Source organism: Streptomyces sp. NPDC079167, from assembly GCF_040686735.1.
GTDB lineage: Bacteria > Actinomycetota > Actinomycetes > Streptomycetales > Streptomycetaceae > Streptomyces.
Genome location: NZ_JBFBLO010000004.1, coordinates 281,314 through 464,934, shown reverse-complemented (window position 1 = coordinate 464,934; position 183,621 = coordinate 281,314). Strand labels below are relative to the sequence as shown.

General features: G+C 69.0%; 137 protein-coding genes, 4 pseudogenes and 2 riboswitches (1 of these 143 only partly in view). Of the genes and pseudogenes, 42 read left to right on the top strand and 99 right to left on the bottom strand.

Translation table 11 applies throughout. The features are described 5' to 3' along the window. Nucleotides 1-95: 95 nt before the first annotated feature. The 4 genes and pseudogenes from fxsA to AB0P41_RS11935 form a co-directional block, all read right to left on the bottom strand. Nucleotides 96-443: pseudogene (fxsA, locus tag AB0P41_RS11950) on the bottom strand (FxsA family membrane protein); the annotation flags it as partial. Between the two features lie 69 nt (nucleotides 444-512). Then, on the bottom strand, nucleotides 513-1,280 hold the full coding sequence (locus tag AB0P41_RS11945; RefSeq protein WP_356712679.1) for a polyprenol monophosphomannose synthase: 768 nt from the start codon (nucleotides 1,278-1,280) through the stop codon (nucleotides 513-515). A gap of 534 nt (nucleotides 1,281-1,814) precedes the next feature. Then, nucleotides 1,815-3,455, bottom strand: coding sequence for an amidohydrolase (locus AB0P41_RS11940; RefSeq protein WP_365931570.1), 1,641 nt, complete (start codon nucleotides 3,453-3,455; stop codon nucleotides 1,815-1,817). 68 nt (nucleotides 3,456-3,523) lie between these two features. Further along, on the bottom strand, nucleotides 3,524-3,964 hold the full coding sequence (locus AB0P41_RS11935; protein WP_033304241.1) for an Lrp/AsnC family transcriptional regulator: 441 nt from the start codon (nucleotides 3,962-3,964) through the stop codon (nucleotides 3,524-3,526). A 202-nt stretch (nucleotides 3,965-4,166) separates the two neighbouring features. On the opposite strand from AB0P41_RS11935, the gene AB0P41_RS11930 reads away from it, so the two are divergent. Further along, on the top strand, nucleotides 4,167-4,577 hold the full coding sequence (locus AB0P41_RS11930; RefSeq protein ID WP_365931568.1) for a hypothetical protein: 411 nt from the start codon (nucleotides 4,167-4,169) through the stop codon (nucleotides 4,575-4,577). Between the two features lie 405 nt (nucleotides 4,578-4,982). Here AB0P41_RS11930 and AB0P41_RS11925 read toward each other — a convergent pair whose 3' ends face one another. Then, on the bottom strand, nucleotides 4,983-6,155 hold the full coding sequence (locus AB0P41_RS11925; RefSeq protein WP_365931566.1) for an acyl-CoA dehydrogenase family protein: 1,173 nt from the start codon (nucleotides 6,153-6,155) through the stop codon (nucleotides 4,983-4,985). Between the two features lie 350 nt (nucleotides 6,156-6,505). Between AB0P41_RS11925 and AB0P41_RS11920 the strand changes: the two genes are divergently transcribed. Continuing rightward, entirely contained in the window at nucleotides 6,506-7,780 is a 1,275-nt protein-coding gene (locus AB0P41_RS11920) for a glycoside hydrolase family 18 protein (RefSeq protein WP_365931564.1), read from the top strand. Nucleotides 7,781-7,862: 82 nt separating this feature from the next. Here the strand turns inward: AB0P41_RS11920 and AB0P41_RS11915 are convergent, their stop codons facing one another. The 4 genes from AB0P41_RS11915 to AB0P41_RS11900 all read right to left on the bottom strand — a co-directional run bounded on the left by AB0P41_RS11915 (nucleotide 7,863) and on the right by AB0P41_RS11900 (nucleotide 11,289). Further along, nucleotides 7,863-8,009 (bottom strand): SCO1431 family membrane protein, encoded by a 147-nt coding sequence (locus AB0P41_RS11915; protein ID WP_329226518.1) that lies wholly within the window; start codon nucleotides 8,007-8,009, stop codon nucleotides 7,863-7,865. Between the two features lie 340 nt (nucleotides 8,010-8,349). Further along, entirely contained in the window at nucleotides 8,350-9,372 is a 1,023-nt protein-coding gene (locus tag AB0P41_RS11910) for an ABC transporter substrate-binding protein (protein ID WP_356712669.1), read from the bottom strand. Nucleotides 9,373-9,406: 34 nt separating this feature from the next. Beyond that, complete coding sequence (locus AB0P41_RS11905; protein WP_356712667.1) at nucleotides 9,407-10,180, bottom strand: ABC transporter ATP-binding protein; 774 nt, start codon at nucleotides 10,178-10,180, stop codon at nucleotides 9,407-9,409. Then, the gene (locus tag AB0P41_RS11900; protein ID WP_365931561.1) at nucleotides 10,180-11,289 is read right to left on the bottom strand and encodes an iron ABC transporter permease; all 1,110 of its coding nucleotides are present in this window, start codon (nucleotides 11,287-11,289) and stop codon (nucleotides 10,180-10,182) included. The genes AB0P41_RS11905 and AB0P41_RS11900 overlap by 1 nt, the downstream gene beginning before the upstream one ends. A gap of 101 nt (nucleotides 11,290-11,390) precedes the next feature. Then, nucleotides 11,391-11,536: riboswitch (cobalamin riboswitch) on the bottom strand. Between the two features lie 265 nt (nucleotides 11,537-11,801). Between AB0P41_RS11900 and AB0P41_RS11895 the strand changes: the two genes are divergently transcribed. The 6 genes from AB0P41_RS11895 (at nucleotide 11,802) to AB0P41_RS11870 (ending at nucleotide 18,332) form a co-directional block, all read left to right on the top strand. Next, nucleotides 11,802-12,398 (top strand): helix-turn-helix domain-containing protein, encoded by a 597-nt coding sequence (locus tag AB0P41_RS11895; protein WP_365931559.1) that lies wholly within the window; start codon nucleotides 11,802-11,804, stop codon nucleotides 12,396-12,398. Between the two features lie 46 nt (nucleotides 12,399-12,444). Next, entirely contained in the window at nucleotides 12,445-12,645 is a 201-nt protein-coding gene (locus AB0P41_RS11890) for a ferredoxin (RefSeq protein WP_365931557.1), read from the top strand. Then, nucleotides 12,642-13,856: an FAD-dependent oxidoreductase gene (locus tag AB0P41_RS11885; protein WP_365931555.1), complete on the top strand. Its 1,215-nt coding sequence runs from the start codon at nucleotides 12,642-12,644 to the stop codon at nucleotides 13,854-13,856. Before AB0P41_RS11890 ends, AB0P41_RS11885 begins: the two co-directional genes overlap by 4 nt. 119 nt (nucleotides 13,857-13,975) lie before the next feature. Next, nucleotides 13,976-15,223: a cytochrome P450 gene (locus AB0P41_RS11880; RefSeq protein ID WP_365931554.1), complete on the top strand. Its 1,248-nt coding sequence runs from the start codon at nucleotides 13,976-13,978 to the stop codon at nucleotides 15,221-15,223. Between the two features lie 304 nt (nucleotides 15,224-15,527). Further along, nucleotides 15,528-16,316, top strand: coding sequence for a molybdate ABC transporter substrate-binding protein (gene modA / locus AB0P41_RS11875; RefSeq protein WP_365931553.1), 789 nt, complete (start codon nucleotides 15,528-15,530; stop codon nucleotides 16,314-16,316). A gap of 72 nt (nucleotides 16,317-16,388) precedes the next feature. Further along, on the top strand, nucleotides 16,389-18,332 hold the full coding sequence (locus tag AB0P41_RS11870; RefSeq protein WP_365931551.1) for an ABC transporter permease: 1,944 nt from the start codon (nucleotides 16,389-16,391) through the stop codon (nucleotides 18,330-18,332). Between the two features lie 124 nt (nucleotides 18,333-18,456). Here the strand turns inward: AB0P41_RS11870 and AB0P41_RS11865 are convergent, their stop codons facing one another. Beyond that, nucleotides 18,457-19,041, bottom strand: a complete 585-nt coding sequence (locus AB0P41_RS11865; RefSeq protein ID WP_365931549.1) for a TerD family protein — start codon at nucleotides 19,039-19,041, stop codon at nucleotides 18,457-18,459. A 146-nt stretch (nucleotides 19,042-19,187) separates the two neighbouring features. On the opposite strand from AB0P41_RS11865, the gene AB0P41_RS11860 reads away from it, so the two are divergent. Together AB0P41_RS11860 and AB0P41_RS11855 are read left to right on the top strand one after the other, a co-directional pair. Next, nucleotides 19,188-19,772, top strand: coding sequence for a hypothetical protein (locus AB0P41_RS11860; RefSeq protein ID WP_356712649.1), 585 nt, complete (start codon nucleotides 19,188-19,190; stop codon nucleotides 19,770-19,772). Nucleotides 19,773-19,799: 27 nt separating this feature from the next. Continuing rightward, nucleotides 19,800-20,210, top strand: a complete 411-nt coding sequence (locus AB0P41_RS11855) for a hypothetical protein (protein ID WP_356712647.1) — start codon at nucleotides 19,800-19,802, stop codon at nucleotides 20,208-20,210. A 111-nt stretch (nucleotides 20,211-20,321) separates the two neighbouring features. On the opposite strand, the gene AB0P41_RS11850 is transcribed toward AB0P41_RS11855, so the two are convergent. Then, complete coding sequence (locus tag AB0P41_RS11850; protein ID WP_365931548.1) at nucleotides 20,322-21,683, bottom strand: peptidase C39 family protein; 1,362 nt, start codon at nucleotides 21,681-21,683, stop codon at nucleotides 20,322-20,324. Between the two features lie 185 nt (nucleotides 21,684-21,868). Between AB0P41_RS11850 and AB0P41_RS11845 the strand changes: the two genes are divergently transcribed. Beyond that, nucleotides 21,869-22,483, top strand: coding sequence for a hypothetical protein (locus AB0P41_RS11845; RefSeq protein ID WP_365931546.1), 615 nt, complete (start codon nucleotides 21,869-21,871; stop codon nucleotides 22,481-22,483). 367 nt (nucleotides 22,484-22,850) lie between these two features. Further along, nucleotides 22,851-24,758 carry an AAA family ATPase gene (locus AB0P41_RS11840; protein WP_365931544.1) on the top strand — a complete coding sequence of 636 codons (1,908 nt, stop codon included), beginning with the start codon at nucleotides 22,851-22,853 and terminating at the stop codon, nucleotides 24,756-24,758. A gap of 45 nt (nucleotides 24,759-24,803) precedes the next feature. On the opposite strand, the gene AB0P41_RS11835 is transcribed toward AB0P41_RS11840, so the two are convergent. From AB0P41_RS11835 to AB0P41_RS11780, 12 genes are all read right to left on the bottom strand, one after another. Further along, complete coding sequence (locus AB0P41_RS11835; RefSeq protein WP_365931543.1) at nucleotides 24,804-25,889, bottom strand: hemolysin family protein; 1,086 nt, start codon at nucleotides 25,887-25,889, stop codon at nucleotides 24,804-24,806. Further along, complete coding sequence (locus AB0P41_RS11830; protein ID WP_356712638.1) at nucleotides 25,886-27,253, bottom strand: hemolysin family protein; 1,368 nt, start codon at nucleotides 27,251-27,253, stop codon at nucleotides 25,886-25,888. Before AB0P41_RS11830 ends, AB0P41_RS11835 begins: the two co-directional genes overlap by 4 nt. Nucleotides 27,254-27,440: 187 nt before the next feature. Then, on the bottom strand, nucleotides 27,441-27,920 hold the full coding sequence (locus tag AB0P41_RS11825; RefSeq protein ID WP_356712636.1) for a PH domain-containing protein: 480 nt from the start codon (nucleotides 27,918-27,920) through the stop codon (nucleotides 27,441-27,443). A gap of 40 nt (nucleotides 27,921-27,960) precedes the next feature. Next, the gene (hisG, locus tag AB0P41_RS11820) at nucleotides 27,961-28,809 is read right to left on the bottom strand and encodes an ATP phosphoribosyltransferase (protein WP_104790454.1); all 849 of its coding nucleotides are present in this window, start codon (nucleotides 28,807-28,809) and stop codon (nucleotides 27,961-27,963) included. Between the two features lie 55 nt (nucleotides 28,810-28,864). Next, on the bottom strand, nucleotides 28,865-29,137 hold the full coding sequence (locus AB0P41_RS11815; protein ID WP_031097852.1) for a phosphoribosyl-ATP diphosphatase: 273 nt from the start codon (nucleotides 29,135-29,137) through the stop codon (nucleotides 28,865-28,867). Between the two features lie 35 nt (nucleotides 29,138-29,172). Continuing rightward, complete coding sequence (ribH, locus tag AB0P41_RS11810; RefSeq protein WP_356712634.1) at nucleotides 29,173-29,658, bottom strand: 6,7-dimethyl-8-ribityllumazine synthase; 486 nt, start codon at nucleotides 29,656-29,658, stop codon at nucleotides 29,173-29,175. Between the two features lie 41 nt (nucleotides 29,659-29,699). Next, nucleotides 29,700-30,986 (bottom strand): bifunctional 3,4-dihydroxy-2-butanone-4-phosphate synthase/GTP cyclohydrolase II, encoded by a 1,287-nt coding sequence (locus AB0P41_RS11805; protein WP_356712632.1) that lies wholly within the window; start codon nucleotides 30,984-30,986, stop codon nucleotides 29,700-29,702. Next, on the bottom strand, nucleotides 30,983-31,627 hold the full coding sequence (locus AB0P41_RS11800; RefSeq protein WP_356712630.1) for a nicotinamide mononucleotide transporter family protein: 645 nt from the start codon (nucleotides 31,625-31,627) through the stop codon (nucleotides 30,983-30,985). Before AB0P41_RS11800 ends, AB0P41_RS11805 begins: the two co-directional genes overlap by 4 nt. Further along, nucleotides 31,624-32,244: a riboflavin synthase gene (locus AB0P41_RS11795; RefSeq protein WP_356712628.1), complete on the bottom strand. Its 621-nt coding sequence runs from the start codon at nucleotides 32,242-32,244 to the stop codon at nucleotides 31,624-31,626. Before AB0P41_RS11795 ends, AB0P41_RS11800 begins: the two co-directional genes overlap by 4 nt. Next, nucleotides 32,245-33,345 carry a bifunctional diaminohydroxyphosphoribosylaminopyrimidine deaminase/5-amino-6-(5-phosphoribosylamino)uracil reductase RibD gene (gene ribD / locus AB0P41_RS11790; RefSeq protein WP_365931540.1) on the bottom strand — a complete coding sequence of 367 codons (1,101 nt, stop codon included), beginning with the start codon at nucleotides 33,343-33,345 and terminating at the stop codon, nucleotides 32,245-32,247. 164 nt (nucleotides 33,346-33,509) lie between these two features. Next, a riboswitch (FMN riboswitch) is annotated at nucleotides 33,510-33,640 on the bottom strand. Nucleotides 33,641-33,787: 147 nt separating this feature from the next. Further along, entirely contained in the window at nucleotides 33,788-34,045 is a 258-nt protein-coding gene (locus AB0P41_RS11785) for a DUF397 domain-containing protein (RefSeq protein WP_365931539.1), read from the bottom strand. Continuing rightward, complete coding sequence (locus AB0P41_RS11780; RefSeq protein WP_365931538.1) at nucleotides 34,042-34,911, bottom strand: helix-turn-helix transcriptional regulator; 870 nt, start codon at nucleotides 34,909-34,911, stop codon at nucleotides 34,042-34,044. Before AB0P41_RS11780 ends, AB0P41_RS11785 begins: the two co-directional genes overlap by 4 nt. Nucleotides 34,912-35,460: 549 nt before the next feature. Between AB0P41_RS11780 and AB0P41_RS11775 the strand changes: the two genes are divergently transcribed. The 8 genes from AB0P41_RS11775 to AB0P41_RS11740 all read left to right on the top strand — a co-directional run bounded on the left by AB0P41_RS11775 (nucleotide 35,461) and on the right by AB0P41_RS11740 (nucleotide 47,109). Continuing rightward, nucleotides 35,461-36,462: a MarR family transcriptional regulator gene (locus tag AB0P41_RS11775; protein WP_365931537.1), complete on the top strand. Its 1,002-nt coding sequence runs from the start codon at nucleotides 35,461-35,463 to the stop codon at nucleotides 36,460-36,462. 114 nt (nucleotides 36,463-36,576) lie between these two features. After that, nucleotides 36,577-37,071 (top strand): ATP-binding protein, encoded by a 495-nt coding sequence (locus AB0P41_RS11770; RefSeq protein ID WP_365931535.1) that lies wholly within the window; start codon nucleotides 36,577-36,579, stop codon nucleotides 37,069-37,071. A gap of 47 nt (nucleotides 37,072-37,118) precedes the next feature. After that, nucleotides 37,119-37,610, top strand: a complete 492-nt coding sequence (locus AB0P41_RS11765; RefSeq protein WP_365931533.1) for an SseB family protein — start codon at nucleotides 37,119-37,121, stop codon at nucleotides 37,608-37,610. Beyond that, nucleotides 37,607-38,254: a hypothetical protein gene (locus AB0P41_RS11760; RefSeq protein ID WP_356712613.1), complete on the top strand. Its 648-nt coding sequence runs from the start codon at nucleotides 37,607-37,609 to the stop codon at nucleotides 38,252-38,254. The genes AB0P41_RS11765 and AB0P41_RS11760 overlap by 4 nt, the downstream gene beginning before the upstream one ends. After that, nucleotides 38,254-42,942, top strand: a complete 4,689-nt coding sequence (locus AB0P41_RS11755; protein ID WP_365931531.1) for a putative T7SS-secreted protein — start codon at nucleotides 38,254-38,256, stop codon at nucleotides 42,940-42,942. Before AB0P41_RS11760 ends, AB0P41_RS11755 begins: the two co-directional genes overlap by 1 nt. Before the next feature lie 20 nt (nucleotides 42,943-42,962). Further along, the gene (locus AB0P41_RS11750) at nucleotides 42,963-43,367 is read left to right on the top strand and encodes a hypothetical protein (RefSeq protein ID WP_365931529.1); all 405 of its coding nucleotides are present in this window, start codon (nucleotides 42,963-42,965) and stop codon (nucleotides 43,365-43,367) included. Nucleotides 43,368-43,715: 348 nt separating this feature from the next. Continuing rightward, the gene (locus AB0P41_RS11745) at nucleotides 43,716-44,327 is read left to right on the top strand and encodes a serine/threonine-protein kinase (RefSeq protein ID WP_365931527.1); all 612 of its coding nucleotides are present in this window, start codon (nucleotides 43,716-43,718) and stop codon (nucleotides 44,325-44,327) included. 331 nt (nucleotides 44,328-44,658) lie between these two features. Beyond that, entirely contained in the window at nucleotides 44,659-47,109 is a 2,451-nt protein-coding gene (locus AB0P41_RS11740) for a UvrD-helicase domain-containing protein (protein ID WP_365931525.1), read from the top strand. A gap of 40 nt (nucleotides 47,110-47,149) precedes the next feature. On the opposite strand, the gene AB0P41_RS11735 is transcribed toward AB0P41_RS11740, so the two are convergent. Then, complete coding sequence (locus AB0P41_RS11735) at nucleotides 47,150-48,349, bottom strand: ROK family transcriptional regulator (RefSeq protein WP_365931524.1); 1,200 nt, start codon at nucleotides 48,347-48,349, stop codon at nucleotides 47,150-47,152. Nucleotides 48,350-48,491: 142 nt separating this feature from the next. Here AB0P41_RS11735 and AB0P41_RS11730 point away from each other — a divergent pair, with 142 nt between their 5' ends. The 3 genes and pseudogenes from AB0P41_RS11730 (at nucleotide 48,492) to AB0P41_RS11720 (ending at nucleotide 51,636) form a co-directional block, all read left to right on the top strand. Then, on the top strand, nucleotides 48,492-49,721 hold the full coding sequence (locus tag AB0P41_RS11730) for an MFS transporter (RefSeq protein WP_365931522.1): 1,230 nt from the start codon (nucleotides 48,492-48,494) through the stop codon (nucleotides 49,719-49,721). A 189-nt stretch (nucleotides 49,722-49,910) separates the two neighbouring features. After that, nucleotides 49,911-50,066: pseudogene (locus AB0P41_RS11725) on the top strand (nitrate reductase); the annotation flags it as partial. Nucleotides 50,067-50,253: 187 nt separating this feature from the next. Further along, nucleotides 50,254-51,636, top strand: coding sequence for a solute carrier family 23 protein (locus AB0P41_RS11720; RefSeq protein WP_365931520.1), 1,383 nt, complete (start codon nucleotides 50,254-50,256; stop codon nucleotides 51,634-51,636). 197 nt (nucleotides 51,637-51,833) lie between these two features. Here AB0P41_RS11720 and AB0P41_RS11715 read toward each other — a convergent pair whose 3' ends face one another. The 6 genes and pseudogenes from AB0P41_RS11715 to AB0P41_RS11690 form a co-directional block, all read right to left on the bottom strand. Next, entirely contained in the window at nucleotides 51,834-53,243 is a 1,410-nt protein-coding gene (locus tag AB0P41_RS11715) for a N,N-dimethylformamidase beta subunit family domain-containing protein (RefSeq protein WP_365931588.1), read from the bottom strand. A 1,167-nt stretch (nucleotides 53,244-54,410) separates the two neighbouring features. Next, nucleotides 54,411-55,958 (bottom strand): annotated as a pseudogene (locus AB0P41_RS11710) (SAV_2336 N-terminal domain-related protein); the annotation flags it as partial. 7 nt (nucleotides 55,959-55,965) lie between these two features. After that, entirely contained in the window at nucleotides 55,966-57,033 is a 1,068-nt protein-coding gene (locus tag AB0P41_RS11705) for a MoxR family ATPase (RefSeq protein WP_365931518.1), read from the bottom strand. A gap of 15 nt (nucleotides 57,034-57,048) precedes the next feature. Further along, on the bottom strand, nucleotides 57,049-57,609 hold the full coding sequence (locus AB0P41_RS11700; protein ID WP_365931515.1) for a hypothetical protein: 561 nt from the start codon (nucleotides 57,607-57,609) through the stop codon (nucleotides 57,049-57,051). A gap of 1,014 nt (nucleotides 57,610-58,623) precedes the next feature. Next, complete coding sequence (locus AB0P41_RS11695) at nucleotides 58,624-59,571, bottom strand: trypsin-like peptidase domain-containing protein (protein ID WP_365931512.1); 948 nt, start codon at nucleotides 59,569-59,571, stop codon at nucleotides 58,624-58,626. After that, a complete protein-coding gene (locus AB0P41_RS11690; RefSeq protein ID WP_365931510.1) occupies nucleotides 59,568-59,999 on the bottom strand; it encodes a CU044_2847 family protein in 432 nt (143 codons plus the stop codon). Before AB0P41_RS11690 ends, AB0P41_RS11695 begins: the two co-directional genes overlap by 4 nt. Nucleotides 60,000-60,326: 327 nt before the next feature. Here AB0P41_RS11690 and AB0P41_RS11685 point away from each other — a divergent pair, with 327 nt between their 5' ends. Then, the gene (locus AB0P41_RS11685) at nucleotides 60,327-61,451 is read left to right on the top strand and encodes an ISAs1 family transposase (protein WP_365931508.1); all 1,125 of its coding nucleotides are present in this window, start codon (nucleotides 60,327-60,329) and stop codon (nucleotides 61,449-61,451) included. Nucleotides 61,452-62,169: 718 nt separating this feature from the next. On the opposite strand, the gene AB0P41_RS11680 is transcribed toward AB0P41_RS11685, so the two are convergent. The 3 genes from AB0P41_RS11680 to AB0P41_RS11670 all read right to left on the bottom strand — a co-directional run bounded on the left by AB0P41_RS11680 (nucleotide 62,170) and on the right by AB0P41_RS11670 (nucleotide 65,928). After that, a complete protein-coding gene (locus tag AB0P41_RS11680; RefSeq protein ID WP_365931506.1) occupies nucleotides 62,170-62,898 on the bottom strand; it encodes a hypothetical protein in 729 nt (242 codons plus the stop codon). A gap of 106 nt (nucleotides 62,899-63,004) precedes the next feature. Further along, nucleotides 63,005-65,083 (bottom strand): DUF262 domain-containing HNH endonuclease family protein, encoded by a 2,079-nt coding sequence (locus AB0P41_RS11675; protein WP_365931505.1) that lies wholly within the window; start codon nucleotides 65,081-65,083, stop codon nucleotides 63,005-63,007. Nucleotides 65,084-65,409: 326 nt separating this feature from the next. Continuing rightward, the gene (locus tag AB0P41_RS11670; RefSeq protein WP_365931503.1) at nucleotides 65,410-65,928 is read right to left on the bottom strand and encodes a hypothetical protein; all 519 of its coding nucleotides are present in this window, start codon (nucleotides 65,926-65,928) and stop codon (nucleotides 65,410-65,412) included. 394 nt (nucleotides 65,929-66,322) lie between these two features. Here AB0P41_RS11670 and AB0P41_RS11665 point away from each other — a divergent pair, with 394 nt between their 5' ends. From AB0P41_RS11665 to AB0P41_RS11640, 6 genes are all read left to right on the top strand, one after another. Then, a complete protein-coding gene (locus AB0P41_RS11665; protein WP_365931502.1) occupies nucleotides 66,323-67,510 on the top strand; it encodes a serine/threonine-protein kinase in 1,188 nt (395 codons plus the stop codon). Between the two features lie 143 nt (nucleotides 67,511-67,653). Further along, nucleotides 67,654-70,818 (top strand): DEAD/DEAH box helicase, encoded by a 3,165-nt coding sequence (locus AB0P41_RS11660; protein ID WP_365931500.1) that lies wholly within the window; start codon nucleotides 67,654-67,656, stop codon nucleotides 70,816-70,818. Next, the gene (locus tag AB0P41_RS11655; protein ID WP_365931498.1) at nucleotides 70,818-76,502 is read left to right on the top strand and encodes a hypothetical protein; all 5,685 of its coding nucleotides are present in this window, start codon (nucleotides 70,818-70,820) and stop codon (nucleotides 76,500-76,502) included. The genes AB0P41_RS11660 and AB0P41_RS11655 overlap by 1 nt, the downstream gene beginning before the upstream one ends. Continuing rightward, on the top strand, nucleotides 76,499-83,347 hold the full coding sequence (locus AB0P41_RS11650) for a DEAD/DEAH box helicase (RefSeq protein ID WP_365931496.1): 6,849 nt from the start codon (nucleotides 76,499-76,501) through the stop codon (nucleotides 83,345-83,347). Before AB0P41_RS11655 ends, AB0P41_RS11650 begins: the two co-directional genes overlap by 4 nt. Beyond that, complete coding sequence (locus AB0P41_RS11645) at nucleotides 83,347-85,671, top strand: UvrD-helicase domain-containing protein (RefSeq protein ID WP_365931494.1); 2,325 nt, start codon at nucleotides 83,347-83,349, stop codon at nucleotides 85,669-85,671. The genes AB0P41_RS11650 and AB0P41_RS11645 overlap by 1 nt, the downstream gene beginning before the upstream one ends. A gap of 591 nt (nucleotides 85,672-86,262) precedes the next feature. Further along, entirely contained in the window at nucleotides 86,263-86,685 is a 423-nt protein-coding gene (locus tag AB0P41_RS11640; RefSeq protein ID WP_365931492.1) for a hypothetical protein, read from the top strand. A gap of 463 nt (nucleotides 86,686-87,148) precedes the next feature. Here AB0P41_RS11640 and AB0P41_RS11635 read toward each other — a convergent pair whose 3' ends face one another. Together AB0P41_RS11635 and AB0P41_RS11630 are read right to left on the bottom strand one after the other, a co-directional pair. Beyond that, nucleotides 87,149-87,499, bottom strand: coding sequence for a hypothetical protein (locus AB0P41_RS11635; RefSeq protein WP_266622009.1), 351 nt, complete (start codon nucleotides 87,497-87,499; stop codon nucleotides 87,149-87,151). A 114-nt stretch (nucleotides 87,500-87,613) separates the two neighbouring features. Further along, nucleotides 87,614-88,591, bottom strand: a complete 978-nt coding sequence (locus AB0P41_RS11630; protein ID WP_365931491.1) for an RNAseH domain-containing protein — start codon at nucleotides 88,589-88,591, stop codon at nucleotides 87,614-87,616. Nucleotides 88,592-88,682: 91 nt separating this feature from the next. Here AB0P41_RS11630 and AB0P41_RS11625 point away from each other — a divergent pair, with 91 nt between their 5' ends. Next, entirely contained in the window at nucleotides 88,683-89,207 is a 525-nt protein-coding gene (locus AB0P41_RS11625) for a hypothetical protein (RefSeq protein ID WP_365931489.1), read from the top strand. On the opposite strand, the gene AB0P41_RS11620 is transcribed toward AB0P41_RS11625, so the two are convergent. The 5 genes from AB0P41_RS11620 to AB0P41_RS11600 form a co-directional block, all read right to left on the bottom strand. Continuing rightward, entirely contained in the window at nucleotides 89,128-89,811 is a 684-nt protein-coding gene (locus AB0P41_RS11620) for a hypothetical protein (protein WP_365931487.1), read from the bottom strand. The genes AB0P41_RS11625 and AB0P41_RS11620 overlap by 80 nt on opposite strands. Nucleotides 89,812-89,824: 13 nt before the next feature. Next, nucleotides 89,825-96,787 carry an RHS repeat-associated core domain-containing protein gene (locus AB0P41_RS11615; protein WP_365931486.1) on the bottom strand — a complete coding sequence of 2,321 codons (6,963 nt, stop codon included), beginning with the start codon at nucleotides 96,785-96,787 and terminating at the stop codon, nucleotides 89,825-89,827. 167 nt (nucleotides 96,788-96,954) lie between these two features. Continuing rightward, entirely contained in the window at nucleotides 96,955-100,641 is a 3,687-nt protein-coding gene (locus tag AB0P41_RS11610) for a LamG domain-containing protein (RefSeq protein WP_365931484.1), read from the bottom strand. A gap of 5 nt (nucleotides 100,642-100,646) precedes the next feature. Beyond that, nucleotides 100,647-102,287 carry a VCBS repeat-containing protein gene (locus AB0P41_RS11605; RefSeq protein WP_365931482.1) on the bottom strand — a complete coding sequence of 547 codons (1,641 nt, stop codon included), beginning with the start codon at nucleotides 102,285-102,287 and terminating at the stop codon, nucleotides 100,647-100,649. Beyond that, nucleotides 102,287-103,774 carry a VCBS repeat-containing protein gene (locus AB0P41_RS11600; RefSeq protein ID WP_365931479.1) on the bottom strand — a complete coding sequence of 496 codons (1,488 nt, stop codon included), beginning with the start codon at nucleotides 103,772-103,774 and terminating at the stop codon, nucleotides 102,287-102,289. The genes AB0P41_RS11605 and AB0P41_RS11600 overlap by 1 nt, the downstream gene beginning before the upstream one ends. Nucleotides 103,775-104,174: 400 nt before the next feature. On the opposite strand from AB0P41_RS11600, the gene AB0P41_RS11595 reads away from it, so the two are divergent. Continuing rightward, complete coding sequence (locus tag AB0P41_RS11595; protein WP_365931478.1) at nucleotides 104,175-104,705, top strand: hypothetical protein; 531 nt, start codon at nucleotides 104,175-104,177, stop codon at nucleotides 104,703-104,705. Between the two features lie 405 nt (nucleotides 104,706-105,110). Here AB0P41_RS11595 and AB0P41_RS11590 read toward each other — a convergent pair whose 3' ends face one another. Further along, nucleotides 105,111-105,884, bottom strand: coding sequence for a hypothetical protein (locus AB0P41_RS11590; protein ID WP_365931476.1), 774 nt, complete (start codon nucleotides 105,882-105,884; stop codon nucleotides 105,111-105,113). Nucleotides 105,885-106,103: 219 nt separating this feature from the next. Here AB0P41_RS11590 and AB0P41_RS11585 point away from each other — a divergent pair, with 219 nt between their 5' ends. Next, the gene (locus AB0P41_RS11585) at nucleotides 106,104-106,265 is read left to right on the top strand and encodes a hypothetical protein (protein WP_365931474.1); all 162 of its coding nucleotides are present in this window, start codon (nucleotides 106,104-106,106) and stop codon (nucleotides 106,263-106,265) included. Nucleotides 106,266-106,628: 363 nt separating this feature from the next. Here the strand turns inward: AB0P41_RS11585 and AB0P41_RS11580 are convergent, their stop codons facing one another. Beyond that, on the bottom strand, nucleotides 106,629-108,293 hold the full coding sequence (locus AB0P41_RS11580) for a recombinase family protein (protein WP_365931472.1): 1,665 nt from the start codon (nucleotides 108,291-108,293) through the stop codon (nucleotides 106,629-106,631). Between the two features lie 73 nt (nucleotides 108,294-108,366). Between AB0P41_RS11580 and AB0P41_RS11575 the strand changes: the two are divergent. Continuing rightward, nucleotides 108,367-109,617: pseudogene (locus AB0P41_RS11575) on the top strand (solute carrier family 23 protein); the annotation flags it as partial. Between the two features lie 48 nt (nucleotides 109,618-109,665). On the opposite strand, the gene AB0P41_RS11570 reads toward AB0P41_RS11575, so the two are convergent. The 6 genes from AB0P41_RS11570 to AB0P41_RS11545 form a co-directional block, all read right to left on the bottom strand. Beyond that, complete coding sequence (locus AB0P41_RS11570) at nucleotides 109,666-110,781, bottom strand: ferric reductase-like transmembrane domain-containing protein (RefSeq protein ID WP_365931470.1); 1,116 nt, start codon at nucleotides 110,779-110,781, stop codon at nucleotides 109,666-109,668. 223 nt (nucleotides 110,782-111,004) lie between these two features. Continuing rightward, a complete protein-coding gene (locus tag AB0P41_RS11565; RefSeq protein ID WP_365931468.1) occupies nucleotides 111,005-112,696 on the bottom strand; it encodes an NAD(P)/FAD-dependent oxidoreductase in 1,692 nt (563 codons plus the stop codon). A gap of 48 nt (nucleotides 112,697-112,744) precedes the next feature. Beyond that, nucleotides 112,745-113,542: a carbon-nitrogen hydrolase family protein gene (locus AB0P41_RS11560; protein WP_365931466.1), complete on the bottom strand. Its 798-nt coding sequence runs from the start codon at nucleotides 113,540-113,542 to the stop codon at nucleotides 112,745-112,747. Nucleotides 113,543-113,753: 211 nt separating this feature from the next. After that, nucleotides 113,754-114,212 (bottom strand): Lrp/AsnC family transcriptional regulator, encoded by a 459-nt coding sequence (locus AB0P41_RS11555; RefSeq protein ID WP_365931465.1) that lies wholly within the window; start codon nucleotides 114,210-114,212, stop codon nucleotides 113,754-113,756. 102 nt (nucleotides 114,213-114,314) lie between these two features. Continuing rightward, a complete protein-coding gene (locus AB0P41_RS11550; protein WP_356712593.1) occupies nucleotides 114,315-115,775 on the bottom strand; it encodes an aldehyde dehydrogenase family protein in 1,461 nt (486 codons plus the stop codon). Between the two features lie 179 nt (nucleotides 115,776-115,954). Continuing rightward, complete coding sequence (locus AB0P41_RS11545) at nucleotides 115,955-117,421, bottom strand: GuaB1 family IMP dehydrogenase-related protein (protein WP_356712591.1); 1,467 nt, start codon at nucleotides 117,419-117,421, stop codon at nucleotides 115,955-115,957. Nucleotides 117,422-117,715: 294 nt separating this feature from the next. On the opposite strand from AB0P41_RS11545, the gene AB0P41_RS11540 reads away from it, so the two are divergent. Next, on the top strand, nucleotides 117,716-118,768 hold the full coding sequence (locus AB0P41_RS11540) for a terpene cyclase (RefSeq protein ID WP_365931463.1): 1,053 nt from the start codon (nucleotides 117,716-117,718) through the stop codon (nucleotides 118,766-118,768). Between the two features lie 79 nt (nucleotides 118,769-118,847). Here AB0P41_RS11540 and AB0P41_RS11535 read toward each other — a convergent pair whose 3' ends face one another. From AB0P41_RS11535 to fmt, 4 genes are all read right to left on the bottom strand, one after another. Then, complete coding sequence (locus tag AB0P41_RS11535; RefSeq protein WP_356712738.1) at nucleotides 118,848-119,834, bottom strand: sugar-binding domain-containing protein; 987 nt, start codon at nucleotides 119,832-119,834, stop codon at nucleotides 118,848-118,850. 138 nt (nucleotides 119,835-119,972) lie between these two features. Beyond that, the gene (gene rpe / locus AB0P41_RS11530) at nucleotides 119,973-120,656 is read right to left on the bottom strand and encodes a ribulose-phosphate 3-epimerase (protein ID WP_356712587.1); all 684 of its coding nucleotides are present in this window, start codon (nucleotides 120,654-120,656) and stop codon (nucleotides 119,973-119,975) included. 168 nt (nucleotides 120,657-120,824) lie between these two features. After that, nucleotides 120,825-122,258 (bottom strand): transcription antitermination factor NusB, encoded by a 1,434-nt coding sequence (locus AB0P41_RS11525; RefSeq protein ID WP_356712585.1) that lies wholly within the window; start codon nucleotides 122,256-122,258, stop codon nucleotides 120,825-120,827. Between the two features lie 79 nt (nucleotides 122,259-122,337). Further along, on the bottom strand, nucleotides 122,338-123,270 hold the full coding sequence (gene fmt, locus AB0P41_RS11520) for a methionyl-tRNA formyltransferase (protein ID WP_365931461.1): 933 nt from the start codon (nucleotides 123,268-123,270) through the stop codon (nucleotides 122,338-122,340). A 258-nt stretch (nucleotides 123,271-123,528) separates the two neighbouring features. Between fmt and AB0P41_RS11515 the strand changes: the two genes are divergently transcribed. Further along, nucleotides 123,529-124,041, top strand: a complete 513-nt coding sequence (locus AB0P41_RS11515; protein WP_356712581.1) for a hypothetical protein — start codon at nucleotides 123,529-123,531, stop codon at nucleotides 124,039-124,041. Nucleotides 124,042-124,189: 148 nt separating this feature from the next. Here the strand turns inward: AB0P41_RS11515 and AB0P41_RS11510 are convergent, their stop codons facing one another. The 14 genes from AB0P41_RS11510 to pyrR all read right to left on the bottom strand — a co-directional run bounded on the left by AB0P41_RS11510 (nucleotide 124,190) and on the right by pyrR (nucleotide 140,920). Next, nucleotides 124,190-126,334: a primosomal protein N' gene (locus AB0P41_RS11510; RefSeq protein WP_365931459.1), complete on the bottom strand. Its 2,145-nt coding sequence runs from the start codon at nucleotides 126,332-126,334 to the stop codon at nucleotides 124,190-124,192. A gap of 117 nt (nucleotides 126,335-126,451) precedes the next feature. Next, a complete protein-coding gene (gene metK, locus AB0P41_RS11505) occupies nucleotides 126,452-127,660 on the bottom strand; it encodes a methionine adenosyltransferase (RefSeq protein WP_356712577.1) in 1,209 nt (402 codons plus the stop codon). Nucleotides 127,661-127,899: 239 nt separating this feature from the next. Beyond that, complete coding sequence (gene coaBC / locus AB0P41_RS11500) at nucleotides 127,900-129,102, bottom strand: bifunctional phosphopantothenoylcysteine decarboxylase/phosphopantothenate--cysteine ligase CoaBC (protein WP_356712575.1); 1,203 nt, start codon at nucleotides 129,100-129,102, stop codon at nucleotides 127,900-127,902. A 190-nt stretch (nucleotides 129,103-129,292) separates the two neighbouring features. Further along, nucleotides 129,293-129,565 (bottom strand): DNA-directed RNA polymerase subunit omega, encoded by a 273-nt coding sequence (gene rpoZ, locus AB0P41_RS11495; RefSeq protein ID WP_003970369.1) that lies wholly within the window; start codon nucleotides 129,563-129,565, stop codon nucleotides 129,293-129,295. Nucleotides 129,566-129,660: 95 nt separating this feature from the next. Then, the gene (gmk, locus tag AB0P41_RS11490) at nucleotides 129,661-130,278 is read right to left on the bottom strand and encodes a guanylate kinase (protein WP_356712573.1); all 618 of its coding nucleotides are present in this window, start codon (nucleotides 130,276-130,278) and stop codon (nucleotides 129,661-129,663) included. A 38-nt stretch (nucleotides 130,279-130,316) separates the two neighbouring features. Then, entirely contained in the window at nucleotides 130,317-130,640 is a 324-nt protein-coding gene (locus tag AB0P41_RS11485) for an integration host factor (protein ID WP_014157387.1), read from the bottom strand. Between the two features lie 244 nt (nucleotides 130,641-130,884). After that, complete coding sequence (gene pyrF, locus AB0P41_RS11480) at nucleotides 130,885-131,724, bottom strand: orotidine-5'-phosphate decarboxylase (RefSeq protein WP_356712571.1); 840 nt, start codon at nucleotides 131,722-131,724, stop codon at nucleotides 130,885-130,887. After that, nucleotides 131,721-132,833 carry a quinone-dependent dihydroorotate dehydrogenase gene (locus AB0P41_RS11475; RefSeq protein WP_365931456.1) on the bottom strand — a complete coding sequence of 371 codons (1,113 nt, stop codon included), beginning with the start codon at nucleotides 132,831-132,833 and terminating at the stop codon, nucleotides 131,721-131,723. Before AB0P41_RS11475 ends, pyrF begins: the two co-directional genes overlap by 4 nt. A 55-nt stretch (nucleotides 132,834-132,888) precedes the next feature. Further along, entirely contained in the window at nucleotides 132,889-136,197 is a 3,309-nt protein-coding gene (gene carB / locus AB0P41_RS11470; protein WP_356712567.1) for a carbamoyl-phosphate synthase large subunit, read from the bottom strand. Then, a complete protein-coding gene (carA, locus tag AB0P41_RS11465; RefSeq protein ID WP_365931454.1) occupies nucleotides 136,190-137,332 on the bottom strand; it encodes a glutamine-hydrolyzing carbamoyl-phosphate synthase small subunit in 1,143 nt (380 codons plus the stop codon). Before carA ends, carB begins: the two co-directional genes overlap by 8 nt. Continuing rightward, complete coding sequence (locus tag AB0P41_RS11460) at nucleotides 137,329-137,943, bottom strand: hypothetical protein (protein WP_356712563.1); 615 nt, start codon at nucleotides 137,941-137,943, stop codon at nucleotides 137,329-137,331. Before AB0P41_RS11460 ends, carA begins: the two co-directional genes overlap by 4 nt. Further along, complete coding sequence (locus tag AB0P41_RS11455) at nucleotides 137,940-139,226, bottom strand: dihydroorotase (protein WP_365931453.1); 1,287 nt, start codon at nucleotides 139,224-139,226, stop codon at nucleotides 137,940-137,942. Before AB0P41_RS11455 ends, AB0P41_RS11460 begins: the two co-directional genes overlap by 4 nt. Before the next feature lie 2 nt (nucleotides 139,227-139,228). Continuing rightward, nucleotides 139,229-140,245 (bottom strand): aspartate carbamoyltransferase catalytic subunit, encoded by a 1,017-nt coding sequence (locus tag AB0P41_RS11450; RefSeq protein ID WP_365931451.1) that lies wholly within the window; start codon nucleotides 140,243-140,245, stop codon nucleotides 139,229-139,231. Between the two features lie 90 nt (nucleotides 140,246-140,335). Further along, nucleotides 140,336-140,920: a bifunctional pyr operon transcriptional regulator/uracil phosphoribosyltransferase PyrR gene (gene pyrR / locus AB0P41_RS11445; RefSeq protein ID WP_356712557.1), complete on the bottom strand. Its 585-nt coding sequence runs from the start codon at nucleotides 140,918-140,920 to the stop codon at nucleotides 140,336-140,338. A 221-nt stretch (nucleotides 140,921-141,141) separates the two neighbouring features. Here pyrR and bldD point away from each other — a divergent pair, with 221 nt between their 5' ends. Continuing rightward, a complete protein-coding gene (gene bldD, locus AB0P41_RS11440; RefSeq protein ID WP_014157378.1) occupies nucleotides 141,142-141,642 on the top strand; it encodes a transcriptional regulator BldD in 501 nt (166 codons plus the stop codon). Between the two features lie 170 nt (nucleotides 141,643-141,812). On the opposite strand, the gene nusB is transcribed toward bldD, so the two are convergent. From nusB to AB0P41_RS11375, 13 genes are all read right to left on the bottom strand, one after another. After that, nucleotides 141,813-142,244, bottom strand: a complete 432-nt coding sequence (nusB, locus tag AB0P41_RS11435; protein ID WP_073751719.1) for a transcription antitermination factor NusB — start codon at nucleotides 142,242-142,244, stop codon at nucleotides 141,813-141,815. Between the two features lie 2 nt (nucleotides 142,245-142,246). Next, entirely contained in the window at nucleotides 142,247-142,813 is a 567-nt protein-coding gene (gene efp / locus AB0P41_RS11430; RefSeq protein WP_014044814.1) for an elongation factor P, read from the bottom strand. A gap of 75 nt (nucleotides 142,814-142,888) precedes the next feature. After that, nucleotides 142,889-143,995, bottom strand: a complete 1,107-nt coding sequence (locus AB0P41_RS11425) for a M24 family metallopeptidase (RefSeq protein WP_365931450.1) — start codon at nucleotides 143,993-143,995, stop codon at nucleotides 142,889-142,891. 69 nt (nucleotides 143,996-144,064) lie between these two features. After that, on the bottom strand, nucleotides 144,065-144,880 hold the full coding sequence (locus AB0P41_RS11420) for a Pro-rich N-terminal domain-containing protein (protein WP_356712552.1): 816 nt from the start codon (nucleotides 144,878-144,880) through the stop codon (nucleotides 144,065-144,067). A gap of 107 nt (nucleotides 144,881-144,987) precedes the next feature. Then, nucleotides 144,988-145,431, bottom strand: a complete 444-nt coding sequence (gene aroQ, locus AB0P41_RS11415; protein ID WP_356712550.1) for a type II 3-dehydroquinate dehydratase — start codon at nucleotides 145,429-145,431, stop codon at nucleotides 144,988-144,990. Next, nucleotides 145,428-147,074 carry a 3-dehydroquinate synthase gene (gene aroB / locus AB0P41_RS11410; protein WP_356712548.1) on the bottom strand — a complete coding sequence of 549 codons (1,647 nt, stop codon included), beginning with the start codon at nucleotides 147,072-147,074 and terminating at the stop codon, nucleotides 145,428-145,430. Before aroB ends, aroQ begins: the two co-directional genes overlap by 4 nt. Then, entirely contained in the window at nucleotides 147,071-148,255 is a 1,185-nt protein-coding gene (aroC, locus tag AB0P41_RS11405; protein ID WP_365931448.1) for a chorismate synthase, read from the bottom strand. Before aroC ends, aroB begins: the two co-directional genes overlap by 4 nt. A gap of 147 nt (nucleotides 148,256-148,402) precedes the next feature. Further along, nucleotides 148,403-149,239, bottom strand: coding sequence for a shikimate dehydrogenase (locus tag AB0P41_RS11400; protein ID WP_365931446.1), 837 nt, complete (start codon nucleotides 149,237-149,239; stop codon nucleotides 148,403-148,405). Then, nucleotides 149,236-150,990, bottom strand: a complete 1,755-nt coding sequence (gene mltG, locus AB0P41_RS11395) for an endolytic transglycosylase MltG (protein WP_365931445.1) — start codon at nucleotides 150,988-150,990, stop codon at nucleotides 149,236-149,238. Before mltG ends, AB0P41_RS11400 begins: the two co-directional genes overlap by 4 nt. 100 nt (nucleotides 150,991-151,090) lie before the next feature. Next, nucleotides 151,091-151,564: a Holliday junction resolvase RuvX gene (gene ruvX / locus AB0P41_RS11390; protein WP_356712737.1), complete on the bottom strand. Its 474-nt coding sequence runs from the start codon at nucleotides 151,562-151,564 to the stop codon at nucleotides 151,091-151,093. Between the two features lie 8 nt (nucleotides 151,565-151,572). Next, nucleotides 151,573-154,242 carry an alanine--tRNA ligase gene (alaS, locus tag AB0P41_RS11385; protein WP_365931442.1) on the bottom strand — a complete coding sequence of 890 codons (2,670 nt, stop codon included), beginning with the start codon at nucleotides 154,240-154,242 and terminating at the stop codon, nucleotides 151,573-151,575. Then, nucleotides 154,242-154,538 (bottom strand): hypothetical protein, encoded by a 297-nt coding sequence (locus AB0P41_RS11380; protein ID WP_356712538.1) that lies wholly within the window; start codon nucleotides 154,536-154,538, stop codon nucleotides 154,242-154,244. The genes alaS and AB0P41_RS11380 overlap by 1 nt, the downstream gene beginning before the upstream one ends. A gap of 7 nt (nucleotides 154,539-154,545) precedes the next feature. Next, nucleotides 154,546-154,992, bottom strand: a complete 447-nt coding sequence (locus AB0P41_RS11375; RefSeq protein WP_356712735.1) for a DUF948 domain-containing protein — start codon at nucleotides 154,990-154,992, stop codon at nucleotides 154,546-154,548. 239 nt (nucleotides 154,993-155,231) lie between these two features. Here AB0P41_RS11375 and AB0P41_RS11370 point away from each other — a divergent pair, with 239 nt between their 5' ends. Continuing rightward, on the top strand, nucleotides 155,232-157,490 hold the full coding sequence (locus AB0P41_RS11370) for an AAA family ATPase (protein ID WP_356712536.1): 2,259 nt from the start codon (nucleotides 155,232-155,234) through the stop codon (nucleotides 157,488-157,490). A gap of 14 nt (nucleotides 157,491-157,504) precedes the next feature. On the opposite strand, the gene rpsD is transcribed toward AB0P41_RS11370, so the two are convergent. Then, nucleotides 157,505-158,119, bottom strand: coding sequence for a 30S ribosomal protein S4 (gene rpsD, locus AB0P41_RS11365; protein WP_014157362.1), 615 nt, complete (start codon nucleotides 158,117-158,119; stop codon nucleotides 157,505-157,507). 188 nt (nucleotides 158,120-158,307) lie between these two features. On the opposite strand from rpsD, the gene AB0P41_RS11360 reads away from it, so the two are divergent. Then, nucleotides 158,308-159,009 (top strand): DUF2470 domain-containing protein, encoded by a 702-nt coding sequence (locus AB0P41_RS11360; RefSeq protein ID WP_356712534.1) that lies wholly within the window; start codon nucleotides 158,308-158,310, stop codon nucleotides 159,007-159,009. A 10-nt stretch (nucleotides 159,010-159,019) separates the two neighbouring features. On the opposite strand, the gene AB0P41_RS11355 is transcribed toward AB0P41_RS11360, so the two are convergent. The 4 genes from AB0P41_RS11355 to AB0P41_RS11340 all read right to left on the bottom strand — a co-directional run bounded on the left by AB0P41_RS11355 (nucleotide 159,020) and on the right by AB0P41_RS11340 (nucleotide 163,332). Continuing rightward, nucleotides 159,020-160,393 (bottom strand): replication-associated recombination protein A, encoded by a 1,374-nt coding sequence (locus tag AB0P41_RS11355; protein ID WP_356712532.1) that lies wholly within the window; start codon nucleotides 160,391-160,393, stop codon nucleotides 159,020-159,022. 44 nt (nucleotides 160,394-160,437) lie between these two features. Continuing rightward, the gene (locus AB0P41_RS11350; protein ID WP_124279733.1) at nucleotides 160,438-161,073 is read right to left on the bottom strand and encodes a vitamin K epoxide reductase family protein; all 636 of its coding nucleotides are present in this window, start codon (nucleotides 161,071-161,073) and stop codon (nucleotides 160,438-160,440) included. Between the two features lie 294 nt (nucleotides 161,074-161,367). Next, nucleotides 161,368-162,630, bottom strand: a complete 1,263-nt coding sequence (gene hisS, locus AB0P41_RS11345; protein WP_356712530.1) for a histidine--tRNA ligase — start codon at nucleotides 162,628-162,630, stop codon at nucleotides 161,368-161,370. A gap of 15 nt (nucleotides 162,631-162,645) precedes the next feature. Further along, nucleotides 162,646-163,332, bottom strand: a complete 687-nt coding sequence (locus tag AB0P41_RS11340; RefSeq protein WP_356712528.1) for an MBL fold metallo-hydrolase — start codon at nucleotides 163,330-163,332, stop codon at nucleotides 162,646-162,648. Between the two features lie 147 nt (nucleotides 163,333-163,479). Here AB0P41_RS11340 and AB0P41_RS11335 point away from each other — a divergent pair, with 147 nt between their 5' ends. Beyond that, complete coding sequence (locus tag AB0P41_RS11335; RefSeq protein WP_356712526.1) at nucleotides 163,480-164,268, top strand: peptidylprolyl isomerase; 789 nt, start codon at nucleotides 163,480-163,482, stop codon at nucleotides 164,266-164,268. 188 nt (nucleotides 164,269-164,456) lie between these two features. Then, nucleotides 164,457-165,686, top strand: coding sequence for a DUF349 domain-containing protein (locus AB0P41_RS11330; protein ID WP_365931439.1), 1,230 nt, complete (start codon nucleotides 164,457-164,459; stop codon nucleotides 165,684-165,686). A gap of 113 nt (nucleotides 165,687-165,799) precedes the next feature. On the opposite strand, the gene AB0P41_RS11325 is transcribed toward AB0P41_RS11330, so the two are convergent. The 15 genes from AB0P41_RS11325 to pgsA form a co-directional block, all read right to left on the bottom strand. Next, nucleotides 165,800-168,499 carry a bifunctional (p)ppGpp synthetase/guanosine-3',5'-bis(diphosphate) 3'-pyrophosphohydrolase gene (locus AB0P41_RS11325; RefSeq protein WP_365931437.1) on the bottom strand — a complete coding sequence of 900 codons (2,700 nt, stop codon included), beginning with the start codon at nucleotides 168,497-168,499 and terminating at the stop codon, nucleotides 165,800-165,802. A gap of 168 nt (nucleotides 168,500-168,667) precedes the next feature. Further along, a complete protein-coding gene (locus AB0P41_RS11320; protein ID WP_356712520.1) occupies nucleotides 168,668-169,222 on the bottom strand; it encodes an adenine phosphoribosyltransferase in 555 nt (184 codons plus the stop codon). Beyond that, nucleotides 169,219-170,340, bottom strand: a complete 1,122-nt coding sequence (gene secF, locus AB0P41_RS11315) for a protein translocase subunit SecF (protein WP_356712518.1) — start codon at nucleotides 170,338-170,340, stop codon at nucleotides 169,219-169,221. Before secF ends, AB0P41_RS11320 begins: the two co-directional genes overlap by 4 nt. Before the next feature lies 1 nt (nucleotide 170,341). Next, nucleotides 170,342-172,096 (bottom strand): protein translocase subunit SecD, encoded by a 1,755-nt coding sequence (gene secD, locus AB0P41_RS11310; protein ID WP_356712516.1) that lies wholly within the window; start codon nucleotides 172,094-172,096, stop codon nucleotides 170,342-170,344. A 147-nt stretch (nucleotides 172,097-172,243) separates the two neighbouring features. Further along, entirely contained in the window at nucleotides 172,244-172,732 is a 489-nt protein-coding gene (gene yajC / locus AB0P41_RS11305; RefSeq protein WP_356712514.1) for a preprotein translocase subunit YajC, read from the bottom strand. 168 nt (nucleotides 172,733-172,900) lie between these two features. After that, nucleotides 172,901-173,986, bottom strand: a complete 1,086-nt coding sequence (ruvB, locus tag AB0P41_RS11300; protein WP_356712512.1) for a Holliday junction branch migration DNA helicase RuvB — start codon at nucleotides 173,984-173,986, stop codon at nucleotides 172,901-172,903. A gap of 83 nt (nucleotides 173,987-174,069) precedes the next feature. Next, entirely contained in the window at nucleotides 174,070-174,696 is a 627-nt protein-coding gene (gene ruvA / locus AB0P41_RS11295; RefSeq protein WP_356712510.1) for a Holliday junction branch migration protein RuvA, read from the bottom strand. Beyond that, nucleotides 174,693-175,226, bottom strand: a complete 534-nt coding sequence (gene ruvC / locus AB0P41_RS11290) for a crossover junction endodeoxyribonuclease RuvC (RefSeq protein WP_356712508.1) — start codon at nucleotides 175,224-175,226, stop codon at nucleotides 174,693-174,695. Before ruvC ends, ruvA begins: the two co-directional genes overlap by 4 nt. A 112-nt stretch (nucleotides 175,227-175,338) precedes the next feature. Next, nucleotides 175,339-176,091 (bottom strand): YebC/PmpR family DNA-binding transcriptional regulator, encoded by a 753-nt coding sequence (locus AB0P41_RS11285; RefSeq protein WP_099176837.1) that lies wholly within the window; start codon nucleotides 176,089-176,091, stop codon nucleotides 175,339-175,341. A gap of 61 nt (nucleotides 176,092-176,152) precedes the next feature. Further along, complete coding sequence (gene pdxT, locus AB0P41_RS11280) at nucleotides 176,153-176,746, bottom strand: pyridoxal 5'-phosphate synthase glutaminase subunit PdxT (protein WP_356712506.1); 594 nt, start codon at nucleotides 176,744-176,746, stop codon at nucleotides 176,153-176,155. Between the two features lie 6 nt (nucleotides 176,747-176,752). Continuing rightward, nucleotides 176,753-177,673 (bottom strand): pyridoxal 5'-phosphate synthase lyase subunit PdxS, encoded by a 921-nt coding sequence (gene pdxS / locus AB0P41_RS11275; protein ID WP_356712504.1) that lies wholly within the window; start codon nucleotides 177,671-177,673, stop codon nucleotides 176,753-176,755. Between the two features lie 160 nt (nucleotides 177,674-177,833). Further along, complete coding sequence (locus AB0P41_RS11270; RefSeq protein WP_356712502.1) at nucleotides 177,834-178,379, bottom strand: hypothetical protein; 546 nt, start codon at nucleotides 178,377-178,379, stop codon at nucleotides 177,834-177,836. A gap of 54 nt (nucleotides 178,380-178,433) precedes the next feature. Beyond that, the gene (locus AB0P41_RS11265; protein ID WP_356712500.1) at nucleotides 178,434-179,594 is read right to left on the bottom strand and encodes a glycosyltransferase family 4 protein; all 1,161 of its coding nucleotides are present in this window, start codon (nucleotides 179,592-179,594) and stop codon (nucleotides 178,434-178,436) included. Beyond that, entirely contained in the window at nucleotides 179,591-180,514 is a 924-nt protein-coding gene (locus tag AB0P41_RS11260) for a phosphatidylinositol mannoside acyltransferase (RefSeq protein WP_356712498.1), read from the bottom strand. The genes AB0P41_RS11265 and AB0P41_RS11260 overlap by 4 nt, the downstream gene beginning before the upstream one ends. Then, nucleotides 180,511-181,194, bottom strand: a complete 684-nt coding sequence (pgsA, locus tag AB0P41_RS11255) for a phosphatidylinositol phosphate synthase (protein ID WP_356712496.1) — start codon at nucleotides 181,192-181,194, stop codon at nucleotides 180,511-180,513. The genes AB0P41_RS11260 and pgsA overlap by 4 nt, the downstream gene beginning before the upstream one ends. 277 nt (nucleotides 181,195-181,471) lie before the next feature. Between pgsA and AB0P41_RS11250 the strand changes: the two genes are divergently transcribed. Further along, on the top strand, nucleotides 181,472-183,621 hold the 5' portion of the coding sequence (locus AB0P41_RS11250; protein WP_365931432.1) for an elongation factor G-like protein EF-G2. 76 nt of this gene lie beyond the right edge of the window; only the first 2,150 of its 2,226 coding nucleotides appear in the window; the start codon lies at nucleotides 181,472-181,474; the stop codon falls past the right edge of the window.

Below are 183,621 nucleotides of genomic sequence, written 5' to 3'. Positions count from 1 at the left end.
CGTTCGTCAACTGTTCCAAGGGAGAGGCGAAGCGCCTGCCGCTCCCCCGCGACCTCGACGAGCGCCGCTGGGACGACCTGGACTTCCTCGGCTGGTATCACTCCGGGGATCATCAGGAGCAGCCCGCCCAGCATCAGGAAGCCGTTGCCCTTGCTGCCGGCCGGGGCGGGGGCGGGGGTCGCGGGAGCGCCGGGCTGCCCCGGCATCTGCTGGAGGGTCTCGGTGAGGTTGCGGAAGGCCCGCCGGCCGGCCCGCTTGATCACCGCTCCACCGAGCACGGCACCGGCGACCAGGATCAGCAGCACGGTGAAGCCGTTCGCCGCACCGGCGATCACGGTCAGCAGCCAGATCTCCAGCACCAGCCAGACGGCGACGCCCAGCGGCAGGAGGGTTCGGGCGCGTGAGCGCCGTGGACGGTTCGGAGGCGGTGTGCCGGTCGTCATGTCCCCAGTGTGCCTGTACGGGCGTGCAAGCGGCGTAAGGGGGTGATCAAGAGACCCCGTCGCGGGCGGTCAGGGGGTCTTGCGGCCCAGCACCTTGTTGGCCCGGCCGGTGATGCCCCAGCCGGTGACCCGCCACAGGGCCTCGACGAGGATGTCGCGGCTCATCTTGGAGTCACCGATCTCCCGCTCCATGAAGGTGATGGGCACCTCCACGACGTGATAGCCGGCCTCGACGGCCCGCCGGGCCAGGTCGACCTGGAAGCAGTAGCCCTGGGAGGCGACCTCGTCGAGGCCGAGACCGTCCAGGGTCCCGGTGCGGAAGGCGCGGTAACCGCCGGTGACGTCCCGCACGGAGAGGCCCAGCAGCATCCGGGAGTAGAGGCTGCCGCCGCGCGAGATCATCTCGCGGTGCCGGGGCCAGTTGACCACACGGCCGCCGGGGACCCAGCGCGAGCCGAGGACGAGATCGGCGCCCTTGAGCGCGGTGAGGAGCCGGGGCAGTTCCTCGGGCTGGTGCGAGCCGTCTGCGTCCATCTCGACCAGGACGCCGTAGCCGTGCTCCGAGCCCCAGCGGAAGCCGGCCAGATAGGCGGCCCCGAGCCCTTCCTTGCCCTTGCGGTGCAGCACGTGCACCTGGCTGTCGCCGGCCGCGAGTTCGTCGGCGACCTTGCCGGTGCCGTCGGGGCTGTTGTCGTCGGCGACGAGGATGTCCGCTTCCGGCACGGCGGCGCGCACCCGGGCGACGATCAGCTTGACGTTCTCGGCCTCGTTGTAGGTCGGAATGATCACCAAGACTGTGCCGAGCGGGCCGAACTGCCTCTGACCGCCGTCGTTCACTACTGCCCCTTAAAGTCCGTACGCAGGTGCACACCATATCCAGCACGACGCGCCCGGGCTCCGACGCGGTCACGGGGCGGCGTGTGGCGCGTGGACAGAACCGTGGAACTGGGGACAGAAAGGCAGCACTGCGGATCGGGGCCCGGCGTCCTTCGGGCCGACCTGGGACCCGCTGGCTGCGGGTCGACCGAGAGCCGTTGTCTACTGAACCTCCGGGCCCCACCCGGGTCGCACCTGCCGTCCGGACGAAACCTTCCCTCGCCCCCGAGGCGCGGGCGCTGAACCTGGCTGTCAGTGGTGGTGCACCGGTGCGGCACACCGCCCCATGACCCAGCGGCGTTCGACGACTGCGTGGAGGTTTGACCGGTCGGACGTCCAGTGGTGGACCCGGCCGAACCTACCGGCCCCTGGGCACGTGCTGTCAACAGTCGCCCTACCTGCTGTTTCTCCTGAAAACACCTGGTCAGCCCCGACGGTGCACAGGTCGTGGCAGAGTCCTGGCGCCTTCGATCGGCGGTACGGAATTCCCTGACGTCACTCGTTCGGCCGTACGTAGACAGTTTGTCCGAAGACCACCGTCCGCAGACAGACCGGAAGCTCCGCTCCCGGGGTGAGGTCGGGCAGGCCGGGGGTGCCGGAACGGGGATCGGTGGACCACCGCGCCACGCGGTCGTCCGGAGCCTGGACCAGCAGGTCACCGGTGCGCCAGACGGCGTAGTCGGCCGGCGCCCCCGGGACGAGCACACCGCCGTCGTCCCGCCCGACGGCCCGCCAGCCGCCCCGCGTGTGGGCGGTGAAGCCGGCGCGTACGGAGACGCGGTGTTCCGGCGTGCGGTGATGGGCGGCGGCCCGCACCGTGCCCCAGGGGTCCAGGGGGGTGACCGGACTGTCCGAGCCGAAGGCGAGGGGCACCCCCGCGCGCAGCAGGGCCGCGTAGGGGTTGAGGGTCGCCGCGCGCTCCGCGCCCAGGCGGCGGGCGTACATGCCGTCGGGGCCGCCCCAGGCGGCGTCGAAGGCGGGCTGGACCGAGGCGGTGAGGCCCAGTTCCGCGAAGGCGGCGACGGTCTCCGGGGTGAGCATCTCGGCGTGCTCCACGCGGTGCCTGGCGGCCCTGATCCGGGCGAGTCCGAGGGTCTCGGCTGCGGTCCGGACGCCGGCGACCACGGCGGAGACGGCCGCGTCGCCGATGGCGTGGAAGCCGGCCTGGAGCCCCGCCTCGGTGCACGCCGTCACGTGTGCGGCGATCCGCGCGGCGTCGAGCCGGCCGGTGCCGGTGTGCGGGGCGTCGGCGTACGGCTCGTGCAGGAGGGCGGTGTGCGAGCCCAGGGAGCCGTCGACGAAGAGGTCTCCGGCCGCGCCGACGGCACCGAGTTCGCGGACGCGGCGGGCACCCTTCTCGTCCTCGACGGGCTCCGCCCAGTATCCGAAGACCCGGGGGCCGGGGTGCTCGGAGGCGAGCTCCAGCAGCCCGGTGAAGTCCTCCTCGTCCGAGATCTCGGGGCCCGCGCACTCGTGCACGGTGCCGATCCCGAGCGATGCGGCGTGGGAAAGGGCGGCGCGCTGGGCCAGCGTCCGCTGCGCAGGTGTGACGGCCCCGTGGGCGGCCGCGCGCACCGCGTGGTGGGCGTCGCCGGTCAGCGGGGCGTCGGGGTGGTAGCCGGCCAGCCCGGTGACGCCCGGGACCAGGTCCAGGAGCGCCGTGGTCACGACGGCGGAGTGGACGTCCACACGGGGCAGGTAGACGGCCCTGCCACCGGCCGCCTCGTCGAGCTCGCGGCGCGACGGGTGGCGCTGCTCGGGCCAGCGGGCGGCGTCCCAGCCGTGGCCGAGGATCACCCCGGCTCCCGCGTGGGCGTTCGCGAACGCACGCACGAGCCCGAGGGCGTCGGCGAGCGAACGCGCGCCGGAGAGGTCCAGCCCCGTGAGGGCGAGTCCGGTCGAGGTGGTGTGGACATGGGAGTCGGTGAAGGCCGGGGTGACCAGCGCCCCTTCCAGGTCGATCACCTCGTCGACGCCACCCGCGAAGGCGTCGGCCGCCCCCTCCGAGCCCACCCAGGCGACATGGCCGCGTTCGACGACCATCGCGGTGGCGAACGGATCGGCGGGGCTGTGGACGTCTCCACCGCGCAGCAGCACGGTGCGGTGTTCGCTCTGGGGGGCGGCGCTCTCGGTCATGGGACCAGTCTCCCGCCTGCCGGGTCCCGCGCCTCCTCCACCCCCCTCCGCAACGCCGGGCGGGACCGTCAGATGCGCGGCGGACGGGCCTCGTAGGGCGTGGAGAGGACGACGGTCGTACGGGTGGAGACACCCGCGAGGGTGCGGATGCGGGTGAGCAGGTGCTCCAGCTCCAAGGGGCTGGAGACCCGCACCTTGAGGATGTAGTTCTCGTCGCCCGCGACGCTGTGGCACGCCTCCAGCTCCGGCACACCGGCGAGTCGCTCGGCGATGTCGTCGGGTGCGCTCGGGTCGAAGGGTTTCACCGAGATGAACGCGGTGAGGGGCAGGCCGACGGCTTCGGGGTCGACGACCGCGGCGTAGCCCCGGATCACCCCGCGCTGCTCCAGCCGGCGGACGCGCTGATGAACGGCCGAGGTGGACAGGCCGGTGGCCTTGCCCAGGTCGGTGTAGCTCATCCGCCCGTCCTTGACGAGCAACTCCACAATCTGACGGTCCAGCTCCTCCATGCGGATCAACCTATGGCCCCGGGCCCTCCAGGCACAGCCGTGGGACCCCTGGAAGGGCACGTTCGAGGGGCATGTGACGAATGCCACAGGTTTACGGGTCGGTAGCCGAGGGCCTCACGGTTACGGCCGACTTCCGACGGGAAGTGCTTGCTGTGGCCGAGGCCGTGGCGCCTTGCCGGCCCACCCGAGGGGGGAAAGAACCATGCAGAGCCTGAAGCTCACCGGACGTACCGAACCGGAGTCCGACGATTACGCCGCTCAGGACGAGGACGCCGTTCCCGACGCGTACGACATGTTCGAGATGTACCGGGTGATCTGCCCGGACTGCGCCCAGCCGATCGCCCTGCTGGCGGACGAGGACGTACTTCCCGAGCACGCGCTGTGCCCCACGCCCTGGAACCCGTTCGTCCTGACCGTCTGCCGCGGTACGAACCGTGACGCCTCCGAGGCGCGCCCGGCCGACGAGTCGATCGAGGTCCAGGAGCAGGAGACCGCGCTCCTGTTGACGCTCCCTCAGGGCCTCGACTGGCGGATGCAGCCCTTCTCGCACGCCGGCGGCCCTGGTTCGCGTCCCCTGCGGTACGTGCCGCAGACGCGGCGTCCCGCCGCCTGACGTCTCCGCCCGCGAGGGCGTACGGCGGCGTGCGCACCACGACGGCCGGACCGGCGTGGTGCGGCCGGCTCACCGGCGGCGGCACCCGAGGAACGGGCGCGCGAATCGGCCGGGCAGTGACCCTGGACCCCGTGGCGCGTTGGCTCTGTATGACCACGCTGCATTCAACGGCCGGCCCCGTACGCCGCCGTCTCGCCGCACCGACGTCCGGAGAATCGGTTCCTCTGCCCGGACCGCCTGCCCGGGAGGCCACGGGGCCGTCCGCGCCGCACTCCACCGACCCGCCCATCTACCGGGCCATGCTGCGCCAGTGGGAGGGCTCGGGCCGGACCCTGCCGGGCCGCCATGACCAGGAGTGGAACCGGATCATGACGACACCGGTCTGGTCGGACCGGGCCGTCCGGGTCAGTGCGTCTCGGGACCCGCGAGGTGACGGGCGATGACCATGCGCTGGATCTGATTGGTGCCCTCGACGATCTGGAGCACCTTGGCCTCGCGCATCAGCCGCTCGACCGGGAAGTCGAGGGTGTAGCCGTAGCCACCGAGGACCTGCACCGCGTCGGTGGTCACCCGCATGGCCGCGTCGGTGCAGAACAGTTTCGCCATGGCCGCCTGCCGCGAGAACGGCATGCCCGCGTCGCGGAGCCGTGCCGCCTCCAGGTAGAGCGCCCGGCCGGCCTCGATCCGGGTGGCCATGTCGGCGAGCATGAAGCGCAGCCCCTGGAAGTCCGCGATGGGCCGCCCGAACTGTCGCCGGTCGGTGGCGTACCGGACCGCCTCGTCCAGAGCCGCCTGGGCGACGCCGATGGCGCAGGCGGCGATTCCCAGCCGCCCCGAGTCGAGCGCGGACAGGGCGATGGCGAAGCCCTGCCCCTCGTCACCGATGCGGCGGTCGCCGGAGATCCGTACGCCGTCGAAGTGCAGCTGGGCGGTGGGCGATCCCTTCATGCCCATCTTCTTCTCGGGCAGGGCGGCGCCGAGGCCCTCGGCGTCGCCGGGCACGAGGAAGGCGGTGATGCCGCGCGGGCCGTCCTCCCCGGTGCGGGCGAGCACCGTGTAGAAGTCGGCGATGCCACCGTGCGTGATCCATGCCTTGGTGCCGGTGAGGACCCAGTCCTCGCCGTCCCGGACGGCCTTGGTGCGCAGAGAGGCGGCGTCGGACCCCGAGGACGGCTCGGAGAGGCAGTAGGCGCCGAGCAGGCCGCCGGCGAGCATCGCCGGGAGGTGGGCGGCCCGTTGCGCTTCGGTGCCGTATCCGGCGAGCGCGTGACAGGCCAGCGAGTGGACGCTGACGCCGAGGCCGACGGTGAGCCGGGCGGCGGCGAGCTCTTCGAGCACCTGGAGGTAGACCTCGTACGGCTGGTCGCCACCGCCGTACGCGGAGTCGTACGGCAGCCCGAGCAGGCCGGCTTCGGAGAGCAGGGTGAAGACCGGGCGCGGAAAGAAGCCCGCTTCCTCTTCCTCGGCCGCCCGGGGAGCGATTTCCTTCGACACGATGTCGCGTACGAGCTCGACGAGCTGCCGGGACTCCTCGGTGGGCAGACGGCGTTCCACCGGCTGCGGGGCACGGTCGGACATGACGGCGCTCTCCTCCCTGTCGGGCGTGACGGCGGTCGCGCGCGGGGTGTGCGCCGCACCGCCGGGTGGTCCCGGGCGATGCCCGGGAAGTTACGGCTCCGCAGCCGATCCTGCCTTCCCGGATCACGGGAGGCGTCGGCCGGCGGCTGTGGCGCGTTGAGTATGCCCGATCGGAGCGCACGCGTCACCGGGTAGCCGGAGCCATGACCAGGGAAATTGGTCCGAACCATTGACCCAACTGGTCTAGTCCTTCTACGGTCTCCCCCAATGCCTGATCGCGTCCATGCCAATTCCGGATGGAGCAGGGCAGGCACCCCCCACGCCCAAGCCCTCCCCCACGAGGAGCCACAATGACCGGACTTCACCGTCCTCGCGCCCGCCTTCGGGCGCTCACCGCCACCCTCTGTACCGCCGCACTCGGAGCCGCGCTGCTCGGCGTCGCCGGTACGTCATCCGCGGGTGCCGCCCCTGCCGCCGCCGAGGTCTCCGCGCCGGCAGCCGCCGAAGCCGGGCCGACCGCGGCCGGCGACAAGGTGGTCGGATACTTCACCAACTGGGGTGTCTACGACCGCGATTACCACGTCAAGAACATCGAGACGTCGGGCTCGGCCGACAAGCTGACGCACATCAACTACGCGTTCGGCAACGTCCAGGGCGGCAAGTGCACCATCGGCGACAGTTACGCCGACTACGAGAAGGCCTACACGGCGGACCAGTCGGTGGACGGCGTCGCGGACACCTGGGACCAGGAACTCCGCGGGAACTTCAACCAGTTGCGCAAGCTGAAGAAGCTGCACCCGGACCTGAAGGTCATCTGGTCCTTCGGCGGCTGGAGCTGGTCCGGCGGCTTCGGTGAGGCCGCGCAGAACCCGGCCGCCTTCGCCGAGTCCTGCTACGACCTGGTCGAGGACCCGCGCTGGGCCGATGTCTTCGACGGCATCGACATCGACTGGGAGTACCCGAACGCCTGCGGGCTGACCTGTGACACCAGTGGCCGCGACGCCTACGGCGGCCTCCTGTCGGCGCTGCGCTCGAAGTTCGGCACCGACAACCTGGTCACCTCGGCGATCACCGCGGACGGGTCCGACGGCGGCAAGATCGACGCGGTGGACTACGCGGGGGCGGCGAAGTACCTGGACTGGTACAACCCGATGACGTACGACTTCTTCGGCGCCTTCGCGGCGCAGGGCCCGACGGCTCCGCACTCCCCGCTGACCTCCTACCCGGGCATTCCGGCGGAGGGCTTCGACAGTGACGCGGCGATCTCCAAGCTCAAGGGGCTGGGCATCCCCCCGGAGAAGCTGCTGCTGGGCATCGGCTTCTACGGACGCGGCTGGACCGGCGTCACCCAGGAGGAGCCGGGTGGCACGGCGACGGGGGCGGCCCCGGGTACGTACGAGGCCGGCATCGAGGACTACAAGGTCCTGAAGAACAGCTGCCCGGCCACCGGCACGGTCGCCGGGACGGCGTACGCCCTCTGCGGCAGCGACTGGTGGAGCTACGACACCCCGGCCACCATCGCCACGAAGATGGACTACAAGGACGAGCAGGGCCTGGGAGGGACGTTCTTCTGGGAGCTCAGCGGCGACACGACGGACGGTGAGCTGATCCGGGCCATCAACTAGCCCCGACGGGGTACACGGCCCGCAGGGCGGGTCAGGGGTGGGGTGCCGGGCGGGCGCCCCACCCCACCCGTCGTCCAGGGGTTCACATCAGTCCGGCCTGGGTGACGAACATGGCGAGGACGACGACGAGCGTCCAGCCCAGGATGTGCTCCAGGACCTTCGGCCCGTCCTCGGGGCCGCCGGTGCGGGCGCGGGTGTGGGTCCGGTTCTCGGCTGTGGTGGCGGTCATGGCATCTCGCTCGGTCGTTCGGCAGTGGGCGTCCCCCGTGACCCGACCACAGTGCCAGCGGAGGCGGGCGACGCGGTAGAGATCCGGGTCACAGCCGCCGGCGGGACGGCAGGCCGGAGGAAGGCCCGCATCCGCGCTCCCGCAGGGGATCGGCGGGCAGAGGGCACCCGGCGCGGAGAGTCCGCTGTGCGGCACGCCACACCGATCGTCCGCCCCGGGAGCGGGCGCCAGGATCCGAGGCGCCCACCCGGCTCGGAGTCCGGAACGGGCATCCCACCCGACGCGCGGGCATCAAACCCGTCTCCCGCATCTGGCAGGGGTGCACCGGTGCCCGCCCGGGTCAGGAGCTGAGGTCTCTCAGCTCCGCCGCGAGTGAGCTGACGGCCGCGGGGTTGCGCGGACTCTCGACGAGGTCGACGTAGTCGAGGACGACGATCCGGTCGTTCTTGATCGCGGAGACGTTGGCGAGCGGCCCGTAGGACTTCAGGAACTCCCGCTTCCGGTCAGCGGTGGTGTCCCCGTAGTTGTTGATCACGATGACCTCCGGGTCGCGGGCCACGACCGTCTCCCAGCCCACCGTGGTCCAGCTGTCCTTGAGGTCCTTCATGATGTGGTCGCCGCCGGCCTTGGTGATGATGTCGTGGGGGCCGGCGTAGGCACCCGAGGTCAGAGGCTTGTCCTGGCCGTCGTCGTAGAGGAAGACGCGCGGCCGGTCGGCGCCTCGCGGGGCCTGCGCCTGCGCTTCGGCCACCTGCTTCCGGAACGAGGCGACGAGCGTGCCGGCCCGGTCCTCGACGTCGAAGATCCTGCCCAGGTTCCGCAGGTCGGTGTAGAGCGCGTCGAGCGGCGCCATCACTCCGCGGGCCTTGCCCTGTCCGTTACGGCACGACTCGCTGAGCAGGTACGAGTCGATGCCCACCCGCCGCAGCGCGTCGGGTGTGAAGCCTTCGCCCTCGCTGAATCCGTAGTTCCACCCCGCGAAGACGAGATCGGCGCCGGCGTCGAGGACCAGCTCCTTGTTGATCCGCTCCTTCGAGAGCCACGTGGTCTTCCGGTATCCGTCCTTCCAGGGCACGGATGTCAGGTCCCCCTTGTCGTCGGGCATGACGTATCCGGCCATGTGGTCCTCCAGGCCGAGCGCGAACATGATCTCGGTGATGCCGACATCGTTGGTGACCACCCGCTGCGGAGCCTTGTCGTACGTCTTCTTCTCGCCGCAGTTCTCCACGGTCACCGGGTAGTGGCCGCCGGCTGCCGGGGCGCCGTCCTCCTTCCCTTCCTGCGAGGTGACCTCCGCCCCGCAGCCGGTGAGGGCGAGTGCGGCGGCGAGGGCGAGTGCGGCGGGGCGTACGAGATGACGCATGGCGTGCGGACTCCTTGGGAACGGTGACGGGGCGTCATGCGGAGGGAAGCCGGTCGAAGAGCAGTTGCAGCGCGCCCGTCTCGGGGTGCGGTACACGATGCGCGCGGACGCCGAACACCTCGGCCAGCAACCCGGGTGTGAAGACGTCGTGAGGTGGTCCGGAGGCGACGATCCGCCCGCCGTCGATGACGTGGACGACATCGCAGTGACGTGCGGCGAGGTTGAGGTCGTGCAGGGCGGTGAGTGCGGTCAGGCCGCTGCCGCGTACCAGCGCGAGGACCTCCAGCTGCTGGGCGATGTCCAGGTGGTTGGTGGGCTCGTCGAGCACCATCACCTGCGGCTGCTGGGCGAGCGCGCGGGCGATCAGGACCCGCTGCTTCTCCCCGCCGGAGAGGGTGAGGAAGCCGCGGTCGGCCAGGTGGCCGGCCCCGACGTCCTCCAGCGCGGCCTCACATGTGCGGCGGTCCTCGTCGGTGGTGCGGGCCATCGGCCCCTGGTGCGGCAGCCGGCCCATGGCCACGGTCTCGGCGACGGTGAAGTCGAACTCCGCGACCACTTCCTGCGGAAGGGCTGCCAGTCGGCGCGCGCCCTCACGGGCCGTCATGGTTCGCAGATCCTCGCCACCGATCCGCACCGAACCGGCCGAGGGCCGGAGCGCCCGGTAGACGCACCGCAACAGGGTCGACTTGCCGCTGCCGTTGGGGCCGACGAGACCGACGAGCTGTCCGCTGCCGGCTCGCAGCGTGACGTCCTCCACCAGCCGCGCGCCGGCGATCTCGACCGTGAGTGCGTCGATCTCGACCCGCATCACACACCTCCGAAGGTGTAGGTGCGGCGGCGCATGAGCAGGACGAAACACGGCACGCCGACGGCCGCGGTCAGTACGCCCACCGGCAGTTCGGCGGGGGCGAGCACCACGCGCGACAGGATGTCCACCCAGATCAGCAGGGTGGCGCCGGCCAGGGGCGCGACGGCCAGCAGGCGGCGGTGGTCCGCGCCGACCAGCATCCGTGCGGCGTGCGGAACCATCAGGCCCACGAAGCCGATGGCCCCGCTGACCGCGACGACCGCCCCGGTGACGGCGGCGGAGACGAGGAAGAGCTCCTTGCGCAGGCGGCCGGCGTCCACGCCGAGTGCGGCGGCGGTCTCGTCGCCCATGGCGAGGGCGTTCAGGCGCCGTGCCGACCAGCCGAGATGGGCGAGGCCGCCGGCCACCGCGCCGGCTGCGATCGGCACGGACGACCAGTTGGCCCCGCCCAGGCTGCCGAGCAGCCACATCATCGCGGACCGTGCCGCTTCGCCCCGCTCGGCGGCGAACACCATGAAGGTGGTCACGGCCGAGAAGCCGTAGTACATCGCCGTGCCGGTCAGCACGAGGCGCAGCGGTGTCAGGCCCCGGGCGGTCCGGGCGATCGTGTACACCAGCACCATGGCGAGGAGCGCGGAGACGAAGGCCGCCGAGGACAGCGCCCAGACGCCGAGCGCGCCGAACGCCCCGAAGATGAGCACGGCGTTGGCACCGACGGCCGCACCCGAGGAGATCCCGAGGACGAACGGGTCGGCGAGCGCGTTGCGCACCATGGCCTGCACGGCTACGCCGACGGCCGCCAGCCCGGCCCCGACGACCGCGGCGAGGACGGCGCGCGGGAAGCGGAGCTCCCAGACGATGGTGTACGAGGAGATCTCGTCCGGGGTGATGGCCCCGCCGGTCAGCCCCGCCCACAGGTGGTGCAGCGTCTCGCCCCACGTGAGCCCCGAGGCCCCGATCCCCGCCCCGCAGACGAGGGACAGCGGGAGCGCGACGCACAGGCCGGTTACCAGGAGGGGCAGAGGGAGGCGTCCGGGGGGCGCGGGCCCACTGCCGGAGCGGGTACCGCGCGACAGCACGGCGGGTATTCGGTCGCGGGGCGTGGCCACAGGCGGTTCGCTTTCGCCTCGGGCCGTGCCTACGTAATCCGAGGAGCGGCTCGGAACGCCCAGGCGCGCCGTTCGCAGCACCTCTCGCAGTCCACGGCGATCGACAGGAGCTTCGCCACCGTGGGTGATCGGGCTTACGGAACCGTGTGCGGTTCCGCCTACCGTTGCGGGTCAGCGCCGGACTTCGACCGGACTTCCCCCACGAGGCGCATGCAGCTTAGCGCGTACCGTCCGGCGGCCCGTCACGGGGAAAGCCGCCGGACGGCTCCGCACGTTTCCGGCCGACCACGCCATCCGATTAAGTCAGTCGATTGATTTACATGGAGGTGTGCTGTCTAGTGATCGGGAAGCCGGGGGCCCTGAAACAGCGCGGAGGCAGCCATGAGCGAAGTGGAGAAATCCGGCCTGATGGGCGTGGCGGGCGGTCCCGACCCCAACTCACGTTCAGCGCGGGCCTGGTGAACAGGACAGAGCCTCGCACCGGTCGCGGCGCCGGCACACGCGAGGCCATCATGACCGCGGCCGAACGCCTCTACGCCGAGCACGGGTTGTCGAACGTCTCCAACCGCCAGATCGGCGAGGCGGCCGGCCAGGGCAACAACACCGTCGTCAGCTATCACTTCGGCGGCAGGGCGACGCTCGTACGGGCCATCATGACCAAGCACGGCACGGGTGTCGACGCGATCCGCGCGCGCTATGTGGAGGCCGTGGGCGACAGCACCGACCTGCGGGACTGGGTGCGTTGCCTGGTGCGCCCGGTGACCGACCACCATGCCGCTCTCGGTGTCCCCTCGTGGCACGCGCGGTTCGCCGCGCAGGTGATGACCGACCCGCTGATGCGGACGCTGGTGGCGGACGAGTCCCTCACCCGTGACAGCCTGCGCCGCACCCTCCGGGGGCTGGGCACCTGCCTGCACTCTGTCGTTCCCCCCGAGATCCGCCCGGCGCGCGCCGAGATGGCCCGTCATCTGCTCACCCATACCTGCGCGGAGCGGGAGCGTTCCCTGGCCGAGGGGCCGGTCCGTCCCGGCTCGTCCTGGGAGAGCACCGCGGACGCGCTGGAGGACGCGTTGGTGGGGCTGCTCGCCGCGCCCACGACCCGTCGCTGAAACCGACCCGCGCCCGACGAGGGCCCGGTCCAACAAGGGAGAGAACATGAAGATCACCGTTGACGAGGAGAAGTGCTGCGGCGCCGGGCAGTGCGTAATGATCGCCCCGGAGGTGTTCGACCAGCGCGACGAGGACGGCATCGTCGTCCTTCTCGACGCCGCACCGCCCGCCGACCGGCACGAGGCGGTCCGCGAGTCCGCCGGTGTCTGCCCTGCCGCCGCCATCCACCTCGGTGAGGACGCGTGAGCGCACCGTCGGGTGTGCTCGTCGTCGGGGCAGGGGCGGCAGGTCTCGCCGTCGTGGAGACGCTGCGCCGTAAGGGCTACCGCGAGCGGATCACGCTGCTCGGCGAGGAGAGCGGCGCGCCGTACGACCGTCCGCCGCTGTCCAAGCAGCTACTCGCCGGGACGTGGGAGGCCGAGCGCACGCACCTGCGCACCCGTGAGGTGCTGGACGCCCTGGAGGCCGAGTTCGTCCTCGGCGCACGGGCCTCTGCCCTCGACGCCACCACCCGTACCGTGCGCACGGCGGGCGGAGCCGAGCTGAATGCGGAAGCCGTCGTCCTGGCGACCGGACTGCACGCGCGCAGGCTGCCCGGTCTTTCGGGGACGGCGGGGGTGCATGTGCTCCGGACCCTCGACGACGCCGTGGGGCTTCGGCGGGAACTGCTGGAGGCGCGGCGGGTCGTGGTCGTCGGTGACGGGGTGCTCGGCTCCGAGATCGCCGCCACGGCCCGCCTCATGGGAGCCGACGTGACACTCGCCGGACCTCAGGCGGCGCCGATGCGGGAGCAGTTGGGCCCCGCCGCCGCCGAACTGCTCGCCGCGCTGCACACCGCGCACGGGGTACGGCTACGGACGCACGCACTGGTGGACGGACTGGTGACGGCAGGCGGACGGGTCACCGGTGTCCGTCTGGCCGGCGGCGATACGATCCCCGCCGATCTCGTCGTCTCGGCGGTCGGCAGCACCCCCGCCACCGACTGGCTGGCCGGCAGCGGGCTCGTACTGGACGACGGCGTGGTGTGCGACTCCCGCTGCCGCGCCGCCGACGGTGTCTACGCCGCCGGGGACGTGGCCCGCTTCCACCACGAGGCACTCGGCCGGTCCCTGCGGCTGGAGAACCGTACGAACGCCACCGAGCACGCGCTGTCCGTCGCGGCGAACATCCTGGGCGAGGACCGCCCCTACCGTCCCGTCCCCTACTTCTGGACCGACCAGCTCGGGGCGAAGATCCAGGTGTACGGGCTCCCCACGCCGTCCGCCACCCTGCGAATCGTCGAAGGGAGCACGGAGCTGGGCCGGTTCGTCGCCCTGTACCTCGACGACGAGGACCGCCCCCTCGCGGTCCTCGGCTGGAACATGCCGAAACAGGCCCGCCTGCACCGCCGGCTGCTGCTCGACCGGTACGCCCCCACCCCCCGGCCCGAGTCCGCCACTACCGGGACCACCGCCTGACTTCAGGCGCGCCCGGCCCGCTCCGACGGCCGCACGCTTCCGTCGCCCCCTACCGACTGATCCGCGTACGCCTCCCACGCCCGCCGCGTCGGAGGCGGCCCACCCCACCGGAGAAGACCATGACCAGCACTCCCGCCGCTTCCGCCACTTCCGAGGCGAGCGCCGACGGCATCCCCGACTTCCCCCGGCCGCGCTCCTCGGAATGCCCCTTCGCACCGTCGCCGGAGATGCGGGCGCTGTCCGGGTACGGCCCGCTCACCCGGGTCCGCTCCTGGGGCGGCAGCACACCCTGGGCCGTCACTGGGCACGCCGAGCAGAAGGCGTTGCTGTCCGACCCGCGCCTCAGCGTGGAGTTCACCCGGCCGGGATACCCCAGCCCCGTGGACCCCTCGCACGCCCACGCGGGCAGCACCGATCTGAGCTTCGTCGGCATGGACGACCCCGAGCACGCCCGGCTGCGCCGCATGGTCAGCGGCGCCTTCACCATCAAGCGCATCGAGGCGATGCGTCCCCGCGTGCAGAAGATGGCCGACGACTTCATCGACGCCATGCTGGAGGGTCCCGGCACGGCCGATCTCGTCCAGGCACTCGCCCTGCCGATCCCCTCCCTGGTCATCTCCGAGATGCTCGGCGTCCCCTACCAGGACCACGAGTTCTTCCAGACGAACAGCAAGGTCATCGTCTCGGCCGTCGCCTCTCCTCAGGAACGGCGGACGGCCCACACCAACCTCGCCGCCTACCTCGACGAGCTCGTCGGCCGTAAGCTCACCGAGCCCGGCGACGACCTGCTCTCCAGCCTCTGCACACAGATCGAGAGCGGCGGACTCACCCGCCGGGAGGCCGCCACGATGGGCGTGCTCCTCCTCCTCGGCGGACACGAGACCACCGCGAACATGATCAGCCTGGGCACGCTGCTGCTCCTCCAGCACCCTGAGCAGCTCGCCCTGATCCGCGACACGGACGACCCAGCCGTCATCCGCGACGCCGTCGAGGAACTCCTGCGCTACCTCTCCATCGTCCACCTCGGCCGCCGCCGCACAGCCCTGGAGGACATCGAGGTCGCCGGCCGCACCATCCGTGCGGGCGAGGGCGTCATCCTCCTCGGCGAACTCGCCAACCGCGATCCCGCGGTCTTCCCCGACCCCGACCGTCTCGACCTCACCCGCAACGCCCGTCACCACCAGGCGTTCGGGGCGGGCGCCCATCACTGCGTGGGCCAGCCACTGGCCCGCATGGAGCTCCAGGTCATCTGTCCCACCCTCTTCCGCCGCATCCCCACCCTCCGCACCGTCGACAACATCGACGCCGTCCCCTTCAAGTACGACGCCGTCATCTACGGCCTGCACGCCCTGCCCGTCACCTGGTGACCGCCCGGGAAGCATGAGCTGAACCCGCGCCTGACAGGGCCGGTGCCCGGTGGAGCCGGGCACCGGCCCGTACCGGTGCCGGCGTGGACCGCCACCTGGCACCGTCGGCCGCCCCCGGTTTCGGACCATCCTCTAGGCTCGCCGCATGTGCCATGGAGAATCGCATCATGCTTTGCAAATACGAGCAGGACGCCACTAATCTGTCGCATGTGCAGTCCCACACGGGGGCACCTCACCCGGTGCGACTCCCCACCACCCGCCCGGGTGGCACGACCCGGCCGCGTCCCCGAGGAGCCTGACCCTCATGTCTCTCACCTTCACCCGGCGACGTACGGCGGCGGTTGTCCTGACGGCGGCTCTCCTCCTCCCGCTGGCCGCGTGCGGCAGCGACGACACGAAGGACTCGGGTGACAGGACGTCGGCGTCCGGGGCGGACCTGACGGTGCTGGCCGCCTCCTCGCTCACCGACGTCTTCAAGACGGCCGGTGCGGCCTACGAGAAGGGGCACCCGGGCACCGAGGTGACCTTCTCGTTCGCCGGCTCGCAGGAGCTCGCCGCACAGGTCGAGCAGGGCGCGCCCGCCGACGCCCTGGTGACGGCGGACACGAAGACGATGGACGGGCTGAGGGACGACACCGGGACGCCGACGGTCATCGCGAAGAACCGTCTGGTGATCGCCACGGGCAAGGGGAACCCGGAGGGGGTCGAGACACTGAAGGACCTCGCCGACCCCGGTCTGAAGGTCGTCCTCGCGGCGCCCGAGGTGCCGGTCGGACGCTACAGCCGGCAGATCCTGGACGCGCAGGAGACCGAGGTGAACCCCGTCTCCCAGGAACCCAACGTCCGCGCCGTCCTCAGCAAGGTCGAGCTCGGCGAGGCGGACGCCGGTCTCGTCTACAGGACGGACGCCACCACGGCCACCGGCAGGATCGAGGCGATCGACATCCCGGACGCGCAGAACGCCGTAGCCTCCTACCCGGCGGCGACCCTGAAGACCTCCGAGAACGGCGAGGCCGCGACCGCGTTCGTGGCATGGCTGTCCACCCCCGAGGCCCAGAAGATCCTCGCCGACGCCGGCTTCCAGAAGCCGTAGCGGGCATCCGTCCGTGCGGGGCGCCGTCTCCCGGAGCGGGCCCCGCACGGCACTTCAGCATCAGGGATCCTCATGAGACGCCTTCGCCGCCGTGCCACCGGCCCCCGCGCCCCGATCGCCCTGGCGATCCCCGCGCTGCTGGCCATCGCCTTCCTGCTCCTGCCTCTGCTGGGAATCATCACCCGTACGTCCTGGTCCGACCTGGGCGCTCACCTGACCGACCCCGGTACGACGCAGGCGCTGAAGCTCTCCCTGGTCGTCTCGGCCTGGGCCCTCGGACTCTCCCTCGTCCTCGGTGTGCCGCTGGCCTGGCTGCTGGCCCGGGTCGACTTCCCCGGCAAGGCGTTCGTCCGCTCCCTCGTGCTCCTGCCGATGGTCCTGCCACCGACCGTCGGTGGTGTCGCCCTGCTTCTGGCCTTCGGCCGGCGCGGGCTGCTCGGCCCGTGGCTGGAGGACACGTTCGGGCTCACCCTGCCGTTCCACACCTCCGGCGCCGTCCTGGCCGCGACCTTCGTGGCCATGCCGTTCCTGGTCATCAGCCTCGAAGGCGCGCTGGGTGGACTGCGCCCACGCTACGAGGAGACCGCGGCCTCGCTGGGGGCCTCACCGGTGCGGGTGTTCTTCACCGTCACCCTGCCCATGGTCGCCCCCGGTCTCGTCGCGGGCGCGGCGCTGACCTGGGCGCGGGCCCTCGGCGAGTTCGGGGCGACCATCACCTTCGCCGGAAACCTCCCCGGCACGACGCAGACGCTCCCGCTCCAGGTCTACCTGCTGCTCCAGGAAAGCCCGGAAGCCGCGACCTCGGTCTCGCTGCTCCTCCTGGTCATCGCCATGGCCGTACTCATCGCACTGCGCGGGCGATGGACCGGCACCCCGCACACCGCCCGGCCTCGCGCCCCGGCCGACGACCCCGGTCCGGCGCCGCAGTCGGACACGCGTACCGCCGCGGACGTCACGCCCGACACCGGTGACACGGGGGCGGCCTGGCCGCTCCACGCCACCGTCACGGGTTTCAACGACCTGACCCTGGACGCGGACGCCGGGACCACCATCGCGGTCGTCGGCCCCAACGGCGCCGGCAAGACCACCCTGCTGCGCGCGCTCCTCGGCCTCACCCCGCGCGCCCACGCCGAACTCCGGCTCGGCAACACCGACGTCACCGCGCTCCCCCCGCACCGCAGGGGCGTGGCGTGGGTCCCCCAGGACGGAGCGCTCTTCCCCCACATGAACGCCTCGGCCAATACGGCGTACGGGCTCCGCGCCCGTGGCGTCCCGCGCGCCGAGGCCCGTCGCAGTGCGCAGATGTGGCTGGACCGGCTGGGTGTGGGGCATCTCGCGCACCGCAGACCGGGGCAGATCTCCGGAGGCCAGGCCCAGCGTGTCGCGCTCGCCCGGGCGTTGGCCGCCCGGCCCCGGCTGCTCCTGCTCGACGAACCGCTCGCCGCCCTCGACCAGACCACCCGCGCCCACGTCCGGCACACCCTCCGCCGCCATCTCGACGGCTTCGGCGGCGTGTGCCTCATGGTCACCCACGACCCCGTCGAAGCCGTGGCGCTCGCCGACCGGGTCCTCGTCCTGGACGACGGACGGACCCTCCAGGATGGCCCGCCCACGGAGGTCACCCGCCACCCCCGCTCCCCCTGGGTCGCCCGGATGCTGGGCCGCAACGCCTGGACCGGCACCGCCACCGACGCCGGCGTCCGCCTCACCGACGGCGGTCTCCTCGTGGCCGCGGACCCGCTCCCGCCGGGCACGGACTCCCTCGCGATCATCGCTCCGGAAGCCGTCTCCGTACACAGGGACAAGCCGGCCGGCAGCCCACGCAACGTCTGGCCGGGCACCGTACGGGAGATCACCACGAGCGGCAGCCGGCTGCGGGTCCTGATCACCTCGGAGCAGGTGCCGGACCTCGTCGCCGAGATCACTCCTCAGGCCCTCGCCGAACTGGGCCTCGCCGAGGGGAGCTCCGTCTGGACCAGCGTCAAGGCCACGGAAACGACCGTCGTCGCCCTGTGAGGAGACGCTGCCGCGCTCCGACGGGATTCGCCGGCCGGCCGGATTCCCCTTGCGGAGCTCCGGCCGGCAGAAGGCTGTCCGCCCGAGGCCGCGCAGGCACCTCGGGGACGGTTCATACAGCGTCCTACTTGCTGATCGCGAAACGCATCAGCGCGTGCTCGTCACCCTGCTTGATCTTCCCCGCCGTGTTGATCACTTCCAGCTTCCAGGTGCCGCCGACCCGCACGGCCTTCGCCACCGCGCAGCCGTTGTCCTGGGTCAGCAGGCTGGGCCAGATGTCGGCCACCTGCTGGGCGCTGCCGCCTGTCGCGTCGTAGACCTTGAAGCTGATGTTGCGGGCCTTCTGGAAGGAACTCCCCTTCTTGAAAGCGGCGGCGACGAAGACGATCGAGGTGATGTTGGCGGGAATGCGCGCGAATTCGACCGTGACGGTCTCGTCGTCGCCGTCGCCGCGCCCTGTCTGGTTGTCGCCGCTGTGCACCAGGGAGCCGTTGCCCATGGGGTCCAGCGAGTCCAGACCGGCCAGACGCACCGGGTCGGAGCCCTGCACGGCGATGGCGATCAGGTCGAGGTCGGTGCCGGTCTTGCGGCGCAGCATCCCCATGACCCCTCCGCTGGTACCGGCCGTGGGGTCCCAGGACACGCCGATGGACAGGTGAGTGACTCCGTCCAGGTCTGCCGGTCCGTCTTCCTTGGTGAGCGTGATCATGTGTGGGCCGTCCTCTGCTGAAGGAAATACAACACGCAGAGTCTGCCTGCCGCCCCGGCAGCGCAATACGCCGGGCCTCACCCTGCACCCCGTCCCGGTGACCCGCCGTCCCAGTAGTGTTCGGCTCACTTATGGGCGGGGGAAACATGCGTGACGAAGAGCCTGTGCCGAACAGTATGGTCGGAACCGGAATTACTGTATTCATTCTCAATCTGCTGATATGGGCCGGCGCGGGAAGCTTTCTTGCGGCCCTGTGGGGTCTGGCCGGAACAGCGTCGACCTGCGGCCCGCGTATCGGCGTGCCGTGCCCGTCAGGTACGGGTTACGCGGTGGCGGGGGCGTTCACAGCGGTTTTCGCGACACTTGCGCTGCTCGCCCACCTGTGGCGGGACGGCGTTCGCGGGCCCATGCCGGCGGCTGTGGTGCCCGTCGTGCTGGGGGCCGTCCTCGCAGCCCGTTTCCTGTGGTCTGCACTGTTCGTCGCAGACGCGACGCAGAGCCGGGTGGCCATGACGGTCGTAGGAGTGCTGTGCGCCCTGCTGCCGGGCGTGCTGTACGGGCGCTGGTTGTTCCGCAGGTGGGGCACCGCCTTGTTGCTGTGGTGCGTGCGGATCGACCGTGACGGCACGGTGGCGGCGGTGCCCTCGCAGGAGCGCGCGCGTAACGTCCTTCTCGCACTGAGCCTGACGAGCGCCGTGCTCGGCTGCTGCGCCGGGGCGTCACTTGTCTGACGGGCAACGATCCGGGAGGAATCGCACGTGACTCATGGAAGTGGTGCTCCCCTGCCGCGCGACACCAAGGTCCTGTCGATCGGCCTGCATCCGCGCGCGCTCGACTACAGCCGGATGCCCGGCAATGTCGATGAAGCCACACTCACCGCCCGGATCGAGGCCGGGACCACGGCGCTGCGTGAGTCGGGGTTCGATGCCGTCCCGTGCCTGATCGATGCTTCTGTGGAGCGCGCCGAGGCAACCGTCCGGAGGCATCTTGCCGAGGACGTCTTCGGCTTGGCGATGATCGGCGGTGGCATACGCATGGCACCGGAGAGCACCCTGCTGTTCGAACGGCTGGTCAACGTCCTCACAGAGGCGGCGCCCGGGATCCGGCTGTGCTTCAACACGGCGCCGGAAAACACGGTCGAGGCGCTGCGACGGTGGATCCGGACGTAGGGCGCGCGGACCGCGAGACACGCTGCTCCGTGGACCGGTACGGCCGCCTCGCTCAGGACGGTCAGGAGAGCTGCCTCCAGGTCGTCGAGGCGGCCGCCGGTCCCTACATGCTCAGGTCAGGTCGAGCGACCGCAGGACGCGGCGCTGAGCTGGTGTCGAGTTGACGGGCCAGTAGACGTAGCAGACCCCTCCCGTACCGCTTCTGACCTGCCCGTTCGCGTCGTACCTCTTCGTGCGTAGCCAGATGTTCTCCCACTCGCGCCGCTGGTAGACGCGGCGCACCGCGTCGTTGGAGGGCGACGCGGGGTCGTTGGCGATCACGTCGCCGTCGGCCGTGAAGCCGATGACCGTCATCAGATGACCCGATGTGCCGTAACCCGCTCCTGTCAGCTCGCCCTTGAGGAACGACTGGGAGGTGATGACCGGGATGCCCGCAGCGATCAGCTTCTCCACGTCGGTCAGCGACCCCAGCCGGGTGACCACGGCGTTCATGTCCTTGTACGTCGCGGCGTAGGCGGCGTTGAAGGGCCAGTTCCCGCATCCGTCGTACTGGTAGTCGAAGGTGTAGCGCGCCGCGTGGCACACCTGCGGGTCGGGGATGCCGGGCTTGACCCAGGCCAGGTCCTCGGGGGTGGGGGTGCGGCCCCAGTACTCGATGATCATCTGCGAGGAGGTGGGGCTGCACCAGGCCTCGCCCCCGTTGTCGTACTCCGGGTACTCCCCCACGTGGACGTTCTGCGAGTAGCGGGGCACCGCCAGTTCCCGGGCGGTGCCGGGCTCCGTGGCGGGGACGGTGAAGCGGTCGGGGATGTCCGAGGCCATGGCGCCGACCCGGTGGACCGTCGGCGTGAGGGCGGTGCCGGGGGTGCGGTGGAGGGTGAGCCGCAGGCGGTAGGAGGCCAGCCGCAGCCCGCTCGCCGCGTCGTCCACGGAGAAGGTGTCGGTCCAGACCGAGCTCCTGCCGTCGGTCTGGTCGTCCAGGGAGGTGCGGCGGATGTCGGTGTCGGCGGCCGCCCAGCGCCCCATCACGTACCAGGGCGTGTCCGTCCCGTCCGAGTAGCTGCCGCGCAGCTCGATCTGAATCCAGGTGCCCGGCGGGGTGTGGGCGTTCCAGGAGGCGATCACCTCGGTGGCGGGGACGGACGAGCGGTGGACCGGAGAGGTCCAGGTCGCGTACTCCCAGGTGCTGGTCGTGCCGGTGTGCGGGTCGGCGTAGTCGGTGCGCCCGGCCGGGGCGGAGATCTCCAGGCCCGGCCGGCGTCCGGCGACCGCGCGGGTCCCGGCGGACGTGCCGCAGCGCCAGTCGGTGTACGTCGTCCAGAAACGGTTGTCCACGAGCGAGGCGTCCGCCGGTGATGAGGAGGTGCGGGAGGAGGAGGCGCTCGCGGGGCCGGCGGAGGCCACGGCGCCTGCCCCCGCCGCTGCCACGAGCGCGGCGGTGAGCACGGTCCTGCGTGAAGTCGGTCTGGTCATGGGCGAGACCCCCGGTCGTTGAGCGGATTGGGGCGCGGGTGCCGATCGGTGCGCCAACTATTGCGGGTCGGGGGCGGATCCGGCCAGTGATTCGCCCCGTGCCGCGTCAGCAATATTGGTCTGGTCCACTGGCGTGACCTGGGCAGGGCCACGAGAGGTTCTGCGGGCTCTCGTAGGGTGGAGGCATGAACGACCTGGCGGACCACGCGCGCCGGCTGCGCTCCCTGCCCCCGTCCTGCGGGCCGGTGCGGCTGATCGCCGTCGACGGGCACGCGGGGTCCGGCAAGAGCACCTTCGCCGACCGGCTGGCCGCGGCGCTCGGCGGCGCCCCCGTGCTCCGCCTGGACGACCTGGCCACCCATGAGGAGCTCTTCGCCTGGACGGACAGGCTCCGGGCGCAGGTCCTGGGTCCGCTCTCGCGGGGCGAGCCCGCACGGTATGCCCCGTACGACTGGACGGCCCGGCGCTTCGGACCGCCGAGGACGCTGGACCCGGCCCCCGTGGTCCTGATCGAGGGGGTGGGGGCGGGGCGCACCGCGGTGCGGCCGTTTCTGGCGGGGCTGCTGTGGATCGAGGGAGAGAGTGCGGCGTCCTGGGAGCAGGGCCGGCTGCGCGACGGACCCGGACTCTCGGAGTTCTGGGACGGCTGGACGGTCGCGGAACACCGCCATTTCGCCGACGACCCCTCCTATCCGTTCGCCCATGCGGTGATACGGCGGATGCCCACGGGATACACGTGGCTGGATGGCCCTCGCCCGACAGCGGTGACGAGTCACATCGTCACGGACAGTGAAGCGTGAGGAGCGCCATACCGGGCAGTACGAAAAGGCCCCGGAGCCTGCCCAACTCGGCTTGACCGAGGGGCGGTACAGGTCTTACGTTCTCAATGTGCGGCTTTTCGGAGCCCCCGCAGACGCGAAGCCCCCGGTTGTTCCCCCGTGACCGGGGGCTTCGTTCTGCCCTCGCACCCCGCCGGACCGGCCCGCTCCCTCACCCTCGGTCACTGCCGCCGAAGCGCCGGTAACGCACTTAACCGCTCACTCCCTGTACAGGTACGATGCGTCTCTGGTGTGGTCAATTCCCGTCCCCCGCACGGTGATTAGGGGCGCCGAGCTGGGCATGCTGTGCGGGCGGGACATTCTGGGGGCACGGTTTGTGGGGGACCTGATGGACATCGGCACGCCGGGCACGCAGGCCCCGGCCGACCTGGCCTGGCTGCGCGGGGTGGACGCCTACACGATGGGGGCGTACCCCCAGGCCGAGGAGGAGTTCAGAGCGGCGGTGCGTCTCGACCCCGGCATGGCGGACGGCTGGCTGGGCCTGCACGCGCTGCGGATCGACACCACCACGGCGCTGTTACGCATGTACCGCCACCGCGACCGCTTCGGCGAGCAGCGCACCCGCCATCGCCGCACGCTGAACTCCTGGTACTGGCTGGGGTGGTGGGTCCAGCCCGTGCTGGAGAGCCCGCGCGATCTGCTCCTCGCGCACGCCTCGCACTGGCTGGACGGCCGCCATGTGCCGGAGCTGGACCGGGCGTTGGCAGGACTGCCGCCGGTGGACACCGATCCCCAGGTCCGCTTCCTGCACGCCTGCCGTTCCTATCTGGTCAAGGACTGGGACCAGCTCGTACGCACCACGGAGCCGCTCATCGAGGACCCGCTGCTCGGTATCGAGGCGGGCCTCTTCGGCGGCATGGCGCGCGTGCGCCTGGAGATGTACGGGCAGGCGGAGCCCCTGCTGTCCGCCGCGCTGATGCGCTGCCGCAGCGAGCAGCCGCAGCGCAAGGAGCTGCGTTACTGGCTGGCGCGGGCCCACGAGGGCACCGGCCGCAGCGCGGCGGCCCTGCCGCTGTACCGGGCGGTCCACCGCGTGGACCCGGCCTTCATGGACACCTCGGCCAGGCTCGCCGCGATCTCCGAGGGGGACGGATACGACGAGGCCGCCGATCTCGCGGCGGTCTCACTGGCCGGCTTCGGTTCGGACGGCACGGGCGTGGAGGGCCGGGCGGACGGCGAGCTGGTGCTCGGAACCGACCTGGTGGACGGCCGTGAGCCCTGGATCGGCAGCGACCCGCAGGTCCTGCCCGGGGCCGTGGTGCCACCGCCCGCATCCGACGCCGCCGGGGCGCGGCAGAAACCCGGAACGCCGCGGGCCGCCTCTTTCCCCGCGGGCCCGAGCGACCCGGTGATGCTCGCTCAGGCCCTGGCGGAGCTGGAGCGCATGGTCGGCCTCGAACCCGTGAAACGCCAGGTCAAGGCGCTGTCCGCGCAGCTGAACATGGCACGTCTCCGTGCGGAGCAGGGACTTCCGGTGCAGCCGCCCAAGCGCCACTTCGTCTTCTCCGGGCCGTCCGGGACGGGCAAGACCACGGTCGCCCGCATCCTGGGCCGGGTGTTCTACGCCCTCGGTCTCCTCGGCGGCGACCATCTGGTGGAGGCCCAACGGTCCGATCTGGTGGGCGAGTTCCTCGGGCAGACAGCGGTGAAGGCCAACGAGCTGATCGATTCGGCGCTCGGCGGGGTGCTCTTCGTGGACGAGGCGTACAGCCTCTCCAACTCCGGTTACAGCAAGGGCGACGCGTACGGTGACGAGGCCCTGCAGGTCCTCCTCAAGCGGGCCGAGGACAACAGGGACCACCTGGTCGTGATCCTCGCCGGCTATCCGGAGGGCATGGACCGGCTGCTCTCCACCAACCCGGGGCTCTCCTCACGCTTCACCACCCGGGTCGACTTCCCGAGCTACCGCCCCCTCGAACTCACCGCGATCGGCGGGGTGCTGGCCGCAGAGAACGGCGATGTGTGGGACGAGGAGTCCCTCGACGAGCTGCGCAGCATCAGCGGGCACGTGATCGACCAGGGCTGGATCGACGAGCTGGGCAACGGCCGGTTCCTGCGCACCCTGTACGAGAAGAGCTGCGCCTACCGTGATCTGCGGCTGTCCGGTTACGCCGCCGCGCCGACCCGGGACGACCTGGCCACGCTGCGGCTGCCGGACCTGATGCAGGCGTACGGCGAGGTGCTGTCGGGCCGGGGCCCGGTGGGCCGGGGGAAGCAGGAGCCCGGCAGCCCGTAGGCCGTCCGCCGGACGGCCCCGGGAAGGGGCCGTCCGGCGGCGGGGTCAGCCCAGCGGGGCCATGGCCTTCGGCACCTCCACCGTGCGGCGGGGCACCGAGACGTGATGGGCCGGGTCGCGGACCTCGCCCACGAGCATCTCCAGGACGTCCTCCATGGCGACGAGGCCGAGCACCCTGCCGGACGCGTCGGCGACCTGGGCGAGGTGCGTGGCCGCACGGCGCATGACCGTCAGGGCGTCGTCCAGCGGGAGTTCCGCCCGTACGGTGGCCATCGGGCGCCAGATCTGCTGCGGTACGGCCCGCTCGCCGTCCTCCAGCTCCAGGACGTCCTTGACGTGCAGATATCCCATGAACGGGCCGCCGCCCTCGGCGCAGACGGGAAAGCGCGAGTAGCCGGTCCGTACGGTGAGCTCCTCCACGCGGCGCGGGGTGACGGAGGGGTCCACCGTCACCAGGGAGGCCCGGTCGAGCAGTACATCGGTGACGGGCCTGCTGCCCAGTTCGAGGGCGTCCCCGAGGCGGTCCCGAGCCTCCGGTTCCAGCAGACCTGCCATGCCGGCGTCCTCCACCAGCCGGTTGAGCTGCTCACTGGTGAAGACGGCCTCGACCTCGTCCTTCGGCTCGACCTTGAAGAGCCGCAGGACGAGGTTGGCGCATGCTCCGAGCGCGGAGGTGACCGGCCTGCAGAGCCGGGCGAAGCCGACCAGGCCGGGGCTGAGCCACATCGCGGTCTTCTCGGGTGCGGCCATCGCCAGGTTCTTCGGGACCATCTCGCCGATGACGAGGTGGAGGAAGACCACGGAGACGAGGGCCACCGCGAAGCCGAGCGGGTGGACGAGCCCTTCGGGCATGTGTGCCGCGTGGAAGACCGGCTCCAGGAGGTGGGCCACGGTCGGCTCCGCGACGGCGCCGAGCGTGAGGGAGCAGATGGTGATGCCGAACTGTGCGGCGGCCATCATCTGCGGCAGGTTCTCCAGGCCGTACAGGACCTGTCTGGCGCGGCTCGACCCGCCTGCCGCGAGGGGTTCGACCTGACTGCGGCGTACGGAGACGAGCGCGAACTCGGCTCCGACGAAGAAGCCGTTCGCCAGCACCAGGAGACCGGCGAAGGCCAGCTGTACGAGGCTCATCGCACGGCCTCCAGCAGGTCCTGGGTGAGCCGTCCGGCCGGAGCCTGCGGTATGTCCGTCAGCCGGACGAAGCGGACCTGTTCGGCGCGGTAGTGGCCGACCTGGCGGACGGAGATCCGCCAGCCGGGGAGTTCTGCCCGGTCACCGGGGGCGGGGATGCGTCCCAGCAGGTCGGCGACCAGCCCCGCCACGGTCTCGTACGGCCCTTCGGGCACGTCGAGGCCTATGCGCAGCAGGGTCAGCACCCGGGTGCTGCCCTCCACGTCCCAGCCGGCCCGGCCGTCGTCGGCGAGGACGGGTGTCAGCTCGGGACGGTCGGCGCCCTCCACGTCGTGCTCGTCCCTGACCTCGCCGACGAGTTCCTCGATGATGTCCTCGAGGGTGACGACACCGGCGGTCCCGCCGTACTCGTCGACCACGACGGCGATCGGCTGCTCGCTGCGCAACCGCTGGAGCAGCTGTTCGACGGGCAGGGTCTCCGGCACCAGGAGCGGTGCCACGGCGATCCGGCTCACCGGGGTGCGCAGCCGGTCCTGGGAGGGGACTGCCAGGGCGTTCTTGAGGTGGACCATGCCGACGACCTCGTCGATGCGGTCCTGGTAGACGGGGAAGCGGGACAGGCCCGTGGCCCGGGTGAGGTTGAGGACGTCCGCCGCGGTGGCCGACGTCTGGAGCGCGCTGACCTTCACGCGCGGCGTCATGACGTGCTGCGCGGTGAGTCCGGCCAGGGACAGGGTCCGCACGAAGAGGTCGGCGGTGTCCTGCTCCAGGGTGCCGGCCTCGGCGGAGTGCCGGGCCAGCGAGACGAGTTCGCCCGGGGTCCTGGCGGAGGCGAGCTCGTCGGTGGGTTCGACGCCCAGCAGTCTGACCAGCCGGTTCGCGACGGTGTTCAGCGCCGTGATCACCGGGCGCAGGACGGTCGAGAAGCGGTGCTGGGGCCCGGCGACGAACCGGGCGACCTGGAGCGGCCGGGAGACCGCCCAGTTCTTGGGCACGAGCTCGCCGATCACCATCTGGACGGCGGAGGCGAACAGCATGCCGATCACGACGCTCACCCCGGGCACGGCCCCTTCGGGCAGTCCGGTGGCGGTGAGCGGTCCGGCGAGCAGCTGGGCGAGCGCCGGTTCGGCGAGCATGCCGACGACCAGCGAGGTGATGGTGATGCCGAGCTGGGTGCCGGAGAGCTGGAAGGAGAGTTCACGCAGGGCGGCGACGACGGTACGGGCCCGGCGGTCGCCTTCGGCGGCGGCGCGTTCGGCGTCCGGCCGTTCCACCGTGACGAGCCCGAATTCGGCTGCCACGAAGAACCCGTTGGCGAGGATGAGAAGGAATGCCGCGAGAAGCAGCAACAGGGGGGTGGTCATGCCGCCGCCTCCGGGGAGAGGGCGGCGCAGGTACTACCGGACGATCCGTCCATTGCTGGAGGGAGTCACTCCTTGGGTCGCAGGAATCTGCCCCGCGGCCTCGGGGGCCTTCTGGTGCGGGGCGGGGCGCACCCGGTGCGCCACCGGATCCAGAATAATCGGGATCGGGGCGTACGGGGCAGGGGGCTCAGCCGTTCTCCGTGGCGTCGTTCACTCCGCTGCCGTGGAATTCGGCGAGAGCGCGGAGGGTGCGGGCGTCGCTGATGGCCCGTTCCCGGGCGATTCCGGGCTGGATGCCGAGGACGGGCATGCTGGTGCCGTCGCTGAGGTCGAGGAAGACCCACGGGTCTCCGGCGCGCAGGTTGACGCGGAGGATCTCGGCCCAGGCGAGTCGGCGGGTGCGGGTGATGTTGACCACCGTGACGCCCGTCTCGTCGGCGGTGACGCGGGGCCTGCTCAGCATGGCGAGGACGCCGAAGAAGAGCAGGGCGACGAAGACGAAGCTGGTCCGCTCCCCCGCGCTGAGGTTCTCCAGTATCAGCGCGACCGCGGTGATCACGACGAACATCGCCGCCCCCACGGCCAGCAGGACCACTCGGGTGAGGGTGGGCCTGAAGGTGGCCGGGAGAGCGGGGAGTTCGGTCGGCCGGGGCGCGGGGGCGGACATGGCGGCGCTGTCGTCCTTCGGTGTGCTGATGGTCCGGCCGTCAGAGGCGGCAGGCGTGGATGGCCGTCGTGAGGATGGCGCGGGCACCCAGTTCGTAGAGGTCGTCCATGATCCGCTGGGCCTCCTTGGAGGCGACCATGGAACGCACGGCGACCCACCCCTCGTGGTGCAGCGGGGAGATGGTCGGCGACTCCAGGCCCGGGGTGAGGGCGACAGCGCGCTCCAGGTGCTCGACCCGGCAGTCGTAGTCCATCATCACGTAGGTGCGGGCGACCAGGACTCCCTGGAGACGGCGCAGGAACTGCTGCACCTTGGGGTCCTCGGCGTCGGCGCCCTTGCGGCGGATGACGACGGCTTCCGACGTCATGATGGGCTCGCCGATGACCTCGAGCCCGGCGTTGCGCAGGCTGGTGCCGGTCTCGACGACGTCGGCGATGACCTGGGCCACACCGAGTTCGATGGCGGTCTCGACCGCGCCGTCGAGGTGCACGACGGATGCCTCCACGCCGGCGTCGGCGAGGTGCGCCGCGACGATGCCCTCGTAGGAGGTGGCGATCGTCATCCCACCGAAGTCCTTGGGGCCGGTGGCCGTGCCGGGCTTGGTGGCGTAGCGGAACGTCGAGCGTGCGAAGCCGAGCTGGAGGATCTCCTCGGCCTCGGCACCGGAGTCCAGCAGCAGGTCGCGGCCGGTGATGCCGATGTCGAGGCGGCCGGAGCTGACGTAGATCGCGATGTCCCGCGGGCGCAGGTAGAAGAACTCGACCTCGTTGGTCGGGTCGACCAGGACGAGTTCCTTCGACTCCTTGCGCTGCTGGTAGCCGGCCTCATGGAGCATCGCCATCGCAGGCCCGGAGAGTGAACCCTTGTTGGGGACGGCGATGCGCAGCATGAAATCGGGTTTCCTTTGTGCGGAGGGATGGTTCAGGGGACGTGCGGGGCGTGGCTCAGAGGTGGGCGTAGACGTCGTCGAGGGAGATCCCGCGGGCGACCATCATCACCTGGACGTGGTACAGCAGCTGCGAGATCTCCTCGGCGGCGGCTTCCTTGCCCTCGTATTCGGCGGCCATCCAGACCTCGGCGGCCTCCTCGACGACCTTCTTGCCGATGGCATGCACACCCTTGTCCACCAGCTCGGCGGTGCGGGAGGTGGAGGGGTCGCCGTCGGCGGCCTTGAGCTGCAGCTCGGCGAAGAGCTCTTCGAAGGTTTTGTTGGCCATGATGGTCCTTAGAATACGGGGTCCGGGAGCGCTGCTCAGCGCCAGGGTTCGCTGACCGTGCGCAGTGTGGCGGCGGTGGCCACGGCGGCGGTGACCGCTTCGTGCCCCTTGTCCTCGTTGGAGCCTTCGAGTCCGGCGCGGTCCAGGGCCTGTTCCTCGTCGTCACAGGTGAGCACGCCGAATCCGACGGGTACGCCGGTGTCGACCGTGACCTGGGTGAGCCCGTTGGTCACGCCCTGGGACACGTATTCGAAGTGGGGAGTGCCCCCGCGGATGATCACGCCGAGGGCGACGATCGCGTCGTAGCCACGGCCGGCGAGGACCTTGGCCACCACCGGGAGCTCGAAGCTGCCGGGGACCCGGAGCAGCGTCGGCTCGTCGATGCCGAGGTCACGCAGGGCGCGCAGGGCCCCGTCGACGAGGCCGTCCATGACCTTCTCGTGCCACTGGGCGGCGATCACCGCCACCCGCAGGTCTCCGCAGTTGCGTACGGACAGTTCGGGTGCGCCCTTGCCGCTCATGTCTCTCCTGTGTCTTCGCGCGTTCGTGTGTGCGTCGGTGCTTACTGGTTGCCGCAGGCCGACGCCGCGGCGTCGAGCCAGGGCAGGTCGTGCCCCATCCGGTCCCGCTTGGTGCGCAGGTACCGCAGGTTGTGCTCACCGGCCTGTACGGGCATGGGTTCGCGCCCGGTGATCTTGAGTCCGTGCCGTACGAGGGCGGCGGTCTTGTCCGGGTTGTTGGTCATCAGCCGCAGGGTCCGCACGCCGAGGTCGCTCAGGATCTGGGCGCCGGCGGCGTAGTCCCGGGCGTCGGCGGGCAGCCCGAGTTCGAGGTTGGCGTCCAGGGTGTCGGAGCCGCGCTCCTGGAGTTCGTACGCGCGCAGCTTGGACAGCAGTCCGATGCCGCGGCCCTCGTGCCCGCGCAGGTAGACGACGACCCCGCGCCCCTCGGCTGTGACGCGCTCCATGGAGGTGTGCAGCTGGGGGCCGCAGTCGCAGCGCTGGGACTGGAAGATGTCCCCGGTCAGGCATTCGGAGTGGACCCGGACGAGAACGTCCTCGCCGTCGCCGATGTCGCCGTGGACGAGTGCGACGTGCTCGACGCCGTCGACGATGGAGCGGTAGCCGTACGCGGTGAAGGCGCCGAAGGTGGTGGGCAGCCGGACCTCGGCCTCGCGGCGCACGGTGGGCTCGGAGCTGCGGCGGTAGGCGATCAGGTCCTCGATGGAGATGATCGTGAGGCCGTGCTTGCGGGCGAACGGGACGAGCTCGGGGAGCCTCAGCATGACGCCGTCCTCGCCCGCGATCTCGACGATGGCGCCCGCGGGGCGCAGCCCGGCGAGCCGGGCCAGGTCGACGGCGGCCTCGGTGTGGCCGTTGCGGACGAGGACACCGCCGGAGCGGGCGCGGAGCGGGAAGACGTGGCCGGGGCGCACGAAGTCACCGGGGCCGGCCCTGCCGCCCGCCAGCATCCGGAGCGTGGTGGCGCGGTCGGCGGCGGAGATTCCGGTGGTCACTCCGTGCGCGGCGGAGGCGTCCACGGAGACGGTGAAGGCCGTCTGCATCGACTCGGTGTTGTGCGTGACCATCTGCGGGAGTCCGAGGCGGTCCAGTTCGTCGCTCTCCATGGGCGCGCAGATCAGACCGCGGCACTCGCTCATCATGAACGCGATGATTTCGGGGGTCGCCTTCTCGGCGGCGATGACGAGGTCGCCCTCGTTCTCCCGGTCCTCGTCGTCGACGACCACGACGGGCCGTCCGGCCGCGATGTCGCGGATCGCCTGTTCGACGGGGTCGAGCGAGAGGTCATCCAGGGTGCGGTCGTGCAACCAGGTGGGCTGGGCAGTCATGCCGTGGCTCCTTCCAGAGCGGGTGTCCGCGTACGCAGCCACCAGTCGCGCATGCCCCACAGGACGAGGGCGCCGTAGACGACGTAGATGAGACCGGAGAAGGCGAGTCCGCTGTGGAAGTTGAGCGGTACGCCGACGAGGTCGACGAGCAGCCAGGCGAACCAGAACTCGACCATGCCGCGGGCCTGCGCCAGCATCGCGACGAGCGTGCCCGCGAAGATGTACGCGTCGGCCCACGGGCTCCAGGAGAGCGAGGGGAAGGCGGTGAAGAGGCCGCCGACCGCGAGGGTGCCGACGACGGCGCCGCCCAGCAGGTACGCGCGCTCGCGCCAGGTGGCGAAGCGCACGGCGATGGATCCGTCCTGCGCCTTCTGCCGGCCGCGGGTCCACTGCTGCCAGCCCCACACGGCGACGGCGATGACGATCAGCTGCTTGCCGACGCTGCCCGCCTGCTGCACGGAGACGTTGGCTGCGACGAGGACGACGCCGGACAGGAGCTGGGCCGGCCAGGTCCAGACGGAGCGGAGCCAGCCGAGGGCCAGAGCTATCAGGCCGATCGTGTTGCCGAGCATGTCCGACCAGATGATGTGCTGCCCGAAGGCGGTGAACGCCTCGGAGTTCAGCCAGTCGACGGTGCTCATGCGACCGGCTCCCCTGCTCCGGGCACGACGCCGTGGCCGAGCAGCCGCTCGACGTACTTCGCGAGGACGTCCACCTCCAGGTTGACCGGGTCGCCGGGCTCCTTGATGCCGAGCGTGGTCAGCGCGAGGGTGGTGGGGATGAGGCTGATGGTGAAGTGGTCGGAGCCGGCGTCGACGACGGTCAGGCTTACTCCGTCGACGGTGATCGAGCCCTTCTCCACCACGTAGCGGGTCAGACCGGCGGGCAGGGAGATCTTCACGATCTCCCAGTTTTCGGAGACCCTGCGCTCGACGATGTGACCGGTGCCGTCCACGTGCCCCTGGACGATGTGGCCGCCGAGGCGGCCGCCGAGGGCCATGGGGCGCTCCAGGTTGACCCGGGAGCCGACGGCGAGCGCGCCGAGGCTGGAGCGGTTCAGCGTCTCCGCCATGACGTCGGCGGTGAACTCGTTCTCCCCGAGGTCCACGACGGTGAGGCAGACGCCGTTGACGGCGATGGAGTCGCCGTGTTTGGCGCCCTCGGTCACGACGGGGCCGCGCAGTCGGAAGCGGGAGGCGTCGTCGAGCTTCTCGACGGCGGTGACCTCACCCAGTTCTTCGACAATTCCGGTGAACACTCAGTTTCCCTTCCGGGCAGGAACGGGGACGGCGGTGATGCGCAGATCGGGGCCGATACGGACGGTCTCGGTCACATCGAGGCGCAACGCCTGGGAGATGGTGGAGATTCCGGCGTCCGCGAGGGCTGCCGGGCCGGCGCCTAGGAGGACCGGAGCGAGGTAGCCGACGACGGTGTCGACCGCGCCCGCGGCGACGAAGGAGCCGGCCAGGACCGGCCCGCCTTCGAGGAGTACGGAACGGATGCCGCGGCCGTGGAGGGCGGCGAGCAGCGCGTCGATGTCCAGGCCGGGCCCGGTGGCGGCGCGCGGCAGGCGCAGCACGGCGTCCTCGGGGAGATGGCCGGCCTCGGCGTCGTCGGCGACCGCGATCAGGGTGGGCGCGGACCCGTCGAGGACCCGGGCTCCGGGGCGGACGGCGGTGGCGCCGGTGTCGACGACCACCCGGAGCGGCTGAACGGCGCCCTCGAGGCCGCGTACGCCCAGCTGCGGGTCGTCGGTGCGGGCGGTGCCGGAGCCGACCACCACGGCGTCGGCCTCGGCGCGCAGCCGGTGGACGTCGGCGCGGGCCTCGGGGGAGGTGATCCAGCGGCTGGTGGCGTCGGCGGCGGCGATACGGCCGTCGAGGGTCGCCGCGTACTTCCACAGGACGTACGGGCGGCCGAGGCGGACCGAGGTGAGCCAGGCGGTGTTACCGGCCTCCGCCTCCTCGGCGAGGAGGCCCTGTTCCACGTCGACACCTGCGGCGCGCAGGGTGTCCGCACCCCCGGTGGCCTGCGGGTTCGGGTCGCTCACCGCGTACACGACACGGCTGATGCCGGCCTCGACGAGCGCCTGGGCACAGGGACCGGTGCGTCCGGTGTGGTTACAGGGTTCGAGGGTGACCAGGGCGGTGCCGCCCCGGGCCCGCTCGCCGGCCTCGCGCAGGGCGTGGATCTCGGCGTGCGGCCCTCCGGCGCGCTGGTGGAAGCCTTCACCGGCCTGTTCCCCGGCGGCGTCGAGGATGACGCATCCGACGACCGGATTCGGGCTGGTGGCGCCGAGTCCGCGGGCTGCGAGCGTGATCGCCCGCCGCATGGCGGTTCTTTCGGCTGCGGTGGCCACCGGGTCCTCCTGCCTCTTCGGGCACGGACTCCGGGGCCTGTCGATGACGACAGATGAAGCGGAACGCAACAGGGGAACGCCGAAAACCGAAGACACGGATGTGGGCGTCCCAGGACTACTTCCCGGAACACATCCGCCGACGGCGGCGTACCTGTGACGGCCCGCCGCGCACTGCCTCCCATCCGGACTTTCACCGTCGGTCCAGGAATCTCACCTGGTCAACCGGCCGCTGGATGCGGACGGGTCGCGGACTATAACCGCCGGTTCGGAATTACACCGACCCCGGAGTGCGCTGCTACTGGTACACGGTCATTGTGCCACGGAGGGGAGCGGTCCATGTGGGTGACTTCTGTGGGGCGGGTCACAGAGCGTGGGTGCGGTTGCGCAGGTAGTGGCCGGGGCCCAGGCCTGAGACGCGGCGGGGCCCCGCCTCGTACGTTGCTCAGCTGGCGGCGAGCCTAACGAGCCCGGCCCACGCATCTGGCCCGACGGTCAGCACGGGGCCCCTGACCTGCTTGGAGTCGCGGATGTACACGCGAGTCGCTTCGGCGGCAAACTCCACACACTCGCCACCGTTGCCGGTGCTATAGCTGCTCTTACGCCACGCGACCTCGACGCACTCCCCGCCGTCGCCGGTGCTGTAACTGCTCTTGAACCACTCCAACTCTGGCGCAGTCGGTTCAGTGCGTCGAACGATCATTTCTCTCCCAGAAGTTTCTGGACGAACTCCGAAGATTCACGCGGGGTAAGCGCCTGCGATCGGATGATGCCATAGCGGGCTTCGAGCTGGCGGACCTTCGCTTGGCCCGTGTACAGACGGCTGTCACCTTGCGCTTCGGTGTAGGCGATGCGCTGCCCTTGCACCGTGTCGATGAGCGTGAACGGCCCACCCAGTGCCCCGTGATCCTCCCTGTCGGTCGGCATCACCTGGATCTCAACATTACGCTTCTGGCCGATGAGCAGTAGCTGTTCCAGCTGACCAGATAGCACCGCCTGCCCGCCAACAGGTCTCCGGAGCACCTCCTCATCGACGATGAAGCTCAGCAGCGGAGCTGGGTGCCGGTCGTAGATCGCTTGCCTCGCCAACCGACCTGAGAGTCCACGCTCAATCGCGTCGTCGTCGAGCAAGGGGCGCCGCATCTGGAAAACAGCACGCGCGTACTCGGTCGTCTGCAAGAGACCGGGGATCGCGTAGACGCCGTACACAGACAGCGCTATGGCCCCGGCTTCCAGCCCGGCCATGTCCCGGAAAAACGCCGGGTACTGCGACCGCACCAGCTCTTCCTTCAGCGCCATCAGAAGCCCACCGGCATCCAGCACCCGGTCCGCCTCGTCGACGAACTCCGGCTGCGGGATGCGCCGCCCCTGCTCGAATGACGCGATGGACTGCGCCGCGTACCCCACCCGCTTGCCGAACTCCGCCCGGTCCAGCCCCGCCCGCAGCCGCAGCAGCTTCAACTGCCGCCCGAACGCAACTGCCACACTGTTCTCCGACTTGCCCTCCGGATGCACCCCCGGCGACGTGCCCGCCCCCGAGTCCATGGCCGCCGCCTCGTCCTGCGTCATCGCCACCGCCTGTCCCACGTACGTACACGCCTCGGCCCATCGCGTACAACCAGCCTGCGAAAAGCGGCTCTTCAAGGCCTCGTCGCACCGACGGCACCGGCCCCGGGAGGCAGCGCCCGCTCCGGCTCGTCCCACTCGGGCACCGTAACGACCCGCCCTCTCGCACGCACACCATTCCCGCCGCGTTCCATCGAAGGAGTGGCCCGACGCTCGGCTTCCAAGCGCCGAGCTTCGAGCGTCGAAATCGGATCGTTCACTCGTTGGGAGGACGCGATCAGGGGCGCGGGCCCGAGGCTTGAGCTTCGGGATTCGGGGGTCGGGATGCGAGCTTCGAGACCCGAGCGATGTTGTTCAACCGGTAGGTAGAAGAAGGGCTTTGGGAAAACCTCCCCACCCTCCCCACCCCGTCACGGCCAGCCGATATGACTAACTGTGATCAGCTTGCGGCGTACCGTCACGCCTGCTTACGGTGCCCCCAACGAATCGACCCCGACGCGGTGCGCAAACACCAGGCCGGGGTCTCACCCCAAGATCGAAACGGACGATCTCGTGGCTACCGAGCACCTTAGCCCTGCCCTTCGCGCACCCGCATCCTCGCGCCCGTACGCGAAAGCGCGCCCCGGCTACGGCAAACGAACCGCAGCAGGCCAACACGACCGCCGGGCAGACGACTTCGCCCTGATGCCGGAGCGCGAGCGGTACATCGCCGGATACGTCGACCGACTCCCCGACGGTGCGGCCATGGACATCAAGTCGCTGGCCAAACACCTGCCCCTGTACGGCCAGATGGCCGTCTCCAGCGCGTTGAAGGCTCTCGGCGTGGCCGGACATCTGCGTCGCGTACGGTGCCTGGCCGGCGAAGGCGACCAGGTCCGCTGGGTCTCCCGCACCTACTGGTCGCGTACCGCCCGGGACAACGAGTGGTGGGACGCGTTCCTGGCCAGCGAGGGCAGCCACTCCACATCGGAAGCGACGCCCACTCCCCCGCCCACCGACACGGCCCCGCGAGCGACCGCACCATCTGCCACCACACCCGCGCCCGCCGCGCCTCCTCCCACCACGCCCACATTGCCCAAGCAGCGCACCTCGGTGAGTCCACCGGCCGCAGCCTCTCCGGCATACCTCGCCCTGGCCCAACTCGGCCGCCGGGACACGCGCCTGGCACTTTCGGCAGCCGACTGCCGCGCCCTGGAGCCCCTGGCCGCCGACTGGTTCGCGCGCGGTGTGGACGCCGACTACCTGACCCAGGCCCTCACCGCAGGCCTCCCCGCGCAGGTCGGCTCCCCCGTCGGCCTCGTACGCCGCCGCCTCACCGACAAGCTGCCGCCGCACGCGCCCAGCACCCCGGCCCCCGCCACAACCGCCGCCCCGAAGCGCCGCCTCCTCGCGGAGTGCACCGAATGCGGTCGCCCCGGCTCGCCCGAAGCGCTCCCCGACGGCCTCTGCCGCCCCTGCCGCACCGCCCCGCCGGAGACGCCCGCCATCGCGCCCGCCGAACGCGACGTCCACGCACTGGTCGGACAGCTACGCGACCTGACCCGCCTGCCCTGACCCCCTTCCAGCCTGCTCCTCCTGCGTACAGCTCCGTCCCTCTCCACGTACACCCGGGCCGCGACAGCGCGTAACGCCTGGTCACTTTCAGTGAGTGGGCGTCAGTGTGGAGGAATGACCGACAAGCAGCCGCTTCTCCCCGTGCGACCGACGCGCGCCCCACACGCTCGCTTCCCCTGGCACCACTTCACGTTGCGCTTCAGTTCCACGCCTCGGGGCGCCCGTCTCGCCCGGCGCCTGGCCGGCGAGCGCCTCGACGCCTGGGGTGTCCCGTACGGGAGCGACGCGCATGATGCGTTGCTGCTGACCGTCGCCGAGCTCAGCAGCAACGCCGTACGCCACGGTCACGTATCCGGCCGCGATTTCCGGCTCCGCCTGTCCGCCGAGGGCACGGCCATCCGCGTCGAGGTCACCGACACCCGAGGCGAGCGCATGCCCACTCCCACCGACCCGGCCTCACCCGATCAGGAGGGCGGCCGTGGCCTCCTGCTGGTCGCCGCCCTGGCCGACCGCTGGGGCTGGTATCCCTGCGCTGACGGTCCGGGCAAGACGGTATGGGCGGTCCTGGAAATCGCCCCGTGCCCCAGGCAGCAGCATTCCAGCCAGTAGGCGATTTACGTTGCACTCGAAAATCCGTGCGTGTGATGATCCCACGCATGACCACGGGTGGGGACGGGATACCGGAGCAGCAGCGCAGGCGATCACGGTTGGCGGACTTGGACGATCTTTCGGGGCCGCCTCCCGAGCGGGCACCCGCTGCGACGTCGGTAGAGGCCGAACAGGAGCAGTTGCGTACGGCCCGCCGAGAGTTTGCTGTGTTGCTGGGTGAGTTCCGGCGTACGGCGGTGTTGGTGCCGCTGGACGAGGCCGGGGATCTGTGGTCGGCGGAGCAGAACGGTGTGCGGTGGATCTGTGCGTTCTCGGATGAGGAGGCGTTGGCCCGGTTCGCGCTGGCTCGTGGGGATGCCGGGCGGGAGTGGACGTATCAGGCCGTTCTGGGTGCCAGGTTGCTGGATGTGATGGTGCCGTTGCTGCCGGGGCCGGCAGGGGTGGCGCTGGATGCAGGCAGTGCGGACGGCATGTTGTTCCCGCCGGTGGCGGACATCGTGCCGGACGCGGTCGCGGTGGATCTCGGGGGGATGCAGTGAGCGGGGAGAACGCGAATCTTCAGGTGCCGCCGGAGGCGTTGGCGGAGATCGCGAAGGGGATCAACCTGGCGCATGCGGAGCTGAAGGAGCTTGGCATGATCGGGGAGGCGTCGACGGGCCGGGGGTTCTCGGATCTGGCGTTGTCGGGCCTGGAGTTGGGGCATGGCGGGCTGACGTCGGAGTTCGAGACGTTCTGCAACCGCTGGGAGTGGGGTGTGCGGGCCCTGACGCAGAAGGGGAACGGCTTCGCCCTGGGGGTGGGGCTGTCGGCGGGTTCGTATGCGGAGCAGGAGCAGTACGTCAAGGACTCGATCAAGATCGGTGTGAACTCCCTGAACGGGAATCCGCATGCGACCGAGGACGAGGTCAAGGGCATGAGCTGGGACGCGATCAGCACCCAGTCCGCGTACGACAACCCGGACTGGAGCTTGGAGTCGATGAGCCAGGCCCAGGGCGAGGTGAACCAGACCTGGAAGGACACCGCCTACGACGTGGAGGACGCCGCGCTCGACTCCATGGAGCGCAACGGGATGGTGGACCCGTCGTTGCGTTCGGAGGTGGATGAGCGGCTGAAGGAGCACCTGGATCCGTCGCAGGGGGCGGTCGATCAGGCTGAGCAGCCGCGGTGGGGGGAGAGTCGCTGATGGTCGACTGGGGGAAGTGGGGCGACGCCCTTTACGACGGTGCGGGCAATCTCGTCGACAAGGGCAAGGAGGTCGTCGGCGAGGGCATCGACAAGGGCACCGATGTGCTCGGCTCGGGGCTGGAAAAGGTCGGTGCCGATGAGTGGGCCGACAACGTCGAGGACTGGGGCGATGAGACGGCATCCTCGCTGGGTGCGAACGTCGGGGAGCAGCAGCTCGGTCAAAGTGAGGAAGCGAATGAGCTGATCCACGGCAGGCCGGAGAAGATCAGCGCGGCGGTGAAGAATCTCCGCGACTTCCAGAAGGCTTTCGATCTCGTCGGCGGCGGGATGAAGAAGCTCGACTCCGGTCACTGGAAGGGCGAGGCCGCCGACGCCTTCCGCGCCAAGTTCCAGACGCTGCCCACCGACTGGCTGCGCGCGGCGAACGCGTTCGAGGACGCGGCCAAGGCGTTGGAGACGTACGCGGGGACGGTCACCAGCGCGCAGGCCAAGGCCGGTGAGGCGATCGCCCTCTACGAGGAGGGCAAGCAGGACTACGAAACTGCTGCTGCCGCGTTCAAGGAGAAGGCGGAGGCGTACAACGCGGTCCGCAACACCGACCATCCCCTCCCGCACCCAGGAACGTTCTCCGACCCGGGCGCGGCCAAGCGCCGGCACGCGCAGGAGATCCTCCAGCGCGCCCGGCAGGCGCGTAACGACGCTGCCGAAACGGCCAAGGGCACGATCACGGCAGCGATGGCGCACGCTCCGAAGGAGCCCACCGGCCTGGACCGGGCCAAGCAGGAGCTCATCGACTACGGAATCGGCCAGTCCATCGAGCTGGCCCACGTCGGCGGCGGTGTCATCAAGGCCTCCGCAGGACTGGTGAACTTCGTCCGCTCGGTCAACCCGACCGACCCGTACAACCTGACGCACCCGGCCGAGTACTACAAGGGCGTCAACATGACGCTCGCCGGCCTCGTCTCCACCGCCGCCAACCCCGACCGCGCACTAAAGAACGCCTGGGACGCGGCCAAGGGAGACCCCTCGGAATTCATCGGCCGGCTCCTGCCGGAGCTGGTCGGCACCAAGGGTGGGGGACTCATCAAGGGCGGCCTGCGGGCCGGAATGAAGGACCTCCCCGAACGCCCCAAGGGCCCGAACCGCCAGGGCCACGAGAACAACCCCGACTCCAACGGGCAACAGTGCAGCAAGGTCGAGTGCGCCAACGACCCCGTCGACGTCGCGACCGGGCGCATGCTGCTCCCGCAGACGGACATCGTGCTGCCGGGATCACTGCCCCTGGTGTTCGAGCGCGTCTTCGACTCCTCGCACCGCGCCGGCCGCTGGTTCGGCACCGGCTGGTCGAGCACGGTCGACCAACGCCTGGAGATCGACGCGGAAGGCGTGGTCTTCAGCTGTAACGAGGGAAGCCTGCTCGCCTACCCCCACCCGGCGCCCGGCGTTCCCGTCATGCCTACCCACGGCCGGCGCTGGCCCCTGGACCGGGTGGGCGACGGCTACACCATCACCGACCCCGAAACCGGCCAGATCCGTCACTTCGTCGACCAGCCCACCGGGGAGCTGGCGCTCCTGGCCCAGATCGACGACCGCAACGGCCGCTGGATCTCCTTCGAGTACGACGAGGCAGGCGCTCCGACATCGATCGTGCACCACGGCGGCTACCACCTGAAACTCACCACGCGCGGAGGCAGGGTCACCGCCCTGCACCTGGCGGGCGCCGCCCCCGACGGCACCGATCAAGAGATCCTCCGCTACGGCTACACCGACGGCCACCTCACAGCAGTAACCAACTCATCGGGCAAGCCCCTACGCTTCGACTGCGACGAACTGGGTCGCATAACAGCGTGGACGGACACCAACGGCAGCCGGTACGAGTACGTCTACGACGAACACGACCGCTGCGTCTACCAGACCGGCACCAATGGTCACCTCGAGGCCCACTTTGCCTGGGACGACACCGACCCCGACACCGGTCTGCGCATGACATCCATGACGGACAGCTTTGGCCACACCACCCGGTATGTGATCAACGACCGCGCGCAGGTCGTCGCCAAGGTCAACGCTCTCGGCGCGGTCACCCGCTACGAACACGACCGATACCACCGACTGCTGTCCGTCACCGACCCACTCGGACTCGTCACCCGTTACTCATACGACGCGCAAGGTCGGCCTGCTGCCCTGGAGCGACCTGACGGGCGCAGGACAACGATGGAGTTGAACGCTCTGAGCCTGCCCGTTCTTGTACGTCGAACAGACGGCACCGTTCTGCGTCATGCCTACGATGCACGGGGAAATCGTGTCTCGACAACAGATTCTGCAGGCTCGACGACCCGGTTCTCATACAACGACTCGGGTCATCTCATATCTGCAACGGATGCCCTAGGCTGCACCTCGTGGATCCGCTGCAACCCCGCTGGGCTTCCCGTTGAGTTCACCGATGGGGCAGGCGCCAGGATCCGATACGTCCGAGACGCCTTCGGCCGCCTGTCCGCAGTCACCGACTCTCTCGGCGCAATCACCCGCTTTGAATGGACAGTCGAGGGGAAGCTTGCCCGCCACGTCGCCCCGGACAATAGCACTCAGTCCTGGATATACGATGGCGAGAACAACTGCATTTCTCACACCACGTCGACCGACGGGACAACCCATTTCGAATACGCGGACTTTGATCTGCAGGTGGCCCGAACCGGTCCGGATGGTGTCAGATTCGAGTTCAGTCACGACGCCGGGCTTCGTCTGACACGGGTTACCAACCCACACGGGCAGTCCTGGACTTACGACTACGACCCGGCCGGCCGGCTCGTGGGCGAGACTGACTTCGATAACCGCACGCTGAGTTACACGTACGACCACGCAGGCCATCTCAAATCACGTACCGATGGCATTGGTCAGACTGTGGAGTACGAGCGCAACGCGCTTGGCCAAGTGCTCCGCAAGACGGCACCTGACGCAGTCACCACATTCGAATACGACATATTCGATGAACTCGCTTTGGCTACCGGCCCAGATGCGACATTGATGCGACTGCGTGATCGATATGGCCGACTAAAGTCAGAAACTGTTAACGGCAGGAAACTTGAGTTTACTTACGACGATCTCGGCCGCAGAACAGGACGTGTCACACCGAGCGGTGCGATCAGTACGTGGAATTATGACCTATCCAGCCGTTGCAGTGAACTGACTACTGCAGGACGCACGTTTCAGTTCGAATATGATTCAGCTGGTCAGGAACTCGTCCGGCGGGTCGGCACATCACTATCCCTGCAGAACGTCTTCGACATTACAGGTCGAGTCACCAGCCAATCCGTGACTGGCCCACAAGGAAAAATCATCCAGCGCCGCGCTTACGGCTATCGCGCCGATGGGCATCTTAAGAGTGTGCACGACGATCTCAACGGCACTCGCACCTTCGGCCTCGACATTGCGGGCCGGGTGACCACGGTACTCGCGGGCACGTGGACAGAACGGTACGCGTATGACGATGCGGGTAACCAGATCAGTGCGGTCTGGCCAACCTCGCACCCCGGGCAGGAAGCCACAGGGCCTCGCGCCTACAGCGGCACTCGCATCACGCGGGCAGGAAATGTTACCTATGAGCACGACGCGCAGGGACGCGTTGCGTTGCGCAGAAAGCAGCGAATTTCCCGCAAACCGGATATCTGGCGCTTCCAGTGGGGCACCGAAGACCGTCTCGCCGCCGTGGAAACCCCTGACAGAACTCTTTGGCGCTACCTCTATGACCCTCTGGGGCGACGTGTAGAAAAACAGCGGTTGACCTCTGACGGCATAGCAGAAAGGGTGGAGTTCACCTGGGACGGCCCCATTCTGTGCGAGCAGGTGACACACTCTGCGGCACTCCCTCACCCAGTCGCGCTGACCTGGGACTATCACGACACGCGTCCAGTTGCCCAGACGGAACGCATACTGAACAAGGACACACCTCAGAGCGAGATAAACGAGCGCTTCTTCGCAATCGTCACCGACCTTGTCGGCACGCCGAGCGAACTCATCGACGAGCAAGGGTGTATCGCATGGCGGACGCGTGCCACGCTGTGGGGAGCGACCACCTGGGCAGCCTCCAGCACCTCATACATGCCGCTGCGCTTCCCGGGCCAATACTTCGACTCGGAAACAGGGCTGCACTATAATTTCCACCGCTATTATGATCCCGAGACAGCGCGGTACTTCAGCGCTGATCCACTCGGTCTGTCGCCTGCACCAAACCCCAGCACCTACGTTCACAATCCCCATACGTGGACGGACCCTCTAGGGCTGTCACCATGCCCGCGTGGGCCCTACGACTTCCGAGAACCAAATCCTTCCCACCCACCCAGCGGAAACCTCACCGACGCAATGAGAGCGGCCCCCAGTGGCCCGGAGATCGACTGCTCTGATATCGCTTCCTTCATATCTCGAAGAGCAGATGGCGAAGGCAGGATAGTGCACTACACAACTTACTCAGGCAGCGACATCAGAATCCCTGAACGCGGCGGCGCAAATATCGAGGACTACCTCTTCCATGAGGTATACACAGACGGACGTTATATCTATGACCCAACTCTCGGCAACAACCCTATCCCCCTTGGGGATTACGAACGAGCGCTGCGACTGACAAACGACGGAGAGAAAATAATTCGAAATAATGGAGATTACAAGATGCCGCCCCCGTGGGGCCGGCGTTGAGAACGGCAGGTAAGGCAGACATGAAGCGCAACGAGCGGGCAAAACAGGTACTGAGTCGATTCGGTGACGTGGTGTGGTTCAGGTCGCCGACAGAGCGTCACCCTGTCTATGGATACCTACAAGTAGCATTTGTTGGGTGGCGCTATGCCGAACCTGATGACCAGTTGAAAAAGATCTTTGAATCGGCCGTTCGAGAAACCCCAAAGCAGGTCGAGTGGACGTTCAAGTCGACCAGGAACTGGATGATCGTCCCCTCGCGATTGATCCAGGAGGCCGGGCCTGATGGTCAGAACTTCAACCAGGCAATGGACTTGATCAGACAGTCCGACGAGGACTTCTGTGCAAAAACCGCTGGAGACCTTGAAAAGATCTTCCAGACACTCTCCGAGGCCCCCATTACCCGAAAAGAGATTCAACCTGAATAGGGAACTTGACAATCGGGCTACGAATCGTTTGAACTTGCGGGCCCCAGACTCACGAAGCACGTTCGGATGATCACGAGGCAGCTGTAACGCGAGATGCGGTGCCGGCCTCAGCGGACCGAAACGGAGCGCGCCCGGCGCTCCGCCTCCGGTGACCGGAAAGTGACGCCCCCCACTCGCTCCCGCAGCTTCGCTGGACTGGAGATTGCCGCACGGAGAGACTTGGCCCCACCACGTCCGGTCCACGCGCCAACACGCGTCGGCCCTCAGTACACGCACACACGGGGGCAAGGTGCCGGAGCAGCCGATCGCCGGGCGGTACGAGCTCCTGGAGGAGCTCAACAGCGGCGCATGGGTGACGTGTGGCGTGGTTACGACGCCGTGCTGGACCGGCCGGTCACCGTGAAGGTGGTCCGGCGGCAGGCCGTTGCCGGCTCACCGCAGCTGGCCGAGGAGTTCGCCAAGCGATTCAAGCGCGAGGCCCGCATCACCGCGCGCATCCAGCATCCCGGCGTGCCGCAGGTGTTCGACGCCGTGCTGGATGACGCCCATGAGCGGCTGTTCCTCGTCATGGAGCTGGTCGACGGCGTCCCCCTGTCCGCGTGCCTCCACCCTGATCACCCACTGCCCGTCAGCTGGGCGGTGGCCGTCGCAGCGCAGGTCGCCACCGTGCTGTCGCACGCCCACGACGTACCCGTGATCCACCGCGACCTCAAGTTGAGCAATATCCTGGTCACAGAGGACGGAACGGTGAAGGTCCTCGACTTCGGGATCGCGGCGATCCTGCGGACGGATGTCACCAAACTGACGGCGACCGGCAGCCCCATCGGGACCTACCAGTACATGGCGCCGGAGCAGGTTCGAGGCGGGCGGACCAGTCCGCAGACCGACCTGTACGCGCTTGGCTGCGTATTGCACGAACTGCTCAGCGGGAGGAGCCTGTTCACCGCCGACAGCGAGTAACTAGTGATGTACCAGCACGTGAACGCCGCACCGACCCCGCTGCGCCTACTTCGGCCGGATGTACCGGCGCCCCTGGAAGACCTCGTCCTGCACCTGCTACTCAAGGCGCCCGAGGCCCGGCCCTTCGACGTGCAAGAGGTGTACGAGCGGCTCCGGCCCTTCCTGCCGTCACCCGGCGAGAGACCGGCGCCCGATGAGGCGGGGCCGCGGGGAGCGCCCGATCCTACGGGCGTCTTCCGTCTTCCGTCAGCCGTACGCCCCGCGCGCCCGCGCCGGTGCGGGCAGGGCCGTACCCACCACGGTCGATCCGAACGCCGCACCTCCGGTTCCCGTGGCCGTACCGGAGCAGCTGCGGGAGGAGATCGCGGAGGCGTACGCGCACTCAGACGCGCTGCTGGACGAGGAGCGGTTCGCTCAGGCCGCCGAGGTGCTGAGCGAGATTATCGAGCCGGCTGCGCACGTTCTCGGTGCCGAGAACACGAAGGTCCTGGAGCTCCGGACTCAGCGCGCCGCGATCCAGCTACTCGGTGGGGACTACCGGGCGGCGCTGCCCGAGTTCGAAGCTCTGGCCGACGCGTACGCGCGTACCGGTGGCCACAGCAGTACGCATGCCCGTGCGTGCCGAGCCCAGGCTGCTCGGTGCCGCGCCGAGCTGGGCCAGGCCACCGACGCGCTGGCGGCGCTGCGGGCGGTTCTGGACGTCATCCGGGCGGTAGACGGCGACGTGAGCGAAGAAGCGGTCGAGCTGCGCCGGGACATTGGCACGCTGTTGCTGGCCCAACTGGAAACGCTCAAACGGGCCCGCGACCCTCACATCAGGACCATTCGCATCAATCAAAGCACGCGTGGCGTCGTCCTCGCGCCGGACAGCGGGGACAACTTCGTACTGCTGCGGGTGATGCCGCACGACAAGGCAATCGCGTGGGCGATCAAGCAGAAGGCCAGCATCAACACGGTCACCCGGGCCGTGGAGATCCGGGACATCGCGATGCTCGACGAGCTGACCCCGGCGTACGAGCGCATCGCCCCGGCTCCCCATCAGCGCCTGTTCGCGCATGTGTCCGACGGCGACATGACGGCACTCGGTATCGACGGGACCACGCTCCGCCAGGCCCGCGCCCTCACCGACGCGGAACAACTGGAGATCTTCGCCCCGTACTTCCCGCAGGACCAGCGCGAGGTCCTGGAATACCTGGCGGCGGGCTTCAGCGTGGAGGAGGTCTGGCGCGACGTGGTGTCCGTCAGCATGTCCACCGTGTCCGCCGGCGACCCACCCGTGGACACCGAGGACTTCGCGACCGCCATCCGGCGCACCCGGGCCCGTATCGCTCTCGTCACCGCGTCCGAGGAGCTCCGCGACATCCTCGCCAAGCCGTTCGCCGCCTGGCGGGTCTTCCTCCACCCGTCACAGCACAAGGTCGCCTACCGGCCCTCCTACTCTGGCCCCGCCCAGGTCACCGGCGGTCCGGGCACCGGCAAGACGGTCGTCGCCCTGCACCGGGTACGCCATCTGCTCGGGTATCTGCGCGACGGGGATCGGATTCTGCTCACGACGTACACCAACACGTTGGTGGCCGCGCTGCGCACCGGGCTGGCCGCTCTGGTCGAGGACGAGGAGCTGCGTGACCGCGTCGACATCATGACCGTCGACGCGTTCGCGGGAAGGGTCGTGTCGACGTCACGGCGGCCGTTGCGGGGCGGCGAGGAGGAAGCCAGGTGGGAACAGGCGGCACAGGCCAGCGGATTCACCGGCACCGCGCAGTTCCTCGCCCAGGAGTACAAGCACGTGGTTCTCGCGCAGAACCTGCGGTCCCTGGACGAGTACGAGGGGTGTGAGCGGCGGGGGCGCGGCAGTGCGCTGCCGGCGTCCTCCCGCAGGCTCGTCTGGCGCACGATCGTGGAGTTCCGCGAGCGGCTCACCGCGGACGGGCTGCGCACCTACCTGGGCACGTGTGCGGAAGCCGCCGATCTGCTGGAAAGCGACGGCCCCCGCTTCCGGCACGTGGTCGTCGACGAGGCACAGGATCTGCACCCCGCCCAGTGGCGGCTGCTGCGCGCGGCGGCTCCGGCCCGGCCGGACGACCTCTTCATCGCGGGCGACCCGCACCAGCGCATCTATGACACGAAGGTGTCGCTGAAGGCGGTCGGCGTCCGGGTCTCCGGTCGGTCCACGAAGATACGCAAGAACTACCGGTCGACCCACGAGATCCTCAGCTGGTCGACCGCCCTCCTCGTAGGCCGACCCTTTGAGCAACTCGCGGACGACGCCCGCAATGAGACGCTGCTCGGCTATCGGTCGGCCCTGCACGGCTCCGGACCCGAGATGTTCGGCGGAAGCTCGGAGGCCGCCGAACTCGACGCCCTCGTCGTGCGGGTGCGAGCGTGGCTCGACGGTGGGATCGAGCCGAGTGAGATCGGGATCGGCTCCCGGTTCAACAAGAGTTGCGACAAGGCGGTCGAACGGCTCACGGCTGCGGGGATCCGCGCCGCGCGTCTGCGGGGCGATGCCGCCTCCGACCCGGCCGCCGTCCAAGTCGGCACCATGCACACGTTCAAGGGTCTGGAGTTCCGGTGCGTCGCCGTCATAGGCGTGGGCAGCGGCGCTCTGCCGTATCCGAGGGCCGTGACCCCGGCGGACGTGGACCGGCTTCAACACGAGGCCGACGTTCTCGCTGAACGCTGTCTGCTGTTCGTCGCCTGCACTCGCGCGCGGGACTGTCTGTACGTGTCGTGGTGGGGTGAATCGAGCTCGTTCTTGGTGGAGGCGGGCGCCGTGCCGTGAACCACCAGGCTTGACCGGGCCAGGGCCCGGAAGCCGCCGCCTACTCTCCCCCACCGAACAGCGCGTCCTGCGCCGCGCCCCGGGCCGCGAACAGCGCGCCGCGCAGGACCGCGCCGCCTCCCAGCGTCCCGGCCCTGACCTCCGTGCGCAGCGGTGACATCCGGGCCAGCCGTTCCTCCACCCGCGCGGCGAGCGCGTCCCCTCCGGCACGGCCGACCTCGCCGGCCAGGACTAGGCAGCCGGGGTCGAGGACGGAGACCACGGCGGCGGCTCCCAGCGCGAGGCGGTCGGCGAGCGCCGCCAGGAAGGCCTCGCCGTTCCCGTTGCCCGCACGCAGCGCGGCCCGGACGGCGGACGCGGCGGCGGGGTCCTGTTCCTGCGCGCTGTCCTCAGCGGGGGCCCCGGTGCTGATGCCGTGGTCCGCGGCCAGCCGGCAGACGGCGGCGGAACCCACCAAGGAGTGAAAGCCTCCGTCGCAGTTGACCGCGGAGGGGACCCCCGACGTGCCGGGCACCGGCAGGAAACCGATCTCCCCCGCTCCGCCCGAGGCACCGCGGCGCAGCTTCCCGTCGAGCATCACGGCGGCGCCGATGCCGCTGCCGAGCCAGAGCAGCACGAAGGTGTCGCGGTCCCGGGCGGCTCCGTCGCGGTGCTCCGCGACGGCGGCAAGGTTGGTCTCGTTCTCCACGAGGACGGTCGCGGAGAGCCGCTGCTGAAGCTCCCTGACCAGACCGCCGTGCCAGGCGGGGAGCCCGGCGGTGTTCCTGAGCTCGCCGGTGACCGGGTCGATCAGGCCCGGGGCGCCGATGCCGACGCTGTGCAGCGGAGCTGTGCCCGCCGAGCGTGCGGTGCGCTCCAGCATCGCCACGGCGCGCTCGACGGCGGGCCGCGTCCCCGTGTCACCGCCGATGGGCAGCGTGGCCTCGGCGAGCGTGACGCCGAGCAGGTCCGCGACGGCCACGGCGACGCTGTCCGTACGTACGTCGAGGGCCGCCAGGTGCGCGCGGTCGGCGACGATCCCGTACAGCCGGGCGTTGGGGCCCCGGCGGTCCGAGCCGCTCTCCCCGACGACCCTGACCAGACCGGCGTCCTGCAGCCGGTCCACCAGATCGGCGACGGTGGGGCGGGACAGGCCGGTCATGGTCTTCAGCTGAGTGGCCGTCAGCGGGCCGTCCTGCTGCAGGAGCCGCAGGGCGAGCCGGTCGTTGATGGCCCGGGCGGTGCTCGGGGATGCGGGCATGCCGGGATCCTTCCAGATCGCTGAACGGCCGACGCCGTGGGGTTATTTATCAGGCAGGGTCCCTGATAGTTTACGCTGCGCACCGCGAGACGCACCGCCGGGGGCACCGGCGGGCCGCAATTTCCAGGGGAGGGCACGGCGTATGACAGAGGATCAAGCGGTCCCGGTCTTCGGCAGGGAGCAGATAAAGCGGGCCAGATGCGCGGTCGGCGCGGTCTTCGCCGTGCACGGGGCGGTGACCGGCAGCTTCGCGACCCGGGTCCCATGGATCCAGGACCATGCCTCGGTGAGTGCGGGCCAGCTCGGTCTGGCGCTCGCCTTCCCGGCCATCGGTGCCTCGCTGGCGATGCCGCTGGCCGGCAGCGTCAGCCACCGGTTCGGGGCGCGGACGGCCCTGCGGGGGCTGCTCGCGCTGTGGACGCTGGCGCTCGTCCTGCCCGCGCTTGCGCCGAACCTGCTGACGCTCTGCCTCGCGCTGTTCGTCTACGGGGCCACCGCCGGAATGTCGGACGTCGCGATGAACGCGCTGGGCGTCGAGGTGGAGAACCGGCTCGACAAGTCGATCATGTCCGGGCTGCACGGCATGTGGAGCGTGGGCGCCCTGATCGGTTCGGCTGCGGGCACGGTCGCCGCCCACATCGGCGCGGATGCCCGGCTGCACCACACCCTGGCCGCGCTGGTGCTGACGGCGCTCGGTCTGGCCGCCTGCCAGGGAGTCCTCGACCTGCGCAGCCCGCCCGACGAGGAGCCGCCGCCGCGCTTCACCCTGCCACCGAAGTCGGCGCTGGTCATCGGGGCGGTGGGCTTCTGCGCGGTGTTCGCCGAGGGGGCCAGCATGGACTGGTCGGCGGTCTACCTCCGGGACGTCATGGGCAGCTCCGCCGGCCTCGCCGCGGCGTCGACCACCGCCTTCGCCCTCATGATGGCGATCGCCCGGATCGCCGGCGACAGGGTGGTCGACCGTTTCGGTGCGGTGCGGACCGTACGGGTCGGAGGCGCGCTGGCCACGGTCGGCGGACTGCTCGTGGTCCTGTCACCTGGTGCCGCCCTGGCGCTCACCGGCTTCGGACTGCTGGGCCTCGGCGTGGCGGTGGTCGTTCCGCTGGCCTTCGCCGCGGCCGGGCGCAGCGGCACGAACCCGAGCCGGGCCATCGCGGGCGTCGCCACCATCACGTACACCTCCGGGCTCATCGCCCCGTCCGCGATCGGCTCGCTGGCGGAGGCGACGTCGCTGCTCGTGTCTTTCGGCCTGGTGACGGTGCTGGCCTTCGGCCTGGTCCTGGGGGCCGGGGTGCTGCGGGCCGGTGACCGCAAGGTCGCGGAGGGCGGCGTACCGCGGCCGGCACCGGACAGGAGCCCGGCGGGCGGCTGACGACCGGGGCGGGGAACAAGAGCTCCACGCGCGGCGCGGAAGGACACCTCCACCTGCGGCGCGGAACGACAGCTTCCGCCTGCGGCGGGGCCGAGCGCGGGGCCGCGCCTGCTCGGCACTACCATGGCCCTGATCTTTTCCGCGGGTGGACCCCCAGGGCGCACCGCACACACCAATCAGGGAGCGACCATGGGCCTCGGCGTGCGCTGGACCTTGCACGGCGACGGAAAGACGCCCGCACCGGGCGCGGTGGTGCGCCCCGACGAGCGGCTCTCCTGGCCCCGTACGTTCGGGCTCGGCGCCCAGCACGTGGTGGCCATGTTCGGCGCGTCCTTCGTCGCTCCGTCGCACCCATGATGAACACGGACGGCCAGCACTCCCCCACAGAATAGGGGCTGGATCGGGCTGGTGTTCACCCCGCGACGGACCCTGCCGTCGCGCCTCTTATCCGACTGTCCGCCAATGATCGAAACTGTCCGAGCTCACAGGCCGGGCCTCATCACCACCCAGCAACACATCTAGGAGCAAGACCATGGCGGGCTTCGGCTGGAAGCTGCACGGCGACGGCAAGAGCCTCGCACCGGGCGAGGTCGTACGACCGGATGAGCGGCTCACCTGGGGCCGCACCGCCGGCCTCGGCGCGCAGCATGTGGTCTCGATGATCGGGGCCTGCTTCGTTGCTCCGATCTTGATGGGACTGGACGCCAACCTCGCCGTCATGGCATCCGGTGCGGCCACCATCCTCTTCCTGCTGATCACTCGTGGCCGTATCCCCAGCTATCTCGGCAGCAGCCTGTCGTTCATCGGCGTGGCCGCCGTCATCAAGACGCAGGGCGGCGACGCGGCAACCCTCACCGGGGCACTGCTGGTCGTGGGAGCGGTCCTCTTCCTGTGCGGGGCAATCGTTCGCGCCCTGGGCGCCCGCATCATCCACGCCGTCCTGCCGCCGGTGGTCACCGGCGCGGTGGTCATGCTGATCGGGTTCAATCTGGCTCCCGTCACCGCTGGCACCTACTGGCCGCAGGATCAGTGGACCGCGCTGCTCACCATGCTCTTCACGGGCTTCGCCCTTGTCGTACTGCGTGGCTTCTGGTCCCGTATCGCGATCTTCCTCGGCCTGGCCTTCGGCTACCTGATCTCCTGGGTCTTCGACCGCGTCTTCGGCAAGATCCACTCCCCCGCCGGAGGGACCGAAGCGGTCGACCACTGGCGTCTTGACCTCTCGGGGGTGGCCAAGGCCGACTGGATCGGTTTTCCCACCTTCCACGCCCCGAACTTCTCCCTCTCCGCGGTTCTCGTGACTCTGCCTGTCGTCATCGCGCTCATCGCCGAGAACGCCGGGCACGTGAAGGCTGTAGGCGAGATGACCGGCGACTCGCTGGACGACAAGCTCGGCACGGCGATCATGGCCGATGGTGCGGCCACTGTGATGGCGACGTCGGTCGGTGGCCCCGCCACGACCACGTACGCCGAGAACATCGGCGTCATGGCCGCCACCCGCGTCTACTCGACCGCCGCCTACTGGTGCGCCGCCGGCTTCGCGATCCTGTTCGGACTCTGCCCCAAATTCGGTGCCGTCGTGGCTGCGATCCCCGGCGGAGTCCTCGGCGGAATCACGGTCATCCTCTACGGCATGATCGGCCTGCTGGGCGCCCAGATCTGGGTCCGCTCCCGCGTCGACCTGTCCAACCCGCTCCACCTCGTGCCCGTAGCCGCGGGGCTCATCGTGGGAATCGGAAACGTCAGCCTGACGCTCACCGACAACTTCGAGCTCAGCGGCATTGCGCTGGGGACATTGATTGTGGTCGTCGGCTACCACGCCCTTCGGGCTCTGGCGCCTGCGCACATGAAGGACGAGCCGCCGCTCACCGAATCGGACAACCCGGGGTACGACCGATATCTTGGCGAATCTTGAGCGCTGGCGCTCCTATTGAGCTTCGCAGGTTGGGTTCCGGCAACGTTTCCATCTGACTTCGAGGCACAACACCAATCCGTCCTGCAATCCGTACACCTGGCCCGTCATGCCGCGTACTGGCTCCCAGAGCGTTGAAGAGCAAGGAATGCGACCAATCGGCAACATGGTCCTCAACCCAGGATGTTGCCGCAGGAAACTTAGCGCTTACAGATCCGGTCGAGCAGGTTGGCGGTGGCCCGCTGGATGCGGGGGTCGACGTGGCCCGGGCGGTCCAGGGCCGGGGACCAGGCAAGGGTGCCCGAGGCGAAGACGAGCGCACCCGACGGGGCGCGGTACAGCGAGGTCTCCTGGTGCCGGGTGACCCCCTCGCTGTCGGCGTACGGCGAGTGCGCCAGCAGCATGCGGCTCTCGTGCTCGGGCAGCGCCGTACGCGGGAAGTACCGGTCGGCCTCGCCCGCGACCAGCCCGTCGATCTCGTCGCCCTCGGCCGCGCCGGTGGCCTCCCAGAGCCAGTGCGAGGCGTTCCGCACGACCAGCGGGTGCGGGTCGGGGACCCGGCCCGCGTACTGGATGCCGAGCAGCTGCTGCTCGGGGCGGTCGACCTCACGCCACAGCGCCGGCTTTCCCGGCCCCCGGCGCTTGCGGCAGGTGAGCAGACGGTCGGGAACACCGGAGGGGGACGGACCCAGCCCGACCTGCCAGTACATGGTGTTGGCCGAGAGGAAGACGAGCGAGGTGCCGGTGTCCCTGGCCAGCTCGGCGGTCCGGCGCATCGGCACCGACCAGTACTCGTCGTGGCCGGGGAAGACCAGGCCCCGGTAGCGGCTGGGGTCCACACGGCCCGCGTGCAGGTCGCGGGCGTCGGCGTACGCGAGGTCGTAGCCGTAACGCTCGGCCCAGCGGATGAAGTCGTAGGCGTGGCCGACGTGAAGGGGCAGCCCGGCGCCCGCGTAGGGGCGGTCGAAGGAGATGGTGACGGCGGCGTCCTCCTCGCCCAGCAGCCGGCCCCGCTCGTCCCACGCGTGGTACAGGCTCGCGCCCGTACGGCCGTCCTCCGGGTAAAGGTTGTACGCCTGCCAGGTCACGTCCGGGAGCACGAGCAGCAGGTCGGCCGGATGGTCGTCGCGGACCGTGAAGGGGACGTGCGAGCGGTGACCATCGACGGTGGTGAGCACCGCAACGTACGCCCCGACCGACCAGTAACCGGGGATCTGCAGCCGCCAGGACAGCCACCAGTGATGGCAGGACACCGTCCGCTCGGTGGCCAGCGGCGCGGGCTGCACGATGCCGGACAGACGCGGACTCGTGGTGATCTTGGCCGCGCCGTCGCCCGCGTAGTGCCCGATGCGGTAGACGTCCACGGAGAACTGCTGAGGCGGGTCCACCGTGATGTGAAAGTCGATCGCCTCGCCGGGCGCCGCGGAACCAGTGGACACGAACCCCTTGATCTGCTGGTGCACGTCGTCGGCGGTGCGCGTGCCGCCGCCGGTTCCGCCGCGGCTGAGGGCCGGGTCGGCGTACCAGGGGACGACCTGGCCTGTGTCGTCGAAGTAGGTCTCACTACCGCGAAGCCAGGGCAGCGGGCCCTGCCCGAAGGGGTCGCTCACGGCATGCGCGAGGGCACCCGATTCCCAACGGCGACGTCCGAATTCACTCGCGACCTGCGGTTTCTTGGCGTCTTGGACTCGAGGCCTTTGTCTCGGCCGCTTCACGGGTGAAATTTCGGAAATCTCTTGCCTCGGGTACCTGATGTTCCCGGAGACCCCCTTCCAAAGCCGCACCTTCAGATCATATCCACTGGTCGCAAGTAGAGAACCATCGCGCCCATCAACGAGAGAAGTCATGGCCAAGACCTGCGAAGGCCAAATGGCAATCTCGGACTGCAGAGCTAATCCGCGATTCAGATCCCAAAGGCGAACCAGGCCACTGTAATCACATGTAGCCAACACGAGATCATGTCGTGAATTACTGACGATAGCCGCAGCCCTACCGAGGAAACGGCCAGCTAAAATAGGAGTGTCCACAATTTTGCGCCTAGACGTGTCCCACAACACAACATTACCCGCGTAATCAATCATAACCAGGATGGCGACACCATCAGAATTTGAAAATGCGGTCATAGCAAGAACGTCAGGGATCCCAGTCTGCAGCGAGGAAGCCACGATACCGTCAACCACTGGATCCCATAATTCCAAGGTTCCTCGATAATTGACGGCAGCCACTAGGTTACGCCCCTCGCTATCGACGAACCCAGCCATAGCGACTGTGTCACGTGCAAGCACAGTCGCCTTCCTAGTCACGCTGCCGTCGACAGAGTCGATAAGGAAAATTCCCGAGGATGGGTGATAGACCGCCAGGCTAGAGCGGCCGGTCGACTTCTGCACTGTCGCCATAGCGATAGCCGGGTCCGCAAGACGGAATGTGCCTACAACCAGGTCCTTATGATGATCGGGAAATTCCTCATCTATCCCATCGTAAACCGATCCTCTCTTATGTGAAGATTCCAAATCGATCACATCGGAAGGTTCGGATTGCGCACGATTCAGCAGGCTTTCCTTCGTGATATCCGATGCCGGTTGAGCAGCCAAGAGCTGCTGCGCCAGTAATGCGTAGCGACCTCCGGCACCGCGCAACACTGAAATTGCGACCTCAGCGAATGGCTGACTCCGCTCAGAAAGCAGGGGGGAAGACTTTCGCGACTGAGAGCTGTCGGCAAGTGCAACCAGTGCATTGAAATTCAAGGTGCCGCCGAAGGTAGCGGCGATTCGATCCGATACCTTTGTCAGTACATTTTCCAAAATAAAGAGGGACTCGGTACGAGTAAGCTCGCCTAAGAGTTCCTCGCGCACCCCGTCTTGAAAGTCGTATACGATCTCATCCGCAGCTTCATCGCCGCCGGCTACACTGCGGCGCTTGATCAATCCTGACAGAAATAGTTCTGCAAGATCCCCTTGTCCAGATTGAGGCAGTACGGACTGCTGCACAAGTCGGATCACTGGCAAACTCAACGGAGCAGCCGCCAAATAACATGCAAGCCGATAAGAATCGGTCGAAGCGCTTGAGCGAAATCGGCTGACAAGGTCCTCTGCTGGCGCCCCATCACTGGTGGCAAGGGAAGGCCGCCGCCGAGGCCTGATTTTAGTTCCGAGTGGCACACCCAGCATGGGAGTCCAGCCCGAAGTCCGTCCGGCCACCAAGCTGGCCCATGGACCCAACCAATCGCCATCTAGCTCCATTACTGGCAGCCACTGGGATCGCGCTCGTGCTGTGGTACCTGCCCTCACACGAGCGAATCCAGGCACCGTAGCCTTAGACCGGTAATCGAGCATGGGTCGAGAGGGACGACTGTTAATCGCCTCCACCGGAATAGTCCGCAAAGCCGTGCGATGCCATAGCCTACGAGGCAAAACCTGGAGAACGGCAGTCGGCCTGGCGCCAGCGGTACGGGCCAAGAATTCCGCGAGCTTCGACTCATACCAAGAGGGGCCAGCCCCGTCAGTAAGAAATAGTAGTAGTCGTCTGCCAGTTGTGTCGCGCAATGGTCGATGCCACGATGCGAAATGAGAAACAGCGGTCGGGTCGAGAGAATGACGTCGCCGACGAAAAACACCTAGACGCGGCGTATCGTGATCCGTGTTCATAGCCCAGCCGCGCACTTCGTCGAAGGCACCATGACGCTCAAGCAGCGTGAAGAACTCGCTGGCAAGATCGTTCCAAATGGCCATGGTGGATCCGGTATCGATCACCAAGTCTACGGAGAAACGACGTTCGGTTGCCGACCGCCACACGGGGAGTAATCTACCAGCTTCACTTGTGGCCTGAGCTGTAGCCTCCTCGTCGAGCTCGGGCTCACCGGCCGCTTTCACTATCTGACGAAATGGCCGCAAAGCGCGTGCTAACGCAAGCGAGCCGGCCAGCGCCGATGGATGCGTAATCCCGACCTTTTGCGCTTGGCGCGGTCGAATAGAGTCACGCCCGCTGTCTCCCAAAGCATGTAGATGAACTCGGGTATCACCAGATCCCCTCTGAGCCATACTCGGTGCCGCACCACCAGTTGGACTCTGGGTAGGGGCGCTAAATTCCCCGTGCCGAGACGCGTCAGGTTCGGTAGGAGCGGATTCCCTATCGTCGACCGCCCCTCTATTCTGCTTCCCCTGAGCCCATGCCGGCGACAGATTGTCGCGTGGCATCAGGCCGGCCACACGGGCCATCCACAAAACGTCGGCTACATCTTCCGGCAAGAGGCTATCCTCGCCGGTGGGCCGGAGTAAATTAGCCAACTCTTTACGAAATCCGGAATGCTCCGGAGTCCCATGGGACATATTCGTGTCAACTTTCGTTAAGTGGCCGCATAAGCTCACTCTCGATCAATCTCCGCCCCCGCACCCCTCTCCATAGGCCGCGTTCGACCATAAGCAAGGCATTGAGCAGCTGGTCGTTGGCTAGTTCTGCACCCTCCTCTCTTTGCCGGCGAGAAAACTCAGCAATCACTTCGGCACGCGCTTCCGCTGAATCTCGACTGTCGCCAAGATGCGCGTCGACCATAGCTGCGAGTCGGTCCTCGTTCGGGGTCGAGATTTCCAGACGTACACAGCGACGCAGAAAGGCGGAAGGGAACTCGCGTTCTGCGTTGCTCGTAAGGATAACTAGTGGGAACTCACTGCAGGCAACAAGCCCGCCGCAGACGGCGGCTGTTTGATCACCGTCTGCCGTCATCACAGTTTGATCATCCACGCTAAGTCTGGAGAGTTCAGGAATCTCGAACTCTCCTTCCTCGAAAACATTCAAGAGATCATTAGGTAGATCGATGTCGCTCTTGTCGATTTCGTCAATCAGCAAGACGCGCGGATACCGCCAGGGTAAGAGAGCTGTCCCTAGAGGCCCCAGTCGCAGGTACCTGCCAATCCCAGGTGTGTCATTTTCAGAAAAACCATCTTGAGCGAAAGCGCCCTGTCGCATTCCTGCATCATACAGTCGGCCAATCGCATCATAAGTGTAGAGGCCGTCGCGCAGCGTTGACCGGCTTGTGATCGGCCATCGCAATACCTGTCCTAGCTGCAGTTCATGTGCAACTGCGTAGGCAAGTGTTGATTTTCCAACGCCAGGCTTTCCTGTAATCAAAAGTGGGCGTCTCAAATGTAAGGCCAGATTAACTAGGTGCAGCTCCCTCTCATCTGCCTGATATGCGCTAGCCTGCTTCACCCGCCCCAACCGACGGGCAGTACTTCTTGCGGAGTGCTGCGTCGGTGGAATGTGCAGATCGCTTCCCCCCGTACCAATAGGTCTACCGAATACCCTCCATGCCGGCGGTTCAGGAAGCTTGGCGATGCCGTCATGAGGCACTCCCGTTCCCTTATAAATCCACCAGTCTTCGGTCCCTGCATCCTCTGCTTTCACGCCACCCTCATTCTCTTAGGTCAATCCCGGAAACGGGCTATCTTGGTCGAGATCAACACAGTATGGGTCATCCCACAATAGAACGATATTGTTGCGTACATCGGCCTGTTCCGACACGCGACCACTCCTACGAACCCGACGCACAGTATCCGGAAGTTCAGCTAGATTATTCGGAGAGTGTTCTCTGAGTGCCTCAAGTAAATCCGCTGAATCGCCACCGTCCCGACGCCAAAGCATCGCGGGCAGTCCCTCAGTGAATATGGCATCGTCGATGGCGTCCCGGACAGGCGGCTCGAGTCTGTCATGAGACACCGTCAAGCCAACACATGCCATATCTGGATGCTCGATTAGCCAGCGGATAAGCTCTTCCGCTTTATCGAAATGCAGGGAAGGCCATCCGATCTTGTCAAGCGCGTTCCCATCCGGGCCTTCCGCATGCAGAGCCTGCCAACGCTCGCGCCACGGCTCTGGGTCCAACCAAGCATCGATGTAGCGCTCCAGCGACCGCACGACTACAGGATGATGGTGGCCGAGAGGACGCCGCGCAGGACCCACAGACCAAAGTTCCCCCCCCATGACTCAACAGCGGCGCAGGCAGAAGGAATTCAATCCTTAGGCGCCCGCGGGATCCCCGAACATCCCGTACAAGTTCAGCCCACTCCGCCAGGTGGTAACTCCCGGCACTGATCAGTTCGTCTTCGGACACTAAAACAGGTCGAGGTAGGATTCCAATTCGTTCTAAAGGCCCGTTATTTTGCGACTGTCGATAGTAGGACGCCCGCATTTGATAGCGCCTCTTGCCAGCATGCTCGGCCTCTACCGCCTCCAGCCGAACTTGCAGGATAAGCAAATGTGAGCCATCAGTAGTCAGTTCATACCGGTCCGGAACTGCGGAGACGAGTGCCAGTTCATGCAACCACATCCTCAACTGATGCAACTCGCCGTAAAGTTCCGACGCCTTATCATTACTCAACGCTTTAAGGAAATACAGTAGCGGCTCGGGCCCCTCGCTTCCATTGCTATCGATGAGGCGCAGCAAAATCTCAGGAAGCGTCTCTCCTCCCGTCAAGAGAGAAAGCCCTTTACTTTGCGGCAAATAGCGAGCCAGTTTGATCGGCCGCAACATATTTGGCATCTTACGAAGAAATCCGATCAAGGACAGCCAAGCTTCAGTAGGGACCGAGCTGGGCCGAGTAATAGCGACGATTATCAGTTCTAGCCACGGAAGTTCCCCATCATAAGGTGACTGCGAACGTAGTGCATCACGCAGCGATTCCAGCGCTCCGACTGGATCACGACAGGTCTCGATCGTACGCAAAATTTCCTTGACGTGCGCCCGCGCTTCATCTCTCTCGCTGATTCCCGACTCGATCAGTGGCGATTTTGCAGAACTCCCCATTTCCTCTACGATGCTCATTCGAAACTCTAGTCGAGCCATTTTATGGAAACCAAGGAGCACGCCACACAAGAGGTCATGGGCGCTGCGAGACCAGGGCTCGCATTTTCTGTGTCGAGAAGTTCGGCATTCGTGTTCTTGGTCGCTGTCGCCCTGCCGACCGTGCTTCCCCACTTCGTTCGGAGTCACTCTCGCTACTTCTCTCCGCTGCCAACGATGCATTCGATCAACGAGCGCAAGTGTGACAAGGACACGTCGTGCGGAGCGATCTGCTCCATGCCGCTCAACAGAGCTTTGAGAGCTCCCTCGGCGTCTCGATGGTGTCTACACCGCCGAATGATGCGATATAGGTGATCTCTGCGGTCAGATCGATCTTCTACTTCGAATGAATGAGGAAGCCCGAGACGCTCGCCCATCATTTCCAAGAGATCTAGGCGAATTTCTGGGCGCGCCATCGCCGAGAATTTCATCAACGCATCGACGAGGTCAGCGTCGGTAGGAGAGTTGATCGCCACCTGAGTTCTGTCATATCGCGCGGCCGCACCAAGCATTTTGATTAGTGGAGCTGTCGGAACGTACCAGCCACCCTTGTCGTTGGCGTACGAACGGCTTGCCTTCACTATCCCGTGTACCAATCCGTTCGCCCCTACCACCATGCTCCCACTAAAACCTTCCCGCACCCCGTCTCCTAGCACTCGAATGAAGTCGCCAGAGGGGCCCGCGACACGAAGTGCCAGAGTTTCGAGCCGCACCCCGGGCGATGGCGTGGCATCGGAATATCCGAATGCCGTAACCTCGTCACCCGCTGCAGCCTCCATGGTTGATAGCACAACCCCAGCATGCTGAGCCAACTGAGGAACAGACAGGACAGCGAGGTCGGGGAAGGGATGAAAGCCGTCGATCTCACTGAATGCAACGGGCTCCAACCGAACCTGACCTTCCTTTACGTCGAAGCCTTCCACTCCCTGCTCAACACGGATGTCGGAGGCCAGTTGACCCGCACGCCTCAGAACATGGGCTGCTGTCACGACTATCCCTGGGCAGGCAATGAAACCGCTCCCCTGAAAGGCGCCATCTGTGCTAATCCATACTGCGCAGTCACGAATACTTCCTTGCTCTTTCTCTGGTATGGCTGCTGTCATTGCACGGAGTTCGATGAAGAGCTCTCTTGATGAACTCCCACCTGCTCGCGCCGTGACGCAAGGTCCCATGACAACCTCACGGTTAGGCTGGCCTCGCTACCTGCCTCAGCAATCACACCCAGAAGCTGTCCCGACTTAACTGCTAGCTTGAGGCCGAACTCGATCTCAGCAGTATCGGGGGAACCCGCTGACTCGTCGTTGACAGTATCGGCTGCCCAACGGCCCATGCCCTGCACCACTGTCCGCACTTGATCAAGGCTCATCGCAACGGCAGAACCGAGCTGCGCCGCTCTAGTAGGTCTCCCGCGGCCTACGTCTCCGTATTGATCCCCGCCGCGACCATCTGGCTGCTGAAACTGCAATTCCCCGACGACTTCAGCTACCAGGCTCGTTCCGTTGCCCAGATCCACTGTGACGGTCTCAGTCACTCGTCTTGCCTCCTCTAGAATCCAGCTAGCGGCTAGCCTAGACTTCGGATCTCACGCATACAGGCTGAACTGCACAAGTCTTCGACCTGTTGCCTCATGGCTCCCGACAGACGTGCCAGTGAGGCTTCTTCAAGTTGGCCATCGATCGGGTGATGTGCCAGGGCTGATTCAAAGTCGTGGTGATCTTGTGGGTGTGTTGGTCACGGTGGTGTGACGATGCGGCCGGGGGCCGCGTCGGACGCAACGAAGCTCCGTTGTGCAGGTGAGCTTCCCAAGTCGCCTTCGTCCAACGGAGCTTCGATGTGCCGCCAATCTGCCACCGTCTGCTTGATCAAGTCGCCATCGCGTCAACAGCGCTCGCTGGGCGCGCTCGCGGAGCGCCTGGCGGTGCTGCCCGATCCGCGGTCGCGGCGCGGGGTGCGTCATCCGTTCGTGGCGGTTCTGCTGGTCGCGGCGTGCGCGGTCACAGGCGGGGCGAGGTCGTGGGCGGCGATCGGCCAGTGGGCGAAAGCGGCACCGCAGGACACCCTGGCTCGGCTCGAAGCCCGCGCCGCCGGCGGGCTGGGCGTGCGGGTTGCGCCGTCGCTGTCCACGGTCCGCCGGGTCGTGATCGGTGTCTGCCCGGGCGGGCTCGCCGACCTGACCGGCCAGGACCCTGCTGGCGCGGAGAGCCTCGCGGTCGACGGCAAGGCCACCCGCGGCTCCCGCCACCGCGACACCCCCGCCGTGCACCTGCTGGCCTCGATGACCGACCGGGGCCGCACCGTCACCCAGCTGCTCGTCCCGGGCAAGACCAACGAGATCACCTACTTCACCGCCCTCCTCGCACCCTTCGACCTCCGAGGCGTCGTCGTGACCGCGGACGCCCTGCACACCCAGACAGGCCACGTCCGCTACCTCGTCGAGGAGAAGAACGCGCACTACCTGCTGCTGGTCAAGGCCAACCAGCCCGCCCTGTTCGCCGCCCTGCGGTCCCTGCCCCGGCGGAAGGTGACCACCCGCCGCTACGACCGCGAGCACTGCCACGGCCGCCGCGAAACCCGCGCCACCCGCGTCCTGACCGTCACCGGCCTCGGCGTCGACTTCCCCCACGTCGTCCAGGCCGCCCGCATCCTGCGCTACCGCGTCGACCAAGCAAGCGGAAGGTGCACCCGCGAGACCGTCTACGCGAACACGGACCTGACCTCCACCGATGCCTCACCCCAGAAGATCGGCCGACTCCTCCGCGCGCACTGGACCATCGAGAACCGCCTCCACCACGTCCGCGACACCACCTTCGCTGAAGACGCCTCGAAGATCCGCACCGGGCACGGCCCCGCCAACCTCTCCACCCTCCGCAACCTCACCATCAACGCCCACCGCGACGCCGGCCACACCAACATCGCCGCCGGCCTCCGCGACACCGCCTACGAACCCTTCACCCGACCGCTCAAGCTCCTGGGCATCAACTGACCAGCACCGCAACAACATCACCGCGACTTTGAATCAGCCCTGGGCTGGACCCAAAGGGCAGCGGACGCGGTGCCGCCGAGTCGGCGGAGGCCAGAGGTAAGCCTTCTACGGGGTCCATCCGCCGCTGAACAGTGCTAGGGCCTGTATCTGGTCGTGATCAATCTGTGGGAGCACCCACGTCTCGTGGCGCGATCTGGTAGATCGTCCGTGTATGGCCTGGAGGGGACACCCTCTGGAACGGACGGCGGGAACAGCAGTGGACGTGGCAACAGAAGACATTCGTAGGTTGGCGGCCGATGGTGCCGGTCTGCTTGCGATGATCGAGGCGCTCAGAGACAACTAGGGCTTCACTCTCACCCCGCTGCGTCTGCTGCTGGCCCTTGACAAGGCTTTCGGGATCCCGTGGACGGAAGTCCGGGACCTCCTCGTCCTCCTTGACCCGGACCTGCGTCCGATCGGCCCGGCCGGGGACGTGGAGAAGCGGTTCACGGCGCTGCTGCGGCGGTCGTGATGAATTGTGGGACTCGCCCACGTCCCGTGGCGTGACCTGGTAGGCCGTTATGCATGACGCGGGTGCAACTGACGGACAAGGCATGAGAGTTCATCGAGCCGTACCTGCCGATCGGCGCGTACGGCCCGTATCCACGACCTCACGCGAATCAACCCTTGATCACGACCAGATACAGGCCCTTAGTTCCAGTAGGTCGGGAGCGAGCGGTCAGTGCGTGGAACTGGCCAGCTGCACGGTGGCTCCGTGCGTCCATCTCAGGTACATGTCGTAGCGGTGCGGGGTCCATCCGCCATCGCTCCACAGCCACGCAGCGAGCTTCGCGGGTTCATCGAGCCCGATCTCCTCTCCCAGTCGTGTCGTGTATGCGCACAGGACACGAGCTATGCGCTGGTCGAGGATGAGCGGGCGCAACCCCGGCGCATGCACTACGGCGCCGCCGGCGAAGTAGAGGAACTTGGTAAAGAATGCCGGTCCAAGGCCTGCGATCGCGCCGATCGGGCTGCGGTAGGCCGCCACGGCGCCATCGGTCGCCAACAGCGCAATAGTCTGTGCTAGCACCGCCTCAACTGGCGCTGGGCGCAGGATCTCACCCAGCCGGTAGGCCCCGTAGCCGTTGTCACCCTGTCCCCAGACGTAGCTGGCGATGAGTGTCTCGGTCCAGGTCGCCGTTGCTGCCCCAGTCCGGGCCACCGCCGACACCTGCGCCCGGCTCAGCAAAGTTGGCTTACGTCCGACCTGCTCAGCCAACGCCGAGGGCCACGGCCGGATGCCGGCCCAGGACCCCGGGATGTAGCGAACGGCATGCTCGCCGGTCCCGTCCGCGTACGGCGCCCCGTCTCCGGCCAGCCAGGCTCCCAGCTTTCCCACTGCATCCACAGGAAGCGGACGCTCGAGCATCCGCGCGTCCAGTTCCCCGGCGCCCTCTCGCCACCCCATCCGAACCTTCTCCTTTGGTTCCACCAGTTCGCCTCGACGGCAGGCATCACCAGTTCGTGACGGATCTGTCCCGAGGAAGGGCACCCTCGCACGAGTGCGGGACGGTTCAGCTGGTCTTGCGGGCGGAAAGTGGGCTGGAACCAGGTACGGCCCGGATACCAGGAACGTTGTCGGCGCGAAGTCTGGCGGCCACAGCGCCGGGACTGATCTCCCCGCCCTCGTACTGGCTCGTGGGGACCGCCGTTATCTGCGACACCGTCAGAACACTTCCGACCGGCAGCCCGGAAAAGGCCTCTCGCATGTGGCGTGCGACATCGCGCCGGGACCGGGGCATCTGAACCGTCGCCGGCCTACCGACGGGGGTAGCCTCCCGCGCCCCCAGCCGGGGTGCCGGGAAGCCTGCGACCGAGGAGGTGGGCGCGCCTCCATCCGGGCGTTGCCAGCGCCGGGAGAACGCCTCGGACAGATGGTCAGCTCGGGCCAGGATGCTCTCCTCGCCCCACTGAGCAGGCAGGGAACGGTTCAACGAAAGTGCACTGTGCACGAGGATGTCGTTCCTCTTGCGCTCCCAGGGACCATTGGAAACCGATGTGTTCAGTCTGCCAGTGAGCAGAGTCAGGTTTCCCACGGTGTGGAGGAGAGACTGCCTGCGCTCATGAGCCTCGACGCTCCCGAGGCCTCCGCCGTCGGGAAGCGGCCAGTGTTCCTCCCAGGCCTGGGGCAGTAGGTGCTCGATCGTCAACTCCCCGTTGTGGACATGTCGCTCGGTCTTACCCGAATACAGCGAGTCCTCCAACTCGGCCAGCAGCAGCCGCATCCGGGTCCGTGTGAGTTGCTTGTACAACGGCTGGGACCGAAAGACTTCTCGGATATCGCGATCGCGGGGCCAGAACCCGGAGTCGGTTTCCTGTCGGAGCAGAAAGTCCGCCACGACTGACGGGTCATCCTTCGCCTTCAGTTCCTTGAGCAGTTCCAGGAAGAGCCGGTTGTAGTTCTTGGTCGTCAGGCGGCAGACGGTGCGTCGCACCAGGTAGGAGTCCAGGGTGCCCACCGCGCCGGCCCGGTCATCCTCGTCGAAACGGCTCACCAGCCACAGGAGCACGGGCATAACGGTGTTGGCGTCCAGAACACCAACAGTGCGCAGAAATCGGCCTTCCGGTGTTAGCGGCTGTTCCTCGGCTGTCAGCCGCCGGTAGGCACCTGCCCGCTCCCCCAGGCGCCTCATCAGATTGACCAGGCCCATATCAGCGGCCTTGACATACCTGCGAAAGGTCAGGAAGAGCTCTGGAGCCATCACCTCCTCGGCGAGTTCACCCGTCAGGTACTGCATGAGGAAGACGTCAAGGCGAGGCCTCTTCAGCCTTCCCTGCCGCACCTCCTTGCGCCAGTCAGGCGTCTCCAGCTGCGCCCACAGGTCCCTGTACAGCTCCTCCACCGGGAGTCCTTGCTCCTCCGCCTGCTGGAAGACCAGGTTCTTGACCAGGTCGGATGCCTGCAACGGGGTGCCTCGGTCGTTCAGAGCCTCGAAGATGACCTGGGCGTTGTCCTCGGGCTTGAGATCGATAACGACCAACTCGAACTTGTCACGAAGCACGCGCACCAAGGCATCAAAGCCCTTGTCCAGCCTGCCTTCGTAGTTCAGCTCTTCTGCCCACTCGACCGTGCGGTTGCGAAAGAACCAGTACGCCTGGACGATCGCCGAGGCGTCTGGAGCGACGGGGAATGCGACGTCGACGGGCCGCCGGAGCCGACCGTCCATGACCATGCGGAACGAGTCACGGTCAATGTTGGTAGGCCACACCTTGTAGGCGGCATGCGGGTCGTCTGTCATGTCGTCGTCGTTGGCGGTCAGTTTGACGAGCGCACGTACGTACCTGTCCTGGACATCGAGCTCGCGTGCGACATCGCGGACCGCGGCAAGGAGAACCTGAAGTGTTGTCAGCCTCTGCTGTCCGTCAATGACCTGTCTGGCGGGCATCGACCCCGTGAGTGTCAGTAGCTGATCCAGCACGACCGCACCAAGAAAGTGCGGATGAACCTCCTCATCCGCCATTCTTTGGTGGACCAGAGAGGCGACGTCCTCCCACAGGGGGCGCCAGTTCCGGTCCTCCGTCCAGACGTAGGGCCTCTGGAAGACCGGCACGACGAGTCGCCGGTCCGGCCCGAACAGATCGCGCAGGGTCATCGATTTCGCTTCCACACTGTCCTCCACTAGGGGCTGGTCACACGAGCCAAGTACCTGCCATTGGGGTCCTCTCGGTCGATTCAGGGACTAGCGTCAACCCCGCAACCAGTGGCCGCCCACTCCACCGACCTACGGAAGCTGCCCCTGAAGCACACCGCGCACAACCGTGTCCAGCTCGAGATCGCGCAGCCCCACACACAACCTGCCGGCCTGGATGCCGACAATCGCGTTGACCAACCGGCACTCGGGCCACCATCCTGTCCGCGCACGGCCACGGCGCGCGACATGGGTCGTCGCCACCCTCGGCAGCCCAGCACGAATGAGCCTCAGGACTCGGTGGGCTCGATGGCCTCCTGTTTCGCCAATCTGCCCCGCAGCTTCTTCGCAACAGGTTTCACCTTGTTGTCCCAGAAAGGCTTGACATGAGGAGCGATGAGAATAGCGCCGACTACGGCCCCGCCGATGGCCAACTCGTTCCAACTGAGTTGAGGGTCATCGTCGCCACCACTACCGCTGTCGTCCACGATGGGCTCAGGCTCGAGAATTGCCTCCTCTTCAGCGGGAGACCCTCCGTCGCCGAAGCCACCAGGATTCGCTTCCATATCGGCCCTAAGTGCCGCTACCGTATCCTCGCTCCAGGTACGAGTTTCCCAGTTCCGGTTGTACTGGGCGTAACCGCCCGTACCGCGTGAATGGTATTGTTCCTTCGCGTACTGCTGCCCCTTCTCGGTGAGCCCATAAGCGCCGGGGTTTCCGTCCAGGTAGCCGTACTCCTTGAGGAGCGCATTCATTTCTCGAGCCGTTCGGCCAAACTCCTCGCCCAACACCCGTGCTGATTTCCCCATGACTCAGCGCCCCCTCTTACACTTCGGCCGCACGCGGCCGCCGCTGACGATATGGACGACGTTACTGGCAGCACACTGCACTGCGGGGCTAGTTCTGTCAGACGCGTACCGCCTTCGCTGGGACGCCGAGCAGGCCTGGCCTTCAACGGCCGCGGCGGCTCTCCGAGCCCATAGCGACGCCCTCACCGCGGCAGGACCTGCGCGAGCGGACGGCGCTCGCCGACCTGCTTCGTGAGTACGTTGGCTGTCTCCCGTCGGGCCAGCTCGTCCACCCTTGACGTCTGCGCACGTCAAGGACCAGAAACCCGCCCTGTTCCCGTAGCCGCAGGGATAGGGTGACCTTCGGTGATGGTGCAACACGGTGACGCGGTCGCGAGAGGGTGACTCAGAAAACATGGCAGAGGTGCCCGCGCAGATCGGCCGCTACGTGGTCGAGCGCGAGCTGGGCTCGGGGGGCATGGGAGAGGTCTATCTGGCCTATTCGCCCGGCGGGGACCCGGTCGCGGTGAAGGTGATCCGCCGGGATCGCCTCGACCAGGCCACGCGCGCCCGATTCGAGAAGGAAGCGCTCATCGCGCGAACGGTCGTGGGTACGAACCGAGTGGCACGCTTCCTCGATGCCGATCCGTACGCCGAGCAGCCCTGGATGGCCGTCGAGTACGTCCCAGGACATACGGTTCAGGAGCAGGTACAGGGCCGGGGTACGCTTCCTACCCCGCTCGTCGCCAGCCTCGGCGCGCTGCTCGCCGAAGGGCTCGAAGCAGTTCATAAGGTGGGCCTGCTCCACCGCGACCTCAAACCGCAGAACGTCATGCTCAGCGAGTACGGTCCGATACTGATCGATTTCGGTCTCGGGGCCTTCGTTGACGCTGACAAGGACAACCTGACGCAGGCTGGGATGATCATCGGCACCATTCGGTGCATACCTCCCGAACAAGCGCTCGCCCGCACCAAGCCGAAAGAACCTGCCGATGTGTACGGGCTCGGCACAGTGCTGCTCTATGCGGCGACCGGCCACTACCCGTACGAGGGCGCGGACTGGCTCGGAATTGCCGCTCAGGTAGCGGACGAGGAGCAGTCCCCGAATCTGGCCGGGCTGCCTGATGCCCTCCTCCCGCTGATCACAGCCATGCTCGCGTACGCGCCGGCCGACCGTCCCATGCTGACCGAGGTGACCCGGCAGTGTGTGGCACTCGTAGAGGATGCGGGGTTGTCTGCGGCACAAGCCCGCCATGCACTTGTAAATGCGACGGCTTCCTCCGAGGACAGTGCCCGCGCGGCGCAAAACAATGGCCCGTCCTCCTCGGTGTGGGAACGCATCGAACAATTCGCGGCCCCGGTCGGCGAGACCGGCAGTGCGGACGAGGACGACCACGACAGCCCGCTCGACCGTCCCCTCCCGGTCTCAGAAGACGCCGACGCCGAGGCTCCTGGCGATCTCACGAAAGACATCGTGCGGGAAGCCGAGGAGACTCCTGATCCGGAGCCGCCGACCCAGAAGCCGAGGCGGGGTCGTAAGCCGGCCTCTCTGACGGTTTCCGAGGACTTGCGGAAGCGGTACGCGATGCAGTCCGCGCTGTAGCTCGCCTATCAGGCGCATCGTCTGCCGGAGGCAATGTCAGTGCACTGAGGTAAAACGACGGCAGACGATCGAGTCTCCGTACCTCGCCTCCGGGCTTCTCCGGAGCGTATGTGAAATAGCAGGATGAAGGAATGGAGCGGTACGTGACCAGCGTGACGGAGGCCGGCGACGGTCAGGGCGCGTTCGACACGGAGGACACTGCGGATGAAGCCGTGGACTCCGCTGTCCCCGGCCCCGCAGGTGCCGCTTCCCTGACCCGCCAGGCCAAGTACGCGCCAGGTGCACAGGTCCGGGTCCGCGACGAGCAATGGCTGGTCAAGACCGTCACGCCGGTGGGTGACGAGGACTGGATGGTCGAGGCCACCGGCGTCTCCTCCTTCGTCCGCGGAACCGACGCCGTCTTCTACGACAAGCTCGACTACATCGAGGCCCTCGACCCGAAGAAGACTCTTCTGGTCCCGGACGACTCACCGAACCACCGCAAGGCTCGCCTCTACCTGGAAGCGGTCATCCGCAAGACCGCGCTCCCGCAGACCGAGCACGGTCTCGCGCTGGCCGACAACTTCCTCATGGACCAGCAGACCCACCAGCTGCGCCCCGCCGAGCTGGCCCTGTCCAAGGAGAACCCGCAGCCGCGGGTCCTGATCGCCGACGTGGTGGGGCTGGGCAAGACCCTGGAGATCGGCATCCTGCTCGCCGAGCTCATCCGCCGCGGGCGCGGCGAGCGGATCCTGGTGGTCACTCCGGCGCACGTCCTGGAGCAGTTCCAGCGCGAGCTGTGGACCCGCTTCTCCATCCCGCTGGTTCGCCTGGACTCCACCGGCATCCAGCGCATCCAGCGGGACATCCCGGCCGGCCGCAACCCGTTCGCGTACTTCAAGCGCGCGATCATCTCCGTGGACACCCTGAAGAGCGACGTCTACGCCCACCACCTGGAGAACTCCCACTGGGACGCGGTGGTCATCGACGAGTCGCACAACCTGGTCAACCGGGGCACCAAGAACAACGACCTCGCCCGCGCCTTGGCCGAGCACACGGACGCGCTGATTCTTGCCTCCGCGACTCCGCACAACGGTGCGACGGAGTCCTTCGCCGAGCTGATCCGGATGCTGGACAAGACGGCGATCGCGAACACGTCGGAGTACGAGGTGAAGGACCTCGGCCACCTGTACATCCGGCGGACCAAGACCGACCGCGAGGTCCGTGACTCCCTCAAGGGCAAGTGGGCCGACCGCGGCCCGTCCCGGCCGGTGGTCTGTAAGGCCGGGGCGAAGGAGCGGGCGGTCCTGGAGGAGCTCGCCGCACGATGGACACCGCGGGATCCGGCCGCTTCCTCGGTATGTGCGGACACGATGGTGGCCTACAACCTGCTGAAGTCGTTCCTGTCCTCGCACCGGGCCTTCCAGGACTCGGTCGTGGCACGGCGGAGGGTCCTGGAGGCTCCCCTCAAGGTCAGGAGGGGACAGGAGCCCGCGGCCCGCGAGGCCGAGCGCCGTATCGAGCGCGAGGCAATCGTGGAGCTGGAGCGCCTTGCGGCCGACATGAGCGACGACGACTCCGCGAAGCTCGAAGCCCTGGTGCGCGAGCTGAAAGAGATCGGGGTGGGCCCAGGGTCGGACATGCGGGTCGTGGTCTTCTCGGAGCGCATCCCCACCTTGAAGTGGCTCGCCGAAGTGGTCCCGGCCAGGCTCGGTTTCCGGGCCGGGACCAAGCTTGAGGAGTCCGTGGCGGAGTCGAAGCCTTGGCTGGCCTACGGTGGCGCGGTCCAGGTCATGCACGGCGAGGCCAGCAATGAGGACGAGCAGAAGGACATCGTCTCCAAGTTCGGGTTGAAGACCGACCCGGTCCGCATCCTGTTCACCGGCGATGTCGCCTCCGAAGGCGTCAACCTGCACCAGCAGTGCCACCAGTTGATTCATTACGACCTTCCGTGGTCGCTGATCCGCATCGAGCAGCGCAACGGCCGTATCGACCGTTACGGACAGAGCATGGCCCCTCAGTTCCGGGCCATGGTCCTCACCGGCGATGTGGAGTGGCGCACGGATGAGAAGGGCGAGCCGCTGCATCTGGACGACCGCCTGGTGGGCTCCAAGCTTCTGGCCCGTGAGGAGGAGGCGCATCGGATCGAGGGCTCGGCGGAGGCCGTCACCGGTATCTACCGGGCAAAGGAGGAAGAGGACCGTCTGACGCGGGACTTGATCTCCGGGCGGACGGTTGAGGAGTCCATCAAGAAGTCCAGCGGCGGCGCGAAGGCGATGCTCGGCCGGCTGATGGGCAATGTCGGTGCCAAGAAGCCGACCGACGACGTGCCCGTCGCCACGGTGCCGAGCCTGTTCGGCGCCGCAGGTTCCACGGCCGCCTACTTCGACGAGGCATTGCGTCAGACGTACTTCCCCGACAAGCCGGAGAACGTACTCAAGCTACGCCGTGAGGACGACGGTACGATCGCCTTCGAACCGCCGCCGGACCTGGTGTACCGGCTGAAGTCGCTGCCCAAGTCGTACCTGACCGACCAGGGCATCCTGCCGACCTCGAAGAAGGAGGGCCGGCTGCGGCTCACCTTCGACAAGGGGCTCGCCGCCAAGCGTCTGGAGGTGGCCCGGGAGACCACCGAGAGCCAGTGGCCCAACGTCAGTTACGTGTCGGACGTCCATCCCGTCCTGGACTGGCTGACGGACAAGGCCCTGGCCGCCCTGCGGCACGACCAGGCGTTCGTCCTCGCCTACGCCCCCGATCTCGAAGCGGCCGGGAAGTTGGACGCGCGGCTGCCGGCCGACCTGGCCGGTCCCGTGTATCTGGTCCAGGGCATCCACTCCAATGCGGTGGGCCGCCCCACCGTCGTGGAGTGGATGGCCATCGTCGGCCTGCCCGCTGCGCCGCGGGTCCTGCGGATCGACGACGCCTTGCTCGCCGCGTGCAACGTCGGCCCGAAGATGCCCGGACGCGCCACCCCGGCCGACCGGGAGGGGCTCCAGGCGCTGGTGCCGGCGGCCGTCGACGCGGCGACCGTGTTCCTCACCGACCGGGCGGCGGAGTACAAGGAGGCGATCGACGCGGTGCTCGCCCCGTACGAGAAGCGGGTCGCCCAGTGGCAGCAGGACGCACTCTTCGCCGCCTCCACCCGCTCGCAGAAGGCCAAGCAGGACGTGAACCTCACGGCGAGCCGTCGCAAGTCCATGATCCGGTCGCTGCGGACCTCCGGAGCGCCGATGCTGCGCCTGCTCGGTGTCCTTGAACCGCTGTCCGCGCCGCCTGCTGGCGTCACCGATGTATCCGCTGCGCCTGTTGCCGGAGAGACGATCGCCTGATGAGTACCGACTTCGACTCCTTCTCCAACCGCGGCGAGTACCTGTCCGCGTTCTACTTCGCCGAGCAGCTCAGCGACGGCCTCAAGAAGGGTGTCTTCGCCACCTGGGCCAACCGGGAGAGCGACGAGCACGACCCGCGCCCCACGCCGCGCGAGTCGGTGCGGGCACTGCGCTCGACGTACCTGGACGAGGAGTACCGCGGCTTCTTCGCCGAGCAGGCCAAGGCCGACGAGCAAGACGACGAGTATCCGCACGCCACGGCCTTCGAGGCCCGCCTCAACACCTACGGGGACGAGGAGTGGTGCGAGCGCGTTCAGGACTGGCACCGGCAGGTACTCGCCGCGCTCGGCTTCCCCTCCGTCTCAGCGGAACCCACCGCACGGACCCTGACTGTGCACCGCGCCGGGCGCGAGCACGAGGTGACCGTGGCCTGGCACAGCGACGGCATCGTAGCCCTGGACTGTGGCTGGTCGGCGAGCAACGACACGGCACTTGACGCGGACGGGTACGGCCGCCTGCTCCACCCGCTGCGGGCGGGCAGCGGTGAGACTTACGAGACCGGGCAGGCGCTCGCCACCTGGTTGTTCCAGAGCGAGCTAGGTGAGGAGGGTGGCGCGGCCCCGCGGTTCGTACTGCTCCTGTGCGGCGGCGTCATCGTCCTCGCCGACCGGCATGCCTGGGGGGAGGGCCGCCACCTCTCCGCAAACCTCGACGCCGCCCTGGAGCGCAACGATCGCCGCCAGCACGGGGAACTCGCCACAATCGCGGGCCTGTTCAGCTACGACGTACTCGCACCGGCCGAGGACGGCAAACCGCCGGCCATCGACGCGCTGGTCAAGGCGTCCCGCGACAACGCGGTCGGCGTCTCCGGGGAGCTTCGCGAAGGACTCCAGAAGTCCGTCGAGATCATCGCCAACGCGGTCCTGGATCGCCTGGAGGACTCCGGGCTCGACCCGCGCGACATCGAACGCCCGGACCTGTCGTTCGCCCGGCAACTCACCCGGGAGTCGCTGCGCTACCTCTATCGAATTTTGTTCTTGTTGTATGCCGAGGCCCGCCCTGAACTTGGCATCCTGCCCGCCGACGACGGCTCCTACGAGGCCGGCTACTCGATGGCGCGCCTGCGTGAACTGGTGGAGCGCGACGAACTGTTGACCGAGGAGACGGCTCGTAACGGATTCCATCTACACGCCTCGCTGGACGTCCTCTTCAAGAAGGTCAACAACGGCTACCGGCCCTATGGCACCGAGCCGAACGACGACCTGCCCGGCGACGACGAGGACACCCGGCGACGCAAGGCGAAGTACCGGAGCGAGGACCGTGGACTGCGCTTCGAGCCCCTGCGCAGCGAGCTCTTCGAGCGCGGGTCCGTCCGCCTCATCGGCAACGAGACCCACGACCCGCGCAGCGACGAGGACAACGAACCACGCTGGCTGGACCTGCGGCCGCGCAACAGCGCCCTACACGAGGTCCTGCGGCTGTTGACCCTGAAGAAGGCCGAACGGGCCGGGGGCCGGGCCGGGTTTATCTCCTACCGCAACCTCGGCATCAACCAGCTGGGCGCCGTGTACGAGGGGCTGATGTCGTACACCGGCATCATCGCCGAGGAAGAGCTGTGCGAGGTCGCCAAGGGAGGCGACCCCGCGAAGGGCTCCTGGCTGGTGCCCTCAAAGCGGCTCAAGGAGTACCCCGAGAACACCTGGGTGACGTACGACGACCGGGACGCGGTGAAGGGACTGCGCGGCCCGAAGAAGTACCCGCCGGGCCGGTTCGTGTACCGCCTGGCCGGCCGTGACCGGGAAACGTCCGCCTCGTACTACACGCCCGAGTCGTTGACGAAGGTCACCGTCGAGCTGGCGCTCAAGCACCGGCTCGACCAAGAGCGGGACGCTGACGGAAACGTCGTGAAGACGCGTGCCTCGGAGCTCCTCAAGTACCGGATCTGTGAGCCCGCGCTGGGCTCGGGTGCGTTCCTCAACGAGGCGATCAACCAGGTCGCCGAGGAGTACCTGCGGCGCCGGCAGGACGAGCTGGGTGTCTCCGTGCCGACGGGCGACGCGCTGACGGAGAAGCAGAAGGCCAAGGCGTACATCGCCCTGCACAACGCTTACGGGGTCGACCTCAACGCGACCGGCGTCGAGCTGGCCGAGGTCTCGATGTGGCTGAACACCATGCATCCCGGAATGCGGGCCCCATGGTTCGGGCTGCATCTGAGGCGCGGCAACTCGCTGATCGGCGGGCGGCGGGCCGTGTACGCGGCGGGCGACGTAGCTCCGCTGAAGGGCAAGGCCCCCTGGCTCAACGCCAAACCGCTCGCGCCGGAACCGCTGCCCTTCCTGAAGGACGGGGCCGAGCAGCCGCTGCCGGGCGGGGCGGTACACCAGTTCCTGCTGCCGACACCGGGGTGGGCGGCGGTCACGGGGGCGAGCGGCGACGCGAAGAAGCTGCTCGTGCAGCTGGCCGAGGTCGGGGTGAAGGATCTCGCGGAGTGGAAGAAGGGGATCCTGAAGACGCCGGCACGGCGGCTGAACAAGAAGACCGGCGAGCCGATCCTCGACCGAAAGTCCGGCGACGAGGCGGCCTCGCAGTACACGCGGCTGCGGGATGCGGCGCAGCGGGCGGAGTTCCTGTGGTCGCTGGTCGTCAAGCGGATGGAGCTGTCGGAGCGGGAGATCGCCCGCAGCATCGACGTGTGGGGCGCTGACACGAAAGACGAGGAGTTCGCCTTCCTGCGGCGGTCCGAGGGCGACGGGGGTGGCAGTTCGGATGCCGCCGCCGTCCGGATGTCGAAGGAGAAGGTGTACGCGGACCTGTTCCGCGCGGCGGGAACCCCGTACTGGCGGCTCAAGCACGTCATGAACGCTTGGTGCGCGCTGTGGTTCTGGCCAGTGAGCAAGGCGGGGCTGCTCGACGGGACGGACGACGCGTATGCAGGTGCGCCTGTGGTGGGGGGTGAGGGCGCCGGCAGTATCGGCGACCTGATCGAGGCGATGTCCGCGACTGTGGTGCCGCTGGGTGATGCAGTGCCCCCCGTCGAGGCCGCGTCGGCGGCTGAGGCCGGGGTGGCCCCGCCTCCGTCCCCGCCCATGCCCACGAGCGCGCCGCGCTTCGTGGAGAACACCATGCTCTTCGCCATGGAGGGCGACCAGATCTCGATGTCCGACATCGAGGCGTCCTCCAATGGTGTGGTCCACGTGGAGGTCAAGGAGGTCGGCCCGTCGAAATCGACGGTGAAGACCAGGAAGCAGCCCGCCCTTGATCTCTCCCACCCCACTCGCCGCCCGCTGATCGCACTGAAGGACCTCGACGACTGGCTGGACTTCCTGGAAGCCATGCTCGGCCGTGGACCGGTCCCGGACGCCGGATCGCTCATCGGGTCCCTCAACACCCTGGAGGAGCTCAGCGAGTACGAGCAGCTCATCCAGGACGAGACCGAGATGGACATGGACCTGTGGGAGCCCGAAGCGCGCTTCCCCTGGATGGGTGCAGTCCGCGACATCGCGGAGGATCAAGGGTTCCTGCACTGGGAGTTGGACTTCGCGCTGGTCTTCGCCGAAGGCGGAGGGTTTGACCTTCAGGTGGGGAACCCGCCGTGGGTACGGCCCCAGTGGAAAGAGAATCCAGTTCTTGCTGAGTCCGACCCATGGTTCATGCTGACCGAAAAGCCCCAGGCCGCCGAGAAGGATCGCCGGAGGACGGCCGAGCTCGCAAAGATGCAGGTGGCCGCGTACACGCTGGGAGAGGTGACCTCGACCGCAACCACGGCCAGCTACCTGGCGGCACCGCATACCTACCCGCTGGTCTCGGGCAGTCAGCCGGATCTGTATCGAGCTTTCATGTGCCAGGTATGGGCCCATGCCTCGACCGCTGGGGCCACGGGGCTGGTGCACCCGGACTCCCACTTCACGGGCGACAAGGAAGGCGCACTGCGCGAGGCTGCATACCGCCGCCTGCGCATACACGGCGACTTCTTCAATCCCGGTCACCGCTTCTTCCCCAAGCCAGTGGGCGAGTCGACGCACTTCGGGGTGCATATCTACGCTTCGCCGGGTGAGATCGATTTCGAAAATCTGTCGTGGCTGGTTTCGGTTGACGCTCTTCGGCTCTCTTCGCAACAGGATGGCTCGGGTGACGGTCCCGGCATTCGTTATCGAGGGGGCGCCTACGATGTGCGTCCCCACCGCGACAGGGTCATCCACGTGACGAGTGACACCCTTTCTGTGTGGCGACGTCTCCTTGGAGAGGAAAACGGACCGGTAGAGCAGAGCCGCTTGCTGTTCCCTGCGAGTACGGCGGAGATCTCGGCGATCGAAGCTCTCGCCGATTATCCGCTACGACTTGGTACCTTGAATCCGCAAATCTCACGCGGCTATGACGAGAGCGGCGCGAAGAAGGACAATCTCATCGACTACAACCGTGTCGATCCTAAGACCGGCGAGGAGTACCAACCTGATGAGTGGAAGCAGGTAATCCTCAAGGGGCCACAGCTCGGTGTGGCCACCCCCGCATTCAAGCGGCATGATGCCAACAGTAACGACCCCTACGGGGTTGATCTTGTTCGGTTGCCTGCCGGTTACATTCCAGACACCGCGTACGTGGTGGCTGATGGGCGTGACGCGGAATATCTCAAGGCTCAGGACCGGTGGCTGGACCATGCGGAACTGGCGCGTCTGTGGGGATCCGAGGAGACGACAAGGGAGACGCGGGCGCGGCTTGCCACGGTGCACAAGTGCGCTCCGGAAGAGATCACGAAGAAGGCAGTGGACGATGCGCTGATCTCTCGGGCGACGAAGCCATACACCGCGTTCTACCGGGTGGCTTGGCGCCAGATGGTGGCACCCGATACCGAGCGTGCCCTCTACGGGGCGTTGATTCCGCCAGGACCTGCGCACATCCATGGCGTCCGGAGCGGTGGATTTCGCTCGTGTCGGCAGACTGCTCTCGTCGCCGGATTCTGGTCAGGGCTGGCAGTCGATTATCTGGTCCGAACCAGCGACATCAAGAACTTGGACGTGGCCAACGCTCGGAATTTGCCTGCCCCGACAGAGCGCCATCCCCTGGCCCCGGCCCTCCTTCTCCGCACCCTCCGCCTCAACTGCCTCACCACCGCCTACGCCGACCTCTGGCAGGAGCTCCACGACTCCACCTGGCCCGCCTACGAGCCTTGGGCCCGGCCCTGGCCGTACATGACGACCGAACTCCACGCAGTCACCCCCACCTGGCAACGCGACACCCCCCTCCGTACCGAGTACGCCCGCCGCGCTGCGCTCGTGGAAATCGATGCGTTGGTTGCGGTATGGCTCGGCATGAATGCCGATGCCTTGATCGCCGCCTACAGGGGGCGATTCCCGGTACTTCAGAAGTACGAGGTGGTGACATGGTTCGACGCCGAAGGGTCGAAGCTGGCCGGTAACGCCCGCACGATTGGCCAGCGCCAGACGAAGGACACCTGGAAGCAGTTCGAGGCGTACATGGCCGACCCCGCCTTCAAGGCCCACCAAGCCGACCCCGCCAACAACCCCGCCCCCGAAACCCCCGTCCCCGACGGCTACACCGCCCCCTTCTACAAGGCCGACCGCGAGACCGAGATGCGCGAGGCCCACGCCTACTTCCAGAAGCGTCTCGACGCCGCCGTCGAGGCCGGTAAGTGGGACCCGGTCACGCAGGAGGTACCCAAGCCGTGAGGCCGACGCTCGAGGCGCAGGGGCTCAAGGAGAGCCTGCTGCAGTACCTGTCCACCACGTACGCGCTGACCGACGAGGGCGCGCGGCAGGCGTTGCACCGGTTCCTGGGGGACGAGAACTCCGGGATGTTCCGGGGGCCATTTCTTCGCCTCCGTACGCCCTTCGTTTCAGCCGACGCGTCATGGACCAGGTATCTGGACTGGCGACGAACCGACGGCTGGACACCGTACGCGCACCAGGCGAAGGCCTTCGAGCGACTGTCCTCGGCAGGCGGGCGTACGCCGAAGCCCACGCTGGTGACGACCGGTACCGGCTCCGGCAAGACGGAGTCGTTCCTCTATCCCGTACTCGACCACTGTGCGCGTGAGCGGGCGGCCGGCCGGGCCGGGGTCAGGGCCGTACTCCTCTACCCGATGAACGCGCTCGCCACCGACCAGGCCCAGCGCATCAACGAGCTCCTGTGTGAGCACGATGCGTTGAAGAAGGTACGGGCCGGTCTCTACATCGGCGATAAGGCGGCGACGCACTACGATCGGGTGTACACGCGCCGGTCGGACATGCAGATCTCGCCGCCCGACATCCTGATCACGAACTACAAGATGCTGGACCTGCTGCTCCAGCGGGCGCAGGACGCACCGCTGTGGGCGGACGCGGATATCCGGTACGTGGTCGTGGACGAGTTCCACACCTACGACGGTGCGCAGGGCACGGACGTTGCGATGCTCCTGCGCCGCCTCGCCTCGGCGGTCGGGGTGGCGGAGAAGGGCCGTCCGCTGGGGCGGATCTGCCCGGTGGCGACCTCGGCAACGCTCGCCTCCGACAGTACGGACCAGGGCGGGGTCCGCCAGCTGCTCGACGTCGCGACGCAGGTATTCGGTACGGAGTTCGACGCGTCCTCGATCATCGGGGAGCACCGGCAGACGGTGGACGAGTTCGTGCCGCCTTCCGGCTTCGATCCGATGCTCCCGATCCCGGTCCCGGACGAGCTGGCCACCCTCCCTGACCCCTCACTGGGCGAGGAGGAGTTCCTCGCGCTCGTCGAAGCCGTCACCGGCACCCGCGAGACCGACCCGCACGTGCTCGGTGGCCTGCTGAAGAAGCACATGCTGACCTCGGCGGTGATGCACGCTCTGGACGGGCAGGTGCGGACCGTGCCCGAGGTGCTGGACCTGATGTGGCGGCGGGGCGCGTTCTCCTGGGGGCAGGCGATCACCCGGCAGCCGGAGGTGGCGGCGTCCGCCCTCGCCCGGCTCCTGGCGCTGCTCTCGGTGGCTCGTGATCCGGCCTCCACGCCCGAGCGGCCGCGGCCCTTCGTGCAGGTCGAAGTGCATCAGTGGTCGCGGTCGGTGTCGCGGGTCGTGCGCGGTGTGCTGCCGTGGCCCAAGGCCGAGTTCCAGTGGGACTCGGCCGGTTCCGCCCACCACTCGGGCGAGCAGCCGGCCCGTACCGCCCCGGTGACGACGGCGACCGCGGGCGCGGCCGCGAACCTGTTTCTGCCAGCTGTCTACTGCCGTGACTGCGGCCGTTCGGGCTGGGCGGTGTTCTCCCCGGAGACCGACGACGCGGACGTACAGGTCGACACGCACAAGATCCGGCGTGCCTCGGTCAGCCAGGACAAGATGCGGGTCCGCAACCTGATAGCGGCCACCGAGAAGGAGGCCCAGGAGGGCTCCGGTGCCGCCCTGATGGACGAGGCCGGGCGCAGTGCAGGCCGGGGCAGCAGCGCTCTCGCGGCCACCAACGCCGGGCAGTTGCGTGTACTGGACGGGCCGAAGCGCCGCCTGCGGTTGCCCGATCCGGTCGAGGACTACGACCAGGAGACCGGCGCGCCCCGGCTGGCGGGCTCCGACTCGGCCTTCGTCCTCGTCTACCTCGGGGACACAGCGACCACCGCCGCAGAGGACGACTGGTGCCCGGCCTGCGGCTCGCACAACGCGATCCGCTTCCTCGGCACCGGTGCCGCCGCCCTCGCCGCGGCCTCGGTCACCCAGCTGTTCACCGGCGGCGAGATGGACAGGGCGCAGGGTGAGGACAAGACCCTGATGTTCAACGACTCGGTGCAGGATGCCGCACACCGGGCCGGATTCGTGGCCAGCCGTTCGTACACCTTCTCCTTGCGCGCACTGTTCAAGAAGCACCTGTCGGAGGAGACGCCGACAGCGCTGCACGATCTGATCGCCGACGTGGTCGCGGCGACCACCGACCGCGAGACCCTTGCCGCCGTCGTCCCCACCGACCTGCACGACTTCAAGGGCGTCAAGCGGCTCCTGTCCGGTCAGGGACGAGGCGGGGACAGGAAGACCTGGGAGCTGATCGGCGAGCGCTTCGCTTTCGAGGCGCTGATGGAGTTCGGCTTCCGCTCCCGCAACGGCCGCACCCTGGAACTCACCCGCACCGCCGCCGCCCACGTGCGCATCGAGGACCCCGCCGCCGCGATCGCCCTGGTCAAAGCCGCGCACACCGAGCCGTACGGGCACGGCGGCGGGCTGCCGGTCATCGAGCAGGACGACGCCCGCTACCTCGGGTTCCTGCGGATCTTCCTGGAGCGGCTGCGGACCCGTGGCGCGATCGGTCACAAGTGGCTGGAGGGGTACCTCTCGGAGGCCGGAACCAGCCGGTACTTCATCTGGGGCAAGCGGCCTCCCGGTATGCGCGCCTTCCCCAAGGGCATCGCAGCCCCGGTGTTTCTGCTCAGCGCCCCCAAGACGAGGAGCGAGTTCGACTTCGCGACCGGCCGTCTCTCCTGGTACGAGCGGTGGGCACAGCGCACGCTCGGGCTGCCGCGAGAGCAGGCCGCGGAGTTCTGGTCGCGGCTGCTGCCCGCGCTGGTCGAGGCTGGCCTGCTCTCGGTGCGCACTCCGACCGACAGCAGCCTGCGCGTCTATGGTCTGAAGCCGGGCGCGATCGACGTACAGCTGTTGAAGGACGCCGAGGTGAACGAGGCGTTTGTCCGCTGCCCGGACTGCTTCTGGGAGCAGACCGTCCACCCCGGCCTGCTCGCGCAGTGGGACGGGCAGCGCTGCCCGTCCTACCGCTGCCGCACCGGCCATCTCGTCGCGGGCGACCGGCCCGAGGGGCTCGGCAAGCACCAGCGGGACCGTAACTACCGCGAGGACTACTACCGCAGGCTGTACCGGAAGGCGGGCACGTACCAGGTCATCACGGCTGAGCACACGGGCATGCTGACCCGGCCGGAGCGGGAGCGGGTCGAGGCGGCGTTCAAGGACGGCAGCGGGTTCAAGGATCCCAACGTGCTGTCATGTACGCCGACGCTTGAAATGGGCATCGACATCGGCGACCTGTCGGCCGTCGTGCTCGCCGCGCTGCCGAGGCGCGCTGCCAACTACGCCCAGCAGGTGGGCCGGGCCGGGCGCCGTACCGGAAACGCGTTCCTGCTGACCATCCCCGACCGCAGCCGCCGAGACCTGTACTACCTGGAGCAGCCGCGCGAGATGATCGCCGGGCAGATCGTGCCGCCGGGCAGTCACCTGTCGGCCATCGAGATCCTGCGCCGCCAGTACCTCGCGCACCTCCTCGACCTCGCCGCGCGGGGCCGGCTGTCGCGCACTGACGGCCGTCCGCTGCCCGCAGTCGTACGGGACGCTCCGGCCCTCTTCGGCCCGTCCGGATACCTCGCCGATCTCGTCGAAGCGGCGCTCGCGGACGCCTCGAACCTGGTCGAGGGGTTCCTGGACCTATTTCCCGTCGGCGTCAACGAACAGGCCGCCGACGACCTGCGGGCGTTCGCCGGGCGCGGGCTGCGCAGCGCGGTGGAGCGGGCCGAGCGACAGTGGCTCCACGCCGAGGAGGTGCTGCGGCGGCGACTGCGGTACATCGCGGAGGCCCGCGACGAACTCCACGACACCGAGGACGAACAGCGCGACCGTAAGGCCGAACTCGACGCCGAACACCGGGCGCTCGGAAAGCGCTTGAGCAAGCTCGGGCTCATCACCGCCCAGCAGGCCCTGTGTGATCTCGGACTGCTGCCGAACTACGCGCTCATCGACTCCGTCACCACCCTCAACGCGACGCTGTACTGGGTCGACGGTATGGATCCGAACACCGGCCGGGACCGCTTCGACTCCAAGATCCGCTCCTACGACCGGCCCCGGCGCTACGCCCTGTCCGAACTCGCTCCCGGCAACACGTTCTACGTCAACGGCTACAAGCACGAGATCACCGGCATCGACATCGGCAGCCCCTCTCAGCCGGACTGGAAGGCCTGGCGGTTCTGCCAGGAGTGCGGCTACGTCCGCACCGAAGACGCCAAGGACGACCGCTCGCCATGCCCGCGCTGCGGCAGCACCGGGATCGCGGACGACGGTTCCTGCCTGCACCAGGTCATCGAGCCCACGACCGTCACCTCCCGCGACAAACGCGAGGACGCCCGTATCGGCGACGACAAGGACGACCGGGAACAGCGCTACTACACCGTCATCGACGCGGTGGACATCCCCCGCGAGGAGATCAAGCACGGCGCGTCCTGGCGGCACGTCCACCACACCTTCGGCGTCGACTACTGCCGCAAGGCGGTGATTCGCCGCATCAACGTCGGCCCGATGCGGTTCGACAGCCAGACCGAGGACGAACTCGCCGGGCAGGACGTCCGCATGGCCCCGTTCCACGTGTGTACCGCGTGCGGGGCGGCGACCGCCGACGGCAAACCGGTCTTCGATCACGCCACCGACGCCTTGGACTCCTCGGCCGCCCGCAACCCGAAGGTCAAGCACCACCAGCCGTGGTGCCCGCTGCGGCGTGGAAAGAAGGCCGCTACCGTGCCCCAGCAGCCGGTGCTCCTCGCCCACCAGCTGAACACCGAGGCGCTGCGGGTGCTCCTTCCGGCGACCACCGTGCTCGTCGAGGAGAAGATCTACTCCTTCAAGGCCGCACTGCGGCTCGGCGTCGACCGGCAGTTCGGCGGCGACCCCGCGCACCTGGACACCACGCTGGCCCGTATGCCCGACCAGGCCACCGGCGAGAAGCGCCACTTCCTGGTGCTCTTCGACCGGCTCCCCGGCGGCACCGGATATCTGGACCGGCTGACCGACCCCGGCGACTTCAAGGAAATGCTCCTCAAGGCCCGTGCCGCGCTCCTCGAATGCTCCTGTCAGGACGAGGGCCTGCGGGCCTGCCACCGCTGTCTGCACCGCTACACCGAGGAACGCCACCAGGACGTCGTCTCACGCCACGAGGCCCTGGAGATCCTCGGTGACCTCCTCGGCCCGGTCGACGAGAACGGCGAGCCGCTGCGCGACGCCGACGGTGACCCTGTCGACGGGTGGGCGGTCACCAAGGTGGCGTCCACCGAACTGATCGGCCTGGACAAGCAGGTCGAGTCCGACCTGGAGGCCCGCTTCCTGGCCGCCCTGCGCAAGTGGAGCGAGAACCAGGACGACGCCGCACTCGACGAGAGTGGAACGAACAGCGGATACCTCCGCTTCACCGGTCCCACGGCCACTGCGGGAGAGGCTGCCGACACCGGGTCCGTACGCTCGACCGGCTGGCGGCTCACCGCCCAGCGCAGCATGGAGCACACCCGCACCGACTTCACCTTTGAATCCACCGACGGCCCCCGCCGGCTCGTCACCGTCTACCTCGACGGCCACAGGTACCACGCCAGCCGCAAGCACAACCGGATCGCGCCCGACTGCACCAAGCGCAACCAGCTGCGGGCCGACGGGCACATCGTCTTCCAGATCACCTGGGACGACCTGGAGCTCTTCGAAAAGGGCGACGCCGCCAAGGCGCAGCCGGTGTGGCCGCCCTACCGGCGCATCGGCCAGGACACCGCCAAGGAGTGGTACGAGGAGCTGGGCGGCGACCGCGCCCACTACTCGGCCACTGTGTTCGCCAATCCCATCGACACGCTCCTCGCCTACCTGCGCCAGCCCTCCCGTACTGCATGGGGGCGGCGGGCCAAGGCGCTGGTCGGCGGGCTGATGTGCACGCCGGAGCCACTCGTACAGCAGGCCGACCGGGGCCAAGCACGCGAAGCCGTACGGGCCGCCCTCACCGCCCTCGGCCGCGGTAAGACGCTGGGGCCGGAAGCCGGGGAAGGCGACGGAGGGATCCTCGTCCTGCACGCCGTGGACGAGAACGGGCTGCCGCTGATCTACACCGTGGACACCTCCGGCCAGGAGCCGGGTTGGAGTGCCATCGCCGTACTCGACGACCGCACCGAGAACCTTGGCACCGCCGAACACAAGCTGATGTGGCGGTCCTGGCTGTACTGGTCGAACCTGCTGCAGTTCCTGGCCTTCGCCGGCGGCGACGGCATCCAGCTCGCGAGCAGCCAGGCCGCCGACTACCCGGTGGAGGTCCTCACCATCGGCGGCGGCGTCGGCGAGCTCGAATCGCTGATCGTCCAGCGGAACCCGGCTGCCAACGAGGTGAGTTCGGTGGTGGACAGCCGCACCGCGGTACTCGCCGGTGCGGCCGACGCCGAATCGACGGAGGAATCCTCCCTAGAGAAGGTGGTCGCCGGCGTCCTGCGGGACCGGGCCTGGGACGAGGACATCCTCGAGCTCCTGGAAGAGGACGAACCGGAATCCGACCTCACCCGACTGGCCAAGAAGATCGCCGCCAAGGGCAAGAAGGCGCCTGTCTTCGGTTACGAACTGGGCGAACGCGGCTGGCAGACGGACTTCGCCTGGGACGACTCCCAAATCAAGATCGCCGTCGTCGTGGCGCCGGACACACACGGATCACAAGCCGAAGAAGAGCGCCGCAAACGCGACGAGGCCTATGCCGCCGACGGCTGGACCGTACGTACCGCCACCGACTGGCTCGACCACCTCGACACCCTCCTGACACTCCTCCCCGACACGGAAGGCTCCCACTCCTGATGACCGCCCGGCTCAGCCTGTACGAAAAGGCCGAACACGAGCTGTACAAGCTCGACCGCTCGGTCAAGGGCAAGTTCTACGACTTCTGCCACCGATTCCGGCAGAACCCCGACCACCCCGGCCTCGACCTCAAGCCCCTCAAGGGTGACGGACGGGTCTTCCGCGCCAAGATCGACCAGTCCTACCGCGCCCTCCTCGCCAAGGCCGGCGTGGACGAGCATGGCCAGGAGCGGTGGCTCGTCGTCGCGGTACGCCACCGCAAGCACGTCTACGAAGAACTCTCCGTCACGATCAACCGCGTCACCGGTGAGATCGAGTTCGTCGACCTGTCCGTCGTCGGGCAGAGCGTGCTACAGCGCGCCGGCGTCACCCTCACCCCGGTCGACCCGGCGCCCGAGGCCGAGCTCCAGCAGGCGCCGACCCCCGAGGTTCACGAGTCGGTCGCCGTAGAGCCCGCCGCACCGCTCCTCTCCGGGATCACCAGCGAGGACCTGCGGTCGCTCGGTGTCGCCGCACAGCTCATCGACCTCGTACTCGCCGTCACCGAGAGCGGCGAGCTCGACCAGTTGGTTTCCGGCGCTCCGCTCCTGACCAAGGACCTCCTCTACGGCCTGGCCGCCGGGATGTCCATCGACGAGGTCCGACGCGAGATCACGGCCCCCGTCGAGGTCAAACTCGCCGACACCGAACGTGACGACCTCGGCGCGGCACTGGCCCGCACCACCGTCACCACCATCGACGACGACCTCCGCGTCGTACTGGAGGAAGGCGACTTCCGGGCCTGGAAGGTCTTCCTCCACCCTGCCCAGGCCAAGCTCGTCGACCGCCGTTACAACGGTCCCGCCCGGGTCTCAGGCGGCCCCGGAACCGGCAAGACGATCGTCGCCCTCCACCGGGTCAAGCACCTGGCCCAGCAGCTCCCTCCCGGCCACAACAAGCCCATCCTGCTCACCACCTTCACCACCAACCTCACCGTCGACCTCCGCGCGCGCCTCTCCTCCCTCCTCGAGCCCGACCTCGTCGCCCGCGTCGAAATCACCAACATCGACAAACTCGCGGCCCGCGTCCTCAACGAGAACTCACTCAGCGGCACCGGCAAGCAGCGCATCTACGACAGCGTCGCGATCGGCATCCTCCAGCACCTCCTGTTCGAACTCGACGAGAAGCGCTGGGAGCCCGAGTTCCTCTACGAGGAATGGGAACAGGTGATCCTCGGCCAGTCGCTCGGCAACCGCAAGGCGTACTTCGACGCCCGCCGCGCAGGCCGCGGCCGGTCCGTCAGCCGCCCCGAACGCGCCCAGATCTGGAAGATCCTCGAGCAGTTCACCGCCCGCCTCGACAAGGAGAACCGAGAAACCTGGGGCCAGGCCGCCGAACGCGCGGCCCGCTTCGAGATGGAACGCGCCGCCAAGATCAAGGCCAGGCAGGACCGTAAGGACGAGGTCGGCGGCAAGGACCTCATCCACCGAGACGACAGCTCCGGCATGCGCTACATCGCCCACCGCTACCAGCACGTCGTCGTCGATGAGGCCCAAGATCTGCGCCCCGCTCACTGGAAGATGCTCCGCGCCATGGTCGCCCCCGGCCCCGACGACATGTTCATCGCCGGCGACACCTACCAGCGCATCTACGACCAGCAGGTCACACTCGGCACCGTCGGCGTCAACATCCGGGGCCGCTCCTCCCGCCTCACCCTCAGCTACCGCACGACCAAGGAGATCCTCGCCCGCGCGATGCAGGTCGTCGACGGCACGGGCAACGCCCCCGCCTACGACGACCTCGACGACGGCACCGACACCCTCGCCGGCTACCGCTCCGTCCTTCGCGGGCCCGTCCCCGAACTCGCCCCCTGCGACACCTGGGACGACGAACTCACCCAACTAGCCGCCACTCTCCACGCCTGGCGCGAGGAACTCACCTCTGGCGACGGTGGCAACAACCCGCGCCGCGACCCCCGCGGCAATATCGCCGTCTGCGTCGCCGACCGTGACTCCGTCAATCAGGTCATGTACTACCTCGCCACCGAGGCCGGCATCACCGTAGCCGAACTCACCAAGGACGGCGTCAAGGGCGACGGCGAAGTCCACGTCGGCACCATGCACCGCTTCAAGGGCCTCGAATACCAGAAGCTCGCCATCGTCGGCGCCCGCGACGGTGTCATTCCCCGCACCGCAGTCATCGACCGCTACCGCGAATCCGACCCCCAGCGCTACGCCCGCGAGGAACGCAAGGCCCGCTCCCTCCTCTTCGTCGCCGCCACCCGCGCCCGCGACACACTCCGCATCAGCTGGCACGGGGTACCGAGCCCCTATATCTCCCGCTAGTGAAAGACGAAGGCCTGTCCGGCGGGAGGCACAAAGGTTGTGCCTCATGACCGTCCTACAAGGCTCTGCTTCGCGTGATGCTGAACCGAGAGGTCGTTGGCGGGACGAGTCAGCTGGGTCTACGAGCCAATGCCCCAGCCGTCCCTCTGCGTCGCGCTCCGTCTGGTTGGTCGGTTGCGGGCGGCTTGGGCGAGAACCCCGCAGTTCCGCACCGGCACCGCCCGGCGAGACTTGCTCGGGCAGTCACCCGCCAACCGAAGCGGCGCATTCTACGCACCGCCTACCGCGAACTGGTCCGAAACCGAACCCGGACCCCTCGAACGGGAGAGCGCTCTTGCCCCGGTTTGCACAAGACGCGTATCACCAAGGCAAGAGGCCTTGGCCGGTGGGTGCAACATCGGAAGTAAGGCCATAACCCGACTCCCGTAATGAAGGAGAAAGAGCATGGAAGGCTTACCGACGGCCACCGACAACGGCGGTCCGGAGGACCACACCACCCATCCTCTCGGTAGCACCGGCCCAACCACCCGGCTCCAACCCGTCCCCGCAGCAGCCCTGTCAGACCAACCTCCTCAGCAAGCCGATGACGGTATGACGACGTTGACCACGCGCGCCGGCTTCGACGCCTTCCGTAACCGCATGTGCGACCATCTCGGACAGCTGTCCGACGGGCAAGGCAACCAGCATCTCCACATCGAACACGCCTCGCTCGGCCCGGATGAGTACTTCACTCACAGGCTCGACAGCGACGGCCACCACATCGTCTACGACCCGCGGCAGACCAGCGGGCTCATGGTGCGCCAGTTCCTTGGCATCTACGCCACCTTCACCGAGGACCCGATCCGCGAGGGCGCCCGCAATGCCTACTACGAGGAGAAGACAGCGGGCGGGCGGGAGATCTGGGAGATCGTCCTCAGCGAGATCGACCGCACCCAGGACTCCAAGGGCGTAATGGACCAGGTGCTGGACCTGCTGCGGCAAGTCCGCGCGGAAATCAAAGAAGTGGCTGCGTGAGGAGCCCTGACCCGACGAGTGCGACTCAGCGGTCTGGCCGGTACCCCGCCCCCTGCCGGGGGGCGGGGTACTTCTCGTATGCTCCAGCACATGCGACGCACCTTCATTCCGCTCACCCTCGCCGCTCTCGCGCTGGCCGACTGCACCACCGAGGAGGACAAGGCCGCGAGGTACTGGGACGACTACCGGTTCGGCGAGCAGATGGCGACGGACTACGCGACGCGCGTCCTCGACACCAACTTCACGTACTGCACGACCGGCGGAAATGTGGCCGCCCGGCAGGACATGTGCGCCCGCCGCGGCGGCCCCGACACCCGGTCCCCCGCCTCCGTGGGACAGCGGGAGTGCGCAGACGCGCTTCCCAGCAACCTGGACGGCGGCGAGCGCAACGCATGGAACAAGGGCTGCATCACCCGGTGTGCCAGACGCCGTGACGTACGGGGCCGATCTTCAGAATTAGGCCTCAGGCCAGCCTTGTTGGCTGTCCGGGTCGGGCGCCGGCCGGCTGCGACAGGGCGTCTCCTGTCGGCTCTTCTTGGCAGGCGTTCCTGAGACGTTCGTCCATTTCAGCCGTCAGTTCAGTCAGCCGCGCGTAAAGTGCCTGTTCTTGCTTGGACAGGTTTCCGGACTTCATCCTCGCCAACAACTCTTCCGTGGCATCGGACAGAACACCCAGGCAGGTCTGGGCCGCCTCGTTGAAGCCGCGATCGTACACACTGAAGTAAGCGGCGCGTGCGCTCTCCTCGGCCCCCTCCTTCGCCCCCTCTCGTACTGCGTGGCCAAGCTCGCGCAACATCTGCTTGCCCCTCGACATGCTGCCCCTCCCCTTCCCCGTACTGGACACCGAGCTGCTGAAGGTATCGCCTGACTGGCCCAGTTAGCGAAACGCCGACCGCCCGCTGCTCCGTGGACCACTGTTCCCCGCCCGTTACTGCTCGAGTGCCTGGCCGTCAGAACCCGGCTCGGCGGCGGGCTTCTCTTCGGGAGGAGCGGTACGCCGGTATTGCGGGTGGTCGAGGTCCATTTGCCTGGCGGCGTGCAGGGGCACAGGGAAGCGGGCCCGGTCTGACCAGAAGAGGGTCTGGTGGCAAAGTTTCGCGGTGGCCACGGCAAGAGCTTCCGCCGAGACGCCTACGGCGCAGGCCAGCGGGTAGATCTCCGTCGCGGTCATGGAGTACCAGTTCTGGGGCATCTCGCCCTTGCGGCGCTCCTCCTTCTTCTCTGAGTGGACGGACCGCGTAGCGTCCCATCGGGTGTACTTGGAGCCAAGTCGGCCAGCGCCGTCGCCGTCGTACGCGCGCGGCACGTTGCACAAAATCCAGACGGGTGCGCCGAAGTCCACCTCGACTTGGTACAGCATCCGGGTCGTTTCGCCGTCTGTCGTGACTCCAGCCTGTCCCTTCAGTACACGCGTGGTGCTAACAGGCGGCGGGACCTCCTCGTCCGCGATGTTGATGCGGATCACGGCACGCGGCCTCTCGTCGCTGCTCAGGGAGCTGCCTGGGAGCCAGTAGCGGCTGAAGCGCGGAGTCGGGGAGGCTCCCTGGTTCATATTCTGCAATCCCTCCCACATACGGCGGCAGGCCAGGCCGTCCACGGTGACGGTGTAGGGGACGTCGTCCAGCTCCTCGGCAAGATCTCCGAGGGCCAATTCAACCGCCTCAGCTGCGTCGTCCCAGCGCTGCCGGTGGCTCTTCTTGACCCCGTTCTCCTGGGGGTAGGCCGTGGCGTGGAAGGCGGGCTGGGCGCTGCGGTAGGGCTGCCACTGGGGTCGGGTGGAGCTCCACCCGAGCATGCTCCACGCTCCGCCGACTTGGGCTGGCGGGATGAGTGCTGATGCTGTGATCACGACCTTGGGGGGCCCGTTCTCCCCCTTCCGCCGGTTCTGCTGGCGTACATGCCCCATGACCTGGAATCATTCATCACCCAAGATCCACTTTCGACACACGGCCTAACACCGACCAGCTCATGATCACGCGCCACTGGAGGGCCCCGTCATGGCGGGTTACATAGAAGACCGATGGCTGAAGAAGCGCCCCGACAAGCTGACCGGGAAGCGGGAGCGGACCGCGATCTACGGCACCGGGAAGCGCTACCGAGTGAAGGGGATTCCCGGCATCCAGGACCGGTCGTTCCACACCAGCGAGGACGCGAAGCAGTGGCTCGCCAGCGCCAAGACGGACTCCAGCCGTGGTGAGTTCGTCGATCCCCGCAAGGGCGAGATACTTCTCGCCGACTACATCGCCGAGTACTGGTGGGCGGGCCGCTCCGACGAACCCTCGACGGCGGACCCGATGCGCAGCCGCATCTGGAACCACATCATCCCGTTGGTGGGCGACTACGCCCTGCGTGAGATCGACGCGTCCGCTCTACGGACCTTCAAGGCAGCACTGCTCACGAGGGTGCGGAGTTGCGGCCGCTACAGTACACGGCTGACAAAATTCACACGAAACAGCGACAAACCGATTCTCCCCCAGGCGACCATATCCCGCATCTCAACTTCTCGATCACTTCCGGGTTAAATTTAAATTGATCACCGTCTTGCGACCTCGAGATCGCAAGCGCGAAACCACCCCAATATTTCAGCGCCGCAACAGCCTCGACCGGAATCATGTTAGCAGGGGAAAATTCGCCGCCAACAGAAAATGGAATCCTGGGTACGAGCCGATGCCCAGGAGGCAGCGATCCATTCTGGGCCTGCCATTCATGTCCCACTGAATACCCGGTGGCATAGTTCCAGTCCGCGATAACATCGTCGCCCCAACTTGCAACATCCTTTGAGAACTTCGAAAGAGCAGCCGTCTCGGGATTAAAGAAGTAGACGGCATTGTCTCGCGCCACAGCAAATTGACCGCCAAAAACATCCTCCGCAAAGAAGAGCATTTCCGGCATCAAATGGCCGTAGCTTTCCCGCCACAGCAAGTTTGAATTCCACTCCTCCAGCGAACGCCCCGGCAGCCCCGGTTCACCCGAAGGAAACACGTGGAGCGCCGACTCGAAGGCATAGAACCCGTTCATCTCGGTCAGCAGTATCTCAAGGTGGCCCGCAGCACCTCCAAAAATGGGGCCACCCTTCGGCAAGCTGTCAGAGATTCCTCCGCTCGCAACCGAAAACAACTTGTTCATTTGACCTCACATGTCATGGATTCTGCCCCAGTATGTAGCCTAGGCTCATAACCGTGACCATCACCCGGCCGCCGTTCGGAATACCTACGAGCTGATTCTTCATGTCAGAACCGGCGCCTCGGTTATCTCCAGCTCCAATGTACTTTACGTGAGCACCTGCCCCTTCACTAAAAATCGCAGGCGGGAATTCGTCTCTATCTTGACCGGGACGCGTTGGTATGCCTCGCAGATTCACTGCCCGCCTGGCGTCTGCACCCGTCCTGTCGAGTGTCACCATCATGCCCTCAGCACCTTGCTCGGCCGCATGAATTGCACTATCTGGATGCTGAATCGCATCGATGGTCCATTTAGCAGGCCGTGGGCTCGGACAGGAGCACGCAGCCCCAGAGGCATCCCTACCGCCCCCGCAGTTGTGAACGAGTACCGGCGTGGCGCCTGCGAGCACATAGTACGTGTGGATGTCTCGGATTGTGAGGTCGTGGGTGCGCTGGCGTTGTTCGAAGGTGTGGGTCGCGGTGAGGGTGGCGATGTCTCCGTCGGCCGTGCGGAGCGTCATGCCGGGTGTGAGGTCGCCGGCTTCAATCCACTGCTTCGCGGAGGGGGACCAGAAGGGATGGTTGATGGTGGAGGTGAGGGTGGCGGCAGAAAATTGCCCCTTCGACTTGCCTCTTGCGCCCGCTCCCTTGCCTCCGGACTCCATCCCGGCCTTGCTGTTCACTCCCTCATGTTCGGTAGTGATGGTGAGGTCGACGAAGTGCTTGTCGTCCTCGGTGGTGATGGTGCGGACGACCTCACGGACAGTGGTGCTGCCAGTCTGGGCATCGGTGGTGATGATCTTGTCGCCGAGCTTGACGTCCTTGATCGGCTTGGTCTTGCCGCTCGCACTTAGGACCTTGGTTTTGGGCAGGAAACTGTGCTTTTCGCAGGCTATCCCGGGCCCCGAGTCGGCTTCTGCCGCGCGTTTCTTCGCTGCTTCCAGGGCTGATTCCGCTCGGGCCATCGCCTCCTTCGCCTTGGTGACCTTCTTGGAGGCGCTAAGCATGTCCATAGCGCCGCCGACGATGTCGTCCACGAGGCCTATGACCCGCTTGACAAGCCTCTCGCCCTTTTGCCAGTTCCAGGGGATTCCGTATTTCGCTAGGAGCTTTCCGGCGAAGCCGCCGGCGAAGCTACCGGCGATGTTAAGGACGGTTTCGCCGCAGGCTCCTATGTCTCCGGTGGAGAGGCAGTCGAGTCCGGCGTTGATGCCGAGCTCGTCCATGAGGATCTTAACGATGGCCTTGCCCGCCTGAACGGTGCGCTGTTTGGCGGAGGAGTATTGCTGTTCGGCAGCCGCTTGGGTCGCCGCGGCCTCGTCGTTGGCCTTGTCTGCAGCGTCTTGGCCTGCGTCTTCGGGGGTCTTGATCGGTGTGCGAGAGCAGTCCCGGACGTAGGTGGCGCCGCAGTCCGCGTAGAGCCCGCTGGGGTCGGAGAGGGTGACAGGGCTGTTGTCGGCGTAGGCGTAGCCGTTGATCTGTTGGGGGCGGGTGTAGTCGATGACCGGGTCGACGGAGATGAATTTGCCAAGTTGGGCGTCGTAGGAACGGGCGCCGATGTGGGTGAGGCCGGTGGAGGCGTCGATGGTGCCGCCGACGAAGCCCTTCTCACCAGGCCAGGTCCCACTCGCCTTGCCTCGGTCGACGCCGTAGGGATCGGATCGGCGCTGGGCGACGGTGCCGGTGGCGGCGTCGATGGCGAGTTCGCCGGTGCCGTGGTGGTCGGAGGCGAGGAAGGACAGTTTGTTGTCGCTGGTGCGGATGGCGACGGTCTGGCCGGCGTGGCTGTAGTAGCGGGTGGCCTTGACGGTGCTGGAGCCGGCGGCGAGGGAGAGTTCCATGCCGGGCAGGTAGACGGTGGTGGCCTTGGGGTCCTTGCGGACCACGCGTGAGCCGTCGGGGCCGTAGACGAAGGTGGTCTCACCTGCCGAGGTCCTGATTTTGGCGGGCTGGCCGGTGGCATTCCAGTCGAGGGTTTGGGTGTTGCCGCCGATCACGCGGGTCCTGGTGTTGCCCGCGTCGTCGTAGGTGTAGGTGGACTGACTGTCGCCGGTCGGGGTGTTCTCCACGACCTTGGTGACCTGGTGCGGGCCGTCGCCCGCCGTGCCCGCGCCGCCGTAGCTGTAGGTGCGGGTGATGTCCTTGGTCGCATCGCGGCCAGTGTCGTGGATGACTTCCTTGGTGCGGTTGCCGATCGCGTCGACGGTGTGCGACTTCCAGTACGGGGCGGGTCCGTCCAGCGCGTTCGTGCCGGGTGCGGCGTCGCAGGCGGAGGGCTTGGAGGCGTCCAGGCCGTTGCTGCCAACGGTGCCCGCGCCTTGAGCTGCCGCGGCGCTTGCCGCGGGGGTCCAGGCGTCCTTCAGACGGGCGCCGTTGTCGTAGGCGAAGCACTGCACATCGGTGGCCGCCATGGAGCTGGTGTTGGCGGTGTCGGCGATCGACAGGACGTTGCCGGCCTGGTCGTAGGAGTAGGAGGAGCGCTTGACCGGGGCGGTGGCGCCGGCGATGTCGACGGTGGCGGTGCGCAGGCGACCGGTGCCGGCCTCGTAGTCGAAGGTCTGGCCGACCTTCTTGCCGCTGCCGGTGTACAGCTCCAGGCCCATGACCTGGCTGATGCCGGAGTAGGTGGTGCCGGTGACGTAGGAGGTGGTGCCGGCCAGCGTGGTGGGGCGCTGGAGTTCGTCGTAGCCGTAGGTGAGGGCTTCGGCCGGCAGTCCGCCGGCGGCGGGCATGCCGGTGCCGCGGACCGTGCCGTCGCGGTTGTAGGAGGCGGTGAACTCATACGACCCAGCGAGGGCGCCCTCGGTGGCGGGCACGGCGTAGGTGGTCTTCAGCGGGCGGTAGAACTCGTCCATCGAGGTGACCGCGGAGCCGATGTACTGGGTCGCGTTCACATAGCGCATGGATGCCCAGGCGTAGCCGAGCCAGCCGGCCTTGTCATACCGGGTCTCGGTGAGCTTGGTGCCCGTCGTCGGCTCGCCCTCCCAGGTGAAGGTGGGCCGTGACAGGGAGTCGTACTGGGTGGAGACCTTCTTGCCGCTGCCGTCGATCGCCCAGACCACGCGGTCGAGCTCGTCGTAGTGCGTCTCGGAGGTTCCGGCGTCGGGATCGATGGACTTGGTCTTGCGGCCGAGCTGGTCGTACTCGTAGGCCCAGACGTTGTTCTTGTCGTCGGTGACGGTCTTGAGCTGGCCGTTGAGGTTGTAGGTGTACTTGGTCTCGTCGTAGCCGAGCAGCGCATCGGGGCGGTCGCCGTGGTAGTGGCGGAGTGCGGTGGGGCGGCCTTCGGCGTCGGTGACGGCGGTGGTGGCGACCCCGCCGGTGGGCGGGTCGGAGTGGACCAGTTCACCGTCGTAGCGGGTGGTGCTGCGCCACTGTTCGGTGCCTGCGTGAAGGCTGATCGCGGCGGTGGGGCGGCCGAGACCGTCGTACTCGGTGCGTGTCTGCGCGCCGACCGCACCGTTGCCGGCGGTCATGAGTTCGTCGCTGGGGGCTCCGGCGGCCCGGTAGGTGGCGTTGGTTTTGGTGACCTTGCCGGTGCCGTCGTACCAGGCGTCGGCAACCATGCGGGTGCCGTCGGGGCCTTCGGTCTGCTTCTGACGGCCGCGCAGGAGGCTGTCGAAGAGTTCGTACTCGGTGCCGTACGTGCCGTCGTTCTCGACCTTTTCGGTCTTGATGGCCGTGGGCTTGTCGGTGCGGACCAGATAGGAGTACTTGATGCTGGGGGTCTGGGACTTGGCCCGGTCGGGCAGCCAGACGGAGGTGAGGCGGCCGAACGCGTCGTAGGCGAGGTCGGTACGCTTGCCGTTGGGGTCACGCTGGCCGGTGGAGGCGCCGCGCGCGGGGTTGTAGTCGGTGATCGTGACGTGACTGGCCGCGTTGGTGGCAGTGGTCTGTGTCAGCAGCCCGTTGGTCTCGGTGTATTGGGTCTTGGACTCGTTGTTCTTGGCGTCCTTCTGCCACACCGGACGCCCGAAAGCGTCATACCCGGTGGTGCCGGTGATCTGGTAAGTGGCGGTGGTGCCGCTGTGGGCGGTCATCCTCTCGGTCTTGGTCGCGTCGCCCTTGGTGGGGGCCGCGCCGAAAGCGCCGTTGTCGTAGTAGGTGCGCTCGTCGGCCAGGACCTGCTTGGAACGGTCCGGCGCGGTGGCGCACTTGACGGTCACGACCTCGCTACGGGATGGCAGCGAGAGGATGTTCTTGTCAGTGTTGTCCGCGTAGTACGTGCGGGTGCAGGTGTCGTCGGCAGCGGTGGAGACGTCACCGAGGTCCTCGACATGAGTGACGCGGCCGGTGTGGGTTGCGGTGTCGTAGGTCCTGACGGATTTCGTTTCGCGCCAACCGCCCGCCGAGAGCGGGGTGAAGCCCCGCTGGATACGCGGCTTGGAGATGACCGCGTGACTGGTACCCCAGCTGCGGGTCTGAGTCGCGGTGGTGTACTTCCACGGCTGGCTGATCGTCCGGGAGGCAATCTTGCTGCCGTCGTACGTCACCGTTTCCAGCTCGTGGCCGGTGTACTCCTCGGCGTCCGCATATTCGGTGCCCTGGGAGTCCTTGACCTTGATGCTGCGCGTGGCACCGTCGGCGTCCTTGTCGCCGTCCATGCCCTGGAGGTAGGTGTAGTCAATGCGGGTTGACTGCTTGTCCGCAGTGCCGCTGGTGACCGACACCTTGCCGTACCCTTGCCAGTTACCCCAGGTCAGATACTTGTCTTCGGTGATGCCGTCAGGTTTGGCCTTCCGCCAGGCGGCGTCGCCCTGGTAGTCGTAGCGGGTGACGATACCTTCGCTGCCGCCGGTGCGGTCCGTCTCGATGATCTCTGCGACGACGTACTTGTGGAACCAGTCGGTGATCGGCTCCAGGTGGCCCGGGGGTGCCCACTTCACCGGGTAGCAGCGCTTGGTCGACTCTCCCGGCTTCGGCAGGGCGGACTTGGTGCAGTTGGTGGCCGCGTAGTTGACGTCCAGTTGGGAGCCGGTCTCGCTCAGCACGGTGGACAGGCGGTAACGGTGGAATGGCGCGATGTTGTCGCCGACCGCGTCCACCCGGTTGGCCAGCTGCTCGCCGAACAGCTCGATGGCCGGCATCTCGAGGGCCGCGCCGTCCCGGCCCTCGTGCAGGATCTTGTGCAGCCAGAGAGCCTTGGAGTCGTCGCCGTTGTCGTGGAACTGGTGGGTGAACGACCAGTGGTCCACGTCCCGGTATGTGGTGGCGCCCGTGCGGATTTGGGAGGTGATCCCGGTCAGCCGCTTGGTGGTGAAGAAGGTCTGGCCCACGGTGCACTTGGCGCCCGCGGCGCACTCCTGGTCGACTGGGACGTCGGGCCAGTTCGCTGCGTTGGCTTTGGTCCGTTTGGACGTGGCGCAGTCGAAGGTGTCGGTGGGCAGGCAGCGCTCGGCAACTGTGAAGTTGATGCGGGCCGGGGCCTTGGCGGCGTAGGACTGGCCGTCGCGCTGACCGTAGTCGATCCGCTTGAGGTAACCGCCGCGGTGGTAGGCGGTGCCGGTGACGTCCGTCTTGCCGTTCAGGGCGTAGTAGTTGGTCTCCGGCTCGTAGAAGTAGGACATCACGTTGCCGTGGGTGTCCTTGACGTGGTCCAGGCTCCAGCGCCAGGCCTGCTTGCAGTGCGCGGAGGAGAACGTCGCGTTGTAGCAAGGCTCGCCGCTGTCGTCGCCGAAGACCGGGGCGGTCCAGGCGGACTTGGTCTCCTCCTTGCCGCTCGTCCAACCGGGCAGTTGGTTGAGGCCGAAGGAGTACTCGGTGCCGTCGCTGGTGGTGACGACCCAGTGCTCTCCGTCGTTGTCGCCGTTGCTCGCGCCGGTGCGCTTTTCGACCTTCGCGCCGTCGTCGCTGGACAGGTGCCACTTCTTGGTGGTGTCGTCCTGGACCAGTTCGCTGGACTGCCCGTTCAGCAGGATGGTGGCGTTCTCGAACGCCCAGCACTGCTCACCGGATTCGGAGTGGCCGTCCTGCGAGCAGGGTTTGTAGCGGCGCTCGATGTAGCCGGGATCGTAGGAGAAGCCGTCGCCGACCCAGGAACCCTGGTTGTTGGTGGCCGAAGTGCGGCCGTCAGCGGACTGCGACGAGTAGCCCAGGCCGACCGTCGGCACCAGACCGCCGGGAGTGGGGACCGCCTTCAGCGGATAGTTCCAGGAGAAGCCGCCCGAGGAGGCTGCCACGCTCCAGCTTGACGATGGTGCGAAAGCGGTCGCCTTGTAGGTGCCCTGCGCCGAGGCGGGTCCGGCCGCCACCCCGAACAGACTGGGTGCACCGGCCTCAGTGGGAGCGGCGTCGGTGGCTTGCGGTGCAGCGCTCACCTCGGCGGACAGGGTCCGGGTCTGCGGGTCGTTGGTGGTCGGCAGAATCTTCGGCTTGGCCGGGCATGCCTTGCTGCCCGGGTTAGCTACCGCCGCGCACGGCGGCAGTTCGACCAGGCGCAGACGCGAACCATAGGAGCCGCCGTAGCCCTCCGCGAAGGAGGAGTAGTCCACCTGGAGGCGCACCGGCGCGGAGCGCTTCGCGTCGTCGGCGCGCTCCACCTTGAGCACGGCGCTCGCACCCAGTCGCTTGGCGTCGGCCTCGTCCAGCACATCTACGGTGATCTTGTCTGGAGTGGTGTTTGTCTTCTTACCCTTGGCCGGGGTGGCTGCGACGGGCAGCGAGCCGGCCTTCACTTCGCGGGGCGTAGTCGTCCCCGTGTCACTAACCGTGACCTCCACGCTGGCCTTGCCGGGCCAGGACGGCATGTCCAGGCGTGGGTCGGCGGTCTTCTTCATCGGATTCGCCAGCCGCTTGGCCGCCTTGGCCGTCGCCCCCTCGACCACAGGAACCGGGTCCTTCACCCGCTCCAAATCCGTCGGCTTGTCCGCGGCGAAGGCCACCGACTGTATGAGCCCGCCGCTGAGCGCGAGGGTCAGGGCGAGCGCAAGCGAGCCTCTCACCCGTCTGGGTATGAGCTGGTCGACCAACCGGCCACGGAACGGCATCAGAACTCCATACATCGATAGCGGCGCGACGGGCGCGCGGGCACGTCGGCCGAGCGCATGCATCAAGCAAGAAGAAAGGTGCGGGAGAGGCAGAACGATTCAGTCCCGCCCCTCACACCGGGCTACATGTCCGGTACTGCGGTCAACAGCGACATTTGGTTGACGACCGCGGGATCGACGGCCCCGTCGTACGCGCGGACCTCGTCGATCGCCCCGGCGAAATACTCCGCCGAGCCGAGCGCCGAGCGCCCGACTTGGAGTCCCTTGGTGGTGGACCACAGCGTGTTGTCCATGCCGTACGCGGTGCTGGCCAGTTGACCTTCCACATAGAGACGAATCTCGTTGGCGAAAGCGTCATAGACCACCGCCAAGTGCTGGCCCGAGCCGCCGGTGTCGGGCAGCTCCTGGTCGTCCTGGAACACCCTCACCGCCGCCGAGGCGGAGTCCGTGCCGGCCACCGCCAGCTCCCAACGCGAGTCGAGGCCGCCATCCGGATCGGGACGGAAGCGCACCTGAACACGGTTGGCCGCCCCACCCGGCAGGGAAAGCACCGTCTGCGGGACCGTGCCGTCGATGGCGGTCAGCTGGGCCCGTGCGGTGACGGTGAAGCTGCCCGCTCCGCTGGATGGGGCTGCAGCGGTGGCCGCGTAGTCGCCCGCCCCATCCAGGAGCAGGTGACCGGCGCCGACCAGGGCCGGCGGATCGGTTGAGGCAAACGGGTCGTCAGGGTCGGGCGGCGTCGGCTTGTAGACCCGTGCGTCGCCTGCCAACGTCAGGGCTTGCCCGCCACCGGTCTCCGCCGATGTAGTGCCGCTGGCGGCATCGAGCTGCCAGTAGCCCTTACGCGTCGGTTTGATCGTCATCAGTTCCGCGACCTGGGTGGCCGGGAGGACCCGGTCGAAGACCCGCACCTCGGCGAGGTCGCCCTTGAAGTGGTCGCGGTAACCGCTCTTGGCAGTGGAACGGCCGATCTGGAGCGAACCGTAGGTCTTCCAGACCGAGCGACGCTGCGCGGTTCCCACGGACGTTTTGTTCACGTACAGGTGCAGTTGCGGGCCGCCGGAGGCGGACGCGTCGTACACGCCGGTCAGCAGCACCCACGCGTCCTTGACGGGCACAATGGCCTTGCCATCCGTTCCCCTGGCCACAGCCTTCCACTCACCCAGCGTGTCCACGTCGGTCACCGACGTTCCGAATGCCCACGTACCGACCGTGGTGTCGTAGCCGAGCGTGAAGCCGGGCACTCCGGTGCCGTCCTGGCTGACCACCGTCATATCACGACTCAGATCGGTGGGCCGTACCCAGGCGCTAACGCTGAAGCTCTTGGCGGTGTCCAGCACGGTGTTGACCGAGTCGAGGTAGGCGTTCTCCGTGCCGTCGAAGGAAGCCGCCGCATCCGCCTTCCCACCCGGGCCAGATGCCCCGAAGGTGACTCCGGAACCCTTGTCGGCAGCGAACTCACCGCGTTCGTCGTGCGCCGACGCACTGCCCGCCGCATCGGCGAGGTTCCACTGCGCGGCGGCCGGCTTGCCCTCGGTCACCAGGAACTCGTAGCGGGCCTTGGTGCCGGCGTTGCCCGCCTTATCGACGGAGATCACCTCCACCCAGTTACGGCCCCATTTCAATGGCGTCCACGTCACCGAGACCGAACCGCCGGCCTTGGATGGCACGGCGGCCGTGGTGGGGTCGGCGTCGCTATTGAAGCCGTACCGGAAGGACACGACGTCGGTGTCCGGGATGGAGTCGTTCGGGTTGGGTGCAAAAGTGAAGGTGCCAGCCGTACCCACACCGTCGTGCTCCACGGAATCCGAGGGGTACGCCAGCGAGTTCACCAGCGGCTTGCCCGGCTTGGTCTTGTCCAGGATGAACTCACAGCGCTGCGGAGCACCATCCGTGCTCCACGGCCCCCAGCCGTCACCGTCGTAGGCTCGCGCACTCCAGTAGATGACCACGCCTTCTGGGATGGTCGTCTTCACGCGGTGCCGATACGGCGTGGTGGAAGTCGGGGACAGATACGAGGTGTCGTACGTGTAGGAGGTTTCGGCCGTCGCGCCCTTGGGCGTCCATGCCACCTTGAACTGCACCTTCACCTTGTCCGTTCGACCACTCCCGTGGTCGGGGTCAGAGGCGTAGGTGGTCAGCATCGGTGGCTCTTCCGCATACGGGCGCGAGGGACCCCACTTGCAGGAACCACCCGGGTCGGACGACATCTTGGCAGTCGTCATCTGTCGGGGCAGATTGTTGTAGCTGATCGACAGGTAGGCGTTGCCACAGATCCGCTTCCACTCCGCGAACCGTGACTCGTCCGCGGCTCGCAGCCCCAGCGTCATCGAAGACCAGCCATCCGCAGCTGCCGTCTTCACTGCGCCGGTGAGTTCCCCGGTCGCGCCACTTTCGAAGTGCAGGTTGGCCTGGCTGCCGCACGAGGTCGGTGAGATCGCTTTGTCCACGGTCTCCAGGTGATCGACCCACTCGTCCTTGGTGCTGTTCCAGTCACTGGAAGACGACAGGGAACGATTCTTGCCGCCGACCCTGTACAGCCGGATCGGCTCAGCCGTCGGGCTCGCACTGTAGATGTGGGCGACCCGGGCGGAGAACGATGTGCCCAGAATCTGCTTGCCCTTGTAGAACGACATCGGCATCGTGAACAGCAGCCGTCGTACGCCGACCCCGTTGCAGGACACAGGGTTGTAGTCGGTAGGGCACTTGCCCACGCCCGCGGAGTCGGAGTACTTCCAGTCCTGCTCGGACGGCATCCCCGACATCACACCAGTCCACGACGTGCGTGAGGTGGTCCGCTGGATCGGATCGATCACCACCGGCCACACAGTCTCGGCGTCCTTCAGCAGCGCCTGGTCCGGTGTGAGGGTCAACTTGTCCTTGCTGAGCTCGACCTGCAGCGGTGCGGAACGCCCGCCCCCGCCCGGCCCCTCCAAGGCAGGATCGGCCTGCGATGCACCGTCCTGTGCAGCCACCGCCAGCGACCGCAGCACCGCCGACGTGCCAGCCGAGCGGGCCCCGCTCTCGGTGGTCGCAGCCGAGTCCCACATCGTGGGCCGGCCAGCTTCGAAGACCGTGCCGTCGACCGCCTCATCCTTCGCCACAATCGCGCCAGAAGCGTTCTCGGTGACCCTCAGCCCGGACGTTTTCAATCCGAGGTCGATCTCCGCAATCTCAGGACTGGCTCCCGCCTCCGGCGTCTTGACCACAAGCAGATGCCCGAAGCCGTCAGCCTCGGCCCGCACCACGAGGTCGACACCAGGATGGACCTCCGCGTACGTCGCGGTGTCCCCCTCGATCTTCGGCACAGGAAGCACTCCATCGGGCCAGGTCAGCGACATCTCCCGGCCGGCCCGGCGCAGCGTCACGAACGGCTCGCCCTTCGCCCCGCCTGCGAAGGACAGATCCACGGTCGCGGCCTTCGGCCCCCACCGGCCGTCCTCCCGCTTCACCAGCGTCTCGTCGATGTCCACCCACTTGCCGGCCCGGACGGTCCGGACCGGTTCCGTGTACTCCCTCGCCTCGAACGTGCCGTCCGGCTGGGCGAAGACCTCCCGGCGCTCCGAGCGCAGCCCCACCACCTCGACCGGCTCACCGCTCGTGTCGGCCGCGGCCAGCGCCGCCGACTCCGTCTGTACCGACCCCGTCGACGCCACCGGCGCCTGATCGTTCTTCTCCAGGTCCGGCTCGGCGCTGAAGGTCAGCCCGGTGGCCACCACAGCCCCGGCCAGCGTGGCCGCGATGGCGGCGCGCAGCACGAGGCCGGGCTTAACTCGTCTGGACACTCGTCCACTCTCCATGTCGTTCATCGCGGTCAGCGGACGGTGGTGCCGAAGGCGGCGACGTCGGTCGGAAGACCGCCCTCACCGGGCTTGAATGTTTGGGTCGGGGCACCGCCGGAGGCGATGTTCCACGGAAAGCCGTAGACCGCACGACTCTGGGTCGTACCACCAAAGGGCATGCCCACATACAAAAGCGAGGGACTGCTGCCCAGGCTCATGCCGACATACTGTCGGGCGACGGGTTCTGCGGGGATGCCCTGGCCGGGTTCGATCCAGCTGTCCGCCGCCCCGGGCCCGCCCAGCATCGAGAACAGAGCGACGCCACCGCTCTCCCGTTGCTCGGCCCCGTACTCCTCACCCGGCACACCGACGGCAAGACGCATGGTCGCAGCCGTACTGACCACATTTGTCGCAGTGTTGACCGCGGCGACCCTCTGACCGAAGGAGTCACCAGGCTCGGCCTCACCCTCGACATCGGGGGCGTTCTGATCGATCCACTGGGTGGGTACGACGGTCTGATCGGCCTTGATGTGGAACACCTGCACGGCTCCGGCGTCGACCGTGGTCGAGAGGTCCTCACCAGGGGCCCCCACGGCGAGCATCGAGTCAGTGATGGTGGCTGCCCCGCTGGGCCGGTAGGGCGCCATCGACAGCGAGGTCCCGAATCCGTCACCGGCTTGCGCCGCACTGTCGGGGCCATCGACTCGCCCCTGGCCCATGCCGAACATCGGAGCGGGGATGCCATCAGTGTTCAGCGAAGGGCGGAATGCGACGACGGCACCGGCGAATTGCACCGTCCCGATCGACTCGCCAGGCACACCGACGGTGAAGTGCCGGTCCGTGGAAGCGATCGACGAGCCGAAGCGGTCATAGGGTTCGGCGTCCTCCCAGACGCCCGCACTGTCCTGGCCGAACGAAGCGGACTTCAGGTCCGTGCCGTAGACGTAATGCGCGATCCCGATATCCGCGCCGCCGGGTCCGTCCTCGCCAGGTACGCCGACGACGAGGAAGGGAACGTTAGTCATCGACTTACCGGCGGCCAGGGCATACCCGACCCAGTCCTCCGCCTCATAGCCGCCGGCCAGCTTCCCGTCAGCGCCCTGTCGCAGCCCCACTGAGGCGACCGGTCCCTGGCCAAGACCGGCGGGAGCTCCATAGACCAGGTGCACCAGACCGGCGTCCTTCACCGTGCCGACGTCCTCGTAGGGGATGCCGACCGCAATGTCACTGCAACCGTCCAGATTCGCGTCGTACACGGCGATAGAGAAGCCGAACTCGTCACCGTGCTCCGCCCCGTCCGAGACGTTGGGCGTCTCCTGACTCAGCTCGAGCGTGCCCTTGCCGCCGCCGTAAACGATGTGGACGATACCTGCCCGCTCGATTCCGGAAACTGTGGCTTCCGGGTCCGCTATGGCGACGTCACGTATGCCATCTCCGTTGAAGTCGGAGGCCACGCCGGAACAGACGACCGTTGCCACCGGCACCTGATCGTCTGTCTTTGGGGCCGGTGAGGCGTCGAGGGTCAGCCCGGTGGCCACCACAACCCCGGCAAGTGTGGCCGTCATGGCGACGCGAAGCACAAGGCCATGGCCCGTGCTTCTGAACAAGGCTTCGCTCCCTCTGGCTCGCCGGAAGGCCTCAAGGAGTTCAGTGGTGCCGCCCCATTTCGCCATCACTGCACCACCGCGCCGAACGCCTTGCCGCCAGCGGGGATGCCACCGGTGCCCGGCTTGTAACTCACCGTGGAGGCGCCGCCACTGGTCACATTCCAGGAGAACCCGTGAACCGCCCGAGCGCCCGGCTCACCATAGGGAGCTCCGACATACAGCAGGCTCGGCGTGGATCCCAGGCTCAGCCCGGTGTACATGTGCGGGTCCACCACATCGCCGACGCCATACCCAGGGGCGATCCAATGGTCATCTGCGCCAGGAGGGCCGACCATCGGGGTAATCTGCACGCCACCCTTGTCCAGATCCTCCTGCTGCCATTCCTCACCCGGAGCGCCGATCGCCACCCGGGTCGTGGTCGCCGTACTCGTCGCGCTCGGGGTGGAGTTGACCGCCGCTAGTTGCTGTCCGAAGAAGTCACCCGCCTCTGCATCCCCCTCCATGCCGTCGATGTTCTGGTCGACCCAGGCCGTCTGCGTCACCGTGGTCGAAGCATTCAGCCGGAAGAAATGCACTGCCCCGGCATCAACGGTGGCCAGGAGATCTTCACCCGGCACCCCCACCGCCAACAGGGACTCCGTCGTGCTGGTGGCACCGGACGGCCGGTAGGGAACCATCGCCAGCGCGGTACCGAACCGGTCAGCCGTCTCCACTTCACCGCTGATCGTTTCCTGGTCTTGCGCCAGACCAGCAAGCGGCTTGGGCGAGTTAGATACCAACGTGTGGCTGAACACGGCCACACCGCCGGCGAAGGTCGCCGTGCCCAGAGCCTCGCCCGGAGTCCCCACCACAAGATGGGTTGGAGTAGCTGCGAGCGAGTATCCGAAGCGATCGTCCTGCTCCGCGACGCCTGGCACCTCCCCAGCATCATTGGTGTCCTGGTGGACCGTCACCTTCGTCAACGCGGTACCCGACATGTAATAAACCGCACCGGCGTCGACGGTCGTACCGATGTCTTCGCCAGGGGCGCCGACCGCCAGGAAGGGAACCCCGCTCGAAGACTTCCCCGCAGCGAGCGAATAGCCGATCCAGTCCTCGTGCTCGATCGAGCCCGCCAGGGGCTGGCCCTCACCCTCAAGGATCTCCTTCACCGCCGGGCCAGTTCCCAGCCCTGCGGATGCACCGTAGTAAATCTGCACTAGTCCGGCGTCACGGTGGTTCACCGCCTCACCGGACTCCGGGGTCACCGAGAGATCCTCGTAGGGAATGCCCACCACGAGGTCACTGCAGCCGTCGAGATTCGCGTCGTACACCGCGAGGGAATGGCCGAATCGGTCGCCGCCCTCCGGAGCGCCTGGCGCACCAGCCGAATCCTGCGACAGCTGCACATTGCCCTTGCCGCCGCCGTAGACCACATGCACCGCGCCAGCACCGGCGTGACCAGCGACCGTTGCCTCGGGGTCAGCTATGACCACATCCCGCTGCCCGTCCCCGTTGAAATCCGACTCCACGCCAACCGGGCACGCCACCGCGGCCACAGCCGGAGTAGCCACGCTCAGTCCCCCTGCAGAAATGACACACGCCGCGCTCACACCGAGCCAGCGCGCACGCATGCGCCCCATCCCCACCCCAGAGTCACAGAAGATTCACAAGTGGCGGGAGTTAACGTCCTATCGGCAAGCGATGTCAAGCACCGAGCGATCACCTGCAGGGCCGCTCATCAGCAGTTCGGAGGCAGTTGTACCGAATGTGGTCCCCTCGGCAAGTTACACATCAGTGACAGTGCGTGGTTGCCAACGAGTGCGCGCACCAGCGCATCCGAACAGAACATCCTCGGACTTAACTTCCGTCAAAAACGCGCCCGTTCCCGCGCAGCTCACCGGATCAGCCACCCCTCCGGAGACCAGTACGGTCACGCCACCCTCAGCCTCAAACAGCGCGAAGTTACGCTCTGTGACCGATACGCCCGGTTGCGACAAGGAGTCCGCACAATGTCGACAAAGCGTTCCAGGCGAGAAGGTCGTGGACGCCGCCAGTGCTGAGCGCTCCAGCACCGAGCGTGGCCGGCGCCAGGGAACCTCGGCCACGGTGTTCTGCAAAGTCACCGTGGTCCGGATCGCCGACCGCAGCACCGGAGCGGCGGACCTGCACCTGGCCGATGCGGTGCTGAACCTGCCGGACGGAATGCACTCGCACGGGCTGGCCAAACTCACCGCCACGAGTCCGCCCGCGGCAGCTTCGCCGACTGCTGCGAGCGGATCAACGCCTACACCGAGTACCGGGCACCGACAGGTCCAGGAACTCGCCATCGGCGCGGCGGCTGACATCGAAGCGTTCTACGACGCCATCGTGCCTGCCATTGCAAAAAGCAGCGCCACATCTCGGTATCTCTCCCAACACCCATTACGGGTGGCGCCATCGCCGACAAGAGCCGCCCAGCTTCCAGTTGGGCCGACGCATGATGTACCGGATCTCCGCGCTTGACGAATGGTGGACCGGCGAGAGAGCGCAGACTCTCGATCGAACGTGCCTTGCATCCATTGAACCGCAAGCCGCTGCGTCGCACATCGAGGTGTCCACGGCAACACAGAGCAACGACACCAACCCGATATCAATTCCAACTGCCACAGCGAGATATGACCCGTCGCGAAGAAGCGTTCCCAACACCGTCAAGCACTCGGAACGCATCATTCGCATGGGCAGGAGGCCCCCATGGCGGGCTACATCGAGGATCGTTGGCTCAAGAAGAGCCCGGACAAGACGACCGGAAAGCGAGAGCGTACTTCCATATGGGGAAGGGGAAGCGGTCCCGCGGCAGGGTGGCAAGCAGATCACTCCACGCGTTCTCGCTGTTGATCGACAGCAGGTAGCGAAGATCCGGAGGACTGCTCACTCGCTGTCCTCTCCCAACTCCGCGTCGATGTTGAGCACGCGGATCCCGGACTGCGACTGCGCGAGGAGCACCGCAGCGTTCTCGGCAAGGCGACGGGCGGACTTGAGCCGCAGGTCCAGCTCGACATCGTCACCCCAGCGCACTGACGTTGCGATGGCGAATTCGATCGAAGCATCGGACTCCAAGTGGCCGACGATCACCTTGTGGATGCGGCGGCTGGTGCGCTGACTAGAGCGATCCGTCTTGGCGTTGCGGTAGTTGCTGGCTCGCCTGGCCAGCTCCACGGACTCCCCGATGTAGAGCACGCGGATGCCGTCGTCGTCCACACCGAAATCGTAGCGGTAGAGCCCTGGCGCTCGCGGGAGTCCGGGAAACCTCGGCAGACCGGCTTCGTCCAGCGTAATCGGGCCGGCGCTCAGCCACGAGAACGCAACGCGGACGTCGAGCGCCTCCAGTTCCTTGAGCTGGGACTCGTCGAAAGGCCCACGACGCGACGCACCGGTTAGCCGCGGGATTGAGCCGCTCTCGGTGGCCGAGGATCCGGCACCGATCAAGAACCCGAGGTTCTGCAGCCACCGCCGAGAGGCATGCGACTGAAACCTGCTGCGCTTGGCACCTGTCGCAAGGAAGATGACCTGCTTGACCGGCCAACGCACACCATCGACTTCGACCCAGTACTCGCGGATCTCCTCGGGCACGTGACCAGCGAGACGCCCACGAACAAGCGTCGGCGTCAGCTGGAAGGATTCGCCATCGAGGGTGAACTGCATGAAACGGAGGTTAGCCTCGATCGTTCACGACTGCTCGTCAGTTCGCTGACGGGGACGCTGTGCGTGAGGCGTGCGGCCTTCCGGGGGTGGGGCAGGCTAATGACCCTCCGTTGTCGCGTGGGGCGGGCGCCGGGCTCCACTCCTGGGGTGGCTCTGCGGGTTGTTGGGACGGTCGAATTGGCTGTTCAGCCAGGATTCGGGAGGGTATGGAGCCGGTTCATGGCGCTGGTGATCACGGGCGTCCATGACCATCCGGGGGGGCAGACGCAGCCCGTGTCGGTGGTCGGTGTTCACGAATTGGGCGGCGGCGGAGAACTGCCGCAGGCGGAGCTTCTTGGGTTCCCAGCGGCGGGTGTCGCCGGTCAGGGCGAGCATCGGTAGCCAGGCGAGGTGGTCGAGTGCGAGGGAGACAGTCTTCAGCCGGATCCGGTTGGCTCCGCGAGGCCGTTACCACGGATTGACGGCAGGGCGATATCGCCCAACATCGACACCGTGGACCCTCCGAGACCACCAGCCGCGTCTGCAGCTGGTGGCTCCGATCCTGCCCCGGAGGTAACCGCACCCCATGAACGTCGCACACACTCCGATGCCGAGCGAGGACGACTGCTGGGAGGTGTTCTGGGACGTCTTGGCCGCCATGGTGGTGACGCGCCATGAGTCCGGGTCCGGCGGTGCGCAGGCCAAGCATGAAACACCCGCATCAAGGTAGCCCCACAGGCCAGCACCAACCGCAGAAGGCGCTCCCTACGCTGCCACGGGACGTGCCTCCCACATGGGAATGATCTGGTACTTCTCCTTCAGCGGCAATCCGCGTCCCTTGCGGACGTGAATCCCGCGCACGACCGTTTTGATCAGCTTGTTCCTGGTGTTCAGGGTCGCCTTTTCCCACTCGTCCACCAAGCTCTTGAAGGCCACCGCCCCGGGCTGGGAAACCATGCGCTCTCGACGCTTGGAAAGCTGCTGACGCTCCGTCTCAAGCTTCTCGCGACGAGCGTTGATCCGCTCCTGCTTGCGGCGGGCGGCGTCCTCATTGATCAGACCGTCCACCAAGCTGTCGGTGAGCTTGTCCTCCTGTCGCACCAGCCTCTCCAGTTCCCGTTCGATGCCGGCGAGCCGGACTGCGGAGTCATTCGGCTTCAGTGCCGTCTGGCTCCGGCGCACACGCGTCTCCATGTCCTGGCCGCCCTTCGCGTTCTCCATGAGCCAGTCAAGTACACGGTCTTCGATGTGTTCAAGATTTCCGTACCCGGATCCGCGGCAAGAACCGAGTTCGGCGTACTGGCGGCACCGCCACGTCACGTCGAACGGATCGGGGCGGCCGTCGACCGGGGGTTTCCGGATCTTCTTCGCCCTGAGCAGGGCGTGCATCGGGCCCCCGCATGCTGAGCAGAAGACCAGCCCGGTCGCCGAGTAGCGGATCTCTGCTCGCTCACGAGCAGCCGTCTTCGGCGTATCACCACGGCGGTCGAGATAGGCGTCCCAGACGCGCTCGCACTCAGCCCGGTCACTGATCACGGGTTCGTGTTTGCCCGGCAAGTACAGCCCGAACGTCTCCGGCCTGCGTGACCTGTTGCGTCCCCGGCGCTTGACCCCGTCCCGGTCCGTTCGCAGGACGTGCTGTTGCTCAGGCAACCGGTAGCGCACGAAGCCGAGGCCGAAGCCGGAGTCAAAGATTTCGTACAGGCGCCCGGGCGTCACGGGCTTGCCCGAGGCCGGATCGACGACACCTTCCGCGTACCACTCATGCGTGATGTGGGCGATGAACTCACCGGTGGCTACCCGCCGCCAAGCATCAGCCAGCTTGGGCCCCAGCACTGGATCGACCTTGAGTATGCCTTCCTTGCAGGCCGGGCAGGTCTCCAGCGGAACACCGGACTTCCGGGGAGGGCAGGTGTCACATCGGTAGTAGCCGAACCGCCCCTGGTTCGCGTGCGGAAGACCCTTGCGCCGGCGTCGGGCTATGGATTCCTTCCACACGTCTGCCTGCTGATCGCTGAACAGCTCAGCGATGTTGAGCATCTGCCGGATCGCGAAACGGCCGATGTTCGTCCGCCCATCGAAGTCCTCCTTGACCGCGCGGACTTCGATGCCCAGCTCGGTGAGCCGGTCGAGGTTGGTCAGGGAGTCCTTCATGTTCCGGCCGAAGCGCGACCAGACCCACAGGATGAGGACATCGAACTCCTCTCGCTCAGCCATCCCAATGATCTTGGAAATCTGGCGTTCGCCGAAGGAGCGTCCCGTCTTACCCAGGTCCATGATGGGCTTCCCCACCAGCTGCATGCCCTCCTTGGCCGCAAGCGTCTCGCCCTGGAATTGCTGCAGCTCCGGGCTGATCATGTCGTCCCTGGCCGTACTGACCCGGATGTAGATCAGCGCTCGTCGCGAGCGCCCCGTCCCGCTGCCTGCCATCGTCGTTCCTTCCCACGTTCCCGGCCCTGTGACCGCGCCGGCGACGGCATCTCATCATGGAAAGTCCGGCACGACATTCGTGGCGCCCGTCCTGATGGGCCTCGACCCGAACCTCGCCATCATGATGTCCGGTGTCGCCACGGCCATCTTCCTGCTGGCGACGAAGGGCAGGGTGCCCAGCTATCTGGGGTGCTCGCTCTCCTTCGTGGGCGTGGCAGCCACCATCCGTGCCAGCGGCGGCAGCAGTGCCACCGTCACCGGTGCGGTCCTGGTGGTCGGCGCCGTGCTGTTCCTGGTGGGGCTCGTGGTGCAGCGGTTCGGCGCGCGGATCATCCACGCGGCGATGCCTCCCGTGGTGACCGGCGCCGTCGTGATGCTGATCGGCTTCAACCTGGCACCCGTCACCGCGTCGACGTACTGGCCGCAGGACCAGTGGACGGCCCTGCTGGTGATGCTGTTCACCGGGCTGGCCGTGGTCTGTCTGCGCGGGTTCTTCTCGCGTATCGCGATCTTCCTCGGGCTCGTCTTCGGCTATGTGCTGTCCTGGGTGCTCGACCTGGTCTTCGGGAAGATCCACTCCCCGGCCGGCGGCGCGGAGGCCGTCGACCACTGGCGGCTGGATCTGTCGGCCGTGGCGGACGCGGACTGGATCGGGCTGCCGTCCTTCCACGCGCCGAGCTTCGAGTGGTCCGCGATCCTGGTCGCGCTGCCGGTCGTCATCGCCCTGATCGCCGAGAACGCCGGGCACGTGAAGGCCGTCGGCGAGATGACCGGTGACTCGCTCGACGACAAGCTGGGCACCGCGATCGCCGCGGACGGCGCCGCCTCGATGCTGTCCACGGCCGTCGGCGGCCCGCCCAACACCACGTACTCCGAGAACATCGGCGTGATGGCGGCGACCCGGGTCTACTCCACCGCGGCCTACTGGGCAGCGGCCTTCTTCGCGCTGCTGTTCGGCCTCTGCCCCAAGTTCGGCGCGGTCGTGGCCGCGATCCCCGGCGGGGTGCTGGGCGGCATCACCGTGATCCTGTACGGCATGATCGGCCTGCTGGGCGCCCAGATCTGGCTGAACGCCAAGGTCGACCTGCGCAACCCCCTCAACCTCGTACCGGCCGCCGCGGGCATCATCATCGGCGTCGGCGGTGTCAGCCTGAAGATCACCGACAACTTCGAGCTGAGCGGCATCGCGCTCGGCACGCTCGTCGTGATCACCGGCTACCACGCGCTCCGGGCGTTCGCCCCGGCGCACCTCAAGACCCAGGAGCCCCTGCTGGACTCGGGCACGTCCCAGTACGACGAGGAACCGCCGGCCCGTAAGGACTGACGGGTCGGTGCCGGTGATACCGCCGGGGGTCGCGGCCCCCGGCGGAGTTCACAGGTCCCGGGGGTGGGGAGCGCTTCCGGGCGACGGCTCCTCAGAGGTTCTCGGTCGGGCCGCGGCGGTGGTCCGGCGCCTGACCCTGATGACCGTGGCGGCCACGATCAGGGTGAAGAGCGTCAGTCCGGCCCAGATCACCGATTTGTCGGGCCACGGTGCGAGAGGGGCGTCCTCCGGGGAGCGTCCACCGTCCACGCCGGTGGCGATGACGGCCACGAGGCCCAGGACCGTGGCCGCCGCCACGACGCGACCGAACACCCGCGCGCTGATCGGCAGCGCGATGTCGCGGTGCCGCGGGCCACGCGGTTTCAGGCGTTCGCTCGGGCGGGCCGGTGCCATCAGGCGGACCAGGAGCAGCACGGCTATCGGGAGCTGCAGCGCCCAGAGCATGGTGCGGAACGGCCCGTCGTACCACCCCTGGGTGGTGTACAGCAGGGTGTGCCAGGCACTGAGGATGTAGACCACGATGGCGAAACGGTGCAGGGCCAGCCACACACGGGATCCGGTCCTGTGCCGGAGATAGAAGGCGAACCCCAGAGGGATGGCCAGATAGAAAGCCAGCAAGCCCACCAGAACAGCGACTCGCCCCGTGCCGGTGGCGTATCCGCCGGGCACGAATACATCGACGAAAGCGGTCCACACGCTTCGCCCGAGCGGCCACTGATCCTGATTGGTCCGGATCTGTTCGGTCAGGAAGAATAACGCGTGCATGAACATCAGACCGATGGTGGTCAGGCTCGTGGTGCGGTGCCACTTCTCCAGCCTGGCTGCCGACAGCCACTTCCCACCAGGTCTCGGCCCGGAACGTAACAAGCCGAATATCACGGTGACGTAGGCCCAGAGCATCGCCGACCAGCCGAACGCCTGACACATCCAGTACATCCAGAACGCGTCGGCGTCCTCGAGCATCGGCATGATCTTGATGGTCGCCGAAGTGCCGTTCTCGATGCGGACGTAGAGCAGCCAGTAGATCAACCCGGTGACCACCAGGGCCAGCGAGGCGTCGGGCAGGGCTCCCCGCAGATCGGCACGTAGCGCCGACCAGTCGAAACGAGCCCCTTCCTTCGTCCGCCGCGGAGGCGGCTTCACCGATCCGGAAGAATGCGCCACCACTCGACTCCGCCTTCCCTGCTACTCACCGCAGAACAGCGAAAGCGGAAATCCGTAGCAGCACTTTTGGTTTCCAGGCTCCTCACGGTGGAGGGTAACGGCACTCTTCCCGCCGGGGAAGACGGCGATCAAGCACCCATTTGTATATGCACGGGGCAATTCAGCTTCGTTGTTCCGGTATTTCAGCGGCAGGCCGGCCTGCCGCTGAGGCCGCGGGGCCGCCTCAGCCCTCCGGGAGCTCGACCGGCGCGATCTCGTCGAAGACGTCGCCCGGCCCCGGATTCGCCGGGTCGGTGGCCCCGCCGAACTGTGCCATCACGCCCCACACGGCGTTCAGCGCGGTCTGTACGGCTCCCTCGGCCCAGCCCGCCGTCCACGAGATGTCGTCGCCCGCGAGGAACAGGCCGCGCTTGTCGGCGGGCAGCCGGTCCTGCATGAAGTGGGTGAACAGACGCCGCTGGTAGCGGTAGTGGCCGGGCAGGTTCGCCTTGAACGCGCCCATGAAGTACGGCTCGTTCTCCCAGGAGACGGTGACCGGGTTGCCGATGACGTGCTTGCGGATGTCGACGCCCGGATAGATCTCGCCGAGCGACTTGAGCATGACGTCCATGCGCTCGTTCGGGGAGAGCGGGAGCCACTTCAGGCTGTCGTCGCACCACGTGTAGGAGAGACAGATGACGGCCGGCTTGTCGGGCCCGTCGTCCAGGAGGTACGTCCCCCGGGTCATCCGGTCCGTGAGCGTCATGGACATCGTGTCCCGGCCGGTGGAGGCGTCCTTGTCGAGCCAGAACGGCCGGTCGACGGGCACGAACAGCTTGGAGGACTCCATGTAGTGGGTGCGCTCCATCGCCGTCCAGTGGTCGATGGGGAAGAGCGCGTCGTCGCTGGCGATCTTGGAGAGCAGCAGCCAGGACTGTCCGGTGAAGACCGCCGCCTGGTAGGTACGGATGTCACCGGATGCGTCGGTGACCGTGATCCGGTTCCCCGCCGTGCGGTCGAGCCGGGTCACGGCGGTGCGCGGTTCCCCGCCGTGCAGGGAGGACAGCGACGTGCCGGACGGCCAGTGCACGGTCTTCTGCGGTTCCCGCTCCCACAGGCGCAGCGGCAACTGCTGGCTGCCGCCGACGATCCCCCGGTGGTGGTCGTCGGCCTCGGTGTAGACGACGCGGAGGATCTCCAGGATGGAGTTGGGGAAGTCGGTGTCCCAGCCGCCGGTGCCGAAGCCGACCTGGCCGAAGATCTCGCGGTGCCGGAAGGAGGCGAAGGCGTCGGAGCCGCAGAGGAAGCCGTAGAAGGTCTGGTCGTCGAGCTTCTCGACGAGCTGCGCCCAGATCTCCCGGATGCGCGGTACGTCGCGCTCCCGCATCGCGCGGTTCATGTCGGAGAAGTCCGCGCCCTCCTCCAGGCAGGAGTTCCAGGCGTCCATCACCTCGCGGTACACCTGGGGCAGGTCGTCGATGGTGCGCGCGTAGTGGGACTCGCCCTTGAGGTCGACGACGGTCGAGGGGGTGGCCGGGGAGAGCGGGTTGGGGAACGGCTTCGTCTCCAGGCCCACCAGGTCGATGTAGTGCTGGAGCGCCGTGGACGAGGGCGGGAAGCGCATGGCACCCATCTCGGCGGTCAGGGAGGGGTCGCAGCCGTCGAAGCCGACGGTGCGCAGCCGGCCGCCGATCCGGTCCGCCTCGTAGACGACGGGCTTCAGCCCCATCTTCATGAGCTCGTAGGCGGTGATGATGCCGGAGAGCCCACCGCCGATGACGGCGACCTCGGTGCCGTGCTCGGTGGCGGGTATCTGCCCTATGCCCGCCGGGTGGGCGAGGAAGTCGTCGTAGGCGTACGGGAAGTCCGGTCCGAACATGGTGATCGGCGGCTGCGCGTCGGTGTGCTGGACGGCGTTGGGCACCGTGGACGTCATGGGGTACGGACTCCTTGCGGGGTGAGCGTGGGGCGGGGGGGCGGGTGCTCAGACCAGCGAGCCGTACAGGCCCGGCCGCCGGTCCTCGATGTACGGGTTGGCGGCGCGCGACCCGGCGAGCAGCCCGGGGTCGGCCTCGCCGACGAGCAGTTCCTCGCCGCGGCCGGCGCGGACGCGGGCCGTGCCGTCGGGGCCGGCCAGGCAGCTCAGTCCGGTGAAGTCGAACTCGCCTTCCTTGCCGGCCCTGTTGACGTACGCGATGTAGAGCTGGTTCTCGAAGGCGCGGACCGGCACGACGGATTCGGCGACGAACGTGTAGGGCTGCATCAGCGCGGTCGGGACGAGCAGCAGTTCGGTGCCGGCCAGGGCGTGCGCGCGTACGTTCTCCGGGAACTCGACGTCGTAGCAGATCAGCAGCCCGATCCGTACGCCGTCGAGCTCGGCCTGCACCACGGGCTGCTCGCCCGGGGTGAACCACTTCTCCTCGAAGCCGCCGTAGAGGTGGGTCTTGCGGTAGTTGGCGAGCGGCGTCCCGTCGGGGCCGATGAGCTGTGCCGCGTTGAAGATCTCCTCGCCCGCCCGCTCCGGGTACCCGTAGTGGATGGCGAGGCCGTGGCGTACGCAGAGCCCGGCGACGGCTCGCGCGGCGGGGCCGTCCGCGGGTTCGGCCAGCCCGGGGACGGCGTCCCCGATGGCGTACCCGGTGAGGAACAGCTCCGGGCAGACGAGCAGCCGGGCACCCGCGGCGGCGGCCCGTGCGGCGGCCTCGTCGAGTGCCGCGAGGTTGTCGTCCACGGCGCCGGCTCGTCCGGAGCTCTGGAGCAGGGCGGTGCGCAACGGCGGCATGGCTGACCTCGGCGGGACGGGTGGGGTGGGGAGACGTATTGAAGGTACGGCGCGGGGATCACGGCCGACAAGGCCCGATTGTTGCGCCTTCACCGTCGATCCGTTGCGTGGAAATCACTCGGGGCGGTGATTCGTTGCGCGGCGCGGCTCGGCGGGCCGGGCGAGTGATTTCGGTCTCCCCTCGCGCCCGCCCCGGGCCTGAAGACCGAGGTCAGGCGGGCGGGCCGGAGGAGGAGTAACGCCGCAGCAGCGGGGAGAGCACGAGGACCGACTTGGTCCGCTCGACGAACGGCTCGCCGGCGATCCGCTCCAGCACCTGCTCGAAGTGGCGCATGTCGGAGGCGAAGACCTGTACGACCGCGTCGGCGTCGCCCGTCACCGTGGACGCGGACGCGATCTCCGGATAGGCGGAGAGGCCCCGCTTGATCGCCTCGGGGGCGGTGTTGCGGCTGCAGTAGATCTCGATGAAACCCTCGGTCTCCCAGCCGAGCGCCGCCGGGTCGACCCGCACGGTGAACCCCGTGATGGCTCCTTCGGCGCGCAGCCGGTCCACGCGGCGCTTCACCGCGGGAGCCGAGAGGCCGATGAGGGCGCCGATGTCCGCGTAGGAGCGGCGGGCGTCCTCGGCGAGGGCGTGGACGATGCGTTCGTCGAGGTCGTTCAGGCGCACTTCGGGTGGGTCACTTCTCTGCGGCGGAGATTCCGGGGGCGGCACGCGGGCCGCCCCCGAAGTAGACCACGGCGCGGGGTGCTCACCGCGGCGCACCGCAGGTCAGAAGGGGAACTCCGAGCGGCCGTGCTGGACCGAGATCCACTTCTGCGTGGTGAACGCCTCGAGCATCGACTCACCGTTCAGGCGCCCGAGGCCGGAGTTCTTCTCCCCGCCGAAGGGGACGATGGGCTCGTCGTGGACGGTGCCGTCGTTGATGTGGATCATGCCGGTGCGGATGCGCTGCCCCACCCGTACGCCCCGCTCGATGTTGGCGGTGTGGACCGCGCCGCTCAGCCCGTACGGGGTGTCGTTGGCGATCCGGACGGCTTCGTCCTCGCCGTCGAAGGGGACGAGCAGGGCCACCGGCCCGAATATCTCCTGCTGCAGGACGGGGGAATCGGCGGCGAGGCCGGTGAGGACGGACGGGCTCACCACATTGCCCTCGGTCCGGCCGTGCAGCAGTGCCGTGGCGCCCGCCGCCACGGTCTCGTCGACGAGCTTGGACACTGCGTCGGCCTGGGAGGAGCTGATCAGCGGGCCGATGTGGGTCGCGGGGTCGGCCGGGTCACCGACGCGGAGGGAGGCGACCTTGGCGACGAACTTCTCGGTGAACTCCTGCTCCACGGAGCGGTCCACCAGGATGCGGTTGGCCGCCATGCAGACCTGGCCCTGGTGGATGTAGCGGCTGAAGACGGCCGCGTCGACGGCGTAGTCCACATCCGCGTCGTCGAGGACGATCAGCGCGCTGTTGCCGCCGAGTTCGAGCACCGCGCGCTTGAGGTTGGCCGCGCAGACCGTCGCGACGTGCCGGCCGATCCTGTCCGAGCCGGTGAAGGAGATGACCTGCGGAACGGGGTGTTCCAGCAGGGCGTCGCCGATCTCGGCGATGTCGGTGACCACGACGTTCAGCAGTCCGGCGGGAAGCCCCGCCTCCTCGAACACCTTGGCGATCAGGGTGCCGCCGCAGACCGGGGTGTTCTGGTGCGGCTTGAGGACCACGGCGTTGCCGAGGGCCAGCGCCGGCGCGACCGACTTGAGCGACAGCAGGAAGGGGAAGTTGAAGGGGCTGATGACACCCACGACCCCGACGGGCAGCCGGTAGACGCGGTTCTCCTTGCCCTCGGTCGGCGAGGGAAGTATCTGCCCGGTGGACCGCAGCGCGAGCTGGGCCGCCTCGCGGAGGAACTCCTTGGCCAGGTGCAACTCGAAGCCCGCCTTGAGCCGGGTCCCGCCCAGCTCCGCGACGATCGCCTCACCGATCTCGGCCTCGCGCTCCTCGACGACCCGCAGCGCCTTCTCCAGCACCGCCCGCCGGGCGTACGGGTTGGTGTCGGCCCATCCCGGCTGGGTCCGCTCGGCGGCGCGGTATGCCTGGTCGACCTCACCGGCCGTCGCGACGGTCACCGAGGCGAGCTTCTCGCCGCTGTACGGGTCGAAGTCGATGATGTCCCAGGACCCCTTCCCCGGCCTCCACTCGCCGTCGATGTACTGCTGGGCCAGGTCGGTGAAGAAGGAGCTCATGGAATCCCTTTACCGCAGAGGGGCGGGCAGCTGATTGCGGCTCATATTACTTATCCTTCAACCAAGTTGAAGGGGAGACGGGAGTGCTCTCCTGAGGAACGAACCTCGGCGTACATGCGACAAGTGCCCCTCCCCGCACGGACGGCAGGGAAGGGCACTCGTACAGCGGGACGCCGGCGTCAGTTCCAGCTGGCGTGGAGCGGCTTGCCCTCCGCATAGCCCGCGGCGCTCTGCACACCCACGATCGCCTTCTCGGCGAACTCCTCGAGCGAGGACGCGCCCGCGTAGGTGCAGGACGAGCGGACGCCGGCGATGATCGAGTCGATCAGGTCCTCCACACCGGGGCGGGTGGGGTCGAGGAACATCCGCGAGGTCGAGATGCCCTCCTCGAACAGCCCCTTGCGGGCGCGGTCGTAGGCGGACTCCTCCGAGGTGCGGTTCTTGACCGCGCGCGCCGAGGCCATCCCGAACGACTCCTTGTAGTACCGCCCGTCGGCGGACTGCTGGAGGTCGCCGGGCGACTCGTACGTCCCGGCGAACCAGGAACCGATCATCACGTTGGACGCGCCGGCTGCCAGAGCCATCGCCACGTCGCGCGGGTGCCGGACACCTCCGTCCGCCCAGACGTGCTTGCCGTGCTTCTTCGCCTCGGCGGCGCACTCCAGCACGGCGGAGAACTGCGGCCTGCCGACACCGGTCATCATGCGGGTGGTGCACATCGCGCCGGGGCCCACACCGACCTTGATGATGTCGGCGCCGGCCTCGATCAGATCACGCACTCCCTCGGCGGCCACCACGTTGCCCGCGACGATCGGCACGGCCGGGTCGAGCGCCCGAACGGCGGCGACCGCGCTGATCATGGATTCCTGGTGCCCGTGGGCGGTGTCCACGACCAGGGTGTCGACACCGGCGTCCAGGAGCTGCTTGGCCTTGCCCGCCACATCGCCGTTGATGCCGACGGCCGCCGCGATCCGCAGCTTGCCGTCCGCGTCCGTCGCGGGGGTGTAGAGCGTCGCGCGCAGCGCGGCCTTGCGCGTGAGGATGCCGACGAGCCGGCCGTCCGCGTCGACCGCCGGGGCGAGCTTGCGGTTGGCGCCGTCGAGCTTGTTGAAGGCCTCACGCGGATCGATGTCCGCGTCGAGCACCACCAGGTCCTTGGACATGACCTCGGAGAGCTGGGTGAAACGGTCCACGCCGGTCAGGTCGTGGTCGGTGACGACGCCGACCGGACGGTTCTCGGCATCGACGACGACACCGGCTCCGTGGGCCCGCTTGTGCAGGAGGGACAGCGCGTCGGCGACGGTCTGGCCGGGGGCCAGCACGATGGGCGTGTCGAGCACGAGGTGGCGCTTCTTGACCCAGCCGATGACCTCGGTGACGACCTCGATCGGGATGTCCTGCGGGATCACGACCAGACCACCGCGGCGGGCGATGGTTTCGGCCATGCGGCGGCCCGCGATGGCGGTCATGTTCGCGACGACGAGGGGGATGGTGGTGCCGCTGCCGTCCGGCGACGAGAGGTCCACGGCCTGCCGGGAGCCGACCGCGGAACGGCCGGGGACCATGAAGACATCGTCGTATGTGAGGTCGTAGGGGACCGAGGGAGAGGCCGTGTAGCGACCGGTGCCGGGCTCAAGAAAACGCATAAGACCCATTTTTTCATACGAAACGGCGCAGGTCGTTTCCACGAAGACACAGCAATGGGCCCCCGCGTTCGTCAGTTCCTCCAAGGAGGCTGCCCGGGGGCCGGGCAAGTGGAAACCTGCCTTACCCATGGACCCTACCCGAACAGGATTCGCTCCTTCGCGATCACTATCCCTGGACCGGGTGACGAGGGGTCAGGTAGCTTCAAATCCGCAGGTCCATGCGGTAGGCGCGACACCGCCCGCGAGCCCGGAACACCTGTCACGCGTTTGGCCGGAGAGGATGGGGATCCGCCTGTGGAGAGCGAACTGCCCGATATCTACTGCCCGTTCCCCCAGCGGAGCAATCCGCATGTGGCTCACACCCGGGAGCACCTCGACGCCTGGACGCGGCGCACCGGTCTGGTGCACCGGGAATCGGCCAGGAAGCGCTTCGAGCAGGCCGACTTCGGCGCCTTCGTGGGCATGGTCCACCCGACGGCCGACAGCGAGCACCTCGACCTGGTGGCCGACTGGTTCGTCTGGCTCTTCCTCGTCGACGACCAGCTGGACGACGGGCACCTGGGCCGCAGCCCCGAACGCGTACGCGACGTGGTGGAGCGGATGCGTACCGTGATCGAGGGCGGTGCTCCCGCGTCCCTGGCGGACGAGGACGCCCCCGCCGCGCTCGTCGCCCTGGCCGACCTGTGGGAACGTACGGTCCCGGGGGTCGCCCCGCACTGGCGCGCCCGCTTCACCTGGCACCTCATGACGTATCTGACGACCGCCACCACCTGGGAGGCGGGGAACCGCGCCGACGGGGTCGTGCCGTCCGAGGCGACGTACATCGCCAAGCGCCGGCACACCGGGGCCATCCATGTGTGCATGGACCTGATAGAGATCGTGGCCGGCATCGGGGCACCCGAGTCGGTCCACAACGACGCCCGGTTCATCACGGCGCTCGAAGCCGCGTGCAACGTCGTGTGCTGGGCGAACGACGTCTACTCCTACGAGAAGGAGCAGGTGCTGGGCGAGATCCACAATCTCGTCCATCTGGTCCGGCACCACCGCGGCTACGGTGAGCGCCAGGCGCTGGAGCACGTGTGCGCGGAGATAGCCACCGAGACGAGACGCTTCCTCGCCGCGGAGGCCGAGCTGCTCGCCCTGTACCCGGAGCTGTCGGACCTGCTCGTGCCGTATCTCGACGGGATGCGGAGCTGGATGCGCGGCAACCTGGACTGGTCACGGCAGACCCCCCGCTACAACCCGGCGGACGTCAGCCAGTACGCGGAACCCGCGGCCTATCTGGAGGAGTCCGTGCTCGGAGTGAGCCCGGACCACGCGCGGCTGGGCGCGGGCGGCAGCGGCTGAAGCCGGAACGACGGCCGGTGGAGCCGGACATGACGGAGGCCGGACACCCGCGGTGTCCGGCCTCCGTCATGTCCCTCGGTCAGTCGTCGGGGTCGGCCCGCTCCAGTGCCGGGCGCTGTCCCGCGGCGAACTCCGTCAGGAGGTAGTCCGCGGCCGCGGTGTCCGTGACGAGGCTGGTGACCAGCCCCGAGCGCAGCACCGCGCCGATCGCCGCCGCCTTCCGCTGCCCTCCGGCGATGGCCACCACCTCGGGGATGCGGCGCAGCCGGTCGGCCTCCACGGTGATGCACCGCTCGCCGAGGTCCCTGCCGACCCGGCGTCCGTTCGCGTCGAAGAGGTGGGCGGACATCTCCGCCGCCACACCGAGCGAGGCGTAGTGGGCGCGCTCCTCGTCCGAGAGCATGTCGTGGACGGTGGAGATGCCGGGCTCCCAGGATCCGATGGAGACCGCGGCGACCGTCACCTTGTCGAAGTACTCGAAGGCGCGGGCGATCCCCGTCTGGTGGCGCAGCGCGGCCGCCGTCGCCGGATCGGGCAGCAGCATCGGGGCGTAGATCGGGTGCGCCTCGCCGCCGGACACCTGTGCGGCGCGGCGCACCGCCTCGACCGAGCCGCGCTCGGCCGTACCCGCGTCGTAGACGCCGGTGAGCTGCACGACCGTGCACGGGGGCAGCCGGTCGAGGGCCGCCGCCATGTGGATGGTGGAGCGGCCCCAGGCCAGGCCCAGCACATCGCCCTCGTTCACCAGCTCGCCGAGCAGGTCGGCCGCCACCTCACCCAGGTTCTCCGGGTCGGCGGCGTCGTCCTGCTCCTCCGCGGGAGACTCGACCACGACGGCGTGCCGCAGGCCGTAGCGTGCCCGGAGCGCGTCGGAGCGCTCCGCGTCCAGCTCCGCCGGTACCCGGATCTCGATCCGTACGAGATCACGCTCGAGGGCCGTCTCCAGGACCCGGGCCACCTTGAAGCGGCTGACGCCGAACTCCTCGGCGATCTGGATCTTCGACTTTCCCTCGAGGTAGAACCGGCGGGCCATGGCCGCCGCCTGCACCAGCTCCGCGGGTCCCATCCGCATGGCTGACCGACCCGCCGAGATGCCAGACACCGCGATCTCCTCACTGCTGTTCACACGCTGATACGCCGTTCATCCTGTCAGATGCGACGATCCCTGATCAGCCCCGTCGGGCTGCGTTCATCCGAGGTTGGTTCAGTGGCCGCATGCCCAGGGTGCGGAAGCCGTGACCGTGTCCGCCTGTGCGCGCAGCGCCCGCACCGCCTCGGCCGGGTCCTCGGCCCCGTACACCGCCGAGCCGGCGACGAACACGTCCGCGCCGGCCTCGGCACACCGCTCGATGGTGGTGGCCGAGACCCCGCCGTCGACCTGGAGCCACAGCTCCAGACCGTGCTTGGAGATCAGCTCACGCGTACGGCGGATCTTCGGCAGCATGATGTCCAGGAACGCCTGTCCGCCGAAGCCGGGTTCCACCGTCATGATCAGCAGCATGTCGAGCTCGGGGAGCAGGTCCTCGTACGGCTCGACGGGCGTCGCGGGCTTGAGCGCCATGGAGGCGCGGGCGCCCTTCGCCCTGATCTCCCGGGCCAGCCTCACGGGCGCCGCCGCGGCCTCCGCGTGGAAGGTGACGGAGCCCGCACCGGCCTCGACGTACTGCGGGGCCCACCGGTCCGCGTCCTCGATCATCAGATGGCAGTCCAGCGGGGTGTCCGTCGCCTTGCTCAGCGCCTCCACGATGGGCACGCCGAGGGTCAGGTTGGGCACGAAATGGTTGTCCATGACATCTACATGGAGCCAGTCGGCGCCCTCCACGGCCTTCGCCTCCTCGGCGAGGCGGGCGAAGTCGGCGGACAGGATGCTGGGGTTGATCTGGGCCATGCACCCAAGCCTGCCATGCCGGGCGGCACTTCCCCGCCCCGGTGCGCCTCAAAGCCTCACGGGATCATCACGGTTCGCGCATTCCCGGTCATTCCGCCCCCGTGATCACGTCGTGTGATCAGCCGGTGCGGTCCTCCCCCGTACCCACCGGGGCGCCGCCGGGTCGCGTCAGCCCGTGCGGCGCAGCAGCGCGAGGTACATCGCGTCGGTGCCGTGCAGGTGCGGCCAGAGCTGGATGTCGGGCCCGTCGCCCAGTGCGGGGACTCCGGGCAGCAGCGGACGGGCGTCGACCCACTCCGCCTCGAACGGTTCCCCGCCGCGCCCCTTGAGCACGTCCTCGACGACGACCCTGGTCTCCGCGAGGTGCGGTGAGCAGGTCGCGTAACCGACGACCCCGCCGACCCGTACGGCCTTCAACGCCTCGCGCAGCAGGCCGCGTTGCAGGGGGGCGAAGCCCTCCAGGTCCTCCGCGCGGCGCCGCCAGCGGGACTCCGGGCGCCTGCGCAGCGCGCCGAGGCCGGAGCAGGGGACGTCCATGAGGACCCGGTCGAAGGAGCCGGGCCGCCACGGCGGCCTGGTGCCGTCGGCGGTGATCACCTGGTACGGCCCCGGGTTGCCGGCCAGCGTGCGCTCGACGAGCCGGGCGCGGTGCGGCTGCTTCTCGGCGGCGAGCAGGGTCGCGCCGCGTCCGGCGGCGAGCGCGGCCAGCAGCGCGGCCTTGCCGCCCGGGCCGGCGCAGCCGTCCAGCCACCGGGTGTCGTCGCCCTCGACGGGGGCGTTGGCCAGGGCGACGGCGACGAGCTGGCTGCCCTCGTCCTGCACACCGGCGCTGCCGTCCCGTACGGCGGCCAGGGCGCCGGGCTCGCCGCCCTCGGCCATCCGCACGGCATACGGCGACCAGCGGCCGGGAAGACCGCTCTCCTCGCCGAGTGCGTCCAGCAGCTCCTCGGTGGTGGAGCGGCCGGGGCGGGCGGCCAGCGTCACCTCGGGCCGCTCGTTGTCGGCCTCCAGCAGGTCCTCGATCCCGGCGCGGCCACCGCCCAGGGCGTCCCAGAGAGCGGAGACGATCCAGCGGGGGTGCGAGTGGACGACGGAGAGGTTCTCCTCCGCGTCCTCGTCGTACGCGGGCGCGACGCGCTCCACCCACCCGTCGAGGTCGTGCGCGGAGACCTTGCGCAGCACGGCGTTGACGAACTTGGCGCGGCCCTCGCCCAGCACCACCCGCGCCAGCTCCACACTGGCGGAGACGGCCGCGTGGGTGGGGATGCGGGTGCCGAGCAGCTGGTGGACACCCATGTTGAGCACGTCGAGCACGGGCGGGTCGACCTCGCGCAGCGGCCGGTCGATGCAGGCTGCGACGATCGCGTCGTAGGTGCCCTGCCGGCGCAGCGTCCCGTAGACCAGCTCGGTGGCCAGCGCCGCGTCCCGGCCCTCGAAGTCGCCCTTGGCGCGTGCCTTCTTCAGCAGCGGGGGGAGGACGAGGTTGGCGTAGGCGTCGCGCTCGTCGACGGCCCTGAGCACCTCGAAGGCGAGGAACCGGACCGGGTCCTTCTTGGGACGCCGGTGCGGTGTGGAGGGACGGCGACGCTGCTGGTCGTTCACGTGAAAGGTGCTCCGCTGATGGTGAGGGGACGAACCCGTCCAGCGTACGTCGCCGGGGCCCGCCCCCTCCCCCGGGACCTCAGAGCCCCAGGAGCTCCCCGTGGGCGATGCGCACGCCCCGGGCCCAGTCGGCGGCCCGCATCGGCTTCTTGCCCTGCGGCTGGACCCAGAGGAGCTCCACGGCGTGCGAGCCGGTGCCCACGTACACGTTGTTCTTGCCCGCGGACAGCTCCCCGGGGGTGAGGTCCGTACGGTCCAGGACGGGCACCGCCTGGACCAGCTTGAGGCGCTCCCCGCGGAAGAGCGTCCACGCCCCCGGCGCGGGGGTGCAGCCGCGCACGACCCGGTCGACCCGGAGGGCGGGGGCGGACCACTGCACCTGGGCGTCCTCGACGGTGATCTTGGGCGCGAGGGTGACGCCCTCGGCGGGCTGCGGGACGGCGTGCAGGGTGCCGTCCTCGATGCCGTCCATGGTCGCCGCGAGCAGCCCCGCCCCGGCGAAGGCCAGCCGGGTGAGCAGGTCCCCGCTGGTGTCGGTGGGCCGGACCTCCTCGGTGAGGACGCCGTAGACCGGACCGGAGTCCAGCCCCTCCTCGATCAGGAAGGTCGACGCGCCGGTGACCTCGTCGCCGGCCATCACCGAGTGCTGCACGGGCGCTGCCCCGCGCCAGGCGGGCAGCAGGGAGAAGTGCAGATTGACCCAGCCCCTGGCAGGCACGTCGAGCGCGATCTTGGGCAGCAGGGCGCCGTAGGCGACGACGGGGCAGCAGTCCGGTGCGATCTCCCGCAGCCGCGCCAGGAAGTCCTCGTCGCGCGGCCTGGCGGGCTTGAGCACCTCGATGCCGGCTTCCTCGGCGCGTTCGGCGACGGGGCTGGCGACCAGTCGGCGGCCCCGCCCGGCCGGAGCGTCGGGGCGGGTCACCACGGCGGCCACCTCGTGGCGCTCGGAGGCGATCAGGGCGTCCAGAGCGGGAACGGCGACCTCGGGGGTGCCTGCGAAGACGAGCTTCATGGGTGGCGGACTGCCTCTCGGGCCGGTACGTACGTGGCGAGCAGCACACCAGTCTAGGGGGTCGCTCCGAGGTCCCGCCCGGCTCCCCGGGCCGGCGGCCGGGGGGCGTACGCAGGTACGCGCGCCCCGCGCATATGCACATACGCCCCTATTGCGTGACCACATGGCCGGGTGACGCGTTGGTCAAGTGAGATTGACCGAAGTGGGCCGCCGCCGCGCGGCCCGATCCCTTTCAACGCCGGTTCGAGAGGCTTCTTCATGGCCGACCACGCAACCCACGACGCCCAGGCGCGTGCCAGTCTGCACCTGTTGGTGCGGGACATCGAGCGGGTCCGGCGGCAGGTGGACGCGCTGCGTACCCTCACTGCGCAGCTGGGCAATGTCTACCGTCCGCGCCGCTCCGGCCCGTCCGCGGGCTTCGTCGTCTACGGCAGGGCGCCGGCCCCGACGGTCCGGCTCGCCCAGGAACTTCGGGACAGCGTCGAGACGCTGGTCACCGCGGCGGTGGACTTCGACCGCTCGCTGGGTTTCTCGTGGGACGCGGTGGGTTCCGCCCTGGGGGTCACGAAGCAGGCGGTGCACCGGCGTTACGGCGCACGGCGCACGACCCCGCAGCCCGGTTCGGCGGAGGCCGCCTCGGAGAACGCGAACCGCGCGGTGCCTGTGACGCCGGCCGCCTCCTCCGTGCTGCCGACCGTTCCCACGGCCCGCTCCATGCCGCCGCAGCCGTCGGACCGCCCCGGCGCCTTCCCCGGGCCGCGCAACGGCTGACGGACGGCGAAGGCGGGGGACGTAGACGGCGAGACGTAGACGGCGGGACGGCGAAGGCGCGACCAGCGATGGCGCGCGGGACGGCGAAGCCGCGGGCCGCGACGGCGCATGGCGGGGCGGAGACGCGGGACGGCCTCTCCGCCCCGCCTCAGCCGATGTCCGGCGGATCGATCCTGATCCGTACGGGGTCGCCGGTGCCCTTGGCCGTCCGCGCCGCCAGCGCCGTCTTCAGGGCGGCCGCCAGCGCCGCTCCCCGCCCCGGCGGGACACGGACCAGCGCTCGGTCCCAGGTCTCGCCGGTGGGTGCGTCCCCCTGCCGGCGGGGCCTGCCGGGAGTGGGCGCCGGCACGGGGACCGGACCGAGCACCTCCGCCTCGGGCGGCAGGTCCGCTCCGGCGAGGTAGGCGGCCACCGCTTCCGGCGGACCGGTCACGGAGGCCATCCGGGACACCGGAGGGAAGCCGAGCTCGGCGCGTTCCGCGAGCTCACGCCGGGCATGACCGACCGGGTCCCAGCGGACCAGGGCCTGCACGGGCCGGAGGGTCGGCTCGGCCATGATGACCACGGTGCCGCCCTCCGGCTGCCCCCGGACCAGCGCGGCGGCTGCCGTCCAGCGCCGAAGGGCCTCCTCGCCCGCCCGCAGGTCGGGCCGGCCGACCATCGCCCAGCCGTCCAGCAGCAGCGCCGCCGCGTAACCGCCCTCGGCCACCGGCTCCGCCCCGGGGGTGCTGACCACCAGGGCGGGCTGATCCGGCACGGAGTCCAGCACATGGTCCCGCCCTGACGTCCGCACCGGAACGGCGGGAAACGCCCGCCCCAGCTCCTCGGCGGTCCTGCGGGCACCGACGATCTGCGCCCGCAGCCGGACGCCACCGCAGGCGGCGCAGGACCAGGCCGTCTCGGCCCGCCCGCACCAGGCGCAGTCGAGGTCCTGCTGGTCGGGTGCCTGGAGCGGCCCCGCGCAGTGACGGCACCGGGCGGGTTCGCGGCAGCGTTCGCAGGCCAGTCTGGGCGCGTAGCCCCGGCGCGGCACCTGGACGAGCACGGGGCCGCTGCGCAGGCCCTCCCGCACGGTCTGCCAGGCCAGGCTGGGCAGCCGCGCGGAGCGGGCGGCGCCGTCCCGTGCGAGCTCCCCGTCGCCGACGGTACGCACGAGGGGGGCGGTGGCCCGCAGCTGGTCCCGGTCCGCGCGCAGGGGCAGGGCCCAGCCGCTCTCGACCAGCTGGGCGGCCTCCACCGTGCAGCTCGTGGAGCCGAGCAGGAAGGCGCAGCGGCCGTGCGCGGCCCGCAGTTCCAGGACCTCTCTGACGTGTGCGAAGGGGGCGTTGTCGTCGCTGTGGCTGGAGTCACCGTCGTCCCAGAGGGCCACCAGGCCCAGGTCTGCGACCGGGGCGAACATCGCGGCCCTGGTCCCGACCACCGCGCGCACGGAGCCGCGCCGGACGGCCAGCCACTGGCGGTACCGCTTCTCCGGTCCCGACTCGGCGGTCAGCAGCGCGTGGCGCCCCTCCCCCAGCACCGCGGTGAGCGCGGCGTCGACCCGCCCGGCACTGCGCCCGTCCGGTACGACGACGAGCGCACCCCGGCCCGACGCCAGGGTGGCGGCCATCGCTCGGGCGGTCTCCTCGGGCCAGTGCGGTCCGGGCAGCGCGGTCCAGACGGCCCGGGGCGCGCCGCCCTCTGCCAGGGCCCGCAGGAAGCCGGGGCCCTGGGCATAGCGCTCCCAGGTGCCGGGCTGCGGGGCTGGAGGCGGCGGCAGGGGGGCCGGTGAGGGCTTGGACTCGGCGCGGCCATTCCTCGGCGGCACCGCGAGCTGCAGCACGTCCGCGAGGCTTCCGGCGTAACGGTCGGCGACGGCGCGCGCGAGCTCCAGCAGCTCCGGGCCGAGGACCGGCTCGGGCGAGACGACGTAGGCGAGGGCCGCCAGCGCTCCCTGGTAGTCCGACGAGGCCCGCCGCTCGATCAGGAAGCCGTCGATCAGCCCGCCGCCCTCGCGCCGCCCGCCGCGGACCTGACGTCCTCCGGCCCCGAAGCGCACCCGCACCCGGACACCGGGCTGCGCGTCCGCGTCGAGCTCCTCGGGGACGGCGTAGTCGAAGTACTGGTCGAGGTGGAGTGCGCCCTTGTTCACCAGGACGCGGGCGACCGGGAGCCTCCCGGCGAGCGGGGCGCCCCGCCACGTCCGAGGCTTGGCTCGGGGCACCTTGGCCCGGCGCACCGTCTCCCGGATGAGCGCAAGCTGCTCCGGTGCCCCGGACCCGGGCTCGTCGGACCGCTCGTCGTCGCTGCTCACAGCCACATTCCTACCAGACACCACTGACACGCCCCGGCGGCCCGGAAGGCCCGCACGGGCGGGGCCCGGACACCTCGTACGGTGTCCGGGCCCCGGTCGTGCAATCGGCAGGCGGTGCTAGATGCCCGCCGCCCTGCGCAGCGCTTCCACGCGGTCGGTGCGCTCCCAGGTGAAGTCCGGGAGCTCGCGGCCGAAGTGCCCGTACGCCGCGGTCTGGGCGTAGATCGGGCGAAGCAGGTCGAGGTCGCGGATGATCGCGGCCGGGCGGAGGTCGAAGACCTCGCCGATCGCGTGCTCGATCTTCTCCGTGTCGACCGCGGCGGTGCCGAAGGTCTCGACGAACAGACCCACCGGCTCGGCCTTGCCGATCGCGTAGGCGACCTGGACCTCGCAGCGGGTGGCGAGCCCGGCCGCCACGACGTTCTTGGCGACCCAGCGCATGGCGTACGCGGCCGAGCGGTCGACCTTGGACGGGTCCTTGCCGGAGAAGGCGCCGCCGCCGTGGCGGGCCATGCCGCCGTAGGTGTCGATGATGATCTTCCGGCCGGTGAGACCCGCGTCTCCCATCGGGCCGCCGATCTCGAAGCGGCCGGTCGGGTTGACCAGGAGGCGGTAGCCGTCGGTGTCCAGCTTGATTCCGTCCTCGATCAGCTGCCCGAGGACGTGCTCGACGACGAACTCGCGGATGTCGGGCGCGAGCAGCGAGTCCAGGTCGATGTCCGAGGCGTGCTGCGAGGAGACGACGACCGTGTCGAGGCGGACGGCCTTGTCGCCGTCGTACTCGATGGTGACCTGGGTCTTGCCGTCGGGGCGCAGGTACGGGATGGTCCCGTTCTTGCGGACCTCGGAGAGCCGGCGCGAGAGCCGGTGCGCGAGGTGCACCGGAAGCGGCATCAGCTCGGGCGTCTCGTCGCAGGCGTAGCCGAACATCAGCCCCTGGTCGCCCGCGCCCTGCTTGTCGAGCTCGTCCTCATCGCCCTCGACCCGCTTCTCGTACGCGGTGTCGACACCCTGGGCGATGTCCGGGGACTGCGCCCCGATGGACACCGAGACGCCGCAGGAGGCTCCGTCGAAGCCCTTCTTGGAGGAGTCGTAGCCGATCTCCAGCACCTTGTTGCGCACAAGGTTGGGGATGTCGGCGTAGGCCTTGGTCGTGACCTCACCCGCGACATGCACCAGACCGGTGGTGATCAGGGTCTCGACGGCGACGCGCGAGGAGGGGTCCTCACGCAGGAGCGCGTCGAGAATCGTGTCGCTGATCTGGTCAGCGATCTTGTCGGGGTGGCCCTCGGTAACGGACTCCGAGGTGAAGAGACGGCGGGACACATCGCTCCCTGGGGTTGCAGCGGCTGCTGGCTGATCATTGTCGGAACTCCGGGAGCTGCGCCCGGCACATTCCGTCGACCAGTTTATCGGTCGCTTCCGGTGATTGGGGCACGCGTCTCGCCCCTTGGGAGGTCTGTGACCTGCGGCACTGTTGACGTCGGTACGACAATCCCTCCTTCCGGGTGCGAGATATGGCCGAATGTCATGACACTGTTCCGCCGTGACGGCGTGTGTGCAATCTAGCCGAAACGCGCGGCCACCAGGTCCCAAACCGTGTCGGCAAGCGCTTCCTTCGGTCCGTACGGCACAGGGGTCTCACTGCCGTCGGCGCCGAGCACGACCGCTTCGTTCTCCTCCGACCCGAAGGTCTTGCGCTCCCCCACCTCGTTCACCACGAGGAGGTCACAGCCTTTGCGGCGGAGCTTCTCGCGGCCGTTACGGAGGACGTCGTCGGTCTCCGCCGCGAATCCGACGACGAGCTGCCCCTCCCGGACGCGGTCGGAGGCGACCTCGGCGAGAATGTCCGGATTGCGGACGAGCGCGATGGGGGCGGGCTCCTGGCCGTCCTTCTTCTTGATCTTCCCCGTCGCATAGGCGGCGGGCCGGAAATCGGCGACGGCCGCGGCCATCACCACGACGTCGGCGTCGGCCGCCGCCTTCAGCACGGCCTCGCGCAGCTGCACGGCCGTCCCGGCGCGCACCACGTCGGCGCCCGCGGGGTCGGGCAGCCCGGTGTTCGCCTCGATCAGCGTGACCCGGGCTCCACGGGCGACGGCGGTGCGGGCCAGGGCGTAGCCCTGCTTGCCGGAGGAACGGTTGCCCAGGTAGCGCACCGGGTCCAGCGGCTCACGCGTGCCGCCCGCGCTGACCACCACGTGACGCCCCGCGAGGTCGGGTGTCCCCGCGCCCCGGGCCAGGACGCGCCGGCAGACCTCGAAGATCTCCCCCGGGTCCGGCAGCCGCCCCTTGCCCGTGTCCACACCGGTGAGCCTGCCGACGGCGGGCTCGATGACGACGGCACCGCGGCGGCGCAGGGTGGCGACGTTCTCCTGGGTGGCTGGGTGCTCCCACATCTCCGTGTGCATCGCGGGCGCGAAGACGACGGGGCAGCGCGCGGTGAGCAGCGTGTTGGTCAGGAGGTCGTCGGCGAGCCCGTGGGCGGCCTTCGCGAGCATGTCGGCGGTGGCGGGCGCCACCACGACGAGATCGGCGCCCTGACCGATCCGGACGTGTGGCACCTCGTGCACGCTCTCCCAGACCTCGGTCGACACGGGGTTCCCGGAGAGGGCCGACCAGGTTGCCGCCCCCACGAAGTTCAGCGACGCGTCGGTCGGGACGACCCGTACGTCGTGGCCGGACTCGGTCAGCCTGCGCAGCAGCTCGCACGCCTTGTACGCGGCGATGCCTCCGCTGACCCCCAGGACGACCTTGGGCTTCTCCACTGCGTCTCCCCGCACTCGTGTTCTCCGCGCACTCGCGTGCGGCCTCGTGACGTACGCACCCCATGCTGCCTCACCGCCCCGGACACGGTCCGGGGGGTACGGCGGATCCCGTGGGTGGCGCGGGACACACCACAGGCCCGGCGGTACCGACCGCCGGGCCTGTGGTGAAGGTGCGTTTCCTGCCGCCTGCTTACTGCGCGGGGCCCTCGATGGCCTCGGAGGTCAGCAGGCCCGCGTTGATCTCGCGGAGCGCGATCGAGAGCGGCTTCTCGTGCACGTGGGTGTCGACGAGCGGACCGACGTACTCGAGGAGGCCTTCGCCGAGCTGCGAGTAGTACGCGTTGATCTGACGCGCGCGCTTGGCGGCGTAGATGACCAGGCTGTACTTCGAGTCGGTGGCCTCGAGGAGCTCATCAATCGGCGGGTTGATGATGCCCTCGGGCGTGGTGATGGAAGAGGACACTCTCTGCCTTCCGAAGGGGATAGAGATCAAAGAGATCTTTGATCATGCTGGTTCCGCAGTGGTGATGCTCTGCGTCCGTGGTGCGGACAGGTCAATCAGTCGTCGGTACCACGGAGGCCGGAAGCCTGCAGCATCAACGTTAGCAGCTCGCGCGCCACGTCCTCGACCGAGGTGTTGACGAGCGTGATGTCGAACTCCGCCTCGGCGGCCAGCTCGACCTTCGCCGCGGCGAGCCGGCGCTCGATCACTTCCTGCGACTCCGTGCCGCGGCCGGTGAGCCGGCGCACCAGCTCGTCCCAGCCGGGCGGCGCCAGGAAGACGAGCTGCGCCTCGGGCATCGACTGGCGGACCAGCCGGGCGCCCTGGAGGTCGATCTCCAGCAGCACCGGCTCGCCCGCCTCCAGGCGATCGAGCACGGCCCGGCGCGGCGTGCCGTACCGGTTGCCGGCGAACTCGGCCCACTCCAGCAGTTCACCGTTGGCGATCAGCTTGTCGAACTCCTCGTCCTCGACGAAGAAGTAGTGGACGCCGTTGCGCTCGCCGGGGCGCGGCTTACGGGTCGTCGCGGACACCGAGAGCCAGACCTCGGGGTGAACCTTGCGCATATGAGCGACGACCGTGCTCTTGCCGACCCCTGAGGGGCCGGAGAGCACGGTCAGCCGCGGACGTGCGTCCGGGGGTACGGGGGACGTCCCCCGGGATGTTGCAGCCATGGGGCGATTATCCCCGCTCTCAGGAGTGCCTGAGAACGTCAGGCGGCGCTGCCGCCGAACTCACGCTCCAAGGATGCGATCTGGTTGGAGCCAAGACCCCGGACACGGCGGCTCTCGGAGATACCGAGACGCTCCATGATCTGCTTGGCGCGGACCTTGCCCACGCCCGGCAGGGACTCGAGAAGGGCGGAGACCTTCATCTTGCCGATGACGTCGTTCTCCTGGCCCTGCTTGATGACCTCGTGGAGCGAGGCGCCGGAGTGCTTGAGTCGATTCTTGACCTCGGCCCGCTCCCGGCGAGCCGCGGCGGCCTTTTCGAGCGCGGCTGCGCGCTGTTCAGGGGTAAGGGGCGGAAGAGCCACGCCTACGTCACCTCGGATGTCGATCTGTCGGATACGGACCGGTGGGGAACCTGGTGGCACCACACCTGGTGAGCAACGAACAACCTGTGCTCATTGGCTCTCGACGGAGACTAGCGGCCAAGGCCGCCTGAGTCAGCGAGAACAGCGGAAAAGTCCTGGTCAGCATCGATCGACCCGGACATTTCGGCCATAACAACCCGGATTTCTGGTCAGAATTCCGTCAACAGGCTGTTACGTGGCATGGTCAGCCTTCCGAGACGGCCGCACGGACCTCGTCCGCGAACCGTCCGGCGGCTTCGCGCAGCCCTGACGCGTCCGGTCCGTGGCGGAGCACGCCCCGGCTCACGCTCGGCACCACATTGCCGACCGACGCACCGAACACACCGGGCAGATCCGCGGCGGTCGCACCCTGGGCACCGATTCCGGGGGCGAGCAGCGGACCGTTGATCGCCAGATCCGCACCCGCGTCCCCGAGCGTGGCACCGACCACCGCACCGACGGAGCCGAGAGGCGCCGCCCCCGCGTTCTCGGCGGCCATGTGGTCGAGCATCACCTGGGCCAGCGGCCGTCCGTCCGCGGCGGTGGCCCGCTGGACCTCCGCGCCCTCCGGGTTGGAGGTGAGGGCGAGCACGAAGACTCCCGCGCCGGAGATCTCGGCGGCCTCCAGCGCGGGGCGCAGCGAACCGAAGCCGAGGTACGGCGAGACGGTGACCGCGTCGGAGAAGAGCGGCGAGTCCTTGTGGAGGTAGGTCGCCGCGTACGCCTCCATGGTCGACCCGATGTCACCGCGCTTGGCGTCCATCAGCACCAGGGCCCCCGCCGCGCGGGCCTCTTCGACGGCCTTCTCCAGGACGGCGACACCGCGCGAGCCGAAGCGCTCGAAGAACGCGGACTGCGGTTTGAGCACGGCGACCCGGTCGGCCAGTGCCTCGACGACCGTACGTGTGAAGCGCTCCAGGCCCGCGACGTCGTCGTTCAGGCCCCAGGAGGTGAGCAGGGAGGAGTGCGGGTCGATGCCCACGCAGAGCGGCCCGCGGGTGTCCATGGCGTGGCGCAGACGCGCGCCGAAGGGTGCGAGGGTCACAGCAAGGCCTTCTTCCGTGTCTCGGCGCCGACGGCGTCGGCGAGGGTGGCGTACGGGGATGCGGCGAGGCGGGCGGCCAGGCCCTTGTGGACCGCGCGGGCGTAGAACGGGCCCTCGTAGATGAAGGCGCTGTAGCCCTGGACGAGCGTGGCGCCGGCCAGGATGCGCTGCCAGGCGTCCTCGGCGTTCTCGATGCCCCCGACGCCCACGAGGGTGATCCGGGTCCCCACACGGGCGTACAGGCGGCTCAGGACCTCCAGCGAGCGCTCCTTGAGGGGCGCGCCGGAGAGCCCGCCGGTCTCCTCGACCAGGGACGCGCCGGACCTCAGGCCGAGGCCCTCGCGGGCGATGGTGGTGTTGGTGGCGATGATTCCGTCCAGACCGAGCTCGACGGCGAGGTCGGCGACCGCGTCGACGTCCTCGTCCGCGAGGTCCGGGGCGATCTTGACGAGGAGCGGGACGCGCCGGCCGGTGACGGTGCGGTCGGCGGCCTCGCGCACGGCGGTGAGCAGCGGACGGAGCGCCTCGGTGGCCTGGAGGTTGCGCAGTCCGGGCGTGTTGGGTGAGGAGACGTTCACGACGAGGTAGTCGGCGTGGGCGGCGAGCCGCTCGGTGGACTTCACGTAGTCGCCGACCGCTTCGTCCTCGGGGACGACCTTGGTCTTGCCGATGTTGACACCGACGGTCGTACGGAAGACCGGCGTGCGGGCGGCCAGGCGCTCGGCCACGGCCGCGGAGCCCTCGTTGTTGAAGCCCATGCGGTTGATCAGCGCCCGGTCCTCGACGAGGCGGAACAGCCGCTTCTTCGGGTTGCCGGGCTGCGGCTCACCGGTGACCGTGCCGATCTCGATGTGGTCGAAGCCGAGCATGGACATGCCGTCGATGGCGACCGCGTTCTTGTCGAAGCCGGCGGCGAGTCCGAAGGGGCCGTGCATCCGCAGGCCGAGGGCCTCGGTGCGCAGTTCCTTGTGGCGGGGGGCGAGCGCGGCGGCGACGAAGGTGCGCAGGACGGGGGTGCGGGCGGCGAGGCGGATCCAGCGGAAGGCGAGGTGGTGCGCCTGCTCCGGGTCCATCCGCTTGAAGACCAGCTGGAAGAAGAGTTTGTACATCACGGTGTCCTCATGAAGAGGGGGACACCGTTTCCGGTGTCCCCCTGTGGGCTTCCTAGTCGCGGGCCGCGGTCAGACGTTCCGCGTGTTCCTGGAGGGAACGTACGCCGACGTCGCCGTGGGTCAGCGCGTCGATGCCCTGGACGGCGGCGGCGAGCGCCTGGACCGTCGTCAGACACGGCACTGACCGTGCGACGGCCGCGGTGCGGATCTCGTAGCCGTCGAGACGGCCGCCCGTTCCGTACGGCGTGTTGACGATGAGGTCGACCCCGCCGTCGTGGATCAGCTGGACGATCGTCTTCTCGCCGTTCGGGCCCTCGCCCTCGGACTGCTTGCGCACGACCGTGGCGTTGATCCCGTTGCGCTTGAGCACCTCGGCGGTGCCGGAGGTGGCGAGCAGCTCGAAGCCGTGCGCGACGAGCTCACGCGCCGGGAAGATCATCGTGCGCTTGTCCCGGTTGGCGACCGAGATGAACGCGCGGCCCTTCGTCGGCAGCGGCCCGTAGGCACCGGCCTGCGACTTGGCGTACGCCGTGCCGAACACCGAGTCGATACCCATGACCTCGCCGGTGGAGCGCATCTCCGGGCCGAGGACGGTGTCGACGCCGCGTCCGTGGACGTCGCGGAAGCGCGACCACGGCATGACGGCCTCCTTGACGGAGATCGGCGCGTCGAGCGGCAGGGTGCCGCCGTCGCCCTGTTTCGGGAGCAGGCCCTCCGCGCGGAGTTCCGCGACGGTCGCGCCCAGCGAGATGCGGGCGGCGGCCTTCGCGAGCGGGACCGCGGTCGCCTTCGAGGTGAAGGGGACGGTCCGCGAGGCACGCGGGTTGGCCTCCAGGACGTACAGGATGTCGCCGGAGAGTGCGAACTGGATGTTGATCAGCCCGCGTACGCCGACGCCCTTGGCGATGCCCTCGGTCGAGGTCCGCAGCCGCTTGATGTCGTAGCCGCCGAGCGTGATCGGGGGCAGCGCGCAGGCGGAGTCGCCGGAGTGGATACCGGCCTCCTCGATGTGCTCCATGACGCCGCCGAGGTAGAGCTCGGTGCCGTCGTAGAGCGCGTCGACGTCGATCTCGATCGCGTCGTCGAGGAAGCGGTCGACCAGGACCGGCCGGGTGGGGCTGATCTCGGTGGACTCGGAGATGTACGAGGACAGCCGGGTCTCGTCGTAGACGATCTCCATGCCGCGTCCGCCGAGCACGTAGGACGGGCGTACGAGGACGGGGTAGCCGATCTCGTCGGCGATGGCCTTGGCCTCGGCGAAGGTGGTGGCGGTGCCGTGCTTCGGGGCCGGCAGGCCGGCCTCGGCGAGCACCCGGCCGAACGCGCCGCGGTCCTCGGCGGCGTGGATGGCTTCCGGGGAGGTCCCCACGATCGGCACGCCGTTGTCCTTGAGCGCCTGCGCGAGGCCCAGCGGGGTCTGGCCGCCGAGCTGGACGATGACACCGGCGATCGGGCCGGCCAGCGACTCGGCGTGCACGATCTCCAGGACGTCCTCGAGCGTGAGCGGCTCGAAGTAGAGCCGGTCGGAGGTGTCGTAGTCCGTGGAGACGGTCTCCGGGTTGCAGTTGACCATCACGGTCTCGTAGCCCGCGTCGCTCAGCGCGAAGGAGGCGTGGACGCAGGAGTAGTCGAACTCGATGCCCTGGCCGATGCGGTTCGGACCGGAGCCGAGGATGATCACCGCCGGCTTGGTGCGGGGCGCGACCTCGCTCTCCTCGTCGTAGCTGGAGTAGAAGTACGGCGTCTTCGCGGCGAACTCGGCGGCGCAGGTGTCGACCGTCTTGTAGACCGGGCGGATGCCCAGCGCGTGCCGGACCTCGCGCACGACGTCCTCGCGCAGGCCCCGGATCTCCGCGATCTGGACATCCGAGAAGCCGTGCCGCTTGGCCTCGGCCAGCAGCTCGGGGACGAGCTTGTCGGCGGCGGCGAGCTCGTCGGCGATCTCCTTGAGCAGGAAGAGCTGGTCGACGAACCAGGGGTCGATCTTCGTGGCGTCGAAGACCTCTTCCTGGGTGGCGCCGGCGCGGATCGCCTGCATCACGGTGTTGATGCGGCCGTCCGTGGGGCGGACCGCCTCGGCGAGCAGCTCGGCCTTGTCACCCGTCTCGCCGGTGAAGGCGAACTGCGAGCCCTTCTTCTCCAGGGAGCGCAGGGCCTTCTGGAGGGCCTCGGTGAAGTTGCGGCCGATCGCCATGGCCTCGCCCACCGACTTCATGGTGGTGGTGAGGGTGGAGTCGGCGGACGGGAACTTCTCGAAGGCGAAGCGCGGGGCCTTGACGACGACGTAGTCGAGAGTCGGCTCGAAGGAGGCCGGCGTCTTCTCGGTGATGTCGTTGGGGATCTCGTCGAGCGTGTAGCCGACGGCCAGCTTGGCGGCGATCTTGGCGATCGGGAAGCCGGTGGCCTTGGAGGCGAGCGCCGAGGAGCGGGAGACGCGCGGGTTCATCTCGATCACGATGATCCGGCCGTCGGACGGGTCGATCGCGAACTGGATGTTGCAGCCGCCGGTGTCGACGCCGACCTCGCGGATGATCGCGATGCCGATGTCGCGCAGGCGCTGGTACTCACGGTCGGTGAGGGTCATCGCCGGGGCGACGGTGATGGAGTCGCCGGTGTGGACGCCCATCGGGTCGAAGTTCTCGATGGAGCAGACGACCACGACGTTGTCGTTCTTGTCGCGCATCAGCTCCAGCTCGTACTCCTTCCAGCCGAGGATGGACTCCTCCAGGAGCACCTCGGTGGTCGGCGAGAGCGTGAGGCCCTGTCCGGCGATGCGGCGCAGCTCCTCCTCGTCGTGGGCGAAGCCGGAGCCGGCGCCGCCCATGGTGAAGGAGGGGCGGACGACGACGGGGTAGCCGCCGAGGGTGTCGACGCCGGCGATGACGTCGTCCATGGTGTGGCAGATCACGGAGCGGGCGGACTCGCCGTAGCCGATCTTCGCCTTGACGGCTTCGACGACTCCCTTGAAGAGGTCGCGGTCCTCGCCCTTGTTGATGGCCTCGACGTTGGCGCCGATGAGCTCGACGCCGTACTTCTCCAGCACGCCGTTGTCGTGCATGGAGATCGCGGTGTTGAGCGCGGTCTGGCCGCCCAGGGTCGGGAGCAGCGCGTCGGGGCGCTCCTTGGCGATGATCTTCTCGACGAACTCGGGGGTGATCGGCTCGACGTACGTGGCGTCGGCGATCTCCGGGTCGGTCATGATCGTCGCCGGGTTGGAGTTCACCAGGATGACGCGCAGGCCCTCGGCCTTGAGCACGCGGCAGGCCTGGGTGCCGGAGTAGTCGAACTCGGCGGCCTGCCCGATGACGATCGGACCGGAGCCGATGACCAGGACGGACTGGATATCGGAGCGCTTAGGCACGCTGGTCCTCCATCAGGGAAACGAAGCGGTCGAAGAGGTACGCGGCGTCGTGCGGGCCCGCGGCTGCTTCGGGGTGGTACTGGACGCTGAAGGCCGGCTGGTCGAGCAGCTGGAGCCCTTCGACGACCTGGTCGTTCAGGCATACGTGGGAGACCTCGGCGCGGCCGAACGCGGTGTCCGAGACCTTGTCGAGGGGGGCGTCGACGGCGAAGCCGTGGTTGTGCGCGGTGACCTCGACCTTGCCGGTCGTGCGGTCCTGCACGGGCTGGTTGATGCCGCGGTGGCCGTACTTCAGCTTGAAGGTGCCGAAGCCGAGGGCGCGGCCCAGGATCTGGTTGCCGAAGCAGATGCCGAAGAGCGGGGTCCTCCGCTCCAGGACACCCTGCATGAGGGCGACCGGGTGGACGGCGGTGGACGGGTCGCCGGGGCCGTTGGAGAAGAAGACTCCGTCGGGCTTCACCGCGTACACCTCGTCGAGGGTGGCGGTGGCCGGCAGGACGTGCACCTCGATGCCGCGCTCGGCCATCCGGTGCGGGGTCATGCCCTTGATGCCGAGGTCGATCGCCGCGACCGTGAACTTCCTGGTGCCGACGGCGGGGACGACGTACGCCTCCTTGGTGGCGACCTCGGCCGCGAGGTCGGCGCCGCTCATCTCGGGGGCCTGGCGCACCTTGGCGAGGAGGACGCCCTCGTCCTCGATCGCGTTCCCGGAGAAGATGCCGACGCGCATCGCGCCGCGCTCGCGCAGGTGGCGGGTGAGGGCGCGGGTGTCGATGCCGCTGATACCGACGACGCCCTGGGCGGCGAGCTCCTCGTCCAGCGTGCGGCGGGAGCGCCAGTTGGAGGGGGTGCGGGCGGGGTCGCGTACGACGTAGCCGGAGACCCAGATCTGCTTCGACTCGGCGTCCTCGTCGTTCACACCGGTGTTGCCGACGTGCGGGGCGGTCATGACGACGACCTGGCGGTGGTACGAGGGGTCGGTGAGCGTTTCCTGGTAGCCGGTCATGCCGGTGGAGAACACCGCCTCGCCGAAGGTCTCCCCCACGGCCCCGTAGGCGCGGCCGCGGAAGGAGCGGCCGTCCTCCAGGACGAGTACGGCGGGAGCCTTTCCTGCTCCCCGGGTGGAGATCGTCATCGTGCGGTGCCTTCCGTCGTGCTGGTGGTGGTGCTGGTGAGGTGGTCACCGGCTGCGCCGGCGAGGTGGTTGACGGCGTCGACCCACGCCTGGTGCTCGGCCGCGTGGTCGGAGCGGAAGCCGGAGTCGATCAGCCGGTCGCCGTGCTCCCAGGTGATGACCAGGAGGCCGCCCTCGGGCAGGACCTTCCCGGCGAGTGCCTTGTCGAGCCTGGCCTCGCGCAGCGCGGCGGCCGGTACGAAGAAGTCCGCGGCCCCGGTGCGTACGACGTCGAGGCCCTGCGCGGTGAGGGTCAGCTCGACCCGGCTGCGGGTGCCGAGGCCGTGCGCCACGATCCGGTCGAGCCACTGCCCGGCGGTCGTCGAGGCGTGGTAGCGGCCGGTGAGTGTGAGCAGCTTCTCACCGTCCGCGAACCCTTCGGGGGTGGTCGTGAGCTCGGGAAGGCCGGACTGCAGGCTCCCCCGCCACTTCCATCCCTGGCGCATCAGCCAGTAGACGAAGGCGATGAGGACGACCAGTCCGAGGACCCAGCTGATGCGGGCGGACCAGTCCGTCACTTCGGCCGACTTCTCTTCGGCGGCCAGCTGGTAAAGGGGGTTGAGTGTTGTCACGCGAGCTTCCCGTCGACGACCGTGGCACGGCCCCGCAGGAAGGTGTGGGTCACTCGGCCGGGCAGCTCGCGACCCTCGTACGGAGTGTTGCGGCTGCGGGAGGCGAAGCCCGCGGGGTCCACAGCTCCACGGTATGCCGGATCGACCAGGGTGAGGTTGGCGGGCTCACCCGCCGAGACGGGCCGGCCGTGTCCTTCGAGCCTGCCGATGGCCGCGGGGCGGAACGACATGCGGTCGGCGACGCCCGCCCAGTCGAGGAGACCGGTGTCCACCATGGTCTGCTGGACCACGGAGAGCGCGGTCTCCAGGCCCACCATGCCCATGGCGGCGGCGGCCCACTCGCAGTCCTTGTCCTCGTGCGGGTGCGGCGCGTGGTCGGTGGCCACGCAGTCGATGGTGCCGTCGGCGAGTGCCTCGCGCAGGGCCATGACGTCGGCCTCGGTGCGCAGCGGCGGGTTCACCTTGTAGACGGGGTCGTAGGTCCGCACGAGCTCGTCGGTGAGCAGCAGGTGGTGCGGGGTGACCTCGGCCGTCACGTTCCAGCCCTTGGACTTGGCCCAGCGCACGATCTCGACGGAGCCGGCGGTCGAGAGGTGGCAGATGTGGACCCGGGAGCCGACGTGGGCGGCGAGGAGGACGTCGCGGGCGATGATCGACTCCTCGGCGACGGCGGGCCAGCCGCCGAGGCCGAGCTCGGCCGAGACGACGCCCTCGTTCATCTGGGCGCCCTCGGTGAGGCGGGGCTCCTGGGCGTGCTGGGCGACGACACCGTCGAAGGCCTTCACGTACTCCAGCGCGCGGCGCATGATCACGGCGTCGTCGACGCACTTGCCGTCGTCGGAGAAGACCTTCACTCCGGCGGCGGAGTCGTGCATGGCGCCGAGCTCGGCGAGCTGCTTGCCCTCCAGGCCGACGGTGACGGCGCCGACGGGCTGCACGTCGCAGTAGCCGGACTCCTTGCCGAGCCGCCAGACCTGCTCGACGACGCCGGCGGTGTCGGCGACGGGGAAGGTGTTGGCCATGGCGTGGACGGCGGTGAATCCGCCGACCGCCGCCGCCTTGGTACCGGTGAGGACGGTCTCGGAGTCCTCGCGGCCGGGCTCGCGCAGGTGGGTGTGGAGGTCGACGAGGCCGGGCAGCAGGATGCGGCCTGCCGCCTCGATCACGGTGGCGTCGCCCGCCTCGATGCCGGTGCCGGTCTCCGCGATGGTCTCGCCGTCGATGAGGACGTCCTGCGGCTCGCCGCCGAGGACCTTCGCACCGCGGATCAGGATCTTGCTCATGGTTACTTGTTCTCCTCGGTACGGGCGGAGGCGGACGGCAGGGCGGTCTCGGAACCGCCCAGCAGCAGGTACAGGACGGCCATGCGGGTGGAGACGCCGTTCGCGACCTGCTCGACGGCGGTGCAGCGGTCGGAGTCCGCGACCTCGGCGGTGATCTCCATGCCGCGGACCATCGGGCCGGGGTGCATCACGATGGCGTGCTCGGGCATCCGCGCCATGCGCTCGCCGTCCAGGCCGTAGCGGCGGGAGTACTCACGCTCGGTCGGGAAGTACGCGGCGTTCATCCGCTCGCGCTGCACACGGAGCATCATGACGGCGTCGGACTTCGGCAGCACGTCGTCGAGGCGGTAGCTGACGTCGCAGGGCCACTGCTCGACGCCGACGGGCACCAGGGTGGGCGGGGCCACCAGGGTGACGTGGGCGCCGAGCGTGTGCAGCAGGTGCACGTTGGAGCGGGCCACACGGCTGTGCAGGATGTCGCCGACGATCGTGATCCGGCGGCCTTCGAGGTCGCGGCCGATGCCCGCGTCGGGGCCGACCAGCCTGCGGCGCATCGTGAAGGCGTCGAGCAGGGCCTGGGTGGGGTGTTCGTGCGTGCCGTCACCCGCGTTGACGACCGCGCTGTCGATCCAGCCGGAGGTCGCGAGGCGGTACGGGGCTCCGGAGGCGCCGTGCCGGATGACGACGGCGTCGGCGCCCATGGCCTCCAGGGTCAGGGCGGTGTCCTTGAGCGACTCGCCCTTGGAGACGGAGGAGCCCTTCGCGGAGAAGTTGATGACGTCGGCGGAGAGGCGCTTGGCGGCGGCCTCGAACGAGATCCGCGTCCGGGTCGAGTCCTCGAAGAAGAGGTTGACGACCGTTCGTCCACGCAGGGTGGGAAGCTTCTTGATCGGCCGGTCCGCGACCCTCGCCATCTCCTCGGCGGTGTCGAGGATCAGGACGGCGTCGTCGCGGGTGAGGTCTGCGGCCGAGATGAGGTGGCGGGGTGTCCGGGGGTGGTCCCCGGGAGGGCGCAGCATCTGGGAGTCTCCGTGAAGGGTGGAGGGATCAGGCAGGCGGGCGTGCGGAAGCAGCCGTGCGGCCGGTGGGGCGCACGGGACGGGACTCGGCTACTGCTCGCCTGCCGGGACGGTCTGCTTGACACCGAGCAGCACGGCGTCGCGGCCGTCCTCCTCGGCGAGCTGGACCTTGACCGTCTCCCGCAGCGACGTGGGGAGGTTCTTGCCGACGTAGTCGGCACGGATCGGGAGTTCGCGGTGGCCCCGGTCGACGAGGACCGCGAGCTGTACGGCGCGGGGCCGGCCGATGTCGCCGAGCGCGTCGAGTGCGGCGCGGATCGTGCGGCCGGAGAAGAGCACGTCGTCGACGAGCACGACGAGGCTGCCCTCGATGCCCTCACCGGGGATCTCGGTGCGTGCGAGGGCGCGCGCAGGGCGCATCCGCAGGTCGTCGCGGTACATCGTGATGTCGAGTGACCCGACCGGCGTCTTTCGGCCGGTGATCTCTTCGAGCTTTCCGGCGAGCCGACGGGCGAGGAAGACCCCGCGTGTCGGGATGCCGAGGAGCACCACGTCGTCGGCGCCCTTGGCGCGTTCGACGATCTCGTGGGCGATCCGGGTCAGTACCCGGGCGATGTCGGGAGCCTCGAGAACGGGGCGTGCCGCATTGCCGGTCTGGTCATGCTGTGCGTCCATAAGAAACGGACCTCCTTCTCCGCCTCACTGGACGGACGTTAAAGGACGTCGAAATTGCGTCATCCACGTTACCAGGGCTTGTGCGAGGCCCTGGCCCCGCCCCCGGGAGGCCGCAGTCCGGACCTTTCGGCTTGACGCAGCCAAGTAACGCTGCGTAACCTCACAGTGAGTTACCAGCCACGCGGCCCAGCCGCAGAATGTTCCAGCGTCCGGGGAGCCTCATGTCCAGCGAATACGCAAAGCAGCTCGGGGCCAAGCTCCGCGCCATCCGCACCCAGCAAGGCCTCTCCCTCCACGGCGTGGAGGAGAAGTCGCAGGGCCGCTGGAAGGCCGTCGTGGTCGGTTCCTACGAGCGCGGCGACCGCGCCGTGACCGTTCAGCGCCTTGCCGAGCTGGCCGACTTCTACGGCGTCCCGGTCCAGGAGCTCCTGCCCGGTACGACTCCCGGCGGTGCCGCCGAGCCGCCGCCGAAGCTGGTCCTCGACCTCGAGCGCCTCGCCCACGTGCCGCCGGAGAAGGCCGGACCGCTGCAGCGTTACGCGGCGACGATCCAGAGCCAGCGCGGCGACTACAACGGCAAGGTGCTGTCGATCCGCCAGGACGACCTGCGCACCCTGGCCGTGATCTACGACCAGTCGCCGTCCGTGCTCACGGAACAGCTGATCAGCTGGGGCGTGCTGGACGCCGACGCGCGTCGCGCCGTGGCCCACGACGAGGGCTGACCAGCAGCACCACGAAGAGCGTGCACGCCGGGCCGGCGGGGTCTCCAGGACTCCGCCGGCCCGGCGTTCTCATGTCCTGGCCCGTCCGCTGCGGCCGGGACGGACACGCCGAAGGGCCCACGGTCGCGTGCGACCGTGGGCCCTTCGTTCGGCTCTGACGCCGCCGGAGGCTACTGCTCCCGGCGGAGATTCGGCTTGAGGTCCTTGAACCGGGCCAGCAGGCCGTTCACGAAGGTCGGGGAGTCGTCGGTCGAGAACTCCTTGGCGAGCTGGACCGCCTCGTCGATCACCACGGCGTCCGGGGTCGAGTCCATCCAGATCAGCTCGTACGCCCCGAGCCGCAGGATGCTCCGGTCGACGACCGGCATGCGGTCGATCTCCCAGTCCACGGCATAGGTGACGATGAGGTCGTCGATCCGGTCCGCGTACTGCGCGTACCCCTCGACCAGCTCCATCGTGAATTCACCGACCGGCGGCTGACGGTCGTCGGTCCGCGAGAGCCGTACCCAGTCCGCGAGGACCGTCTGCACGGACTCACCGCGCTGGTCGGCCTCGAAAAGGATCTGGAAGGCGCGCTTGCGGGCCTTGTTCCGGGCAGCCACGGTTAGCTGTTCACCCGGCCGAGGTAGTCGCCCGTACGGGTGTCGACCTTGATCTTCTCGCCGGTGGTGATGAAGAGCGGGACACCGATCTCGTAACCGGTCTCCAGGGTGGCGGGCTTGGAGCCACCGGTGGAGCGGTCGCCCTGGACGCCCGGGTCGGTGTGCTGGATGGTCAGCTCGACCGCGGCGGGCAGCTCGACGTAGAGCACCTCGCCCTCGTGCTGCGCCACGGAGGCGGTGAAGCCCTCGATCAGGAAGTTGGCGGCGTCGCCGACGGCCTTGCGGTCGACCATGAGCTGGTCGTACGTGTCCATGTCCATGAAGACGAAGTACTCGCCGTCCATGTACGAGAACTGCATGTCGCGGCGGTCAATGGTGGCCGTTTCGACCTTCACGCCGGCGTTGAACGTCTTGTCGACGACCTTGCCGGAGAGCACGTTCTTGAGCTTGGTGCGCACGAAGGCGGGGCCCTTGCCGGGCTTGACGTGCTGGAACTCGACGACGGACCAGAGCTGGCCTCCGTCGAGCTTGAGCACCAGGCCGTTCTTGAGGTCGTTCGTGGAAGCCACGGTTGCGGAATCTCCTGGACTGAAGCTGGTGGACGACCGAGGGTGCGCGCCCGGAGTCCTCCGCGAGGAGTTCCCCTAGAGCGCGAGCAGCTCCTTGGTCGTAATGGTGAGTAGCTCGGGTCCGCCGTCCGCCTCGGGGCGCACGACGAGCGTGTCATCGATCCGGACACCGCCCCGGCCCGGGAGGTGGACCCCCGGTTCGACGGTGACCGGCACACAAGCGTCCAGTTTACCCATGGCTGTCGGTGCCAACTGCGGGTCCTCGTCGATTTCGAGCCCGACCCCGTGCCCGGTGCTGGGCTGGAGGCAGTCGGCGTGACCCGCGGAGTCCAGCAGATGGCGGGCCGCGCGGTCCACGGCGCGGTAGGCGGCGCCGGGCACGAGAGCCTCTCTGCCGGCCCTCTGAGCGGCGAAAACAAGGTCGTAGAGCTCGATCTGCCAGTCGGCGGGACTGGTCCCGATGACAAAGGTCCGGCCGATCTCGCAGCGGTAGCCGCGGTAGTTCGCTCCCAGGCAGACGGAGAGGAAATCACCTTCCTCGACCCTGCGGTCGGTGGGCCGGTGGCGGCCCAGACCGGAGTGGGGTCCTGTCCCCACCGAGGTCGCGAAGGCGGGGCCGTCGGCACCGTGGTCCACCAGCCGGCGTTCCAGCTCCAGGGCGAGATGGCGTTCCGTCCGCCCCACCAGGATCGATTCGAGGAGTTCGCCGAGCGCCTGGTCGGTGATCTCCGCGGCGATCCGCAGGCAGGCGATCTCCTCCTCGTCCTTCACGAGACGAAGCTGCTCCACCGTGCTGCCCAGGTCCCCCAGGCGCAGGCGGGGCGCGACCGAGCTCATGGCGCGGTGACGGGAGACGGTCAGGTCGTGTTCCTCGACCGACAGGGATTCGGCGCCCAGGCCGCCGGCGAGCTCGGCCGCCGCGATCACCGGGTCGCTGTCGGCCTCCGGGAGCACGGTCAGCCGCAGGCCCTCGTCGGGGCGCCCGTGGGCGGGGTCCCCGGTCGGCGCGCGGGGGCAGAGCAGGACGTCCTCGCCGGGGCCGAGCAGCAGCACGGCGCCGGGCGGGGCACCGCCCGCGAGATAGCGGACGTTGGCGGGGCGGGAGACCAGGGCGGCCGCGGAACCGGCGGCGGCGTACCGGTCACGCAACTGCCCGCGTCGGACGGCGTACACCTCTGACATGTTTCCGAGCCTACGAGCGCGGGCCGTGCCCCGCCCGGTCAGCGCACCCGACCGGGGTCCGCGCGGCCGCTACCAGGCCGGGGGGCTGGCTATGGAGCGGGCCAGGACGTCGTCGAGGACCCGGGCGGTCGTCTCTACGTCGTAGGTGGAGTTGTCGATGATCGGCAGGCCGGAGCCGTACCAGCCGGCCATGCGGCCGTGGATCCGGGCGACTTCCTCGTCGGAGAGCCTGCGGTTCCCGCTGCGTGCCGCGTTGCGCTCCAGGACGACCTCCAGGCCGGGCAGGAGGACCACGGGCAGCAGGCCAGGGCCCACGTGGCGCTTCCAGCCGCCCAGGCCGACGACGGGCCGGTCGGGGAAGACGGCGTCGTCGAGGATGCAGGAGATGCCGTTGGCCAGGAAATTACGGGCGGCGAAGCCGCAGGTGCGCCGGGCCAGGCGGTACTGCGCCTCCGAGTGGTCGTTCCACCCGGCCTGCGGGTCGGCGAAGCCGGAGCAGACCCACTCGCGGACGTCGTCCAGCGAGACGTGCGCGGTGGGAACCCGGCGGCGGCCCGCCCAGAGCTTGGCGACCGTGGTCTTGCCGGCGCCCGCGGGCCCGATCAGCAGCACGGCCAGGGTCGCGGCGCCGGTGCCCGCCTCGGCGGGCGGCGCGGGCAGTGGAACGGGACCGCCGGGCGGCAGCTGGATGTGCCCGGTGGTCTCCCTGGAGGGCGGCGCCGGGGCGTGCTGCGGCGCGGGCACCTGCGGCTGGGGCCCGGGAGCCATGGGAGGAGGAGGCGGCCCCGCCTGGCCGGGGTGGCCCTGGTGCTGGGCCTGGTGCGTCCACGGCCCGCTACCGGGACCCTGGGGCGGCGGCAGCGGAGCCCCCACTGCGTGCTGCATCCGGTGCCACTCCGTCTCGTGCAGGCAACTGGCGCTGGTCGACGGCAACCGTACCTCTCCCGGCCGCCACTCGGTGAACGGGCGGGGGAGGTACGAAGTGCCCGGTGTCAGTCCGTCAGTTCGTCGGCCAGGGCCCGCAGGGCGAGCCGGTAGGAGCCGATCCCGAAGCCCGCCACGGTCCCGGTGGCCACCGGGGCGACCACCGAGGTGTGGCGGAACTCCTCGCGCGCGTACGGATTCGAGATGTGCACCTCGATCAGCGGGGCGGTGCGCTGGGCCGCCGCGTCCCGCATTCCGTACGAATAGTGCGTGAAGGCGCCGGGGTTGAGGACGACCGGGACCGAACCGTCCGCCGCCTCGTGGAGCCAGCGGATCAGTTCGCCCTCGTCGTTGGTCTCGCGTACGTCGACGTCGAACCCGAGTTCCTTGCCGAGGCCCTGGCAGGTGTCGACCAGACCGGCGTAGGACGTGGCCCCGTACACATCGGGCTCGCGGGAGCCGAGGCGTCCGAGGTTCGGGCCGTTGAGCACGAGGACCCTGCGGGCCGTCACGAGGAGACCTCCCCGTAGGCGGCGAGCAGGACGGCGGGGTCGGGGCCCTCCAGGACGGTGGGCTTGCCGATGCCGTCCAGGACGATGAAGCGCAGCAGGTCGCCGCGGGACTTCTTGTCGACCTTCATGTTCTCCAGGAGCTTGGGCCACTGGTCACCGCGGTAGGTGAGCGGCAGCCCGACGGACTCCAGGACGGCGCGGTGGCGGTCGGCCGTGGCGTCGTCGAGGCGTCCCGCGAGCCGGCCGAGCTCCGCGGCGAAGACCATGCCGACGGAGACGGCCGCCCCGTGGCGCCACTTGTAGCGCTCGTTCTTCTCGATGGCGTGGGCGAGGGTGTGGCCGTAGTTGAGGATCTCCCTGAGGCCGGACTCCTTGAGGTCGCTGGAGACGACCTCCGCCTTGACCCGGATGGAGCGCACGATGAGCTCCGCGGTGTGCGGTCCGGCGGGCGTACGGGCGCCCTGTGGGTCGGCCTCGACGAGGTCGAGGATGACCGGGTCGGCGATGAAGCCGGCCTTGATGATCTCGGCCATGCCGGAGACGTAGTCGTTGACCGGCAGCGAGTCCAGCGCGGCGAGGTCACAGAGCACGCCGGCCGGCGGATGGAAGGCACCCACGAGGTTCTTGCCCTCGGCGGTGTTGATGCCGGTCTTGCCGCCGACCGCCGCGTCGACCATGCCGAGCACGGTCGTCGGTACGGCGATCCAGCGCACCCCGCGCAGCCAGGAGGCGGCGACGAAGCCGGCGACGTCGGTGGTGGCGCCGCCGCCGACACCGACGATGACGTCGGTGCGGGTGAAGCCGGTCTGGCCGAGCGCCTTCCAGCAGTAGGCCGCGACCTCGACGGTCTTGGCCTCTTCGGCGTTCGGCAGCTGGATCGCAATGGCCTCGTAGCCCTGGGAGGCGAGGTCCTCACGGACCGCCTCGCCGGTCTCGGCCAGCGCCTCGGGGTGCAGGACGGCGACCCGCTTGGCACGGTCACCGATGAGGTTCGGCAGCTCGCCGAGGAGCTGGCGGCCGACGAGCACCTCGTACGGGTCGGTGCCTGCCGTGCCGGCGATCTGGATGCGTGTGGTGCCCTGCTCGGTCATGCGTGTCTTCTCCTGGTCGGACGGGGCGGGCCCGTCTGTGCGCTCCGGCAGTTCCAGTGCGTCGAGGACCGCCTGGGCGACCTCTTCGGGAGCGCGTTCGTCGGTGGCGACGGTGACGGACGCCACCTCCTCGTAGAGGGGGCGCCGGGCGTCCATGAGCTCGCGCCACTGCCGTCGCGGGTTGACGGCGAGGAGGGGGCGGGCGGTGTTCAGCCCGACCCTCCGTACGGCCTCGTCCACGTCCATGGAGAGATAGACGACCCGGTGGCCCCCGAGCAGGGCGCGGGTCTCCGCGTCGAGCACCGCGCCGCCGCCGAGGGCGAGGACGCCGGCGTGGCCTTCGACCGCGTCCCGCACAGCCTGTCGTTCCAGCGCGCGGAAACGCTCCTCGCCGTCGTCGAAGAAGATCTCCGGGATGGCCTTGCCCGCCGTGGCGACGACGTCCGCGTCGGTGTCGCGGTAGGAGCTGCCCAGCCGGTCGGCGAGCAGTTCACCCACCGTGGACTTGCCCACCCCCATCGGGCCCACCAGGACGATCAGCGGGCCGCTCACCGGATCTGGAGGTGGGAGAGGAACGACTGCACGTTGCGGTGGGTCTCGGCGACGCTGTCGCCGCCGAACTTCTCCGCGACCGCGTCGGCCAGCACCAGGGCGACCATCGCCTCGGCAACGATCCCGGCGGCCGGAACGGCGCACACGTCGGAGCGCTGGTGGTGGGCCTTGGCCGCCTCGCCGGTGACGACGTCGACCGTGGCGAGCGCGCGGGGCACGGTGGCGATGGGCTTCATCGCCGCGCGGACCCGCAGGAGCTCACCGGTCGTCAGCCCGCCCTCGGTGCCGCCGGAGCGGCCGGAGGTGCGCTTGATCCCGTTGTCGGTGGCCACGATCTCGTCGTGCGCCTTGGAGCCCGGCACCCGGGCGAGGTCGAAGCCGTCGCCGACCTCGACCCCCTTGATGGCCTGGATGCCCATCAGCGCGGCGGCGAGGCGGGCGTCGAGCCTGCGGTCCCAGTGGACGTGCGAGCCGAGGCCGACGGGGACGCCGTAGGCGAGCACCTCGACGACTCCCCCGAGGGTGTCGCCGTCCTTGTGGGCCTGGTCGATCTCCGCGACCATCGCCTTCGACGCGTCGGCGTCCAGGCAGCGCACGGGGTCGGCGTCGAGCCGCTCGACGTCGGAGGGCTTGGGGTAGACGCCGTAGGGCGCCTTGGCCGCGGCCAGCTCGACGACGTGGGAGACGATCTCGATGCCCGCGGTCTCCTTGAGGTAGGAGCGGGCGACGGCGCCGAGGGCGACACGGGCGGCGGTCTCCCGGGCGCTGGCGCGCTCCAGGACCGGCCGGGCCTCGTCGAAGCCGTACTTCTGCATCCCCGCCAGGTCGGCGTGACCGGGCCTGGGACGGGTCAACGGGGCGTTACGGGCCTGCGCGGCCAGCACCTCGGGGTCGACCGGGTCGGCCGACATGACCTGCTCCCACTTGGGCCACTCGGTGTTGCCCACCATGACGGCGACCGGCGAGCCCATGGTGAGGCCGTGCCGGACCCCCCCGAGGAAGGTGACCTCGTCCCGCTCGAACTTCATCCGGGCGCCGCGCCCGTAACCGAGCCGTCGCCTGGCGAGCGCGTCCGCCACCATCTCCGTGGTGACGGGGATACCGGCGGGAAGACCCTCCAGCGTCGCCACCAGTGCGGGGCCGTGCGACTCTCCGGCGGTCAGCCAGCGCAACCTGCTCAACGGTGCTCCTCATGCTCGCGCCTGTAACTGCAACGGCGCGACCGGGTGCGCGGCCCTGGCCCGCCGCCCCCGATCCTCCCACGATCGGGAGGGCCGCCCGGCCGCCGGTCCAGCAGACGGACGTTTCACGGCCCGTTCCGGACCGGCCTACCGGCGTTCGCGTGCCGCGAGTGCCTGCTCGCCGGCCGCCCGCATGGCACCGAGCGGGCCGGGGCTCCGTCCGGTCATCTGCTCGACCTGGAGAACCGCCTGGTGGACGAGGAGGTCGAGCCCTCCGACGACCGTCCCCCCGGCCGCCGACCAGCGAGAGGCGAGGGCCGTCGGCCAGGGCTCGTACAACACGTCGAACAGGGTGCCGGGTGCGGTCGGGACGGCGTCCGCCAGGGCGTCCGTCGTGCCGGCCGGCGTGGTGGCGATCACCAGGGGGGCGCGCAGGGCCTCGTCGGCCCTGGCCCAGTCCGTGATCCTGACATCGACACCGAGGCGCTCGCCCCAGCCACGCATCTCGTCGGCCCGCGCCGCGCTGCGCACATAGGCGGTGACCGGTCCGGTGCAGATCACCGAGAGCGCGGCCAGCGCCGAGGACGCCGTGGCTCCGGCGCCGAGGACCGCGGCGGACTCGACCTTCTCGACCCCGCGTTCGTGCAGGGCGGCGACCATGCCGGGGATGTCCGTGTTGTCGCCGATCCGGCGGCCGTCCTCGGTGAAGACGACGGTGTTGACGGTCTCGACGGACGCCGCCGTGTCGCTGATGCCGTCCAGCAGCGGAATGACCGCCCGCTTGAGCGGCATGGTCAGGGAGAGCCCCGCCCAGGACGGGTCCAGCCCTTCGACGAAGCCGGGGAGCGCCGCCTCGTCCACGTCGAACCGCTCGTACGTCCAGCTGTCCAGGCCGAGCTCCGCGTAGGCGGCGCGGTGCAGTACGGGCGAGAGGGAGTGGGCGATGGGCGAGCCGAGGACGGCTGCCCGGCGGGTTGTACTCACTGGTCCGCCTTGTTCTCTTCGTACTTCTCGCGGTTGCGCTCGTGTTCCTCATTCGTCACCGCAAACAGCGTCTTGTCCTCGGTGACGGAGACGAAGTAGTACCAGGGGCCGGACGCGGGGCTGATTGCCGACTGCAGCGCATCCGCACCCGGGTTGGTGATCGGGCCGAGCGGGAGACCCTTGATGCTGTACGTGTTATACGGATCGTCGATCTTCCGCAGGTCGTCGACGGCTCCCACGTCCAGCGTGCTCTCGTCCCGGATGTAATTGACCGTGGAGTCGAATTCGAGCCTGCCGACGGTTTCGAGGTTGTCGGGCTTGAGCCGGTTGTACACGACCCTCGCGACCTTGTCGAAATCGTGCTTGTACTTGCCCTCTTCCTGGACAAGGCTCGCCACGGTGATGACATCGAGCGGCGAGTCCAGATTCAGCTTTTTCGCGTTCTGCTCGAGATCGAGCTTCCCGTACTCCTTGTTAGCCCTGGCCACCATCTTCTTGAGGGCGTCCTCGGGCTTCGAATTTTTGGGAATCGCGTAGGCGGCCGGGAAGAGGAACCCTTCCAGCGGATCCTTGATCTCGGGATCATCACCCGCCCATTCAGGCAGCCCGAGGCTCTCGGCCTTCGTCTTGGCGACCTTGGCCGTGGTGCCCGCCTTCAGCTCCAGCCTCTTGTCGATCGCCGCGTAGATTCCCAGGGTGCCCGTACCCTCGGGAATGACCAGGGCATTCTGGCTCTTCGGGTTCAGCATCAATTCGATGGCGCTGTCGGCGGACATCTCCTTCTTCAGGAGATAGACGCCGGCCTGGAGGGAGCCACCCTTGGGATTCCCGTTCTGCGCCGAGACGAAGGCGTCGACGGATTTGACGACGCCCGCCTTCTTCAGGATGTTGGCGATCTCGTTGCCCAGGGCGCCCTCGGGGATCTCCACCTCGACCGTGCCCGTGCCGGATCCCTCGTAGTCCGGGGCCTCACCGAACTGGCCCTGGTAGAACGAGTAGCCGAAGTAGCCCACTCCCCCGAGGCCGGCGACGAGGACTGCCGCGACGCCCAGGCAGGCACAGCCGTTGCGGCTCTTCTTCTTGCCCTTGCCCCGTCGTTCGCCGCCGCCCCGGCGGGACTCGCGCGGGTCGTCGTCGTACTCGTCGTCATCGCGGGAACCGCGCGCGTCGGCCGGTGCGTCCTCGCCGGTGAAGAAGGGATGGGTCTCCTCCTGCGGCGCCTGCGGATCCCAGTCCGGAGCCTGCTGCCGGCCGGGTTCCTCGCGATGCCCCGGGGGCTGCGGCGGAGGGTAGGCCTCGGGGGTGCCGTAGTAGTCGCCCTGCTCGCCGTAGCCGGGGTTGTTGCCGTACGGGGGCTGCTGCGTCCCGTACGGCATCGCCGCCTGCTGACCGGTGTCCCAGCCGCCGTCGTACTGCGGCTGCTGCTGGGCGTAAGGGTCCTGCGGCGCGCCGTAAGGCTGCTGGTGCTGCTGCGCGTACGGGTCGTGCTGTTGGTGCTGCTGCTGTGCGTGCGGATCGTGCTGCTGCTGTGCGTGCTGCTGCTGCGCGTACGAATCATGCTGCGGCTGCTGCGCGTACGGGTCCTGCTGGTAGGCCTGCTGGGCGTACGGGTCCTGGGCGTAGGGCTGCTGCTGGCCTTCGTACTGGCCCTGGCCGTGGGCAGCCTGCCGGCCTCCCCATCCCTGGTCCCCGTACAAGGGGTCCTCGGGATGCCACGGTTCGGAGCCGGAGCCCCGGCCATACTCAGTCATCGATCCCCTTGAGCCGCGAGACGACGCTCCGTCTCTTCGCTTTGCTGTGCGGTGTCTGTTCGAACACCGGCGCATCGCGCGGAACGTTACCGTATCGCGATCAGACAGCCACCTCGACGCCCTCGCCAGGTGGGGTGCCTGACGCCCGTTCGGACTCCAGAGCGTTCTGAAGGATCACCACAGCGGCAGCCTGGTCGATGACAGACCGGCCCTTCTTGGACTTCACACCCGAAGCGCGTAGCCCCTGAGTGGCCGTCACTGTGGTCATCCTCTCGTCCAGAAGACGTACGGGAATCGGCGCGATCGCCTGGGCGAAGACCTGTGCGAAAGCGCGGACCTTGGCGGCAGCCGGCCCCTCCCCGCCGCCCAGGGAGCGGGGCAGCCCGACGATGACCTCGATCGGTTCGTACTCCGCGACGATCTGCCCGAGCCGCCGGTGGGCGGCCGGGACGTCGCGTCCCGGCACGGTCTCCACCGGCGTGGCGAGGATCCCGTCGGGGTCGCACGAGGCGACCCCGATACGGGCGTCACCGACGTCGACGGCGAGCCGCCGGCCACGGCGCATCTGCGACATGCCGGGCGTCACGCCGTCTCGGTGACGAGGCGTTCGACAGCGGCGACTGCGTCGCCGATGGCGTCCGGGTTCTGGCCGCCGCCCTGGGCGACGTCCGGCTTGCCGCCGCCCCCGCCACCGAGGGTCTTGGCGGCGGTGCGCACCAGTTCACCGGCCTTGAGGCCGCGCTCGCGGGCCGCCTCGTTGGTGGCGATGACCGTCAGCGGGCGGCCGTTGGCCGTGGTGAACAGGGCCACGACGGCCGGCCGGCCGCCCTGGATGCGCCCGCGCACGTCGAGCACCAGCTTGCGCAGGTCGTCGGCCGTGGTGCCGTCCGGCACCTGTCCGGTGACCAGGGCGACGCCCCGCACGTCCTTGGCCGACTCCACGAGGCCCGCGGCGGCCTGGAGGACCTTCTCCGCGCGGAACTTCTCGATCTCCTTCTCGGCGTCCTTCAGCTTGCCGAGCATGCCGGAGATCTTCTCGGGGAGCTCCTCGGGGCGGCCCTTGAGCAGCTCCTGGAGCTGGGCGACGACCGTGTGCTCCTTGGCGAGGAAGTTGTACGCGTCGACGCCGACCAGGGCCTCGATGCGGCGCACACCCGAACCGATGGACGACTCGCCGAGCAGCTTCACCAGGCCCAGCTGGGAGGTGTTGTGGACGTGCGTACCGCCGCACAGCTCCTTGGAGAAGTCGCCGATGGTGACGACCCGGACCCGCTCGCCGTACTTCTCGCCGAACTCCGCGATGGCGCCCTGCTTCTTGGCGTCGTCGATGGACATGACCTCGGCCTGGACGTCGAGCTCCCGCGAGAGGACCTCGTTGATCTTCTGCTCGACGTCGGTGAGGACCGTGCCGGGGACGGCGGCGGGTGAGCCGAAGTCGAAGCGGAAGCGGCCCGGTGAGTTCTCCGAGCCGGCCTGGGCGGCGGTCGGGCCGAGCGCGTCGCGCAGCGCCTGGTGCGTGAGGTGCGTGGCGCTGTGGGCGCGGGCGATGGCCCGGCGGCGGGTGTTGTCGATGGCGGCGAAGGCGGAGGCGCCGACCGTCACCTCGCCGACCTGCACCGAGCCCTTGTGGACCGAGACGCCCGGCACGGGCTGCTGCACGTCGCGGACCTGGATGACGGCGCCGCTGTCGAGCCGGATGCGGCCCTGGTCGGCGAGCTGGCCGCCGCCCTCGGCGTAGAAGGGGGTGCGGTCGAGGACGACCTCGACCTCGTCGCCCTCGGAGGCGGCGGGCGAGGGCACACCGTCGACGAGGAGGCCGACGATCTTCGACTCACCCTCGTTGCTCGTGTAGCCGGTGAACTCGGTGACGCCGGAGTTGTCGGCGACCTCGCGGTACGCCGACAGGTCGGCGTGGCCCGTCTTCTTGGCCTTGGCGTCGGCCTTGGCGCGCTCCCGCTGCTCCTTCATCAAGCGGCGGAAGCCGTCCTCGTCGACGGAGAGGCCCTGTTCGGCGGCCATCTCCAGCGTGAGGTCGATCGGGAAGCCCCAGGTGTCGTGGAGCAGGAACGCCTTGTCGCCGGCCAGAACCTTGCCCCCGGAGGCCTTGGTCTCGGTGACGGCGGTGTCGAGGATGTTCGTACCGCCCTTGAGGGCCTTGAGGAAGGCGGCTTCCTCGGCGAGGGCGACGGTCTCGATGCGCTTGCGGTCGGTGATCAGCTCCGGGTACTGCTGCCCCATGGTGTCGACGACGACGTCGACGAGCTCACGGACGACCGGACCGGTTGCGCCCATGAGCCGCATGTTGCGGATGGCGCGGCGCATGATGCGGCGCAGGACGTAGCCACGGCCCTCGTTGCCGGGGCTGACGCCGTCACCGATGAGCATCACCGACGTGCGGATGTGGTCGGCGACGACCCGCAGGGAGACGTCGGAGCCCTGCTCGGCGCCGTAGCGCACGCCGGTGAGCTCGGTGGCCTTGTCCATGACGACGCGCAGGGTGTCGGTCTCGTACATGTTCTGTACGCCCTGGAGGATCATGGCGAGGCGTTCGAGACCGAGCCCCGTGTCGATGTTCTGCGACGGGAGGTCGCCGAGGATCGGGAAGTCTTCCTTGCCGTCGCCGGCGCCCCGCTCGTACTGCATGAAGACCAGGTTCCAGATCTCCACGTAGCGCTCGTCGTTGACGGCGGGGCCGCCCTCGACACCGAACTCCGGGCCGCGGTCGTAGTTGATCTCGGAGCACGGGCCGCAGGGACCCGGGACGCCCATCGACCAGAAGTTGTCCTTCTTGCCCAGGCGCTGGATGCGCTCGGCCGGGACGCCGATCTTCTCGCGCCAGATCTGCTCGGCCTCGTCGTCGTCCAGGTAGACCGTGATCCACAGACGCTCGGGGTCCAGGCCGAAGCCGCCGTCGGCGACGGAGTTGGTGAGGGCCTCCCAGGCGAACTGGATGGCGCCTTCCTTGAAGTAGTCACCGAACGAGAAGTTGCCGCACATCTGGAAGAACGTGCCGTGCCGGGTGGTCTTGCCGACCTCTTCGATGTCCGGCGTACGCACGCACTTCTGCACGCTGGTGACGCGCGGGGCGGGCGGCTTGACCTCGCCGAGGAAGTAGGGCTTGAAGGGAACCATGCCCGCGGGGACCAGCAGCAGAGTCGGGTCGTCCGCGATGAGCGACGCCGAAGGCACGACGGTGTGACCGCGCTCCTCGAAGAAGCTCAGCCAGCGGCGGCGGATTTCAGCCGACTCCATCAGTAGTCCTCATTCCGGTTGTTCGAGTTGTAGGGGAGTGTTCGCTGGAGGGCGGGCTCGGGGTCGGCCGGTGCCTCGATGCCGAGGGCCCCGCCCAGTTCGGCCTCGCGCCTGACCATGCCCTCACGCACGTCGAGGGCGAAGTCCTTCAGCTTGTGACCCGCCTCGAGTGCCTTGTCTGCGGCCTGCGCCGCGAGGCTCTCGGGGGTCAGCTGCCGGATCTTGCGGTTGACCTTGGTGGTGGCCCAGACACCGGCGGCTGCGCCGGCGGTGAACCAGAACGTACGGCGGAACATCGCTGGCTCAGTCCTTCTGTCCGCGGGAGCTTCGGCCGTTCCGCTTCTTGCCACGGGCGGACGGCACGGTACGGCCGACGATCACGGTGCGGCGGGAGGTGCGGTCCGGCTCCGGCTCCGCGGCGGTACGGCGGCCGAGCGCCTGCCGCACCCCGTAGCCGAACGCGGCCACCTTCACGAGCGGGCCGCCGAACGTCGACGCGACGGTGGTGGAGAGCGCCGAGGCGTTGGAGGTGACCTCCTGGACGTCGCTCGCGATGGCGTCGACCTTGTCCAGCTGGGTCTGCGCGGAACGCAGCGTGGCCGAGGCATCGGCGAGCAGCGGGACCGCCTGCTCCGTCACGTCCGCCACCAGCGCGGTGGTCGCCCTGAGCGTCTGGGCCAGTCTCACCAGTACCACGGCGAGGAAGGAAACCAGGATCGCCCAGAAGACAGCCACCAGGATGCCGGCCACCTCTCCACCGGACACAGCGCACCGCTCTCTGCTCGTCACCCGCATCGGCCGGGACCTGTCCCGGCCGGTATCTGCCTGTCACCGCTCGGCCGGCGGCGTGCTGCCACCACTGCCGATCGTCGTCCCCCGAGCCTATCGCGCCGGGCGTCGGGCGCCGTACCGCATTACGGGCGGGCGGCGCGGGTCCGGACGCGGGGAGATTGTACGGAGAGCTTATGTGCCAGTACTCTGCGTGTTTCATGCGACGCCCTCAGCGCCCCCGCCCTACGCCCGACGACGCGGAGCCCGCCCCCGTACACGGAAATCTCCCGGCCGAGCTGAACACCTTCGTGGGACGCGAGGACGAACTGGCCGGACTCGAGCCGCTCCTGCGGCAGTCGAGGCTGGTCACCGTGGCGGGAGTGGCCGGGGTCGGCAAGACCCGCTTCGTGACCAGGGCGGCCGCCCTGATGGAGAAACGGTACTGCGACGGCGTCTGGATCGCCGAGCTGTCGGCCGTCCAGGATCCCGCGCTGCTCGAACACGCGCTGGTGGAGGCGCTGGGCCTCACCGACCACACCGGCAAGCCGCCCCGCACCGTGCTGGTCGAGCACTGCGCGGAGCGCCGGCTCCTGCTTGTGATCGACGGCTTCGAGCATCTCGCCGACACCTGCGCCGGACTCGTACGGGAGCTGCTCCGCCGGGCTCCACGGCTCCAGGTGCTCGCGGCCGGGCGCCGTCCCCTGCGGGTGGACGGCGAACTCGCGTTTCCGCTGCTGCCGATGAAGGACGACGACGCCCTGGAACTCTTCACCCGGCGTGCCGCCGCGGTGTGTCCCGGGTTCGGGCCGGCCGGTGGCGACCTGGAGACCGCGCGGGAGCTCTGCAGCCGCCTCGACGGCATCCCGCTGGCCCTGGAACTCGCCGCGGGGCGGCTGCGGGCCCTGACGATGGAGCAGGTGCTGCAGCGTCTCGACGACCGCTTCCGGCTGCTGACCGGCGGCAGTCCGAGCGCGCTCCCCCGCCACCAGACGCTGCGTACGGCCATCGGCTGGAGCCATGAGCTGTGCACTCCCGAGCAGCGGCTGCTGTGGGCGCGGCTCTCGGTGTTCGCGGGACAGTTCGACCTGGAGGCCGTCGAGTACATCTGCAGCGGCCCCGGCCTCCCGGTCGACTCCGTGCTGGATGTGCTGGACGAACTGCTGGCGCAGTCCGTGGTGCTGCGCGAGGACTCGGCCGTCGGCAGCCGCTACCGGCTGCTGGACACCGTGCGGGAGTACGGCGCCGAGTGGCTGCGCGCGACGGGGGACGCCGAGCGGCTGCGCCGCAGGCACCGGGACTGGTATCTGGGGCTCGCCACCTGGTGCGAGCTCGACTGGTTCAGCCCCCGGCAGGCGGAGGCCGCCGCCCGGGTCGACAGCGAGCTGCCCAACCTCCGCCGCGCGATGGAATACTCGATGGAGAGCCCGGAGGAGATCCATCTCGCGCAGTATCTGGCAGGCACGCTCTGGTTCTACTGGGTGGGCTGCGGACGCCTCTCGGAGGGCCGCCACTGGCTGGACCACGTCCTGGAGGCGGAGTCCCCGTACGACCACTCCCGGCTGAAGGCCCTCTGGGTGCTCGGGTACGTCGCCGTGCTGCAGGGGGACCCGGCCGGCGCGGTGTCGGCCCTGCAGGAGTGCCGCGAGGAGGGCGAGCACTCGGGGGACGCCACCGCCGTGGCCTACGCCCTGCACCGCACGGGCTGCCTCTCCCTCGTCACGGACGACCCGGTCCGCGCGGAGGAACTGCTGCGCGAGGCGCTCGGGCGCTACCGGGAGATCGGCGAACTGAACAGCAATGTGCTGATGGCCCAGGTCGAGCTGGGCATGGCCGTGGCGTTCCGCGGGGACCTGGGCGCGGCCGCGGCGATCTGTGAGGAGGTCCGCGATGTCTGCGAGGACCACGGTGAGCGGTGGGCCCTGGCCTACGCGCTGTACGTCCTGGGCTTCGCCGCCCTGCGGTCCGGGGCGAGCGGGCAGGCGCGCCGGATGCTGAGGGAGTCCCTGTCCATCGCGCACGCCTTCCACGATCTGCTCGGCACGGTCCTCTCGATGGAGCTGCTGGCCCTCGTCACGGTGGCCGAGGGGGACGCGGCGGAGGCAGCGGTGCTCCAGGGCGCGGCGGACCGGATCTGGCCGTCGGTGGGCCTGCCGCTGTTCGGCTCCGTCCACTACGGAGGGCCCCGGGCCGAGTGCGAGAAGCGGGCGCGTGGCGAGCTGGGCGACGAGCGCTACGAGTCGGAACGGCGCTCGGGCCGCCGGCTGGACGCCTCGGCGGCAGTGGCACGGGCGCTCGGGGCCGGCGCGGTCGATGACACGGGTCCGGAGGGCGTCCGCGTACTTCCGGCGGAGCCCGGCGCCGCCCCGGAGGGCGACGGCGCCGCTCCCGGGGGGATGTCCGACGCCGGAGCGGCCGGGGAAACGCGAAGGCCCGCCGCCTCCCGGACAACAGGGAGGGGCGGGCCCGAGCTCGGTTGAGCGCTACGCCTGCGTCAGCGGGCGTAGTACTCGACGACGAGCTGCTCGTCGCAGATGACCGGGATTTCCTTGCGGTTCGGGTCCCGGTCCAGGCGGAAGGCCAGGGCCTTCAGGTTCACCTGGAGGTAGCGCGGGGTCTCGCCGTCCGTGTCGTAGCCACCCTCGCGGGCCACCTGGAAGGGGACCTTGGAGCGGCTGCGCTCGCGGACCTGCACGACGTCGTCGGGGCGCACGCGGAAGGACGGCTTGTCGACCTTGCCACCGTTGACCTCGATGTGGCCGTGGACGACCATCTGACGGGCCTGGTAGATGGTGCGGGCGATGCCCGAACGCAGGACCAGGGCGTCGAGGCGGCGCTCGAGCTCGACGACCAGCGCCTCGCCCGTCTTGCCCTCGGCCTTACGGGCGCGGTCGTAGGCGCGCGCCATCTGGCGCTCGCTGATGTCGTACTGCGCACGCAGACGCTGCTTCTCGAGCAGACGGACCTTGTAGTCCGAGTTCTGCTTGCGGCCACGGCCGTGCTCGCCCGGCGGGTAGGGGCGGGCTTCGAAGTACTTGACAGCCTTCGGCGTCAGGGCGATGCCGAGGGCACGCGACTTCTTGACCTTGGGACGCGACTGGTTAGGCACGTTCTCCAGACCTCCGTTGTAGGTTAGGTTAGGCTTACCTTACTCAAGGAGATCGCATGTCTCGCCCTGGGAACACCACACACGTCACGGACAGCACAGACAGCGGCAGCACACCTGAAGGTGCTGCTACGACGGAAGGCCGATCTGATCGTGGTCAGCCGCGTCCCAGCGGGCTTGAAAACACTCGGATGCCGTCAGCAGCCGAGCGCACACGAACTCTCGTACAGAGTACCTGCTCCGCGGTGCTGCTCGTACCGGGGCTGTCGGTGATCCACCCGGACCAGCTGATGCCCGACAGCAGGAGCATCGGGCCCGAGGGGGATCTCTTCCTCGGCTTCCCCGTGGATTCCCCGGTCGTACGGGCCGCGACGCGCGCCCAGGGCGACGAGCTGACCGCTGTGCTGGAGATCACCGATGTCGCACCGGTCTCGGTCCCGCACCGGATCCGCGGCCGCGTCCGGATCGGTGGCTGGCTCACCGCGGTGCCCGGGCTCGCCGAGCCCGGCCGGATGATGCTCCGGCTGGAGACCGGGGAGGCGTCGGTCGACGACCTGTGGGGGTTCGACGAGGTGGAGCCCGATGCCTTCCGGGACGCGGTCGCCGATCCGCTGGTCGCCCATGAGGCCGAGCTGCTCCAGCATCTGCACGCCGCGCACGGCGAGCGGATGGCCACGCTGTCCGCGCTCCTCGGTGACCGGGACGGGTGCGGCTGCGCGGAGCACCGGCTCGGTGCCGTCCCGGTCGCTCTCGACCGCTTCGGCCTCCGGGTGCGGTTCGTCGACGGCCGCGACGCCTGCTTCGACGCCCGGTTCGAATTTCCCGAGCCCGTACGCGACATCACCGGGCTGCGCCGCGCGATGCACACCCTCTTCGAAGCGGCGGCCTGCTGAGCGGCGGCCGTCACGGAGTGGCCGGGCCGCCCTGCTCCCCGCGGCCGAGCCGCTCGCGCACCCGGTCCGCCACATCGGCGTAGCGCGCCTCCGCGCCGTACCGCGTGGGTTCGTAGTAGCGCCTGCCGCGGACGGCGTCCGGGGCGTACTCCTGGGCGGCGATACCGCCGGGGACGTCGTGCGGGTAGACGTAGCCCTGGGCGTGGCCCAGCTTGGCCGCGCCCTTGTAGTGGCCGTCGCGCAGATGGGCCGGGACCGGGCCGGCGAGGCCCCGGCGCACATCTTCCTGCGCCGCGGAGATGGCCAGTGTCGCCGCGTTCGACTTGGGGGCGAGCGCCAGCGCGATCGTGGCGTGGCTGAGGGTGAGCGCCGCCTCCGGGAAGCCGATCATGGCGACGGCCTGGGCCGCCGCCACCGCCGTGGGCAGTGCCGTCGGATCGGCGAGCCCGATGTCCTCGCTGGCGGAGATCATCAGCCGCCGCGCGATGAAGCGCGGGTCCTCCCCCGCCTCGATCATCCGGGCCAGATAGTGCAGGGCGGCGTCCACGTCGGAGCCGCGGATCGACTTGATCAGGGCGCTCGCCACGTCGTAGTGCTGGTCGCCGTCGCGGTCGTACTTCACGGCGGCGCGGTCGACGGTCTCCTCCAGCGTCGTGAGCGTGATCTCCCGCTCGTGCGTGGTGAGGGCCGCTCCGGCCGCCGCCTCCAGCGCGGTCAGCGCGCGCCGGGCGTCCCCGCCGGCGATGCGCAGCAGATGCGCCTCGGCGTCCTCGGGCAGGGTGACGGCGCCCCCCAGCCCCCGCTCGTCGGTCAGCGCCCGGCGCAGGAGCGCGCGCAGGTCCTCGTCGGTGAGCGGCTCAAGGGTGAGGAGCAGGGAGCGCGACAGCAGCGGGGAGATGATCGAGAAGTACGGATTCTCCGTGGTGGCCGCGATCAGCGTGACCCAGCGGTTCTCCACGGCGGGCAGCAGGGAGTCCTGCTGGGCCTTGGAGAAGCGGTGGATCTCGTCGAGGAAGAGGACGGTCTCCTTGCCGAAGCCGCCGGTGGCGCGGCGCGCGCCCTCGATGACGGCCCGGACCTCCTTGACGCCGGCGGTGATCGCGGAGAGCTCGACGAAGCGCTTGTTGGTGGCCTTGCTGACCACGTACGCCAGGGTTGTCTTTCCCGTGCCGGGCGGGCCCCACAGGATCACCGACGAGGGGCCCGCGGGCCCTCCGCTCCCCTCACCGACGAGTCGCCGCAAAGGTGAGCCCGGCTTGAGCAGATGCTGCTGGCCGACCACCTCGTCCAGCGTACGAGGACGCATCCGGACAGCGAGGGGGCTGCTGGACGGGTCCTTCTCCTGGCGGTCTTCGGCTGCTGCGGTAAAGAGGTCGGGCTCCACGTCACGAAGCCTATGTCACCCCACTGACAGGACCGCCTGGCGCGTCAGCTGGTCCAGAAGTCCCACCAGCGGGTCAGGATCAGCATGCCGATGATCCCGATCCAGAGGACCGGCGGCACCCAGTGGAACTCGGTGAGGGTGTTCCGCAGCCAGGCGGGGGCGGGCAGGATGCCGTGCTTGATGTTGTGCGTGGTGACGTAGCAGAACATGAAGATCGTGGCGACCCAGGCCAGGCAGCACCACAGGCAGAGCGAGTTGATGTTGTACAGCGACTGGTACTGCAGCCAGGTGCAGAAGCCGACGCCGAAGAGCGTGCCGGCGTTGAGGCCCAGCCAGTACCAGGCGCGGAAGCGGGCGCCGGCGAGGAGCGCCATGCCGATGCCGATGACCACCGAGTAGGTGGCGATGCCGAGCATCGGGTTGGGGAAGCCGAAGGCGGACGCCTGCTCGCTCTTCATGATGTTGCCGCACGCGACCACCGGGTTCAGGCTGCAGCCCGGGGTGAAGCTCGGGTCCTCGAGCAGCTTGAACTTGTCGATCGTGATCACCCAGGCGGCGAGCAGCCCGGCCGCGCCGGTGATCACCAGCAGCAGTGCGAGCGCGCGGCTGCCGCCGTAGGTCTTCGCGCCGTTGTCCTCGTCCTGCCGGGAGGAGGGGTGGTCTACCGCTGCCATCGTCATATCGCCGTTCCATCACTGAGTAGCCGGCTGGGCATCGTCATTGTGCCGCACCGGCGTTGTGACCAACCGTTCGATCGGCATAAAAGCGCGCGAGGACCGCCCTGTGTCCGGAGGTGCGCGGGACGCCCGCGTCCCTGGCCCGGCACGCGGTGGGGGGCCGGGGACGGGGTGAGCGATCCGGGCGTCCCGACCCCGTAATGAAATGTCCCGGCAAGGTGAATCCAGGGATCCGAAGTTGACGAAGGCGCCCCGGACCGCGCTGTGCCCGCCCGGGCACAGCGCGGTCGGAGGTACTTACGCCAGCTTGGCCCGCACCGTGGCCACGAGCGCGTCGAGCGCGACCGGCTCCTGGTCGCCCGACTCCATGTCCTTGAGCTGGACCGCGCCTTCGGCGAGATCACGCTCGCCGGCCACGATCGTGAAGCGGGCACCGGAGCGGTTCGCGCTCTTCATCGCACCCTTGAGGCCCCGGCCGCCGAACGCGAAGTCGGTGGCGACACCGGCCTTGCGCAACTCGGTGACCAGACCGAAGAGCACCCGCCGGGCCTCCTCGCCGAGCGGTACCGCGTACACGCTGGTGGTGGCGGGGACGTCGAGCTCGACGCCCTCCGCCTCCAGGGCGAGCACCGTGCGGTCCACGCCGAGCGCCCAGCCGACGGACGGCAGCGCGGGGCCGCCGATCATCTCGGACAGCCCGTCGTAACGGCCGCCGCCGCCCACCGCGGACTGGGAGCCCAGACCGTCGTGGACGAACTCGAAGGTGGTGCGCGTGTAGTAGTCGAGGCCGCGGACGAGCTTCTCGTCGTCCTCGTACGCCACGCCCGCCGCCGTCAGCAGGTCGCGGACCTCCTCGTGGTACGCCTTGCAGGCGTCGCAGAGGAAGTCGCGCAGCATCGGGGCGCCGGTGAGCTGCTTCTGGACGTCGGGCCGCTTGTCGTCGAGGACCCGGAGCGGGTTGATCTCGATGCGCCGGCGGGTCTCCTCGTCGAGATCGAGGTCGCGCAGGAAGGTCTGGAGCGCCTCGCGGTAGACGGGGCGGCACTCCTTGTCGCCCAGCGAGTTGAGCAGGATGCGGAACTGGCTGAGGCCGAGCGAGCGGTACGCCTGGTCGGCGAGGATGATCAACTCGGCGTCGAGCGCGGGGTCCTCGGTGCCGATGGCCTCGGCGCCGACCTGGGAGAAGTGCCTGTAACGGCCCTTCTGCGGGCGCTCGTAGCGGTAGTACGAGCCGGAGTACCAGAGCTTGACGGGGAGGTTGCCGCCCTTGTGGAGGTTGGCCTCCAGCGCCGCGCGCAGCACGGACGCGGTGCCCTCGGGGCGCAGCGCGAGCTTGTCGCCGCCCTTGGTCTCGAAGGCGTACATCTCCTTGGAGACGATGTCGGTGGACTCACCGACCCCGCGCGCGAAAAGGGCGACGTCCTCGAAGCCGGGCGTCTCGATGTAGCCGTAGCCGGAGTTCTTGAGGGGTGCGGAGAGCGCGGCACGCACCGCCAGGTACTTCGCGGAGTCCGGCGGGATCAGGTCGTACGTGCCCTTGGGGGCCTGGAAGGTACTCACGGTGTTTCTCTCTCGTCACATTCCTCGGCGGGGCGCGGCCAGACCGTTCATGTACGGGTTGGAGGCGCGCTCGCGGCCGATGGTCGTCTGGGGGCCGTGGCCGGACAGCACCACGGTCGAGTCGTCGAGCGGCAGGCACACGCGGGCCAGCGACTCGAGCAGCTCGGCGTGGTCGCCGCCGGGCAGGTCGGTGCGTCCGACGGAGCCGGCGAAGAGCAGGTCGCCCGAGAAGAGGACCTGCGGGACATCCGCGGCCTCGGGCATCCTGAACGTCACCGACCCCTTGGTATGGCCGGGCGCGTGCGCGACGCCGAACTCCATGCCCGCCAGCTTCAGGGCGGCGCCGTCGGTCAGCTCCTTGACGTCGTCCGGCTCGCCCACGGTCAGCTCGCCCATGAGCGGCATTCCGATGGAGCGGCCCAGCGCCTTCTCGGGATCGCTCATCATGTAGCGGTCCTCCGGGTGGATCCAGGCGGGGACGTCATGGGCACCGCACACGGGGACGACCGAGGCGACGTGGTCGATGTGGCCATGGGTGAGGACGACGGCGACGGGCTTGAGCCGATGCTTCTTCAGTGCGTCCTCGACACCCTGGGCGGCCTGGTGGCCCGGGTCGATGATCACGCACTCCTCACCGGCGGCGGGGGCGACCAGATAGCAATTGGTCCCCCAGGCCCCGGCGGGGAACCCGGCAATGAGCACGTTCGTCCTTAGTGTTCGTCCGACGAGGAGGGCCGCGGAGCGGATTGCGGCCGTTCAGAGACTACCGGCGCTCCTCATTCCACAGCTAACCCATATACCGTACGGGCATTCCAGGACCGATCACACGACGTACAAGGAGACCATCCGGTGGTCAGCAGCGATCAGCGGCGGCGGCAGCTCGCCCGGGAGAAGTTCGAGCGGCAGCAGCAGCGCCGGGAGGAAGCGCGCCGGAGGACGAGGCGTCTCACGGTGATCATCGCTTCGTCGGTGGCCGTGGTGGCGGTCATCGGTGTGGGCGCGTACGTCTCGCTCGACGGCGACGACTCGAAGACCACGGCGGACGCGGCGGCGAGCGAGAGCCCGTCGGCATCGCCCTCGGCGAGCGAGAGCAGCGCCCCCGAGCCGGCGATGAAGATCGACAAGAAGGCCAAGTACTCGATGTCGCTCAAGACGAGCCAGGGCGACATCGGCATCGCGATGGACGCGGCGAAGACCCCGCACACCGTCAATTCGTTCAAGGCCCTCGCGGACAAGGGGTACTTCGACGACACGAAGTGCCACCGTCTGACCACGGAGGGCATTTTCGTCCTCCAGTGCGGTGACCCGAAGGGCGACGGGACGGGTGGCCCCGGCTACACCATCCCCGACGAGAATCTGACCGCGCTGGGCAAGGCGGACGACAAGGGCTCGGTGACGTACCCGGCGGGCACCGTCGCGATGGCGAACACCGGCCAGCCGGGCACCGGAGGCAGCCAGTTCTTCCTCGTCTACAAGGACACCGAACTGCCGCCCAGCTACACGCCGTTCGGCACCATGGACGACGCGGGTCTGAAGGCCGTCAAGAAGGTCGCCGAGGCAGGCGTCACCGGTGGCGCGGGCGACGGTGCCCCGAAGAAGACCGTCACGGTCGAGAAGGCGACGGTCGACAAGGCCTGACCGTTCGTGTGGCCGCCCGGCACCGGGCCGTGGAGCGCACGGGAGAATTTCAGCCGCGCTGAGTGCGGACAGCCGGGCGGCCGGTCGCCTAGATTGGCGTTGTGCAGGGCGGGCGCTGCCCGCCCCAGGAAACTGTGGACGATGCACGGGGGGCGAACCCCCTCGATGCATCAGGTGGAGGAGGCGCTGTGAGCAGCGACCCGTGGGGCCGTGTCGACGAGACGGGCACCGTGTACGTGCGTACAGCCGAGGGCGAGCAGGTCGTCGGATCGTGGCAGGCCGGTTCCCCCGAGGAGGCTCTGGCCTATTTCGAGCGCAAGTACGAGGGCCTGGTGGTCGAGATCGGCCTTCTCGAGCGGCGGGTGAAGACCACCGACCTCTCGGCGAAGGACGCCACGGCGGCGATCGAGCACCTGCGTCAGCAGGTCGACGAGCACCACGCCGTCGGCGACCTCGCCGCGCTCGGCAAGCGGCTGGACGCGCTCGTCGCGACGGTCGACTCGCGCCGCGAGGAGCGCAAGGCCCAGAAGGCGAAGCAGACCGACGAGGCCCGTCAGGCCAAGGAGGCGCTCGTCGTCGAGGCCGAGGAGCTGGCGCAGAGCGAGCAGTGGCGGTCGGCGGGCGAGCGTCTGAGGGCCCTCGTCGACACGTGGAAGGGGCTCCCCCGTCTGGACCGCAAGTCCGACGACGAGCTGTGGCACCGCTTCTCGCATGCCCGTTCCGCCTTCTCCAAGCGCCGCAAGGCCCACTTCGCGGCGCTGGACGCGCAGCGCGAGGAGGCCCGCAAGGCTAAGGAGAGGCTGGTCGCCGAGGCCGAGTCGCTCTCCGGCTCGACCGACTGGGGTGCGACGGCCGCGCGTTACCGCGACCTGATGACCGAGTGGAAGGCGGCGGGCCGCGCCCAGCGCGAGGCCGAGGACGAGCTGTGGAACCGGTTCCGCGGTGCCCAGGACGTCTTCTTCGCCGCTCGCAGCGGGGTCTTCGCCGAGCGGGACGCGGAGCAGGGCGAGAACCTCAAGCTCAAGGAGGAGCTCGCCGCCGAGGCCGAGAAGCTGGTCCCGGTGACGGATCTGAAGGCGGCCAGGGCCGCGTTCCGGTCCATCAACGAGCGCTGGGAGGCCATCGGCCACGTACCGCGTGACGCCCGCCCGAAGGTCGAGGGCCGGGTGCAGGCGGTGGAGCGGGCGCTCCAGGAGGCCGAGGAGTCCGAGTGGCGCCGGACGAACCCGGAGGCGCGGGCGCGCGCCGCGGGTCTGACCGGTCAGCTCCAGGCGGCCGTCGACAAGCTGCGCACGCAGATCGACACGGCACGTGCCTCGGGCAACAACGCCAGGGCGGACAAGCTCTCGCGCGAGCTGGAGGGCCGGCAGGCACTGCTCGACCAGGCGCTGAAGGGCCTGGAGGAGTTCGGCGGCTGAGCCGGCGTTCCCGTCCCGTGAAAAAGGGGCTTCCGTACGCGTCGCGTACGGAAGCCCCTTTTTCGCTGGGTCGGCGCAGACCGCGGCGCCGCCGGGGCGTGCGCCGTCCGGTCCTACGGGCGGCGGGCCGAGGTGACCCGGTAGACGTCGTAGACGCCCTCCACGCCGCGTACGGCCTTCAGGACGTGTCCCAGGTGCTTGGGGTCGCCCATCTCGAAGGTGAAGCGTGACGTGGCCACCCGGTCGCGGGACGTCTGCACGGCTGCCGACAGGATGTTCACGTGCTGGTCGGACAGGACCCGGGTGACGTCCGAGAGGAGCCGCGAGCGGTCCAGCGCCTCGACCTGGATGGCGACGAGGAAGACCGAGGACTGGGTGGGTGCCCACTCGACGTCGAGGATCCGCTCCGGCTGCTGCGAGAGCGAGTCGACGTTGACGCAGTCCGCACGGTGTACGGAGACCCCGCTGCCCCGGGTGACGAATCCGATGATCGGGTCGCCGGGCACGGGCGTACAGCAGCGGGCCAGCTTGACCCAGACGTCCTCGACGCCCTTGACGACCACACCCGGATCCGCCTTGGCGCGGCGCTTGTTGCGGCCGTGCGAGGGCGGGGAGCTCTCCGCCAGGTCCTCGTTGGCCGCGTCCTCGCCGCCGAGCGCCTGGACGAGCTTCTGGACGACGCCGGCCGCCGCGACATGGCCCTCGCCGATCGCCGCGTACAGCGACGAGATGTCGGGGTAGCGCATCTCGTGCGCCAGCGTGACCAGGGAGTCGCCGGTCAGGATCCGCTGGATCGGCAGGTTCTGCTTGCGCATGGCCCGCGCGATGGAGTCCTTGCCCTGCTCGATCGCCTCGTCGCGCCGCTCCTTGGAGAACCAGGCGCGGATCTTGTTGCGCGCCCGGGGCGACTTGACGAACTGCAGCCAGTCACGCGAGGGTCCGGCGCCGGCCGCCTTGGAGGTGAAGACCTCCACCAGGTCGCCGTTGTCGAGGGTGGACTCCAGCGGTACGAGACGTCCGTTGACCCGTGCCCCTATGGTCCGGTGGCCGACCTCCGTGTGGACGGCGTACGCGAAGTCGACCGGCGTCGCACCGGCGGGCAGCGCTATCACGTCGCCCTTCGGCGTGAAGACGAAGACCTCGTTACGCGAGAGGTCGAAACGCAGGGACTCCAGGAACTCGCTGGGGTCCTCGGTCTCCTTCTGCCAGTCCAGGAGCTGGCGCAGCCACGCCATGTCGTTGACGGTGTCCTGGCCGCGGCCGCCGCCCGTGTTCTTCGGGATGTCGGTGCGGACCTTGGAGGCGCCGGCGACGGCCTCCTGCTTGTACTTCCAGTGCGCCGCGATGCCGTACTCCGCGCGGCGGTGCATGTCGAACGTGCGGATCTGGAGCTCGACGGGCTTGCCGCTGGGGCCGATCACCGTGGTGTGCAGCGACTGGTACATGTTGAACTTGGGCATCGCGATGTAGTCCTTGAACCGCCCGGGCACCGGGTTCCACCGGGCGTGGACGGTGCCGAGCGCCGCGTAGCAGTCGCGGACCGTGTCGACGAGGACGCGGATGCCCACCAGGTCGTAGATCTCGGCGAAGTCGCGGCCCCGCACGATCATCTTCTGGTAGACGCTGTAGTAGTGCTTCGGCCGGCCGGTGACGGTGGCCTTGATCCGGGCGGCGCGCAGGTCGGCCTGGACCTCGTCGGTCACTATGGCGAGGTACTCGTCGCGCTTGGGCGCGCGCTCGGCGACGAGGCGGACGATCTCGTCGTACATCTTGGGGTAGAGGATCGCGAAGGCGAGGTCCTCCAGCTCCCACTTGATGGTGTTCATGCCCAGGCGGTGAGCCAGCGGCGCGTAGATCTCGAGGGTCTCGCGGGCCTTCTTCTCCTGCTTCTCCCGCTTGAGGTAGCGCATGGTGCGCATGTTGTGCAGCCGGTCGGCGAGCTTGATGACGAGGACCCGGGGGTCCTTGGCCATGGCGACGACCATCTTGCGCACGGTCTCCGCCTGGGCGGCCTCGCCGAACTTGACCTTGTCGAGCTTGGTGACGCCGTCGACGAGCAGCGCGACCTGGTCGCCGAAGTCCTTGCGCAGGGTGTCCAGGCCGTACTCGGTGTCCTCGACTGTGTCGTGCAGCAGCCCTGCCATGAGCGTCGCCGGGTCCATGCCGAGCTCGGCGAGGATCGTGGTGACGGCGAGCGGATGGGTGATGTAGGGATCGCCGCTCTTACGCTTCTGCCCGCGGTGCCAGCGCTCGGCGACCTGGTAGGCCTTCTCGATCTGGCGCAGTGTGGCGGACTCGATCTTGGGATCGTTGCCGCGGACCGTACGCAGGAGGGGCTCGAGGACCGGGTTGTACGGACTGGAGCGCTGTACGCCCAGACGGGCGAGGCGGGCCCGGACGCGGTTGGAGGAGCCGCCGGAGCGCGCGGGTGGGGCGGGCGGGGCGGCGGCGGACCGGGCCGGCGGCTTCGCGGCGGAGGCCGGGGCCGGGGGCTTCGGCGCCGCGGATCCGGAGGCGGGCGTCGCCGGAGAGGCGGGCGTCGTCCCGGCCGGGGGCGTCGTGCCGGCCGGGGGCGTCGTGCCGGCCGGGGGCGTCGTGCCGGGCGAGGGCGCGGGCTTCGTCCCGGGCGGCGGGGTCGGCTTCGCCGGTGCCGCGGGCGTCCGGCCGCCCGGTGACTCGCCGGGGCCCTGCGTGTGCCCGCCCGCGGGTCCGGGCGTGCCTGCTCCCTCGGGCTGCGCCTTCCCGGGCGTGGCGGAGGCCGCCGCGGGCCTTTCGGGCTGCGGGGCGGCGACTGGCTGGGCCTCGTCTGGCAAGAGCGCTCCTCGTGCGGATCCGGGCTACCGGAAAGCCCATGGTATCGACCTCCGGGCGGGTCCTCGCCCGGGGAGTGTGGAACCCCTCACAACACGGAACGGGCACCCGGATGTTCCCGGGTACCCGTCCTGTACGTCCCTACGCGCGCCGCTGCGGCGCGGTGCAGGTCAGAGCGTGATCAGGGCCTCCAGCGGGGCGCCCCGCAGCCCCGCCTCCAGCCGCGCGCGGCCGGAGAGGAAGCCGAGCTCCATGAGGACCGACACCCCCGCGATCTGCGCACCGGCCCGCCGGATGAGCTCCAGCGAGGCCTCGGCGGTGCCGCCGGTGGCCAGGACGTCGTCGATGACCATGACCCGGTCGTCGGCGGCCAGGTCCTCGGCGTGGATCTCGATCTCCGCCGTGCCGTACTCCAGCTCGTACGCCTGCCCCAGTGTGGCCCCGGGCAGCTTCCCGGCCTTCCGCACGGGTACGAACCCGATCCCGGCCCGGACGGCGACCGGCGCGGCCAGGATGAAGCCGCGGGCCTCCAGACCGACGATCTTGGTGGCCCCGTGCCGGACGCACAGCTCCACGAAGAAGTCGGTCAGCGCGGAGAAGGCGGCCGGGTCGGCGAGCAGCGGGGTGATGTCCTTGAACAGCACTCCGGGCTTCGGATAGTCCTGCACATCGCGGATCCGGCTGAGCAGGAGCTCCCGGGTGGCGTCGGTGACGTTCGTGGTCATCGGCGGTTCCTCGGGGTCCTGCCGTGGCCACCGGCCTGCCGGCGCGGGCCGACGACGGCCCCGGCGGTCGGGGATTCCTCGTCGGGCCCGTCGGTGAACTCGTCGGCCCGGTCGTCGCGCTCGTCCTCGACGGACTCGCCCTTGGCCGCCGCGGCGGCGCGCTTGGCGAGGATCCGCTTCTTCAGTGCCTTTATCTGCGGATCGCGTTCCTTCAGGTCGGCGACCAGCGGGGTGGCGATGAAGATCGAGGAGTAGGCACCGGCGGCGAGACCGACGAAGAGCGACAGCGAGATGTCGTTCAGCATGCCCGCCCCGAGGACGCCGCCACCGATGAACAGCAGACCGGCGACCGGCAGCAGGGCGACGACGGTGGTGTTGATGGAACGCACCAGCGTGCCGTTGATGGAACGGTTGGCGATCTCGCTGTAGGTCCAGCGGGTCTGCTTGGTGATCCCCTTCGTGCCCTCCTTGAGGCTGTCGAAGACGACCACCGTGTCGTAGAGGGAGTAACCGAGGATGGTCAGCAGACCGATCACGGTGCCGGGGGTGACCTCGAAGCCGACGAGGGCGTAGATGCCGACGGTGATGGTGATGTCGTGGATCAGCGCGATGAGGGCCGCGACGGCCATCCGCCACTCGAAGGCGATGGCCAGGTAGACCACGACGAGGACCATGAAGATGCCGAGGCCGGTCCAGGCCTTGTTGGCGATCTGCTCACCCCAGCTGGGGCCGACGAGGTCCGCGTTGATCTTCGCCTCGGGGACACCGAGGTCCTCGGAGAGCTGGGCCTTGATCTGGTCGGCCTTCTGGGTGTCGACCTCGGTGATCTGGATCCGGAGTCCGCCGTTGCCGAGCTCCTGGACGATCGCCTCGTGGCCGGAGACCGCGACCGCGTCCTCGTGGGCCTGGGAGACGGACACCTTGGCCTTGGTGTCGGTCGTGAAGACGGCACCGCCCTTGAACTCGATGCCCATGTTCAGGCCGCTGACCGCCAGGCCGACGATGGCCGTGATGGTGATCAGGATCGAGACGCCGTACCAGATCTTGCGCTTGCCGATGAAGTCGTAACCGACCTCGCCACGGTAGAGCCGGGCGCCGAGATTGCCGAGTCGCGACATCTCACGCCTCCTTCGGGTGGTCGGTGCGGGCGTTGAGGCGGCGGGAGCGGCGCAGCGGCGGCTTGGCGCCGAGCCTCTTCGGGTCCAGGCCGGACCACGGGTGGCCGCTGGCGAAGAACTTCGTACGGGCCATGAGCGTCATGACGGGCTTGGTGAAGAGGAACACCACGACGACGTCGAGCAGGGTCGTGAGCCCGAGCGTGAACGCGAAGCCCTGGACCTTGCCGACGGTGACGAGAAAGAGCACGGCCGCCGCGAGGAACGACACGAAGTCGGACACGAGGATGGTGCGGCGGGCCCTGGGCCAGGCGCGCTCGACGGCCGGACGGAGCGTGCGGCCCTCGCGGATCTCGTCGCGGATGCGTTCGAAGTAGACGATGAACGAGTCCGCTGTGATTCCGATCGCCACGATGGCGCCGCAGACGGCCGGGAGGTTCAGCGCGAAGCCGATGGCCGGGCCGAGCAGGGCCATGATCGTGTACGTCAGGATGCCGGAGGCGAGCAGGCTGAGGAGGGCGATGAGCGCCAGGCCCCGGTAGTAGGCCACCAGGTAGATGACGACCAGGGCCAGCCCGATGGCACCGGCGATGAGACCGGCCTCGAGCTGCTCGCCGCCGAGGGCGGCGGTGACGGTGGTGACGGTGTCCTCGCTGAAGGACAGCGGGAGCGCGCCGTAGGACAGGACGTTGGCCAGGTCCTCCGCCGACTGCTGCGTGAAGCTGCCGGAGATCTCGGCGCTGCCGCTGAGCGCCTCGTTCACCTGGGGCGCGGAGACGACCTCACCGTCGAGGGAGATCGCGAACTGGTTCTGCGGGGACTGCTGCGACGACAGCTTCTTGGTGATCGTCTGGAACTTCTTGGAGCCCTTGTCGGTGAACTCCATCGAGACGAGCCAGATGCCGCGCTGCTGGTCGAACTGGGCCTTCGCGTCGTCGACGTCCGTGCCGGAGACCTCGGCCGGGCCGAGGAGGTACTTGGCGTCACCCTCGGAGCTGCACGCGACCGTGGGGTCCTCGGGCTTGACGCCGTCGCCGGCCTTGGCGCGGGCGGCCGGGTCGGAACAGTCCAGCGCGGTGAACTTCTTCTCGAGCGCCGCGGTGGCGGGGTCGGGCGTCCCGGTCGCCGCGGGGGTCTCCGAGCCGCCGGAGGTGCTCGCGGACGGGGTCGGCGTCGCGTCCTGCTTCAGGGCGCCGGTGACCGCGCGGCCCTGGGTGGTGGCGCTCGCCGAGGGCGTCGTCTTCGAATCGGAGGCTGTTTCCGGGTCGCTCGCCTTCGCACTGGGCGTGGCGCTCGGCTTCCCGGAACCGCTCGCGGACGGGCTCGCGGAACCCTCGGGGGTCGGCGTGCCGGCGGTGACCGTGAGCACCGGCCGGAAGTACAGCTGGGCGGTCGTGCCGACCTGCTCCCGGGCCTGCTTCGAATTCGTCCCCTTGGGGATGTTGACGATGATGTTCGAGGGGCCCTGGGTCTGAACCTCGGCCTCGGAGACACCCAGACCATTGACACGGCGCTCGATGATGCTGACCGCGGTGTTCATGTTGGTCTCGTTGATCGCGTCAGGCTTGCCGGGCTGGCTCTTCGCCTTGAGCGTGATCGATGTGCCGCCGGCCAGGTCGATGCCGAGCCGGGGCGTGGTGTGACCGGACAGGAACATCCCGCCGGTCAGGGCGACCATGGCGATCAGGATCAGAGCCAGGGCACGGCCCGGCTTGCCCTGTCCACCGGTTGAACCCCGGCCTTTCTTCGGTGCTGCCACCTTTTCGTTTCTCCCTGTCCAACCGCCCCGCGCCGGGTACGCGCCCGAGCGGCCACGAAGTGTTGTGGGGACCCGCCCCCGCAGAAGACCGCACGGCCCGTGAGACGCCGGACACCCGCGGGTGTCCGGCGTCCGAGGGTCGTGGAACTACTTCGCGTCGCCCTCGCCGTCGGCCTTGGCGTCCCTGACCTCGGAGCTCTTGACCTCGGAGCCCTTGGTCCCGGCGTCCTCCGGCGCGTCCTCGGCCTTCTTGCCCAGGTCGATCTTCGCGACGTCGTCGTCCGTGGAGTCGCCGGCGGTGAGAGAGGAGGCGTCGTCCGGCACGACCGTGCCGTCGGCGTCCAGCTCGTCGTCGTCGCCGTGGACGATGCGGTTGTACTCCGCGTCGTCGAGGACGGCACCGATGGCGTTCTTCGCGTAGATGGCGTGCACGCCGGGCGCGACCTCGAGGAGAACCGTGTCGTCCTGAATCTCCTTGACGGTGGCGTACATGCCCCCGATCGTCCGGACGCCGGTACCGGGCTGCATGTCGTTGCGCATCTGCGCAGCCGCCTGCTGCTTCTTCTTGGCGGACCGGGTCATCAGGAACATGGCCCCGATGAGCACGATGAAGGGGAGGAGGGTCACGAGACTCACGGGACGGAACTTCCTTCGCACGACCACGCTGGATTCACGCGGCCTGGTCTACGGGGGTGGGTACACCGACCTGAACGGGCGGCATCGGCGGAGTCTAAGCGAGTCCGCATCATTGGAACAACGTCCAGCATGGCACCGTGGTTCCCCTGCTGGCCAACCCGTCCTGTGTCACGCCCCGAACAGGCCCTGTTGTCCCTTTGCGCCGTGCTGCGGAGGCACGAGTCCGAGGTGCGCCCACGCCGCGGGGGTCGCGACTCTTCCCCGGGGGGTCCTCGCGAGCAGTCCTTCCCGTACGAGGAAGGGCTCGGCGACCTCCTCGACGGTCTCGCGCTCCTCGCCGACGGCCACGGCGAGGGTGGAGAGCCCGACGGGACCTCCGCCGAAGAGCTTCAGCAGGGCGCCGAGCACCGCGCGGTCCAGCCGGTCGAGCCCCCGGGCATCGACCTCGTACACCCGCAGGGCCGCGGCGGCGATGTCCCGGTCGATCCGTCCTTCGGCCTTGACCTGGGCGTAGTCCCGGACGCGGCGCAGCAGCCGGTTGGCGATACGGGGCGTGCCGCGGGAGCGGCCGGCGATCTCTGCGGCGCCCGCCGTGTCTATGGCGACGTCGAGCAGGCCGGCGGAGCGGTGGATGACCCGCTCCAGCTCGGAGGGGGCGTAGAACTCCATGTGGCCGGTGAAGCCGAAGCGGTCGCGCAGCGGGGGCGGCAGGAGTCCCGCCCTCGTGGTGGCGCCGACGAGGGTGAACGGCGGCAGCTCCAGCGGAATGGCGGTGGCGCCCGGGCCCTTGCCGACGATGACGTCGACCCGGAAGTCCTCCATCGCCATGTAGAGCATCTCCTCGGCCGGCCGCGACATGCGGTGGATCTCGTCGAGGAAGAGGACCTCGCCCTCCTGGAGCGAGGACAGGATCGCGGCGAGATCACCGGCGTGCTGGATGGCGGGGCCGGAGGTGATCCGGATCGGCGCGCCCATCTCGGCCGCGATGATCATGGAGAGGGTGGTCTTGCCCAGGCCGGGGGCGCCGGAGAGCAGGACGTGGTCGGCGGTGGCGCCCCGGGCGCGGGCCGCCTTGAGGACCAGGTCGAGCTGTTCCCGGACCGTCTCCTGGCCGACGAATTCGTGGAGGTCCTTCGGGCGCAGGGCAGCCTCGACGGCGGTGTCCTCGCCGTCCGCCCCGGCGTCCACCAGGCGGTCGTCCAGCCGCTCGTCGGTGAGGTCGCCGGTGTCGGTCCCGGTCTCGTCCCAGTTCATCTCGTCAGTCCCGCCTCGGGTGTTTCGGTGCCGGTCCGTGCGGTGTTCCGGCCGGCGTACGGGGCGCGTGGCGGCCCCTGGGGTCAGCGTGCGCGGTTGAGTGTCTGCAGGGCGGCGCGCAGCAGCTGCGGCACGGGGGCCTGGCCGCTGTCGGCGATCGCGGCCTCGGCCTGCGGTGCCACGGCGGTCACCGCCTCGTCGGCCTCGCGGGTGGCGTAGCCGAGGCCGATCAGGGCGGCCTGCAGCTGGTCGCGCCAGGAGCTGGTGACCGCGGCGCCGACGCCCTGCTGCCCGATGTGCGCGCCGACCGGTTCGCCGAGCCGGTCCTTGAGCTCGAGGAGGAGCTTCTGGGCGCCCTTCTTGCCGATGCCGGACACGGCGGTGAGCGCCTTCTCGTCACCGGTGGCGACGGCGATGCGCAGGGCGTCCGGGCTGTGGGTGGCGAGCATCGCCTGGGCGAGCCTGGGGCCCACCCCGCTGGCGGTCTGGAGCAGCTCGAAGATCTGCCGCTCGTCGTCGTCGGCGAAGCCGTAGAGGGTGAGCGAGTCCTCCCGGACGACCAGGGACGTGGCCAGTCTGGCCTCCTTGCCGATCCGCAGACCGGCGAGGGTCTCGGGGGTGCACTGGACGGCCATGCCGATGCCGCCGACCTCGATCACGGCCGTGGCCGGGGCGAGGGCGGCCACCGGGCCTGAGACGAAGGCGATCATGCGGTACGGCCTTTCAGCGTGCGGTGGGCGGCGACGGCCTGCTGCAGTCGGTTCTGCGCGGGCGCGCGCCAGATGTGGCAGATGGCGAGGGCGAGGGCGTCGGCGGCGTCGGCGGGCTTGGGCGGCGCGTCGAGCCGCAGCAGCCGGGTGACCATGGCGCCGACCTGCGCCTTGTCGGCCCGCCCCGATCCGGTGACGGCGGCCTTGACCTCGCTCGGGGTGTGCAGGGCGACCGGGATGCCGCGGCGCGACGCACAGAGCATGGCGACGGCGCTGGCCTGGGCGGTGCCCATGACCGTGCTCACGTTGTGCTGGCTGAACACCCGCTCCACGGCGACGAATTCGGGCCGGTGCTCGTCGAGCCACCGCTCGATGCCCTGCTCGATGGCGACGAGCCGGTGGCCGAGCTCCGCGTCGGGCGGGGTCCGCACGACGCCGACGCCGACCATGGTGAGCGGCCGGCCGGCGACTCCCTCGACCACGCCGACACCGCACCGGGTCAGCCCCGGGTCCACGCCCAGCACCCGCATGATGGGGCCCCCTCCGCCGCTCGGTCATCTGTTCCCGCAGGCTATCGGCTCCCGCTGACAATGCGACGGGCCGACGGGGTGTGTCCCGTCGGCCCGTCCCGGTTGCGCCGCCTCAGGCGTCGACCTTCTCCATGACCTCGTCCGAGACGTCGAAGTTGGCGAAGACGTTCTGCACGTCGTCGCTGTCCTCCAGCGCGTCGATCAGCTTGAAGATCTTGCGCGCGCCCTCTTCGTCGAGCTCGACCTGCATGGTCGGGACGAAGTTGGCCTCGGCCGAGTCGTAGTCGATGCCGGCCTCCTGCAGCGCGGTGCGGACCGCGACCATGTCGGTGGCCTCGCTGAGCACCTCGAAGGTGTCACCGAGGTCGTTGACCTCCTCGGCGCCCGCGTCGAGCACCGCACCGAGCACGTCGTCCTCGCCCAGCTCGCCCTTGGGGACGATCACGACACCCTTGCGGTTGAACAGGTACGAGACCGAACCCGGGTCCGCCATCGAGCCGCCGTTGCGGGTCATGGCGACACGGACGTCGGACGCGGCACGGTTGCGGTTGTCGGTGAGGCACTCGATGAGCACCGCGACGCCGTTCGGGCCGTAACCCTCGTACATGATCGTCTCGTAGTCGGCGCCGCCGGCCTCGAGACCGGCACCGCGCTTGACCGCCGAGTCGATGTTCTTGTTCGGGACCGAGCTCTTCTTGGCCTTCTGGATGGCGTCGAAGAGGGTCGGGTTACCGGACACGTCGGCGCCACCCGTGCGGGCCGCGACCTCGATGTTCTTGATCATCTTCGCGAAGAGCTTGCCGCGCTTGGCGTCGATCACGGCCTTCTTGTGCTTCGTCGTAGCCCATTTAGAGTGGCCGGACATCTGCCTTCTCCTTCGCGTCACCAAAATCGATCCGAACCCGAGAGATCCTACCGGGGTCGGATCAGCCCACGGCGCGCACCATGTCGGTGAAGAGCGCGTGCACCCGGTGGTCGCCGGTCAGTTCCGGGTGGAACGACGTGGCGAGGGCGTTTCCCTGGCGTACGGCCACGATATGCCCGCCGTGCACCGCGACGACCTCCGCGCGGGCGCCGACCGACTCCACCCAGGGGGCCCGGATGAAGACGCCGTCGACGGGTCCGCCGGGCACGCCGTCGACCTCGACGGCCGCCTCGAAGGACTCGTTCTGCCGCCCGAAAGCGTTACGGCGCACGATCATGTCGATGCCGCCGACCGTCTCCTGGCCGGAGCGGGGGTCGAGGATCTTGTCGGCGAGCAGGATCATGCCGGCGCAGGTGCCGTAGACCGGCATCCCGGCGGCCACCCGCGCACGCAGCGGTTCCAGCATGCCGAAGAGGACGGCCAGCTTGGACATCGTGGTGGACTCGCCACCGGGTATGACGAGCCCGTCGACCTCGGCGAGCTCCTCGGGCCGCCTGACCGGCCTGGCCACGGCGTCCGCCGAGGCCAGGGCCGTCAGGTGTTCCCGTACGTCGCCCTGGAGCGCCAGGACGCCGATGACAGGGGTGTCGGTCATCGGTGCTTACCAGCCGCGGTTGGCGTAGCGCTCGCCCTCGGGCAGCGTGTCGCAGTTGATGCCGACCATGGCCTCGCCGAGGTTGCGCGAGGCGTCCGCGATGATCTTCGGGTCGTCGTAGAAGGTGGTGGCCTTCACGATGGCGGCGGCGCGCCTGGCGGGGTCACCGGACTTGAAGATGCCGGAGCCCACAAAGACGCCCTCGGCACCGAGCTGGCGCATCAGGGCCGCGTCCGCGGGGGTCGCGACGCCGCCGGCCGAGAAGAGGACGACGGGCAGCCTGCCGAGCTCGGAGACCTCCTTGACCAGCTCGTAGGGGGCGCGGAGGTCCTTGGCGGCGGCGTACAGCTCGTTGTTGTCGAAGCCGCGCAGGCGGGCGATCTCGTTCTTGATCTGGCGCAGGTGGCGGACCGCCTCGACGACGTTGCCCGTGCCCGCCTCGCCCTTGGAACGGATCATCGCGGCGCCCTCGGCGATACGGCGCAGGGCCTCGCCCAGGTTGGTGGCGCCACAGACGAAGGGGGTGGTGAAGGCGAACTTGTCGCTGTGGTTGACCTCGTCGGCCGGGGTGAGGACCTCGGACTCGTCGATGTAGTCGACGCCCAGGGACTGGAGCACCTGGGCCTCGACGAAGTGGCCGATGCGGGACTTGGCCATGACGGGGATGGAGACGGCCTCGATGATCTCCTCGATCATGTTGGGGTCCGACATCCGGGCCACGCCGCCGTCCTTGCGGATGTCGGCCGGCACCCGCTCCAGCGCCATGACGGCCACGGCGCCCGCGTCCTCGGCGATCTTCGCCTGCTCGGCGTTGACGACGTCCATGATCACGCCGCCCTTGAGCTGCTCGGCCATGCCGCGCTTGACACGGGCGGTGCCGGTGGCCGGGGTCTCGGCGGACTGCGGGGTGGTGGGAAGCGTGGACACGGATCGACCTCACTGGGGTGTGGAGACGCTGGATGGTGCAGACCCGAGCAAACGCTCCGGGAGCAGTCCACAGCAAGGGCCAATGAACACCCGGTGGATCGTTCTGCACGCCTCCGGGCCGGCCGGCAGGCCGCCACTCAGCCGCCGGGCAGGTCCGCGCTCAGCTGCCCGGCCGGTCCGCCAGGGCGACCGGCGGCTCGTCGTCCATCTCGAACGCCAGCGGGAACGGGGCGTGCCCCGCGAGCCGGAACAGCCGTACGGTCCGGTGCCTGCGCAGCGCGCGGGCGGCGCGCACCGAGTCGTTGTGGAAGCGGCGCGCCATCGGTACGCGGCGTACGGCGGCGGCCAGTTCCTTCGCCGCGTCCTCGCCGCCCGGGAACTCCTTCACGGCCTCGACCTGTGCCACTTCGCCGAACACGGCCCGCAGGGCGGTGCTCAGCTCGCTCTCGGCGACCTCGCGCTGCTCCTCCTCCGCCTGCCGCGCCGCGTGCGCGGCCTCGTAGAGCACGATCGACGCGGCGGGGTCCAGGACACCGGAGGTGGCCAGCTCCTGGGTGACCGAGGCACGGCGCAGCAGCTGGGCGTCGAGCGCCGCCCGCGCCGCGTCGATGCGGGCGTGCAGCCGGTCGAGCCGCCCGGCGGTCCAGCTGAGATACAGGCCGATCGCGATCAGCGCGACGACGGTCCAGACGATGATTTCGATCACGGGCGGCAAGGCTACCGTCGGCCGGGCGCACCCGGTCCCGCCGGTAGCACCCGCTCAGTCCCTGGCGAGACCGAAACGCGCGCGGAGCCCCGTGCGTTCGTCCGTGTCCACGGCGGCGGCCCCGTCCGTGACCGTCTCGTACACCGCGAGGATGTCCGCACCGACGGTCGTCCAGTCGAATCGGCGCACATGCGCGCTGCCCCGCTCCCGCAGCCCCTCACGGCGTTCCGGGTCGCCCAGGAGCCGGATCGCGGCCGAGGCCAGGGCGTCCGCGTCCTCGTTGGCGAACAGGTCGCCGGCCGCTCCCTGGTCGAGCACCTGCGCGAACGCGTCCAGGTCGCTGGCGAGGACGGGCGCCCCGGCCGAAAGGGCCTCGACCAGGATGATGCCGAAGCTCTCCCCACCGGTGTTCGGCGCGACGTACACGTCGACACTGCGCAGCAGCCGGGCCTTGTCCTCGTCGCTCACCATGCCGAGGAACTCGACGCGCGAGCGCATCTCCTCGGGCAGCGAGGCGACCGCCTCCTCCTCGTCGCCGCGCCCCGCGACCAGCAGCCGGGTCTCCGGGCGGGCTGCGAGGATCGCGGGCAGCGCCTTCATCAGGACGGGCAGCCCCTTGCGCGGCTCGTCGATGCGCCCTATGAAGCCGAGCGTGCCGCCCTGCCACTCGGCCTTCGGCTCCGCGCGGGCGAAGAAGTCCACGTCGACGCCGTTCGGGATCACCACGGCGTCGCCGCCGAGGTGCTCGACCAGCGTCCGCCGGGCGTACTCGCTCACCGCGATCCGCGCACTGATCTTCTCCAGTGCGGGCTGGAGGATCGGGTACGCCGCGATCATGACCCGGGAGCGGGGGTTGGACGTGTGGAACGTGGCGACGATCGGCCCCTGCGCCGCCCAGCAGGCCAGCAGGCCCACCGAGGGGGTGGTGGGCTCGTGGATGTGGATGACGTCGAAGGTGCCGTCGTTGAGCCAGCGCCGGACCCGGGCGGCGGTCAGGAAGCCGAAGTTCAGCCGGGCCACCGAGCCGTTGTACGGGACGGGCACGGCCCGGCCGGCGGGCACGACGTACGGCGGGAGCGGTGTCTCGTCGTCGGCGGGGGCGAGTACGGAGACGTCGTGGCCGAGGCGGATCAGGTGTTCGGCCAGGTCGCGGATGTGGAACTGCACCCCGCCCGGAACGTCCCAGGAGTACGGGCAGACGATGCCGATCTTCACGGAGCTTCCCCCTGGGGTTCCAGATCGGAGAGCCAGAGCCGCTGCAGCATGTGCCAGTCCTCCGGATGTTCGGCGATCCCGGTGGCGAAGGCGTCGGCCAGCGCCTGTGTCATGGAGGACGTCTTCTCGGCCCGGGTGCCTGTCCCCGGTTCGGCGACGGGCGGATGGACCTGCGCCCGCATGACGGGGGTGCCGTCGTACCAGAGGGTCACGGGCAGCAGCAGCGCGCCGGTCTGCTGGGCCAGCAACGCCGGGCCTGCGGGCATGCGCGCGGTGTCGCCGAAGAAGTCGACCTCGACGCCGGAGGCGGACAGATCACGGTCGGCCACCAGGCAGACCAGCCCGCCGGCGCGCAGCCGCCGGGCCAGGGTCCCGAACGCGGCCCCGCCGTTGTGCGGCAGGACCTCCATGCCCAGGCCCTGGCGGTAGGCCACGAACCGGTCGTAGAGGGTTTCGGGCTTGAGCCGCTCGGCGACCGTGGTGAACGGCACCTTCAGATCCGTGGTGACCCACGCGCCCGCCAGGTCCCAGTTGCCGAGGTGCGGCAGCGCGAGTACGACACCCCGGCCCGCCTCCAGGCCCTCGGTGAGCCGGTGGGCGTCCCGGACCTCTATGGAGGCCCTGATCCGCTCCGGCGTCCAGGTCGGGAGCCGGAAGGACTCCATCCAGTAGCGCATGTACGAGCGCATGCCGGCCTTCGACAGCTCGGCGAGCCGGGCGGCGTCCGCGTCGGGCACCACCCGGGCGAGATTCGACTCCAGCCGCAGCACGGACTTCCCGCGCCGCTTCCACACCTGGTCGGCCAGGGTGCGGAAGAGCGCGGTGGCGGCCGGCTCGGGGAGCTTCTTGACCGCGCCCCAGCCCAGGCCGTAGAGCCCGTCGGTCAGCCGGCCCCTGAGATCGGATCCGGTGCCGCTCACTGCGCGGCCTCGCTCCCCTGTCCCGGCGTCCCGCCCTGGACGGCGGCCGCGGCGTCGGCCTCGGCCGACTCCCTGCGCACGGTCACCACGCGCTGGACCAGCGTCACCAGGCTGCCTGCGGCGACGATCCACAGCGCGATCGGCAGCAGGACCTGGATGCCCGGCACCCCGAAGCCGTGCAGGCCGGCGAGGCCCGCCGCGACCAGCGAGATGACGAGCCGCTCGGCGCGCTCCACCAGTCCGTTCACCGCGACCGGCAGGCCGATCGACTCGCCGCGCGCCTTCGTGTACGAGACCACCTGGCCACTGGCCAGGCAGAAGATCGCGACCGCGCACAGCACGTTGTCGTCACCGCTGCCCGCGTACCAGAGCGCGAACCCGGCGAAGATCGCCCCGTCCGCCACCCGGTCGAGCGTCGAGTCCAGGAACGCGCCCCACCGGCTGGAGATCCCGGCCTGCCGGGCCATGTTGCCGTCGACCAGGTCGGAGAAGACGAAGACCGTGATCACGATCGTGCCCCAGAAGAACTCCCCCATGGGGAAGAAGACCAGCGCACCGGCCATCACTCCGGCCGTACCGACGAGCGTGACCGCGTCGGGGCTGACCCCGAGGCGGAGCAGCAGAGCGGCGAACGGTGTGAGGACACGCGTAAAAAATGCACGCGCGTACTTGTTCAGCATGGCCTTCCCGAGGTTCGGTGGGCGCCGCGGCCCTTTCGGCCACCGGCTGGCCCATCGTAGTCACCAGCCGTGCCGCGCAACGGCGGGGCACCCCGTCCCGCCCGATGTCCCGGAAGTCATGCTTCGCCGTGTGCGACGTATGGACGGCTTCCGGCACGGGTGAAAAGCTCGAATGACCGCGGGCGTCGCCGAAGCCGCCGCGGCGGCTCCGTCCTGCCCGTGCATCCACTCCCCCAGCTCTTGCGGCACAGCGCCAACCGATCGGGAGGCACGCATCATGGGCGACAGGACTCACACGCACACCGGAGCCGCCGGCAGGGCGGCGACGGCCGGCCGGCCCGCTTCCGTACGGAACGTGGTGCTGGTCGGCCACAGCGGCTCGGGCAAGACCACTCTGGTCGAGGCACTCGCGCTGACGGCCGGGGCGCTGAACCGGGCCGGCCGGGTCGAGGCCGGCACCACCGTCTCCGACCACGACGAGACCGAACGGCGCCGACGGCGTTCCGTACAGCTCTCGCTGGTGCCCGTCGAATGGGACGGCTACAAGATCAATCTGCTGGACACCCCCGGCTACGCGGACTTCGTCGGGGAACTCAGGGCCGGTCTCCGCGCGGCGGACGCGGCCCTCTTCGTCGTCTCGGCCGCCCAGGAGGCCGACGCGGTGGCAGGCACGACCCGCGCGGTCTGGGAGGAGTGCGCGGCCGTCGGGATGCCCCGGGCGATCGTCGTCACGCACCTGGACACCGCGCGTACGTCCTTCGACGAGATGACCCGGATCTGCGGCCGGATCTTCGGGCACGACGACCCCGACGCCGTACTCCCCCTCTACCTGCCGGTGCAGGGGGCCGAGGGCCCCGACGGCCACGCCCCGCTCACCGGGCTCACCGGACTGCTCACGCAGCGGATCTTCGACTACTCCTCGGGGGAACGGCAGGAGGTACCGCCCGCCGGTGACCAGCGGGGCCCGCTGCTGGAGGCCCGTAACCGGCTCATCGAGGGGATCATCGCCGAGAGCGAGGACGAGACCCTGATGGACCACTACCTCGGCGGCGGCGAGGTCGCGGTCACGACCCTCGTCGAGGACCTGGAACGCGCCGTCGCCCGCGGCTCCTTCCACCCCGTCCTCACCGCCGCGCCCGCAGCCGGCGGCGCCCGCCAGGGCATCGGCACCGTGGAGCTCCTGGACCTGATCACCCGCGGTTTCCCCTCGCCCGTGAAACGCACCCTGCCCGCCGTCACCGCCCCGGACGGCGCCCCGCGCCCCGCCCCCGTCTGCGACCCGGCGGCGCCCCTGGTCGCCGAGGTCGTGAAGACCACCTCCGACCCATACGTCGGACGGGTCTCCCTCGTCCGCGTCTTCTCCGGCACCCTGCGCCCCGACGACACCGTGCACGTGTGCGGCCACGGCCTCACCGGCCCCGGAGGCGGCGCGCCCCCCTGCCACGAGGCCGACGTGCGCGTCGGGGCCCTCTCCGCGCCGTTCGGCGGACAGCAGCGTCCCCTGGACAGCTGTGTCGCGGGAGACCTGGCCGGCGTCTCCAAGCTCGGCGGGGCGGAGACCGGTGACACCCTCTCCGGCAGCGGTGAGCCCCTGCTCATGGAGCCGTGGGCGACGCCCGACCCGCTGCTCCCGCTGGCGGTCCGCGCACACGGCAAGGCCGACGAGGACAAGCTCTCCCAAGGTCTTACCCGCCTGGTCGCCGAGAATCCGACCATGCGTCTCGAACAGAACCAGGACACCCACCAGGTCGTCCTGTGGTGCATGGGTGAGGCGCACGCGGAGGTCGCGCTGGAACACCTGCGCGGCAGGTACGGGGTGCAGGTCGACGCCGAGCCCCATCGCGTGCCGCTGCGCGAGACGTTCGCCGCGCGGGCCCTGGGGCGCGGCCGGCACGTCAAGCAGTCCGGCGGTCACGGCCAGTACGCCGTCTGCGAGATCGAGGTCGAGCCGCTGCCGCCCGGCGCGGGCATCGAGTTCGTCGACAAGGTGGTCGGCGGTTCGGTGCCGCGGCAGTTCGTCGCGTCCGTGGAGAAGGGCGTCCGCACCCAGGCGGCCCGCGGTGTCGCGGCCGGCCACCCGCTCGTCGACGTACGCGTCACCCTGCTCGACGGGAAGTCGCACTCGGTGGACTCCTCCGACGCCGCCTTCCAGACCGCGGGGGCCCTGGCGCTGCGCGAGGCCGCGGCCGACACCCGCGTCCAGCTCCTCGAACCCGTCGCGGAGGTCGGCGTCCTCGTCCCGGACGACTACGTGGGGCCCGTCATGAGCGATCTCGCGGGGCGGCGCGGGCGGGTCGTCGGCACCGAACAGGCGACCGGTGGGCGCACGCTCGTACGGGCGGAGGTGCCGGAGGTCGAGATCGGCAGATACACCGTCGACCTCCGCTCCCTGACGCACGGCACCGGACGGTTCGACCGGGCGTACGC

Excerpts from the sequence above, each read along its gene's own strand:
- AB0P41_RS11475 (WP_365931456.1), bottom strand. The coding sequence starts at position 132,833 with ATGTACAAACTCTTCTTCCAGCTGGTCTTCAAGCGGATGGACCCGGAG.
- AB0P41_RS11940 (WP_365931570.1), bottom strand. The coding sequence starts at position 3,455 with ATGACCGAGAGCGCCGCCCCCCAGAGCGAACACCGCACCGTGCTGCTG.
- AB0P41_RS11640 (WP_365931492.1), top strand. The coding sequence starts at position 86,263 with ATGACGACGTTGACCACGCGCGCCGGCTTCGACGCCTTCCGTAACCGC.
- fmt (WP_365931461.1), bottom strand. The coding sequence starts at position 123,270 with ATGAAGCTCGTCTTCGCAGGCACCCCCGAGGTCGCCGTTCCCGCTCTG.
- AB0P41_RS11925 (WP_365931566.1), bottom strand. The coding sequence starts at position 6,155 with ATGTCCGACCGTGCCCCGCAGCCGGTGGAACGCCGTCTGCCCACCGAG.
- AB0P41_RS11655 (WP_365931498.1), top strand. The coding sequence starts at position 70,818 with ATGAGTACCGACTTCGACTCCTTCTCCAACCGCGGCGAGTACCTGTCC.
- pdxT (WP_356712506.1), bottom strand. The coding sequence starts at position 176,746 with ATGACCGACACCCCTGTCATCGGCGTCCTGGCGCTCCAGGGCGACGTA.
- AB0P41_RS11625 (WP_365931489.1), top strand. The coding sequence starts at position 88,683 with ATGGCGGGTTACATAGAAGACCGATGGCTGAAGAAGCGCCCCGACAAG.
- AB0P41_RS11730 (WP_365931522.1), top strand. The coding sequence starts at position 48,492 with ATGACAGAGGATCAAGCGGTCCCGGTCTTCGGCAGGGAGCAGATAAAG.
- secF (WP_356712518.1), bottom strand. The coding sequence starts at position 170,340 with ATGTCGCGACTCGGCAATCTCGGCGCCCGGCTCTACCGTGGCGAGGTC.
- AB0P41_RS11765 (WP_365931533.1), top strand. The coding sequence starts at position 37,119 with ATGACCACGGGTGGGGACGGGATACCGGAGCAGCAGCGCAGGCGATCA.
- AB0P41_RS11750 (WP_365931529.1), top strand. The coding sequence starts at position 42,963 with ATGAAGCGCAACGAGCGGGCAAAACAGGTACTGAGTCGATTCGGTGAC.
- AB0P41_RS11770 (WP_365931535.1), top strand. The coding sequence starts at position 36,577 with ATGACCGACAAGCAGCCGCTTCTCCCCGTGCGACCGACGCGCGCCCCA.
- gmk (WP_356712573.1), bottom strand. The coding sequence starts at position 130,278 with ATGGCTGCAACATCCCGGGGGACGTCCCCCGTACCCCCGGACGCACGT.
- AB0P41_RS11645 (WP_365931494.1), top strand. The coding sequence starts at position 83,347 with ATGACCGCCCGGCTCAGCCTGTACGAAAAGGCCGAACACGAGCTGTAC.
- carA (WP_365931454.1), bottom strand. The coding sequence starts at position 137,332 with ATGACGATCTCCACCCGGGGAGCAGGAAAGGCTCCCGCCGTACTCGTC.
- AB0P41_RS11580 (WP_365931472.1), bottom strand. The coding sequence starts at position 108,293 with ATGGCAGGCAGCGGGACGGGGCGCTCGCGACGAGCGCTGATCTACATC.
- AB0P41_RS11565 (WP_365931468.1), bottom strand. The coding sequence starts at position 112,696 with ATGACGTCCACGGTGCCCAACGCCGTCCAGCACACCGACGCGCAGCCG.
- AB0P41_RS11840 (WP_365931544.1), top strand. The coding sequence starts at position 22,851 with ATGGACATCGGCACGCCGGGCACGCAGGCCCCGGCCGACCTGGCCTGG.
- AB0P41_RS11905 (WP_356712667.1), bottom strand. The coding sequence starts at position 10,180 with ATGCGGGTCGAGATCGACGCACTCACGGTCGAGATCGCCGGCGCGCGG.
- AB0P41_RS11700 (WP_365931515.1), bottom strand. The coding sequence starts at position 57,609 with ATGGGGGGGGAACTTTGGTCTGTGGGTCCTGCGCGGCGTCCTCTCGGC.
- AB0P41_RS11590 (WP_365931476.1), bottom strand. The coding sequence starts at position 105,884 with ATGCAGTTCACCCTCGATGGCGAATCCTTCCAGCTGACGCCGACGCTT.
- ribH (WP_356712634.1), bottom strand. The coding sequence starts at position 29,658 with ATGAGCGGCAAGGGCGCACCCGAACTGTCCGTACGCAACTGCGGAGAC.
- AB0P41_RS11545 (WP_356712591.1), bottom strand. The coding sequence starts at position 117,421 with ATGCGTTTTCTTGAGCCCGGCACCGGTCGCTACACGGCCTCTCCCTCG.
- AB0P41_RS11515 (WP_356712581.1), top strand. The coding sequence starts at position 123,529 with ATGGCCGACCACGCAACCCACGACGCCCAGGCGCGTGCCAGTCTGCAC.
- AB0P41_RS11880 (WP_365931554.1), top strand. The coding sequence starts at position 13,976 with ATGACCAGCACTCCCGCCGCTTCCGCCACTTCCGAGGCGAGCGCCGAC.
- AB0P41_RS11785 (WP_365931539.1), bottom strand. The coding sequence starts at position 34,045 with ATGATCGTTCGACGCACTGAACCGACTGCGCCAGAGTTGGAGTGGTTC.
- AB0P41_RS11420 (WP_356712552.1), bottom strand. The coding sequence starts at position 144,880 with ATGCAGCACGCAGTGGGGGCTCCGCTGCCGCCGCCCCAGGGTCCCGGT.
- ruvX (WP_356712737.1), bottom strand. The coding sequence starts at position 151,564 with ATGTCGCAGATGCGCCGTGGCCGGCGGCTCGCCGTCGACGTCGGTGAC.
- AB0P41_RS11675 (WP_365931505.1), bottom strand. The coding sequence starts at position 65,083 with ATGACCCTGCGCGATCTGTTCGGGCCGGACCGGCGACTCGTCGTGCCG.
- AB0P41_RS11630 (WP_365931491.1), bottom strand. The coding sequence starts at position 88,591 with ATGGGGCATGTACGCCAGCAGAACCGGCGGAAGGGGGAGAACGGGCCC.
- AB0P41_RS11755 (WP_365931531.1), top strand. The coding sequence starts at position 38,254 with ATGGTCGACTGGGGGAAGTGGGGCGACGCCCTTTACGACGGTGCGGGC.
- AB0P41_RS11830 (WP_356712638.1), bottom strand. The coding sequence starts at position 27,253 with ATGACCACCCCCCTGTTGCTGCTTCTCGCGGCATTCCTTCTCATCCTC.
- AB0P41_RS11380 (WP_356712538.1), bottom strand. The coding sequence starts at position 154,538 with ATGTTCCGCCGTACGTTCTGGTTCACCGCCGGCGCAGCCGCCGGTGTC.
- AB0P41_RS11535 (WP_356712738.1), bottom strand. The coding sequence starts at position 119,834 with ATGGGACCCGCGGAGCTGGTGCAGGCGGCGGCCATGGCCCGCCGGTTC.
- AB0P41_RS11850 (WP_365931548.1), bottom strand. The coding sequence starts at position 21,683 with ATGACCAGACCGACTTCACGCAGGACCGTGCTCACCGCCGCGCTCGTG.
- AB0P41_RS11865 (WP_365931549.1), bottom strand. The coding sequence starts at position 19,041 with ATGATCACGCTCACCAAGGAAGACGGACCGGCAGACCTGGACGGAGTC.
- AB0P41_RS11895 (WP_365931559.1), top strand. The coding sequence starts at position 11,802 with ATGACCGCGGCCGAACGCCTCTACGCCGAGCACGGGTTGTCGAACGTC.
- ruvB (WP_356712512.1), bottom strand. The coding sequence starts at position 173,986 with ATGAACTGGGACGAGACCGGGACCGACACCGGCGACCTCACCGACGAG.
- AB0P41_RS11550 (WP_356712593.1), bottom strand. The coding sequence starts at position 115,775 with ATGAGCTCCTTCTTCACCGACCTGGCCCAGCAGTACATCGACGGCGAG.
- pyrR (WP_356712557.1), bottom strand. The coding sequence starts at position 140,920 with ATGGACGCACAGCATGACCAGACCGGCAATGCGGCACGCCCCGTTCTC.
- AB0P41_RS11860 (WP_356712649.1), top strand. The coding sequence starts at position 19,188 with ATGCGTGACGAAGAGCCTGTGCCGAACAGTATGGTCGGAACCGGAATT.
- AB0P41_RS11815 (WP_031097852.1), bottom strand. The coding sequence starts at position 29,137 with ATGGCCAACAAAACCTTCGAAGAGCTCTTCGCCGAGCTGCAGCTCAAG.
- AB0P41_RS11320 (WP_356712520.1), bottom strand. The coding sequence starts at position 169,222 with ATGACCACGAACGTCACCGACGCCACCCGGGAGCTCCTGCTCAGCCGG.
- ruvA (WP_356712510.1), bottom strand. The coding sequence starts at position 174,696 with ATGATCGCCTTCGTCTCAGGCCCGGTGGCCGCCCTCGCCCCGGCCACG.
- AB0P41_RS11915 (WP_329226518.1), bottom strand. The coding sequence starts at position 8,009 with ATGACCGCCACCACAGCCGAGAACCGGACCCACACCCGCGCCCGCACC.
- ruvC (WP_356712508.1), bottom strand. The coding sequence starts at position 175,226 with ATGCGGGTGCTGGGCGTGGACCCGGGGCTGACCCGGTGCGGTGTCGGC.
- AB0P41_RS11910 (WP_356712669.1), bottom strand. The coding sequence starts at position 9,372 with ATGCGTCATCTCGTACGCCCCGCCGCACTCGCCCTCGCCGCCGCACTC.
- modA (WP_365931553.1), top strand. The coding sequence starts at position 15,528 with ATGTCTCTCACCTTCACCCGGCGACGTACGGCGGCGGTTGTCCTGACG.
- AB0P41_RS11845 (WP_365931546.1), top strand. The coding sequence starts at position 21,869 with ATGAACGACCTGGCGGACCACGCGCGCCGGCTGCGCTCCCTGCCCCCG.
- hisG (WP_104790454.1), bottom strand. The coding sequence starts at position 28,809 with ATGCTGCGCATCGCCGTCCCCAACAAGGGTTCACTCTCCGGGCCTGCG.
- AB0P41_RS11425 (WP_365931450.1), bottom strand. The coding sequence starts at position 143,995 with ATGTCAGAGGTGTACGCCGTCCGACGCGGGCAGTTGCGTGACCGGTAC.
- AB0P41_RS11350 (WP_124279733.1), bottom strand. The coding sequence starts at position 161,073 with ATGACGATGGCAGCGGTAGACCACCCCTCCTCCCGGCAGGACGAGGAC.
- mltG (WP_365931445.1), bottom strand. The coding sequence starts at position 150,990 with ATGACTGAGTATGGCCGGGGCTCCGGCTCCGAACCGTGGCATCCCGAG.
- AB0P41_RS11370 (WP_356712536.1), top strand. The coding sequence starts at position 155,232 with ATGCGACGCCCTCAGCGCCCCCGCCCTACGCCCGACGACGCGGAGCCC.
- AB0P41_RS11450 (WP_365931451.1), bottom strand. The coding sequence starts at position 140,245 with ATGCTGCGCCCTCCCGGGGACCACCCCCGGACACCCCGCCACCTCATC.
- AB0P41_RS11605 (WP_365931482.1), bottom strand. The coding sequence starts at position 102,287 with ATGGCGAAATGGGGCGGCACCACTGAACTCCTTGAGGCCTTCCGGCGA.
- AB0P41_RS11610 (WP_365931484.1), bottom strand. The coding sequence starts at position 100,641 with ATGAACGACATGGAGAGTGGACGAGTGTCCAGACGAGTTAAGCCCGGC.
- AB0P41_RS11780 (WP_365931538.1), bottom strand. The coding sequence starts at position 34,911 with ATGACGCAGGACGAGGCGGCGGCCATGGACTCGGGGGCGGGCACGTCG.
- AB0P41_RS11695 (WP_365931512.1), bottom strand. The coding sequence starts at position 59,571 with ATGACAGCAGCCATACCAGAGAAAGAGCAAGGAAGTATTCGTGACTGC.
- AB0P41_RS11680 (WP_365931506.1), bottom strand. The coding sequence starts at position 62,898 with ATGGGGTGGCGAGAGGGCGCCGGGGAACTGGACGCGCGGATGCTCGAG.
- alaS (WP_365931442.1), bottom strand. The coding sequence starts at position 154,242 with ATGGAGTCGGCTGAAATCCGCCGCCGCTGGCTGAGCTTCTTCGAGGAG.
- AB0P41_RS11930 (WP_365931568.1), top strand. The coding sequence starts at position 4,167 with ATGCAGAGCCTGAAGCTCACCGGACGTACCGAACCGGAGTCCGACGAT.
- rpe (WP_356712587.1), bottom strand. The coding sequence starts at position 120,656 with ATGGCCCAGATCAACCCCAGCATCCTGTCCGCCGACTTCGCCCGCCTC.
- AB0P41_RS11360 (WP_356712534.1), top strand. The coding sequence starts at position 158,308 with ATGCCGTCAGCAGCCGAGCGCACACGAACTCTCGTACAGAGTACCTGC.
- AB0P41_RS11560 (WP_365931466.1), bottom strand. The coding sequence starts at position 113,542 with ATGCCGCCGTTGCGCACCGCCCTGCTCCAGAGCTCCGGACGAGCCGGC.
- AB0P41_RS11825 (WP_356712636.1), bottom strand. The coding sequence starts at position 27,920 with ATGTCCGCCCCCGCGCCCCGGCCGACCGAACTCCCCGCTCTCCCGGCC.
- AB0P41_RS11620 (WP_365931487.1), bottom strand. The coding sequence starts at position 89,811 with ATGAACAAGTTGTTTTCGGTTGCGAGCGGAGGAATCTCTGACAGCTTG.
- AB0P41_RS11665 (WP_365931502.1), top strand. The coding sequence starts at position 66,323 with ATGGCAGAGGTGCCCGCGCAGATCGGCCGCTACGTGGTCGAGCGCGAG.
- AB0P41_RS11455 (WP_365931453.1), bottom strand. The coding sequence starts at position 139,226 with ATGAGCAAGATCCTGATCCGCGGTGCGAAGGTCCTCGGCGGCGAGCCG.
- AB0P41_RS11800 (WP_356712630.1), bottom strand. The coding sequence starts at position 31,627 with ATGAGCACCGTCGACTGGCTGAACTCCGAGGCGTTCACCGCCTTCGGG.
- AB0P41_RS11670 (WP_365931503.1), bottom strand. The coding sequence starts at position 65,928 with ATGGGGAAATCAGCACGGGTGTTGGGCGAGGAGTTTGGCCGAACGGCT.
- AB0P41_RS11285 (WP_099176837.1), bottom strand. The coding sequence starts at position 176,091 with ATGTCCGGCCACTCTAAATGGGCTACGACGAAGCACAAGAAGGCCGTG.
- AB0P41_RS11635 (WP_266622009.1), bottom strand. The coding sequence starts at position 87,499 with ATGTCGAGGGGCAAGCAGATGTTGCGCGAGCTTGGCCACGCAGTACGA.
- AB0P41_RS11720 (WP_365931520.1), top strand. The coding sequence starts at position 50,254 with ATGGCGGGCTTCGGCTGGAAGCTGCACGGCGACGGCAAGAGCCTCGCA.
- AB0P41_RS11805 (WP_356712632.1), bottom strand. The coding sequence starts at position 30,986 with ATGACTGCCCAGCCCACCTGGTTGCACGACCGCACCCTGGATGACCTC.
- AB0P41_RS11835 (WP_365931543.1), bottom strand. The coding sequence starts at position 25,889 with ATGAGCCTCGTACAGCTGGCCTTCGCCGGTCTCCTGGTGCTGGCGAAC.
- AB0P41_RS11935 (WP_033304241.1), bottom strand. The coding sequence starts at position 3,964 with ATGGAGGAGCTGGACCGTCAGATTGTGGAGTTGCTCGTCAAGGACGGG.
- AB0P41_RS11585 (WP_365931474.1), top strand. The coding sequence starts at position 106,104 with ATGGCGCTGGTGATCACGGGCGTCCATGACCATCCGGGGGGGCAGACG.
- AB0P41_RS11920 (WP_365931564.1), top strand. The coding sequence starts at position 6,506 with ATGACCGGACTTCACCGTCCTCGCGCCCGCCTTCGGGCGCTCACCGCC.
- bldD (WP_014157378.1), top strand. The coding sequence starts at position 141,142 with ATGTCCAGCGAATACGCAAAGCAGCTCGGGGCCAAGCTCCGCGCCATC.
- AB0P41_RS11745 (WP_365931527.1), top strand. The coding sequence starts at position 43,716 with ATGGGTGACGTGTGGCGTGGTTACGACGCCGTGCTGGACCGGCCGGTC.
- pgsA (WP_356712496.1), bottom strand. The coding sequence starts at position 181,194 with ATGCTGAACAAGTACGCGCGTGCATTTTTTACGCGTGTCCTCACACCG.
- AB0P41_RS11890 (WP_365931557.1), top strand. The coding sequence starts at position 12,445 with ATGAAGATCACCGTTGACGAGGAGAAGTGCTGCGGCGCCGGGCAGTGC.
- AB0P41_RS11870 (WP_365931551.1), top strand. The coding sequence starts at position 16,389 with ATGAGACGCCTTCGCCGCCGTGCCACCGGCCCCCGCGCCCCGATCGCC.
- AB0P41_RS11735 (WP_365931524.1), bottom strand. The coding sequence starts at position 48,349 with ATGCCCGCATCCCCGAGCACCGCCCGGGCCATCAACGACCGGCTCGCC.